The 225,997-nt window shown below is 66.6% G+C and carries 207 protein-coding genes, 3 tRNA genes and 5 rRNA genes (2 of these 215 only partly in view); 91 read left to right on the top strand and 124 right to left on the bottom strand.

Annotated elements, in window-relative coordinates; genetic code table 11:
- Positions 1-484, top strand: partial view of a peptidoglycan-binding protein LysM gene (gene lysM / locus HUK68_RS01995; RefSeq protein WP_175502697.1) — the 3' portion only. 17 nt of this gene lie to the left of the window's left edge; only the last 484 of its 501 coding nucleotides appear in the window; the start codon falls outside the window, past its left edge; the stop codon is at positions 482-484.
- A 55-nt stretch (positions 485-539) separates the two neighbouring features.
- On the opposite strand, the gene HUK68_RS01990 is transcribed toward lysM, so the two are convergent.
- From HUK68_RS01990 to glyQ, 6 genes are read right to left on the bottom strand one after another with little or no spacing between them, the layout of a single operon-like run.
- A complete protein-coding gene (locus HUK68_RS01990) occupies positions 540-980 on the bottom strand; it encodes a rhodanese-like domain-containing protein (protein WP_175502696.1) in 441 nt (146 codons plus the stop codon).
- Between the two features lie 52 nt (positions 981-1,032).
- Entirely contained in the window at positions 1,033-1,971 is a 939-nt protein-coding gene (locus HUK68_RS01985; protein ID WP_175502695.1) for a M48 family metallopeptidase, read from the bottom strand.
- 7 nt (positions 1,972-1,978) lie between these two features.
- A complete protein-coding gene (locus HUK68_RS01980; RefSeq protein ID WP_175502694.1) occupies positions 1,979-2,719 on the bottom strand; it encodes a lysophospholipid acyltransferase family protein in 741 nt (246 codons plus the stop codon).
- Positions 2,720-2,758: 39 nt separating this feature from the next.
- Positions 2,759-3,334, bottom strand: coding sequence for a D-glycero-alpha-D-manno-heptose-1,7-bisphosphate 7-phosphatase (locus HUK68_RS01975; protein WP_175502693.1), 576 nt, complete (start codon positions 3,332-3,334; stop codon positions 2,759-2,761).
- Positions 3,335-3,356: 22 nt separating this feature from the next.
- The gene (gene glyS, locus HUK68_RS01970; RefSeq protein ID WP_175502692.1) at positions 3,357-5,468 is read right to left on the bottom strand and encodes a glycine--tRNA ligase subunit beta; all 2,112 of its coding nucleotides are present in this window, start codon (positions 5,466-5,468) and stop codon (positions 3,357-3,359) included.
- 23 nt (positions 5,469-5,491) lie between these two features.
- Positions 5,492-6,433 (bottom strand): glycine--tRNA ligase subunit alpha, encoded by a 942-nt coding sequence (gene glyQ / locus HUK68_RS01965; protein WP_175502691.1) that lies wholly within the window; start codon positions 6,431-6,433, stop codon positions 5,492-5,494.
- Between the two features lie 178 nt (positions 6,434-6,611).
- Here glyQ and HUK68_RS01960 point away from each other — a divergent pair, with 178 nt between their 5' ends.
- The 11 genes from HUK68_RS01960 (at position 6,612) to HUK68_RS01910 (ending at position 20,978) form a co-directional block, all read left to right on the top strand.
- Complete coding sequence (locus HUK68_RS01960) at positions 6,612-7,718, top strand: SPFH and helix-turn-helix domain-containing protein (RefSeq protein WP_175502690.1); 1,107 nt, start codon at positions 6,612-6,614, stop codon at positions 7,716-7,718.
- 55 nt (positions 7,719-7,773) lie between these two features.
- A complete protein-coding gene (locus tag HUK68_RS01955; RefSeq protein WP_244146230.1) occupies positions 7,774-8,928 on the top strand; it encodes a TFIIB-type zinc ribbon-containing protein in 1,155 nt (384 codons plus the stop codon).
- A 311-nt stretch (positions 8,929-9,239) separates the two neighbouring features.
- A complete protein-coding gene (locus HUK68_RS01950) occupies positions 9,240-9,488 on the top strand; it encodes a hypothetical protein (RefSeq protein ID WP_175502689.1) in 249 nt (82 codons plus the stop codon).
- 30 nt (positions 9,489-9,518) lie between these two features.
- Positions 9,519-10,622 carry a non-hydrolyzing UDP-N-acetylglucosamine 2-epimerase gene (gene wecB / locus HUK68_RS01945; RefSeq protein WP_315123066.1) on the top strand — a complete coding sequence of 368 codons (1,104 nt, stop codon included), beginning with the start codon at positions 9,519-9,521 and terminating at the stop codon, positions 10,620-10,622.
- Complete coding sequence (locus tag HUK68_RS01940) at positions 10,619-11,722, top strand: glycosyltransferase family protein (protein ID WP_175502687.1); 1,104 nt, start codon at positions 10,619-10,621, stop codon at positions 11,720-11,722. Before wecB ends, HUK68_RS01940 begins: the two co-directional genes overlap by 4 nt.
- Before the next feature lie 63 nt (positions 11,723-11,785).
- The gene (locus HUK68_RS01935; RefSeq protein ID WP_175502686.1) at positions 11,786-12,637 is read left to right on the top strand and encodes an ABC transporter permease; all 852 of its coding nucleotides are present in this window, start codon (positions 11,786-11,788) and stop codon (positions 12,635-12,637) included.
- Positions 12,627-13,961 (top strand): ABC transporter ATP-binding protein, encoded by a 1,335-nt coding sequence (locus tag HUK68_RS01930; RefSeq protein WP_175502685.1) that lies wholly within the window; start codon positions 12,627-12,629, stop codon positions 13,959-13,961. Before HUK68_RS01935 ends, HUK68_RS01930 begins: the two co-directional genes overlap by 11 nt.
- Positions 13,962-16,994, top strand: coding sequence for a glycosyltransferase (locus tag HUK68_RS01925; protein ID WP_175502684.1), 3,033 nt, complete (start codon positions 13,962-13,964; stop codon positions 16,992-16,994).
- A gap of 175 nt (positions 16,995-17,169) precedes the next feature.
- The gene (locus HUK68_RS01920) at positions 17,170-18,144 is read left to right on the top strand and encodes a glycosyltransferase family 2 protein (protein ID WP_175502683.1); all 975 of its coding nucleotides are present in this window, start codon (positions 17,170-17,172) and stop codon (positions 18,142-18,144) included.
- A gap of 5 nt (positions 18,145-18,149) precedes the next feature.
- Positions 18,150-18,506: a GtrA family protein gene (locus HUK68_RS01915; protein WP_244146229.1), complete on the top strand. Its 357-nt coding sequence runs from the start codon at positions 18,150-18,152 to the stop codon at positions 18,504-18,506.
- A gap of 48 nt (positions 18,507-18,554) precedes the next feature.
- Complete coding sequence (locus tag HUK68_RS01910; RefSeq protein WP_175502682.1) at positions 18,555-20,978, top strand: hypothetical protein; 2,424 nt, start codon at positions 18,555-18,557, stop codon at positions 20,976-20,978.
- 81 nt (positions 20,979-21,059) lie between these two features.
- Here HUK68_RS01910 and fabB read toward each other — a convergent pair whose 3' ends face one another.
- The 6 genes from fabB to HUK68_RS01880 all read right to left on the bottom strand — a co-directional run bounded on the left by fabB (position 21,060) and on the right by HUK68_RS01880 (position 26,945).
- Positions 21,060-22,280 (bottom strand): beta-ketoacyl-ACP synthase I, encoded by a 1,221-nt coding sequence (fabB, locus tag HUK68_RS01905; protein WP_175502681.1) that lies wholly within the window; start codon positions 22,278-22,280, stop codon positions 21,060-21,062.
- A complete protein-coding gene (gene fabA, locus HUK68_RS01900; RefSeq protein WP_175502680.1) occupies positions 22,277-22,801 on the bottom strand; it encodes a bifunctional 3-hydroxydecanoyl-ACP dehydratase/trans-2-decenoyl-ACP isomerase in 525 nt (174 codons plus the stop codon). Before fabA ends, fabB begins: the two co-directional genes overlap by 4 nt.
- Before the next feature lie 163 nt (positions 22,802-22,964).
- Positions 22,965-24,536, bottom strand: coding sequence for an apolipoprotein N-acyltransferase (gene lnt, locus HUK68_RS01895; RefSeq protein WP_175502679.1), 1,572 nt, complete (start codon positions 24,534-24,536; stop codon positions 22,965-22,967).
- Between the two features lie 4 nt (positions 24,537-24,540).
- The gene (locus HUK68_RS01890) at positions 24,541-25,422 is read right to left on the bottom strand and encodes a CorC family transporter (RefSeq protein WP_175502678.1); all 882 of its coding nucleotides are present in this window, start codon (positions 25,420-25,422) and stop codon (positions 24,541-24,543) included.
- 156 nt (positions 25,423-25,578) lie between these two features.
- Positions 25,579-26,307 carry a GNAT family N-acetyltransferase gene (locus HUK68_RS01885; RefSeq protein WP_175502677.1) on the bottom strand — a complete coding sequence of 243 codons (729 nt, stop codon included), beginning with the start codon at positions 26,305-26,307 and terminating at the stop codon, positions 25,579-25,581.
- Between the two features lie 155 nt (positions 26,308-26,462).
- On the bottom strand, positions 26,463-26,945 hold the full coding sequence (locus tag HUK68_RS01880) for an Lrp/AsnC family transcriptional regulator (protein ID WP_175502676.1): 483 nt from the start codon (positions 26,943-26,945) through the stop codon (positions 26,463-26,465).
- 183 nt (positions 26,946-27,128) lie between these two features.
- On the opposite strand from HUK68_RS01880, the gene hppD reads away from it, so the two are divergent.
- Together hppD and phhA are read left to right on the top strand one after the other, a co-directional pair.
- Positions 27,129-28,262, top strand: coding sequence for a 4-hydroxyphenylpyruvate dioxygenase (gene hppD / locus HUK68_RS01875; protein ID WP_175502675.1), 1,134 nt, complete (start codon positions 27,129-27,131; stop codon positions 28,260-28,262).
- Between the two features lie 13 nt (positions 28,263-28,275).
- Positions 28,276-29,145, top strand: a complete 870-nt coding sequence (phhA, locus tag HUK68_RS01870) for a phenylalanine 4-monooxygenase (RefSeq protein WP_175502674.1) — start codon at positions 28,276-28,278, stop codon at positions 29,143-29,145.
- Here phhA and HUK68_RS01865 read toward each other — a convergent pair.
- Complete coding sequence (locus HUK68_RS01865; RefSeq protein ID WP_175502673.1) at positions 29,108-30,046, bottom strand: esterase/lipase family protein; 939 nt, start codon at positions 30,044-30,046, stop codon at positions 29,108-29,110. The two genes, phhA and HUK68_RS01865, sit on opposite strands and share 38 nt — an antisense overlap.
- Before the next feature lie 185 nt (positions 30,047-30,231).
- Here HUK68_RS01865 and HUK68_RS01860 point away from each other — a divergent pair, with 185 nt between their 5' ends.
- A complete protein-coding gene (locus HUK68_RS01860) occupies positions 30,232-31,917 on the top strand; it encodes an AMP-binding protein (protein WP_175502672.1) in 1,686 nt (561 codons plus the stop codon).
- 35 nt (positions 31,918-31,952) lie between these two features.
- Positions 31,953-32,843, top strand: coding sequence for an MBL fold metallo-hydrolase (locus HUK68_RS01855; protein WP_175505701.1), 891 nt, complete (start codon positions 31,953-31,955; stop codon positions 32,841-32,843).
- A 124-nt stretch (positions 32,844-32,967) separates the two neighbouring features.
- On the opposite strand, the gene HUK68_RS01850 is transcribed toward HUK68_RS01855, so the two are convergent.
- Positions 32,968-34,950: a lytic transglycosylase domain-containing protein gene (locus tag HUK68_RS01850; RefSeq protein WP_175502671.1), complete on the bottom strand. Its 1,983-nt coding sequence runs from the start codon at positions 34,948-34,950 to the stop codon at positions 32,968-32,970.
- 13 nt (positions 34,951-34,963) lie between these two features.
- Here HUK68_RS01850 and HUK68_RS01845 point away from each other — a divergent pair, with 13 nt between their 5' ends.
- Positions 34,964-35,554: a 5-formyltetrahydrofolate cyclo-ligase gene (locus tag HUK68_RS01845; RefSeq protein ID WP_175502670.1), complete on the top strand. Its 591-nt coding sequence runs from the start codon at positions 34,964-34,966 to the stop codon at positions 35,552-35,554.
- Between the two features lie 3 nt (positions 35,555-35,557).
- Here HUK68_RS01845 and queC read toward each other — a convergent pair whose 3' ends face one another.
- Positions 35,558-36,253 carry a 7-cyano-7-deazaguanine synthase QueC gene (queC, locus tag HUK68_RS01840; RefSeq protein ID WP_434082453.1) on the bottom strand — a complete coding sequence of 232 codons (696 nt, stop codon included), beginning with the start codon at positions 36,251-36,253 and terminating at the stop codon, positions 35,558-35,560.
- 198 nt (positions 36,254-36,451) lie between these two features.
- Between queC and HUK68_RS01835 the strand changes: the two genes are divergently transcribed.
- From HUK68_RS01835 to HUK68_RS01815, 5 genes are all read left to right on the top strand, one after another.
- Complete coding sequence (locus tag HUK68_RS01835; RefSeq protein ID WP_175502668.1) at positions 36,452-37,135, top strand: glutathione S-transferase family protein; 684 nt, start codon at positions 36,452-36,454, stop codon at positions 37,133-37,135.
- 112 nt (positions 37,136-37,247) lie between these two features.
- Entirely contained in the window at positions 37,248-38,402 is a 1,155-nt protein-coding gene (locus HUK68_RS01830; protein ID WP_175502667.1) for an iron-containing alcohol dehydrogenase, read from the top strand.
- 50 nt (positions 38,403-38,452) lie between these two features.
- Positions 38,453-39,700, top strand: a complete 1,248-nt coding sequence (locus HUK68_RS01825) for a multifunctional CCA addition/repair protein (RefSeq protein WP_175505700.1) — start codon at positions 38,453-38,455, stop codon at positions 39,698-39,700.
- Between the two features lie 72 nt (positions 39,701-39,772).
- On the top strand, positions 39,773-41,293 hold the full coding sequence (gene exaC / locus HUK68_RS01820; protein ID WP_175502666.1) for an acetaldehyde dehydrogenase ExaC: 1,521 nt from the start codon (positions 39,773-39,775) through the stop codon (positions 41,291-41,293).
- Between the two features lie 105 nt (positions 41,294-41,398).
- Positions 41,399-41,797: a DUF779 domain-containing protein gene (locus HUK68_RS01815; RefSeq protein WP_175502665.1), complete on the top strand. Its 399-nt coding sequence runs from the start codon at positions 41,399-41,401 to the stop codon at positions 41,795-41,797.
- Here HUK68_RS01815 and trxC read toward each other — a convergent pair.
- The 3 genes from trxC to HUK68_RS01800 all read right to left on the bottom strand — a co-directional run bounded on the left by trxC (position 41,786) and on the right by HUK68_RS01800 (position 43,788).
- Positions 41,786-42,220, bottom strand: coding sequence for a thioredoxin TrxC (gene trxC, locus HUK68_RS01810; RefSeq protein ID WP_175502664.1), 435 nt, complete (start codon positions 42,218-42,220; stop codon positions 41,786-41,788). The genes HUK68_RS01815 and trxC overlap by 12 nt on opposite strands.
- 241 nt (positions 42,221-42,461) lie before the next feature.
- Positions 42,462-42,656, bottom strand: coding sequence for a DUF2905 domain-containing protein (locus HUK68_RS01805; RefSeq protein ID WP_175502663.1), 195 nt, complete (start codon positions 42,654-42,656; stop codon positions 42,462-42,464).
- 13 nt (positions 42,657-42,669) lie between these two features.
- Positions 42,670-43,788 carry a class I SAM-dependent methyltransferase gene (locus tag HUK68_RS01800; protein WP_175502662.1) on the bottom strand — a complete coding sequence of 373 codons (1,119 nt, stop codon included), beginning with the start codon at positions 43,786-43,788 and terminating at the stop codon, positions 42,670-42,672.
- A 107-nt stretch (positions 43,789-43,895) separates the two neighbouring features.
- Here HUK68_RS01800 and HUK68_RS01795 point away from each other — a divergent pair, with 107 nt between their 5' ends.
- The 5 genes from HUK68_RS01795 (at position 43,896) to HUK68_RS01775 (ending at position 47,252) form a co-directional block, all read left to right on the top strand.
- Positions 43,896-44,693: an SDR family NAD(P)-dependent oxidoreductase gene (locus tag HUK68_RS01795; RefSeq protein WP_175502661.1), complete on the top strand. Its 798-nt coding sequence runs from the start codon at positions 43,896-43,898 to the stop codon at positions 44,691-44,693.
- Between the two features lie 40 nt (positions 44,694-44,733).
- Positions 44,734-45,168 carry a dihydroneopterin aldolase gene (locus HUK68_RS01790; protein WP_175502660.1) on the top strand — a complete coding sequence of 145 codons (435 nt, stop codon included), beginning with the start codon at positions 44,734-44,736 and terminating at the stop codon, positions 45,166-45,168.
- Positions 45,165-45,539 carry a dihydroneopterin aldolase gene (locus HUK68_RS01785; RefSeq protein WP_175502659.1) on the top strand — a complete coding sequence of 125 codons (375 nt, stop codon included), beginning with the start codon at positions 45,165-45,167 and terminating at the stop codon, positions 45,537-45,539. Before HUK68_RS01790 ends, HUK68_RS01785 begins: the two co-directional genes overlap by 4 nt.
- Positions 45,540-45,546: 7 nt before the next feature.
- A complete protein-coding gene (gene ttcA / locus HUK68_RS01780; protein WP_175502658.1) occupies positions 45,547-46,497 on the top strand; it encodes a tRNA 2-thiocytidine(32) synthetase TtcA in 951 nt (316 codons plus the stop codon).
- Between the two features lie 86 nt (positions 46,498-46,583).
- Entirely contained in the window at positions 46,584-47,252 is a 669-nt protein-coding gene (locus HUK68_RS01775) for a DUF4136 domain-containing protein (protein ID WP_175502657.1), read from the top strand.
- A gap of 15 nt (positions 47,253-47,267) precedes the next feature.
- On the opposite strand, the gene HUK68_RS01770 is transcribed toward HUK68_RS01775, so the two are convergent.
- The gene (locus HUK68_RS01770) at positions 47,268-48,047 is read right to left on the bottom strand and encodes an IclR family transcriptional regulator (protein WP_175502656.1); all 780 of its coding nucleotides are present in this window, start codon (positions 48,045-48,047) and stop codon (positions 47,268-47,270) included.
- A 112-nt stretch (positions 48,048-48,159) separates the two neighbouring features.
- On the opposite strand from HUK68_RS01770, the gene HUK68_RS01765 reads away from it, so the two are divergent.
- Entirely contained in the window at positions 48,160-49,164 is a 1,005-nt protein-coding gene (locus HUK68_RS01765; RefSeq protein WP_175502655.1) for a Bug family tripartite tricarboxylate transporter substrate binding protein, read from the top strand.
- A 17-nt stretch (positions 49,165-49,181) separates the two neighbouring features.
- Positions 49,182-50,453 carry a fumarylacetoacetase gene (gene fahA / locus HUK68_RS01760; protein ID WP_175505699.1) on the top strand — a complete coding sequence of 424 codons (1,272 nt, stop codon included), beginning with the start codon at positions 49,182-49,184 and terminating at the stop codon, positions 50,451-50,453.
- A 27-nt stretch (positions 50,454-50,480) separates the two neighbouring features.
- Here the strand turns inward: fahA and HUK68_RS01755 are convergent, their stop codons facing one another.
- The 5 genes from HUK68_RS01755 to HUK68_RS01735 form a co-directional block, all read right to left on the bottom strand.
- Positions 50,481-52,187 (bottom strand): dipeptide ABC transporter ATP-binding protein, encoded by a 1,707-nt coding sequence (locus HUK68_RS01755; protein WP_175502654.1) that lies wholly within the window; start codon positions 52,185-52,187, stop codon positions 50,481-50,483.
- On the bottom strand, positions 52,184-53,128 hold the full coding sequence (locus tag HUK68_RS01750; RefSeq protein ID WP_175502653.1) for an ABC transporter permease: 945 nt from the start codon (positions 53,126-53,128) through the stop codon (positions 52,184-52,186). Before HUK68_RS01750 ends, HUK68_RS01755 begins: the two co-directional genes overlap by 4 nt.
- Positions 53,129-53,142: 14 nt before the next feature.
- Positions 53,143-54,108, bottom strand: a complete 966-nt coding sequence (locus HUK68_RS01745; protein ID WP_175502652.1) for an ABC transporter permease — start codon at positions 54,106-54,108, stop codon at positions 53,143-53,145.
- A 7-nt stretch (positions 54,109-54,115) separates the two neighbouring features.
- Positions 54,116-55,705: an ABC transporter substrate-binding protein gene (locus HUK68_RS01740; protein ID WP_175502651.1), complete on the bottom strand. Its 1,590-nt coding sequence runs from the start codon at positions 55,703-55,705 to the stop codon at positions 54,116-54,118.
- A gap of 188 nt (positions 55,706-55,893) precedes the next feature.
- On the bottom strand, positions 55,894-57,483 hold the full coding sequence (locus tag HUK68_RS01735) for an ABC transporter substrate-binding protein (RefSeq protein ID WP_175502650.1): 1,590 nt from the start codon (positions 57,481-57,483) through the stop codon (positions 55,894-55,896).
- A 226-nt stretch (positions 57,484-57,709) separates the two neighbouring features.
- On the opposite strand from HUK68_RS01735, the gene HUK68_RS01730 reads away from it, so the two are divergent.
- From HUK68_RS01730 to HUK68_RS01715, 4 genes are all read left to right on the top strand, one after another.
- On the top strand, positions 57,710-58,345 hold the full coding sequence (locus HUK68_RS01730) for a histidine phosphatase family protein (protein ID WP_175502649.1): 636 nt from the start codon (positions 57,710-57,712) through the stop codon (positions 58,343-58,345).
- Between the two features lie 50 nt (positions 58,346-58,395).
- The gene (locus HUK68_RS01725) at positions 58,396-58,590 is read left to right on the top strand and encodes a YqaE/Pmp3 family membrane protein (protein WP_175502648.1); all 195 of its coding nucleotides are present in this window, start codon (positions 58,396-58,398) and stop codon (positions 58,588-58,590) included.
- Positions 58,591-58,780: 190 nt separating this feature from the next.
- Positions 58,781-60,331, top strand: coding sequence for a TerC family protein (locus HUK68_RS01720; RefSeq protein ID WP_175505698.1), 1,551 nt, complete (start codon positions 58,781-58,783; stop codon positions 60,329-60,331).
- A 42-nt stretch (positions 60,332-60,373) separates the two neighbouring features.
- Entirely contained in the window at positions 60,374-60,850 is a 477-nt protein-coding gene (locus tag HUK68_RS01715) for a hypothetical protein (protein ID WP_175502647.1), read from the top strand.
- Between the two features lie 8 nt (positions 60,851-60,858).
- Here HUK68_RS01715 and HUK68_RS01710 read toward each other — a convergent pair whose 3' ends face one another.
- From HUK68_RS01710 to HUK68_RS01700, 3 genes are all read right to left on the bottom strand, one after another.
- Positions 60,859-61,629, bottom strand: a complete 771-nt coding sequence (locus HUK68_RS01710) for a phosphoribosyltransferase (protein WP_175502646.1) — start codon at positions 61,627-61,629, stop codon at positions 60,859-60,861.
- A 107-nt stretch (positions 61,630-61,736) separates the two neighbouring features.
- Complete coding sequence (locus HUK68_RS01705; protein ID WP_175502645.1) at positions 61,737-62,693, bottom strand: N-carbamoyl-D-amino-acid hydrolase; 957 nt, start codon at positions 62,691-62,693, stop codon at positions 61,737-61,739.
- A 34-nt stretch (positions 62,694-62,727) separates the two neighbouring features.
- Complete coding sequence (locus HUK68_RS01700; RefSeq protein ID WP_350355233.1) at positions 62,728-63,594, bottom strand: hydantoinase/carbamoylase family amidase; 867 nt, start codon at positions 63,592-63,594, stop codon at positions 62,728-62,730.
- 114 nt (positions 63,595-63,708) lie between these two features.
- Between HUK68_RS01700 and HUK68_RS01695 the strand changes: the two genes are divergently transcribed.
- Entirely contained in the window at positions 63,709-64,665 is a 957-nt protein-coding gene (locus HUK68_RS01695) for a lysoplasmalogenase (protein WP_434082452.1), read from the top strand.
- Here the strand turns inward: HUK68_RS01695 and ruvB are convergent.
- Positions 64,614-65,666: a Holliday junction branch migration DNA helicase RuvB gene (gene ruvB / locus HUK68_RS01690; RefSeq protein ID WP_175502642.1), complete on the bottom strand. Its 1,053-nt coding sequence runs from the start codon at positions 65,664-65,666 to the stop codon at positions 64,614-64,616. The genes HUK68_RS01695 and ruvB overlap by 52 nt on opposite strands.
- A gap of 6 nt (positions 65,667-65,672) precedes the next feature.
- Positions 65,673-66,245 carry a Holliday junction branch migration protein RuvA gene (gene ruvA / locus HUK68_RS01685; RefSeq protein ID WP_175502641.1) on the bottom strand — a complete coding sequence of 191 codons (573 nt, stop codon included), beginning with the start codon at positions 66,243-66,245 and terminating at the stop codon, positions 65,673-65,675.
- Between the two features lie 48 nt (positions 66,246-66,293).
- On the opposite strand from ruvA, the gene HUK68_RS01680 reads away from it, so the two are divergent.
- The 3 genes from HUK68_RS01680 to HUK68_RS01670 all read left to right on the top strand — a co-directional run bounded on the left by HUK68_RS01680 (position 66,294) and on the right by HUK68_RS01670 (position 68,902).
- Positions 66,294-67,265: a PhoH family protein gene (locus HUK68_RS01680; RefSeq protein WP_175502640.1), complete on the top strand. Its 972-nt coding sequence runs from the start codon at positions 66,294-66,296 to the stop codon at positions 67,263-67,265.
- 20 nt (positions 67,266-67,285) lie between these two features.
- Positions 67,286-67,744 (top strand): rRNA maturation RNase YbeY, encoded by a 459-nt coding sequence (gene ybeY / locus HUK68_RS01675; RefSeq protein WP_175502639.1) that lies wholly within the window; start codon positions 67,286-67,288, stop codon positions 67,742-67,744.
- 405 nt (positions 67,745-68,149) lie between these two features.
- Positions 68,150-68,902, top strand: coding sequence for a sulfite exporter TauE/SafE family protein (locus HUK68_RS01670; protein ID WP_175502638.1), 753 nt, complete (start codon positions 68,150-68,152; stop codon positions 68,900-68,902).
- On the opposite strand, the gene dtd is transcribed toward HUK68_RS01670, so the two are convergent.
- Genes dtd through dbpA form a run of 3 tightly spaced genes read right to left on the bottom strand, consistent with a single transcriptional unit; the run spans position 68,876 to position 71,752 of the window.
- Positions 68,876-69,346: a D-aminoacyl-tRNA deacylase gene (gene dtd / locus HUK68_RS01665; protein WP_175502637.1), complete on the bottom strand. Its 471-nt coding sequence runs from the start codon at positions 69,344-69,346 to the stop codon at positions 68,876-68,878. The genes HUK68_RS01670 and dtd overlap by 27 nt on opposite strands.
- A 1-nt stretch (position 69,347) precedes the next feature.
- Positions 69,348-70,307, bottom strand: a complete 960-nt coding sequence (locus tag HUK68_RS01660; RefSeq protein ID WP_175502636.1) for a cation diffusion facilitator family transporter — start codon at positions 70,305-70,307, stop codon at positions 69,348-69,350.
- Positions 70,308-70,354: 47 nt separating this feature from the next.
- Entirely contained in the window at positions 70,355-71,752 is a 1,398-nt protein-coding gene (gene dbpA / locus HUK68_RS01655) for an ATP-dependent RNA helicase DbpA (RefSeq protein WP_175502635.1), read from the bottom strand.
- Positions 71,753-71,874: 122 nt separating this feature from the next.
- On the opposite strand from dbpA, the gene HUK68_RS01650 reads away from it, so the two are divergent.
- Genes HUK68_RS01650 through HUK68_RS01640 form a run of 3 tightly spaced genes read left to right on the top strand, consistent with a single transcriptional unit; the run spans position 71,875 to position 76,025 of the window.
- Positions 71,875-73,962, top strand: coding sequence for a putative bifunctional diguanylate cyclase/phosphodiesterase (locus HUK68_RS01650; RefSeq protein WP_175502634.1), 2,088 nt, complete (start codon positions 71,875-71,877; stop codon positions 73,960-73,962).
- Positions 73,963-73,965: 3 nt separating this feature from the next.
- The gene (locus tag HUK68_RS01645; protein ID WP_175502633.1) at positions 73,966-75,447 is read left to right on the top strand and encodes an AMP nucleosidase; all 1,482 of its coding nucleotides are present in this window, start codon (positions 73,966-73,968) and stop codon (positions 75,445-75,447) included.
- Positions 75,444-76,025, top strand: coding sequence for a DNA-3-methyladenine glycosylase I (locus tag HUK68_RS01640; protein WP_244146227.1), 582 nt, complete (start codon positions 75,444-75,446; stop codon positions 76,023-76,025). The genes HUK68_RS01645 and HUK68_RS01640 overlap by 4 nt, the downstream gene beginning before the upstream one ends.
- Here HUK68_RS01640 and purT read toward each other — a convergent pair.
- The gene (purT, locus tag HUK68_RS01635; protein WP_175502632.1) at positions 76,006-77,247 is read right to left on the bottom strand and encodes a formate-dependent phosphoribosylglycinamide formyltransferase; all 1,242 of its coding nucleotides are present in this window, start codon (positions 77,245-77,247) and stop codon (positions 76,006-76,008) included. The genes HUK68_RS01640 and purT overlap by 20 nt on opposite strands.
- A gap of 246 nt (positions 77,248-77,493) precedes the next feature.
- Here purT and HUK68_RS01630 point away from each other — a divergent pair, with 246 nt between their 5' ends.
- Positions 77,494-77,907 carry a hypothetical protein gene (locus tag HUK68_RS01630; RefSeq protein WP_175502631.1) on the top strand — a complete coding sequence of 138 codons (414 nt, stop codon included), beginning with the start codon at positions 77,494-77,496 and terminating at the stop codon, positions 77,905-77,907.
- A gap of 103 nt (positions 77,908-78,010) precedes the next feature.
- On the top strand, positions 78,011-78,859 hold the full coding sequence (locus tag HUK68_RS01625; RefSeq protein ID WP_175502630.1) for a 3-hydroxybutyryl-CoA dehydrogenase: 849 nt from the start codon (positions 78,011-78,013) through the stop codon (positions 78,857-78,859).
- A 39-nt stretch (positions 78,860-78,898) separates the two neighbouring features.
- Here the strand turns inward: HUK68_RS01625 and HUK68_RS01620 are convergent, their stop codons facing one another.
- Genes HUK68_RS01620 through HUK68_RS01610 form a run of 3 tightly spaced genes read right to left on the bottom strand, consistent with a single transcriptional unit; the run spans position 78,899 to position 82,036 of the window.
- The gene (locus HUK68_RS01620) at positions 78,899-79,879 is read right to left on the bottom strand and encodes a Bug family tripartite tricarboxylate transporter substrate binding protein (protein WP_175502629.1); all 981 of its coding nucleotides are present in this window, start codon (positions 79,877-79,879) and stop codon (positions 78,899-78,901) included.
- Between the two features lie 25 nt (positions 79,880-79,904).
- Positions 79,905-81,083, bottom strand: a complete 1,179-nt coding sequence (locus tag HUK68_RS01615) for a CaiB/BaiF CoA transferase family protein (protein WP_175502628.1) — start codon at positions 81,081-81,083, stop codon at positions 79,905-79,907.
- Positions 81,084-81,103: 20 nt separating this feature from the next.
- Positions 81,104-82,036 carry a hydroxymethylglutaryl-CoA lyase gene (locus HUK68_RS01610; protein WP_175502627.1) on the bottom strand — a complete coding sequence of 311 codons (933 nt, stop codon included), beginning with the start codon at positions 82,034-82,036 and terminating at the stop codon, positions 81,104-81,106.
- 91 nt (positions 82,037-82,127) lie between these two features.
- Between HUK68_RS01610 and HUK68_RS01605 the strand changes: the two genes are divergently transcribed.
- Both HUK68_RS01605 and HUK68_RS01600 read left to right on the top strand, forming a co-directional pair.
- Positions 82,128-82,862 (top strand): IclR family transcriptional regulator, encoded by a 735-nt coding sequence (locus HUK68_RS01605; protein WP_175502626.1) that lies wholly within the window; start codon positions 82,128-82,130, stop codon positions 82,860-82,862.
- Positions 82,863-82,897: 35 nt separating this feature from the next.
- Entirely contained in the window at positions 82,898-83,950 is a 1,053-nt protein-coding gene (locus tag HUK68_RS01600) for a serine/threonine protein kinase (protein WP_175502625.1), read from the top strand.
- Between the two features lie 100 nt (positions 83,951-84,050).
- Here the strand turns inward: HUK68_RS01600 and HUK68_RS01595 are convergent, their stop codons facing one another.
- The 4 genes from HUK68_RS01595 to HUK68_RS01580 form a co-directional block, all read right to left on the bottom strand.
- Positions 84,051-84,479: a hypothetical protein gene (locus tag HUK68_RS01595; RefSeq protein ID WP_175502624.1), complete on the bottom strand. Its 429-nt coding sequence runs from the start codon at positions 84,477-84,479 to the stop codon at positions 84,051-84,053.
- Positions 84,480-84,637: 158 nt separating this feature from the next.
- Entirely contained in the window at positions 84,638-86,629 is a 1,992-nt protein-coding gene (gene htpG, locus HUK68_RS01590; RefSeq protein ID WP_175502623.1) for a molecular chaperone HtpG, read from the bottom strand.
- 137 nt (positions 86,630-86,766) lie between these two features.
- Positions 86,767-88,431 carry a pseudouridine synthase gene (locus HUK68_RS01585; protein WP_175502622.1) on the bottom strand — a complete coding sequence of 555 codons (1,665 nt, stop codon included), beginning with the start codon at positions 88,429-88,431 and terminating at the stop codon, positions 86,767-86,769.
- Positions 88,432-88,569: 138 nt separating this feature from the next.
- A complete protein-coding gene (locus HUK68_RS01580; protein ID WP_175502621.1) occupies positions 88,570-89,319 on the bottom strand; it encodes a Crp/Fnr family transcriptional regulator in 750 nt (249 codons plus the stop codon).
- A gap of 213 nt (positions 89,320-89,532) precedes the next feature.
- On the opposite strand from HUK68_RS01580, the gene HUK68_RS01575 reads away from it, so the two are divergent.
- The 8 genes from HUK68_RS01575 (at position 89,533) to HUK68_RS01540 (ending at position 99,143) form a co-directional block, all read left to right on the top strand.
- Complete coding sequence (locus tag HUK68_RS01575; protein ID WP_175502620.1) at positions 89,533-91,467, top strand: AMP-dependent synthetase/ligase; 1,935 nt, start codon at positions 89,533-89,535, stop codon at positions 91,465-91,467.
- 18 nt (positions 91,468-91,485) lie between these two features.
- Positions 91,486-92,271, top strand: coding sequence for an ABC transporter ATP-binding protein (locus tag HUK68_RS01570; RefSeq protein WP_175502619.1), 786 nt, complete (start codon positions 91,486-91,488; stop codon positions 92,269-92,271).
- Between the two features lie 30 nt (positions 92,272-92,301).
- Positions 92,302-93,231, top strand: a complete 930-nt coding sequence (locus HUK68_RS01565) for a branched-chain amino acid ABC transporter permease (RefSeq protein ID WP_175502618.1) — start codon at positions 92,302-92,304, stop codon at positions 93,229-93,231.
- A gap of 21 nt (positions 93,232-93,252) precedes the next feature.
- On the top strand, positions 93,253-94,317 hold the full coding sequence (locus HUK68_RS01560) for a branched-chain amino acid ABC transporter permease (protein ID WP_175502617.1): 1,065 nt from the start codon (positions 93,253-93,255) through the stop codon (positions 94,315-94,317).
- 79 nt (positions 94,318-94,396) lie between these two features.
- Entirely contained in the window at positions 94,397-95,710 is a 1,314-nt protein-coding gene (locus HUK68_RS01555; protein WP_175502616.1) for an ABC transporter substrate-binding protein, read from the top strand.
- 84 nt (positions 95,711-95,794) lie between these two features.
- Complete coding sequence (locus HUK68_RS01550) at positions 95,795-96,643, top strand: ABC transporter ATP-binding protein (RefSeq protein WP_175502615.1); 849 nt, start codon at positions 95,795-95,797, stop codon at positions 96,641-96,643.
- A gap of 129 nt (positions 96,644-96,772) precedes the next feature.
- A complete protein-coding gene (locus HUK68_RS01545; protein ID WP_175502614.1) occupies positions 96,773-98,023 on the top strand; it encodes a phenylacetate--CoA ligase family protein in 1,251 nt (416 codons plus the stop codon).
- Positions 98,024-98,153: 130 nt separating this feature from the next.
- Positions 98,154-99,143 carry a tripartite tricarboxylate transporter substrate-binding protein gene (locus tag HUK68_RS01540; RefSeq protein ID WP_175502613.1) on the top strand — a complete coding sequence of 330 codons (990 nt, stop codon included), beginning with the start codon at positions 98,154-98,156 and terminating at the stop codon, positions 99,141-99,143.
- A 66-nt stretch (positions 99,144-99,209) separates the two neighbouring features.
- Here the strand turns inward: HUK68_RS01540 and HUK68_RS01535 are convergent, their stop codons facing one another.
- The 5 genes from HUK68_RS01535 to HUK68_RS01515 all read right to left on the bottom strand — a co-directional run bounded on the left by HUK68_RS01535 (position 99,210) and on the right by HUK68_RS01515 (position 105,430).
- Positions 99,210-101,531 carry an arylsulfatase gene (locus HUK68_RS01535; RefSeq protein WP_175502612.1) on the bottom strand — a complete coding sequence of 774 codons (2,322 nt, stop codon included), beginning with the start codon at positions 101,529-101,531 and terminating at the stop codon, positions 99,210-99,212.
- 64 nt (positions 101,532-101,595) lie between these two features.
- The gene (locus tag HUK68_RS01530) at positions 101,596-102,981 is read right to left on the bottom strand and encodes a DUF1254 domain-containing protein (RefSeq protein ID WP_175502611.1); all 1,386 of its coding nucleotides are present in this window, start codon (positions 102,979-102,981) and stop codon (positions 101,596-101,598) included.
- Positions 102,982-103,127: 146 nt separating this feature from the next.
- The gene (locus HUK68_RS01525) at positions 103,128-103,451 is read right to left on the bottom strand and encodes a DUF1840 domain-containing protein (RefSeq protein WP_175502610.1); all 324 of its coding nucleotides are present in this window, start codon (positions 103,449-103,451) and stop codon (positions 103,128-103,130) included.
- Entirely contained in the window at positions 103,412-104,722 is a 1,311-nt protein-coding gene (locus HUK68_RS01520; RefSeq protein ID WP_175502609.1) for a class I SAM-dependent methyltransferase, read from the bottom strand. Before HUK68_RS01520 ends, HUK68_RS01525 begins: the two co-directional genes overlap by 40 nt.
- A gap of 90 nt (positions 104,723-104,812) precedes the next feature.
- On the bottom strand, positions 104,813-105,430 hold the full coding sequence (locus HUK68_RS01515) for a hypothetical protein (RefSeq protein ID WP_175502608.1): 618 nt from the start codon (positions 105,428-105,430) through the stop codon (positions 104,813-104,815).
- Between the two features lie 31 nt (positions 105,431-105,461).
- Between HUK68_RS01515 and HUK68_RS01510 the strand changes: the two genes are divergently transcribed.
- On the top strand, positions 105,462-106,670 hold the full coding sequence (locus HUK68_RS01510; RefSeq protein WP_244146226.1) for an aminopeptidase: 1,209 nt from the start codon (positions 105,462-105,464) through the stop codon (positions 106,668-106,670).
- Here HUK68_RS01510 and HUK68_RS01505 read toward each other — a convergent pair.
- Positions 106,651-106,905 carry an acyl-CoA-binding protein gene (locus HUK68_RS01505; protein WP_175502606.1) on the bottom strand — a complete coding sequence of 85 codons (255 nt, stop codon included), beginning with the start codon at positions 106,903-106,905 and terminating at the stop codon, positions 106,651-106,653. The two genes, HUK68_RS01510 and HUK68_RS01505, sit on opposite strands and share 20 nt — an antisense overlap.
- Positions 106,906-106,998: 93 nt before the next feature.
- Between HUK68_RS01505 and HUK68_RS01500 the strand changes: the two genes are divergently transcribed.
- The gene (locus HUK68_RS01500; RefSeq protein ID WP_175502605.1) at positions 106,999-107,286 is read left to right on the top strand and encodes a polyhydroxyalkanoic acid system family protein; all 288 of its coding nucleotides are present in this window, start codon (positions 106,999-107,001) and stop codon (positions 107,284-107,286) included.
- Here HUK68_RS01500 and HUK68_RS01495 read toward each other — a convergent pair.
- Positions 107,283-108,494 carry a M20 aminoacylase family protein gene (locus tag HUK68_RS01495; protein ID WP_175502604.1) on the bottom strand — a complete coding sequence of 404 codons (1,212 nt, stop codon included), beginning with the start codon at positions 108,492-108,494 and terminating at the stop codon, positions 107,283-107,285. The genes HUK68_RS01500 and HUK68_RS01495 overlap by 4 nt on opposite strands.
- A 132-nt stretch (positions 108,495-108,626) precedes the next feature.
- Here HUK68_RS01495 and HUK68_RS01490 point away from each other — a divergent pair, with 132 nt between their 5' ends.
- Entirely contained in the window at positions 108,627-110,702 is a 2,076-nt protein-coding gene (locus HUK68_RS01490; protein WP_175502603.1) for a molybdopterin-containing oxidoreductase family protein, read from the top strand.
- Positions 110,703-110,708: 6 nt separating this feature from the next.
- Here the strand turns inward: HUK68_RS01490 and HUK68_RS01485 are convergent, their stop codons facing one another.
- From HUK68_RS01485 to HUK68_RS01475, 3 genes are all read right to left on the bottom strand, one after another.
- The gene (locus HUK68_RS01485) at positions 110,709-111,881 is read right to left on the bottom strand and encodes an iron-containing alcohol dehydrogenase (RefSeq protein ID WP_175502602.1); all 1,173 of its coding nucleotides are present in this window, start codon (positions 111,879-111,881) and stop codon (positions 110,709-110,711) included.
- Positions 111,882-111,962: 81 nt separating this feature from the next.
- Entirely contained in the window at positions 111,963-112,925 is a 963-nt protein-coding gene (locus HUK68_RS01480; protein ID WP_175502601.1) for a Bug family tripartite tricarboxylate transporter substrate binding protein, read from the bottom strand.
- A 102-nt stretch (positions 112,926-113,027) separates the two neighbouring features.
- Positions 113,028-114,044, bottom strand: a complete 1,017-nt coding sequence (locus tag HUK68_RS01475; RefSeq protein WP_175502600.1) for a fumarylacetoacetate hydrolase family protein — start codon at positions 114,042-114,044, stop codon at positions 113,028-113,030.
- Positions 114,045-114,152: 108 nt separating this feature from the next.
- On the opposite strand from HUK68_RS01475, the gene HUK68_RS01470 reads away from it, so the two are divergent.
- From HUK68_RS01470 to HUK68_RS01460, 3 genes are all read left to right on the top strand, one after another.
- On the top strand, positions 114,153-114,935 hold the full coding sequence (locus HUK68_RS01470; protein ID WP_175502599.1) for an IclR family transcriptional regulator: 783 nt from the start codon (positions 114,153-114,155) through the stop codon (positions 114,933-114,935).
- A gap of 6 nt (positions 114,936-114,941) precedes the next feature.
- Complete coding sequence (locus HUK68_RS01465) at positions 114,942-116,048, top strand: DUF3108 domain-containing protein (RefSeq protein ID WP_175502598.1); 1,107 nt, start codon at positions 114,942-114,944, stop codon at positions 116,046-116,048.
- Positions 116,049-116,195: 147 nt separating this feature from the next.
- On the top strand, positions 116,196-116,501 hold the full coding sequence (locus HUK68_RS01460) for a BTH_I0359 family protein (protein WP_175502597.1): 306 nt from the start codon (positions 116,196-116,198) through the stop codon (positions 116,499-116,501).
- Here HUK68_RS01460 and HUK68_RS01455 read toward each other — a convergent pair.
- Positions 116,498-117,556 (bottom strand): AbrB family transcriptional regulator, encoded by a 1,059-nt coding sequence (locus tag HUK68_RS01455; RefSeq protein ID WP_175502596.1) that lies wholly within the window; start codon positions 117,554-117,556, stop codon positions 116,498-116,500. The two genes, HUK68_RS01460 and HUK68_RS01455, sit on opposite strands and share 4 nt — an antisense overlap.
- Positions 117,556-119,550 carry a putative bifunctional diguanylate cyclase/phosphodiesterase gene (locus HUK68_RS01450; protein WP_175502595.1) on the bottom strand — a complete coding sequence of 665 codons (1,995 nt, stop codon included), beginning with the start codon at positions 119,548-119,550 and terminating at the stop codon, positions 117,556-117,558. The genes HUK68_RS01455 and HUK68_RS01450 overlap by 1 nt, the downstream gene beginning before the upstream one ends.
- A gap of 51 nt (positions 119,551-119,601) precedes the next feature.
- On the opposite strand from HUK68_RS01450, the gene purU reads away from it, so the two are divergent.
- Entirely contained in the window at positions 119,602-120,450 is an 849-nt protein-coding gene (gene purU, locus HUK68_RS01445) for a formyltetrahydrofolate deformylase (RefSeq protein WP_175502594.1), read from the top strand.
- Positions 120,451-120,458: 8 nt separating this feature from the next.
- Positions 120,459-121,337: a LysR substrate-binding domain-containing protein gene (locus HUK68_RS01440; protein WP_175502593.1), complete on the top strand. Its 879-nt coding sequence runs from the start codon at positions 120,459-120,461 to the stop codon at positions 121,335-121,337.
- Between the two features lie 137 nt (positions 121,338-121,474).
- Here HUK68_RS01440 and HUK68_RS01435 read toward each other — a convergent pair whose 3' ends face one another.
- The 5 genes from HUK68_RS01435 to HUK68_RS01415 all read right to left on the bottom strand — a co-directional run bounded on the left by HUK68_RS01435 (position 121,475) and on the right by HUK68_RS01415 (position 127,970).
- Positions 121,475-122,929 carry an FAD-binding oxidoreductase gene (locus HUK68_RS01435; RefSeq protein WP_175502592.1) on the bottom strand — a complete coding sequence of 485 codons (1,455 nt, stop codon included), beginning with the start codon at positions 122,927-122,929 and terminating at the stop codon, positions 121,475-121,477.
- Positions 122,930-122,931: 2 nt separating this feature from the next.
- Positions 122,932-123,741: a 4-hydroxy-2-oxoheptanedioate aldolase gene (gene hpaI / locus HUK68_RS01430; RefSeq protein WP_175502591.1), complete on the bottom strand. Its 810-nt coding sequence runs from the start codon at positions 123,739-123,741 to the stop codon at positions 122,932-122,934.
- Positions 123,742-123,895: 154 nt separating this feature from the next.
- On the bottom strand, positions 123,896-125,368 hold the full coding sequence (locus HUK68_RS01425) for an NAD-dependent succinate-semialdehyde dehydrogenase (RefSeq protein WP_175502590.1): 1,473 nt from the start codon (positions 125,366-125,368) through the stop codon (positions 123,896-123,898).
- Between the two features lie 37 nt (positions 125,369-125,405).
- The gene (locus HUK68_RS01420) at positions 125,406-126,929 is read right to left on the bottom strand and encodes a UxaA family hydrolase (RefSeq protein ID WP_175502589.1); all 1,524 of its coding nucleotides are present in this window, start codon (positions 126,927-126,929) and stop codon (positions 125,406-125,408) included.
- Positions 126,930-126,974: 45 nt separating this feature from the next.
- The gene (locus HUK68_RS01415) at positions 126,975-127,970 is read right to left on the bottom strand and encodes a tripartite tricarboxylate transporter substrate binding protein (RefSeq protein ID WP_175502588.1); all 996 of its coding nucleotides are present in this window, start codon (positions 127,968-127,970) and stop codon (positions 126,975-126,977) included.
- A gap of 123 nt (positions 127,971-128,093) precedes the next feature.
- On the opposite strand from HUK68_RS01415, the gene HUK68_RS01410 reads away from it, so the two are divergent.
- Both HUK68_RS01410 and HUK68_RS01405 read left to right on the top strand, forming a co-directional pair.
- Positions 128,094-129,029: a LysR substrate-binding domain-containing protein gene (locus HUK68_RS01410; protein WP_175502587.1), complete on the top strand. Its 936-nt coding sequence runs from the start codon at positions 128,094-128,096 to the stop codon at positions 129,027-129,029.
- Between the two features lie 158 nt (positions 129,030-129,187).
- Entirely contained in the window at positions 129,188-130,702 is a 1,515-nt protein-coding gene (locus HUK68_RS01405; protein ID WP_175502586.1) for an FAD-linked oxidase C-terminal domain-containing protein, read from the top strand.
- Between the two features lie 56 nt (positions 130,703-130,758).
- On the opposite strand, the gene HUK68_RS01400 is transcribed toward HUK68_RS01405, so the two are convergent.
- Positions 130,759-132,771, bottom strand: coding sequence for a hypothetical protein (locus tag HUK68_RS01400; RefSeq protein ID WP_175502585.1), 2,013 nt, complete (start codon positions 132,769-132,771; stop codon positions 130,759-130,761).
- Between the two features lie 211 nt (positions 132,772-132,982).
- On the opposite strand from HUK68_RS01400, the gene HUK68_RS01395 reads away from it, so the two are divergent.
- The 4 genes from HUK68_RS01395 to HUK68_RS01380 all read left to right on the top strand — a co-directional run bounded on the left by HUK68_RS01395 (position 132,983) and on the right by HUK68_RS01380 (position 137,522).
- Positions 132,983-133,687, top strand: a complete 705-nt coding sequence (locus tag HUK68_RS01395) for a response regulator transcription factor (RefSeq protein WP_175502584.1) — start codon at positions 132,983-132,985, stop codon at positions 133,685-133,687.
- Between the two features lie 2 nt (positions 133,688-133,689).
- Complete coding sequence (locus HUK68_RS01390; protein WP_175502583.1) at positions 133,690-135,531, top strand: sensor histidine kinase; 1,842 nt, start codon at positions 133,690-133,692, stop codon at positions 135,529-135,531.
- 200 nt (positions 135,532-135,731) lie between these two features.
- On the top strand, positions 135,732-137,030 hold the full coding sequence (locus tag HUK68_RS01385) for an NAD(P)/FAD-dependent oxidoreductase (protein WP_175502582.1): 1,299 nt from the start codon (positions 135,732-135,734) through the stop codon (positions 137,028-137,030).
- Positions 137,031-137,093: 63 nt separating this feature from the next.
- Positions 137,094-137,522, top strand: coding sequence for a hypothetical protein (locus HUK68_RS01380; protein ID WP_175502581.1), 429 nt, complete (start codon positions 137,094-137,096; stop codon positions 137,520-137,522).
- 24 nt (positions 137,523-137,546) lie between these two features.
- On the opposite strand, the gene HUK68_RS01375 is transcribed toward HUK68_RS01380, so the two are convergent.
- From HUK68_RS01375 to hmpA, 6 genes are all read right to left on the bottom strand, one after another.
- The gene (locus HUK68_RS01375; protein WP_175502580.1) at positions 137,547-138,512 is read right to left on the bottom strand and encodes a siderophore ABC transporter substrate-binding protein; all 966 of its coding nucleotides are present in this window, start codon (positions 138,510-138,512) and stop codon (positions 137,547-137,549) included.
- A gap of 212 nt (positions 138,513-138,724) precedes the next feature.
- Positions 138,725-140,674, bottom strand: coding sequence for a ligand-gated channel protein (locus HUK68_RS01370; RefSeq protein ID WP_279614232.1), 1,950 nt, complete (start codon positions 140,672-140,674; stop codon positions 138,725-138,727).
- A 160-nt stretch (positions 140,675-140,834) separates the two neighbouring features.
- The gene (locus HUK68_RS01365; RefSeq protein WP_175502578.1) at positions 140,835-142,112 is read right to left on the bottom strand and encodes a DUF445 domain-containing protein; all 1,278 of its coding nucleotides are present in this window, start codon (positions 142,110-142,112) and stop codon (positions 140,835-140,837) included.
- A gap of 57 nt (positions 142,113-142,169) precedes the next feature.
- A complete protein-coding gene (locus HUK68_RS01360) occupies positions 142,170-143,798 on the bottom strand; it encodes a patatin-like phospholipase family protein (protein ID WP_175502577.1) in 1,629 nt (542 codons plus the stop codon).
- 101 nt (positions 143,799-143,899) lie between these two features.
- Positions 143,900-144,850: a hypothetical protein gene (locus tag HUK68_RS01355; protein WP_175502576.1), complete on the bottom strand. Its 951-nt coding sequence runs from the start codon at positions 144,848-144,850 to the stop codon at positions 143,900-143,902.
- A gap of 134 nt (positions 144,851-144,984) precedes the next feature.
- Positions 144,985-146,148, bottom strand: coding sequence for an NO-inducible flavohemoprotein (gene hmpA, locus HUK68_RS01350; protein WP_175502575.1), 1,164 nt, complete (start codon positions 146,146-146,148; stop codon positions 144,985-144,987).
- A 156-nt stretch (positions 146,149-146,304) separates the two neighbouring features.
- On the opposite strand from hmpA, the gene norR reads away from it, so the two are divergent.
- Positions 146,305-147,894 carry a nitric oxide reductase transcriptional regulator NorR gene (gene norR / locus HUK68_RS01345; protein WP_175502574.1) on the top strand — a complete coding sequence of 530 codons (1,590 nt, stop codon included), beginning with the start codon at positions 146,305-146,307 and terminating at the stop codon, positions 147,892-147,894.
- A 3-nt stretch (positions 147,895-147,897) separates the two neighbouring features.
- On the opposite strand, the gene HUK68_RS01340 is transcribed toward norR, so the two are convergent.
- Together HUK68_RS01340 and HUK68_RS01335 are read right to left on the bottom strand one after the other, a co-directional pair.
- Positions 147,898-148,323, bottom strand: coding sequence for an FKBP-type peptidyl-prolyl cis-trans isomerase (locus HUK68_RS01340; protein WP_175502573.1), 426 nt, complete (start codon positions 148,321-148,323; stop codon positions 147,898-147,900).
- Between the two features lie 20 nt (positions 148,324-148,343).
- Positions 148,344-149,489, bottom strand: coding sequence for an aminotransferase class V-fold PLP-dependent enzyme (locus HUK68_RS01335; protein WP_175502572.1), 1,146 nt, complete (start codon positions 149,487-149,489; stop codon positions 148,344-148,346).
- Between the two features lie 290 nt (positions 149,490-149,779).
- Between HUK68_RS01335 and HUK68_RS01330 the strand changes: the two genes are divergently transcribed.
- The gene (locus HUK68_RS01330) at positions 149,780-150,865 is read left to right on the top strand and encodes a glycosyl hydrolase family 79 C-terminal domain-containing protein (RefSeq protein WP_175502571.1); all 1,086 of its coding nucleotides are present in this window, start codon (positions 149,780-149,782) and stop codon (positions 150,863-150,865) included.
- A 135-nt stretch (positions 150,866-151,000) separates the two neighbouring features.
- Here the strand turns inward: HUK68_RS01330 and HUK68_RS01325 are convergent, their stop codons facing one another.
- Entirely contained in the window at positions 151,001-151,729 is a 729-nt protein-coding gene (locus tag HUK68_RS01325) for a YggS family pyridoxal phosphate-dependent enzyme (RefSeq protein WP_175502570.1), read from the bottom strand.
- A gap of 38 nt (positions 151,730-151,767) precedes the next feature.
- Here HUK68_RS01325 and HUK68_RS01320 point away from each other — a divergent pair, with 38 nt between their 5' ends.
- The 4 genes from HUK68_RS01320 (at position 151,768) to HUK68_RS01305 (ending at position 155,652) form a co-directional block, all read left to right on the top strand.
- Positions 151,768-152,811, top strand: a complete 1,044-nt coding sequence (locus HUK68_RS01320; protein WP_175502569.1) for a type IV pilus twitching motility protein PilT — start codon at positions 151,768-151,770, stop codon at positions 152,809-152,811.
- A 76-nt stretch (positions 152,812-152,887) separates the two neighbouring features.
- On the top strand, positions 152,888-153,526 hold the full coding sequence (locus tag HUK68_RS01315) for a Crp/Fnr family transcriptional regulator (RefSeq protein ID WP_175502568.1): 639 nt from the start codon (positions 152,888-152,890) through the stop codon (positions 153,524-153,526).
- Positions 153,527-153,568: 42 nt separating this feature from the next.
- A complete protein-coding gene (locus tag HUK68_RS01310; protein ID WP_175502567.1) occupies positions 153,569-154,705 on the top strand; it encodes a PilT/PilU family type 4a pilus ATPase in 1,137 nt (378 codons plus the stop codon).
- A gap of 50 nt (positions 154,706-154,755) precedes the next feature.
- Positions 154,756-155,652, top strand: a complete 897-nt coding sequence (locus tag HUK68_RS01305) for an NAD(P)-dependent oxidoreductase (RefSeq protein ID WP_175502566.1) — start codon at positions 154,756-154,758, stop codon at positions 155,650-155,652.
- A 128-nt stretch (positions 155,653-155,780) separates the two neighbouring features.
- On the opposite strand, the gene HUK68_RS01300 is transcribed toward HUK68_RS01305, so the two are convergent.
- The 3 genes from HUK68_RS01300 to HUK68_RS01290 are packed head-to-tail and all read right to left on the bottom strand — an operon-like array spanning position 155,781 to position 157,508.
- Complete coding sequence (locus tag HUK68_RS01300) at positions 155,781-156,443, bottom strand: BON domain-containing protein (protein ID WP_175502565.1); 663 nt, start codon at positions 156,441-156,443, stop codon at positions 155,781-155,783.
- Positions 156,440-157,048 (bottom strand): SIS domain-containing protein, encoded by a 609-nt coding sequence (locus HUK68_RS01295; RefSeq protein WP_175502564.1) that lies wholly within the window; start codon positions 157,046-157,048, stop codon positions 156,440-156,442. Before HUK68_RS01295 ends, HUK68_RS01300 begins: the two co-directional genes overlap by 4 nt.
- A 49-nt stretch (positions 157,049-157,097) precedes the next feature.
- On the bottom strand, positions 157,098-157,508 hold the full coding sequence (locus tag HUK68_RS01290; RefSeq protein WP_175502563.1) for a YraN family protein: 411 nt from the start codon (positions 157,506-157,508) through the stop codon (positions 157,098-157,100).
- Between HUK68_RS01290 and rsmI the strand changes: the two genes are divergently transcribed.
- Both rsmI and HUK68_RS01280 read left to right on the top strand, forming a co-directional pair.
- Positions 157,508-158,434: a 16S rRNA (cytidine(1402)-2'-O)-methyltransferase gene (rsmI, locus tag HUK68_RS01285; protein ID WP_175502562.1), complete on the top strand. Its 927-nt coding sequence runs from the start codon at positions 157,508-157,510 to the stop codon at positions 158,432-158,434. The two genes, HUK68_RS01290 and rsmI, sit on opposite strands and share 1 nt — an antisense overlap.
- 66 nt (positions 158,435-158,500) lie before the next feature.
- Complete coding sequence (locus HUK68_RS01280) at positions 158,501-159,508, top strand: formylglycine-generating enzyme family protein (protein WP_175502561.1); 1,008 nt, start codon at positions 158,501-158,503, stop codon at positions 159,506-159,508.
- A gap of 14 nt (positions 159,509-159,522) precedes the next feature.
- Here the strand turns inward: HUK68_RS01280 and HUK68_RS01275 are convergent, their stop codons facing one another.
- The 20 genes from HUK68_RS01275 to HUK68_RS01180 all read right to left on the bottom strand — a co-directional run bounded on the left by HUK68_RS01275 (position 159,523) and on the right by HUK68_RS01180 (position 171,911).
- On the bottom strand, positions 159,523-160,779 hold the full coding sequence (locus HUK68_RS01275; RefSeq protein WP_175502560.1) for an Hsp70 family protein: 1,257 nt from the start codon (positions 160,777-160,779) through the stop codon (positions 159,523-159,525).
- Between the two features lie 108 nt (positions 160,780-160,887).
- Positions 160,888-160,964: transfer RNA gene (locus HUK68_RS01270), tRNA-Met, on the bottom strand.
- A 44-nt stretch (positions 160,965-161,008) separates the two neighbouring features.
- Positions 161,009-161,398 (bottom strand): 50S ribosomal protein L17, encoded by a 390-nt coding sequence (gene rplQ / locus HUK68_RS01265; protein WP_175502559.1) that lies wholly within the window; start codon positions 161,396-161,398, stop codon positions 161,009-161,011.
- Between the two features lie 221 nt (positions 161,399-161,619).
- On the bottom strand, positions 161,620-162,612 hold the full coding sequence (locus HUK68_RS01260; RefSeq protein WP_159911552.1) for a DNA-directed RNA polymerase subunit alpha: 993 nt from the start codon (positions 162,610-162,612) through the stop codon (positions 161,620-161,622).
- A gap of 111 nt (positions 162,613-162,723) precedes the next feature.
- The gene (gene rpsD, locus HUK68_RS01255; protein WP_175502558.1) at positions 162,724-163,347 is read right to left on the bottom strand and encodes a 30S ribosomal protein S4; all 624 of its coding nucleotides are present in this window, start codon (positions 163,345-163,347) and stop codon (positions 162,724-162,726) included.
- Between the two features lie 89 nt (positions 163,348-163,436).
- Positions 163,437-163,841, bottom strand: a complete 405-nt coding sequence (rpsK, locus tag HUK68_RS01250; RefSeq protein ID WP_175502557.1) for a 30S ribosomal protein S11 — start codon at positions 163,839-163,841, stop codon at positions 163,437-163,439.
- A gap of 18 nt (positions 163,842-163,859) precedes the next feature.
- On the bottom strand, positions 163,860-164,225 hold the full coding sequence (gene rpsM / locus HUK68_RS01245) for a 30S ribosomal protein S13 (RefSeq protein WP_175502556.1): 366 nt from the start codon (positions 164,223-164,225) through the stop codon (positions 163,860-163,862).
- 21 nt (positions 164,226-164,246) lie between these two features.
- Positions 164,247-164,360, bottom strand: coding sequence for a 50S ribosomal protein L36 (gene rpmJ / locus HUK68_RS01240; protein ID WP_003050535.1), 114 nt, complete (start codon positions 164,358-164,360; stop codon positions 164,247-164,249).
- Positions 164,361-164,489: 129 nt separating this feature from the next.
- Complete coding sequence (gene secY, locus HUK68_RS01235; RefSeq protein ID WP_175502555.1) at positions 164,490-165,809, bottom strand: preprotein translocase subunit SecY; 1,320 nt, start codon at positions 165,807-165,809, stop codon at positions 164,490-164,492.
- Between the two features lie 24 nt (positions 165,810-165,833).
- Positions 165,834-166,265, bottom strand: a complete 432-nt coding sequence (rplO, locus tag HUK68_RS01230; RefSeq protein ID WP_159911547.1) for a 50S ribosomal protein L15 — start codon at positions 166,263-166,265, stop codon at positions 165,834-165,836.
- Positions 166,266-166,275: 10 nt separating this feature from the next.
- Positions 166,276-166,458, bottom strand: coding sequence for a 50S ribosomal protein L30 (gene rpmD, locus HUK68_RS01225; RefSeq protein WP_175502554.1), 183 nt, complete (start codon positions 166,456-166,458; stop codon positions 166,276-166,278).
- A gap of 14 nt (positions 166,459-166,472) precedes the next feature.
- The gene (gene rpsE / locus HUK68_RS01220; protein ID WP_175502553.1) at positions 166,473-166,991 is read right to left on the bottom strand and encodes a 30S ribosomal protein S5; all 519 of its coding nucleotides are present in this window, start codon (positions 166,989-166,991) and stop codon (positions 166,473-166,475) included.
- 15 nt (positions 166,992-167,006) lie between these two features.
- Positions 167,007-167,372 carry a 50S ribosomal protein L18 gene (rplR, locus tag HUK68_RS01215; RefSeq protein WP_119558611.1) on the bottom strand — a complete coding sequence of 122 codons (366 nt, stop codon included), beginning with the start codon at positions 167,370-167,372 and terminating at the stop codon, positions 167,007-167,009.
- Positions 167,373-167,383: 11 nt separating this feature from the next.
- Complete coding sequence (rplF, locus tag HUK68_RS01210) at positions 167,384-167,917, bottom strand: 50S ribosomal protein L6 (protein ID WP_175502552.1); 534 nt, start codon at positions 167,915-167,917, stop codon at positions 167,384-167,386.
- 26 nt (positions 167,918-167,943) lie between these two features.
- Positions 167,944-168,339: a 30S ribosomal protein S8 gene (gene rpsH / locus HUK68_RS01205; RefSeq protein ID WP_175502551.1), complete on the bottom strand. Its 396-nt coding sequence runs from the start codon at positions 168,337-168,339 to the stop codon at positions 167,944-167,946.
- A 20-nt stretch (positions 168,340-168,359) separates the two neighbouring features.
- Positions 168,360-168,665 carry a 30S ribosomal protein S14 gene (gene rpsN / locus HUK68_RS01200; RefSeq protein WP_056670956.1) on the bottom strand — a complete coding sequence of 102 codons (306 nt, stop codon included), beginning with the start codon at positions 168,663-168,665 and terminating at the stop codon, positions 168,360-168,362.
- A gap of 8 nt (positions 168,666-168,673) precedes the next feature.
- Positions 168,674-169,213, bottom strand: a complete 540-nt coding sequence (gene rplE / locus HUK68_RS01195) for a 50S ribosomal protein L5 (protein ID WP_175502550.1) — start codon at positions 169,211-169,213, stop codon at positions 168,674-168,676.
- A 10-nt stretch (positions 169,214-169,223) separates the two neighbouring features.
- Positions 169,224-169,541: a 50S ribosomal protein L24 gene (gene rplX, locus HUK68_RS01190; protein ID WP_175502549.1), complete on the bottom strand. Its 318-nt coding sequence runs from the start codon at positions 169,539-169,541 to the stop codon at positions 169,224-169,226.
- Between the two features lie 11 nt (positions 169,542-169,552).
- Positions 169,553-169,921 carry a 50S ribosomal protein L14 gene (gene rplN, locus HUK68_RS01185; protein ID WP_119558617.1) on the bottom strand — a complete coding sequence of 123 codons (369 nt, stop codon included), beginning with the start codon at positions 169,919-169,921 and terminating at the stop codon, positions 169,553-169,555.
- Positions 169,922-170,315: 394 nt separating this feature from the next.
- Positions 170,316-171,911, bottom strand: coding sequence for a glycerol-3-phosphate dehydrogenase/oxidase (locus tag HUK68_RS01180; RefSeq protein ID WP_175502548.1), 1,596 nt, complete (start codon positions 171,909-171,911; stop codon positions 170,316-170,318).
- Between the two features lie 204 nt (positions 171,912-172,115).
- Here HUK68_RS01180 and HUK68_RS01175 point away from each other — a divergent pair, with 204 nt between their 5' ends.
- From HUK68_RS01175 to proC, 3 genes are read left to right on the top strand one after another with little or no spacing between them, the layout of a single operon-like run.
- A complete protein-coding gene (locus HUK68_RS01175) occupies positions 172,116-172,883 on the top strand; it encodes a DeoR/GlpR family DNA-binding transcription regulator (protein ID WP_175502547.1) in 768 nt (255 codons plus the stop codon).
- A gap of 15 nt (positions 172,884-172,898) precedes the next feature.
- A complete protein-coding gene (gene glpK, locus HUK68_RS01170; protein WP_175502546.1) occupies positions 172,899-174,395 on the top strand; it encodes a glycerol kinase GlpK in 1,497 nt (498 codons plus the stop codon).
- Positions 174,396-174,422: 27 nt separating this feature from the next.
- Positions 174,423-175,253, top strand: coding sequence for a pyrroline-5-carboxylate reductase (proC, locus tag HUK68_RS01165; RefSeq protein WP_175502545.1), 831 nt, complete (start codon positions 174,423-174,425; stop codon positions 175,251-175,253).
- A gap of 24 nt (positions 175,254-175,277) precedes the next feature.
- Here the strand turns inward: proC and ubiA are convergent, their stop codons facing one another.
- From ubiA to recG, 3 genes are all read right to left on the bottom strand, one after another.
- Positions 175,278-176,165 (bottom strand): 4-hydroxybenzoate octaprenyltransferase, encoded by an 888-nt coding sequence (ubiA, locus tag HUK68_RS01160; protein ID WP_175502544.1) that lies wholly within the window; start codon positions 176,163-176,165, stop codon positions 175,278-175,280.
- Positions 176,166-176,311: 146 nt separating this feature from the next.
- On the bottom strand, positions 176,312-177,277 hold the full coding sequence (locus tag HUK68_RS01155) for a LysR substrate-binding domain-containing protein (protein ID WP_175502543.1): 966 nt from the start codon (positions 177,275-177,277) through the stop codon (positions 176,312-176,314).
- A 112-nt stretch (positions 177,278-177,389) separates the two neighbouring features.
- Positions 177,390-179,510: an ATP-dependent DNA helicase RecG gene (recG, locus tag HUK68_RS01150; RefSeq protein ID WP_175502542.1), complete on the bottom strand. Its 2,121-nt coding sequence runs from the start codon at positions 179,508-179,510 to the stop codon at positions 177,390-177,392.
- Positions 179,511-179,660: 150 nt separating this feature from the next.
- Between recG and HUK68_RS01145 the strand changes: the two genes are divergently transcribed.
- Both HUK68_RS01145 and queA read left to right on the top strand, forming a co-directional pair.
- The gene (locus tag HUK68_RS01145; RefSeq protein ID WP_175502541.1) at positions 179,661-180,920 is read left to right on the top strand and encodes a cyclic di-GMP phosphodiesterase; all 1,260 of its coding nucleotides are present in this window, start codon (positions 179,661-179,663) and stop codon (positions 180,918-180,920) included.
- Positions 180,921-181,042: 122 nt separating this feature from the next.
- The gene (gene queA, locus HUK68_RS01140) at positions 181,043-182,131 is read left to right on the top strand and encodes a tRNA preQ1(34) S-adenosylmethionine ribosyltransferase-isomerase QueA (protein ID WP_175502540.1); all 1,089 of its coding nucleotides are present in this window, start codon (positions 181,043-181,045) and stop codon (positions 182,129-182,131) included.
- A 450-nt stretch (positions 182,132-182,581) separates the two neighbouring features.
- On the opposite strand, the gene HUK68_RS01135 is transcribed toward queA, so the two are convergent.
- From HUK68_RS01135 to HUK68_RS01120, 4 genes are read right to left on the bottom strand one after another with little or no spacing between them, the layout of a single operon-like run.
- Positions 182,582-183,340 (bottom strand): iron ABC transporter ATP-binding protein, encoded by a 759-nt coding sequence (locus HUK68_RS01135; RefSeq protein ID WP_175502539.1) that lies wholly within the window; start codon positions 183,338-183,340, stop codon positions 182,582-182,584.
- Complete coding sequence (locus HUK68_RS01130; RefSeq protein WP_175502538.1) at positions 183,337-184,341, bottom strand: iron chelate uptake ABC transporter family permease subunit; 1,005 nt, start codon at positions 184,339-184,341, stop codon at positions 183,337-183,339. The genes HUK68_RS01135 and HUK68_RS01130 overlap by 4 nt, the downstream gene beginning before the upstream one ends.
- Before the next feature lies 1 nt (position 184,342).
- A complete protein-coding gene (locus tag HUK68_RS01125; protein WP_175502537.1) occupies positions 184,343-185,338 on the bottom strand; it encodes an ABC transporter permease in 996 nt (331 codons plus the stop codon).
- Positions 185,319-186,266, bottom strand: a complete 948-nt coding sequence (locus tag HUK68_RS01120) for a siderophore ABC transporter substrate-binding protein (protein WP_175502536.1) — start codon at positions 186,264-186,266, stop codon at positions 185,319-185,321. Before HUK68_RS01120 ends, HUK68_RS01125 begins: the two co-directional genes overlap by 20 nt.
- A 258-nt stretch (positions 186,267-186,524) precedes the next feature.
- On the opposite strand from HUK68_RS01120, the gene HUK68_RS01115 reads away from it, so the two are divergent.
- On the top strand, positions 186,525-187,424 hold the full coding sequence (locus HUK68_RS01115; RefSeq protein WP_175502535.1) for a DMT family transporter: 900 nt from the start codon (positions 186,525-186,527) through the stop codon (positions 187,422-187,424).
- A 270-nt stretch (positions 187,425-187,694) separates the two neighbouring features.
- Here HUK68_RS01115 and HUK68_RS01110 read toward each other — a convergent pair whose 3' ends face one another.
- The 8 genes from HUK68_RS01110 to rpe form a co-directional block, all read right to left on the bottom strand.
- Positions 187,695-188,441 (bottom strand): uracil-DNA glycosylase, encoded by a 747-nt coding sequence (locus tag HUK68_RS01110; RefSeq protein ID WP_175502534.1) that lies wholly within the window; start codon positions 188,439-188,441, stop codon positions 187,695-187,697.
- Between the two features lie 14 nt (positions 188,442-188,455).
- Entirely contained in the window at positions 188,456-189,256 is an 801-nt protein-coding gene (trpC, locus tag HUK68_RS01105) for an indole-3-glycerol phosphate synthase TrpC (protein ID WP_175502533.1), read from the bottom strand.
- A 25-nt stretch (positions 189,257-189,281) separates the two neighbouring features.
- Entirely contained in the window at positions 189,282-190,328 is a 1,047-nt protein-coding gene (gene trpD / locus HUK68_RS01100; RefSeq protein WP_175502532.1) for an anthranilate phosphoribosyltransferase, read from the bottom strand.
- A 9-nt stretch (positions 190,329-190,337) separates the two neighbouring features.
- Positions 190,338-190,922, bottom strand: coding sequence for an anthranilate synthase component II (locus HUK68_RS01095; protein ID WP_175502531.1), 585 nt, complete (start codon positions 190,920-190,922; stop codon positions 190,338-190,340).
- 4 nt (positions 190,923-190,926) lie between these two features.
- Positions 190,927-191,259 carry a chorismate mutase gene (locus tag HUK68_RS01090; protein WP_175502530.1) on the bottom strand — a complete coding sequence of 111 codons (333 nt, stop codon included), beginning with the start codon at positions 191,257-191,259 and terminating at the stop codon, positions 190,927-190,929.
- The gene (gene trpE, locus HUK68_RS01085; protein ID WP_175502529.1) at positions 191,256-192,755 is read right to left on the bottom strand and encodes an anthranilate synthase component I; all 1,500 of its coding nucleotides are present in this window, start codon (positions 192,753-192,755) and stop codon (positions 191,256-191,258) included. Before trpE ends, HUK68_RS01090 begins: the two co-directional genes overlap by 4 nt.
- Before the next feature lie 303 nt (positions 192,756-193,058).
- A complete protein-coding gene (gene gph / locus HUK68_RS01080; RefSeq protein ID WP_175502528.1) occupies positions 193,059-193,760 on the bottom strand; it encodes a phosphoglycolate phosphatase in 702 nt (233 codons plus the stop codon).
- An 86-nt stretch (positions 193,761-193,846) separates the two neighbouring features.
- A complete protein-coding gene (gene rpe / locus HUK68_RS01075; protein ID WP_175502527.1) occupies positions 193,847-194,527 on the bottom strand; it encodes a ribulose-phosphate 3-epimerase in 681 nt (226 codons plus the stop codon).
- Positions 194,528-194,557: 30 nt separating this feature from the next.
- Between rpe and apaG the strand changes: the two genes are divergently transcribed.
- From apaG to HUK68_RS01040, 7 genes are all read left to right on the top strand, one after another.
- Positions 194,558-194,965, top strand: coding sequence for a Co2+/Mg2+ efflux protein ApaG (apaG, locus tag HUK68_RS01070; RefSeq protein ID WP_175502526.1), 408 nt, complete (start codon positions 194,558-194,560; stop codon positions 194,963-194,965).
- Positions 194,966-196,927 (top strand): site-specific recombinase, encoded by a 1,962-nt coding sequence (locus HUK68_RS01065; protein WP_175502525.1) that lies wholly within the window; start codon positions 194,966-194,968, stop codon positions 196,925-196,927. It abuts the gene before it with no gap.
- A gap of 123 nt (positions 196,928-197,050) precedes the next feature.
- Positions 197,051-198,307: a cation:proton antiporter gene (locus HUK68_RS01060; protein WP_175502524.1), complete on the top strand. Its 1,257-nt coding sequence runs from the start codon at positions 197,051-197,053 to the stop codon at positions 198,305-198,307.
- A complete protein-coding gene (locus HUK68_RS01055; RefSeq protein WP_175502523.1) occupies positions 198,297-199,421 on the top strand; it encodes a YbdK family carboxylate-amine ligase in 1,125 nt (374 codons plus the stop codon). Before HUK68_RS01060 ends, HUK68_RS01055 begins: the two co-directional genes overlap by 11 nt.
- A gap of 2 nt (positions 199,422-199,423) precedes the next feature.
- Positions 199,424-200,380 (top strand): thiamine-phosphate kinase, encoded by a 957-nt coding sequence (gene thiL / locus HUK68_RS01050; protein ID WP_175502522.1) that lies wholly within the window; start codon positions 199,424-199,426, stop codon positions 200,378-200,380.
- Positions 200,381-200,573: 193 nt separating this feature from the next.
- A complete protein-coding gene (locus HUK68_RS01045) occupies positions 200,574-201,050 on the top strand; it encodes a phosphatidylglycerophosphatase A family protein (protein ID WP_244146225.1) in 477 nt (158 codons plus the stop codon).
- 5 nt (positions 201,051-201,055) lie between these two features.
- The gene (locus tag HUK68_RS01040) at positions 201,056-201,529 is read left to right on the top strand and encodes a CinA family protein (protein WP_175502520.1); all 474 of its coding nucleotides are present in this window, start codon (positions 201,056-201,058) and stop codon (positions 201,527-201,529) included.
- Between the two features lie 98 nt (positions 201,530-201,627).
- Here the strand turns inward: HUK68_RS01040 and HUK68_RS01035 are convergent, their stop codons facing one another.
- The 12 genes from HUK68_RS01035 to HUK68_RS00980 all read right to left on the bottom strand — a co-directional run bounded on the left by HUK68_RS01035 (position 201,628) and on the right by HUK68_RS00980 (position 213,946).
- Positions 201,628-203,109: a SulP family inorganic anion transporter gene (locus HUK68_RS01035; protein WP_175502519.1), complete on the bottom strand. Its 1,482-nt coding sequence runs from the start codon at positions 203,107-203,109 to the stop codon at positions 201,628-201,630.
- Between the two features lie 86 nt (positions 203,110-203,195).
- Complete coding sequence (locus HUK68_RS01030; RefSeq protein ID WP_175502518.1) at positions 203,196-204,047, bottom strand: YecA/YgfB family protein; 852 nt, start codon at positions 204,045-204,047, stop codon at positions 203,196-203,198.
- 112 nt (positions 204,048-204,159) lie between these two features.
- A complete protein-coding gene (locus tag HUK68_RS01025; protein ID WP_175502517.1) occupies positions 204,160-204,678 on the bottom strand; it encodes a PIN domain-containing protein in 519 nt (172 codons plus the stop codon).
- Positions 204,675-205,961, bottom strand: coding sequence for a THUMP domain-containing class I SAM-dependent RNA methyltransferase (locus HUK68_RS01020; protein ID WP_175502516.1), 1,287 nt, complete (start codon positions 205,959-205,961; stop codon positions 204,675-204,677). The genes HUK68_RS01025 and HUK68_RS01020 overlap by 4 nt, the downstream gene beginning before the upstream one ends.
- A 72-nt stretch (positions 205,962-206,033) precedes the next feature.
- Positions 206,034-207,608, bottom strand: a complete 1,575-nt coding sequence (locus HUK68_RS01015) for an RNA polymerase factor sigma-54 (RefSeq protein ID WP_175502515.1) — start codon at positions 207,606-207,608, stop codon at positions 206,034-206,036.
- Positions 207,609-207,649: 41 nt separating this feature from the next.
- On the bottom strand, positions 207,650-208,417 hold the full coding sequence (gene lptB / locus HUK68_RS01010) for an LPS export ABC transporter ATP-binding protein (RefSeq protein ID WP_244146224.1): 768 nt from the start codon (positions 208,415-208,417) through the stop codon (positions 207,650-207,652).
- Positions 208,418-208,428: 11 nt separating this feature from the next.
- Positions 208,429-209,052 carry a lipopolysaccharide transport periplasmic protein LptA gene (gene lptA / locus HUK68_RS01005; RefSeq protein ID WP_175502513.1) on the bottom strand — a complete coding sequence of 208 codons (624 nt, stop codon included), beginning with the start codon at positions 209,050-209,052 and terminating at the stop codon, positions 208,429-208,431.
- Between the two features lie 176 nt (positions 209,053-209,228).
- Complete coding sequence (locus HUK68_RS01000) at positions 209,229-209,882, bottom strand: thiol:disulfide interchange protein DsbA/DsbL (protein ID WP_175502512.1); 654 nt, start codon at positions 209,880-209,882, stop codon at positions 209,229-209,231.
- A 55-nt stretch (positions 209,883-209,937) separates the two neighbouring features.
- Positions 209,938-210,618 (bottom strand): SPOR domain-containing protein, encoded by a 681-nt coding sequence (locus HUK68_RS00995; RefSeq protein WP_175502511.1) that lies wholly within the window; start codon positions 210,616-210,618, stop codon positions 209,938-209,940.
- Between the two features lie 12 nt (positions 210,619-210,630).
- Positions 210,631-212,328 (bottom strand): arginine--tRNA ligase, encoded by a 1,698-nt coding sequence (gene argS / locus HUK68_RS00990; protein WP_175502510.1) that lies wholly within the window; start codon positions 212,326-212,328, stop codon positions 210,631-210,633.
- Between the two features lie 239 nt (positions 212,329-212,567).
- Entirely contained in the window at positions 212,568-213,014 is a 447-nt protein-coding gene (locus tag HUK68_RS00985) for a DUF2214 family protein (protein ID WP_175502509.1), read from the bottom strand.
- Positions 213,011-213,946, bottom strand: a complete 936-nt coding sequence (locus HUK68_RS00980) for a LysR family transcriptional regulator (RefSeq protein WP_175502508.1) — start codon at positions 213,944-213,946, stop codon at positions 213,011-213,013. Before HUK68_RS00980 ends, HUK68_RS00985 begins: the two co-directional genes overlap by 4 nt.
- A gap of 191 nt (positions 213,947-214,137) precedes the next feature.
- Here HUK68_RS00980 and HUK68_RS00975 point away from each other — a divergent pair, with 191 nt between their 5' ends.
- The 4 genes from HUK68_RS00975 to HUK68_RS00960 all read left to right on the top strand — a co-directional run bounded on the left by HUK68_RS00975 (position 214,138) and on the right by HUK68_RS00960 (position 217,953).
- Positions 214,138-216,333 carry a malate synthase G gene (locus HUK68_RS00975; RefSeq protein WP_175502507.1) on the top strand — a complete coding sequence of 732 codons (2,196 nt, stop codon included), beginning with the start codon at positions 214,138-214,140 and terminating at the stop codon, positions 216,331-216,333.
- A gap of 189 nt (positions 216,334-216,522) precedes the next feature.
- Entirely contained in the window at positions 216,523-216,753 is a 231-nt protein-coding gene (locus HUK68_RS00970) for a cysteine-rich CWC family protein (protein WP_175502506.1), read from the top strand.
- Between the two features lie 27 nt (positions 216,754-216,780).
- On the top strand, positions 216,781-216,969 hold the full coding sequence (locus HUK68_RS00965; protein WP_175502505.1) for a 4-oxalocrotonate tautomerase: 189 nt from the start codon (positions 216,781-216,783) through the stop codon (positions 216,967-216,969).
- Positions 216,970-217,167: 198 nt separating this feature from the next.
- Positions 217,168-217,953, top strand: a complete 786-nt coding sequence (locus tag HUK68_RS00960; RefSeq protein WP_175502504.1) for a class II glutamine amidotransferase — start codon at positions 217,168-217,170, stop codon at positions 217,951-217,953.
- A 129-nt stretch (positions 217,954-218,082) separates the two neighbouring features.
- Here HUK68_RS00960 and rrf (HUK68_RS00955) read toward each other — a convergent pair.
- The 7 genes from rrf (HUK68_RS00955) to HUK68_RS00925 all read right to left on the bottom strand — a co-directional run.
- Positions 218,083-218,195 (bottom strand): 5S ribosomal RNA (rrf, locus tag HUK68_RS00955).
- Positions 218,196-218,321: 126 nt separating this feature from the next.
- Positions 218,322-221,198: ribosomal RNA gene (locus HUK68_RS00950) — 23S ribosomal RNA — on the bottom strand.
- A 400-nt stretch (positions 221,199-221,598) separates the two neighbouring features.
- A tRNA-Ala gene (locus HUK68_RS00945) sits at positions 221,599-221,674 on the bottom strand.
- Between the two features lie 132 nt (positions 221,675-221,806).
- Positions 221,807-221,883: transfer RNA gene (locus HUK68_RS00940), tRNA-Ile, on the bottom strand.
- 74 nt (positions 221,884-221,957) lie between these two features.
- Positions 221,958-223,490: ribosomal RNA gene (locus HUK68_RS00935) — 16S ribosomal RNA — on the bottom strand.
- 336 nt (positions 223,491-223,826) lie between these two features.
- Positions 223,827-223,939: ribosomal RNA gene (gene rrf / locus HUK68_RS00930) — 5S ribosomal RNA — on the bottom strand.
- Positions 223,940-224,064: 125 nt separating this feature from the next.
- A 23S ribosomal RNA gene (locus HUK68_RS00925) occupies positions 224,065-225,997 on the bottom strand; it runs 944 nt beyond the window's last position.
- The 16S, 23S and 5S rRNA genes sit together here with 2 tRNA genes alongside, the layout of an rRNA operon.

The following is a 225,997-nucleotide window of genomic DNA, read 5'->3' as shown; positions in this document are numbered from 1 at the left end:
CATCAAGGAAGCTGGCGAGAAGCTGTTTGGCGGCAAGGAAGCGCAGGCCGCCACCGCGCCCGGCGCGGCACCCACTCCGGGCGCGTCGCAGGAAGATCTGAACATCAAGGCCGCTAGCGCCATCGAAGCCTACATTGCCACCCAGAAGCTGGGCGCGAGCAATGTCAAGGTGACATTCGACGGCGCGCAGGGCAAGGTCACCGTGACCGGCGACGCCCCCACCCAGGCGGCCAAGGAAAAGATCACGCTGTGCTGCGGCAATGTCGCCAGCGTGACGTCGGTGGACAATCAAATGAAGGTCACCAACCCCGAACCCGAAGCCCAGTACCACGACGTGGTGCGCGGCGACACGCTGTCGGCCATCGCCAAGAAGTACTATGGCGACGCCAACAAGTACCCGGTGATCTTCGAAGCCAACAAGCCGATGCTCACGCACCCGGACAAGATCTACCCCGGCCAGAAGCTGCGCATCCCGGCACAATAAGCATCAGCCGATGGAAACAACGGGCCTCAGAGCCCGTTGTTTCATGGCGCCGAATTCATTGGCGCCAGGGCAGACCCGCCAGGCGCCAGCCGCCGATGCGGCCGCGCTGGCCGTTCTCGTCGGCGTCGCCCTCGAAGCCTTCGAGAATGTTGTAGGCCTCCAGGCCCAGCGCCGCCGCGCGCTGCGCCGCGGCCACCGAGCGCACGCCGCTGCGGCACAGCAGCACCACCTTCATGCCCTCGGGCACGGCCGCGCGCAGTTGCGCATCGAAATCGGCATTGGCCGCCATGCCCGGCCACTGCTTCCAGGCCACGGCTGCAGCACCCGGCACGCGCCCCACCCATTCGCGTTCGGCATCGGTGCGCACGTCGACCAGCACCGCCTGGCCCTGCTGTACCCATTGCCAGGCCAGCGTCGCGGGAAGATCGCCGGCATAGCCCTGGGCCGGGCGTACTGCGGAATGGGGGGAGGAATCGGAAGTCGTTGGTTCGGTCATGGCGCACAGTCTCGCAGAACTGCGGCCAACCCGCCAGCGAGGGCCTGTGCCATCAGAGCTCGTCTTGTGCCCAAGCCGGGGCCGGCTGGTCGCGCAGCCGCTGGCGCAGCGCGCGGTAGTCGGGCAGCACGCTGCCCACCGTGGCCCAGAAGCGCGGGCTGTGGTCCATATGGCGCAGATGGGACAGTTCGTGCACCACCACGTAATCGATGATCTCGGGCGCGTAATGCAGCAGCCGCCAGTTGAGCCGGATCGCGCCGTCGCTGCGCGCACTGCCCCAGCGCGTGCGAGCGCTCGACAGGCCCAGGCTGCGCCACTGCACGCCCAGTTGCGGCGCGAAATGGTCCAGCCGCGCCGTGAAATGCTGGCGCGCCGCCTGCAGCCACCAGGCATGCACGCGGCGGCGGATCTGTTCGGCGGGTGCATCGGCGGCCAGCGCCAGCTGCAACACGCCTTCGGACTGGAATTGCGCGGCGGCACGCCCCGGCAGCGGAACGCCCAATGCCAGCACCAGCGTTGCGCCCAGATACGGCAGTTCGGCCTGCGCGGTCCACTGCAGGCGCGCGCTGTGCAACTGCCGGCCGCGCTCCTGCTGCTCGGCCAGCTTGCGCACGATCCAGTCGGCCTTGCCCTGCAGCACGCGCTCCACGGCGGCCAGGCTGGTGGCCAGCGGCGCGCGCACCTGCAGGCCCTCGGGGCGCACGGTCATGCCGATGCTGCGCCGGCGGCTGCGCTCGAGCCGGTAGCCGACAGCCACACCCGCGAGCTGCACATGCTGGTTGGCCTGGGGATGCTGGAAGGCCGGCGGTGCCGCGCGCAGCATGGGAGGTGGCTCAAGCAGCAGCGCCGCGGGGGCCGCGGGCGCGGCGGGTGGAGCGGATGCCGCAACTGCTGGCGGCGCCCCGCGCCGGCGCTTCACCAGTTGCCCGTCGACCAGCGGGACTGCGGGCGGCGCCAACCAGTCCCAGGCACGCTGCAGCACGCCGGCCATGGAGTCCTCAGCGCGCGTAGGCCTCGGGATCGAGGCGATGCATCTCGCCCTCGATCCAGGCTTCGACTTCGAGCATCAGCTCGTCATGCTTGCGGCCCGTGGTCGGGATCTGCGGTCCGACGCTCACGTCCATCACGCCGGGGCGCTTGACGAAGGCCTTGCGCGGCCAGCACTTCGCCGAGGTCACGGCAATCGGCACCACGGGCACGCCGGCCATGATGGCCAGGCGCGTCGCGCCCGACTTGTAGTCGCCCTTCTCGCCGCGCGGCACGCGCGTGCCCTCGGGGAACATGATCACCCAGGTGCCCTGGGCCAGCAGCCGCTTGCCCTGCTCGACCACCTTGTGGAAGGCGCGCGAGCCGTCGGCGCGGTTGATATGGATCATGTCGAGGCTGCCGATCGACCAGCCGAAGAACGGCACCTTGAGCAGTTCCTTCTTGAACACATAGGCCAGCGGCCGCGGCATGATGGCCGGCATCAGAAAGGTCTCGTAGGTCGACTGGTGCTTGACCAGCAGCACCACGCCCTGCAGGGGATCGGTGGGCAGATGCTCCATGCCCTGCACGCGGTAGTGCACGCCCGCAAACCAGCCGGCGCTGTCGACGCTGAGCTTGAGCCAGGCGCGCGCAATCCGGTAGCGCGTGCGCGGCGAAGCGCCGAACAAACGCACCACCAGGATGGCCAGCGTATAGGGAATGCAGGTCACAGCCATCCAGAGCATGTGAATCACGGAGCGGATCAGTGGCATGGCGAAATCGGTTCCATCAATGAAAAGGCAGCGCGGCCTTCAAGCCGGCGCTGGGGGGGCGGCCGGTGGCGGCAGCGGTTCGGCGGGCAGCAGCGCTGCGGCCAGTTCGGCCAGGCTGGCATGCGTCTGCACGTGGGGCGGAAATCCATCCGGCATGGGCTGGCCGGCCCGCAGCGCGGCCGCGGTCTGCACGCAGACCAGGTGCAGGTGGGCGCCCAGATGGGCACCGGCCTGCAGATGATCGGCGCAACTGCCTATCACCCAGGTTTCGTGCGGCTCGGCGCCATAGCGCTCGGCGATCTGCTGCAGCAGGCCGGGCGCGGGCTTGCGGCAGCCGCAGCCCTCGCCTGGCGCATGCGGGCAGTAGAACACCGCCTCGATGCGTGCGCCGACCGCGGCCAGCGCGCGGTGCATGGAGGCCTGCAACGCATTGAGTTCCACCATGCCCATCTCGCCCAGGCCGAGCCCGGGCTGGTTGGTGGCCAGCACCACATGCCAGCCCGCGCGGTTCAGTCCGGCAACGGCCTCCAGCGCTCCGGGCAGTGCGGCCCAGTTCGCTGGCAGCTGGCCGGCCGCGCCCAGCGTGCCGTCACGGTCGAGAATCGCAAGCTTCATGCTGCACCGCCGGCAGGAAGAATCAGGCCGCGAGGCGCGACAGGTCGGCCGCGCGGTTCATGGCTTCATGCAGCGTTGCCAGCAGGCCCAGGCGGTTGGCCTTGAGCGCCGGGTCCTCGGCATTGACCATCACCTGGTCGAAGAACGCATCGACCGGCGCGCGCAGCACCGCGAGGGTCTGCAGGCTGGCCGTGTAGTCGCCTTCGGCAAACTGCGCATCGGCGCGCGGCACGGCGTTTTGCAGCGCCTGGTACAGGTCCTTCTCGGCGGTTTCCTGCAGCAGGCCGGCATCGACGCGCGCCTGCACGGCGGTTTCGGCCTTCTTCAGGATATTGCCCACGCGTTTGTTGGCCGCGGCCAGCGCCGGGGCCTCGGGCAGCGCGGCAAACGCGCGCACCGCTTCAAGGCGCTTTTGCACGTCGGCCAGGCGCTGCGGGCGCAGTGCCAGCACGGCATCGACCTGCTGGGCGCTGAAGCCCTGCTCGCGCAGGTTGCCGGCCAGGCGGTCGTAGATGAAATCGACCAGCGCCGGCGTGGCGTCGGCAATCTTGTCGCCAAACGACGGCAAGGCGCTCACCAACAGGGTTTCGAGGTCCAGCGGCAGGTCCTTCTCGACCAGCATGCGGATCACGCCCAGCGCATGGCGGCGCAGCGCGAACGGATCGCGGTCGCCCGTGGGCAGGTTGCCGATGCCGAACATGCCAACCAGCGTCTCCAGTTTGTCGGCAAGCGCCACGACCACGCCGACATCGTTGCGCGGCAGTTCATCGCCCGCGAAGCGCGGCTTGTAGTGGTCCTCGATGGCATCGGCCACGGCCGGATCCAGTCCGTCATTGAGCGCGTAATAGCGGCCCATCGTGCCCTGCAGTTCCGGGAACTCGCCGACCATGTCGGTCACGAGATCGGTCTTGGCCAGCTGCGCGGCCACGTCGGCCTGGCGCGCCAGCGCGCTGTCGCCGAGCTGCTGGGCAATCGACTTGGCAATCGCGCGCACGCGCTCGACGCGCTCGCCCTGCGTGCCGAGCTTGTTGTGGTAGACCACCTTGCCCAGGCCCTCGACGCGCGAGGCCAGCGTCTTCTTGCGGTCCTGGTCGAAGAAGAACTTGGCATCGGCCAGGCGCGGGCGCACCACGCGCTCGTTGCCGCCGATCACCGCGCTGGCATCGGCCGGGCTGATGTTGCTCACCACCAGGAACTGGTGCGTCAGCTTGCCGTCGGCGTCGAGCAGCGGGAAGTACTTCTGGTTGGCCTTCATGGTCAGGATCAGGCATTCCTGCGGCACGCCGAGGAATTCCTTCTCGAATTCGCAGATCAGCACATGCGGACGCTCGACCAGCGCCGTGACTTCGTCCAGCAGCGCTTCGTCCTCGATGGCGCGCACGCCGCCGCCCACGCGCTCGGCCGCGGCCGCCAGCTGGCGCGCGATCTCGGCGCGGCGCTCGGCAAAGCTGGCGATCACCGCGCCCTGCTCGGCCAGCTGCTGCGCATAGCTGTCGGCGCTGTCGATGACCACCGGATCGACGGCCGCCTCGAAACGGTGGCCATGGGTCGCGGCGCCGGCCGTGAGGCCGAGCGCCTTGACGCCGATCAGCACCTGCGTGCCGTGCAGCGCGACCAGGCCGTGGGCCGGGCGCACGAAATGCACGCTGGTCCAGCCGTCTTGCAGCTGGTAGCGCATGACCTTGGGGATGGGCAGCTTGGCGATGGCTTCATCGAGCGCCTTCTGCAGGCCTTCGGCCAGCGGGGCGCCGCGCGCCGTGCTCTCGAAATACAGCACCTCGGCCTTGCCGTCATGCACGCGCTTGAGGCCTGCGACCGCCGATGCGTCGGCGCCCAGCGCGGCAAGTTTCTTGAGCAGCGCGGGCGTGGCCTGGCCGTCGGCAGTCAGGCCCACGCTGGCAGGCATGAGCTTTTGCGACACGGCCTTGTCGGCGGCCTGCGGCGCGACCTCGGTGATGTGCGCGGCCAGGCGGCGCGGCGAGGCATAGGCGGTGACACGCGAGCCGGGGCCGGTCAGGCCCTGGGCCGCGAGCTGGTCGAACAGCACGCCGGCAAACGCATCGCCGAGCTTTTGCAGGACCTTGGGGGGCAGTTCTTCAACGAACAGTTCAACGAGAAGATTCGAGTGGTTCATGGTGTTGTCTCTGTCGCGGCGCCTCAGGCGGCCTTCTTGGCGGCGGCGGCTTGCTCGGCCTTGGCCAGGTCGGCCAGCACTTCCTCGGCCCAGTGCTTGGGCGCCATCGGGAAGCCCAGGCGCGCGCGGCTGTCGAGGTAGGCCTTGGCGACGGTGCGCGCCAGATTGCGGATGCGGCCGATATAGGCCGCGCGCTCGGTCACCGAAATCGCGCCGCGCGCATCCAGCAGGTTGAAGCTGTGCGCGGCCTTGAGCACCTGCTCATAGGCGGGCAGCGGCAGCGATTGCGTGATCAGGTGCTGGGCCTGCTTTTCATGTGCGGCAAACGCCGTGAACAGGAAGTCGGCGTCGGCGTGCTCGAAGTTGTAGGTCGACTGTTCGACTTCGTTCTGGTGGTAGACGTCGCCATAGGTCAGGTTGTCGGTCCACTGCAGGTTGTAGACGTTGTCCACGCCCTGCAGGTACATCGCCAGGCGCTCCAGGCCGTAGGTGATCTCGCCGGTCGCGGGCTTGCAGTCGATGCCGCCGACCTGCTGGAAATAGGTGAATTGCGTCACTTCCATGCCGTTGAGCCAGACTTCCCAGCCCAGGCCCCACGCGCCCAGCGTCGGGTTTTCCCAGTCGTCCTCGACAAAGCGGATGTCGTTCTTCTTCAGGTCGAAGCCCAGCGCTTCGAGCGAGCCCAGGTAGAGCTCGAGGATGTTGTCGGGCGCGGGCTTGAGCACGACCTGGAACTGGTAGTAGTGCTGCAGGCGGTTGGGGTTCTCGCCGTAGCGTCCGTCCTTGGGGCGGCGGCTGGGCTGGACATAGGCGGCCTTCCAGGGCTCGGGGCCGAGCGCGCGCAGGAAGGTGGCGGTGTGCGAGGTGCCCGCGCCGACTTCCATGTCATAGGGCTGCAACAGGGCGCAGCCCTGGGCGTCCCAGTAAGACTGCAATTTCAGGATGATTTGTTGGAATGTCAGCATGACTTCTCGGGCTTGCGGCAGGTGGGACCTGCGCGGAGGTAGGTAGCGCGCGCGGAGCGCGTAAACCGTGATTTTATGTCGGCGTCCGGGTTTGGCGTCCAGCCCGCACGCATGGGCATGCGCGGCCATGGGTCGCCCTACAATGGACCGACTGTTTTCCACTCTGCCAAGGTCCGCCATGAGTCTGCTGAACATCATCACCAAGCAACTGATCGAAGTCATCGAATGGACCGATGATTCGCGCGACACGCTGTCCTACCGCTGGCCCGACGAAGACAAGGAAATCAAGAACGGCGCGCAGCTGATCGTGCGCGAATCGCAGCTCGTGCAGTTCGTCTCCGAAGGCCGGTTTGCCGACCTGTTCCAGCCCGGCCGGCACACGCTGAGCACGCAGAACGTGCCCATCCTGTCGACGCTGCAGGGCTGGAAGTACGGCTTCCAGTCGCCGTTCAAGTGCGATGTCTACTACCTCAACACGCGGCTGTTCACCGGCAACAAGTGGGGCACGGCCAACCCGGTGATGCTGCGCGACAAGGACTTCGGCGTGGTTCGCATCCGCGCTTTCGGCAGCTACGACTTCCGCATCGTCGAGGCGCCCAAGTTCCTCAAGGAAGTCGCCGGCACCGATCAGAACTTCCGCCTCGACGAGTTTGCCGACACCATGCGCTCGCGCATTGTCAGCGTGTTCACCGAGGCGCTGGCCAAGGCGCATGTGCCGGTGCTCGATGTGGCGACGCGCTACAGCGACCTGGGCGAGGCGCTGCTGCAGCTGATCAACCCGGCCATGCGCGAGAAGTACGGCCTGGAGATCAGCAGCTTCGTGCTGGAGAACGTCTCGGTGCCGCCCGAAGTCGAGCAGGCCATCGACAAGCGCTCGAGCATGGGCGCGATCGGCAATCTCAACGACTATGTGAAATACCAGATGGGCCAGGCCATGGCGGCGGGCGGCGAAGGCAGCGCAGCCGCCACGATGCCCGCGACCATGGCCATGGGCTTTGGCATGGCGCAGGAAATGATGCGCAGCATGCAGTCCCCGCCGTCCGGCACTGGCGCGGGCGCAGCCCCGGCAGCCGATGCGTTTTCGCCGGCAGCCGCCCAGGCGGGCCAGACCACGGCGGCGCCCGCTGCGCTGCAGGTGCTGACGCCCGAACAGGCCGCGCAGCTGCTGGGCGTCGGCCTGGACGATGTGCTGGCGGAAATCGACGCCGGCCACCTCAAGGCCCGCAAGATCGGCAGCCAATGGCGCATTGCCCAGGGCGCGCTGGACGAATACCTGCGCGGTTGAGCCGCCTTTTCGCATGTGAAGACCGGCGCCCGCGCGGCGCCAAGGTGGCCTGTTCGTGACTCCTGAACCTTCCCGCTCCCCCGACGCCGGCTATACGGCAATGCCCGACGCGGCCCGCCCGGCGCTGGTCGGCAAGCATCCCTGCCCCGAGTGCGGCGCCAACCTCGAATGGAGCCCCAAGGCGCAATCGCTGCGCTGTCCCTACTGCGGCACGCTGGTGCCCTGGAGCGAGGCGCAGCGCGAGGAGCTGGGCAATGCCGTGGTCGAGCAGGACCTGGCCGCGGCACTTGCCAGCCCGCAATCGGGCCGCGGCTGGGGCGCGGCGCGCCATGAAGTGCAGTGCCAGAACTGCCGCGCGATCTCGGTGTTCGTCGACGGGCGCACGGCCCAGCGCTGCGATTTCTGCGGCTCGCCCGCCATCGTCGCGCACGAGGAGCGCAACGACGCGATCACGCCGCAGAGCATCCTGCCGTTCAAGGTCAGCGACGGCCAGATCCGCGACGCCATCCGCAAGTGGTATGGCTCGCGCTGGTTTGCGCCGAACAAGCTCAAGAACGCTGCGCTGACCGACACCCTCAAGGGCCTGTACCTGCCCTACTGGACGTTCGACGCCCATGTGCAGGCGGCATGGCAGGCCGAGGCCGGCTTCTATTACTACACCACCGAAACCTACCGCGACGCCAACGGCAACACCCAGACGCGCCAGGTCCAGCATGTGCGCTGGGAGCCGGCCGCGGGGCAGCTCGCGCACTTCTTCGACGACGCACTGGTGCCGGGCACGGTGGGCGTGCATGCGGCGCTGCTGCGCAAGGTCGAGCCCTTCCCCACCACGACCGACCTCAAGCCCTACACGCCCGAGTTCGTGCGCGGCTGGACCGTGGAGCGCTACCAGGTCGACCTGGGCCAGGCCGCCGAACTCAACCGCGAGGAGATGGACGCTGCGGTGCGCCAGATGTGCGCGCGCCAGGTGCCCGGCGACACGCTGCGCAACCTGCGCGTGCAGAGCCAGTACCGCGGCCGCACCTTCAAGCACACGCTGATGCCGGTCTGGCTCGTCGGTTACACCTACGGCCGCAAGAGCTACCAGATCGTGGCCAATGGCTACACCGGCCAGATTGCCGGGGAGCAGCCGTACAGCTGGGTGAAGATCACGCTGGCGGTGCTGTTTGCGCTGCTGGTTGCAGTGCTGCTGCTGTCGGCCATGCGCTAGCGCTGGCGGGGGAGCCAATGCGGCGTGCCGGAAATCGACCGAATGGCAACCCCGCCGCGATGGCCGGGAAGCTTCGATCAGATGGCATAATCGTCGTTTGCCGTGGGCGCATTTGCCTGATGAGACTTTTGAATTGCTGGCTTTTCACCGCATTTGCGCCTGGCTTTTCGCTTCAAAAAGTATTTGAAACGACAAAGAGTTTTATTTTGTAGCTTACTGTAAACCTACAGTGCGCTACCCAAGACGGCAGCCAACAGCCAACTCCACTTCAAGTTGAACTCCGGGAACCATGTCAAGCATTCGAACCACTGATGATCAATGCTTTCCCGCAGGAAAATCCGTTCGACGGCATCCGCAATACCGATCCAGCGGCCATTTCAGCAGATATTGGCGCCAGATATTGGAGATCAGTTACTCGCACTGGTGTGGGGCAGCCCGAATTATGCCAGCCGCTTCGCTTTCAAATTGGCAGTGCCGCCCACTCACGACAAATGCGGGAGCAGCATCGGTTGGCAAAGGCGAATAACGCAATGGCTGCGGCTCCTCTTTTGAACGATTAAATCCGCGACGATCAAGGAAATATGCAAATGGTGCAGAAAAAGAGTGTTTTGTGCGTGGTCGGAACACGCCCCGAAGCCATCAAGATGGCTCCGGTGATCCTGGCGCTGAAAAACGAACCCTGGGCCCAGGTGCGCGTACTGGCGACGGCGCAGCACCGCAACATGCTCGACCAGGTGCTCAACTTCTTCGGGATCACGCCCGACATCGACCTGGACATCATGCGCCCGAACCAGGCGCTGACCACCTTGACCGCCCGTCTGCTGCTGGAGATGGACCAGGTGCTGCTCAACGAGAAACCGGACGTGGTGCTGGTGCAAGGCGATACCACGACCGTGATGACGGTGGCGCTGGCCTGCTTCTACCACCGGATTCCCATCGGCCATGTCGAAGCGGGGTTGCGTACCTGGGACATGCAAAATCCTTTCCCCGAGGAAGCCAATCGCGTGATTGCCGGCAAGCTCGCACGCTGGCACTTCGCGCCGACCGAAGGCTCGCGCCAGAACCTGCTGCGTGAAGGCATGCCGGACAAGGACATCCTGGTCACCGGCAATACCGTGATCGACGCGCTGCTGATGACCGCGGCCAAGGACCTGCAGATCGGCATCGACCTCGATCCGCAAAAGCGCCTGGTGCTGATCACCTCGCACCGCCGCGAGAATTTCGGCGCGCCTTTCCGCGAGATCTGCCGCGCCCTGCAGACGCTGGCCGCCAACAACCCCGACGTGCAATTCCTCTATCCGGTGCATCCGAACCCGAATGTGAAGGATGTCGCGCATGAAGTGCTCGGCGATTCTCCGAACATCCGCCTGTGCGAGCCACTGGATTACGCCCCTTTCGTCGCGGCCATGAAGCAAGCCTATCTGATCATCAGCGACTCCGGCGGCGTGCAGGAAGAGGCTCCGGCGCTGGGCAAGCCGGTGCTGGTGCTGCGCGAGGAAACGGAACGTCCCGAAGCCGTCGAACAGGGCGTGGTCAAGCTGGTGGGGCCGAATTACGAGCGCATCGTGACCGAAGCCCAGCGGCTGCTCGACGACGAGGCCGCCTACCGCGACATGGCACGCGGGATCTCGCCCTATGGCGACGGACTGGCCTCGGGACGCATCGTCAAGACCCTGCGGGAACACTTTTCTTGACACGCCTCATCTACCTGTCGCCGGTGCCATGGGCCAGCTTCGCGCAGCGCCCGCAGAAGTTCGTCGACTGGTTTCATGCCCGCACCGGCAGCGATGTGCTCTGGGTGGACCCTTACCCCACGCGCCTGCCAAGGCTTGCGGACCTGCGCCGCCCGCGCCCGTCCCAGAACCTCGCAACGCAGGCACCACCGCCCTGGCTGCGCGTGCTCAGGCCGCTGGCGCTTCCCATCGAGCCCCTGCCCGGCTCCGGCGCGATCAACGCCTTCTTCTGGCGCCCCACCCTCGACGCACTGGCGCGCTTTGCCGAAGGCCATGACACGCTGGTGGCTGCGGGCAAGCCCAGCGTGTTGGCGCTGGCGGTGCTCAAGCGGCTGAAGAACGCGCGTTCGCTCTACGACGCGATGGACGAATTTCCAGCGTTCTACAACGGGTTCTCGCGCCGCGCCATGGCGCGCCGCGAGGAACAGCTGGCGCGCCAGGCCGACACCTTATGGGTCACCAGCACGCGTTTGCAGCAGCACTGGCGCGAATTGCGCCCCGATCTGCAATTCGTCGCCAATGCCCTGGACGACAGCATGATGCCCGCGCCGCGCGCGCGCGACCTGCAGGCCCAGCCCAAGGTGTTCGGCTATGTCGGCACGATTGCTTCCTGGTTCGACTGGGACTGGGTCATCGCGCTGGCCCGGGCGCGGCCGCGCGATGTGGTCAGGCTGATCGGTCCGGTGTTCCAGGCGGCGCCGACGCAGTTGCCGTCCAACATTGAAATGCTGCCGGGCTGCCACCACGCGGCGGCCCTGGAAGCGATGCGCGGTTTCGACGTGGGCCTGATTCCGTTTCTCAGGAACGACCTCACCGCTTCGGTCGATCCCATCAAGTTCTATGAATACCGCGCACTCAATCTGCCGGTGATGTCCACCCAGTTCGGGGAGATGGCGTTTCGCGCGGACGCGCCCGGCACGTTCATCAGCGCAGCGCTGCAGGATATCGGCGCACTGGCCGAATCGGCGCTGATGCTGGACAACGACTGTGCCGGCGCCCTGGAATTCGTGGCCCGCAATGGCTGGAAGGCTCGCTTCGATGCCGCGAACCTGCTGCCGTGAACGCCGCCCGGCGTGCCTCGCAGCTGCGCCAGGCTACCCCCTGAACCCCATGGAATGCATTGCATGACCTCCCCTTCCCAGACCATCGACCCCCATGCGCCAGCGCCGGCTTCCCTGCCCGCGCTGGCAGCAAGCCTGTGGCGCCACCGGGCGCTGATCGTGCAGATGACACGGCGTGAAGTGGTCGGCCGCTACAAGGGCTCCGTCATGGGCCTGGCCTGGTCGTTCTTCAATCCGGTGTTCATGCTGACGGTCTACACCTTCGTGTTTTCGTTCGTCTTCAAGGCCCGCTGGGGCATCGGCGGCGACGAAAGCCGCACCCAGTTCGCCGTGGTGCTGTTTGTCGGCATGATCGTGCACGGCCTGTTTGCAGAAGTGCTCAACCGCTCGCCCGGCCTGATCCTGTCCAACGTGAATTACGTCAAGAAGGTCGTCTTTCCGCTGGAGATACTGCCCGTGGTCAGCATGGGTGCGGCGCTGTTCCACAGTTTCGTAAGCCTCTGCGTGCTGCTGGTCGCGTTTTTTCTCTTCAACGGCCACCTGCATTGGACCGTGCTGCTGGCACCGCTGGTGGTGCTGCCGCTGGTGCTTCTGACGCTGGGTCTGGCGTGGATGTTTGCCTCGATGGGCGTGTTCCTGCGCGATGTCGGCCAGACCATCGGCATCCTCACCATGGTGATGATGTTCCTCGCACCGGTGTTCTATCCGATCACCGCGCTGCCGGAAAAATACCGCCCCTGGCTCATGGCCAACCCCTTGACCTTCATCATCGAACAGATGCGCGAAGTGCTGATCTGGGGGCACTTGCCGAATTGGACCGGATGGGCGCTGTACATGCTGGGCGCCATCCTCGTGGCATGGGCCGGTTTTGCCTGGTTCCAGAAAACCAGAAAGGGCTTTTCCGATGTCCTCTAACGATGTCGCCATCCGCGTCAGCCATCTGAGCAAGTGCTACGAGATCTACGCCGCGCCACGCGATCGCCTCAAGCAGTTCATCGTGCCCCGCCTGCTGCGTCTCATCGGCAAGCCGGCACGGCGCTATTTCCGCGAATTCTGGGCATTGCGCGATGTGAGCTTCGAGGTCAAAAAGGGCGAGACCGTCGGCATCATCGGCCGCAACGGCTCGGGCAAGTCCACCCTGCTGCAGATCATCTGCGGCACCGTCGCGCCGACGCAAGGCACGGTGTCGACGCACGGCCGCGTGGCGGCACTGCTGGAACTGGGCGCGGGCTTCAATACCGAGTTCACCGGGCGCGAGAACGTGCTGCTGACGGCGGCCATCCTGGGTTTTCCGCAGGAAAGCATGCAGGCACGCATGAACGAAGTGCTGGCCTTTTCCGAGCTGGGCGACTTCATCGACCAACCCGTCAAGACCTACTCCAGCGGCATGCACGCCCGGCTGGCGTTCTCGATTGCCATCCATGTCGATCCCGAGATCCTGATCGTGGACGAAGCCCTGTCCGTGGGTGACGCGCGCTTCGTTGCCAAGTGCATGCGCCGCATCAAGGAGATCCAGGAGCGTGGCGCCACCATCCTGTTCGTCAGCCATGACGTCGGCTCGGTGCGCACGCTGTGCCAGCGCGCGATCTGGCTCGACAGCGGCAAGCTGGTGGAGGACGGCGACGTTTTTCCGATCTCCGGCCGGTACATGGAGATGATGTTCCGCGACGAGGTCGCGGCGGAACAAGGCCAGGCCAAGGCCGCCGAAGCCCCGGCCGGCAGCGTGGCGCACAGCGGCGACGCTGCGGCAACGCCTGCCGGCGCGCCCACGGCGCATGGCCTGGATGCGCGCCCGGTCACGCACTGGGGGTCGCACCGCGGCGTGATCCTGGCGGCCTCGGTGTGCGATGCCAACGGCATGCGCCGCGACACCATCGGCTGGGGGGAACCCATGGAGATCCTCATCGATGTGCGCATCCCCCCGGACATTCCGCGCGAGCATCTGAGCCTGGCCTTCTCCATCAAGGATCTCAAGGGAACCGACCTGCTGGTGTCCACCACCCATGACGCAGGCACGGCACTGCCCGGGAGCGAATGCTTCCGGGTGCGCTTTCGCATGGACAACCAGCTGGTTACAGGAAAGTACCTGCTGGTCGCCGCGGTCGAGAACCGCGAGCATAGCAACGTCGCCCATTACTACGAATATTTCGAGGGCGCGCATTATTTTTCCTCGTTGGCCGATCAGCGGTTCTTTGGAATCTTCCAGCCGGCGGTACAGCAATCGGTGCAAGAGGCATAAATGTCAAACAGTTCAGACATCAATTCAGACAGCTATTGGGACGGCCGTTTTTCCAGCGATTGGGAAACCCATCAAGGCCCGCGCCAATCGCGCTTCTTTGCGCGGCTGGCCATGGAAAACCTGCCCCCATGGCTGATCGAGCAGGTGCGGCGCGGCGGCCTGACGCTCGCCGACTGGGGCTGCGCCCAGGGCGACGGCACCGATGTGCTGGGCAGCCATGTCGGCCCGCAGCAGGTGACCGGCATCGACTTCTCCGAAGTCGCGATCGCGCAGGCCGCCGGCCGCTATCCGACGATCCGCTTCGTTGCCGAGAACTGGCTGGAGCCGTCGCAGGGCAATGCCGAGCGCTTCGACATCGTCTTCTCCTCGAACACGCTCGAACATTTCCACCGTCCCTGGGAGGTTCTGCAGGCATTGGGCACGCGCGCCGGCAAGGCGGTGGTGCTGGCGCTGCCCTACCGCGAACTCGAGCGCATCGACGAGCATTTCTATTCCTTCCTCCCGGGCAATGTGCCCGTGGCCTTGAGCAATGGCTTTCGCCTGGTCTGGGCGCGCGTGGTCGACTGCCGCCAGATGCCCGATACGATGTGGGGCGGTGAGCAGATCTTCCTGGTATATGCCGATGGCGAGTGGGTCGACACCCTCAAGCTGACGCTGGCCGATTGCGAGCTGGGGCGCGACGACGTCGCTGGCGCCCTGGCCTGGCTGCGCGCGCAGGTGGCAGCACGCGACAGCCAGATTGCGGCCTCCGCCGAAATCGAGGTGCAGAGCACGCTGATCAGTCAGGTGTTTGCCGAACGCGATGCCCAGATTGCCCAACTGCATCAGGCGCTGACCGAACGCGACCAGCAGATTTCCAGTCTTCAGCGCGAGGCCTGCGCACGCGAGGGCCAGATGGCCAGCCTGAATGCCACGCTGTTCCAGATTTCCGACTGGGCCGACCGCATCGGCAAGCGTCCGGTCCGCTATGCGCTGAAGAAAACGGCGCTGGGTTTTGCCCGCCGCACGCTGCGCGCCCTGCCGCTGTCGATGGCCACCAAGCAACGCCTGCGCGAGCAGTTCTTCTCCATCATCCGGCCGCTGCGCGCATCCGTGCAGCCGCAGGCGCCGCAGCAGCGGCCCCTCAGTGCGGCCGTGCTGCAGATGGCCGACAAGCAGTTCGTCGACAGTGAACGCGATGTCTTCGTGTTTGCCGTGATCGATTGGAGCTTTCGCATCCAGCGCCCGCAACACATCGCGCGCAGCCTTGCCGATGCCGGCCGCAGGGTGTTCTACTTCAGCAACCATTTCATCGATGCCGACGAACCCGGCTATCAGCTGGAGCAGCTGCCGGGCGCGGCTGCGCTCTACCAGATCAAGCTGCATGTCAAGGGCGCTCCGGCCATCTATTTCGATGCGCCGTCCGACGCCGCCCTGGCACAGCTGCAACAGAGCATGGCGCAGGTGATCCACGATTTCGGCGCGCTTTCAAGCCTTTCCCTGGTGCAGCATGCCTACTGGTATCCGCTGGTCACGCGCTTGCCGAACACCTATCGCATCTACGACTGCATGGACCACCATGAAGGCTTCGGCAATGTGCCCGAGAAGCTCATGGCGATCGAAAAGCAAATGCTGGCCGGTGCCGACCTGGTCACCGTGACCTCGTCCTGGCTCGAGGACTTCGCGCGCGGCTACAACCCCAGCGTGGCCATGGTCCGCAATGCCGCCGAGTACGCGCATTTCTCCGAGCCGCCTGCGCAGACCTATGTGGATGCGAAGGGCCGCAAGATCATCGGCTACTACGGTGCGATCGCCGAGTGGTTCGACCTGGAACTGCTGCGCGCCGTCGCGCTGGCCCATCCCGACTGCCTGGTGCTGCTGGTGGGCAACGATACGGTCGGAGCGCAAAAACAGCTCGCGGACCTGCCCAATGTCGAGTTCACCGGCGAAGTGCCTTACGCCAGGCTGCCGTATTACCTCTATGCCTTCGATGTCTGCCTGTTGCCCTTCCAGGTAATTCCGCTGACCCTGGCAACGAATCCCGTCAAGGTCTACGAATACCTCGCCGCAGGCAAGCCCGTGGTCTGCGTCGACCTGCCCGAAGTCAGCCAGTTCGGCGATCTGGTGGGATGTGCCGCGACCACCGAGGCCTTCATCGCGCTGACCGGCGCCGCGCTGCGCGAGTCGGGTGAAGAAGCTGCGCGCAACGCCGCCGCAAGGCGCAGCTTCGCGGTCGAGCAGACCTGGAGCCACCGGGGTGAGCAGTTGCTCGAGGGCCTGGCGAAAATCCAGCTGCCGCGCGTCAGCGTCATCATTCTCACCTTCAACAACCTGGACCTGACGCGTGCCTGCCTCGACAGCGTGCTCAAGCGCAGCGACTATCCCAACCTCGAGGTCATCGTCGTCGACAACGCCTCGACGGACGACACACCGGCGTATCTCGAAGCGTTCGGCCAGCGCCATCCCGAAGTGCGCATGGTGCTCAACAGCGAAAACCTGGGCTTCGCCGCGGGCAACAACGTCGGCTTGGAAATTGCCACCGGCGACTACCTGGTGGTGCTGAACAACGATACCGTGGTCACCCCCGGCTGGGTGCTGACGCTGCTGCGCCACTTCGAGCGCGAGCCTGCGCTGGGCTTGCTCGGGCCGGTGACCGGCAACATCGGCAACGAGGCGCGCATCGAGATCAGCTATCCCGACCTGGCCCACATGCCGGCCACGGCGCTGAACTACACGCTGGCCCACATGGGCGAACGCTACCCGATGCACAACGTCGCGTTCTTCTGCACGATCCTGCCGCGCTCGACCTACGAGCGCTGCGGCGCCATCAGCGAAGACTATGGCCTGGGCTTCTTCGAGGACGACGACTACTGCCGCAAGGTCGAAGCCGAAGGCCTGCAGATTGCCTGCGCCGAGGATGTGTTCGTGCACCACCATCTGTCGGCATCCTTCAACAAGATGAACGACGAGAAGCGGCGCGCGCTGGTCGAGCGCAACAAGGCGATCTACGAGAAGAAGTGGGGGACATGGAAACCGCATTCCTATCGGCCCTGAATCACCGCCGGCGCTGACTGGGCTCTGCGTATTGCGGCGATTCAGTAAAATCCCCTGTCATCCGGCAAGGCCTTGATTCACATAATGCCTGCGGTACGGAACCGGGGTTGCACAGCGCCCCGCGCCCGCCGCACGCACCGTTTGCGCCGCTCTGCGCCCCTTTTTCCTTCACCCCATGAAAACTCCGCAGAATATCGCCGTCATCATCCCGAGTTACAAGGTGCGCGCCCATATCCTGGAAGTCCTGGCGGCCATCGGACCTGAGGTCACCCGCATCTATGTGGTGGATGATTGCTGCCCCGACCAGTCGGGTGATTTCGTCGCGGCCCACTGCCAGGATCCTCGCGTCGTGGTGCTGCGGCATGCACAGAACCAGGGTGTGGGCGGTGCGGTCATGACCGGCTATCAGGCGGCAATTGCCGACGGCATGCAGGTGCTGGTCAAGGTCGACGGCGATGGCCAGATGGACCCGGCGTTGATTGGCGATTTCGTCGCGCCGATCCTGGAGGGCGAGGCCGACTACACCAAAGGCAACCGGTTCTTCGATCTGGAAAATATCCGCGCGATGCCGAAGATGCGGCTTTTCGGCAATGCGGTGCTGTCATTGATGTGCAAGCTCTCGTCGGGCTACTGGAATTTGTTTGATCCCACCAATGGATATACCGCCATCCACGCCAACGCGGCGCGCCACCTGCCTTTCGGCAAGATAAGCCGCCGTTATTTCTTTGAGACGGATATGCTGTTCCGCCTCAACACGCTGCGGGCTGTGGTGGTGGATATTCCCATGGATGCGAAGTATGGCGACGAGGTCAGCAACCTGAAGATCTCCAAGATTGCCGGCGAGTTCCTGGTGAAGCATCTGCGCAATTTCTTCAAACGGATCTTCTACAACTACTATCTGCGCGACATGTCGCTGGCGTCGCTGGAACTGCCTCTGGGCGTCATGTTTCTCGCCTTCGGTCTCGCCTATGGCGGTTATCACTGGAGCCACTCCACCCATCTGGGGCTGTCCACGCCCGCCGGCACGGTCATGCTGGCCGCCTTGCCGGCGCTGATGGGCCTGCAGCTGATCCTGGCGTTCATGTCGTATGACATTGCCGCCGTGCCGCGGCGCCCCATCCATACCCGCCTGGCACGCCGGCCGGGTTGATGGCCATGCGCCAGTTTGCCGTTTACATCGGCGTAGGCGTGGCCTGCGCACTGATCGATATCGGACTGATGCAATTGCTCAGCCGGCTTGGCGCCCACTACATGGTCGCCACCACCGCCGGCTTCGTTGCCGGGCTGGCCGTCAACTTCCTCCTGCATGCCCATGTCACATTCCGGGCCGGCTACTCGCACCGCGCACTGGCGCGCTACCTGGTGCTGGTGCTTGCCAACTACGCGCTGACGCTTCTTGTCGTATCGCTGTTCCATGCCTGGCTGGATATGCCCCTGGCTGGAAAGATCGTCTCGCTGCCCTTCGTTGCCATCAATGGCTATCTGCTGGGAAAGCACTGGGTCTACCGGTGATGAGCGGCCGGTACGCCGGCCCCTAATGTTTCTGCGAGAACCTGACTGATGAGTCCCAAGATCCCCGCATCACTGGCGGCTGGCCTGCTGGCACTGGCTGCACCGCTTTATCTGCTCGACAGCTCTGCCATGCTGGATGCGATGGTGAGCGACGGCCTGACATGGCCCGTCGGCGTAGCGCTGTGTGGCGGCCTGCTGGCGGTTCTGCTGCCCGGCTTCGCCCACCTGGCGCTGCTGTGCCTGATGCTGGTCTGGCTGGTGGTCGGTGTCGGCACCGGTCCGGCCGCCATCGTCGCCGCCGGCGGCCTGAGCGCATGGTCGCTGGGCATGGCGCTGCTGCACCACGTGCGCTCGAAGCCACCAGCGGGTGCCGCGAGCGCCACCGAGGCAGTGCTGCTGGGTGCCAGCATCTGGCTCGCAGTCTGGGGAGCGATGCTGCATTTCCCCATCAATGTCCGCGGCCTGTACCTGGGCCTGGGCCTGTTGCCATTGCTATGGCTGCCGCTGCTGCCGGCCGGGGTCTGGAGCGATCTGCGCACCCGCGCATCGGACCTGCACGGATGGATGCGGTCGATTCCCCTGTGGGCCTGGACAGCAGGTATCGCAGTGATCGGCTGGTCTCTGCGCTGGGCCAGTTTCCCCAGCCTGAGCTATGACGACCACGCGCTGCACTTGCGCCTATGGACCGAGCTGCTGGACGAGCGCCGCGCGTTGTTCGATGTCGGCAGCCAGATCTGGGCAACCGCTCCGTTTGCCACCGACTTGCTGCATGCCGGCTTGTCGCTGATGGCTGATGCGGATGCGCGTAGCGCGTTGAACCTCGCGCTGGCACTGGCGCTGCTGGCCCTGATGGCGCGCACGCTGCAGCGCCTGGGTACTCCGTCCTGGGTGCAATGGCTGCTCGTAGTATTGATGGCCAGCACTCCGATGCTGGGCAACCTGCTGTTTTCCTTGCAGACCGAATTGCTGCTGGCCGTGGTCGCGCTCGCCGGCTTGCGCCTTGCGCTCGAGGCGCGTGGCGGCTGGCGCGGCCAGCATGTGCTGGGCGTGCTGGCCAGCGCCGCGCTGTGCGCCGCCATCAAGCTGCCGGGCGCCGTGCTCGGAGTGATGCTGCTCGCGACTCTGGCGCTGCGCTGGTGGCAACTGCGATCCGACGTTCCAGGCGCGCTGCCGCGCCTGCGCTGGCCGGCGCTGCTGTTGCTGTTGCTCCTGGGCTTTGTGGCATTGCACTCCTACGGCGTTGCCTGGCGGCTCACCGGCAACCCGGTTTTCCCGCTGTACAACGCCGTGTTCCATTCGCCGTTCGCGCCTGCGAGCAACTTCAGCGACACGCAGTGGATACATGGTTTCAGCCTGCGCAGCTATGTGCGCGCCTTCTTTGAAACTTCCCGCTTCTTCGAAAGCGGCGACTTCACCGCGGGCTGGCAGTTCCTGGTGCTGCTGCCGCTGGCCATTGCCGCAGCCTGGCGCCGGAGCGTTCCTGCCGGCTTTCGCCTGGCATTGCTGCCGCTGCTGGGCTTTGGCCTGATCATGTTCTCGGCGACGCAGTATTGGCGCTACCTGTTTCCGGTCATGCCGATCGCCGGAGTGCTGCTGGCGGCGCTGTTCATCGGCAGGGCACGCTGGTGGCCTGCGGTGCCGGCCGTGCTGGTGCTGCTGTGCACCGCCCTGAACCTGTATTTCTACCAGGACACTTCCTGGCGCATGCAGTCAGCGGCGCAGACTGCCTACACGGCCGCCGGCCAGGAGCAGCTGACGCGCCTGTATGCGCCGGCAGCCGTGCTGACCGCCGAAGTCAACCGCCGCGCGCCGGGCGCGCGCGTGCTGTATTCCCCAGATGCGCCTTCGGGCGCCACGCTGCACGGTACGGCGCTCTACCTCAACTGGTATGCGCCGGCCCGCGAGGCACGCTTTGCCGCCATTGCCGGCACAGCCGACGTGGCACGCTTTCTCGATGATGAGAAAGTCGATTTCATCATCCTGAACATGGCGCCGCCCAGGAAGCACGGCACGCCTTTGGCCTGGCTGCACGCGTATCTGAGCAGCCATGGCATGGCACTTGCGCGCGAAGGCAGCTTCACGCTGTACCGTGTCGGGTCGGTTCCCACCCCCTACCGCCCGCTGTTCGATATGCGCCGTGCCCGTGCCGAGCAACTGCTGCTGCCGGTTTCCGCGGCCGGCATCACGGCCACGCCGCAACCCCAGATACTGGCGTCGGTGCCCACGCAGCGCGCTTCGCAGGCGCGCTACACAGTGCACCTGCGTTGCGCGTCCGGCGGCGGGCATTTTGTCGCACAGATCAACTGGGATGCGGGTGAGCCCTACTACCGGCTGGTCGACTGCAGCGCAGATGAGCTCACGTTCACCGAAGTCGTGCCTGTGCCGGCGCTTGCGCTCAAGGGCCTGGTCTATCTCACCGCGCGCGACACGCCGTCTGCTCAGGTCGAGGACCTGCAGGTGGAGCTGTACTGAGAGAACCCGGCAGCTCCTGTGAAAAAGCCTCCTGGCCTTGCGGCCAGGAGGCTTTGTTGCTTCAGGGCGCAGCGCTGGCGCTTACGCGCCTTCCCAGCGCCTCAGCACCAGGCTCGCATTGGTGCCGCCAAAGCCAAAGCTGTTCGACAGCACCTGGCGCAGCGAGGCGTCGCGGGTTTCGGTGACCAGCGGCATGCCTTCGACGGCCGGGTCGGGCGTCTCGACGTTGGCCGAGCCGGCAATGAAACCCTTGTTGAGCATCAGCAGGCAGTAGATGGCCTCCTGCACGCCGGTCGCGCCCAGCGAGTGGCCGGTCAGCGACTTGGTGGACGAGAACGGGGGGATCTGTTCACCGAACACTTCGCGGATGGCGCGCAGTTCGGGCACGTCGCCGACCGGGGTCGAGGTGCCGTGGGTGTTGATGTAGTCGATCGGGCCTTCGAGGCCCTCGATGGCCTGGCGCATGCAGGCAATGGCGCCGTCGCCCGAAGGCGCAACCATGTCCTCGCCGTCGGAGGTGGCACCGAAGCCCACGACCTCGCCGAGGATGTTGGCGCCGCGCGCCAGCGCGTGCTCGAGGCTTTCAAGCACCACGGCGCCGCCGCCGCCCGCGATGACGAAGCCGTCGCGGTTGGCGTCATAGGCGCGCGAGGCCTTCTCGGGCGTGGCGTTGTACTTGCTGGACATCGCGCCCATGCCGTCGAACAGCAGCGACATGCCCCAGGACAGCTCTTCGCCGCCGCCCGCAAACATCACGTCCTGCATGCCCCAGGCGATCTGCTGCGCGGCCGAGCCGATGCAGTGGGCCGACGTGGAGCAGGCCGAGGTGATCGAATAGTTGATGCCCTTGATGCCGAAATTCGTCGACAGGCAGGCCGACACCGTGGAGCTCATGCAGCGCGTGACCTGGTACGGACCGACGCGGCGGATGCCCTTTTCGCGCAGCGTGTCCGCGGCTTCGATCTGGTTGGCCGGCGAGCCGCCGCCCGAGCCCATGATCAGGCCGGTGCGCGGATGGGAAACCTGCTCGGGTGTGAGTCCGGATTCGGCAATGGCCTGGGCCAGCGCGATCTGCGCAAAGGCCGCGGCATCGCCCATGAAGCGCAGCTGCTTGCGGTCGATATGCGCCTCGAGATCGATCTGGGGAATGCCGGCCACCTGGCTGCGCATGCCCAGTTCTGCAAACTCCGGCATCGCGCGGATGCCCGAACGGCTCTCGCGCAGCGAGGCCTCGACCGTTGCATTGTCGTTACCGATGCACGAGACGATGCCCGTGCCCGTGATCACAACCCGACGCTTCATTCTGCAGATCCTTCGGTTTTGCCTTCGCGCATGAACAGGCCCACGCGCAGGTCGGTGGCCGTATAGATGAGCTGGCCGTCGGCATACAGGCGGGCGTCGCCGATGGCCATGTTCAGCTTGCGCTTGATCAGGCGCTTGATGTCGATTTCATAGGTGACCAGCTTGACGTCAGGACCCACTTCGCCGGTGAACTTGACTTCGCCGGCGCCCAGCGCGCGGCCGCGGCCGGGCAGGCGCAGCCAGGTCAGGTAGAAGCCGATCAGCTGCCACATGGCATCGAGACCCAGGCAGCCCGGCATCACCGGATCGCCCTGGAAGTGGCACTTGAAGAACCACAGGTCGGGGTTCACGTCCAGCTCGGCCACGATCTTGCCCAGGCCATGCTCGCCGCCGTCGCTGTCGATGTGCGTGATGCGGTCGAACATCAGCATGGGAGGCAAAGGCAGGCGCCCGGAATCAGGAGTGAACAGCTTGCCCTCGCCGGAGGCGATCAGTTGCTGGTAGGAAAAGGAATCGGCCATTATCAAACTTGCTCCACAGCGGCGGGGGTCACCGCTTCATTGTCGTGTGGTCCGCTGCATTTCGCATGCGCCACAGGCGCGCATTATCCTGCCCACGGGCGTCCCGTGAAAGCACAAAGACCCTGCAAATGCCTCAGAACACAGGTATTCAAAACATGACAGTCTACTTGCCACGGGGGCAGGTCCGCTGTCTCCAGAAGGCGCCGGCCAGCGCCAGCGCCGCCAGCAGCCACAGCGGCAGCTGTCCGGCCCAGCGCACCCAGCGTGCGAACGGCGTGAGGCCTTCGCGCCCTTCGACGTCGCCCGACAGCACGCCGCGCACATGCGGCGCCAGCGCCTGGGTCACGTTGCCATGGTGGTCGATGATCACCGTGGCGCCGGTATTCGTGGCGCGCAGCATCGGCCGCTCGAACTCGAGCGCGCGCATGCGGCTGATGGCCAGATGCTGGTCGATGGCGACGCTGTCGCCAAACCAGCCGATGTTGCTGACGTTGACGAAAATCGTCGGCGCCGTGGTCGGATCGCGAAAGCGCAGCCCGAGTTCCTCGCCAAACAGATCCTCGTAGCAGATGTTGGGCGCGAGCCGCTGCCCGGCCCAGGCCATCGAGGGCTGGGCCAGGCCGCCGCGGTTGAAGTCGCCCAGCGGGATATTCATCATTTCCGTGAACCACCGGAACATGGGCGGAATGAATTCGCCGAACGGCACCAGGTGGTGCTTGTCGTAGCGGTACACCGGCTCCTGGCCCGGCACCAGGCCGATCACGGAATTGGCATAGCCTTCGATCGGATTGCCCAGCGGGATGCCGATCAGCGCGGCCTGCGGGCCCTGGCTGAAATGCGCCTGCAGCTTGGGCATGTAGTCGAACGGCAGCTGCTGGGGCAGCAGCGGAATCGCGGTTTCGGGCGCCACCACGAGTTGGGCCGTGCTCGAGCGCAGCGCCGCCGCATACCATTCCAGCGCCAGCGGCACGCCGCTGCCGGGCTCGAACTTCTCGTCCTGTGGAATATTGCCCTGGAGCAGCGCCACGCTGAGCACGCGCGGCTGCGCCGCGGGTGCATCGGCCAGGCAGGCGCGCAGCGCGCAGCCGCGCTGCCAGAACAGGCCGCCCAGCAGTGCTGCTGCGCCCAGCGCCAGCGCCCACGCGCGCGGCTGGCGCAGATGCACGGGCCGCAGGCCGCCCAGCGCATAGGCCAGCGCCGCCGCCACCGCTCCGGTGCCATAGACGCCGAGCCAGCGCGGCAGGACCGACAACGGCCCCTCGACATGCGCATAGCCGCCCGCGCCCCAGGGGAAACCGGTCCAGAGGCTGCCGCGCGCGAGTTCGGCCAGCGTCCAGCAGGCCGCGAACAGCAATGCCGGCGCCCGTGCGCCCGCGGGCCGCAGGCGCACGAAGGCCCAGGCCGCGAGCGCGTAGTAGCTGCCGAGAAAGGCCGCCAGGCCCAGCACCGCGAGCACCGCCAGCGGCGCGGCCAGGCCGCCATAGGTATGCATGGAAATGAACAGCCACCAGAAAGTCGCGGCCAGCCAGCTGGTGGCAAACAGCCAGGCATAGCCCGCGGCGCGGCGCGCCGGCATGGCGCCGCGCAGGCCGTGCGCAAACAGCGCCAGCGACAGGATCTGCAGCCACCACAGCGGCTGGCCGCCGGCCGGCCAGGCCGTGGACAGCGCCTGGGCCACGCCTGCGGCGGTCGCGCCCAGCCAGAAGGCCAGGCGGCCGGTCAAGGACGATTGCATGCGTTCAGTTGCCCACCAGGCTGTCGGGCGCGTGCTCGCGCACCACGCGGAACCAGCGCACCGCGCCGCCCTTGGTGTGCAGCACGGTGAAGCCCAGGCCCATCATCTGGATGTATTCGCCGCGCTTGGGCACATGCCCCATCTCGTGCGCGATCAGGCCGCCGATGGTCTCGAAGTCCTCTTCGGGATCGGTGGCCTGCAGGACCACGTCAAACGCCTCGGCCACGCGCTCGACCGGGGTGCTGCCCGAGACGCGGTAGCTGTTGTCGGCCAGCGCGAAGATGTCGCCCTCGTCCTCGGGAATGTCGAATTCGTCCTCGATCTCGCCGACGATCTCCTCGAGCACGTCCTCGATGGTGACCAGGCCGGCGACCCGGCCGAACTCGTCGATGACGATGGCCAGGTGGTTGCGGTTGCCGCGGAATTCGCGCAGCAGGTCGTGCAGGCCCTTGCTCTCGGGCACGAAGACCGCGGGGCGCAGCAGGGCGCGCAGGTTGAGTTCGGGCGCGCGCTGGAGCTTGAGCAGGTCCTTGGCCAGCAGGATGCCGATGATGTTCTCGCGTTCGCCCTGGTAGATGGGAAAGCGCGAATGGGCCGTGGAGATGACCTGGTGCAGGATGACATCGAACGGATCGTCGATGTTGACAAGGTCCATGCGCGTCGAGGCCACCATCACGTCGCCGGCCGTCATGTCGGCCATGCGGATCACGCGCTCCAGCATGACGCGTGCGTCGGCGCCGATGACTTCGTTGTCCTCGGCCTCGGCCAGGGTTTCGATCAGTTCATCGGGAGACTCGGGAGCCGGATGGATGAACTCGGCGACTTTTTGCAGAAAACTGCGCTTGTCTTCCTTTTCGGAAGAACGAGCAGAATGCGGGTCTGACACTGTCTTGGAATGCAGGACGTGCGGTAGTGAACAAGATGCAAGGATAGCGGATTGCCCGCGGCAGGGTTGTGGCATTTGCGGGAAATCCCCGCCGCGCCACGGCCTCTGCCGCGCGCCGCACGCGCTGGCGCCTCAGGCGACGCCTTAGGCAATGCCTCAGGCGCCGGCCTTGTGGCGGCCTTCGCGCACGCCCTGGCGCACTTCCTGCACGCCGGCCAGGAAGCGCCAGAACTGCTTGGCCTGCTTCTTCAGCTGGTAGTCGAATTCCGCGACATGCTGATTGACCATCTGCTCCATATGCGTGTCGAAGCCCGCGGGGGGCAGCTGCAGATAGGCCTCGGATTCCGAACCGTCGCGCGTGACCACGGCTCCGGCCTTGCGCGCGATCTTCAGCATGGCGGTGTTCTCGGACAGCGCATGGATGAACATCATGCTCACGCCGCGCGTGCGCGCATGCACGATGGAATGGTCGAACAGCCGCTTGCCCAGGCCCTTGCCGCGCGCCTGCTTGAGCACGGACACGCCAAACTCGGCGCAGCGCCGGTGCTCGGGATGGGGCGCATAGGCCAGGTGCGCCATGGCAATCAGCTCCAGGCGCCGGTTGTAGATGCCGAAGACCTGGTCGCGATCGAAGTCCAGCTGCTGCACATAGCGCAGCACCTGCTCGTCGCTGGCGGCGTAACCGAAACGCAGGTATCGGTCGGCGGCATCGAGCTTGAGCAGATGGCGGCCGACGCTGTGGCGGTGGCGTGCACCCAGGGTACGGATAGGAACCATGGCAGGACGGCACGAGGCGATGAAGCGGATTGACGGACTGGTCACCGGACGCAACATGTGCTTGCCCGCGCGCCAGGACGATTTCAACCAGTCAATAGAAACGTTCATGCCTGGAATATAGGTGATTACCCTAATCCCCTCAAGCGCATGTTGCAGCGCAGCATGGAAACGATGCGGAGGAACAACAGCTTGTCGTGCAGACACCCTTCGGCGCGGCCGGAGGGCGGCCGTTCGCCCTGCGCTTGTCGAAGGGGGTTACGGGGTCAAACCGGAACTGCAGTGGTTGCCTTCACGCGGTCCAGCACGAAGCTGGTCTTGCAGTCCTGCACGCTGGGGTGCTTGAGCAGCGTGTCCATGATGAAGCGGCTGTAATGCGCCATGTCGCTGACCACGACGCACAGCAGGTAGTCCATCTCGCCGGTCAGCGACGAGCATTCCACCACCTCGGGCCAGGTCTGCACGCTGGCGCGGAACACATCCATCGGGTTGCGCTTGCTGGTCTCGGTGTATTTTTCCAGGCGCACGTTGAGGTAGGCGGTCAGGCCCAGGCCCACGGTTTCGGGCCGCACCAGCGCCACGTAGCGGTCGATGACACCGGTTTCCTCGAGCCGCTTGACGCGGCGCAGCACGGCACTGGGCGACAGGCCGACATGCTCGCCGATCACGTCGTAGGTTTCCCGGCCGTTTTCCTGCAGCCGCCGGAGAATGGCCCGGTCCAGCTTGTCGATGGTTTGCGTTGCGCTCATGGCCCGGAATTCTACGGAAATTGCCGCCAGCCTTCAGGGTTTCCCCGAATCACCCCGGATTACTGCATGAAATCTGCTTTTTCCGCATTTTTCATGCACCGCCAACGCAGGCATCTGCACAACTATGCAGGAATTCATTGCTGCCAAGTTCTACAGTGGCTTCATATCCACCAGGAGACAACGATGAACGCGCCACTGCCACTCAACACCGCCAGCCCCTCTTCCACCGCCGCCTGGGACAACCCCATGGGCACCGATGGCTTCGAATTCATCGAGTACGCGGCGCCCGATCCGATGGCCATGGGCAAGGTATTCGAAAGCATGGGTTTCAAGGCCGTGGCCAAGCACCGCCGCAAGAACGTGACCCTGTACCGCCAGGGCGAGATCAACTTCATCATCAACGCCGAACCCGACAGCTTCGCGCAGCGCTTCGCGCGGCTGCATGGCCCGAGCGTCTGCGCCATCGCGTTCCGCGTCGAGGACGCCAAGGCGGCCTACGAGCGCGCGCTCGACCTGGGCGCCTGGGGCCATGAGGGCACGCATACGCCGGGCGAGCTGAACATTCCGGCCATCAAGGGCGTGGGCGACAGCCGCATCTACTTCGTCGACCGCTGGCACGGCAAGAACGGCGCCAAGCCCGGCGACATCGGCAACATCGGTTTCTTCGATGTCGACTTCGTGCCGCTGCCCGGCGTCACCACCGAGGACATGCTCGCGCCGCGCGGCCACGGCCTGACCTATATCGACCACCTGACACACAACGTGCACCGCGGCCGCATGGCCGAGTGGGCCGATTTCTACGAGCGCCTGTTCAACTTCCGCGAGATCAAGTACTTCGACATCGAAGGCCAGGTCACGGGCGTCAAGAGCAAGGCGATGACCAGCCCCTGCGGCAAGATCCGCATCCCGATCAACGAGGAAGGCAAGGAAAAGGCCGGCCAGATCCAGGAATACCTCGACTCCTACCATGGCGAGGGCATCCAGCACATCGCGATGGGTTCGGACGACCTGTACCAGACCGTCGACGCGCTGCGCGCCAGCGGCGTGCGCCTGCTCGACACCATCGACACCTACTACGAGCTGGTGGACAAGCGCATCCCGGGCCATGGCGAGCCGCTCGAACAACTGCACCAGCGCAAGATCCTGATCGACGGCAAGAAGGATGCGATCCTGCTGCAGATCTTCAGCGAGAACCAGCTCGGCCCGATCTTCTTCGAATTCATCCAGCGCAAGGGCGACGACGGTTTCGGCAACGGCAACTTCAAGGCGCTGTTCGAGAGCATCGAGCTCGACCAGATGCGCCGCGGCGTGCTCTGATCCAGGCCACGCCATGGGACAGGCTCCAGTCGTCTACGGACAATCCGAGCGCCCGCCGCGCGGCGACTACAGCCGTGCGGCCGGCGACTACACCTGCGCGCAGGACTACGCGGCCTATACCGAAACCGACCACGACACCTACCGCCGGCTGCATGCGCGCCAGTCGGCGCTGCTGCCGGGCCGGGCCTGCGCGGAATTCATCGCCGCCCTGCCTTCGCTGGGCGCGCACGACCGCATTCCACGCTTCGAGGACATCAACGCCCGGCTGATGCCCGCCACGGGCTGGCAGATCGTGGCCGTGCCGGGCCTGATTCCCGAGCTGGCCTTCTTCGAGCTGCTGGCTGCGCGCCGTTTTCCGGTCACCGACTGGATCCGCACGCCGGCCGAGTTCGACTACATCGTCGAGCCCGACATCTTCCACGACCTGTTCGGCCACGTGCCGCTGCTGTTCAACCCGGTGCTGGCCGACTATGTGCAGCGCTATGGCCAGGGCGGCATCAAGGCGCACGGCCTGGGCGCCTGCGAACTGCTGGCGCGGCTGTACTGGTACACCATCGAGTTCGGCCTGATCCGCGAGGCCGGCGGGCTGCGCGCCTATGGCGCGGGCATCCTCAGCTCGGGCGGCGAACTGGTTCATTCGGTCGAAAGCCCGCTGCCGCAGCGCGTGCCGCTCACGGTGGAGCGCGCCATGCGTTCGCGCTACAAGATCGACAGCTACCAGCAGACCTATTTCGTCATCGACAGCCTGCAGCAGCTGTTCGACATGACCGCGGGCGACTTTGCGCCGCTTTACGCGCAACTGCGCGAGCTGCCCGAGTTCGCCGCCGATGGAGGGCTGGCATCGGCTACGCCTGCTGCGCCCGCGCCACGCAATCGAGCATGAGCCGCGGGTCGAACGCCATCTGCACGTGCGCTTGATTGCGCACCAGGCGGTTGTCGGCGCCGGGATAGGTGGCGGCGCTGGCGGGAAACACCAGGTTGTCGCAATTCGAGTACCAGCAGGTCATGCTGGCCGCGAGCGCCTGCGGCTCGTGGCGCGCCAGCTCCAGCAGCCAGTCGCTGCGCCGGCGCATCTGCCGGCCGTTGGCGGTGCGGCTGACGTCGGCCATGGCCGTGCCCTGGTGCGGCGTGCCGATGGTGACCACATGCGCGGCCAGCGCGCGCAGGCGCTGCGCTGCTTGCGCCTCGCCGCGGCCGTCGCAGACCAGCGCGCCGCGGCTGCGCAGCCAGGCGCGTATCACCAGCCCGCCCATGCTGTGGCCGATGACCACCGGTGGCCGGCCCGTGGCTTGCTCCATGCGCCGCTGGGCCGCGTCGAGCACCGGCACGCAGTCGTCGATCGAACCCCAGACCGGCTCCAGCGTGACCGCGATGCAGGGAATGCCGCGCGCCGCGAGCAGCCGCTGCCAGGGCTGCCAGAACGCCCGGTTGCACAGGTAGCCATGCACCAGCAGCACGCCAGTGCGCGCCTGGCCGTGCGGCACCTCGTCGCCGATGGCATGCGTGCGAAACGGCTGGCGCCAGCCGAAGATGCGGTAGGCCAGCAGCACCTCGGCCCACCAGGCGCGCAGCAGCGCACGCGTGCCGACCGCGGGCACGGCGGTATCGCGCGGCGCGGCGCGCAGGCACAGGAACTGCAGGGTGATGCTCCACGCCGGCACCAGCAGCAGCGCGGCCACGCCGGCCAGCGCCAGCGCCGGCGACTGCGGCCATTGCCAGCGCAGCCAGGCCAATGCGAGAACCAGGCCGCCGAGAATCGAAGCCTGTTGCCAGCGTGCGTTCATGCCCTCGGGTTTACCACGCGCAGCGGCGCACGGCCAGCCACAGGCGCGCGCACGCGGCGTTGTCTTGCACGGGACATTCCCTAGGACAAGCACGGAGCACGGTCCAGGCTGCGAGGCGACAGAATGAACGCATCGCTTTCCCGCCTGCCACCAGGCCCTTTTCAGACACTCGAGGCTTGACCCGCATGGATCCCATCTGGCTGCAGAACTACCCCGCCGGCGTTGCCCCTACCGTCGATCCCGGCGCCTACCAGTCCGTGGCGCAACTGATCGAGGAATCGCTGCAGAAGAATGCCGACCAGCCGTTCTCGGTCTGCATGGACCGCTGGATGCACTACCGCGATCTCGACCAGCTGTCCGCGCGGCTCGGCGCCTGGCTGCAAGGGCTGGGACTGGAGAGCGGCGCGCGCGTGGCCATCATGCTGCCCAACGTGCCGCAGTTCGCCGTGGCCATGGCCGCGGTGCTGCGCGCGGGCTATACCTGCGTCAACGTCAACCCGCTCTACACCGGGCGCGAGCTCGAGCACCAGCTCAAGGATTCGGGCGCGAGCGCCATCGTCATCCTGGAGAACTTCGCGCACACGCTGGGCAGCGTGCTCGAGCGCACGCCCATCCAGCAGATCTGCATCACCTCGCTGGGCGACCTGCTGGGCCCGATCTATGGCCGCTGGATCCGCTTTGCCGCGCGCCATCTCGCCAAGATGGTCCCGGCCTATACCCTGCCGCTGACCGGCGGCCGCCAGGTCACGACCTTCCCCGAGGCGCTGGCGCAGGGCGCGCAGCGCACGCTGCGCCCCAGCCCGGCCACGCTGGACTCGATCGCCTTCCTGCAGTACACCGGCGGCACCACCGGCCTGTCCAAGGGCGCGATCCTGACGCACCGCAACATCATTGCCGCGACGCTGCAGGCCGAGGCCTGGTTCTCGCCCGCGCTGAGCCGCCTGTCCGACCCGCGTCAGCTGCACAGCATCGCGGCACTGCCGCTCTACCATATCTTCGCGCTCACGCTGTGCCTGCTGGCCATCCGCCAGGGCTCGAGCCTGAGCCTGATTCCCAATCCGCGCGACATCGCCAAGTTCGTCGGCGTGCTCAAGAAACGCCCGTTCCACCTGCTGCCGGGCGTGAACACGCTGTTCAATGCACTGCTGCAGAACCCGCAGTTCCGCGCGCTCGACTTCTCCCACCTGTGCCTGACCCAGGCCGGCGGCATGGCGGCCTCGGAAGGCACGGCGCGCGAGTGGAAGAAGGTCACGGGCAGCACCATGATCGAAGGCTGGGGCATGAGCGAGACCTGTGCCATCGGCACCAACAACCCGGTGACCAATCCGCAGTACAGCGGCAACATCGGCCTGCCGCTGCCCGGCATCTCGGTGGCCATCAAGGACGAGAACGGCCAGGACCTGCCGCTGGACGTGCCCGGCGAACTCTGCATCCAGGGCCCGAACGTCATGACGGGCTACTACAACCAGCCGCAGGAGACCGCGCGCGCGTTCACCGACGACGGCTATCTGCGCACCGGCGACATCGCCCAGATGGACGCCCAGGGCTGCGTGCGCATCATCGACCGCAAGAAGGACATGATCCTGGTCAGCGGCTTCAACGTCTACCCGAACGAACTCGAGAACGTGGTCTCGCTGTGCACGCATGTGGTGGAATGCGCGGCCGTGGGCGTGCCCGACGAGAAGCAGGGCGAAGCCATCAAGCTGTTCGTCGTGCGCAGCAGCGAGGCGCTCGACGAGGAAATGCTGATGCGCTACTGCAGCGAGAACCTGACCGGCTACAAGCGGCCCAAATACATCGAGTTCCGCGACGCGCTGCCCAAGACCAACGTCGGCAAGATCCTGCGCCGCGAGCTGCGCTCGCCGCAGTGAACCGCGCTGCCGCACCCGGCGCGCTGTGGCCGGAAATGACCGTGCTCGAGCGCGGCTGGCTGTCGGCCAACGGGGTTTTGTTCACCGGCCCCAGCGCCGCCCTGGTCGACACCGGCTACTGGAGCCATGCCGGCCAGACGCTGGAACTGGTGCGCTCGGCGCTGGGCGCGCAGCCGCTGGCGCGCATCCTCAACACCCACCTGCACAGCGACCACTGCGGCGGCAATGCCGCGCTGCAGGCCGCCTGGCCGCAGGTGCAGACGCATATCGCGCCGGGCCAGGCCGCGCAGGTGCGCGACTGGGACGCGCAGGCGCTGGGCTATGTGCCCACGGGCCAGCACTGCCCGCGCTTTCGCATCGAGGGAGTGCTTGTGCCCGGCACCGCGGTGGAACTGGGCGGGCGGCCCTGGCAGATCCATGCGGCGCCCGGCCATGATCCGCATTCGGTGGTGCTGTTCGAGCCCGCGGCGCGGCTGCTGATCTCGGCCGACGCGCTCTGGGAAAAGGGCTTTGGCGTGGTGTTTCCCGAACTGGACGGCGAACACGCGTTTGCCGAGGTCGGCGCCACGCTGGACCTCATCGAACGGCTGGCGCCCGCCACGGTGATTCCCGGCCATGGCCCGATCTTCCACGATGTCGCGGGCGCGCTGGCCGCGGCGCGCGCGCGGCTCGACGGCTTCGTGCAGTCGCCGCTGCGCCACGCGCGCTACGCGGCCAAGGTGCTGGTCAAGTTCAAGCTGCTGGAGTGGCAGCGCATCGACCAGACCGGACTGCTGGCCTGGACCGCGGCCACGCCCTATATGGCGCAGCTGCATGCGCGCCATTTCGCGCAGGACACGGCCGCGCAATGGGTGGACACGCTGGTCGACGAACTGGTGGCGTCGGGCGCCGCCCGGCGCGAGGCCGGGCTGCTGCTCAACGCCTGAGTGGGACAGCTCGGGCGGGCACCTGAAGCACGGGCCCCCCACCCGTTCGCCGTTCGCCGTTCGCCATTCGCCGTTCGCCGTTCGCCGTTCGCACTGAGCCTGTCGAAGTGCGTCAACAACCACCCTACGGCAGATCCTTCATCGGCTCGGGCTCATTGGTCGGGCGCGGCCCCACCGTGCCCAGGCGTGCCTTGAGCGATTGCGGCTGGCCCGTGATCAGCGCCGCGTAGGCCGTGGTGTTGGCCAGCACCTTCTTCACATAGTCGCGGGTTTCGGTGAACGGCACGTTCTCGGCCCAGATCGCGGCATCGAGCACCGGGCCGTTGCGCCAGCTGCGCGGGCGGCCCGGGCCGGCGTTGTAGCCCGCCGCGGCCAGGGCCATCGAACCGTCGAAGTCGTCGAGCGCCAGCTTCAGATAGGCCGTGCCGATGGTGATGTTGACCTCGCGGTCGTTGATCATGCTCGGCGTGAAGTCGCTCATGCCGATCTTGCGCGCGGTCCAGCGCGCGGTCGCGGGCATGACCTGCATCAGGCCCGAGGCGCCGACTCCCGAACGCGCATCCATGATGAAGCGGCTTTCCTGGCGGATCAGTCCATAGACATAGGCCGGGTCGAGGCCGATGATGCGCGCGCGCGCGATGACCGTGTCGTGGAACGGCATCGGATAGCGCTGGCTCCAGTTGACTTCGGTGCGCGTGCGTTCGCTGGTGTTGATGCAGCGGTCCCAGACTTCGCGCTCGCACGCCAGCTCGGCCGCGGCCAGCAGCGCGCGTTCGTCCATGCCGCCCGGCGTATGCAGGTTGGTGGCGTAGTTCCACTCGCGCACGCCTTCGCTGCGCAGGCCCAGCTGGATCGCCTGCAGCCCGCGCTGCAGGCCCGGATTGGCACGCGCCGCGGCTTTTTCCTGCGCGGTGACGGGCGCCGGCGCGGGCGGCACGGTCACGCGCCGGCCCAGTTCCTCCAGCGCCAGTTGCTCGTAGAAGCCGCCGGAGCCGGCAATGCTCTCGAGCAGCTGGCGCGCCTGGGCGCGCTCGGCATCGCCGCCATGCGGCGCGAGCAGCGCCCGGCCTCGCCAATAGACCCAGGTGCTGTCGGTCTGGCCCTGGGGCGTCATGGCGTCGATGGCGCGCACCACCTGGCGCCACTGGCCGGCGCGCAGCGCCGTGCGCACCTTCCAGCCGAGCAGTTCGTCGTTGAGGTCTTCGTCCTTGCGCACGTTGGCGAAATAGGTCTGGGCCTCGGGCTGCAGCTTGAACGCCGCCTGCTTGCCGATGGCGGCCCAGGCCCAGTTGCGTTCCTCGGCAGTGAGCACGCCGCTCCAGCGGCCCTCGAGCTGGGACGCGGCCTGCGCCGGGTCGTTGGCCGCGAGGCGGATCAGCGCCAGCAGGCCCAGTTCCTGGCGCACCTGGCCGCGTGCCACGCGCGCGCCGGTGAGGAATTTGATCGGCGAGGCAAACAGCTCGTTGACCTGGGGCAGCGACTCGGGCGCCACCAGTTGCACCGCATCGCGTACCGCGCGCTGGCGGTTGGCGTCGGCGCCCAGCCGGGCCTTGCGCCAGATCTCGCCCGCGCTCAGCTGCTTGGCGGCGTAGTAGCTCGCGGCGGCGTTGGTGCAGGCGTCGTCGCCGTCGCGCTGCGCATACCAGAGGTCGCGCACTTCCTGCGCCTGCGCCGCGCTGGCACGGCCCTCGATCTGCGCGATGGTCAGCGCATAGCAGCGTACCGCGCGGTCGTCCTGCATGCGGTAAGCCGGATGCAATTGCGCGAACTGTGCCCAGTCGCGGCGCTGGCCCAGCAGCAGCAGCCAGTCGTTGCGCAGCCGGTCTTCCTGGTAGGTGCCGGCCCAGCGCGTGAGGAAGGCCTGGACCTCGTCGGGCTGGGCATTGTCCAGCCGCACGCGCAGCTCCCAATAGGCGGCCCAGGGTTCGAGCGCATGGCCGCGCACGGACGGCAACAGCTGAGCCAATTGGTTGCGGTCGCCCTTGCGGTAGGCTTGCTGCATTGCAAGCAACGCATCGTCACCCCGATTTTGGGCCGCAGCCAGCGGCGCGGCGGTGGTCAAGACGGTTGCAGCGAGAAGCGGTGTCAGAATCTTGTGCCAGTGCATGGAGGAGTATTTGATGGACAAAGCAGCCTTGCGGCGCGCATTGATCGAACAGCGGTTGAACCTTACGGATCGTTTGCACCGCGCGGACCTGTTGCAACAGGTCATGCGATTTTGGCTCATTGACCGCCCGGACAGCGTGATTGGTGCCTATTGGCCCATCAAAGGGGAGTTTGATCCCTTGCCAGCCTTGCATCGCTGGAAGGAAGATGGCGAGCTGCAACGCGACGGCCAGCGCCGGCGCATCGGCCTGCCGGTCATCGACAAGGCCAGCAAGACGCTGAGCTTCCACCTCTGGTATCCGGGCTGTCCGATGGAAGAGGATGCCTACGGCATTCCCAAGCCCAAGGATACCGAAGTCGTGGTGCCGACGCTGCTGTTCGTGCCCTGCGTGGGCTACGCCGCTGGCGGCTACCGCCTGGGCTATGGCGGCGGTTTCTATGACCGCACGCTGGCCACGCTCACGCCGCGGCCGTTCACCGTGGGCCTGGGCTTCACCTGCGGCTATGTCGACGAGTTCACGCCCGAGCCGCATGACCTGCCGCTCGATGCCATCCTCAACGACAACGGCGTGGTCTGGCCGCAGGCCGAGCGCCCGCGGCGCTAGCTGTCAGCGGTTCTTCCAGCGCGCCCATCCTTTCGCGCGCAGGTCGCAGGCCGGGCATTCGCCACAGCCGTGGCCCCAGTCATGGCGCACTTCGCGCGTGCCCTGGTAGCAGGTGTGGGTGTGCTCGACGATGAGTTCCACCAGCGGCGCGCCGCCCAGGTCATGCGCGAGCTGCCAGGTCTGGGCCTTGTCGATCCACATCAGCGGCGTGGCAATGCGCAGGCGCCGCTCCAGGCCCAGGTTCAGCGCGACCTGCAGGGCCTTCATGGTGTCGTCGCGGCAGTCGGGGTAGCCGGAAAAATCGGTTTCGCAGACGCCGGTGACGATCACCTGCAGGCCGCGCCGGTAGGCCAGCGCGCCGGCCAGGGTCAGGAACAGCAGGTTGCGCCCGGGCACGAAGGTGTTGGGCAGGCCGTCGGCCTGCATCGCGAAGGCGACGTCATCGGTCAGGGACGAACCGCCGATCTGCTGCAGCACGTCGAGCGACAGCAGATGGTCTTCGCCCAGCCGCGGCGCCCATTGCGGAAACTGGCGCCGGATTTCGTCCAGCACCTTCAGCCGGGCATCAAGCTCGACATGGTGGCGCTGGCCGTAGTCGAAACCCAGGGTTTCAACGCGTTCGTAACGCGAAAGGGCATCGGCCAGGCAGGTGGTGGAATCCTGCCCGCCGGAAAAGAGAACCAGGGCGGAGGTATGCATGGCGGGCATTAAAGCACCGCGCCAAGCGATACATCAGGAAACAATCTCTTCCCCTTGGTTCTACGATGGCCGGCAATCGGTCGCTTTTTGCCGCCATTTGCGCCTGCGCCGGCACAGTTCCCATGACAAGCCGCGCAACAGCCGCTAGCATGATCGCTGAACCGGCCGCCCGTGTCTTTCGACCTGACAGGAGTCAGCATGCTCGCACTCTATATCGGCAACAAGAATTACTCCTCATGGTCCATGCGGCCCTGGGTGCTGATGCGCCAGATGGGGATTCCGTTCGAGGAGGTCAAGCTGCGCTTCGACAGCTTCTCGCTGCAGTCGTCCTTCAAGCAACGGCTGCATTCGGTCTCCCCCGCGGGCAAGGTGCCGGTGCTGGTCGATGGCGACCTGACCATCTGGGACAGTCTGGCCATTGCCGAATACCTCGCCGAGCAATTCCCCGAAAAGCACCTCTGGCCGCTGCTCGCGCCCGACCGCGCGCATGCGCGCAGCATCTGCGCCGAGATGCACTGCGGTTTCCCCGAGCTGCGCACCCACTGCCCGCTGAATGTCGAGGCCCACCTGCCCGCGGCCGGGGCCCAGGTATGGAACGAGCAGCCCGGCGTGCGCGACGAGGTGCAGCGCCTGGTCGACATGTGGAGCGCGCTGCTGGCCACGCATGGCGGCACGCTGCTGTTCGGCCAATTCACCATTGCCGACGCCTATTTCGCGCCGGTCTGCCTGCGCATTGCGACCTACGCGCTGCCCGTGCCGCCGCAGATCGATGCCTATGTCAAACGCATCCTGGCGCTGCCTTCGGTCCAGGAATGGGTGCAGGATGCACTCGCGGAGCAGGATTTCATCGACTTCGAGGAACCCTACCGCGAGCGGCGCTGAATGCGAGGACCGCAGTGCCCGCGGCCGGGCCACCCCCGGTGACGCCAAGGTGCTGGACGCGAGCGCCGAGTCGCGTCAGGATGGCGGCTCCCACCACTTCGCTTCCACTCGCATGTCGCCGTTCTCATTCAGCACCGTCGCGCAAGTCATCGTCCAGACGGGTGCCGCGCAAAACATCGGAGAAATCCTGTCGCAGCGCTTCACGCCCGGCCGCGTCATGGCCGTGACCGACAAGTTCCTGGTCGGCAGCGGGTTGCTCGACCCCGCGTTCGCCTCGCTGCGTGCCCACGGCTGGGAGCTGCTGGTCTGCGACGACGTCGAGGCCGATCCGCCGGACCATGTGGTGGAGAAGGCCGCCGCGCGGGCCCGCGATTTCGGTGCCACGCTGGTGCTGGGCGTGGGTGGCGGCTCCTCGATGGATGTCGCCAAACTGGTCGCCGTGCTCGCCGCGGGCGGGCAGCCGCTGAGCGCGATGTACGGCATCGACAAGGTGCAGGGCGAACGGCTGGCGCTGGTGCACATTCCCACCACTGCCGGCACCGGCTCGGAAGTCACGCCGGTGGCCATCGTCACCACGGGCGCGACCACCAAGAGCGGCATCGTCGCGCGCCAGCTCTATGCCGACCTGGCCGTGCTGGACGCCTCGCTCACGCTGGGCCTGCCGCCGGCGATCACCGCCGCCACGGGCATCGACGCCATGGTGCATGCCATCGAGGCCTTCACCAGCAAGCGCCTGAAGAATCCGCTGTCCGACCATGCGGCCACGCTCGCGCTCAAGCTGCTGACGGCCAACCTCGAACAGGTCTGCACCAACGGCAAGGATCTCGCGGCACGCGAAGCCATGCTGCTGGGCTCGATGCTCGCCGGCCAGGCGTTTGCCAATGCGCCCGTGGCCGCGGTGCACGCGCTGGCCTACCCGCTGGGCGGGCGCTACCACCTGCCCCACGGCTTGACCAATGCGCTGGTGCTGCCGCATGTGCTGCGCTTCAATGCCCACACGCATCCCGATGGCTATGCCGAGCTGGGCGCGGCCCTGGGCCTGGCGCAGACCGGCACCACCGCCGAGCGCGCGGCAGGCTTCATTGCCCACATCCTGGCGCTGATCGAAAGAACCGCGCTGCCGATGCGCCTGCGCGACCATGGCGTCGCCGAGGATATGCTCGCCACGCTGGCCACGGATGCCATGCTGCAGGAACGCCTGCTGATGAACAACCCGCGCCCGCTGACCGTGGACGACGCGCTGGCAATCTACTCGGCTGCGTTCTGAGATTGGCTGCCAGGGTTGCCGAATCCGGCGACACTTGGCGCATGAGCTCCATTCAAATCCTCATGGTCGGTGGCGCGGTGCGCGACCAGTTGCTGGGCCGCCCGGTGCACGACCGTGACTGGGTCGTGGTGGGCGCCACGCCCGAAGACATGGCGGCCCGGGGCTTCCAGCCCGTGGGCCGCGACTTTCCGGTCTTCCTGCATCCCGAAACCCACGAGGAATACGCGCTGGCACGCACCGAGCGCAAGAGCGGCCGCGGCTACCGCGGCTTCGTGGTGCAGTCCTCGCCCGATGTGACGCTGGAGGAAGACCTGGCGCGGCGCGACCTGACGATCAACGCCATGGCCGCGCCCGCGGGTTGGCCGCAAAGCGGCGCCCTCAGCGACCCCTATGGCGGCCGGCGCGACCTGGAGGCCAGGCTGCTGCGCCATGTGACCGATGCCTTCCGCGAGGATCCGGTGCGCATCCTGCGCGTGGCGCGCTTCGCGGCGCGCTTTGCCGATTTCCGCGTCGCGCCCGAAACCATGGCGCTGATGCGCGAGATGGTCGAGGCCGGCGAGGCCGACCACCTCGTGCCCGAGCGCGTGTGGCAGGAACTGGCGCGCGGCCTGATGGAGGCCGCGCCCGACCGCATGCTCGAAGTGCTGCGCGACTGCGGCGCGCTCGAGGTGCTGCTGCCCGAGGTCGCGCGCCTGTGGGGCGTGCCGCAGCGCGCCGAATACCACCCCGAGGTCGATACCGGCGTGCATCTGCTGATGGTGCTGCAGCAGGCCGCGCGCCTGAACGCGCCGCTGAGCGTGCGCTACGCCTGCCTGGTGCATGACCTGGGCAAGGGCACGACGCCCGCCGACGTGCTGCCGCGCCATATCGGCCATGAGCAGCGCAGCGCGCGGCTCGCAAGGCAGGTCGGCGAGCGCTTGCGCGTGCCCAACGACTGCCGCGAACTGGCCGACGTGGTGGCGCGCGAGCATGGCAACATCCACCGCAGCGGCGACCTGAACGCGGCGGCGCTGATGCGGCTGTTCGAGCGCTGCGACGCCATCCGCCAGCCGGCGCGCTTTGCGTTGGCGCTGCTGGCCTGCGAGTGCGACGCGCGCGGCCGGCTGGGCCTCGAAGACCGCGACTATGCGCCGCGCGCGCGCCTGCAGGCGGCGCTCGATCAGGCGCTGGCCGTGTCCACCGCCGAAGTCGCGGCCGCGGCCGTGGCCCAGGGCCGCACCGGCAAAGCCATCGGCGAGGCCGTGGCGCAGGCGCGCACGCAGGCGATACAGCGCTGGCTTTCAATAGGACTAGGGTAATCCGCAGGTCGAATTGATGGGATTCGACCGAACATGCCTTGTCTGTTCCACCTTTTTCAAGGAGACAAGTCCATGCAATACGCGCCCCCCGGCTCCGCCGACGCCCTGCACCGCTACCAGCCCAAATACGACAACTTCATCGGCGGGCAATGGGTGCCGCCCGCGGGTGGCGCGTATTTCGACGTGGTCACGCCGATCACCGGCAAGGTCTACACCCAGGCCGCACGCGGCACGGCCGCCGATATCGAGAAGGCACTCGATGCCGCGCATGCAGCGGCCGATGCCTGGGGCAAGACTTCGGCCACCGAGCGCAGCCAGATCCTGCTGAAGATCGCCGACCGCATCGATGCCAACCGCGAATTGCTGGCCTATGTCGAGACCGTGGACAACGGCAAGGCCATCCGCGAGACGCTCAATGCCGACATTCCGCTGTCGGCCGACCACTTCCGCTATTTCGCCGGCGCCATCCGCACCCAGGAAGGCGGCATCAGCGAGATCGATGGCGACACCGTGGCCTACCACTACCACGAGCCGCTGGGCGTGGTCGGGCAGATCATCCCCTGGAACTTCCCCATCCTGATGGCGGCGTGGAAGCTTGCGCCGGCGCTGGCCGCAGGCAACTGCGTGGTGCTCAAGCCCGCGGAATCGACACCCGTCAGCATCCTGGTGCTGGCCGGCCTGATCGCCGACCTGCTGCCGCCGGGTGTGCTCAACATCGTCAACGGCTTTGGCCGCGAGGCCGGCATGCCCCTTGCAACCAGCAAGCGCATAGCCAAAATAGCGTTCACGGGCTCGACCAGCACCGGCCGGGTGATTGCCCAGGCCGCGGCCAACAGCCTGATCCCGGCAACGCTGGAGCTGGGCGGCAAGTCGCCCAACATCTTCTTTGCCGATGTCATGGACCAGGACGATGCGTTTCTCGACAAGGCCATCGAAGGCATGGTGCTGTTCGCGTTCAACCAGGGCGAGGTCTGCACCTGCCCGTCGCGCGCGCTGATCCAGGAATCGATCTACGACCGCTTCATGGAAAAGGTGCTGCGCCGCGTGGCCGCGATCCAGCATGGCAATCCGCTGGATACCGACTCGATGATGGGCGCGCAGGCCAGCCAGGAGCAGATGACCAAGATCCTGTCGTACCTGGACCTGGGCAGGCAGGAAGGCGCCGAAGTGCTGTGCGGCGGCGAGCGCGCGCAGCTGGGCGGCGAGCTCGAGGGCGGCTACTACGTGCAGCCGACGCTGTTCAAGGGCCACAACAAGATGCGCATCTTCCAGGAGGAGATCTTCGGCCCGGTGCTGGCCGTGACCACCTTCAAGGACGAAGCCGAGGCGCTGGAGCTGGCCAACGACACGCTCTACGGCCTGGGCGCGGGCGTGTGGAGCCGCAATGGCAACGTCGCCTACCGCATGGGCCGCGCGATCAAGGCCGGCCGCGTCTGGACCAACTGCTACCACCACTACCCTGCCCACGCAGCCTTTGGCGGCTACAAGGAGTCGGGCCTGGGGCGCGAGAACCACAAGATGATGCTGAACCACTACCAGCAGACGAAGAACCTGCTGGTGAGCTACAGCGAGAACAAGCTGGGGTTTTTCTAAGGGGCCAGGAGCCCTGCGCTGGGGAGCAGGCCGTTCATCCTTCGACGGGCTCAGGACGAACGGTCGATACGTTCATGCGTGGTGAGCCTGTCAAGGAAACCCGCCATGGTCCAACCCGTCATTGCCACACCCGCCGCCGAAGCGCTGATCGCCGAGCTGAAGAAAAAGCACGGCCCGGGGCTGATGTTCCATCAGTCGGGCGGCTGCTGCGACAACAGCGCGGCCAATTGCTATCTGCTGGGCGAGCTGACCACGGGCCCAGGCGATGTCTATCTCGGCGAGATCGGCGGCTGCCCGTTCTTCATCAGCCGCTCGCAGTATGCGAGCTGGCGCCACACGCAGTTGATCATCGACGTGATCGACGGCCACGGCGGCGGCACCTTCTCGCTCGAAGGCCCGGAGGGCAAGAGCTTCCATACGCGCTCGCGCGTGTTCACCGACGCGGAACTGGCGGAACTCGAGGCCCAGGGCGAGGCAACGCCGCCGCAGCGCTCAGACCACTGAGCGCACCCAGCGCTCGATGTCCGCGGCGCCCATCGCGCCCGAGATCCGGCCCAGTTCCTTGCCATCGCGAAACACCACCATCGTGGGAATGCTGCGGATGTTGTAGGGCGCGGCGGCCTGCGGGTGGGCTTCGGTATCGAGCTTGGCCAGCTGCACTTCGGGCGCGAGCGCCCGGGCCGCCTGCGCAAAGGCCGGCGCCATGCTGCGGCACGGCCCGCACCAGGGCGCCCAGAAGTCGACGACCACCGGCACCTGGCTGCGCCCCACATGTTTTGCAAAGCTCGCCGCATCCAGCGCCACGGGCTCGCCCGTGACCAATGGCTGGTGGCAGCTGCCGCAGTCGGGCGCATTGCCCAGCTGCTCGCGCGCGACGCGGTTGGTGGTGTGGCAATGGGGGCAGACGAAATGCAGGGAATCGGACATGGGGCGCCTTTGTCGTGGAATGGGAAGCTGGCCGCAGCCATGGCCCCTATCTCTGGGCAGACCCGCCGTCTTCAAGCCTGGGGATCCTCTGCACAAATCCCTGCGGCCGTTGGCAGCACGGCTCGGGCGGTCCGCGGCGTTGCTTTTCTTGCCAATAGCCTAGCTATTGGCTGCAAAAAGGCGCCTTGCGGCCATCCCGATCCGCGCTACCACCGTCTCGCGAGGTTTATGCAGAGGATCCCTAGACGAACTTCGCGATCAGCGCCGCAATGACGCTCAGCAGCACGGTGCTGGCAAACGGCAGGAAGATCTGCCGGCCGAAGAGGCGAAAGCGCAGGTCGCCCGGCAGGCGGCCCAGCCCGATGCGCTCAAGCAGGTTCGACAACCCGTTGATCAGCAGCAGCGCCAGAAAGATGATGATCAGCCAGCGGATCATGCGCAGCCCCTGCTCACAGCCGGTGCGTGCGGTCGCCCTGCACGAAGCCCAGTGCGGGCCAGGGCTCGACGCCGCGGCTCAGTCCGATGACCTTGAACAGCTCGCCCATTTCATGCTCCATCATCAGCTTGGCGGCCATGGCGCGCGCGCCCTGGGGCATCTGCTCGAGTTGCTGCAGCAGGCCGCAATTGATCAGGAAATGCGCCTGCGTGGTGTAGCCCAGCAGATCCATGCCGGCTTCCTGCGCGGCCACGGCAATGCCGGTGAAATTGACGTGGGCGGTGATGTCCTTGAGGCCCAGGTCGACCAGCGGATCGTCATCCATGCGGTGCGCGCGGTGGCATACCAGCGTACCCATGTGGCGCTGCGGGTGGTAATACTCGTCCTCGCCGAAGCCATAGTCGATGAGAAACGCCGCGCCGCGCACCAGGCGCTCGCCCAGCGTGCGCACGAAGGCCTCGCCCTGGGCGTGGATTTCGGTCAGATAGTCCTGCGGGCCGTCGATCTCGAGCGGCGGGCGCAGCGTGGTGGGCCGGTCCTCCCAGCCGAAGCCGTCGTTCCAGACGACGCCGCGTTCGAACCACTCGCCCTTCTTGCGCATCAGCAGCTGCACCGGCATGGCATCGAGCACTTCGTTGCCCACCACCACGCCTTCGATGGCTTGCGGCAGCGCATCGGCCCAGTGCAGCTTGTGGGCGAATGGCGCGAGGCGCTCCTTCTGGCGCGCGCGCAGGCTGCCCGACAGGTCGACAATGGTGTAGCGTTCGACCTGGTCGCCGAGCGCGCCCAGCAGCTGCTCGGCCAGCGCGCCCGTGCCCGCGCCGAACTCCCAGACTTCGCGCGTGCCGGTGCGCTCCAGCGCTTCGGCGACCTGCGCGGCCAGCAGCCGGCCGAAGGCGGGCGAGATCTCCGGCGCGGTGACGAAATCGCTGCCCGAAGCGGGCATGTTGCCGAACTTGGGGCGCTCGTTGGCGTAATAGCCCAGGCCCGGGCTGTAGAGGGCCAGCGCCATGAAGCTGTCGAACCCCAGCCAGCCGCCCGCGGCCTCGATGCGCGTGCGGATCTGCTGGCTCAGCGCCGCCGATAAACTTGCACTACTGCTTTCACTACTGGATTCATTACGGTCCGTCATGGGTCTTCTTTCCGGCAACAAGCCGCCATTTTCGGCTGTAATTGCCGGTTGCCATTTTCCGGCGCGCAATCTCCGTGCGCCGGCCCGCAACACATCGAGGAACTTGCATGCATCAGCGCTGGGTATTGATCACGGGCGGCGGCCTGCGCCTGGGGCGCGAATTCTGCCTGGCGTTCGCGCGCGCCGGCTGGAATATCGCCTGCCACTACCTGCACAGCCGCGATGCCGCCGAAGCCACCTGCGCCGAGGCGCGCACGCTGGGCGTGCAGGCGCTGGCCTTCCAGGCCGACCTGAGCGACCGCGGCGCGGTGGCGCCGCTGCTCGACCAGGTCTACGCCGCCTGCGGCACCCTGCCCCGGGCGCTGGTCAACAACGCCTCGCTGTTCGAGCCCGACAATGCCGCCGACTTCGGCACCGACCTGGCGCGCGTCGACCGCCAGCTGCATACCAACACCTTGTCGCCCTTGCTGCTGGCCAGCGACTGGGCGGGGCGCTGGCAGGCGCACGAACGGGCGCGACCACCCGCGGCCGGCAGCGCGCGGCCCATTGCCATCCATGTGCTGGACCAGAAGGTCTTCAACCTGAATCCCGATTACTTCTCCTACACGCTCTCCAAGCTCGCGCTCGAGCGCGCGGTGGCGCTGCAGGCGCAGGCCCTGGCGCCCCATGTGCGCGTGGTCGGGCTGGCGCCCGGGTTGATGTACCCGAGCGGGCCGCAAAGCCAGGACAATTACGACCGCGCGGCGCGCGTGAACCTGCTGCGCGCGCCGCTCGACGCAGCCCATGTCGCGCAGACCGGCGTCTTCTTCGCGGAAAACCCGGCAATTACAGGAATAACGCTATGCGTGGACAATGGACAGCATCTGGTGCCGTTGGAACGTGATGTCATGTTCATGATCGAGTGAATCGCGCCCGATCCGTCCACCCATGCCTTCGACCTTCACCATGACCGATACTTTGCCGCGCCTGGGTGCGCACGATCTCCTGCTGCGCTGCCGGCGGCTGTTCCTGCAAGGGCTGGAGCAGCAGGTTTCGATCGGCATCCACGATTTCGAGCGTGCCGCGCCGCAGCGCATGCGCTTCGACATCGATCTGTATGTGCCGCTGCACGCCACCACGCCCAGCGCCGATGCGCTGCATGAAGTCGTCGACTACGACTTCGTGCGCGAAGCCGTGCTGCGCGAAGTCGCGCGCGGACATATCGCGCTGCAGGAGACGCTGTGCGACGCGCTGCTGCAGACGCTGCTGGCCCATCCACAGGTCGTGGCGGCGCGCGTGGCCACCAGCAAGCCCGACGTCTATCCCGACTGCGCCGCGGTCGGGGTCGAGGTCTTCACCATCAAGCCGGACGCGGCTGAACTTCTCTCCATTCCATCATGACCTCAGCTGCTGTGGGCAGCCAAACCCTGAACCTGACCGGTTTGCGATTTGACGCCAACCTGGGCATTCTTGCCCATGAGAAAACCGCACCCCAACCGATCCAGGTCGATGCCGAACTGAACCTGGGGCCGCAGGCCCTGCGCCCCAAGGACGACGACATCGGCCATGTGCTGGACTACCGCAAGGTGCGCCAGATCATCATCGACGAATGCACGGCCGAGCATGTCAACCTGCTCGAGAGCCTGATCGGCAAGCTCGCCCAGCGCCTGATGCTGCTGCCCGGCGTGCGCGGCGTGCGCGTGAAAATCGCCAAACTGGAAATCTTCGACGACTGTGAAGTCGCCATCCGCATTGAAACCGGCCAATGGTGAGCCCCCGATGAACACCGCTACAGAACACAACTCCTGGATCGACGACGCGCCTGCCGCCAAGGAAGACGGCAAGGCCGCGGGCCTCAAGATCGAACGCGAGCAGCACAAGCTCGAGAAGCGCCTGTGCCGCGAAGTCGGCCGCGCGATCACCGACTTCAACATGATCGAGGAAGGCGACAAGATCATGGTCTGCATGTCCGGCGGCAAGGACAGCTACACCATGCTCGACATCCTGCTGAAGATGCAGCGCCGCGCGCCCGTGAAATTCGAGCTGGTGGCCGTCAACCTCGACCAGAAGCAGCCCGGTTTTCCCGACCACATCCTGCCCGAGTACCTCGAAAGCCTGGGCGTGCCCTTCCATATCGAGACGCAGGACACCTACAGCGTCGTCAAGCGCGTCATTCCCGAAGGCAAGACCACCTGCGGCCTGTGCAGCCGCCTGCGCCGCGCCATCCTCTACAAGGTGGCCGACCAGCTGGGCTGCACCAAGATCGCGCTGGGCCACCACCGCGACGACATCCTGCAGACGCTGCTGCTCAACATGTTCTACGGCGGCCGCATCAAGGGCATGCCGCCCAAGCTGGTCAGCGACGACGGCAAGCATGTGGTGATCCGCCCGCTGGCCTATGTGCCCGAGAAGGACACCGAGCGCTGGGCCAAGGCGCAGAACTTCCCGATCATTCCCTGCAACCTCTGCGGCAGCCAGGACGGCCTGCAGCGCGTGGCGGTGGGCGAGATGCTGCGCGAGTGGGAGAAGAAGCACCCCGGCCGCATCGAGAACATGTTCCGCGCCATGCAGAACGTCGTGACCACGCATATGCTGGACCCCAAGCTGCATGATTTCAAGAACGCCAAGGCCACGGGCATTGCCAACCCCGATGGCGACATGGCGTTCGATCATGAGGACTTTCCGGCCGCTGCTACGCTGCCGGGAGTCCAGGTGGTCCAGCTGTCCTGAATGGACAGCGTCGGGGCGGCAGGGAATGCGGGCTCGCCGCCCTCCCGCCTCTGGTTTTGCATTGCGAGCGCACGAAGGAAACTGCCATGGCCTCGATCCGCTGGAAACTCTCGCTGACGGTGCTTGGATGCGCCGCGCTGCTGGCCGGCTGCGCCAGCGTGCGCGAAGTGCACAGCGATGTGCAGACCTACTCGGCGCTGCCGGGATTTCCCGTGCCGCCCACCTACCGGCTCGAACTGCTGCCGTCGCAGCAGGCGCAGGCTCCGCAGTTCGCGGCCATCGAGGCCATGGCGCAGCAGTCGCTGGCCCGGGTCGGACTGCAGCGTGACGACAGCCGCGGCAGCCTGGTCGTGCAGATCGGCGCGCAGGCGCGCTATACGCGCGACATGGCCTCCTACTACGGTCCCTATGCGCCCTACGGCCCGCGCTGGAACTGGGGCATGGGCTTTGGCCGCGGCGCCGGCTGGGGCATGGGCGTGGGCTTTGGCGGCTTCATGTTCGACACGCCGCCGCTGCTGTACTACCGCGCTGTGAGCGTGGTGATGCGCGAGCAGAACACGCAGCGCATCGTCTATGAGACCTCGGCCGTGCATGAGGATGTCTGGACCAATGATCCGGTCATCTTCGGCACGCTGTTCGACGCCGCGCTCAGCGGTTTTCCCAACCCGCCGCAGGGCCCGCGCCAGATCCGCACGCCGCTGCCGGTGTCGGGGCCGGCGCAGCCGGTGCCCGTGCCGCAGCCGAGCCGACCCTGATCCGCGCGCGCAACATCAGCGCAGCGGCGCTTCGTCGCTCCAATGGAAATGCACGCGCGGCTGGATTTCAGCGATCTGCGCGCGCAGCAGGGCCGCCAGGCGCGAGGTCTCGCGCTGCGTGAGCCGCGCCACCGTGGTGGACAGGCTGATGGCCGCGAACGCGCGGCCACCGGCATCCAGCACAGCGTGGCCGACGGCGGCAGTGTTGGTGTTCAGGCAGCCGCCGCTGCGCGCATAGCCCAGCCCACGGGTCTGCTCCAGCAGGCGGCGCAGCGCGGGCTCGTCCAGGCCGCCATAACGGCCCAGCGACTCAGCATTGGCCTGCAGCGCGGCCTCGATCAGCGCATCGTCCTGGGCGGCCATGAGGGCCAGGCCGGCAGCCCCGACCCCCAGCGGGCGGCGCCCGCCCACGGTCACGCTCAGCGGCGGATCCAGCCTTTGCATGTTGGTGTGGGCATAGCAGACGGCCTCGTGGCCGCTGAGCACGAACAGGTAGGCGGCATAGCCCGTGGTATCGGCCAGGCGCTGCAGGTGGGCCGTGAAAAGCGGCGCCACGTCATGGCGGCCACGCGCGGCCAGGCCATGCTCGAACGGGCGCCGCCCCAGCACGTAGCTGCGGCCGCCCGGCAGCGGGGCGACCAGGCGCGCCGCCACCATGTCGCGCAGCAGCCGGTGCACCGTGGGATGGGGTATGCCTGATTGGCGCGCGATGTCCGACAGCGTCAGTCCGCGCGTGTCGTAACGCGACAGCTGATCGAGGATACGCAGCGTGCGGTCGAGCACCAAAGTCGCCATAGTTGTCCATCCAGTGGAAAAAGCGATTGTAGGACTGCGGTGGATCGCAAGAATACCCAGGGCAGCAGGCAATCGCGCTGCCGCATTCCCATACCGACAAGCAGGAGACACCATGCCCCATCCAACCACGGCCCCCTTCCCGCACCAGCCGCGCCGCAGCCTGCTGTGCGCCGCTGCCGCACTGCTGTGCCTGGCCGCCGGCCCGCTCGCCGCGCAGGAGGCTTTTCCGTCCAAGCCCATCCGCTTCATCGTGCCCTACGCCGCGGGCGGAACCACCGACCTCGTGGCGCGCACCGTGGGCGCACGCATGGCGCAGACGCTAGGCCAGCCGGTGATCATTGAAAACCGCGCCGGCGCGGGCGGCAACATCGGCATGGACGCGGTCGCCAAGTCGGCACCGGACGGCTATACCGTGGGCATGGGCGCGATCTCGACCAACGCCTTGAATCCGCACATCTACAAGAAGATGCCCTTCGATCCACGCAAGGATTTCACGGCCATCGGCCAGCTCGGCAACTCGACCATCGTGCTGGAAGTCGGCGCCGGCGTGCCGGTGAAGAACGTGGACGAACTGCTGGCCCATGCGCGCCGCAACCCCGGACTGCCCTACGCCACCGCGGGCGCCGGCACCTCGATGCACCTTGCAGGCGTGCTTTTCGCCCAGGTCAGCAAGACCGATTGGGTGCATGTGCCATACAAGGGCAGCGCACCGCTGATCACCGACCTGATCGGCGGCCAGGTGCCGGTGGCGTTCGACAACCTGCCAGCCTCGCTGCCGCACATCCAGTCCGGCAAGCTGCGCGCACTGGCCGTGGCCGGCGCACAGCGCTCGCCGGCCCTGCCCGATGTGCCCACGCTGGCCGAGGCGGGCCTCAAGGACTACGCGGTCGAGCCCTGGTTTGGCGTCTATGGCCCGGCGGGCATGCCGGCCGCCGCCGTGCAGCGCCTGAGCAAGGCCCTGGAAGACGCGCTGGCCGAGCCTGGCGTGAAAGACAAGCTGCTGGCCGCCGGCTTCACGCCGCGCAGCTCGACGGCGGCCGAATTCGAGGCGTTGACCAAGCGCGAGTACGAGCGCCTGGGCAAGGTCGCCCGCAGCGCAAACATGGGCACCGAATGAGCCAGGAAGCCGCCGCCATGCACGCCGCCATCGATGCCACCCACGACCCGCAGCTGCGCAGCTGGGTCGCCAGTGCCAACCAGCCGGGCGGCGACTTTCCGATCCAGAACCTGCCGTTCGGCCGCTTCCGAGTGGCGGGAAGCGGCCGGCCCCTGCGCATCGGCGTCGCCATCGGCGACCAGATCCTCGACCTGCAGGCCGCCCGCCTGGTCGAGGGCTGCGACATGAACGCGCTGATGGCCGCCCCGGCGGCCGAGCGCCTGGCGCTGCGCCACGCCCTCTCGCAGGGACTGCGCGCAGACAGCGCGCAGCAGAATCAATGGTCGCAGGCGCTGGTGGCCCAGGACCGGGCCGAAATGGCCCTGCCCTGCGACATCGGCGACTACACCGACTTCTACACCAGCGTGCACCACGCCACCAACGTGGGCCGGCAGTTCCGTCCCGACAACCCGCTGCTGCCCAACTACAAATGGGTGCCGATCGGCTACCACGGCCGGGCCTCGTCGATCGGCGTCAGCGGCCAGCGCGTGCATCGTCCGCAAGGCCAGACCATGGCGGCCGGAGCCTCGGCCCCGGCGCTGGGACCCAGCAGGCGCCTAGACTACGAGCTGGAACTGGGCTGGTTCATCGGCCAGGGCAATGACCTGGGCACGCCCATCGGCATGGGCGCGGCGGAGCAGCACCTGTTTGGCGTGGCGCTGTTCAACGACTGGAGCGCACGCGACCTGCAGGGGTGGGAATACCAGCCGCTGGGACCCTTCCTGTCCAAGAACTTCGCCAGTACGCTGGCGCCGTGGGTCGTGACCCTGGAGGCGCTGGCGCCGTTTCGCGCGCCCTTCGAGCGCCCCGCAACCGATCCGCAGCCGCTGCCCTACCTGGACGCGCCCGGGCACCGCGCGCAAGGGGCGTTCAGCATCACCCTCGAAGTGCTGCTGCAGACCGGCCGCATGCGCGCTGCCGCGCAGCCCGCCGTGCGGCTGTCTTGCACCAATACCACGCGCGCCGCCTACTGGACCCCCGCGCAGCTGGTCGCCCACCACACGGTGAACGGCTGCAATCTGCGGCCCGGCGACCTGCTGGGCTCGGGCACGCTGTCGGGTCCCGAGCCACACGAGGCCGGCTCGCTGCTGGAGTTGGCGCGCAGCGGCAGGCAACCGGTGGAGCTGCCCAATGGCGAGCAGCGCAGTTTTCTCGAAGACGGCGACACGCTCACGCTGCGTGGCTGGTGCGAGCGCGCGGGCGCGGTGCGCATCGGCCTGGGAGAAGTCAGCGGGGTGGTGACCGGCTGACGCGCGTGCGCCGACGGCTGGCAAGCCTCAATGCGCGTGCTGGATGTCCGGCACCGCCGCCATCAGCGCGCGCGTGTAGTCATGCCGGGGCGCATCGAGCACCGCCTGCGCATCGCCGGCTTCGACCAGCCGGCCGCGCTGCATGACACCGATGTCGTCGCACATGTGGCGGATGACCGCGAGGTTGTGGCTGATCAGCAGATAGGTCAGGCCGCACTCCTCCTGCAGATCGCGCATCAGGTTCAGCACCTGGGCCTGCACGGACACATCGAGCGCCGAGGTCGGTTCGTCGCAGATGATGAACTCAGGCTGGCTTGCGAGCGCGCGCGCGATGGCGATGCGCTGGCGCTGGCCGCCCGAGAACTGGTGCGGGTACTTGCGCGCGTCGTCGGGCGTCATGCGCACGCGGCGCAGCGCCTGGGCCACGCGCTCGGCGGTCTCGTCGGGGCGCGCGCTCAGGGCCAGCACCTCCAGCGGTTCGGAAATCAACTGCGCCACGGTCCAGCGCGGGTTCAGGCTCGCATACGGGTCCTGGAAGATCATCTGGATGCGCCGGCGCAGGTCGACCTGGGCCTCGAAGCGGTCCTTGCCATCGAACAGCACCTGGCCGCGCGTGGGCAGCGTGAGGCCCGCGACCATGCGCGCCACCGTCGATTTGCCCGAGCCCGATTCGCCGACCAGCCCAAAGGTGCGGCCCTGGCGGATCGCGAAACTCACGTCGTCCACGGCCTGCAGCAGCTTGCGCGGCTCGCGCGATACCAGGCGTTCGAGCCAGCCCGGCGACAGATCGAATTCCTTGCCCAGATGGCGCACCTCGACCAGGGTCTTGGCCGCGCCGGGGTTGGCGCGTGGCACGGGTTCGGCCTTGACGGCCGGGGCTGAAGCCGGGCTGCCAACTTCCGGCACGGGCAGCCGCTCCAGCCGCTCGTGCACGGACGGGATTGCCGCCATCAGCACCCGCGTATAGGGCTGGGCCGGCCGGTCCAGCACTTCGCGCACCGGGCCGGTTTCGAGCACCCGGCCCTGGTACATGACCATGACCCGGTCGGCGGTCTCGGCAATGACGCCCATGTCGTGGGTGATCAGCATCGCCGCGGCGCCGCGCTCGCGGCACACGCGGCGCAGCAGCGCGATGATCTGCGCCTGTACCGAGACATCGAGTGCCGTCGTCGGTTCGTCGGCAATGACCAGTTGCGGCTCGGCGCACAGCGCCAGCGCAATGGCCACGCGCTGGCGCATGCCGCCCGAGAACTGGTGCGGGTACTGGCCGAAGCGCAACCTGGGATCGGGAATCTCGACTTCCTCGAGCAGCGCCAGCGCGCGCGCCCGCGCCTGGGCTTCGGTCACCGGCAGGTGGGTGCGGATGGTTTCCACCAGATGCCGGCCCACGGTGTAGACCGGGTTCAGGCTGGTCAGGGGGTCCTGGAAGATCGAGCCAATGCGCCGGCCGCGGATGCGGCGCATGGCCTCGCCGCGCAGTTCGTCGATGCGCTTGCCGTCCAGCTCGATGGTGCCGCTGGAAATGCGTCCGGGCGGGTCGATCAGCCCGATCACGGCCGCGCCCGTCATGGACTTGCCCGCGCCCGACTCGCCGACCACGCCCAGGATTTCGCCGGCGCCAATCTCGAAGCTCACATCGTCCAGCACCTGCACCGGGCCGCGGTAGGTATCGAAGGTCACGCCCAGCTGGCGCACGCGCAGCACCGGCGGGGAAAAGTGGTCGGTAGCGCTCATTGCAGCTTGGGATTGAGGGCGTCGCGCAGCCAGTCGCCGACCAGGTTGACGGACAGTGCCAGGGCCAGCAGCACCAGCGAGGGGAACAGCAGGATCCACCACTCGCCCGAGAACAGGAAGCCCTGGCCGATGCGGATCAGCGTGCCCAGCGACGGCTGGGTCGGCGGCAGGCCCACGCCCAGGTACGACAACGTGGACTCGGCGACGATGGCCTGCGCGAAACTGATCGCGGCAATGACCAGGATGGGCGCGAGCAGGTTGGGCAGGATATGCCGGCCCAGGATCGCCGTGCGGCTGCGGCCGATCAGCTGCGCGGCCAGCACATAGTCTTTTTGCTTCTCGACCATGACGGCGCCGCGCACCGTGCGCGCGTACTGCACCCAGTCGGACAGCGCGATGGCCAGGATGATGACCAGCACCGCGGCCTGATCGCGCGCGCCCTCGGGCACCACGCCGCGCACGATGCCCAGGATCAACATCGCCACCAGGATCACCGGGAAGGTCAGCTGCACGTCGGCCAGGCGCATCAGCAGCGTATCGAACCAGCCGCCGGCGTAGCCCGCGACCAGGCCCAGCGGAATGCCTATGCACAGCGACAGCAGCACCGCCGATACACCGACCAGCATCGACATGCGCAGCCCGTAGAGGATGGCCGAAGCCACGTCGCGGCCCTGATCGTCGGCGCCCAGCGCGTAGAACGCGCCGTGCAGGCCCTCGGAGCCGGGCCGCAGGAAGGCGTCGTTCAACTCCAGCGCCGCGGAATCGAACGGGTTCTGCCACGCCAGCCAGGGCGCGAACAGCGTGGCCAGCACGATCAGCAGCAGCACCGCCGAGGCCAGCTGCACGGTGCGCGAGCGCGCAAACGCGCGCTTGACCGGCGAGTCGCTCTGGCGCCAGCCGCGCCGCGCGGCGGGCAAGGGTTTCTCGATCACTTCGGGCATGTCCGGTTCCTCTCTCAGCGCCGGCGCAGGCGCGGGTCGACGGCCAGGTAGAGGAAGTCCACCAGCAGGTTGATCACCACGTACAGCAGCGCGATGAACATCAGGTAGGCCGCGATCAGCGGCACATCGACGCCCTGGATGGACGAGATGAAGAGCAGGCCCACGCCCGGCCACTGGAACACGGTTTCGGTGACGATGGAAAACGCGATCAGCGTGCCGATCTGCAGGCCGGCAATGGTGATGACCGGAATCAGCGTGTTGCGCAGCGCATGGCCGAAGTACAGGTCCTTCTCGCGCAGCCCGCGCGCGCGGCCGAAGCGGATGTAGTCGGAGCGCAGCACCTCGAGCATCTCGGCGCGCACCAGCCGCATGATCAGCGTCATGTTGTAGAAGCCCAGCGTGATCGCCGGCAGGATGATGGCGCTCCAGCCCGAGGCCGTGAGCAGGCCGGTCTCCCAGGCGCCGACCTTGACCGTGGTGCCGCGGCCGAACGAGGGCAGCCAGCGCAGCTCGACGGCAAACAGATAGATCAGGCCGATGCCGATCAGGAACGTGGGCAGCGAGACCCCGATCAGCGAGCCGGTCATGACCGCGCGGCTGAGCCAGCCTTCGCTTCTGAGCGCGGTATAGACGCCCAGCACCAGGCCGATCGCCAGCGCGCCGACCGAGGCCAGCAGCGCCAGCTCCAGCGTGGCCGGCAGGCGCTCGGCAATGACTTCGCTGACCGGCCGCTTGAGGCGGTAGGAGATGCCCAGGTCGCCCTGCACCACCTTGCCCACATAGTTCAGGTACTGCAGCGGCACGGGCTTGTCGAAGCCCAGCTCGGCGTTCAGCGCCGCGCGTTCCTCCAGCGTTGCATCCTCGCCCAGCAGGCTGATCGTCGGGTCGCCGATATGGCGGAACACCATGAACGCAATGAGGGAGACCGCGAGCAGCACCAGGGCCGACTGGCCCAGGCGCCGCAACAGGTAGGCGAGCATGCCGGCCTCACTTCGCGGCCAGCTTCACATCCTTGAACAGCACGGCGTTGTCCGGGTGCACCGGTACGTCGATGCGCTTGATCGAGGCGAAATGGATCACCTGGTCGTGCAGCGGAATGTAGAAACGCTCCTTCTGCACCACCTCCCAGATGCGCGCAATCGTCTGGTCGCGCCTGGCCTTGTCGGCCTCGGAAGCCAGCGACACGATGTCGGTATCGACCTGGGCGTTGCTGAAGCCCGTGGCGTTGGTCGGCCCGCGTCCGTCCTTGCCGCGCGTGTGCACCAGGAAATCGAAGATATACGCCGAGTCATAGGTCGGCACGCCCCAGCCATAGAGGTAGAAGTCGAGATCGGCGTTGTTGATGGCCACGCTCTGCTGCGCGATCGGCCGCGCGACCACCGTGGTCTTGATGCCCACGCGGCCCAGGAAACCGGCAATCGCGGTGCTGATGGCTTCGTCGTTGACGTAGCGGTCGTTCGAGGTGTGCAGCGTCAGGTCGAAACCGTTCGGGTAGCCGGCATCGGCCAGCAGTTGCCTGGCCTTGGCGGCATCGGCCTTGGGATAGGCGGCCATGGCCTTGCTGTAGCCGTTGACGAACGACGGCGCGATCATGCCCGAGGGAATCGACAGTCCGCGCATGACCGAGCGCTTGATCGCGTCGCGGTCGATGGCCAGATGGATGGCTTCGCGCACGCGCGCATCGGCCAGCGGGTTCTTGCCCTTGAGGCTCGAATGCTTGAGCTCCTTGCCGCCGACGTTGAGGCCCAGGAAGATCGAGCGGTTTTCCGGGCCTTCGTTGATGCGCAGGCGCTGGTCCTGCTTGAGCCGGGCCACGTCCTGCGCGGGAATGTCCTGCGCGAAGTCGACCTCGCCCGACAGCAGTGCGGCCACGCGCGTGGCCGGCGACTTGATCGGCAGGTAGATCAGCTCGGTGATCTGCAGCGGCGCCTGGCCCTTGCCCCAGTACTGCGGGTTGGCCTTCATGACCGTGCGCGCGTCCTGTTCGCGGCTCACCAGCTGGTAGGGGCCGGTGCCGTTGGCGTTGCGCGTGGCGAAATTCTCGGTGGAACTGGCCGGGTCCTGCGTGGTCTCCGCGCCCTTGGCCTTGGCCCAGGCCTCGTTCATGATGAACAGATTGGTCAGGTTGTCGGGGAAGATCAGGTTCGGGCCGTTGGTCTTGACATGCACCGTGAGCTCGTCGACGGCCTTGGCCTCGACCATCGAGGCCAGCAGCGACTTGACCTGCGCCGTGGGGCCCTTGGCACGGTTCAGCGAGAACACCACGTCCTTGGCCGTGAACGCCGCGCCATCGTGGAATTTGACGCCGGGACGCAGCTTGAATTCCCAGACCGTGGGGTCGGAGGTGAGCTTCCACGCCGTGGCCAGCGTGGGCACGAGCTTGCCTTTGGCGTCGCGCGTGACCAGCGTCTCGTACATCTGGTGCGAGAGCACGAAATTGGTGCCGGTGTTGAACGAGTGCGGATCGAGCGTGGTGGGATCGGAGGCACGCGCCCAGCGCAGGGTCTCGGCTTGGGCGCCGCTGGCAGCGAGCAGGCCTGCGGCAAGCAGGGACGAGGACAACAATTTCAGCAGCATCGCATTTCCCCCCAACAAAGTGAAAGAAGCCAAGCAGCGCGCAGCTTTCCCGCCCGCTGCCGCATTGCACGCCACACCGATGCAAGATCCAGGCCCGCATCCTGTGCCGCAGCCATCTTGGGGTGGCACATCACGGCAATCAAGGGGGTAAACGTCAGGGCATCGCGGCCCGGCCCACCCAAGATGTGTCACTTGGTTTCAAACTTGACGTCCTTGAAATGCACCTCGTTTTCCGGATGGACCGGGATGTTGAGCCGCCGGATGGAGGCGAAATGCACCATCTGGTCATGCAGCGGAATGTAGAAGCGCTCCTTCTGCACCACGTCCCAGATGCGCTGTATGGCCGCGTCGCGCTTTGCCTTGTCGGCCTCGGCGGCCAGCGAAGCAATGTCGGCATCGACGCGCGCATTGCTGAAGCCCGTGGCATTGGTCGGCCCGCGCCCGTCCTTGCCGCGCGTATAGACCAGGAAGTCGAAGATATAGGCCGAGTCATAGGTCGGCACGCCCCAGCCGAACAGGTAGAAGTCGGCGTCGGCGTTGTTGATGGCCACGCTGTGCTGCGCGATCGGCCGCGCGACCACCGTGGTCTTGATGCCGATGCGGCCCAGGAAACCGGCGACGGCGGTGCTGATCGCCTCGTCGTTCACATAGCGGTCATTGGTCGAGTACAGCGTGAGATCGAAGCCGTCGGCATAGCCGGCATCGGCCATCAGCTTCTTCGCGCGCGGCACGTCGACCTGGGGATAGGCCGCCATGGCCTTGGTGTAGCCATGCACGAACGGCGGCGCGATGATGCCCGAGGGAATCGACAGCCCGCGCATGACCGAGCGCCTGATCGCATCGCGGTCGATCGCCAGGTGGATGGCTTCGCGCACGCGCGCATTGGCCAGCGGGTTGCGGCCCTTGAGCGTCGAATACTTGAGTTCCCTGGCGCCGACATTGAGGCCCAGGAAGATGGAGCGGTTCTCCGGCCCTTCGTTGATGCGCAGGCGCGGGTCCTGCTTGAGGCGCGCCACGTCCTGCGCCGGCACGTCCTGGGTGAAGTCGACCTCGCCCGACAGCAGCGCGGCAATGCGCGTGGCCGGCGACTTGATCGGCACATAGATCAGCTCGGTGACCTGCAGCAGCGCCTGGCCCTTGCCCCAGTATTGGGGGTGGAGCTTCATCACGGTCTTCGCATCCTGCTCGCGGCTGACCAGCCGGTAGGGGCCCGTGCCGTTGGCGTTGCGCGTGGCGAAGTTCTCGATGCTGGTGGCCGCATCCTGCGTGGCCGTGGCGCCCTTGGCCTTGGCCCAGGCCTCGTTCATGATGAACAGGTTGGTGAGGTTGTTGGGAAAGATCAGGTTCGGACCGCTGGTCTTGACCTGCACCGTGAGGTCGTCGACCGCCCTGGCCTCGACCATGGACGACAGCAGCGACTTGACCTGCGCCGTCGGGCCCCTGGCACGGTTCAGCGAGAACACCACGTCCCTGGCGCCGAGCGTTGCACCGTCATGGAACTTCACGCCCGGGCGCAGCTTGAACTCCCAGACCGTGGGGTCGCTGGTCATGTTCCAGGACGTGGCCAGCGCGGGCACCAGCCGGCCGCGCGCGTCGCGCGTCAGCAGCGTCTCGTACATCTGGTGCAGCAGCGCGAAATTGGTGCCGACATTGAAGGCATGTGGATCGAGCGAGGTGGGATCCGACGCGCGCGCCCAGCGCAGCGTTTCGGCCGGGGCGCCTGCCGCGGCCAGCAGGCCGGCAGCCAGAAGCGAAGAAAGCAGTGGTTTGCGCAGCATCGCAGTCTCCTTGGCTAAAGGTGGGACAGGTACTGCCTGCGATCTTGGCGGCGGCCCGCGCCCCGGCAAAGGATGCAAGCACCGCCCCTGTGTCGGCCACTGCCGCGCGTGCATGCGCAGCAGCACCGCCTTTGCCTGGCGGGCACGGCGCTCGAAACCCTTCTGCGGCCCGGCCAAGCCGGTTGCCGCACAATCGCCGGTTACCGCCTCTTGATTGTTCCGCCGCATGCAAGCCACCCGCATCATTGCCATCCGCCACGGAGAAACCCCCTGGAACGCCAGCGCCCGCCTGCAGGGCCACCAGGACATTCCGCTCAACGAACTGGGCCTGTGGCAGGCCGAGCAGGCGGGCCGGGCGCTGGTCGATGAGCCCGTGGCGCAGATCTACAGCAGCGACCTGCAGCGCGCGTACCAGACCGCCGAGGCCGTGGCCCGCGCCACGGGCGCGCCGCTCGCGGCCGACCCCGGCTTGCGCGAGCGCAGCTTCGGCATCTACGAAGGCCGGACCTTTGCCGAGCTCGAAGCCGAGCTGCCCGAAGTCGCGCAGCGCTGGCGCCAGCGCGACCCCGAATTCACGCCGCCGGGCGGTGAATCGCTGCGCATGCTGCGCGAGCGCGTGCGCGCCACCGTCGAGCGGCTGGCCGCACGCCACGCGGGCGAGCTGATCGTGCTCACGGCGCACGGCGGCGTGCTCGACACGCTGTACCGCCTGGCCACGGGCCAGGAGCTGCAGGCGCCGCGCACCTTTGCGCTCGGCAACGCGGCCATCAACCGGCTGCTGTGGAGCCCGCAGGGCCTGGGTCTGGTGGGCTGGGCCGACACCAGCCATCTTGAAAATACGGCGCGCGACGAAATATGTTGAGTACGGCCTGCGGCGGCTTAGGACCGCTGGCTCATCTTTGATGGATCACCATGCGACTGCTTCTTGCCCTGCTGCTGCCCTTTTCCGTGTTCTTCACCATCGGCCGGCCATTTTCCGGATTGCTGTGCCTGGTGCTGCAGATCACGCTGATCGGCTGGATTCCGGCGGCCATCTGGGCCGTGTATGCGCTGAGCCAGTACAAGACGGACCAGAAGATCGACCGGATGCTCAAGCGCCGCAATTGAGCCGCAATTCCCGGCCCCGGGGCAGCGCGCCGTGGGGACGAATTTTGGAGACGGCTTGAACTTTCTTGCAGAATGCGGCTCTGAGAACGTCCTCAGCCAACTGCAAGAACATGCCTGACAAACCTGCCCCCGCGGCAAACGATGCGTTAATTCCGGCCTCCATTTCCACTCCCGATGGAGGCCGCCAATGATCGAGTTATTCAGCGACCCCGCCATCTGGGTCGGCCTCATGACCCTGGTGCTGCTCGAGATCGTCCTGGGCATCGACAATCTCATCTTCATCGCCATCCTTTCCGAAAAGCTCCCGCCGCACCAGCGGGACAAGGCCCGGATCATCGGCCTGAGCCTCGCGCTGTTCATGCGCCTGGGCCTGCTGACGATCATCTCCTGGATCGCCACGCTCACCACGCCACTGATCAATCTCGGACCGCTGTCCTTCTCGGGACGCGACCTGATCCTGCTGCTCGGCGGACTGTTCCTGATCTTCAAGGCCACCACCGAACTGCATGAACGCATGGAAGGAGTGACCCACTCCTCGAATGCCGGCAAGGGCTACTCGAGCTTCTTCGCGGTCGTGACGCAGATCGTGATCCTCGACGCGGTGTTCTCGCTGGATGCGGTGATCACCGCCGTGGGCATGGTCGACGACCTGCCGGTCATGATGGCCGCCGTGGTCATCTCGATCGGCGTCATGCTGCTGGCGTCGAAGCCGCTGACGCGCTTCGTCAACGCGCACCCGACGGTGATCGTGCTGTGCCTGAGCTTCCTGCTGATGATCGGCTTCAGCCTGGTCGCCGAAGGCCTGGGCTTCCATGTGCCCAAGGGCTACCTCTATGCGGCCATTGGCTTCTCGATCCTGATCGAGTTCTTCAACCAGGTCACGTCGCGCAATGCCAAGGCGCTGGAGCAGCGCATTCCGCTGCGCGAGCGCACGGCCAACAAGGTGCTGTCGCTGATGTCGGCGCGCCAGGCGCATGCGGTGCACGAGGCCGCGAGCGCCGATACGCCGGCCGAGCCCCAGGCCTTTGCGCCCGAGGAACGGCTGATGGTCACGGGCGTGCTGTCGCTGGCCGAGCGCAAGGTGCGCTCGATCATGACGCCGGTGTCGGACGTCGACTGGGTGGACCTCAACGGCGATGCCGAGGACATCCGGCTGTCGCTCAACGACAACCCGCACAGCTACCTGCCGGTCTGCAACGACAGCATCGACGAGCTGGTCGGCGTGGCGCGCGCCAAGGACATGCTGCGCGACCTGATGCAGTTCGGCTCGATCCAGCCCGGCACCATCAAGCGCCCGCTGTTCGTGCAGGAAAGCACGGGCGTCATTGCGCTGCTCAACGACCTGCGGACCTCCAAGGGGCGCATGGTCATCGTCAAGAACGAGTTCAACGTGATGTGCGGCGTGGTGACGCCGATCGACGTGCTCGAAGCCATTGCCGGCGAGTTCCCGGATGAGGACGAGACCTTCACCATCCAGAAGTCGGCCGAGCACGACAACCTGTGGATCGCCAGCGGCGCCACCGACCCGCATCTGGTGCAGCAGCTGCTCGACACGCAGCAGCTGATCCATGCCAACGACTTCTATGCCACGCTCAGCGGCCTGCTCACCGACCGCCATGGCGGCGTGCCGGCCAAGGGCACGCAGATCGACATCGGCGACTGGCGCTTCACGGTGCTGGAAAACGAAGACGATGTGCTTGGCAAGGTGAGCATCGAGAGAATTGGTCCCGCGCAACATTGATGGCCCTGCCCTGCCGGCCCGCGCCGGCAGGGCGCCTCTTCCATGAACAAGATCCCGATGCTGTGCGGCGCAGCGGCCCTGGCTGCGCTGAGCGCCTGCTCCGAGTTCCGCGAGCGGCTGACCGAAGGCTATCCGACCGAGGATGTGGTCATCGACAAGGACCGGGCTTCGCCCAACCAGCTCGCCGATGCGCTGAACCAGATCGCGCGCCTGTCGCTGATTGGCGACGACTGGGAGTTCGAGGACGAGCGCGACCGCTGCACCGTGACCGTGATCGAAGGCGACACGCGCCACGCCCGCCGGCTGAGCCTCAAGGACGCGAGCTTCGAGATCCGCCGCGACAAGGACAGCGGCAAGTACTACGCCGTCCTGAAGAATCGCGAGCAGGTGCGCCTCGATCACGACGCCATGCCGCTGCGCCTGTTCGAGACCGACTCCTATCACGGGTTGTCGATTGCCGAGGGCTATCTGATGGCGCTGGCGCAGAAGTGCACGGCCAGCCTGGCACCGCCGGCCTGACGCCGGCCTCAAGCTTCGGGCATCCAGCCCGCCGGCGTGCGCACCAGCATGGGCGCGTCCAGCGCGCCCAGCACCGGCACCGGCCGGCCACCGGCCTGGCGCAGGCGCTCGCGCCAGCGCGTGCCCTGGCGCATGGCCACCGCGGCCGCCACCACCTGCGCACCGCAACGCTCGAGCAGCCGCAGGGCCGAGAGCATGGTCGAGCCGGTGCTCACGGTGTCGTCGACGATCAGCACGCGCCTGCCGCCGAGCAGCGCCGCCTGGTGCGGATCGAGATACAGCCGCCGGTCCTGGCCCGGCGAGGTGATCGAGCGCACCGGCTCGGACAGCTCGTCGCGGTACCAGTACTTGCGCGAGAAACCCAGGGGAATGAAGCGCGCATGGCCCAGGCCGCGCGCCACGGCGGGCGCCAACGACAGGCCCAGCGTCGGCAGCCCGACCACGGCATCGACCGTGAAGCCGCGCGCCTGCTCGACCATGGACTGGGCCAGCGCCTGCACCACCTCGAGCGCGGCCTGGTTCGCCACCAGCGATGCCATGCAGCGCCCGGGATCGCCGGGCAGCGCGCGCAGCGGCAGCAGCAGATAGCGACCGTCGCGCAGCCGCGCGGGATAGCTGCGCTGGTACGGCGGCGCCGCGGACTGCGCCAGCTCCCCGGCCGTGACGATGCGCTGCCAGTAGCCGCTGGTGGCGTCGAAGCCTGGATCCGGCCATGCGCCGGCCGCGCTGCCGGGCCGCGGCTCGGTTGCCGCAATGGGCTGCCCACGGAGATCCGCCATATCCATCCTCGCGTGCCGGAGGTGCCGGCGGCGCGCCGATCATAGCCAGCGCAGCCGGCGCGCCAGGGCCCCGGCCCTGCGGCCGACCCAGGCATTGCGCGCGGCGTTCAGGCCCCCGTCAGCCGCGTGCCATCCGCGGCCAGCGTCTCGCCCTTGCGCGCGGTGATCAGGCCGTAGCACTCGGGGTGGCGGTGCAGGTCGAAGTTGAAGGTCGTGCGCTTGTAGACCGCGCAGAAATCGAGGTCGCAACGGCCGACCACGACTTCGTCATCCTTGGTCACGCAGCGCGTCACGACCTCGCCCGAGGGCGCGACCAGCAGGCTGCCGGCAATGCTCTCGACGCCCTCCTCGAGCCCGCCCTTGGCGACGCTCGCCACCCAGCAGCCGTTCTGGTAGGCCCCAGCCTGCACGGCAAGCTGGTTGTGGAACAGCGACAGGTCGTCGTGCTGGGGCGCGGGCGCGTTGTGCACCGGCGTGTTGTAGCCAATGAACACCAGCTCCGCGCCCTGCAGCGCCATCACGCGGTAGCTCTCGGCCCAGCGCCGGTCGTTGCACAGCGCCATGCCCACGGTGCCGCCAAAGGCCTGGTACACGTCGAACGACTTGCCCGGCGTGAAATAGCGCTTCTCCAGATGCTGGAACCTGCGCCAGGGCTCGTGCTCGAAGTGCCCGGGCACGTGGATCTTGCGGTACTTGCCGACAATGCTGCCGCTGCGGTCGACGAGGATGGCGCTGTTGTAGCGCATGCGCCGGCCGCCCTCCTCGGCGAGCTCGGCATAGCCGAGGTAAAAACCCACGCCAAGCGCGCGCGAGAGTTCGAACAGCGGCAGTGTTTCCCGGCTGGGCATGGTCGGCTCGAAGTAGCGGTCGATCTCGGCGTCGTCCTCGATGAACCAGCGCGGAAAGAAGGTCGTGAGCGCGAGTTCGGGGTAGACGATCACCTGTGCGCCGAGGCTGTGCGCCTCGCGCATCATGGCGCACAGGCGCGCGACGACGGCCGTGCGGGAGTCGGCGCGCTGCACCGGGCCCAGTTGGCCCAGGGCGACATTGACGATTCGGGACATCCTGGAATTCCTTGAATGAAGCGGTGAGGGAGGATCAGCGGTCGGCGCGTTCGAGCAGCACCTGCAGCAGCACGTTCGCACCCTGCACCAGTTGCTCGGGCGCGGTGAATTCACGCACGTTGTGGCTCAGGCCGTCGCGGCTGGGCACGAACACCATGGCCGTGGGGCAGACGCGCGCCAGCATCTGCGCGTCATGGCCCGCACCGCTGGGCAGGCGCAGCGTCGACAGGCCTTGTGCCCGGGCCGCGCGCTCCACGCTGTCGACCAGCGCGGCGTCGAAGGCCACGGGCGCGAAATCGGCCAGCAGCCGGTGGCTCAGCAGCACGCCATGCTCGGCCGCGATGCGGCGCGCGCCGGCCAGCAGTGCGCCCTGCGCCTGCTGCAGCAGCGCGCCGTCGGTGTTGCGCAGATCGACGGTCATGAGCGCGCTCTGGGCAATCACATTGACGAGGTTGGGCTGCAGCGTGAGCGCGCCCACGGTGGCGAGCTGGCGCCCCGCGAAGCGCTGGCTCAATGCGTGGACCAGCGCCGCGACGCGCGCCGCGGCCATGCCCGCGTCCTGGCGCAAGGCCATGGGCGTGGTGCCCGCATGGTTGCTGCGGCCGGTGAACGTGAGCTCGGTCCAGCAGATGCCTTGCACGCCTTCGACCACGCCGATCGCAATGCCTTCGCGGTCCAGCACCGGTCCCTGCTCGATATGCAGCTCGACAAAGCTGTCGACGCACGGGCAGCCCACGCGCGCGCGGCCCGCATAGCCTATGCGCAGCAGTTCCTCGCCGAGCAGCGCGCCGTCGTCCACGGCGCGCCGGGCCAGCGCGTCTTGCAGCGGCATTCCACCCACATGCACCAGGCTGCCAAGCATGTCGGGCTGAAAGCGCGCGCCTTCCTGAGCCTGGCGCAGGGCACCCTGGCGCAGGGCACCCTGTCGAAGGATGAGCGGCCGCGCTCAAGTGCCGAGCCGCCCAAGGGTTCCCCTGCATCCCCAGCATGGGAAGTGCGCGACACAATCGCTGGCATGCACCTTCCCCGCTATGCACTGGCCTGGTCGGGCCCGGCCCTGGGCATCCTGCTGGCACTGCTGTTTGCCTGGCGGGTGCTGGCCGCCGATACCGGGCATCCGCCCCTGGCCGGGTTCAGCATTGCCTGGGCCACGGTGCTGGCCAGCCTGGTCGCAGGCGTGGCCGCGCTGCGCAGCCGGCTGAGCCCGGCACTGGCCTGCATGCTGCAAGCCGGCGCCCTGGCCACGGCCAGCAGCGCGCTGGGCCTGCAACCCTGGCATCTGGTGTTCAAGCCGCTGGCCATGCTGTGCGCGATGGCCGCGGTGGCGCTGCACATGCGCCGCCATGGCGTGCAGCGCGGCCACTGGCTGCTGCTGGCGGCATTGGCCGCGTCGCTGGCCGGCGACGTGTTCCTGATGCTGGGCGGGCTGTTCATTCCCGGCCTGGTGGCGTTCCTGCTGGCCCACCTCTGCTACATCGCGCTGTTCAAGCAAGGCCGGCGCTGGTTCGCGCTGCGCGATGCGCTGGCGCTGATCCTGCTGATCGGCGTGTCCGTCTATGCGTTTCTGTGGCAGGGCGGCCTGCCCGCGGCGCTGCGGCTGCCGGTGGCGGCCTATGTGCTGGTGATCGCGCTGATGGCCGCGCAGGCCTGGGGCCGCTGGTACCAGGCCGCGCGCGCTCCGAACGGACGCGGCCCGGCCGAGGGCGGCCCCGCCGATCGCGGCCCGGCCGATGGCGGCCCCGCCGATCGCGGCCCGGCCTTGCTCGTGGCGCTGGGGGCGAGCAGCTTCATGCTCAGCGACACGCTGCTGGCCACCAATCTCTTCGTGCAGCCGCTGCCCTGGGCGCAGCTGGGCGTCTTGTCCAGCTACTACCTCGCGCAGGCACTGATCGTCACCGGCCTGCTCTGCGCGCCGCGGCCTCAGGCATCGGCGTCAGGCAGGGCCGGCGGCATCATGCCCAGGTGGAGATAGGCCGCCTTGGTGGCGATGCGCCCGCGCGGCGTGCGCTGCAGATAGCCTTGCTGGATCAGATAGGGCTCGATCACGTCCTCGATCGTGCCCGCCTCCTCGCCGATGCTGGCCGCGATGTTGTCCAGCCCCACCGGGCCGCCATCGAAGCGGTGGATCACGGCTTCAAGCAGCTTGCGGTCCATGATGTCGAAGCCCTGCGGATCGACGTCGAGCATGGCCAGCGCGCGGTTGGCGATGTCCTGGGTGATGCGGCCGTCGCCCTTGACATCGGCGTAGTCGCGCACGCGGCGCAGCAGCCGGTTGGCGATGCGCGGCGTGCCGCGCGAGCGGCGTGCGATCTCCCAGCCGCCTTCGCTGTCGATGGGCACGCCCAGCAAGCCGGCGCTGCGCACCACGATGCGGGCGAGTTCCTCGGCAGTGTAGAACTCGAGCCGCGCGACGATGCCGAAACGGTCGCGCAGCGGGTTGGTGAGCATGCCCGCGCGCGTGGTCGCGCCGACCAGCGTGAACGGCTGCAGGTCGAGCTTGATCGAGCGCGCGGCCGGGCCCTCGCCGATCATGATGTCGATCTGGTAGTCCTCGAGCGCGGGATAGAGGATTTCCTCGACCACGGGCGAGAGCCGGTGGATCTCGTCGATGAACAGCACATCGTTGGCCTCGAGATTGGTGAGCAGCGCCGCCAGGTCCTTGGGCTTTTCCAGCACCGGGCCGCTGGTCTGGCGCAGGTTCACGCCCAGCTCGGCGGCAATGATGTGCGACAGCGTGGTCTTGCCCAGGCCCGGCGGGCCGAACAGCAGCACATGGTCGAGCGCCTCGCCGCGCTTTCTTGCCGCGCCGATGAAGATCTCGAGCTGCTCGCGCGCCTTGGCCTGGCCCACGTACTCCTGCAGCAGCTTGGGACGCAGCGCGCGCTCCATCGCCTCCTCATGGTGCGACAGCGGCGCCGCGGAAATGGCGCGCTTGGGCGGCGCGGGCGCGAAATCGTCGGTGTGGATGGTCATGGGGGATTATTTCGCCAATGCCTGCAGCGCGCGCTTGATGCCATCGCTCACGCCAATGTCGGGCGGCAGGGCCTTGAGCGCGGCCGCGGCTTCCTTGTCGTTGTAGCCCAGCGCCAGCAGCGCCTGCAGGATGTCGTTCTGGTTCTCGTTGGTGAACAGCGACTTCGAGCCCATGTCGGCGCCGATCTTGCCCTTGAGTTCGAGCAGCAGCCGCTCGGCGGTCTTCTTGCCGATGCCCGGCACCTTGATCAGCCGGCCCGCTTCCTGCAGCGTCACCGCCTGCGCCAGGTCCTCGACGCCCATGCCGCTGATGATGGCCAGCGCCGTGCGCGGGCCCACGCCGGTGATCTTGATCAGCTCGCGAAAGGTCTGGCGCTCGCTGGCGGTACCAAAGCCGAACAGCAGCTGCGCATCCTCGCGCACAATGAAGTGCGTGAGCAGGCTGACCTGCGCACCCGTCGCAGGCAGGTTGTAGAAGGTGCTCATCGGCACCTGCACCTCGTAGCCCACGCCGTGGCAGTCTACCAATACCGTGGGCGGGTTTTTATCCAGCAGCGTGCCGGTCAATTTGCCTATCATTGAAGTCCTTTGCCGCCCCGTTGGCAGCTCTCGATTGGAATTATCCGCGTGATCCTGCGCCACACCTTCACACCCCACAACAACACCCGTCTGAGCCACCTCTGCGGGCCCGCAGACGTGCACCTGCGCACCATCGAGACCGCGCTCAAGGTCTCGATCGCCCATCGCCACGAGCAGTTCAAGATCGACGGCCCGAAGGCGCGCGCCCAGGAAGCGCTGGAAATGCTGCAGGCACTCTACGAGATGGCCGATGACCCCATTCCCGAGGCCCACCTGCAGCTGATGCTGGCCGGCGACAGCGAACTGCTCGAAGCCCCGACCGGCGCCATCCAGCTGAGCACGCGCCGCGCCGACCTGCGCGCGCGCACCACGACGCAGAACCTGTACCTCGAGAATATCGCCAGCCACGACATCACGCTGGGCATCGGCCCCGCGGGCACCGGCAAGACCTACCTGGCCGTGGCCAGCGCGGTCGACGCGCTCGAGCGCAGCGCGGTGCAGCGCATCGTGCTGACGCGCCCGGCCGTCGAGGCCGGCGAGCGCCTGGGTTTCCTGCCCGGCGACCTGACGCAGAAGGTCGATCCCTATCTGCGCCCGCTCTACGACGCGCTCTACGACCTGATGGGCTACGAGAAGGTGCAAAAGGCCTTCGAGCGCAACGTGCTCGAGATCGCACCGCTGGCCTTCATGCGCGGGCGCACGCTGAACAACGCCTTCGTCATTCTCGACGAGGCGCAGAACACCACGCCCGAGCAGATGAAGATGTTCCTCACGCGCATCGGCTTCGGCGCCAAGGCCGTGGTCACGGGCGACGTGAGCCAGATCGACCTGCCCAAGGGCTCGCTCAGCGGCCTGATCGACGCCGAGCGCGTGCTCAAGCGCGTCAAGGGCATTGCCGTGACCCATTTCACCAGCGCCGACGTGGTGCGCCACCCGCTGGTGGCGCGCATCGTCGATGCGTACGAAGCGCGCGGCAGCCAGCCGGCGGCGCGCAGCCGCGCGCGTGCGCGCGACGAATGACCGTTTCCGCCTGATTTCCCATGTCCCTGCAACAACTGCAACTCTCCCTGCAATTCGGCCGCTTCGACGCCGCCGCCGCGCACCGCGCCGTGCTGTCCCGAAGCAAGGTCACGCGCTGGATCCGCCACGCGCTGGCCGCCGACGCCGAGATCACCGTGCGCATCGTCGATGCCGCCGAAGGCCAGGCACTGAATCTCCAATACCGGCAAAAGGATTACGCCACCAACGTGCTGACCTTCGACTACCAGCAGGAGCCGACGGTGCTGGCCGACCTGGTGCTGTGCGCGCCCGTGGTCGAACGCGAAGCGCAGGAGCAGAACAAGACGCTCGAGGAGCATTACGCCCACCTGCTGGTCCACGGCACCCTGCACGCCCAGGGCTGGGACCACGAGACCGGCGAGGAAGACGCCGAGGAAATGGAAGCGTACGAGAGCGACATCATGCGCGAGCTGGGTTTCGAGGCCCCGTATCAAAAGTAGGCGCGCTTCTGGGTCATCCCTGCACCTGTGGATAGGCTTAGGAACAGCGCCCTGCTCCCGTTCGTGGTGAGCCTCCCTCCCCCGCGTTCGTGGTGAGCCTCCCTCCCCCGTTCGTGGTGAGCCTGTCGAACCATGAACGGCTATCCCTCATGCCTGGAGCACAGGCCGTTCATCCTTCGACGCGGCCGGCCAGGCAGGCTCAGGACGAACGGGGGTTGTCCGTTCGCGCCGTGCCTATCCTGGCGCAGCGCAGCCTTCCTAGCACACCCTCCCCCTCCCAACACCCCAAAACAGTCACCACTGTTTTGCGTGACCGCTGTCGCGCATGACCGCGCCAGACCGCGGGTACCGCACTAAGATGGTGCGCATGACCGGCGACCACGCCGGCACCAGAGGGGACAAGACATGGGGGAATGGAGTCTGCTGCTGGCCGCAGCATTTGTCGCGGGCGCGCTCAATGCCGTGGCCGGGGGCGGCAGCTTTCTGACGCTGCCGGCGCTGGTGTTCACCGGCGTGCCGCCGGTCATGGCCAATGCCACCGGCACGGTGGCGCTGCTGCCCGGCTATCTGGCCGGGTCCTGGGGCTTTCGCGAGGATATCGAGGCGCCGCCCGGGCTGTCGATGAAACGCGTGATCGGGCTGGCACTGCTGGGCGGCGCGGCCGGCGCGGCGCTGCTGCTGGTCACGCCCGAGGCCACCTTCCGCCGCGTCGTGCCCTGGCTGCTGCTTGCCGCCACGGCGATGTTCGCGTTCGGACCGCAACTGCGCCAATGGGCGGCCGGCAAAGACCACAGCCAGGCACCCTCCCCGCTCAAGGCCGGCCTGGGCATGCTGGCGGTGGCCATCTATGGCGGCTATTTCAATGGCGGGCTCGGCATCGTGCTGCTGGCGCTGTTCGGCCTGCTGGGCCAGACCCGGCTCGCGGCGATGAACGGCATGAAGAACCTGGTGTCGGCGCTGCTCACGGCGATTGCCGTGGTGGTCTACGCCGCGGGCGGCCTGGTCGAATGGCCGCAGGCGCTGGGCATGATGGTCGCGGCCACGCTCGGCGGCTATGGCGGCGCGCGCCTGGCGCGGCGTATTCCCGCGGCCTGGCTGCGCGCCGGCATCGTCGTCACCGGGCTGGTGATGTCAGCCCTGTTCTTCTGGCAGCAATGAGCGCGGCGCGACCCGCAGCGGAACGGTGACGGGGCCGTCATTGACCAGGTGCACCTGCATGTCGGCCGCGAACCGGCCGGTCTGCACCACGGGATGCAGCGCCCGCGCCTGCTCGACCAGATAGTCATAGAGGCGCCGGCCTTCATCGGGCGCGGCGGCCTGCTTGAAGCTCGGGCGGTTGCCGCTGGCGGTGTCGGCGGCCAACGTGAACTGGCTCACCAGCAGCAGCCCGCCATTCACGTCCTGCACGCTGCGGTTCATCTTGCCCTGCTCGTCGCTGAAGATGCGCAGCTTGAGCAGCTTGGCCAGCAGCTTGTCGGCCTCGGCTTCGCTGTCGCCGCGCTCGGCGCACACCAGCACCAGCAGGCCTTGTTCGATGCGGCCGCAGGTTTCGCCGCCGACGTCCACGCGCGCGTTCTTCACGCGCTGCAATACGCTCATCATTTCAGGTTTCCCTCTGTGGGCCCGGCTGTGCCTGGGCCTCGGTTCTTTCCATCGCCGTCACTGCGCCCTCGGGCAGCAGTTCGATCGTCGCCTGCAGTCCGGGCTCGATCTGCATCAGCGCCGCTTCGACCTGTTCGCGCTGGCGCGCCGCATGGCCCAGCGTCCATCCCTCGGGCACATGCATGTGCAGCGTGACAAAGCTGCGCTGGCCCGCGCGGCGCGTGCCGATATGGTCGAAATGCACTTCGCTGCTGGCCAGACGCGCGAGTTCGGCTTCGATGCGCGCCAGTACTTCGGGCTCGACCGCCTGGTCCATGAGTCCCTGGGACGAACGCCAGACCAGCCGTACGCCTTCCTTGCAGATGTTCAGCGCGACCGCGATCGCCACCACGGGATCGAGCCACAGCCAGCCCGTGAGGTGCGCGGCCGCGAGCCCGGCGACCACGCCCACCGAGGTCCAGACATCGGTCAGCAGATGCCGCGCATCGCCTTCGAGCGCCACCGAGCGGTGCAGCCGTGCGGAGCGAAACATCACCCACGCCAGCGCGCCGTTGAAGCCGGTGCTCACCAGCGACAGCGCCAGGCCCCAGCCCAGCTGCTCCAGCGGCGCCGGCGCCTGCAGGCGCAGCACCGCGGCCCACATAATGGCCAGCGCCGCCGCGAGCACCAGGATGCCCTCGAAGCCCGCCGAGAAATACTCGGCCTTGGTATGTCCGTAGGGATGGTCCTCGTCGGCGGGCCGCTGCGCAATGGTGACCATGGTCAGCGCGAAGATCGCGCCGGCCAGGTTCACCAGCGATTCCAGCGCATCGGACAGCAGGCCGACCGAGCCGGTCATCGCCCAGGCCAGGGTCTTGAGCACGATGGTCAACACCGCCACCGCCACGGACCACCGCAGCAGGTTGGACGGGCTCAGCCAGCGCACCGCGCGCGGCGAACTCCACACCGTTTCATCGAGCATTCATTCACCCCTCCCGGATCCGCGCCCGCCAGCTGGCGCCAACGGACTTAAAGCAGTCTTGCCTTGACGCTCTTGCCCTTGACGCGGCCCGCATTGAGCTTGGCCACGGCCGCGCCCGCAATGCGGCGGTCGACGGCGACATAGGTCGAGAAGTCGTTGACGTTGATCTTGCCGATCTGCTCGCGCGTGTAGCCGAAGTCGGCGGTCATCGCACCCATCACGTCGCCGGCGCGGATCTTCTCGCGGCGCCCGCCGATGATCTGGATGGTCTGCATTGGCGGCAGCAGCGGCGCATTGCTTTGCGGCTTGAGCGTGGCCAGATCCGACCACTCGGTGGCGCGGCCCTGCAGCACCTCGATCTTGCCGACGCTGCCCATTTCATCGAGGCTGACCAGGTTCAGCGCCAGGCCTTCGGCGTCGCCGCGGCCGGTGCGACCGATGCGGTGGATGTGGATCTCGGCGTCGGGCGTGACGTCGACATTGATCACCGCCGCCAGGTTGGCGATGTCGAGACCGCGCGCGGCCACATCGGTGGCCACCAGCACCGAGCAGCTGCGGTTGGCGAACTGCACCAGCACCTCGTCGCGCTCGCGCTGCTCGAGTTCGCCGAACAGCGCCAGCGCGCTGAAGCCCTGGGCCTGCAGCAGCGCCACGAGATCGCGGCACTGCTGCTTGGTGTTGCAGAACGCAATGCTCGATTCGGGGCGGAAATGCAGCAGCAGATCGGCCACGGCCTGCAGGCGCTGGCTTTCGCTGACCTCATACCAGCGCTGCACGATCTTGCCCTCGCTGTGCTGGGCCTGCACGGTGATGCGCTGCGGCTGCTTCATGAAGCGCGCGCTCAGGTCGGCAATGCCTTCGGGATAGGTCGCCGAGAATAGCAGCGTCTGGCGCGCCGCCGGGCACTGGCGCACCACGGTGTCGATGTCGGCGTGGAACCCCATGTCGAGCATGCGGTCGGCTTCGTCGAGCACCAGCGTGTTCAGGCCCGACAGGTCAAGCGCGCCGCGCTCCATCAGGTCCATGACCCGCCCTGGCGTGCCGACCACGATGTGGGCGCCGTTTTCCAGGCTCGCGATCTGCGCGCGCGAAGGCACGCCGCCGTAGACCGTGACGACCTTGATGTTGTCGTGCGCGCGCGCCAGGCGGCGGATCTCGGTGGCCACCTGGTCGGCGAGTTCGCGCGTCGGGCACAGCACCAGCGCCTGCACGCCGAACCAGCGTGGATTGAGCCGCGTCAGCAGCGCCAGGCCGAAGGCCGCGGTCTTGCCGCTGCCGGTGCTGGCCTGGGCAATCAGGTCCTTGCCCAGCAGCGCGGGCGGCAGGCTCGCGGCCTGGATCGGCGTCATCTGCAGGTAGCCCAGCTGCTGCAGGTTGGCAAGCATCTCGGGACTGAGGGCCAGCGTGTCGAAACCGGCGCTGGCGGGGGAAGAGGAGGCATTCATGGACGCGATTATCCCGGCGTCGGTCCAGTCGAGCATGGCGCAGGGCTGAAGCGTCAGGGAATTGACCGCTGCGTCAATGCCTCGGCTTACGTTATAAACAAGGTATTCCCATAGGACGGCAGATGCCACCCAGCTCCAGTGCGCCCAGCCTCGAAGACAGCAGCGACAGCAATGCCATGCTGCGCCTCATCATTGATGCGGCGGCCGGCATGCTGGCCTATTTCGAGGCCGATACCCTGTGCTGCCGCTTCGCCAACCAGCCCTATGCCGCCTACTACGGCTTCACGCCCGAACAGATGCTCGGCATGCGCCCCTGGGAGATCATGGGCCAGGACAACTGGCAGGCCATTGCCGAGCATGTCGAGCGCTGCCTGCGCGGTGAGTACGTGCGCTATGTGCGCCACGCGCTGTCGCCCGCGGGCGTGCCGCGCGAAATAGAAGTCCGCATCACGCCGCATCTGGAGCAGGGCACGCTGCGCGGCGCGGTGGTGCAGGTGCTCGACCTGAGCCAGGGCCGCTCGGTGCAGCAGCAGCTCGATGAAAGCGAAGAACGCATGCGGCTGTTCTCCGCCGCGACCCATGAAGCCATCGTGCTGCACCGCGACGGCGTGGTGCTCGATGCCAATGCGGCGCTGCTGCGGCTGGTCGGCTACAGCCTCGACGAGATCCGCGGCAAGACGGTGCTGCAGTACCTGGACAAGGAATTCTGGCCGCTGGCGCTCGACGCCATGCAAAGCGGGCGCAATGCCACCTACAAGGCCTCGGTGCGGCACAAGGACGGCCACAGCATCCCGGTGGAGATCGACGCGCTGGTCATGCCCGCGGGCCGGGGCACGCAGGACTACCGCATGGTCGTGCTGCGCGACATCACCGCGCACCAGCAGGCCCAGGCACAAGTGCGCTTCCTGGCCGAGCACGACGCGCTGACGCGGCTGCCCAACCGCTGGCATCTGACCGACCAGCTCGAACAGCTGATCCTGCAGGCGCGCGAGCAAAAGCGCGCGGTCGCGGTGCTGAGCCTCGATCTGCGGCATTTCTCGGCCATCAACGACTCGCTGGGCCACCAGGCTGGCGACCAGGTGCTGTGCGAAGTCGCGCAGCGCCTGTGCAGCTGCGTGCGCCCGCACGACCTGGTGGCGCGCGCCGGCAGCGATGAATTCATCGTGGTGCTGGGCGGCGGCACGACGCGCGCCGAAACCGAACTCATCACGCGGCAGATGGTGGCCCTGCTGGAAATGCCCTGCCAGGTGGCCGCGCAGCAGCTGGTCGTCGCGCCGGCCATCGGCATTGCGATCTTTCCCGAGGATGGCGAGAACGTCGAGGCGCTGCTGCGCAATGCCGGCGCGGCACGCTATCTGGCCAAGGAGCACGGCCACCAGCCGTTCCAGTTCTACACGCCGGCGCTGGAAAGCCGCGCCAGCCGCATGCTCAACCAGGAGCAGCTGCTGCGCCAGTCGATTGCCCATGGCGGTTTCGAGCTGCATTACCAGCCGCAGGTGCGCTGCGACACCGGCGCGCTGTCGGGCTTCGAGGCGCTGGTGCGCTGGCGCCACCCGCAGCGCGGCCTGGTCAGCCCCGAGGAGTTCGTCGCGCTGGCCGAGGCCCGCGGGCTGATCACCGCCATCGACCGCTGGGTGCTGCGCCGCGCCTGCCGCGAGGCCTGCGGCTGGTATGCGCAGGGCATGCCGCGCGTGCCCGTGGCAGTGAACATGTCGGCGCAGGAGTTCCGCCACAGCGACCTGGCCAGCGATGTCGCCGCGGTGCTGGCCGAAACCGGGCTGCCGGCGCAGCTGCTGCACATCGAGCTCACCGAAAGCACGCTGATGCATTCCGACGCGCAGGTGCAGCGCACGCTGCACGCGCTGCAGCAGCAGGGCGTGGAGATGGCCATCGACGACTTCGGCACCGGCTACTCGTCGCTGGCCTACTTGAAGCGCCACCCCATTCACCAGCTCAAGATCGACCGTTCGTTCATCACCGACCTCACCGAGAACGACGACGACACCGCCATCGTCACCGCCATCGTGCAGATGGCCAAGAGCCTGCGCCTGCGCACCGTGGCCGAAGGCGTCGAAAGCGCCGCGCAGCTGGCGGCGCTGCGCGCGCTGGGCTGCGACATGGCCCAGGGCTATCACATCGCGCCGCCCATGCCCGCCGACCAGGTTCTGCAGTGGCAGCAAGATTATTGTCACAAGCTGCAGGCACAATAGGCCATGGAACAGTTCACCGATGACCGTGCCATCGTCCGGCACTCCTCCCCCGAGCAGGCGCTCGCCCATATCCAGCAGCTCTACCGCGAGCAGATCGGCCACCTGCGCGATGCCATGCAGCGCTTCGTCGCCGGCGAAACGCCGCGCTCGCCGGTGCATGCCTACTACCCCAAGGTACGCGTGCACACCCACACCGTGGCGCGCGCCGACACCACGCTGGCCTATGGCTTCGTCGAAGGCCCGGGCACGTATGAAGCGACGCTCACGCGCCCCGACCTGTTTGCCAGCTACTACGCCGAGCAGCTGCGCCTGCTGCGCGCGAGCCATGAGGTGGACTTCGAGGTCGGCCTGAGCGACAAGCCGATTCCCATCCACTTCTCGTTTGCCGACAACGACCATATCGAAGGCACGCTCACGCCCCAGCGCCGCATGCTGATGCGCGACGTGTTCGATCTTCCCGACCTCGAGTCCATGGACGACGGCATTGCCAACGGCACCTGGCAGCCGCAGCCCGGCGGCGCGATGCCGCTGTCGCTGTTCACCGCGCCGCGCGTCGACTACTCGCTGCACCGGCTGCGCCACTACACCGGCACCGCGCCCGAGTGGTTCCAGAACTTCGTGCTGTTCACCAACTACCAGTTCTACATCGACGAGTTCATCCGCCTGGGCCACGCCGAGATGGCGAATCCGGACAGCGAGTACTGCGCGTTCGTCGAACCCGGCAACGTGGTCACGCGCCGCAGCGGCCTGCCCGCCGAAGCCATCGACGAATTCGGCACCCCGCCGCCGCGCCTGCCGCAGATGCCGGGCTACCACCTGGTGCGCGCCGACAGCAGCGGCATCACCATGGTCAACATCGGCGTCGGCCCGGCCAACGCCAAGACCATCACCGACCACATCGCCGTGCTGCGCCCGCATGCCTGGATGATGCTGGGCCACTGCGCGGGCCTGCGCAACACCCAGCAGCTCGGCGACTACGTGCTGGCCCACGCCTATGTGCGCGAGGACCATGTGCTCGACGAGGAACTGCCGCTGTGGGTGCCGATTCCGGCGCTCGCCGAGATCCAGGTGGCGCTGCAGCAGGCCGTGGCCGATGTCACGCAAATGCCCGGCAGCGACCTCAAGCGCATCATGCGCACCGGCACCGTGGCCAGCACCGACAACCGCAACTGGGAGCTGCTGCCCAACAACATGCCGCAGCTGCGCTTCAGCCAGAGCCGCGCCGTGGCGCTGGACATGGAGAGCGCGACCATTGCCGCCAACGGCTTCCGTTTCCGCGTGCCCTACGGCACGCTGCTGTGCGTCAGCGACAAGCCGCTGCACGGCGAGATCAAGCTGCCCGGCATGGCCAACCACTTCTACCGCGAGCGCGTCGACCAGCATCTGCGCATCGGCATGCGCGCCATCGACATCCTGCGCGCGGGCGGCGTCGAGCGGCTGCACAGCCGGAAATTGCGCAGCTTCGCCGAGGTAGCCTTCCAGTGACGGCCCTCATGCGCTGCGCCTGGGCCAACGCCGACGCGCAGATGCAGCACTACCACGACACCGAATGGGGCGTGCCGGTACGCGATGCGCGAGAACTCTGGGAAACGCTCATGCTCGAGGGTTTCCAGGCCGGGCTCTCGTGGCAGGTGATCCTGCGCAAGCGCGAGGCCTTCCGCGCAGCCTTTGCCGGGTTCGATCCCGTGGCGGTGGCCGACTTCGGCCCCGAAGACGTCGAGCGGCTGATGGGCAATGCCGGCATCGTGCGCGCGCGCGCCAAGATCGAGGCGACCATACGCGGCGCGCAGATCTACCTGGAGATGCAGGCCAGAGGCGAAGACTTCGCCGAATACTGCTGGTCGTTCACCGAAGGCCGCACCCTGCGCGGCACCGGCGTTGCGACGCAAACCGACCTGTCCACACGGATCTCCAGCGATCTCAAGCGCCGCGGCTTCAAGTTCGTCGGCCCGACCATCGTCCATGCCTGGACGCAGGCCGTGGGCATCGTCGACGACCACGCGCCCGGCTGCTTCATGCGCAGCCAGGCAACAAAGCCCGATCTCAGGCCAGCCGCGGCTTGACCTTGCCGGCCGCGAGGCGCGCGCGCTCGCGTGCCAGCGCGATATCGTCATGGCGCGCCAGCGCCACGCCCATGCGGCGCTTGGCAAAGCTCTCGGGCTTGCCGAACAGGCGCAGGTCGGTGCCGGGCACGGCCAGGGCCTCGGCGACACCATCGAACACCATGTCTTCGCCTTCGACGCCGCCATAGATCACGGCGCTCGCGCCCGGGTTGCGCAGCGAGGTATCGACGGGCAGCCCCAGGATGGCGCGCGCATGCAGCTCGAATTCGCTTTGCCATTGCGTGGCCAGCGTCACCAGGCCGGTGTCGTGCGGGCGCGGGCTGACTTCGCTGAACCAGACTTCGTCGCCGCGCACGAACAACTCGACGCCGTAGAGGCCCAGGCCCGCGGGCTGGCCGTCGCGGTCCATGCCCAGGTTCTGCGTGACGGCCAGCGCCATCGCCTGCGCACGCTCCAGCGCCACGGGCGCCATCGGCTGCGGCTGCCAGCTCTCGACGTAGTCGCCGCTCTTTTGCAGATGGCCCACGGGCGCGCAGAAATGCGTATGGATCTGGCCATCGGCGCCGCGTGCGCGCACCGTCAGCAGCGTGATCTCGTAGTCGAAGTCGATGAAGCCTTCGACGATGACGCGGCCGTGGTTGACGCGGCCGCCGGCCATGGCCGTGTCCCAGGCCGCAGCCACGTCCTGCGGGCCGTCGATCTTGCTCTGGCCCTTGCCCGAGCTGCTCATCACCGGCTTGACCACGCAGGGATAACCAATGGCGGGCTGGCCGTCATGGCCGTCGATCGCGGCCTGCAGTTGCGCCAGCGAGTCGCAAAAGCGGTAGGGGCTGGTGGGCACGCCCAGCGTCTCGGCGGCCAGGCGGCGGATGCCTTCGCGGTCCATGGTCAGGCGCGCGGCGCGCGCCGTGGGCACCACGCGCACCACGCCCGCGGCTTCGAGTTCCTCAAGCATGGGCGTGGCAATGGCCTCGATCTCGGGCACCACCCAGCCCGGCTGCTCCTGCTCGACCAGGGCCTTGAGCTGGGCCGGATCGCTCATCGCAATGGTGTGGGCGCGGTGGGCGACCTGGTGGCCGGGCGCGTTCTCGTAGCGGTCGACGGCAATCGTCTCGACGCCCAGGCGCTGCAGCGCGATGAGCACCTCCTTGCCGAGTTCTCCGCTGCCCAGCAGCATGACTTTGGTGGCGTGGGGGGCGAGTGGAGTTCCGAAAGTGGTCATGGCAATCGATGGGATGGAGGCAGGAAGACGATGAAAGCCGGCAGCCGCGGGCAACGCACGCGCCGCGCGCCGGCAGCAGCAGGCTGGATTTTTACCGATTTGCAGTGCCCCTGACGCCGCAGTCACAGGCAACACGGCTTCAATGCCCGCAGATAAATAGTTGGAACCTATTTTTAATTCAAATCACATAACGCATAACTATCTAAAACAGCGCCGAACTCTTCCTCCACCACCCATCCAGCCCCCATGACACAAATCACCATTGCTCCAGCCATCGCATCCAACCCTGTGGATATCGTCAAAAGCCACGCAATGGCCAAGCAGGAAATGCTGGACCACTTCGACATGTTCAATCAGTACAAGGAAGCCATTCTTGCGGCAACAGCAGCGCATGAATCCAGTGTCCAGGAATATCTGCAGACCGGCGACGTCATGAAGCTCAGTGCCGACAACGAGCACTTCAGTGGCTTGCTGGACAATTTCAATCTGATCATGCAGAACGCCCAGCTGGCCATGGAAAAATACGACGCCGCCAAGTACCAGTACCTGTCGGTTTTCCCGCTGGGCCACGCCGACGACCTGAGCTTCCCCGAGGAAGAACCATGGGTGTTGACGGGAAGCACGGCATCCTGCGACAACCAGCCGGCTGCGGTTTTTTGAGCCTGCGTCCCAAGCGATGCTGCGGCGCAGCATCAACATCGGCCATGGTCCCCGATTGCCGCTACCATCACGCGGTTCCAATCATTTAGCGGAGACTTTCCAAATGGCGATTCAAACTGTCGGGATCATCGGCGCGGGCACCATGGGCAACGGCATCGCGCAGGCCTGCGCGGTCTCGGGCATCGACGTGGTGCTGGTGGATATCTCGGACGAAGCGGTGCGCAAGGGCCTGGCCACGGTGTCGGGCAGCCTGGACCGCCTGATCAAGAAGGAAAAGATCAGCGAAGCCGACAAGGCCGCGGCGCTGGCACGCATCAAGACCTCGACACGCTACGAAGACCTGGCGGCCGCGCAGCTGGTGATCGAAGCCGCGACCGAGAACCACGCGCTGAAGATCAAGATCCTGCAGCAGATCGACGCGCTGCTCGCACCCGAAGCCATCCTGGCCTCGAACACCTCGTCGATCTCCATCACCCAGCTGGCCGCGATCACCAGCCGCGCCGACCGTTTCATCGGCATGCACTTCTTCAACCCCGTGCCGATGATGGCGCTGGTGGAGATCATCCGCGGCCTGCAGACCAGCGACGCGACGCATGACACCGTCAAGGAACTGGCCGTGCGCCTGGGCAAGAGCCCGATCACGGTGAAGAACGCGCCCGGCTTCGTCGTCAACCGCATCCTGGTGCCGATGATCAACGAGGCCTTCTTCGTGCTGTCCGAAGGCCTCGCCACGGCCGAGGACATCGACGCCGGCATGAAGCTCGGCTGCAACCAGCCCATCGGCCCGCTGGCGCTGGCCGACATGATCGGCCTGGACGTGTGCCTGGCGGTGATGGAGGTCTACCTCGAGCAGTTCGGCGACAGCAAGTACCGCCCCAGCCAGCTGCTCAAGGAAATGGTCGCCGCCGGCCGCCTGGGCCGCAAGACCGGCCGCGGCGTCTACCAGTACTGAGCCAAGCGCGGCTCTCCCGGGGCGGCCTGCCCCGGCCGCTCATTCCAGCGTGATGTTGGTGTCCTTGATCAGGCGCGCCCACTTGCGCTGCTCGGCCTGGATGTACTGCTGCGCCTTGGCCGGCGAGCCGCCCAGCGCGGTGCTGCCCTCGGTGGCCAGCAGCGCAATGGTTTCAGGCTTGGACAGTGCCTTCTCGTTGGCGGCATTGAGCGCCTGCACGACGGCAGCGGGCGTGCCCGCGGGCGCCACCAGCACCTTCCAGTCCACCGCCTCGAAGCCGGCATAGCCGGACTCGGCCACGGTGGGCACGTCGGGAAGAATCGGCAGGCGCGCCGCGGACGTCACCGCCAGCGCGCGCAGCCGCTTGCCCTTGATCATTTCCAGCACCGCCTGCGGGGTGGCGAACATGAAGTCCGTGCTGCCGCCGAGCAGGTCGTTGATGGCCGGACCCGCGCCCTTGTACGGCACGTTCAGCACCTTGAACTTCGCGCGGTGGGCCAGCATCTCGCCCGCCAGATGGCCCACGGTGCCGGTGCCGGCCAGCGCCTGCTTGAGATCGCCGGGCCGGGCCTGCGCGGCCTTGATCGCATCGGCCAGCGACTTCCAGGGCGCGTCGTCGCGCACCACCAGCACCACCGGCTGCGAGGCCACGAGCGCCACTGGCACCAGGTCCTTTTCGGCATTGAAGGGCAGGCGCGGCATCAGCGCGGGATTGATCGCCAGGTTCGCGGTCTGGCCCAGGCCGACCATCAGGCCGTCGGGCTTGGACTTGGCCACGGCATCCATGCCGATGTTGCCGGCCGCGCCGGGGCGGTTTTCCACCACCATGCTCCACTGCGTTTCGGCGGCGATGCGCGCCGCGATGAAGCGCGCCACGGTGTCGGTGCCGCCGCCCGGGGTATAGGGCACGACCAGCTTGATCGGGCGGCCGTCGGGATAGCTCGCGGCCTCGGCCCAGGTCGGCAGCAGGCTGCCCAGCATGGTTGTCGCAATGAGTTGGCGGCGTGTGATGGTTGTCATGTCGTTGTCTCCTCGAGGTTTTGGATCAGGGTTGCAGCGCGGCGATCTCGGCATCGCTGTAGCCGGCTTCGCGCAGCAGCTGCGCGGTGTGCTCGCCGGCCTGCGGCGGCTGCAGGCGCACGCCCGGGCGCGCGCCATCCAGCGTGAACGGCAGCAGCGGCGCCAGCGTCTCGCGGCCATCGCCCAAAGCGATCGGCGCCAGGCCGCCCGTGGCCAGCAGATGCGGGTCCTGCAGCAGTTGCTCGGGCTTGGTGATGGGTGCGAACGGCAGGCCGTTGGCTTCGAACAGCGCGCCGAGTTCGGCCGCCGAATGCGCGGCCAGCAGCGCGCGCAGCTGCGGCATGAGCCACTCGCGTGCCTCGACGCGGCCGTTGTTGGTGGCCAGGCGCGGATCGCCATGCAGCTCGCTCAGGCCCAGCGCGCGGCAGAAGATGTCCCACTGCTTGTCGCTGACCACGGCCAGGAAGATCTGCTCGCCATCGCGCACCGTGAACACGTCGTAGATCGCCCAGGCCGAGACGCGGCTGGGCATGGGCGCGACGCTGCGGCCGGTGATGGCCGCCTGCAGCATGTGCTGGCCGACCAGGAACACGTTGTTCTCGAACAGCGCGGACTGCACCTCGCTGCCCGCGCCGGTCTGCTCGCGCTGCGCGAGCGCGGCCATCGCGCCGATCGCACCGAACATGCCGCCCATGATGTCGTTGACGCTGGTGCCCGCGCGCAGCGGGTCGCCGGGGCGGCCGGTCATATAGGCCAGCCCGCCCATCATCTGCACGACCTCATCGAGCGCCGTGCGGTGCTCGTAGGGGCCGGGCAGGAAACCCTTGTGGCTCACATAGATCAGCCGCGGATTGCGCTGCTTCAGGCGCGCGTAATCCAGGCCCAGCTTTTCCATCACGCCGGCCTTGAAGTTCTCGCTGACGATGTCGGCGCCGTCGATGAGCCGGCGCGCGGCCTCCTGGCCGGCTGCGGTCTTGAGGTCAAGGACCACGCTTTTCTTGTTGCGGTTGAACATCGGGAAGAAGCCCGCGCCCGACCCCCGCAGATTGCGCGTGCTGTCGCCGCCCGGCGGCTCGATCTTGATGACTTCGGCGCCCAGGTCGGCCAGCAGCATGCCGCAGGTGGGGCCCATGACCATATGGGTGAATTCAATGACCCGGATGCCGGCGTAGGGCAGCGCGGGCGCGTTGTTGGTTGCGTTCATGGCAGGTCCGTGCAAAGGGGTCAGCGGGCTTGGGCAAAGCCCTTGGGCAGGCCGGCTTCGGGCGCCATGCCGTAGACCGGCTCGCCCGGCAGTCCGGCCATCAGCGGCGCGCGCGCGGCAAACAGGCGCTCGAGATCGATGCCGGTGCGCACGCCCATGGCCTCGAACATGAACACCAGGTCCTCGGTCACGACGTTGCCCGACGCGCCCGGCGCATAGGGGCAGCCGCCGAGCCCGCCCAGCGAGCTGTCGAAGGTGCGCACGCCTTCGTCCCAGGCGGCCAGGCAGTTGGCCAGGCCCAGGCCGCGCGTGTTGTGCATGTGCGCGGCGCCCGCATGCACGCCGATTTCCGCGCGCAGGCGGCGGAACAGCCGGCGCACCTGGGCCGGGTTGGCATAGCCCACGGTGTCGGACAGGCCCGATTCGTCGGCGCCGGCCTCGATGCACGAGGCGGCCAGGCGGATCACGTCGTCCTCGGCCACCTCGCCCTGCAGCGTGCAGCCGAAGGCCGTGGAGATGCCGGCTTCGAGCTTGACGCCGGGCGCGATCGCATCGCGCAGCTGCGCGATGGCGCGCACCTCCTCGACCATTTGCTGCGGCGTCTTGCGCACGTTGGCCAGCGAATGCGCGGTGCTGGCCGAGACCGGCATGGTCAGCTTGTGCACGCCGGCTTTGAGCGCGTTCTCGGCGCCGCGGCGGTTGGGCACCAGCGCCATCACGGTGATGCCGGAATGGCGCAGCGCATGCCGCACGACCTCGGCGGCATCGGCCATCTGCGGCAGCAATGCCGGCGGCACGAAGGATGCGACCTCGATCTCGCGCACGCCGGCCGCCACCAGCGCATCGATCCAGCGGCACTTGTCGGCCGTGGCCATCGTGGATTTGACCGACTGCAGGCCGTCGCGCGGGCCGACCTCGCTGATCAGCACGGGCGTCTCGGGACTCAGGGACATGGAAGCACTCATTTCATTAGATAGAACGACATTCTCTTAAATAGAATGTTTGCGTGACTTGCCGTCCGCTGTCAAGTGAGAGAATGGCCCCATGCCCCGCAAAGCCCTGAACGAATCCGTTGCCGATGTGGATGCCGCCGCCGGTGGTGTCGCCGCCGTGGACCGCGCACTGAGCCTGCTGGCCGCGTTCCGGCCCGGCGATTCGGCGCTGGGCCTGGCCGAACTGGCCGAGCGCACGCGGCTGTACAAAAGCACGGCGCTGCGCCTGCTGGCCTCGCTGGAGCATGCGCAGTGGGTGCAGCGCCTCGACGACGGGCGTTATGCGGTCGGCGCGCAGGCGCCGCGCCTGCATGCGATCTACCAGGCGGCGTTCTCGCTCGACCGGGTGGTGCTGCCGGTGCTGCGCACGCTGGTGTCGGAGACCGGCGAAAGCGCGGCCTACCATGTGCGCCGCGGCGACACGCGCGTGTGCCTGTACCGCGTTGATTCGCCGCACCCGGTGCGCGACCACATCCGCGCCGGCGACCTGCTGCCCATGGACCGCGGCACGGGCGGCAGGATACTGACCGCCTACGATCCGATCCTGGGCAAGGCGCCCGGACCGGACCGCACGCTCTATGCGCGCATCCGCGCCGACGGCTTCTACACCGCGGTGGGCGACCGGCTGGCCGAGGTCGCGGGCGTATCCGCGCCGGTGCTGCGCGCCGACGGCAGCGTGGCCGCCGCCGTGACGCTGACCTGCCCCGTGCACCGCTACCAGACGCGCTTCGTGCCCGCCGTGCTCAGCGCCGCGCGCAGCCTGTGCGGCCAGGTGGGCGAGGACTGACGCCGCCACCCGCATCGGGGGGACAATAGCGGGCTATGACCCTACCCTCCTCCGCTGGCGCAACAGGCGCCCATCCCTATGAACAGCTCACGCCCGATGTGGTGCTGGATGCACTGGCCTCGGTCGGCCTCTACGGGGATGGCCGCCTCACCGCACTGGGCTCGTACGAGAACCGCGTCTACCAGGCCTATCTCGAGGACGGCGAGCGCGTGGTGGCTAAGTTCTACCGCCCGGGCCGCTGGAGCCGCGCCCAGCTCGACGAGGAACATGCGTTTGCCGCCGAGCTCGCTGCCGCGGAGATTCCCGTCGTCGCGCCCCTGGTCCTGCAGGGCGCGACCCTGCATGAGCATGCGGGCTTCACTTTCTCGGTCAGCCCCTGGCGCGGCGGGCGCCCGCCCGAACTCGATGACTTCGAGGTGCTCGAATGGATCGGCCGCTTCCTGGCGCGCATCCACACCGTGGGCGCGGCGCGGCCGTTCGCGACACGCCCGACGCTGGACCTGCAATGCTTCGGCCAGGATTCGCTCGACTGGCTGCTCGCGGAGAACATCCTGCCGCTCGAGTCCGTCACCGCCTGGCGCACGGGCTGCGAACAGGCGCTGGCGCTGATTGCCGGGAGCCGCGCCGGCGTACCGGGCGAATCCGCGCATTTCGGCCTGCGCGATGCCAGCTGCATCCGCCTGCATGGCGACTGCCATCCGGGCAACATCCTCTGGACGCCCGTGGACGAAGCCGCGGGCACGGGCGGGCCGCATTTCGTCGACCTCGACGATGCGCGCATGGGCCCGGCGGTGCAGGACCTGTGGATGCTGCTGTCGGGCGACCGGCGCCAGCGCACGCAGCAACTCAGCGCCCTGCTCGAGGGCTACGAACAGTTCCGCCCCTTCGACCGGCGCGAACTGGCGCTGATCGAGCCGCTGCGCACGCTGCGCCTGATCCACTACAGCGCCTGGCTCGCGCGCCGCTGGCAGGACCCGATCTTCGCGATCAACTTCCCCTGGTTCGGCAGCCACGATTACTGGCGCGGCCAGACCGACATGCTGCACGAGCAGATCGAGGCCATGCAGGAGGCGCCGCTGGTGGCGTGAGACCACCTCCTTCGACAAGCTCAGGACAGCTCCTTCGACGGACGCTGGAGAGGCCCTTCGACAGGCTCAGGGCGAACGGGAGTATGAGAGCGTGGAGGACTTAGCGCGGACCGCAACCGCCGTAGACCTGGCAATCAGGCACGGCGCGGCCCTGGGCGTCCTGCCACTGGCGCACCGCGCCGGGTGCGGGCACGGATTCGGGCGCGGGTGCGGGCGCCGGCTGAACGCGCGCATTCGGGTCATGCAGCACCGTGGAGCGGCCCACGCCGACCCCGACCGATGCCGGGCCCACGGGCGCGGATACGCCCACGCCGCCATACCCCGTGACCTGGCCGCCGGGGTGCACGCCCACGCCCACACCCACCGGACCCACGCCCGTGCCAACGCCCAGGCTAGGACCACCGCTGCCCATGCCCACGCCGACCGACAGCGGGCCGACGGGAATGCCGACGCCCACGCCAATGGCATTGCAGCCGGCAAGCGCGGCTAGCAGGACGGCGGTGGCGGCGAAGCGGGGGAGTTGGAGCATGGGGCCATTGTGCCGCAGGCAGGTGTTTGGGGAGATAGCCAAGCCCTGAGCTACGGATTGCCTTTTTGCTGGAGGGCAGGACGTTCATCCCTGGACGCAACAAAAAAATCCCCCGGCCCAAAAAGGCGCAGGGGATTCTCATTGGATCGCCGCCGGGATTACACCAGCAGCGCGTTCACCCGCTTGACGTAGGCCGCCGGGTCTTCGGGCATGCCGCCTTCGGCCAGCAGGGCCTGGTCGAACAGGATATGGGCCAGGTCATCGAAATGCACCGAGCCGTCGAGCTTCTTGACCAGCGGGTGCTCGGCGTTGACTTCGAGCACCGGCTTGACTTCGGGCGCGGCCTGGCCGGCCTGCTTGAGCAGGCGCGCCAGCTGGTTGCTCATCGCGTCGTCCTTGACCACCAGGCAGGCCGGCGAATCCACCAGGCGCGTGGTCACGCGCACATCATCGGCCTTGTCCTTGAGCGCTTGCTTGAGCTTGGCCAGCAGCGGCTTGAAGGCTTCGGCGGCTTCCTCGGCAGCCTTCTTCTCGGCTTCGTCCTGGAGCTGGCCCAGGTCGACCGCGCCCTTGGCCACGGACTGCAGTGGCGTGCCGTCGAATTCGGTCAGGTAGTTGAGGGCCCACTCGTCGACGCGGTCGGCCATCAGCAGCACTTCGATGCCCTTCTTCTTGAAGACTTCGAGTTGCGGGCTGCTCTTGGCCGCGGCCAGCGTGTCGGCGGTGATGTAGTAGATCGCTTCCTGGCCCGGCTTCATGCGCGCCTTGTAGTCGGCAAACGACACGGGGGCGCCATCGCTGGTGGTCGAGGGGAAGCGCAGCAGCTTGGCCAGGCGTTCGCGGTTGGCGAAGTCCTCGCCCATGCCTTCCTTGAGCACGGCGCCGAATTCGGCGTAGAACGCGCTGTATTTGCCTTCCTTGGCCTTGTCCTCTTCGCTGACCACATCGGTCACGGCATCGGCCCCGTCCGCGTCCGCGTCCGCGGCCGGCGCGGCATGCGTGTCGTGCCTGGCCAGGTCCTCGAGCATCGACAGCACGCGCTTGGTCGAGCCTTCGCGGATCAGCTTCACGTCGCGGCTTTCCTGCAGCAGTTCGCGGCTCACGTTGAGCGGCAGGTCGGCCGAGTCGATCACGCCCTTGACGAAGCGCAGGTAGCTCGGCAGCAGTGCCTCGGCATCGTCCATGATGAACACGCGCTTGACGTAGAGCTTCACGCCGGCCTTCTTGTCGCGGTTCCACAGGTCGAACGGGGCCTTGGCCGGGATGTAGAGCAGCTGCGTGTACTCGGCATTGCCTTCGACGCGGTTGTGCGCCCAGGTCAACGGGTTCTCGGAGTCATGGCTGATCGCGCGGTAGAACTCCTGGTACTGCTCGGGGGTCACGTCCTTCTTCGGACGGGTCCACAGCGCGCTGGCCTGGTTGACGGTTTCCCATTCGCCGGTCTTGACCATGCCGCCGGGCTGGCGGCCGCCGTTCTCGTCGCCGGGCACCAGCAGTTCGCCGTCCTTCCACTCTTCCTTTTCCATCAGGATGGGCAGGCTGATGTGGTCGGAGTACTTGCCGATGATCTGCTTGAGCTTCCAGGCATTGAGGTATTCGTCGGCGTCTTCGCGCAGGTGCAGCGTCACGGCCGTGCCGCGCTGGGCGCGGGTGATCTGTTCGACCTCGAATTCGCCCGTGCCGCCGCTGACCCAGCGCACGCCTTGCTCGGCGGGCAGGCCGGCGCGGCGCGATTCGACGGTGATCTTGTCGGCCACGATGTAGCCCGAGTAGAAGCCCACGCCGAACTGGCCGATCAGCTGGGCATCGGACTTCTGGTCGCCCGAGAGCTTGCGCATGAAGTCCTTGGTGCCGCTCTTGGCAATCGTGCCCAGGTGCTCGATGGCTTCCTGCTCGCTCATGCCGATGCCGTTGTCGGCAATGGTCAGCGTGCGCGCGTCCTTGTCGAACGACACGCGCACCTCGAGCTGCGGCTGGTCTTCATAGAGCGCGGTGTTGTTCAGCGCCTCGAAGCGCAGCTTGTCGCAGGCATCGGAGGCATTCGAGACCAGCTCGCGCAGAAAGATTTCCTTGTTGGAATACAGCGCGTGCGTCACCAGGTGCAGCAGCTGCGCGACTTCGGCCTGGAAGGAATGGGTTTGCTTGCTCATAGGTGGAAATGGAGTTTTTGCGGGTTGCAACGTCAATCTGCAGGCATCTGGGGCCTGGCTCCGGATTATCAAGGCGGATGGCGCTCAGCAAAAAAAAGAGCGCCGAAGCGCTCTTTTGCGGTCACCGGAGGCCGGCTTCAGAAGCTTTCGTCGGCGCCCAGGTAGCGCCACTGGCCGGCGGGCAGGTTGCCCAGCACGACCTTGCCGATGCGGATGCGCTTGAGGCCCACGACCTTGAGGCCGACGAGTTCGCACATGCGGCGGATCTGGCGCTTCTTGCCTTCGGTCAGCACGAAGCGCAGCTGCTCGGGGTTCTGCCACTCGACCTTGGCCGGCTTGAGCGGCTGGTCGTCGAGCGACAGCCCGTGGCACAGGCGCGCGAGCTGCTCGGCGGGGAAGCGCTCCTGCACGTTGACCTGGACATCGCCATAGGTCACGCGCACCAGATACTCCTTGTCGATCTCCGAGTCCTCGCCGATCAGCTGGCGCGCGACGCGGCCGTCCTGGGTCAGCACCAGCAGGCCCACGGAATCGATGTCGAGCCGGCCGCAGGGCGCAAGGCCCTTGAGCTGCGAGAAGTTGAAGCGCGTCGGGCTGCCATCCTGGTTCCAGCGGCTTTGCGCGTTGATCAGCGCCACGGCCGGCGTATGGCCGTCCTCGGCCTGGCCGCTGACATAGCCCATGGGCTTGTGCATCAGGATGGTGACCTGCTGCTCCTGCACGCCCTTGGCGGCATCGTCCACGGTGATGCGGTCGGATGGCAGGACCATCACGCCCATCTCGGCGACCTGGCCGTTAACGCGCACCCAGCCCTTTTCAACCCAGTCGTCGGCCTCGCGGCGCGAGCACAGGCCCATGTCGGCCATGCGCTTGTTGATGCGCACCGAACCGGGCGCGGCATCCTGCTGCTGCGCGGCCTGGGGCGGGCGCTTGACGGGAATCTTGCGCGCGTCGGCGCCAGTGGGCACCTGGTAGGTGCGGATACCGGTGAATGGACGGCGCGGGGCTTCGTCGCTGTTGCGCTCGTCGCGGCCACCGCGATCGGCGCCCGGGCCGAAGGAACGGCCGGCGGGACGCGCACGCTCGCCACCGCCGGAACGGCGGTCGTCGCGGCGCGGGCCGTCGCGGCCTTCAAAACGCGGACCGCCATCGGGACGGCCAAAGCCGCCGCCTTCACGCGGACCCGCCGAGCGCGGGCCGCGCTCGTCGCGGCGCGGACCGTCGCGGCCCTCGAAGCGTGGAGCGCCGTCGGGGCGACCGAAACCGCCCTCACGCGGGCCGCCCTGACGCGGGCCGCCCTGACGCGGGCCGCGGTCGTCGCGGCGCGGGCCGTCGCGGCCTTCAAAGCGTGGAGCGCCATCGGGACGGCCAAAACCGCCGCCTTCGCGCGGACCGGCCGAGCGCGGGCCGCGGTCGTCGCGGCGCGGGCCGTCGCGGCCCTCAAAGCGTGGTGCGCCATCGGAACGGCCAAAACTGCCCTCGCGGCCGCCACCTTCGCGCGGACCACGCGGGCCCTCCTGGCGCGGGCCGCCCTCACGCGGGCCGCCGCGCGGATCATCACGGCGCGGGCCGTCGCGCCTTTCAAAGCGCGCAGCGCCCGAAGGACCGCGCTGGCGGTCGCCATAGGGAGCGGAGGAACGGGCGGCGCCATCGCGGCTGCCACCGGGTTTGCCGGCGCGGCCACCGCCGCCGCCACCCGAGGAACGGGGAGCGGGCGCCGGCGCGGCCGGCTTGGAAGTGATGCGCAGGGTGGCACGCGGGCCGGAGCCAGGCGTGCGGGGGGAAGATGGGGAGGAAGACATTTGCCGCTATTGTCGCCGTCCTGCCCCGAGGCTGCTTGCTACCAGTTGTTAGGCCAGGGCGTTGCCCGGCCATAGCCGGCCCGCCCTCAGGCGGCAGCCATTGGCCCGCCAGGGGAAAGGGTCATGAGCCGGCGGCGCTCAGGCACTGGCCGCGAGGCCTTCGGCCGCGGCGGCATGGGACAGGAATTGGGCATTGCGCAGCGCCGCGAGATCGAGCACGCGCAGCCCGCCGTATTCGATGCGGATCGCGCCCTGCTCCTGCAGGTTGGCCAGCGCCTCGTTCACGCGCTGGCGCGACAGGCCGACCAGATAGGCCAGTTCCTGCTGCGTGATGCGCAGCACCTGGGCCATGCCCGGGTAGAGCACGGGATTGAAGAACGCCGCGAGGCTGCGCGCCACGCGCACCTCGGGGCTGTTCATGCGGTCGCTTTCGCGCGCCGCGATGAACTGTCCAAGCCGCTCGTTGAGCTGGTCGAGCACGAAGCGGTTGAAATTCAGCGAATGGTCGAGCAGCCAGTGGAAAGTGTCGATGGGCAGGCCCGCGACCACGCTCTTGCGCAGTGCCTGGATGTTGTAGCGGTAGGGCTCGCGCTTGACCACCGTGCCCTCGCCGACCCAGCCGCCGGGCGGCACGCCGGTGAAGGTCACGGTCTGGCCATGCGCATTGTCGGAGTGGATCTTGAGCAGGCCCTCGACCAGCCCGAACCAGTAGGTCACGGGCCGGCCGATGCGGCAGATGTAGTCGCCCGGCAACGCATCGCCCACCAGCAGCGCCGCTTCGGCGCGCGCGCGCTCATGGGGCTGGAGCACGTTCAGCCAGGAAATATTGCGCAATTCCTGGGGCGTGGGTTCGCGGCGGCGCTGGTGCAGGGACAGTTCATGGCTCATCCCATGAGCATGACCCTGCGCGCCCCGGTTGCCGATCGGGGATTTCCCACCGGTGGACGCGGTTGCGAGGGGCTGGCGCGACGCGCGTTTTCCCGCTAAGGAGTTTCCCCCAGATTGTCGCCGCCAAGACAAAAAGGCGTCAAACCTGTTCCTAAGATGAAGTTACAAATCAAGCAACATCGCCCGGCCTGTTCACCTTTCCGAGGATAAGCAATGACCACCACGTTCCCGCATTTGCTGCAAAAGCATGCCGCCGAACGCCCCGGCGCGCCCGCGCTGCGGGAGAAGGAATACGGCATCTGGCAGACCTGGAGCTGGCAGCAGGCCGCCCAGGAAGTGCGCCACTTCGCCTGCGGCCTGGCCACGCTGGGCTTCGCGCGCGGCCAGAACCTGGCGTTCATCAGCGACAACCGTCCGCATGTCTATCTGGGCTTCGTTGCCGTGCAGAGCCTGGGCGGCGTGCCCATCCCGCTGTACCAGGACGCGGTGGCCGCGGAAATGGTGTTCGTGCTGCAGGATGCCGACATTGCGTTTGCGTTTGCCGAGAACCAGGAACAGGTCGACAAGCTGCTGGAAATCCGCGAGACCGTGCCCGGCATCCGCCACATCATCTATGACGATCCGCGCGGCCTGCGCCATTACGACCAGCCCGGCCTGATCAGCACCGCCGAGCTGATGGCACGCGGCGCCGAGTGGGATGCGCAGCATCCTGGCGCCTGGGAGGCCGGCCTGGCGCAGCTGCGGCCCGAGGATGTCTCGGTCATCCTCTATACCTCGGGCACCACGGGCAAGCCCAAGGGCGTGTGCCAGACGCATGCGAGCTTCGTGCTGTCGGCCATGGGCGGCGTGCAGGTCGACGGGCTGGACGCCAGCGACAACGTGATCTGCTACCTGCCGCCGGCCTGGGTCGGCGACCACCTGTTCTCGCTGGCGCAGTGGCTGGTGGCGGGCTTCACCATCAACTGCCCCGAATCGGCATCGACGGTCGCCATCGACCTGCGCGAGATCGGCCCGACCTATTACTTCGCGCCGCCGCGCATCTTCGAAGGCATGCTGACCTCGGTGTCGATCCGCATGGAAGACGCGGCCGCGCCCAAACGCTGGCTGTTCGAGCGCTGCATGCAGCTCGCGCGCCGCGTCGGCTCGGACATCCTCGACGGCAAGCCCGTGGGCTTTGTCGACCGCATGCTCTACAAGCTTGGCGACCTGGCGATCTACGGGCCGCTGCGCAACGTGATGGGGCTGTCGCACATCCGCGTCGCCTACACGGCCGGCGCGGCCATCGGCCCCGACCTGTTCCGCTTCTTCCGCTCGATCGGCATCAACCTCAAGCAGCTCTACGGCCAGACCGAGACCTGCGCCTATGTCTGCATCCAGCACAACGGCCAGGTCAAGCTGCACACCGTGGGCCAGGCCGCGCCCGGCATCGAGCTCAAGCTGGCCGACAACGGCGAGGTGCTGGTCAAGGGCGTGTCGGTGCTCAAGGAGTACTACAAGCGCCCCGACGCCACGGCCGAGGTCATCGACGAGCAGGGCTACTTCCACACCGGCGACGCGGGCGTGATCGACGCCGACGGCCACCTGCGCATCATCGACCGCGCCAAGGACGTGGGCCGCACCAATGGCGGCGCGATGTTCGCGCCCAACTACATCGAGAACAAGCTCAAGTTCTTCGCGCACATCAAGGAGGCGGTGTGCTTCGGCCACCAGCGCGACCAGGTCTGCGCCTTCATCAACATCGACTTCGAGGCCGTGGGCAACTGGGCCGAGCGCCAGGGCCTGCCCTATGGCGGCTATGTCGACCTGACGTCCAAGCCGCAGGTGCAGGCGCTGATCGCCGAGTGCATTGCCAAGGTCAACGCCGACCTGGCCAGCGAGGACGGCATGGCGGGCACGCAGATCGCGCGCTTCCTGGTGCTGCACAAGGAGCTCGACCCCGATGACGACGAGCTGACCCGCACCCGCAAGGTGCGGCGCAACTTCATTGCCGACAAGTACGGCGTGCTGGTCGATGCGCTCTACGCGGGCCGCACCGAGCAGTTCATCACCACCCAGGTCAAGTTCGAAGACGGCCGTACCGGCAGCCTGAGCGCCACGCTCAAGCTGCTCGACGCCAAGACCTTTGCCCCGGCCAAGGCGGCCGCCTGACGCCGTCCAAGGAAACGCATGCGCACCCAACCCATAGGCGATGTCATCCTCGACATCCAGAACCTCAGCCTGCGCTTCGGCGGCGTCAAGGCGCTGACCGACATCTCGTTCAACGTGCGCGAGCACGAGATCCGCGCCATCATCGGCCCGAACGGCGCGGGCAAGAGTTCGATGCTCAACTGCATCAACGGCGTCTACACGCCCTCCGAAGGCAGCATCACCTTCCGCGGCAAGACCTTCTCGCACATGAACAGCCGCCAGGTCGCCGAGATGGGCGTGGCGCGCACCTTCCAGAACCTGGCGCTGTTCAAGGGCATGAGCGTGATCGACAACATCATGACCGGCCGCAACCTGAAGATCAAAAGCAACCTGCTGATGCAGGCGCTGCATGTCGGCCCGGCGGCGCGTGAGGAAGCGCGCCACCGCGAGTTCGTCGAGCACATCATCGACTTCCTCGAAATCCAGGCCTACCGCAAGACGCCCGTGGGCCAGCTGCCCTACGGCCTGCAAAAGCGCGTCGACCTGGGCCGCGCGCTGGCGATGGAGCCGCAGGTGCTGCTGCTCGACGAACCCATGGCCGGCATGAACGTGGAAGAGAAGCAGGACATGTGCCGCTTCATCCTCGATGTCAACGACGAGTACGGCGCGACCATCGTGCTGATCGAGCACGACATGGGCGTGGTCATGGACATCTCCGACCGCGTCGTGGTGCTCGACTACGGCAAGAAGATCGGCGACGGCGAGCCCGCCGCCGTGCGCAGCAATCCCGACGTGATCCGCGCCTATCTGGGCAACTCGCATTGAGCGCACAACCAAGGCGCAAGGAGCAACCCCATGGCATTCTTTCTCGAAACCCTTTTTGGCGGCCTGATGGTCGGCATGCTCTACGCGCTGGTCGCGCTGGGCTTCGTGCTGATCTTCAAGGCGTCGGGCGTGTTCAATTTTGCGCAGGGCGCGATGGTGCTGTTCTCGGCCCTCGCGATGGCGCGTTTTTCCGAGTGGATTCCCCAGTGGCTGGGCATCGCGCCGGGCCTGCTGGGCAATCTGCTGGCGATCCTGGTCGCGCTGGCGCTGATGGTCGTCGTCGCGTGGCTGATCGAGCGGCTCGCGCTGCGCCACCTGGTCAACCAGGAGCCGATCACGCTGCTGATGGCCACGCTGGGCATCGCCTACCTGCTTGACGGCCTGGGCCCGCTGATCTTCGGCAGCGCGGTCTACAGCATCGACGTGGGCATGCCCAAGGACCCGATCTTCGTGCTCGGCGGCCTGTTCGAGGGCGGCCTGCTGGTGAGCCAGGAAGACCTCTACGCGGCCGGCATCGCGACGCTGCTGGTGATCGGCCTGGCGGTGTTCTTCCAGAAGACCAAGACCGGCCGCGCGCTGCGCGCCGTGGCCGACGACCACCAGGCGGCGCAGTCGATCGGCATTCCGCTGTCGCGCATCTGGGTCATCGTCTGGTCGGTGGCCGGCGGCGTGGCGCTGGTGGTCGGCATCATCTGGGGCTCCAAGCTCGGCGTGCAGTTCTCGCTGTCGCTGGTGGCGCTCAAGGCGCTGCCGGTGGTGATCCTGGGCGGCCTGACCTCCATTCCCGGCGCGATCGTCGGCGGCCTGATCATCGGCGTCGGCGAGAAGCTCTCCGAGGTCTACATCGGCCCGATGGTCGGCGGCGGCATCGAGACCTGGTTTGCCTACGGCCTGGCGCTGGCTTTCCTGCTGGTGCGTCCGCAGGGCCTGTTTGGCGACAAGATCATCGACCGCGTCTGAGACCGTTGCAGGAGATTCCCCATGTTCTATCGTGAAAACGGCCAGTTCAAGACCAGCTACGCGGCCGACCAGCAGATCTTCCCGATCGCCCAGGACCGCATCGCGATCCTTGCCATCCTGCTGCTGGCCTTCGTCGCCGTGCCGCTGGGTGTCAGCGACTACACCTTCCAGGCGGTGCTGATCCCCTTCCTCATCATGGCGCTGGCCGCGATGGGCCTGAACATCCTGGTCGGCTACTGCGGCCAGATCTCGCTGGGCACGGGCGCCTTCATGGCCGTGGGCGCGTATGCCGCCTACAACCTGCAGGTGCGCATCGAGGGCATGCCGCTGCTGCTGTCGCTGCTCGGCGGCGGGCTGTGCGCGATGGCCTTCGGCGTGGTGTTCGGCCTGCCCAGCCTGCGCATCCGCGGGCTGTACCTGGCCGTGGCCACGCTGGCCGCGCAGTTCTTCATGGACTGGCTCGCCAGCCGCGCCTCGTGGGTCACCAACAACTCCTCGTCGGGCTCGGTCAGCGCCGGCCAGCTGTCGATCGCCGGCTGGGTCATCGACACGCCGGCCGAGAAGTACCTGCTGTGCCTGAGCCTGCTGTGCATCCTGGGCCTGCTGGCCAAGAACCTGGTGCGCAGCGCCACGGGCCGCAACTGGATGGCGATGCGCGACATGGACGTCGCGGCCTCGGTGATCGGCATCCGCCCGGTCTACGCCAAGCTCAGCGCGTTTGCCGTGAGCTCCTTCATCGTCGGTATCGCCGGCGCGCTCTGGGGCTTCGTGCACCTGGGCGCGTGGGAACCCGCGGCGTTCAGCCTCGACCGCTCCTTCCAGTTGCTGTTCATGATCATCATCGGCGGCCTGGGCTCGATCATGGGCAGCCTGTTCGGCGCGGCGTTCTTCGTGCTGCTGCCGCTGGTGCTGACGCATGTCCCGCACTGGCTCGGCCTGCCGCTGTCCACGGCCAGCGCCACCTACATCGAACACATGGTCTTTGGCGCGCTGATCGTTTTCTTCCTGATCGTCGAACCCCACGGCCTGGCCCGGCTGTGGTCCACCGCCAAGCAGAAACTGCGGCTCTGGCCTTTCCCGCATTGAGTCCCAGCTTGAAGCACTCGCCCCGAAGTGCCCGATCCTTCCCAGTGATCCTGTTCTCAAAAACCTTAGGAGACAAAAGATGATGTTCAAGAAAGCTGCGCTTGCCGCCGCCACCGCTGCCCTGGGATTCGGGGCGCTGCTCGCGGCCCCGGCCGCCATGGCCCAGGACCAGTTCGTGCCCTTGCTGGTCTACCGCACCGGCCAGTTCGCGCCCCTGGGCATTCCATGGGCCGACGGCAAGCAGGACTACCTCAAGCTGGTCAACGCCAAGGGCGGCGTCAACGGCGTCAAGATCTCCTACGAGGAGTGCGAGACCGCCTATGACACGGCCAAGGGCGTCGAATGCTACGAGCGCCTGAAGAACAAGGACGGCGGCGCGGCCAGCTTCGACCCGCAATCCACCGGCATCACCTTCGCGGTCAGCGACAAGGCGCCGGGCGACAAGCGCTCCATAGTGACCATGGGCTACGGCCTGTCGCAGTCGGCCAACGGCGCGGTGTTCGAGTGGAACTTCCCGCTGCTGGGCAACTACTGGACCGCGGCCGATTCCATCATCCAGGACATCCTGAAGAAGGAAAAGGGCAGCCTCAAGGGCAAGAAGATCGCGCTGGTCTACCACGACTCGCCCTATGGCAAGGAACCGATCCCGCTGCTGCAAAAGCGCGCCGAGAAGGAAGGCTTCCAGCTGATGCTGCTGCCCGTCACCGCGCCCGGCGTCGAGCAGAAGTCGACCTGGCTGCAGGTGCGCCAGCAGCGCCCCGACTATGTGCTGCTTTGGTCGGCCGGCGTCATGACTCCCACCGCCATCCGCGAGGCCCAGGCCACGAACTTCGCGCGCGACAAGATCTACGCCATCTGGTGGGCCGGCTCGGACCATGACGTGAAGGACATCGGTGCCGGCGCCAAGGGCTACAACACCGTGACCATCCACAACACCGCCGAGCGCGACAAGGTGCATGACGAGATCAAGAGCATGGTCTACGACAAGAACCAGGGCACGGCATCGAACGTGAGCAGCGTCGGCGCCATGGCCCATACGCGCGGCATGGTGATCTCGATGCTGCAGGTCGAAGCCATCCGCACCGCGCAGGAGAAATACGGCAAGGGCAAGGTCATGACGCCCGAGCAGGTGCGCTGGGGCCTGGAGAACCTGAACCTGACGCAGGAAAAGCTCAACGCGCTGGGCTTCGGCAAGATCCTGCGCCCGATCCAGACCAGCTGCACCAACCACCTGGGCACCGACTGGTCGCGCATCGCGCAGTGGGATGGATCGAAGTGGAACGTGGTGTCCGACTGGTACCAGGGCGACAAGTCGATGGTCGAGCCGCTGGTCAAGGAATACGCCGACAAGTACGCCAAGGAAAAGAACGTCAAGGTGCGCAGCTGCAACTGATGGCGCTGCTGCCGGCCGGGCCCGCGAGGCGCCCGGCCGGCGCCGTCCCGAGTTTTCGTGTTTTTGCTCAGCGAGGCTGAATCCATGTCCGAATCCACTGCCCCCACCTCTGCCGCCCCGGCGCCGGCCACCGATGCGCCGCTGCTGGTGGTCAACGGCATCGAGGTCATCTACAACCATGTGATCCTGGTGCTCAAGGGCGTATCGCTGCAGGTGCCGCGCCAGAGCATCGTGGCGCTGCTGGGCGGCAACGGCGCGGGCAAGACCACCACGCTGCGCGCGATCTCCAACCTGCTGCGCGGCGAGCGCGGCGAAGTCACCAAGGGCACGATCGCGCTCGAAGGCGAGCAGATCGCCAACCTCACGCCGTCCGACCTGGTGCGCCGCGGCGTGGTGCAGGTCATGGAAGGCCGGCACTGCTTCGCCCACCTGAGCATCGAGGAAAACCTGCTGACCGGCGCCTACACGCGCACCAACGCCGGCGAGATCGCCGCCAACCTCGAGAAGGTCTACACCTATTTCCCGCGCCTGAAGACGCGGCGCCACTCGCAGGCCGCCTACACCTCGGGCGGCGAGCAGCAGATGTGCGCCATCGGCCGCGCGCTGATGAGCAACCCGCGCATGGTGCTGCTCGACGAACCCTCGATGGGCCTGGCGCCGCAGATCGTCGAGGAGGTGTTCAACATCGTCAAGGACCTGAATGCGCGCGAGCAGGTCACCTTCCTGCTGGCCGAGCAGAACACCAGCATGGCGCTGCGCTATGCCGACTACGGCTACATCATGGAAAGCGGCCGCATCGTCATGGACGGCCCGGCCACCGACCTGGCCAACAACGAGGACGTCAAGGAGTTCTACCTCGGCATGGGCGGCGGCGAGCGCAAGAGCTTCAAGGACGTCAAGAGCTACAAGCGGCGCAAGCGCTGGCTGGCGTGAGCGGCCCCGCCCCTTCAGCCCCCAGCGTTGACCCCGCGCTTGTCCCCCACCGTTCGCCCTGAGCCTGTCGAAGGGTGTACGGGCCCTGACCTGTACGCCCCTGCAAGTGGATCCGCCAAGGAATTCTTCATGACCGAGCATTACGACGCGCTTGAATCGCGCTCCCCCCAGGAACGCGAACAGGCCCTGATGGCCGCGCTGCCGCAGCAGATCGCGCATGCGCAGCAGGCTTCCCCGGCATTTGCCGAAATCCTCGCCGGCATCGATGCCGCCGCCGTCACCTCGCGCGCCGCGCTGGCGAAACTGCCCGTGACGCGCAAGTCGCAGTTGCTCGAGCGCCAGGTCGCGCAGCGCGCCGGCACCCCGTTTGGCGGCTTCAGCGCGCTGGCGTTCGGCGCGCAGATGCCGCGCGTTTTCTCCAGCCCCGGCGGCATCTACGAACCCGAAGGCTGCGGGCGCGACTACTGGCGCATGGCGCGCGCCATCCACGCCGCGGGCTTTCGCGCGGGCGAACTGGTGCACAACAGCTTCAGCTACCACTTCGTGCCCGCGGGCGCGATGATGGAAACCGGTGCCCAGGCGCTGGGCTGCACGGTGTTTGCCGCGGGCACGGGCCAGACCGAGCAGCAGGTGCAGGCAATTGCCGATCTGCGCCCCGCGGGCTACATCGGCACGCCCAGCTTCCTGCGCATCCTGATGGAAAAGGCCCAGGGCCAGGGGCAGAGCCTGCCGAGCCTGCGCAAGGCCCTGGTGTCGGGCGAGGCCTTTCCGCCCTCGCTGCGCGACTGGCTGGCCGAGCGCGGGGTCGACGGCTACCAGTGCTATGCCACCGCGGACCTGGGGCTGATCGCCTATGAAACCCCGGCGCGCGAAGGCCTGGTGGTCGACGAGAACGTGATCGTCGAGATCGTGCGCCCGGGCACCGACGATCCGGTGCCCGAGGGCGAGGTCGGCGAACTGGTCGTGACCACGCTCAACCGCGGCTATCCGCTGGTGCGCTTCGGCACGGGCGACCTGTCGGCCGTGCTGCCGGGTCCCTGCCCCACGGGCCGCACCAATATCCGCATCCGCGGCTGGATGGGCCGCGCCGACCAGACCACCAAGGTGCGCGGCATGTTCGTGCACCCGGCGCAGATCCAGCAGGTCGTGCAGCGCTTTGCGCTGGTCGCCCGTGCGCGTCTGGTGGTGCGCGGCGAGATGGCCAATGACAGCATGGAACTGTGGGTGGAAACCCACGCCGGCGAAGATGCGGCCCTGCTGCGCCAGATCGAGGAATGCGTGCGCGACCTGACCAAGCTGCGCTGCGACGTGCGGCCGCTGGCGCCGGGCGCGCTGCCCAACGACGGCGTAGTGATCGAAGACGCGCGCAGCTATCGCTGAGATAGTTTCTGTTGATAAATATCAGCAAGCGCCCTGCATCGGGCGCGTTTACAGGGAAAACACTTATTTTTTGATAGCAGAAAAAGCCGCATTCGTTCTTATGATCGAGCTCCCAAAAGGAGCCCATCTCATGCAGAAGTTGTTCAAGCTGGCAAGCATCGCCCTGGCCGCCGTCGCCGCTACCGGAGTCCAGGCCCAGGACTTCCCCGCCGCCGGCAAGCCCATCACCATCGTGGTGCCGTTCACCGCCGGCGGCCCGACCGACCGCGTGGCGCGCGATCTGGCCGATTCAATGCGCAAGCACCTGAACAACGCCACCATCGTCATCGACAACTCCGCCGGCGCCGGCAGCGCGGTCGGCATCGCCAAGGTGGCGCGCGCCAATCCTGACGGCTACACGCTGCTGCTGAACCACATCGGCATGGCCACCGTGCCCACGCTGTACCGCAAGCTGTCGTTCAACGTGGCCAACGACTTCGAATACCTGGGCATCATCAACGATGTGCCCATGACGCTGATCGGCAAGCCCACGCTGCCCGCCGACAACTACAAGGACCTGGTTGCCTGGATCGGCAAGAACAAGGGCCAGGTCAACCTCGCCAACGCCGGTGTCGGTTCGGCTTCGCACCTCTGCGGCCTGATGCTGCAGTCGACGCTGAAGATGGAAATGACCCCCGTGCCCTACAAGGGCGCGGCGCCCGCGATTGCCGACCTGATGGGCAACCAGGTCGACCTGCTGTGCGACCAGACCACCAACACCACGGCGCAGATCGAGTCGAAGAAGGTCAAGGCCTATGGCGTCACCACGCCCAAGCGCCTGACCACGCCGGCACTCAAGAACCTGCCGACGCTCGACGAAGCCGGCCTGAAGAACTTCCAGGTCACCGTGTGGCACGGCCTGTACGCGCCCAAGGGCACGCCCGCCGCCGTGACCAAGAAGGTCAACGAGGCGATGCGCCTGGCGCTCAAGGACCCCGAGTTCATCCGCAAGGAAGAACAGCTGGGCGCGGTGATCGCCAACGACGACCGCCTCACGCCCGAAGGCCACAAGAAGTTCGTGCAGTCGGAAATCGCCACCTGGGGCAAGGTCATTCAAGCCGCTGGCGCCTACGCGGACTGATCGCTCTTACGGATGAAAAAAGCCAGCCTCGCGGCTGGCTTTTTTCATGTCTGCTGGAAAGCAGGATTACTCGCGCGCCAGCCGTGCGGCCATGCGCCGCTCGAGGTCGACGTAGGCATCGTCGGCAACGTCATAGACCACCTTCAGCACCCTGCCGCCGCGGAATGCAAAGCCGCACGGGTACGCGCTGGAGACCGGGTCGCCGCTGTCGCGTCCGACCGCCAGGCCTTCGCCGGACAGCGCATAGTGGCCGCATTGGGTGCGGAAGGCGGCGCCTGCCAGTGTCTGGTCGTCAATGTGCAGCGTCATGGTGCCCAGCGCCTCCATCTTCGCGCTCACGGATTCCTTCTCGAACGCCACGCCCACGATGTGGCGCCCCGGCGTGGGCGCGGGCGCGCTGAGCCTTTGCTCGGGCGCGATGCCCAGGAAGTTGTAGACGAAGTGCAGCCGGCCGTCCTTGACGAACAGCGTGTAGCCGCCAAAGCGCGAGCCCTGCGCGACGATCACGCCCTGCGTATCCCGGGTGAACTCGACCTCGGCCAGGATCTTGAACGACACGCCCAGCGTGTGCGCGGCCGCGGCCTCGGTCACCTCGCAGGTATCCGGGTAGTAGACGAAGCGGCCCCCGGCGGGCACGGGCGCGCGGTATTCGAGCGCCGCCATGTCGGCCGCGCCATAGTCGTTGAGCGGCAGCACATGGTTTTTCTTTGCTTCCTCCAGCCACAGCGCCTGCAACTCCTTGAGCTTTTCGGGCTGCTCGGCCGCGAGGTCATGGGCCTCGGCCCGGTCGGCATCGGTGTGGAACAGCTGCCAGCGGTCCTGGTCGAAGCCGCCCCTGCCCAGCGACGGCCCGCGCTCGGCCGCGGCCTTCCAGCCGCGGTGCCAGATGCCGCGCGCGCTCAGCATCTCGTAATACTGCGTCTGCTTGCGCGTGGGCGCGTCGGCGGCGTCGAAGCTGTAGCGCATCGACACGCCATCGAGCGGCGATTGCTTCACGCCATCGACCACTTCCGGCATGCCGACGCCGCAGCAGTCCAGGATCGTCGCCACGACATCGGTGCAGTGGTGGTACTGGTGGCGGATCTCGCCGCGCGCCTTGAAGCCCTTGGGCCAGTGGATGACCATCGGGTCGGCCGTGCCGCCCGCGTACTGCGCGTAGCGCTTGAACATGCGGTAGGGCGTGCTGAAGGCCATGGCCCAGCCGGTCGGGTAATGGTTATAGGTGTCGGGCGAGCCCAGCTTGTCGATCATCGCCAGGTTGTCCTGGATGTCGTCGGGGTAGCCGTTGAAGAAGCGGTTCTCGTTGACCGAGCCGTTGGGACTGCCCTCGCCCGACGCGCCGTTGTCGGCGCAGTACAGGACCAGCGTGTTGTCGAGCTGGCCAGATTCCTCGAGGTAGTCGATCACGCGCCCGGTCTGCACGTCGGTGTACTCGGACAGCCCGGCGTAGACCTCGGCCATGCGGCTGAACAGGCGCTTTTCGTCGTATGACAGCGAAGCCCAGGGGCGCACGCGGTCGCCCGCCACGAAGCTGCCGTCCTCCATGGGATTGGCCGGCGTCAGCGCCGTGCCCTTGGGCAGCACGCCCTTGTCGATCATGCGCGCCAGCACCCAGTCGCGGTAGGCCTCGTAGCCATCGTCGAACTGGCCCCGGTACTTGTCGATGTACTCCTGGGGCGCATGGTGCGGCGCATGGTTGGCGCCGGGGCAGTACCACAGGTACCAGGGCTTTTGCGGCCGCGACTGCTTGCTGTCGCGAATGAACCCGATGGCCTTGTCGGCAATGTCCTTGGAGAAGTGGTAGCCCTGCTCGGGCTGGGCCGGCTGCTCGACGAAATGGTTGTCCTCGATCAGCTCGGGATACCACTGGTTGGTCTCGCCGCCCAGGAAGCCATAGAAGCGGTCATATCCGAGCCCGAGCGGCCAGTGCCTGCGGCTCGCGCCGATATCGAGCGAATCGACCGGGACGTTGTGGTTCTTGCCGACCCAGAAAGTGCTCCAGCCGGCGTTGCGCAGCACCGTGGCCAGGGTCGCGTTCTCGGGCGGAATGTGGCCCGAGTAGCCCGGAAATCCGCTGGCCATGTCGGCCACGGTGCCAAAGCCATTGTGGTGGTGGTTGCGCCCGGTGAGGAAGGTCGAGCGCGTGGCGGAACAGATCGCCGTGGTGTGCCATTGCGAATAGGTCAGGCCATTCTTCGCCAGCCGCTCGAGCGTGGGCATGCGGATGCGCCCGCCGTAAGGCGACCAGGCCGCGCAGTCGGTGTCGTCGTAGAGGATGACCAGCACGTTCGGCGCATCCCTGGGCGCCTCGGGGTCCAGGAAGGCATCCCAGTCGGGCTGGCTGTCGCGGATGTCGAGTTCGATCTTGCCGTTGAATTTCTTCGTCATGGCAGGCTTCTGTCTGGGTCTGAATTCCTGGGGGGCGCAATGCGCGCGGCAGTGGTCGGCGGCGTCAGCCCAGCGGCTCGAAGTCGCCGGGCTTCCAGCTGCCGTCGAACGCCGGTGCCTGCGGACCATAGATGCGGAAATAAACGAACCAGCCGTTGCCCGGCGTGGTCTGGATCCAGCGCCCGGTCTGGCCAGCCGGTTCGCTGGGGCCGAAGAACAGGTCGACGGACTGCGCATCGCCCAGCTGGCTCAGCTCCTGCAGCGAGCGCAGCGCGGCCTTGCCCTGGGGCGTGCGGATCTGCGAGCGGGTCGCGGCGTCATAAACCGTCACCGACCAGAACAGCTTGCCGGGCACGGGCAGCGGCACCGTGAGCTGGTAGTGTTTACCGCCTTCGAGATAGGCGCCGCTGCGGTCGCGCAGCCCCAGCCAGTAGAGCGAGCCGGCCTGCGGATCGCGCCGGAACATCGCGGGCGAGGCGCCAATCGCCTGGTAGAACCATTTCTCGCGCGCGGACGTGTCGACGTAGTAGGCGGTGTTGAAATCGCCGTCCTCGAAGCGCAGCGCCGCCCATTCCCACTGGCGGTCGGGCCAGACCATGCGCTCGGGCCGCCGGTCGGCAAAGCTCTGCGCGCGCATCTGGGCAATGCCCTGCTGCGCCGCGCGTTCGAGCAGCGCCTTCAGGCGCGCATCGGGCGTGAACGGCTTGCCCTTCTCGATGCCCAGCATCGCCAGCTCGCCATACGCGGCGTGGTAGCCCGCAAAGGGCGGCTCGGCGTCCAGCGTTTCCTTGAGCACTTCCCAATACTGGAACCTGTCTTCGTAGCGGATCGGCGTTGCATCCTGCTCCTGGTCGGTGATGTCCAGCCAGATCGGCTCGGACCAGGGCGTCTTCGGGTTCAGCGGATAGACCTTCACGGTGTGGAGGCGCTGCTTGGCCTCGGGCACATTGCCCTGCACCGGCAGCGAGCGGATGCCGACGATCTGCCGGTTGCTGCTGGCCCAGTGGAGGTGGTAGCCGGCCGCGGGCAATGTGCCCTCGAACGCGGGCGGCACCAGCAGATGCTTTCCGCCCTTGCCGGCATCGGGCCCGGGCAGCCCCATGTCGGCGACCCAGCGCTGGTTGACATCGATCGAGCAGACGATCAGCGGCCCGGGCGGCAGCTCGATGACCAGCGGACCGATGGACAGATCCAGCAGCGCCGGTCCATAGGGCGTATCGGAGTTGAGCGTGAAGCCGATCTGCGCGGGGTTCGAGTCCATGATGCCGAACACCCGGTTCGCCACCAGGCCCACGGCTTCGTTGCCCTTGATGATGGCCGCGCCCGAGACGGTCGGATAGAAGAACTTGTAGACGTTGAGCGCCCGCGCCAGGTCTGCTTCATCGTAGGCATGCCGGGCATCGGCCGCGGCGGGGAAGCCGCGCGGCGGGCGTGGGTCGGGGGCATTCATGGCGGACGGACCTCCAGGTGGATCGCCCGCCGACAACGACAGGCAAAACCATTCTAGGAAGCGTCCAGGGCGCTTGAATCGGCCCTTGGTGCAGGGCCGATGTCCCCTTGGCCCTGAGGCCGATGAAGGCCGTAAGCTGCGAGGCCTTACCAGGTCACATCGCGCCCTTCGGCGGCGCTGCGCTTGAGCATGTCCACGAACGGGGCCGTGCGCTGGCGCAGGCTGACGCCCTCGCCTTTAGCAGTCGCATCGCCGTGGTCCTGCTCGTCCTCGTCCTGCTGCGCCTCGGCGCGCCGGGCTTCCTCGGCGCGCACGGCTTGCTCGAGCGCGGCCAGCGCGCCCGGAATCTGTTCGGCGGTGATGATGCCCGGGCCCTCGGTGTCCTTGCCGACGATCTCCAGCAGCCGGCGCGCCGTGGCGTCCAGCATGATCAGGTCGGCGGTGGCGCGGGATTTGAACTTGTAGGGCATGCGGTTCCTTTGCGGTACATGTATTCGCGGTTGAAGGGATAGTCGGACTGGACACCGGGCAAGGGCCCGTTGCCGACCTGGCCGTCCGGCCGCGCCACCAGCATCTGGTACAGCGCGATCCAGCCGCGCTCGAAGCCCATGGCGCAGCCGGCGAGGTACAGCCGGTAGGCGCGCAGCGCGCGCGCGCCGCGCTCGTCGTCGGTCTGCTCCGCAAGGATACGCTGTGCTTCGGGCAACTGCGCCTCGAGCGCGTCGGACCAGGCCCAGAGCGTGCGTGCGTAATGTGGCCGCAGGTTCTCGGTGTCGACCATTTCCAGGCCGCCCTGCGCCAGCGCCTGCAGCACCCGGCTCACATGCACCAGCTCGCCGCCGGGAAAGATGTAGCGGCTGATGAACTCGCCCATGCCCGCGCCGACCTCGACGTTGTCGACGCCGCCGGCGGTGATGCCATGGATCAGTGCCAGCCCGCCGGGGCGCAGCAGCTGCTGCACGGCAGCCGCATAGGCCGGCAGCTGCGCCTGGCCCACATGCTCGAACATGCCCACGGAGGCAATCTTGTCGAACGGCGCCTCGGGCTGCAGCTGGCGGTAGTCGCACAGGTCGATGCGCACCCGGTCCTGCAGGCCGCGCGCCGCGATCAGCTGCGTCACATAGGCGTGCTGATTGCGCGACAGCGTGATGCCCTGGGCCTGCACGCCGTAATGCTCGGCGGCCCAGAGCAGCAGGCCACCCCAGCCCGCGCCGATGTCGAGGAAGCGCTCGCCCGGGCGCAGTTGCAGCTTGCGGCAGATATGGTCGAGCTTGGCTTCCTGCGCCTGCGCCAGGTTCATGTCCAGCGCGCGGTAATAGGCGCAGGAATAGACGCGGCGCGGATCGAGCCACAGCGCGTAGAAGTCATCGGACAGGTCGTAGTGGAATTCGATCTGCTCGGCGTCGCGCGCCAGCGTGTGCAGCGCCATCGAGCGCGTGCGCGCCATGATTTGCGACCACCAGCTCGAGGTGCCGCGCACCGGGTCGGCCTGCAGCAACGCCGAGGCCGCGCGCATGATGTCGCGCACCCGGCCCTCGAACTCCACCTGGCCTTCGACCACCGCGGCGCCCAGGGTGCCGATGTGGCCCGCGGCCAGCGCCGCCAGCGGCGCCAGCGAGCGAAAGCGCAACATCACATCGGTGGGACTCCTGCCGACACGCTGGCCCGAAGGCAGCTCCACGGCAACGGCCACCGGCAAGGGGGCCAGACGGCCCTCGAGGGTATGGATCAGATGTTTCATGGCACCGGCCATTCTTCGCTTTCACGCCGAAAGCGGCAATAGCATTGCACCCCATCCCCAAAACGGTATTGTCCGGCATGCCGGACTCTGCTAACCGCGTTTGCCGATCAGCCGCAGATAGGCCGCGCGCGTGGCCGGCGACACGGCCGCGAGCACTTGCTCGTAGCTGGTCTGGTGGCGCGCCAGCAGCCGCACCGAGGCCACCGTGAGCGACTTGCAGAACCAGTGGCAGCTGTGCTGCATCAGGAAGATCTCGGCGCTGAGCATGAACGCGCGCTGGCGCCGCTGCGCGTCATCCTGGGCCGCATACACCTGCGCCGCGGCAATGCCGCGCGCATGGATCTGCACCATCTCGCGCATGTCGAAGCTGCCCCGGGGATAGATGCGCTCGATGTAGGGCAGCGCCAGCGGCAGCGTGCTGACCCGCACCTCTTCGGCATCGACGCGCGCGAAATCGTTGGCAAAACGCTGGAACTGCTCGGCCAGGCTTTTTTCCGTGCCCTCAAGCAGGGTCCAGACCTGGGCGCGGCGCTGCGGATCGCCTTCGCCCAGCGCGCGCAGATAGCCTTCGATCAGGCTGCCCATCAGTTTCTCGATCTGCAGGCGGCCCAGGAACTCGGCCAGCAGGCGCGTGCGCCGGCGCTGGTCGTTGCGCTTGAGCACGTAAACGGCAATGGTGACAATGATTGCCAGCGTGAAAAAGTCCATCGGATCGGGGGAAAACAGCGTGAATGAAGCCATGAGTGTAGTCAGCCGCTGGCGCCAGCGGGTCCGGCGCGGCGGCCAGACCCTGGCGGCGGCCGCGATTGCGGCGCTGCTCGGGGGCTGCGCGCTGCCCGATATCGGCTATTACTGGCAGGGCGCACGCGGCCAGTTGCAGATGCTGCATGCGGCGCGGCCGGTCTCCGACTGGCTCGACCAGCCCGACCTGCCGCCGACGCTGCGCAGCCAGCTGCAGCTGGCGCGGCAGGCGCGCGATTTCGCCAGCCAGGCACTGGCGCTGCCCGACAACGCCAGCTACCGGCGCTATGCGGCGCTCAACCGCGCCGCGGCGGTGTGGAACGTCACGGCCGCGCCGCCCGATTCACTGGAACTGCACCAGTGGTGTTTTCCGGTTGCGGGCTGCGTCGGCTACCGCGGCTACTTCACGCTGGCCGATGCCCAGGCCCAGGGCCAGGCGCTGGCCGCCCAGGGCCTCGATGTGCATGTCTATCCCGTGCCCGCGTATTCGACGCTGGGCTATTTCAACTGGCTGGGGGGCGACCCGCTGCTCGATACCTTCGTGCGCTGGCCCGAGGGCGAACTCGTGGGCCTGCTGTTCCACGAGCTGTCGCACCAGCGCGTCTATCTGGCGGGAGACATGGCCTTCAACGAGTCCTACGCCACCGCTGTGGAGCAGCTCGGCACCGCGGCCTGGCTGCGGCAATCGCCCACGGCGGCGGCGGCCGCTCCCGCGTGGCAGGCCGCGCAGCAGCGGCGCGCGCAATTCCGCGCGCTCACGCACAGCACGCGCCAGGCGCTCGAGACCCTGTATGCCGAGCCGTCCGAAGCATTGCCCGGCACCAAGGCGCAGATCATGGCGGACTTCCGCGCGCGCTACCAGGCGCTGCGCGCGCAATGGCTGGCCAGCCCCGAACTCGCGGCGCGCCCCCAGGCCGCAGCGCAGTCGCTGCAGCGCCTAGACCGGTGGGTGGCCGAGGCGAACAATGCGTCGTTTGGTGCGCTCTCGGCCTATGACACCTGGGTGGTGGCGTTTGCCGCGCTGTTTGCGCAGCAGGCCGGCCAGGCCGATGCCTGGGCCGCGTTCCACCAGGCGGTGGAAAAGCTCTCGCGCCAGCCCAGGGCCCAGCGCCTGGCGGCGCTGTGCGCGCTGATGCCCGGCCCCGCGGCGGCGCTGCCCCGGGATTGCAATGAGGACGGTGGCGCCGTCAGCTCAGGGACTCGATGAGCTCGATGTACTGCTCGCGCGCTTCATCGCTGTCCGTGCCCTTGAGCTTTTCCCAGGCGTCCCACTTGGCGCGGCCCACCATGTCGCTGAAGCTGGGCTTCTTCTCTTCGTTGTCGCCCTGCGTGGCCTGCTTGAACAGCGCGTAGATGCGCAGCAGCGTGGCGTTGTCGGGACGCTCGCTCAGGTTCTTCGAGTGGGCGACGGCGGCTTCGAAAGCAGCGTTCAGTTCGGACATGCAGCTTGCTCCTTAAAATCGATGGGTGCGACAGACCCAGTGTAGTCATCGCAGCGCCATCCCGTTCCTGCCACTTCACCCGGACTAACCCCCTTGCCTGACATCCAGATTTCCCGCAACCACTCCCTGGGCCTTGCCGCCGCGCGCGCGCACGCCAAACGCTGGGGCGAAAAGGCCGCCGAGAAATTCGGCGTGCAATGCGAATACGACGCCGGCGAAACCCAGGACCTGCTGCGCTTCAGCGGCAACGGCGTCGACGGCCAGCTGCGCGTGACCGCCAGCGCGCTTGAACTCGTGGCCGAGCTGGGCTTCCTGGCCGCGATGTTCAAGGACAGCATCGAGGCCAAGATCAATGCGCAGTTCGATGCGCTGCTGGCCTAACGGGTTGGATTGGACAGCCATTCTCTCGCCAGTTCCACCCAGAAAGTGGCGCCGAGCGGAATCAGCCGGTCATTGAAGTCATAGCTCGGGTTGTGCAGCAGGCACGGCCCGCCGCCATGGCCGATGGCGCGGTGCGCGCCCGCGTCTTCGCCGTTGCCGATGAAGCAATAGGCGCCGGGCTTGTCTTCGAGCATGTACGCGAAGTCCTCGGCGGTCATGGTCGGCTCCTGATCCAGCACCTGCCCGGCGCCGACGATGCGCTGCATGACGGCACGCGCCAGCGCCGCCTCGGGCGCGGCGTTGATGGTCGGCGGGTAGTCGCGCACGAAGGCGAATTCCGACTGCATGCCCTGCGCCGTGCAGATGCCTTCGACCAGCTGCCGCATGCGCTGCTCGATCATGTCGAGCACGGCCACCGAGAAGGTGCGCACCGTGCCTTCGAGCTGCACGCTGTCGGGCACGACATTGCTGGCCTCGCCGCCATGCACCATGGTCACCGAGATCACGCCCGCGTCGACGGGCTTGAGATTGCGGCTGACGATGGTCTGCAGCGCCAGGATGATCTGCGCCGCGACCGGCACCGGATCGAGCACCAGGTGCGGCATGGCCGCGTGTCCGCCCTTGCCGCGCACCGTGATGCTGAATTCATTGCTCGACGCCATGACCGGCCCCGGGCTCACCGCCATGCAGCCCTCGGCCATGCCGGGCCAGTTGTGCATGCCAAACACGGCCTGCATGGGAAATCGCGTGAACAGGCCGTCCTCGATCATCGCGCGCGCGCCGCCGCCGCCTTCCTCGGCGGGCTGGAAGATCAGGTAGACCGTGCCGTCGAAATCGCGGTGGCGCGCCAGGTGCTGCGCCGCGGCCAGCAGCATCGCGACATGGCCGTCGTGGCCGCAGCCATGCATCCTGCCCGCATGGCGGCTCGCATGGGCAAAGGTATTGCCTTCCTGCATGGGCAGCGCATCCATGTCGGCGCGCAGGCCCAGCGCGCGGCCGCAGGCGCCGGCATCGCGTCCGTGCACGATGCCCACCACCCCGGTCTTGCCCAGGCCGCGGTGCACGGGAATGCCCCATTCGGCGAGCCGCGCGGCAATCACCTCGGCGGTGCGCAGCTCCTCGAAGCTGAGTTCGGGATGGGCGTGGATATCGCGGCGCAGCGCCGCGATCGCGTCGGCCTGCGCAACAATCTCTTCAATCAAGGGCATGGGATCCTCCTGCGGGCCATTGTCACAGCAGAATTCGCGCGCCGCGGCGATTCCCGACCCGGGCAACCCCGCTTTGCGCGCGGCCGCCGGCATGCGGGACAATCAGCCGATACCGATTGCCCCACGCCTGCCATGTCTTCCCTGCCCTCCCTTTCCGGCATTGCCACCCTGGTGCGCGGCGCCTGCCCGCATGACTGCCCCGACACCTGCGCGCTGCTGACCACGGTGGTCGACGGCGTGGCCACCAAGGTCCAGGGCAACCCGGCGCATCCGCAGACCGATGGCGTGCTCTGCGCCAAGGTCAGCAAGTATCCCGAACGCACCTACCACGCCGAGCGCGTGCTGACGCCGCTCAAGCGCTGCGGCCCCAAGGGCAGCGGCCGTTTCACGCCGGTGTCGTGGGACGCGGCGCTGGACGACATCGGCGCGCGCCTGCAGGCGATCGCGCAGCGCGCGCCCGAAGCCATCCTGCCCTACAGCTATGCCGGCACCATGGGCCTGGTGCAGGGCGAGAGCATGGACCGGCGCTTCTTCCACCAGCTCGGCGCCTCGCTGCTCGACCGCACGATCTGCGCCAGCGCCGGCGGCGAGGCGCTGGTGCACACCTACGGCGGCAAGCTCGGCATGCGCGTGCAGTTCTTTGCCGAGAGCCGGCTGATCATCATCTGGGGCAGCAACAGCATCGGCAGCAACCTGCATTTCTGGCGCTATGCCCAGGCCGCGAAACGCGATGGCGCGCGCCTGATCTGCATCGACCCGCGCAAGACCGAGACCGCCGACAAGTGCCATGAACACCTGCAGCTGCGCCCCGGCACCGATGCCGCGCTGGCGCTGGCGCTGATGCACGAGCTGATCCGCAACGACTGGCTCGACCACGACTACATCGCCCGCCACACGCTGGGCTGGGAGGCGCTGCGCGAACGCGCGCTGCAATGGCCGCCCGAACGCGCGGCCGAGGTCTGCGGCCTGCCGGTGCAGCAGATCGTGGAACTGGCGCGCGAATACGGCACGACCGAGCGCGCCGCGATCCGCCTCAACTACGGCGTGCAGCGCGCGCGCGGCGGCGGCAACGCGGTGCGCGCCATTGCCTGCCTGCCCGCGCTCACGGGCGCCTGGCGCCATCGCGCGGGCGGCCTGCTGCTGTCGTCATCGGCAGCGCTGCCCGCGCGCCGCGCGGCGCTGCAAAAGCCCGAGCTGCTGGGCGCGCGCCGCCCGCGCACCATCAACATGAGCACCATCGGCAACGCGCTGCTCGAGCCCGGCGGCGGCGCGTTCGGGCCGCGCATCGAGGCGCTGGTGGTCTACAACAGCAACCCGGTGGCGGTGGCGCCCGAGTCGGCGAAGGTGGTGCAGGGCTTTGCGCGCGAGGACCTGTTCACGGTGGTGATCGAGCATTTCATGACCGATACCGCCGACCACGCCGACTATGTGCTGCCGGCCACGACCCAGCTCGAGCACTGGGACATCCATGGCAGCTATGGCCATACCGACGTGCTGCTCAACCGCCCGGCCGTGGCGCCATGGGGCGAAGCCAGAAGCAATGCGCAGATCTTCCGCGAACTCGCGGCGCGCATGGCGGTGCATGACGCCGCGTTTGCCGCGCCCTGGTTTGCCGACAGCGACGAGGACCTGTGCCGCCAGGCGCTCGATCCCGCGCAGGTCGATTTCCAGCAATTGCTGGACACCGGCTTTGCGCATCTGCGCTTGCCCGATGCGCCGTTTGCCGAGGGTGGCTTTGCCACGCCCTCGGGCAAGTGCGAGTTCCACAGCGCGCGCCTCGAAGCGCAGGGCATCAATCCGTTGCCCGACTACCTGCCGAACCACGAGCTGCCCGATCCGCAGGGCCCCTACCCGCTGGCGATGATCTCGCCGCCCGCGCGCAACTTCCTCAACAGCACCTTCGTCAACGTGCAGAAGCTGCGCAACGCCGAAGGCCGGCCGCTGCTCGAGATGCACCCCGACGATGCCGCCGCGCGCGGCATCGAGGACGGCGCGCTGGTGCGCGTATTCAACGCGCGCGGCGAGCACCTGTGCCACGCGAGCCTCAACGGCCGCACGCGCGCCGGGCTGGTCGTGGGCCTGGGCATCTGGTGGCGCAAGGACGGCGCCAATGGCACCAACGTCAACGAGCTCACGCACCAGCATCTCACCGACCTGGGCCGCGCGCCGAGCTTCTATGACTGCACGGTGGAAGTCGCCGCCGCCTGAACCGGCTCAGATCGCAAGACCCAGGATCTCGCGCGCCTTGGCGGCGTCGATGTCGCGGTGCTCCGACAGCGCCACCATGCCGTGCTTTTGCAGCTGCGTCACGACCGCATCGGCGGCGTCGGCGCCGAGGTCGTAGGCCGACAGGCGCGTGGGCACGCCCAGGCCCTCGAAGAAGTTGCGCGTCTGCGTGATCGCGGCGTTGATGCGGCCCTCTTCCGAGCCTTCGGTGATGCCCCAGACGCGCTCGGCGTACTGCAGCAGCTTGGCGTGCTTTTGCTCGCGGCGCGCGTCCATCATCGCCGGCAGCACCACGGCCAGCGTGCGCGCATGGTCGATGCCGTACAGCGCCGTGAGCTCATGGCCGATCATGTGCGTGGACCAGTCCTGGGGCACGCCCGCGCCGATCAGGCCGTTGAGCGCCAGCGTCGCGCTCCAGACCAGGTTGGCGCGGTCGGCATAGTCGGGCGTATCGCTGGCCACCACGCGCGGGCCGATCTCGATCAGCGTCTGCAGCAGGCCTTCGGCAAAGCGGTCCTGCACGCGCGCGTCCACCGGGTAGGTCAGGTACTGCTCCATGGTGTGCACGAACGCATCGACCACGCCGTTGGCCAGCTGGCGCGCGGGCAGGGTATAGGTTTTCGTGGGGTCGAGCAGCGCGAACTGCGGGAACAGCAGGCGGCTGGAGAACGGCAGCTTGGCGCCCTCGGCGGCATGCGTCAGCACGCCGCCGTTGTTCATTTCCGAGCCCGTGGCCGGCAGCGTCAGCACCACGCCCAGCGGCGCGGCCTGGGCCACGCCGCGCCCGCCCTTGCGCACCAGCTCCCAGGCGGCGGCGGGGTCGGCGCCGGGCAGGCGCACGGCCGCGGCAATGAACTTGACGGCATCGATCACCGAGCCGCCGCCCACGGCCAGCAGGAAGTCGAAACCGCCGTCCTGGAACTGCGCGACCGCGCGCATCGCGGTCTCCAGCGTGGGATTGGGCTCGATGCCCGAGAACGTCGCATGCCGGCGCGTGCCCAGCGCGGCGCGCACTTCGGCCAGCGTGCCGTTTTTCTCGGCGCTGCTGCCGCCGACGACGATCAGCACCTGCGCGGCCTCGGGCAGCAGCTTGCCCAGCTTGGCGATGACGCCCTCGCCGAAAACAATGCGCGTGGGGTTGCTGAAGTCGAAATTTAGCATCGTGGCTCTCCTTGGAATGGGACTGCGGGGCCTGGCCCCGATCAGTCACCATTTTGCAGGAGCGCGCGCTCAGAGCGACGCTCAGTCGAGCTTGATGCCGGCCTGTTGAATGATCTCGCCCCAGCGCCGGGCTTCGGCGCGCGCCATCGCGCGGAACTGCTCGGGCGTGCCGGGCAGCGCTTCCATGCCGAAATCCTGCATGCGCTTGACGACGGCCGGGCTGGCCAGCGCCTTGTTGAGTTCCGCGTTCAGGCGCTGCACGAGAGGCGCGGGCAGGCTCTTCGGCGCCAGCACGCCCTGGAAGGCAAACACCTCGGTATTGGGCACGCCGGCCTCGGCCAGCGTGGGCAGCTGCGGCAGGCTCGCAATGCGCTGCGCCGAGCCGATCGCGAGCGCGCGCAGCTTGCCCGACTGGATGATGGGCAGGCCCGCGGCCAGATCGATGAACATGCACGGCACCTGGCCGCCCATCACGTCGGCGACGGCCGGGGCCGCGCCGCGGTAGGGAATGTGCGTGAGGAAAGTGCGCGTGCGCACCTTGAACATCTCCATCGCCAGGTGGTGCGGCGAGCCATTGCCGGGCGAGGCATAGTTGACCTTGCCGGGGTTGGCGCGCGCATAGGCCAGGAATTCCTGCAGCGTCTTGGCCGGGAAATCCGGGTGCACCACCAGCGCCAGCGGAAAGCGGCTGATGCCGCCGACATAGCTGAAGTCCTTTTCCGGGCTGAACGGCAGCTTGCTGAACAGGTGCTCGTTGTAGGCCAGCAGGGCGTTGTCGGCCGACATGATGGTATAGCCGTCGGGCCGGGCCGTGGCCACCTGCTGCGCGCCGATGTTGGTCGAGGCACCAGGCTTGTTCTCGATCACGATGCTCTGGCCCAGCGCCGGGCGCATGGCCTCGGCGACGGTGCGCGCCAGCACGTCGGTGCCGCCGCCGGGCGGATAGGGCACGACCCAGCGGATGGGCTGTTCGGGCCAGTTCTGCGCCTGCGCCAGCGGCGCGGCGGCCGCTGCGAGCGCGGCCAGGAAATGTCTGCGGTCCATGGTTCTTGTCTCCGGGGTAATGACCCGGCCGCGCCTATTCGGGCCGGGAAAGGGTTCGCGCCGGCCGGCACTCTGCGGTGCCGGTCCTGCGCGCCCGCGGTGTCACTCGGCGGTGCCGGGCGCCACGATGGTCTGGTCGATCGCGCCGAAGATGCTCTGGCCGTCGCGGTCCTTCATCTCGATGCGGATGGTGTCGCCGAACTTCATGAAATCGGTCACGGGCTGGCCGGTCTGGATGGTCTCGATGCAGCGTTTCTCGGCAATGCAGCTATAGCCCTTGGGCCACTGCATGGCGCTGCCCTCGCCCACGCCCTTGTTGCTCACGGTGCCGCTGCCGACGATGCTGCCGGCGCGCACGTTGCGCGTCTTGCAGATGTGGGCGATCAGCTCGCCGAAGTGGAAGGTCATCTCGGGGCCGGCATCGCACATGCCGACCTTGCGGCCGTTCCAGATCGACTGCAGCGTGAGATGCAGCCGGCCCGCATCCCAGGCGTTGCCCAGCTCGTCAAGCGTCACCGCCACCGGGCTGAAGGCCGTGGCCGGCTTGCTCTGGAAGAAGCCGAAGCCCTTGGCCAGCTCGGCCGGGATCAGGTTGCGCAGCGACACGTCGTTGGCCAGCATCACCAGGCGGATGCCCTGCAGCGCCTGCGCGGGCGTGCTGCCCATGGGCACATCGCCCGTGACCACGGCGATCTCGGCCTCGAAGTCGATGCCCATGGCTTCGCTGGGCACGACCACGTCATCGCAGGGGCCGATGAAATCGTCGGCGCCGCCCTGGTACATCAGCGGGTCGGTGTAGAACGTGGCCGGCACCTCGGAGTTGCGCGCCTTGCGCACCAGCTCCACATGGTTCAGATAGGCCGAACCGTCGGCCCACTGGTAGGCGCGCGGCAGCGGCGCCATGCACTGCTCGGGATTGAACGCAAACGCATGTGGCGCCTTGCCCGCGTTGAGCTGCTGGTACAGGTCCTGCAGCTGCGGCGCCATGAAGGTCCAGTCGTCCAGCACCTGCTGCATGCGGCTGGCAATGCCGGTCGCATAATGGGCCTGGCTCAGATCGCGGGACACAACCACCAGTTGGCCGTCGCGCGAGCCGTCTTTGTAAGTAGCGAGTTTCATGGGACTGGAACTTGGATGACAGGGACAAAAGCTGCCGGCAAGGGCAGCCATGGAATTACGATAGGGTAAATCAGTTTACCTAAACAAAACGAGTGGATTTTAGTGCACATGGAAAAGGAACGCGCAGGCATACAGTCGGTCGAGGTTGGTTTCGCATTGCTCGACGGCCTGGCGCAGGCGCGCGCGCCGCTGATGCTCAAGGAAGCCGCGGCCGCCGCCGGCATGAGCGCGGCCAAGGCGCACCGCTATCTGGTGAGCTTCCAGCGCCTGGGCCTGGTCACGCAGGATCCGCGCACTTCGCGCTATGACCTGGGCCCCGCCAGCCTCAAGCTGGGCCTGGCGGCGCTGACGCGGCTCGACCCGGTGCGGCTCGCGCGCGAGCGCATGCCGGCGCTGCTCGAGGCGCTGCAGCACACCGTGGCACTGGCCGTCTGGGGCAACCACGGCCCGACGGTGGTGCATTGGGAGGAATCGGCGCAGTCGGTCACGGCCAACCTGCGCCTGGGCGATGTGATGCCGCTGCTGTCCTCGGCCACGGGCCGCTGCTTTGCCGCCTACCTGCCCGCGGAATTGACGCAGGGCATGCTGAACGCCGAGATGCAGCGTGCGCAGCAGACCGGCCGCACCGACCTGCCGCTGAATCAAAAGGACTTGCGCGCCCTGCTGGCCGAAGTGCGCGCCCATGGCACGGCGCGCGTGGTCGACACGCTGCTGCCGGGCATCGTCGCGTTCTGCACGCCGGTGTTCGACTCCTCGGGCCATCTGGTGATGGGCATCACGACGCTGGGGTCGATCGCGACCTTCGATCCGGCCTATGGCGGCGCCATCGACACCGCCCTGCGCGCCACGGCGCGGCAGCTGTCGGCCGATCTGGGCCACAGTCCCGACTGAAGCGCCATGCAAAAGCGCGTGCTGCTGCCCCTGACCGCCGGCGTGCTGGCCGCGCATGGCTGGCTGCTGTGGCAGTTGCCCGCATGGACCGGCGCCGCCGCGGCCGCCGCGCCGGTCGAGGCGGCCGCGCCGGCGTTCATGACGCGCAGCATTGCGCCGCCCGCGCCAGTGGCTGCGGCGCCTGCGCCTGCACCTGCGGCCACACCGGTCCCCGCGCCGCAGCCCAAACCCAAACCCAAACCCAAGCCCAAGCCGAAGCCAGTGGCCGCGCCCGCGCCGCTCGCGCCGGCTGCTGCGCCGGCCGAAGAAGAAGTGCCCGCGGCAGCGCAGGAAAGCCGCGCCGAAGCGGCTCCGGGCGAACCCGCGGTGCCGGAGCCGCCCGCGGTGCAAGCACCCGCCGCCGAGCCGGTCGAGGTGGCGGCAGCTGAAGCACCCCCCTCCGATGCGGCCGCGGCGGCCGAAGTCCCCGCCAGCGTGCAACTGCCCCCGCCCGCGCGGCTGTCCTTCGATGTCTCGGGCCAGGCCAAGCGCTTCAACTACCACGCCAGCGCCGAGCTGCTGTGGCAGCACGACGGCCGGCATTACGCGCTGCGCCAGCAGATCAAGGCCTTCCTGATCGGCACGCGCGCGCAGACCAGCAGCGGACAGGTCACGGCCGCCGGCCTGGTGCCGCAGCGCTTCACCGACCTGGGCCGCAGCGAAAAATCCGCCGAACTCGACTTTGCTGCGGGACAGGCGCGCTTCACGCCCGCCGCGGCACCCGCCGCCATCGGCCCGGGCGCGCAGGACCGGCTCAGCGTGTTCTTCCAGCTCGCGGCACTGGTGGCCGCGGCGCCCGAACGCTATCCGCCCGGCAGCCAGATCGGCTTCACCACCGTCGGCAGCAACGATGCCGAACGCTGGACCTTTCGCGTGCATGACAGCGAGACCCTGGAGCTGCCCGTGGGCGCAGTGCCGGCGCTGCGCATCGAGCGCCTGCCGCGCCATGCCGGCGACCAGCAGGGCACGCTGTGGCTCGCGCCGGGCCTGGGCTATCTGCCGGCCCGCATCCGGCTGACGCAGGCGAACGGCGACTTTGCCGACCTGCGCCTACAAGCCCATGCGGCGCCTTAGTACTGCCAGGCAGCGCAGGCGCAAGCGATCCGTGGAATACTGGGCTCAAGCGCCTGATGCCTGCGGCTCCGCGGGCAGCGCTTGAAGTCTGCCATTGCGTCGCCATATGCTGCACAACAGCAGACTTTGCAACCAGGGGGGATCACCATGCAAACGCTATACGACTCCGACACTTTTGCGGTGCTCCACATCCGGCCCGACCTGCCGACCATGGCCGAAGGCGAAACCGCACCCACCGATACGCTGGCCAGCTCCGAGATCCAGATGCCGCGCCACGGCTTCGAGATCGTCGACAAGCGCTCGGGCAAGGAGGTCTATCTCGACGGCTCCTGGGCCGAGATGTTCCAGAAGATCATCCTCGCCTGGCAGCAGCAGACTCCCACGCAGGAAGAGGTCGAGAGCACGCTGGACAGCTATGCCGGCCTGGCGCAGAACCCCGTCCTGGTCCACTAGGCACGCTTGTAGAGCCAGCGGTACATAGGCTCCACCAGCAGCAGCACCGCCATCAGCCGGCAGACCTGCAGCGCCGTGACCACCGGCACGCCCAGCTGCAGCACCTTGGCGGTGATCGCCATTTCGGCAATGCCGCCGGGCGCCGTGGCCAGCACCATGGTGACCCAGGGCAGTTGCGTGGCCCAGGCCATGGCCGCCGCAAACGCCGCGCACAGCGCCATCAGCACCAGGCTGCCCGCGGCCACCGTGCCCAGCCACGCCGGCGCGGTGCGCAGGAAATCGCGCTTGAAGCGCACGCCCAGGCTCACGCCGATCAGCAGCTGCGCCGCATTCATCATCGGCTGGGGCACGGCCGACAGCTCCAGCCCCGACATCGCCAGGCCCATCGAGGCCAGCAGCGCACCCAGGAACCAGGGGTTGGCGCGCTTCAAGCGCAGCATCAGCCAGGCACCCAGGCCGGTGCACAGCACCAGCAGCGCCAGGCCCGGCATATGCACCACGCGCGCCGCGCCCCACGCGCCGATGCCATGCAGGCCGCTCCACTGCAGCGCAAACGGAATCACCACCGTGACGATCACCAGCCGCAGGCTGTGGCTCGATGCGACCAGTTCGGTGCGCGCGTTCTCGCGCTCCGACAGCAGCGTCATCTCCGATGCCGCGCCAATGGCGCCGGCGAAATAGCAGGTGGCGCGCAGCTCCTGCGCCGGCACCCCGGGCATGCGCGGCGCATGCACGCGGTACAGCCAGGCGCCGAACAGCCAGCCCAGCAGCAGCGCGAAGGCAATGCCCAGCACGATGGCCCACCACATGCTGGCCACCAGCGCGGTCACCGAGGGCGTGAAATAAAGCCCCAGCGCCGCGCCGATGGTCCATTGCGCGGCATTGCGCGCCATGCCCCAGCTGGCCGTGGGCGCACCGCCCATCGAGGCCAGCGAGGTCGCGATCAGCGGGCCCAGCATCCAGGGCAGCGGCGTGTTCCACCACAGGCACAGCTGGGCCGCGGCCCAGGCGCCAGCCGCGGTCAGCAGCACGCGCAACGGAAAATGCAGGCGCATCATGCGGCGTCCGAACCTGCCGGGGCCAACGCCACCAGCGGCCGGTCGCGGCTGTCGCGCAGCAACTGCTCGAACGCGTCGGCAGGCAGCGGCCGGCTGCAGAAGTAGCCCTGGAAATGGTCGCAGCCGCGCGCGCGCAGGAAGTCCAGCTGCGCGGCGGTCTCGACGCCCTCGGCCAGCACCGTGAGGCCCATGCTGTGGCCCATGGCAATCACGGCCGCGCTGATCGCCATGTCGTCGGCGCTTTGCGGGATGTCGCGGATGAAACCCTGGTCGATCTTCAGCACGTCGATGGGAAAGCGCTTGAGATGGGCCAGCGAGGAGTAGCCGGTGCCGAAGTCGTCGATGGCCAGGCGCAGGCCCAGGCTGCTCAGCCGGCGCAGCACCTGCAGCGCCTCCTCGGGCTGCTGCGCCAGCGCGCTTTCGGTGATCTCGAGTTCGAACAGCGCGGCCGGGAAGTCCGCATCGGCCAGCGCCGCCTGCGTGCAGCCGACGATGTCCGTGAGCAGGAACTGGTGCAATGAGACATTCACCGCCAGCGTGATCTCGGGCAGCCCCAGGTCGCGCCAGCGCCGTCCCTGCGCGCAGGTTTCGCGGATCACCCACTCGCCCATCGGGCCGATCACGCCCGAGCTTTCGGCAATCGGGATGAAGCGCGCCGGAGAAATCAGCCCCTCGACCGGATCGAGCCAGCGCAGCAGCGCTTCGGCACCCGTGAGGCGGCCCGTGGCGATGTCGACCTGCGGCTGGTAGTACAGCTGCAGATGGCCTTCGCCCAGCGCCTGGCGCAGCCGGGCCTCGAGCTCCAGCCGTTCGCGCGCGGCCTGGGTCATGTCTTCCTGGAAGAAGCACCAGGCATCGGCGCCGCTGTGCTGCTTGGCCACATAGACCGCCGAATGCGCGCCCTGCAGCAGGGCTTCGGCCGTGGCCGCATGGTGCGGATAGAGGCTCATGCCGATGCTCACGCTGGCGCGCATCTCCATGCCGTCGGGCAGGTGCCAGGGCTCGGCCGCGGCTGCGATCAGCCGCTGGGCCAGCTGCGCCGCATCGACTTCGTTGCCCAGGTCGCGCGCGGCCACCGCGATCTCGTCGCCCGTCATGCGCCCGATCAGGTCGCCCGGGCGCAGCGCGGCCTGCACGCGCGTGGCGACATGGCACAGCACCTGGTCGCCCACGGCATGGCCGTAGCTGTCGTTGAAATCGCGCAGCCGGTTGATATTGATCAGCAGGACCGCGAGTTTGCGCGACTCGGCGGTGCTGGCCGCGAGCGCCTCCTCCAGCCGCTCGACAAACCAGGCCCGGTTGTCCAGGCCGGTCAGCGGGTCCTTGCGCGCGAGGTATTCGAGGCGCTTTTGCTGCGCCTTCTCGGCGGTGATGTCGGTGAACATGCAGACGTAATGCGTGATGCGGTCCGTGCTGTCGTACACCGCGCTCAGCGACATGCGCTCGGGAAACACCTCGCCGTTCTTGCGCCGGTTCCAGATCTCGCCCTGCCAGTGGCCGGTGCGCCGCATGCTGTCCCACATCGCGTCGTAGAAATCCTGGCCGTGCCGGCCCGACTTGAACATGCGCGGCGTCTGGCCCAGCATTTCCTGTTCGGTATAGCCCAGCACGCGCGTGAACGCCGCGTTCACCGACAGGATGACGCTGTTGGCATCGGTGACCACCACGCCCTCGATGGTGTTGTCGACCACGGTCGCGGCGAGCCGCTGGCGCGCGTTCTCGGCGCGCCGGCGCAGCGCGCGGCGCTCGAGCGCGGCGCGCCGCACCGCCTCCGAGCGCAGCAGGCGCTGCAGCAGCCAGCCGCCCATCAGCGCGTTCAGCAGGATCGAGACATAGCCCTGCCAGTCCTTCCAGCGCGCGATCTGCGCCGGGTCCTGGGTCCAATGCAGCAGCAGGCTTTCGCTGCCCGCCAGCCATACCAGCGCAGTCAGCGTGTACAGCGCCAGGATCCAATATGGCCAAGCCGGCGCGGCCGTGCCCTTTTTATGCATGTATTTCCTCAATCCACAACCAACGGCCCTTGCTGCGACAATCGCAGGGCTATGACCCAAGCCTACATTCTTACCCTATCCTGCCCCGACCGCCGCGGGCTGGTGCACGCCGTCTCCGGATTCCTGCTCGAGCAGGGCGGCAACATCGAAGAAGCCGCGCAGTACAACGACACCGCCACCGGCCTGTTCTTCATGCGCGTGCAGTTCGTCTGCACCGAAACCGATGCCGCGTCGCTCAAGACCGCGCTGGCCGAACTCGCGGCGCGTTTCGAGATGCGCTGGAGCCTGCATTCGCAAGCCGAGAACATGAAGACCGTGCTTCTGGTCAGCAAGGAAGGCCACTGCCTCAACGACCTGCTGTTCCGCTGGAAGTCCGGCCTGCTGCCGATCGACATCCGCGCGATCATCAGCAACCACCGCGACTTCTACCAGCTCGCGGCCAGCTACAACGTGCCCTTCCACCACATTCCCGTGACGGCGGCGACCAAGGCCCAGGCCGAAGCGCGGCAGTTCGAGATTATCGAGGCAGAAGGCGCGGAGCTGGTGGTGCTGGCGCGCTACATGCAGGTGCTGTCGAACGACCTGTGCACCAAGCTCGCGGGCCGCGCGATCAACATCCACCACAGCTTCCTGCCCAGCTTCAAGGGCGCCAAGCCCTATTACCAGGCGCATGACCGCGGCGTGAAGCTGATCGGCGCCACCGCCCACTACGTGACGGCCGACCTCGACGAAGGCCCGATCATCGAGCAGGACGTGGCGCGTGCCGACCACACCGACACCGTCGAGGACCTCACGGCGCGCGGCCGCGACACCGAAAGCCAGGTGCTGGCACGCGCCGTCAAGTGGCACAGCGAGCGCCGCGTGATCCTCAACGGCCACAAGACCGTCGTCTTTCGCTGATAGCCGCCATGCAGCCCGCGGCGCGGCGCATTCCGCCGATCCAGTGCCTGCTGACCTTCGAGGCGCTGGCGCGGCTGCGCAGCGTCACGCAGACCGCCGAGGAGCTGTGCGTGACACCCAGCGCGGTGAGCCACCGCGTGCGCCAGCTCGAGCAGATGCTGGGCAGCCGGCTGTTCGGGCGCGCCGATTTCTCGCTGACCAGCGAGGGCAGCGCCTACCTCGCGCATGTGCGCGAGGGCCTGGGCGCGCTGCAGCGCTTTCCCGGCAGCGCCAGCGCCACCGGGCGGCGCCGGCTGAAGATCGCCGTCACGCCGACCTTCGCGCGCTGCATGCTGATTCCGCGGCTGAGCCAGTTCACCGAGGCCTATCCCGAGATCGACCTGGCCCTGCATGTGAGCATTCCGCTGCTCGACGTGGTGGCCGAGGATGCCGACCTGATCGTGCGCTTCGGCCCGGGGCATTACGCCGACATGGAGCACATGGAAATCGCGCGCGACGTGCTCACGCCGCTGGCCTCGCCGGCCTTCGTGCGCGCGCACGGGCCGTTCGCGCAGCCTTCCGACCTCGAAGGCCTGCCGCTGCTGCGCAGCCCGCTCGAGCCCTGGCGCGGCTGGTTCGACGCCGCCGGCCTCGACTGGCCCGAGCCCGTCGAAGGCTCGCAGTTCCATGACATCGGCCTGCTGTGCGACGCCGCGGCCGCGGGCCTGGGCGTGGCGCCGGTGCGCCTCAAGCTGGGCGCGCCCTGGCTCGACAACGGCACGCTGGTGCGCTTGTTCCCGCTCGATGTGCCCAGCCCGCATGCGCATTATTTATGCTGGCACACGGGGACCATGGATAGGTGGGAGTGCGCGGCTTTCGTGCAGTGGCTGAGTCAGGCGGTTTCTTAAACACCTTGTGTTGCCTTGCCTGGAGGACAGGCCTTTCATGGTTCGACGGGGCCGCCCAGGCAGGCTCACCACGAACGGGCATAGCCCCGTTCGTCCTGAGCCTGTCGAAGGATGAACGGCCCTCGCTCAAGATCCGCTTACGCCATCCCCTCCGGTACCGGCAGCACCTTGGCCGGATTCAGCAGGTTTTTCGGGTCGAGCGCGCGCTTGACCTGCCACATCAGTTCCAGCTCCACCGGCGACTTGCATTGCAGCAGGTCGTCGCGCTTGGCCACGCCGATGCCGTGCTCGGCCGAGATCGAGCCGTTCTGCGCCGTGGCCAGGCCGTCGACGGCGTGCGAGACGCGCGCGTAGTTGGCGGCAAGGAAGTCGGCGGCGCTCACGTCCTTGGGGCGCAGCGGGTTGAAGTGCACGTTGCCGTCGCCCATGTGGCCGTAGATCACCATGCGCGCATCGGGCGCGAGCGCCAGCACCTCGGCCGAGGCGTCGGCGATGAAATCGGCGATCTTCGACAGCGGAATCGAGATGTCGCACTTGATGCTGCCGCCGGTGCGCGTCTGCGCATCGGAGATCTCCTCGCGCAGCATCCAGAAGGCGCGTGTGTCGGCAATGCTCGCGGCAATCGCCGCGTCGGTCACCAGGCCGCGCTCCATGCCCTGCTCGAGAATCTGCATCAGCGTGGCGTCGAGGCCTTCGGCGTCGCCGCCCGAAGTCAGCTCGATCAGCACCATCCAGTCATGCGCGCTGGGCAGCGGCGCGCTCAGCTGCGGCATCGATTCGAGCACCAGCGTCAGCGCCGGGCCCGAGATCAGCTCGAACGCGGTGACAGCCTGGCCCGCCACGCGCTTGGCCTCGCCCAGCAGTTCGACGGCGGCATGCGGGTCGCGCACGGCAATCCAGGCCGCGGCCGTGGCGCTGGGCAGCGGCATCAGCTTGAGCACGGCGGCGGTGATGATGCCCAGCGTGCCTTCGGAGCCGATGAACAGCTGCTTGAGGTCGTAGCCGGTGTTGTCCTTGCGCAGGCCGCGCAGCGACGAGTAGATGCGGCCATCGGGCAGCACCGCCTCGATGCCCAGCGTCAGGTCGCGCATGTTGCCGTAGCGCAGCACCGCGGTGCCGCCGGCATTGGTGGAGAGATTGCCGCCGATCTGGCACGAGCCCTCGGAGCCGATGCGCAGCGGGAACAGGCGCCCGGCTTCCTCGGCCGCGGCGCGCGCGGATTGCAGCGTCACGCCGGCCTGCAGCGTCATGGTGTCGTTGACGACGTCGATTTCCAGCACCTGGTTCATGCGGCGCAGGTTCAGCACCACGGCGTTGCCCGCGGCGTCGGGCACGGCGCCGCCCATCAGCGAGGTGTTGCCGCCCTGGGGCACCACCGGCACGTTGTGCTTGAAGCACAGCGCCAGCACGGCGCTCACCTGCTGCGTGTCGGCCGGCAGCACGACGGCCAGCGCCCTGCCGTGGTAGAGCTTGCGGTAGTCGGTGGTGAAGGGCTGCATGTCGGCCGCGACGTCGATGCAGGCCTTGTCGCCGACGATGGCGCGCAGCTCGGCAAGCACCTGCGCGTGGGGAATGGTGGAAAGGGAAGTCATGTTCAATACGCTCCGCGGGATTCGGCAGATGCTACAGGAGTGGCCGGCCGGCCCAGGAAGTCGCCCGCGAGCCGGCGCGCGGCATTGGCGTAGATCAGCAGATCGACGCCGACGGCAACAAAGGTGCAGCCGAGTTCGAGGTAGCGGCGCGCGAGCGCCGGGTCCGAGGTCAGCGTGCCCGCGGCCTTGCCCGAGGCGACGATGGTGCGCATCGCGTTCTCGATCGCGGCCTGCACTTCGGGGTGGCCGGGGCGGCCGCGAAAGCCCATCGAGGCGGCGAGATCGGCCGGGCCGATGAACACGCCATGCACGCCGTCGACGGCGCAGATCTCTTCCAGATTGCCCAGCGCCGTCACGGTCTCGGCCTGCACCAGCAGGCAGACTTCGTCATCGGCCACATCGAGGTAGTCGCTGCGCCCGCTCCACTGCGAGGCCCGGCCCACGGCGCTGCCGACGCCGCGGATACCCAGCGGCGGGTAGCGCGTGGCCGACACCAGCGCGCGCGCCTGCTCGGCGCTATCGACCATGGGCACCAGCAGCGTCTTGGCGCCGATGTCCAGCAGCTGCTTGATCAGCGCGGTATCGCCCTGCACCGCGCGCACGACGGGCTGCGCACCATGGGCGGCCACGGCCTGCAATGCGGCCAGCGTCGAATGCAGGTCGTTGGGCGCATGTTCGCCATCGATCAGCAGCCAGTTGAAACCCGTGCTGGCGCTGACTTCGGCCATATAGGGATCGGCCATCGACAGCCACAGGCCGACCTGCGGCTGCTTGGCGGCCAGCGCCGCCTTGAAGGGATTGTTGGAAGGCATGGAATTACTCCTATGTAAGAGCCGTACACGCAATGTATGAAACTGGCGCGCCCCAGCTCAGGGGCACCGAGGAAGGGCCGCCCCGCACCGAGGGTGCCGTCCCCCTCCACCGAAGGTTGAGAGGGGGAAGCGGCGACAGCCGCTCAGGGGGTGTTCAATCAAGCAGACCCTGGCACACATACTTGGTGTGCAGGTAATCGTCGAGCCCGTGCACCGAGCCCTCGCGGCCGTAGCCCGAGTCCTTGACGCCGCCAAACGGCGCGGCCTCGGCGGCCAGCGCGCCTTCGTTGATGCCGACGATGCCGGTTTCGAGCGCATCGGCCACGCGCCAGATGCGGCGCAGGTCGCTGGAATAGAAATAGGCGGCCAGCCCGAACGGCGTGTCGTTGGCCTGGGCAATGACTTCGTCTTCGCTGCTGAAGCGCGTCAGCGGCGCGACCGGGCCAAACGTCTCTTCGCAGGCGCAGGCCATGCTCGCATCGGCATCGGCCAGCACCGTGGGCGCGAAGTAGTTCGCGCCCAGCGCCGGCAGGCGCGTGCCGCCGGTCAGCACGCGCGCGCCGCGCGCCACCGCGTCCTGCACATGGCGCTCGATCTTCTCCACGGCGCGGTCGTTGATCATCGGGCCGATCTGCGAGCCGGCGTCGCTGGCCGGGCCGACCTGCAGCGCGGCCACGCGCGCCACCAGCAGTTCGGCAAAGCGGTCATGCACGGCTGCGTGCACGAACACCCGGTTCGGGCAGACGCAGGTCTGGCCGCCGTTGCGGAACTTGGCCTGCATCAGCCCTTCGACGGCGGCCTCGAGATCCGCGTCTTCGAACACGATGAACGGCGCATTGCCGCCGAGCTCCAGCGACAGCTTCTTGAGCGTGTCGGCCGAGCGCCGCGCGAGGTGCTTGCCCACGGGCGTCGAGCCGGTGAAGGTGATCTTGCGCACGCGCGCATCGTCGAGCCAGGCATCGACCACCTCGGGCGTGCGTGCGCGCGAGGCGGTGACGATGTTCAGCACGCCCGGCGGCACGCCGGCTTCATGCGCCAGCGCGACCAGCGCCAGCGAGGTCAGCGGCGTGTCCTCGGCCGGCTTGCAAACCACGGTGCAGCCCGCGGCCAGCGCCGGCGCGATCTTGCGCGCAATCATCGCCGCCGGGAAGTTCCAGGGCGTGATCGCGGCCACGACCCCCACCGGCTCGCGCAGCGCAAACATGCGCCGGCCCGGCACCGGCGCGGGAATCACCTCGCCATTGGCGCGCGTGGCTTGCTCGGCAAACCACTCGATGTAGCTGGCCGCGTAGGCGACCTCGCCGCGGCCCTCGGCCAGCGGCTTGCCCTGCTCGCGCGAGATCAGCCGGCCCAGGTCTTCCTGGTGCGCGAGCACCAGATCGTTCCAGCGCTTGAGGATCTGCGCGCGCTGCTTGGCCGGCGCCCGGCGCCAGCCGGCAAACGCGGCCTGCGCCGCATCCACGGCAGCGCGCGCATCGGCGGCGCCGGAATCAGGGACGGCGGCAATCACGCCGCCCGTGGCCGGGTCGGTCACATCGAGGCTGCGACCGGGGGCCGCAGGCTGCCATTCGCCGGCAATGAAGTTGGCCGTGCGTTGCAGGTCGGGGCGCGAAAGAGTCAGTGGCATGGCGGGAAAGGGAAGAAAGGGAAGAAGGAAAAAGCCATCAGCTCACGATGCCCAGATGCCAGGGCACGAACTCGTGGTCGCCCAGGCCCAGCTGCTCGCTCTTGGTCGGCTCGCCCGAGGCATGCCGGAGGATCTGCTCGAAGATGCGCTGGCCCAGCTCGGGCACCGTCAGTTCGCCATCGACCACCACGCCGCAGTTGATGTCCATGTCCTCCTCGAGGCGGCGGAACATCGGGGTGTTGCTGGCCAGCTTGATGGTCGGCGCGGGCTTGCTGCCGAACATCGAGCCGCGGCCGGTGGTGAAGCAGATCAGCTGCGCGCCGCTGGCGATCTGCCCGGTCGCGGCCACCGGGTCGTAGCCCGGCGAGTCCATGAACACGAAGCCCTTCTCGGTGATCGGCTCGGCGTACTCATAGACCGCGCGCAGCGGCGTGGTGCCGCCCTTCATGGCCGAGCCCAGCGATTTCTCGAAGATGTTGGCCAGGCCGCCGGCCTGGTTGCCGTGGCCGACCACGCCGTTGAACTGCGCGTTCTGGCCGGCCGCATAGCGCTCCCACCACGCCAGGCGGTCGAGCAGTTTCTGCCCGACTTCGGGCGTGGCCGCGCGGCGCGTGAGCATGAACTCCACGCCGTGGATCTCGGGGGTTTCGGACAGGATGGCGGTGCCGCCATGGCGCACCAGGATGTCCATCGCCGCGCCCAGCGCCGGGTTGGCGGTGATCGCCGAAAAACCATCCGAGCCGCCGCATTCGAGGCCGATCTTCAGGTGCGCGGCGCTCACGCGCGTGCGCTCGGCGGCATTGGCTTCGGGCAGCATTTCCTCGATGGCGCGAATGCCGGCCTCGATGGTCTGGCGCGTGCCGCCCACGTCCTGCATCACCATCGTGCGCATCAGCCGGCCGGCCTGCAGGCCCTGCGAGTCGACCAGCGAGCTGACCTGGTTGCGCTCGCAGCCCAGTCCGACGATCAGCACACCGGCCAGGTTCGGATGGCGCGCATAGCCCGCGAGCGTGCGCCGCAGCACATCGAAATGCTCGCTCGGCGACGACATGCCGCAGCCGCTGGTCTGCGCGAACGCCACCACGCCGTCGACATTCGGATACGCCGCGAGGCGTTCGGGCGTGAAATGCGCGGCAATGCGGTTGATGACCGTGGCCGAGCAGTTCACCGACGACAGCAGGCCGATGAAGTTGCGCGTGCCGACGCTGCCGTCGGCGCGCTCGAAGCCCATGAAGCTCGCGCGTTCGGCCTCGGGCACGAAGTCGACGGGACGCACATCCTGGCAGAACCCGGGATCGCGGTAGCTGTCGACCAGCGTCAGATTGTGGCTGTGCACATAGTCGCCGGCTTCGAGGTCGCGCGCTGCCACGCCGATCACGGTGTCGTACTTGAGCACGTTCTCGCCGGCAGCAATGGCGCGCGCCGCGATCTTGTGGCCGGCGGGAATCTGCGCCCGGGCGCGCACGCCGAACTCGGCGATGGCTTCGCCCAGCGCAATGGCATTCTTCGCGACCAGCACGTTGTCGTTCGGGTGCAGGCGAAGCAGGGGACTTTGGGTCATGGAAAAAGCGGCAAGCGGGGTGGAAAACGCCAACGGACCAGGGACTCAGCCCCTGGCCATCAGCTCCTTGAGATTGAGCTTGCGGATCAGGTCGGTTTCCTGCTGGAAGGTCGCCTGGATGTACTTCTGGTAGTCGGGCGCGTCGAGGTACATCACGGGCGCGTCGATGCTGTCCGCGACCTTGCGGAATTCCTCGCTGTTGACCGCGGCGCGGAAGGCCTCGCGCAGGCGTTTTTCGACGGCCGGCGGCAGGCCCTTGGGCGCCCCGATGCCGTTGGGTGCCTCGACGACCACGTCGTAGCCCAGTTCCTTGAGCGTGGGCACGTCCTTGAAGCGCGGCGTGCGCGCCTCGCCCCAGGTCGCGAGCAGGCGCATCTTGCCGGCTTCGACATGCGGCGCCCAGGAGCTGCTGTCGGCCAGCAGGTCGACCTGTTCGCCGAGCACATCCTGCAGCGCGGCCGAGCCGCCCTTGTAGGCAATCGCATTGAACTTGATGCCTGCGGCCTGGGCGAACTGCTCCATGCCGACATGCGTGGCGCCGCCGATGCCGGCGTGCGCATAGGTCACGGTGCCGGGCTGGGCCTTGGCGCGCGCGACCACGTCGGCCAGCGTCTTGAACGGCGAGCGCGCGGGCACGGCAATGCCGAAGGTCTGGCCCGAGGTGCGCGCGATGTAGCTGAAGTCCTTGAGCGGGTCGAGCTGCACCGTGCCCAGCTGCGAGAAGCGCGTGACCGAGATCGGGATCTGGCCGATGGTGTAGCCGTCGGGGCGGGCCGAGGCCAGCGCCTTGGTGCCGATCATGCCGGAGGCGCCGGCGCGGTTTTCGAGCGCGATCGGCTGGCCCAGTTCACGCGCCGCGATCTGGCAGATGATGCGCATCGAACGGTCCGCCGTGCCGCCCGCGGGCCAGGGGCAGATGAAGGTGATCGGACGCTCGGGATAGGTGGACGCGAGAACGCGGCCAGGCACCGCGGCAACGGCAGCGGCGCCAAGGCCTGCGAGCACGAACTGGCGCCGTGCCATGGAACGGGATGTCTTCATCGTTGTCTCCGAATGATTGTTATGGGATCGAGGCTTGCCGATTATTCTGAACATCAGGATTGCCATCCAATGAAATAGCGGACTGTCTTCATGAGGAAACAGTTATGAAGCCACAATGCCGCCATGAGCCAGATCGACCGTGTTCTCCGTTCCAACCTGAAGCTGCGCCACCTGCAATTGCTGGTGGCGCTCGATGAGTTCCGCCACCTGGGCCGGGTGTCGGAATTCCTGTCCATCACCCAGCCCGCGGTGTCGAAGATGCTCGCCGAGATCGAGAAGATGTTCGAGCTGCAGCTGTTCGTGCGCTCCACGCGCGGCACCGAACCCACGGCGCATGGCGTGAGCGTGGTGCGCTTCGCGCGCTCGGTGCTCGCCGACTACCAGCGCACGCGCGACGAGATCGACGCCGCGGCCAGCGGCGGCGTCGGCCGCACCAGCATCGGCGCGATGGTCGTGGCCATGCCCAGCCTGCTGATGCCGGCGATCCTGCGCGTCAAGCAGCAATCGCCGCTGACCACGGTGATGGTCGAGGAAGGCGACCTGACGCGGCTGCTGCCACGGCTGCGCGTCGGCGAGCTCGACCTGATCGTCGGCCGGCTCGAGCCCGGCTATGCCTCGCCCGACCTTGAAACCGAGCCCCTGTATCCCGAGGCGATGTGCATCGTGGTCAGCCCGCAGCACCCGCTGGCTGGCGCCGCCCGGCCCGGCTGGCCCATGCTGGCCGAGCTGCCCTGGGTCGTGCCGCCGCCCTGGGCCTCGTCGCGCTCCAAGCTCGCGCAGATGTTCTACAAGCACCAGCTGCAGCCGCCCGCGGACATCGTCGAGACCGCGTCGTTCCTGGTCACGCTGTCATGCATCCGCCAGCGCCCCGCGGTGGGCTTTCTCGCGCGCGGCGTGGCCGAGCATTTCGCCGGCCAGGGGCTGCTGCGCATACTCGACCTCAAGCTGCCCATCGACTTGCCGCAGGTCGGCATCATCACGCTGCGCGGGCGCGCGCAGACCCCGGCCAGCGAACTGTTGATGGACAGCCTGCGCGCCACCGCTGCGGCGCGCCAGTGACTGCCACCGTTCGCACTGGGTGCTGAGTTGGTCGAAAACCAGCCTTCGCTCAATGCACGAGGCAATGCCTCCCGCACCCTGCGTCCCCGGAACTTTTCAAGACATGCTGAAAGAAAACTCACACCACGCCGGCGCGCCTTCGCCTAAAGTCTGAAGCCATGAACACCGCCCTCCCAGCCCCTGCGTCCGCGTCTTCGCCCTCCCCCGCCGAGCGCGCGCGCCGCCAGGCGCAGATCGTGCAGGCCTTGAGCGCGCATGTGCCCGCGCATGCGCTGCTGTGGCACAGCGAAGACACCACGCCCTACGAGTGCGACGGCCTCACGGCCTACCGCCAGCGCCCGCTGGTGGTCTGCCTGCCCGAAACCTATGCCCAGGTGCAGGCCGTGCTGCAGGCCTGCCATGCACTCCAGGTGCCCGTGGTCGCACGCGGCGCGGGCACCGGGCTGTCGGGCGGCGCGATGCCGCATGCGCTGGGCGTGGTGCTGTCGCTGGCCAAGTTCAACCGCATCCTCAAGGTCGATGCCTACAGCCGCACGGCGCTCGTGCAATGCGGCGTGCGCAACCTCGCGATCAGCGAGGCCGCGGCGCCGTTCGGTCTGTACTACGCGCCCGATCCCTCGAGCCAGATCGCCTGCACCATCGGCGGCAACGTGGCCGAGAACTCGGGCGGCGTGCACTGTCTCAAGTACGGCCTCACGGTGCACAACGTGCTCGAGGTCAAGGGCTTCACCATGGCGGGCGAGCCCGTCACCTTCGGCAGCCAGGCGCTCGACACGCCGGGCTACGACCTGCTGGCCACGGTGATCGGCAGCGAAGGCATGCTGGCCGTGGCCACCGAGATCACGGTGCGGCTGATCCCCAAGCCGCAGCTCGCGCGCTGCATCATGGCCAGCTTCGCCGATGTGCGCCAGGCCGGCGCGGCCGTGGCGGCGGTGATTGCCGCGGGCATCATTCCCGCCGGGCTGGAGATGATGGACAAGCCCATGACGGCCGCCGTCGAGGATTTCGTCAAGGCCGGCTACGACCTCACGGCCGAAGCCATCCTGCTGTGCGAATCCGACGGCACGCCCGAGGAGGTGGCCGAGGAGATCGAGCGCATGAGCGCGGTGCTGCGCGACGCCGGCGCCACGGCCATCACCGTGAGCGCCAACGAGGCCGAGCGCCTGCGTTTCTGGAGCGGGCGCAAGAACGCATTTCCTGCGAGCGGCCGCATCAGCCCCGACTACATGTGCATGGACTCGACCATTCCGCGCAAGCGCCTGGCCGACATCCTGCTCGCCATCCAGGCCATGGAGCAGAAGTACCAGCTGCGCTGCGCCAATGTGTTCCACGCCGGCGACGGCAACCTGCACCCGCTGATCCTGTTCGATGCCAACGATCCCGACCAGCTGCGGCGCTGCGAGCTGTTTGGCGCCGACATCCTCGAGACCAGCGTGGCAATGGGCGGCACCGTCACCGGCGAGCATGGCGTGGGCATTGAAAAGCTCAACTCGATGTGCACCCAGTTCAGCGCCGAGGAGAACGCGCAGATGTTCGCGCTCAAGGCCGCGTTCGATCCCCAGGGCCTGCTCAACCCGGGCAAGGTGATTCCCACGCTGCACCGCTGCGCCGAGTACGGCAAGATGCTGGTGCGCGGCGGGCAGATCAGCCATCCCGACCTGCCGCGGTTCTAGCCGGCGCAAAAAAAGCGCCCCTCCCGCAGGCGGGGCGCTTCAGGCCGTGACGCGGCTCAGTCGAGGCCGAGCTTTGCCAGCAGGGCTTCGGCCGCCGGGCCGTTCAGGCGCTGCTGCTTGCTGACCTGGGGCTTGTCGCGGAAACCGGTGAAGGTCACGCCCTGGCGTTCGATGAACAGGCGATAAGCCTGCGCGCCGAAATCGCTGAGCTGCGCCGGCTCCGACGTGAACGACAGCACGCGGCGCCCGCCCAGGGTTTCGATCCGGTAGGTGGTTTCAAGAATCGGCGCGCAGGTGGATTTGCCATCGACGAAGAGCGTGCTGTTGCGCGGCGGCGTTTCCTGGCGCGTCTGCATGTTGCCTTCGCACTGGAAGAAGCGGGCGTTGGCCGTCCCGGGCTGGAAGGCCACCAGGTAGCGCTTGTAGCCGGCTGCGCCATCGAGCCGGGTGTAGTCGCGGTTGAGCAGCACATGGCTGTTGTTGCCATGCACTTCGACAGCGTTCACGTAGTTGCCGGTGTTCCAGCCGATGAACTCGTCCAGCGTGGCATTGCGCCAGGTGGCGAAATCGGGGTTGTCCGGCTGCGCGGCCGACGGGATGCGCGCGGGCGGCGTGCGGTTGTAGTAGATCGCGCCGCCGACGTCCGTCACCGTGCGCCGGCTCAGCACCGATCCGGCCGGGAACACCGCCGTGCCGAGCGCGGACTGGATGGCGGGCAGGTCCGGGTTCGGGCCCCAGCTGGCAAACGCGCCGCCCGCGGCATCGGCGCCGGGATAGGCACGGATCTCGCGCACCACCTCGATCATCGGGCGGCCCGAGATATCGACATTGCTGCGCTTGGAGCGGCTGGCCACGGCCTTGCAGTACAGCGACTCGGATTCGCCCGCGGCATTGACCGGCGTCGACTCGTGCTCGAAGCCCGTGGGGCAGTCGAACCACTCGCTGCCGGTCCAGTAGATCTGCGGACGCGTCCAGTTGTTGGCGCCCATGCCCCACTCCTCGAGGAAACCATTGGTCTGGCGCTCGCGCACTTCGGTGAAGTGCGTCTTGCCATTCGCGTCGGGCGTGTTCTGCGCGGCCGTGGCCTCGAACGCGCGCAGGAAGTAGTTCTGCAGGTTGGTGAAGCTCAACCAGCGCAGGCTCACGGTGGCGACGCCGCTCTCGTCCGCAGGACCGGCGCCGGGCGCCTGGGACTGCTCTGCCACGACCGAGGCAATGCTGTCCTTGGTCAGCCCGGCCGCGGCCGCCACCTGCTGCGCCGCGGCTTCGATCTGTACCTGCTTTTGCGCCACGGAAATGCCCGGGTCGCCGAGCGTCGGATCATCGCGCACCTTGAGCGCCAGCGTCGGCAGTTGCGCCAGCAGGCTGGCATGAATGGCGTTGTCGATCTGCGCCTGCGGCAGGGGCTGGTTGTCCGCGCCGGTGGCGCCCTGGGTCGCGGCCAGCTGGGTCTGGGTCACCACCACGATCAGGCGCGCCAGCGTGCCCGCGAGCTTGCCGGCATCGCTGGTGTCCTTGGTGAAGTCATCGAAAACCGAGGCGCCCAAGCCCAGCTGGGCCTGCAGCGCGGCGCCGGCGTCGGCGCTGGTGCCGCCGCTGGTTTCCACATAGCTCTGCACCAGCGTGGTCAGCGGGCTCACGACGCCCGTGCGGTCGGCCGGTGCCTTGAGCGTATAGGCCGTCTTGACCTCGCCGTGATCCGCATCGATGGCATCGAGGCCGACGCTGGCGACGATCGGGTACTTGCCCACGTCGGCATCGGGCACCTGCAGCACCAGCCGGCCTGCGGCGTCCGTCCTGTCCGAGGGCTCATCGGCATCGCAGCGGCCATTGAGGCTGGTATCGAGGCAGACCAGCGCGTTCTGCAGCGCTCCGTCGACCACGGTCACGGGCACGCTGGTCTTGCTGCCGACGGGGCCGGTATCCGTGCCGCCGCCAGTGCCGCCACCGCTGCCACCGCTACTGGTGCTGCCGGTGCTGCCGCCATCGCCGCCACCGCCGCAGCCGGCCAGGGTCAGCAGGGTGGCGCTGGCGAGCGCCCACGCCAGTTGCTTCGCTTGTATTGCCATCGTCGTTTCTCCCGAAGTTGTTGAACCAGCGGCCGCTTGCGGCCCTTCCATCGCACTGGTAACAATTCCACCTTCATCTGTGACAAATCGAATCCCATGAATATGGGAGGAAAGTCCGCTTTGCCCCTTTCAAGGTGGCGGTTGGGCGAGGCTGCGTTTATGCTGGTCTGTAGTTACAGAAACAAACCTTTTCCGGGGTAAGGAGCGCGCGATGTGGCAAGTGCTCATTGTGGAAGACGATCCGCAGACCCGCGAATTCTTCGCGGCCAGCGTTGCGCGCAGCGCCGAACTGGCGCTGGCGGCCAGCATGGGCAGCGTGGCCCAGGCCTGCGACTGGCTGGGCCGGGCCGGCAATGCCGTGGATGTGCTGCTGGTCGATCTCGGGCTGCCCGATGGCAGCGGCCTGGATGTGATCCGCTTTGCCCGGCAGCGGCATCCACAATGCGAGCCGCTGGTGATCTCCATGTTCGGCGATGAGGACCATGTGCTGGCCAGCATCGAGGCCGGCGCGCTGGGCTACATCCACAAGGATTCAACCCCGGAAAACGTGGCCGACGCGGTGGTGCAGATGAAGCTGGGCGCGTCGCCGATCTCGCCGATGATCGCGCGCCGCGTGCTGGCCAAGTACCTGACGCTGCGTGCCACGCCGGCCGCGGCGGCCGCGGCACCCGCCACCTTCCCGATACCGCCGGCGTCCATGCCGCTGTCCGCCAAGGAACTGCAGGTGCTGGAGCTGATCGCGCGCGGCTACTCCTATGCAGAAACCGCGCGGCTGCAGAACGTGAGCGTGCACACGGTGCGCTCGCATATCAAGAGCCTCTACGGCAAGCTGGCGGTGCATTCCAAGAACGAGGCGGTGTTCGAAGCCGCGCGGCTTGGACTGCTGTCCAGCTACGCGGCGCCCGCGCGCCACTGAACATGCGCGGCGCCCGTCTGTTGCGCGTGCTCCTGGGCGGCATTGCCGGCTGGCTGCTGTGGCTGGGCCTGGCGCTGGGCGCGCAGGCCGCGCCGCAACAGCTGACGCAGGCCCGCGTGCAGGTCGAGATCGATGGCCGGCTGCAGTCGGCCGACGCCACGCTGCCCTATGTCTGGGACCAATGGCACAAGGGCCGCCAGGGGCATGCCGTCTTCGAGCTGTCGATGCCGCTGGCCGAAGTCCCGGCCGAGCCGGTGCTGCTGTATTTCACGCGCCTGGGCAATGCCTACGAGGTACGGCTCAATGGCAATCTGCTGGACAGCCAGGGCCGGCTTGCGCGCTTCGACGGCGCCGACCATGGCATGGTGCCGCGGCTGATGACGATTCCCGCCGGCGTGCTGCAGCGCGACAACCGGCTGGAGATACGCATCCGCGCCGACCGCGCGCGCCGCGCGGGCGTGGCCAGCCCCTGGGTCGGCACGCGCGCCGAGATCCTGCCGCTCTACGAAAGCGACTACCGGCAGCGTGTCACGGGCACGCAGGTCGCGGTCATCATGGGCCTGCTGGTGGGCACGGTGGCGCTGGCGCTGTGGTGGACCCAGGTCGACCCGACGCAGCCCGCGGGCCGGCGGCGCGAGCCGCTGTACCTGTTTGCCGCCGTGGCCGAATACATGTGGAGCCTGCGCGTGGGCAATGTGCTGTTTGCCCAGCCGCCGCTGCCGCGCTTCTGGTGGGACATCGTGTTCACCGAAGCCATCGGCGTCTGGATCGCGGCCATGCTGATGTTCAGCGCGCTGGCCGTGGACTGGCACGGGCGCTTTTCCCGTGCCGCGCTGGAACGCGCGCTGAAGCTGCTGCTCGTGCTGGGCATATTCTGTGCGGTGGGGGCGCAATGGGGCCAGTTGTGGCTGCTGACGCTGTGGTATGCGGGCCTGGGCGTGGTTTCGCTGTGCTTCGTCGCCGAATACAGCTGGGCGGCGCTGCGCCGCGGCACGCGCCTGCACCGGCTGATTGCCGCGGCGCTGGTGTTCAATGTCTGCGTCGGCGTGCGCGACTGGGCGGTGTTCCGGCTGCAGATGGCGCACGGCGGCAACTCGCTGATGCGCTATTCCTCGCTGCTGTTCGGCCTGCTGCTGATCTACATCGTGCTGCGGCGCTTCCGCGAGGCGGGCGCAAAGGTGCGCGAACTGCTGGCAACCATGGAACAGCAGGTGGCGGCCAAGGAGCAGGCGCTGCAGGCCAGCTATGCGCAGGTGGAACAGCTGGCGCGCGAGCAGGAGCGCGTCAACGAGCGCACGCGCATCCTGCGCGACCTGCATGACGGCGTAGGTGCGCACATCAGCGCCGCCATCCGCCAACTGGAATCGGGCAAGGCGCGCCACGACGATGTGCTGCTGACGCTGCGCGACTCGCTGGACCAGATCAAGCTGTCGATCGATGCCATGCATCTGCCCGCGGGCGATGTGACCGGGCTGCTGGCCAATCTGCGCTACCGCCTCGAGCCCAAGCTGAGTGCGGCCGGCATCGCGCTGCATTGGGATGTCGACTGGATCGCCCCGCTCGCGCGCCTCGACGCCGCGGGCATGCGCCACCTGCAGTACATGGTGTTCGAGTCGCTGTCGAATGTGCTCCAGCATGCGCGCGCCAGCGAACTGCGCATTGCGGCCAAGGCGGGCGGCACGCGCGTATGCATCCGCATCGAGGACAACGGCCAGGGCTTCGACACCGCACGGCCGCGGCGCAACGGGCTGCTGTCGCTGCAGGACCGCGCGCGCGCCATCGGCGCCACCCTCGGCATCGAGAGCATCGCGGGCCTGACGGTGGTGGAAATCACGCTGGGCTGACGTCCAAAACTCAGGGTTTTCCCTTACATTCTCCCGGGGCAATGGCAGCGACCATCTTGCTGGCAGGCGTTCTGGCCTTATCGTCGCGAAGCCGGCGCAGGCATTGCTTCGCGCCGTGCATGCATTCTTGCGGGGGCCGCTTGCGGCTCCGCCCCCTGCCCGCCCGCATTCCTGCGGGCGGCAAGCTTAGGAAACCATCCATGACCCATCGCATCGTGATCGTCGGCGGCGGCGCCGGCGGACTGGAGCTGGCCACGCGGCTCGGCCAGCGCCTGGGCAAGCGCCGGCAGGCCGAAATCATCCTGGTGGACAGCCACCTCACGCACATGTGGAAACCGCTGCTGCACGAAGTGGCCGCAGGCTCGCTGAACCAGTCGGAAAACGAGTTCAACTACATCGCCCAGGCCAAGTGGAAGCACTTCCAGTTCCAGATCGGCCGCATGTGCGGCCTGGACCGCAAGGGCAGGACCATCGAGCTCGAGCCCTTGCTCAATGAAGACGGCAGCCAGGCCGCGCCCGCGCGCCGGCTGGCTTATGACACGCTGGTCATGGCCATCGGCAGCGTGACCAACGACTTCGGCACGCCCGGCGCGGCCGAGCACTGCATCTTTCTCGACGCACCCGAGCAGGCCGAGCGCTTCCACCGCCAGCTGCTGGCCAAATACCTCGCGGCGCATGCCGGCAGCGACACCGAGGCCGAGCTGCGCATTGCCATCGTGGGTGCGGGCGCCACTGGCGTCGAGCTCGCGGCCGAGCTGCGCAATGCCGCGCAGCAGCTGTCCGACTACGGCCTGGGCAATATCGCGCCCGGGAATCTGCACATCACCGTGCTCGACTCGGGCAAGCGCGTGCTGCCGGCGCTGCCCGAGCGCATCAGCCGCGATGCGCACCAGACGCTGGAACAGCTTGGCGTGCAGGTCGTCACCGGCGCCGCCGTGGGCCGCGTCACGGCCGAGCAGCTTGAAACCAAGGACGGCCGCGTGTTCCCGGCCAGCCTCAAGGTCTGGGCCGCGGGCATCAAGGCACCGGATTTCCTGCAGGGCCTCGACGGCCTGGAGACCAACCGCATCAACCAGCTGGTGACGCGCACCACGCTGCAGACCACGCTCGACGACGACATCTTCGTGCTCGGCGACTGCGCCGCCTGCCCGATGGACGACGGCAGCGACAAGAACGTGCCGCCGCGCGCCCAGGCCGCGCACCAGCAGGCCTCGCTGCTCGCGCAGTCGCTGCCGCGGCGCCTGCGCGGCGAGCCGCTGCCGACCTACCGCTACCGCGACTACGGCTCGCTGGTCTCGCTGTCGCGCTTCTCGGCCGTCGGCAGCCTGATGGGCAATCTGATGGGCACGGTGAAGGTCGAGGGCTGGCTGGCGCGCATGTTCTACATCTCGCTGTACCGCATGCACCAGGTGGCGCTGTGCGGCTTCTTCCGCACCGGCCTGCTGATGCTCAGCGACCGCATCGGCCGGCGCACCGATCCGCGCCTCAAACTCCACTGAACGCTGCGGCTTGCGCTTTCACGCACAATCGGCGGCATTCCGTTTCCGCCGATTTTTTGCGCCATGACTGCTGCTGACTACGCCACCCTTCTCCAATCCGGCAACGACCTGGTGGCCCAGGCCCAGGCCGTGGCCACGCAGGACTTCGCGCAGGCGCGCGCGCTGTGGCAACAGGCCGGCGCCTTCTTCGCCAAGGCGCACCAGGCCGACCCCGACCAGCATGCCGCGGCGCTGCGCCTGGCCCAGGCCTGGATGGCCGAAGCCCATGCGCTGCAAAAGGAAGGCTCGGCCCATGCGGCCATCATGTGGACCAATGCCGCCGCCCAATGCGAGCGCGCCTTCGATCTCCAGCCCGACCATGCACCCACGGCAATGATGGCCGCAAGCTGCCACGCCTGGGCCCAGAACCAGGAAGCCGCGCAGGCCTGGGCGCAGCTGGCGAAGCATTTGCAACAGCTGGATCTGGACGAGCCGGCGGAACCTGCGCCGTAAGCGCCTTGCGGTGCTGAGCCGCTCCTACCGCCCCTGCAACGCCCCCTTGATCTGCGCCACATTGCGCAGCATCGCCGTCGGCCCGGCGCTGCCCAGCAGGTACCAGCCCTTGGGATCGAGAAACACCACGCGGCCGTTCTTGCCGGCCTGCGTGGCGCGGATCTGCGCGTTGTCGAACAGCTGCTTCGACGGCACCACCGGATGGCCGTCCTTGTCGGCCTGCGTGCCCGTACCGGCGTTGCGGTCGATCACATAGATCCACGCCGGGTCGAGCCGGGCGATGTCTTCCATCTTCATCGGTACGCCACGCGGCTTGGACGGGTCGGCGGGAATCGCCGGCTTGATGCCCAGCACATCGTGCAGCAGGCCGAAGCGCGCGCCCGGCGGCTGGGCGCTCAGGTTGCGGTTCACGGCCAGCACCAGCAGGCCGGGTTCGGCCTGGGCCGCCACGGCCTTGAGGCCGTCGACTTCACTGCGCACCTTCGCCATCAGTTGCTGCCCCTCGGCCTGCTTGCCCCAGAGGCTGGCCAGCGTATCGACATTGCGCTGCATGCCGGCCAGCAATTGCTTGTTGTCGACGCTGAGATCCAGCGTCGGCGCGATCTTCGACAGCACGTCGTACTTTGCTGCCGAGCGGCCGGCCACCACGATCAGATCGGGCTGGATGCGGCTCAGCGCTTCATAGTCGGGAATGAACAGCGAGCCTGCGGGCTGGTACTTCGCATCGGCATACGACTGCAGGTACTCCGGATACTGCGCCTGGGCCACGCCGGCCACGGGCAGTTGCAGTGAGTGCATCACATCGAGGGCAGCCAGGTCGTAGACCACGACGCGCTGCGGCTTGAGCGGCACCGTGGCCGTTCCCTTGGCGTGCTGCACGGTGACGGTTGCGGGCTGTGCGGGCGCGCCGGCAAAGGCCGGTGCCGACAGGCCCCAGGCGGCGGCCGTGAGCGCAATGGCCAGGCTGCGGCGCGAAGTCATGAAGTTCATGGGTTTCCTTGAGTTGGGAAATAACAACGCCGCAAAGGGGCTTTGAAGCTCGCGTCGTTCACGGCCTTTCGTACTGGCGTGCTCCAGCCAAGAGGCAGCGAGGAAGGGCCGCCCCTAGGCGGCCCCACCGCACCGAGGCTGCCGTGCCTGGCCGGCCGCCCCCCTCCACCGAAGGTTGAGAGGGGGAAGCCGCGGAGCGGCTCAGGGGGTGCTTAAAACTTGACGTTCATGCCCAGCCAGTAGCGGCGGCCGTCCTGCACGGTGTCGTAGTTGATGCCGTCGGAAAGCACTTGCTTGTCCAGCAGGTTGTAGATGCCCGCATACAGCGTGACGGTCTTGCTGAACTTGTACGAGCCGCCCAGGTCGAGCAGCGCATAGCCCTTCTGCACGAAGGTGCCGGACGAAGCGCCGCCCGAAGTCAGGCTTTCCTTGCCGCGATAGGCCAGGTTGGTCCAGCCGTTGATCTGGCCGGTGGGGTTCCAGTCCAGGCCCACGTTGAGCAGGTGGCGTGGCAGCTGGTTGAGCGGATTGCCGGCGAATTCGCCGCTCTTTTGCTCGGAGGTCGTGAAGGTGTAGCTCGAGTTCAGGCGCAGGCTGCGCGTCAGGTCGGTGCCCAGCGTGGCCTCGAGGCCGCGCGTCATCGCGCGGTCGACGTTCACATTGGTGGTCGGTGCGCGGCCCGAAGAGTTGAGCGGGCCGCAGGTCGGGCAGGCAATGCGCGTGATCTTGTCCTTGAACTCGTTGTCGAAGAGGGTCACGCCGGCCGTGGTGCCGTTGCCGCCGTCGAACAGCACGCCGATTTCCGTGGTCAGCGAGGTTTCGGGCTTCAGGTCGGGGTTGCCGTAGATGTCGCCGCCGCGGCTCGACTGGCCCCAGTCGCCCAGGGTCTGGCGCAGCGAAGGGGCGCGAAAGCCGGTGGAGACGCCGCCCTTCACGGTCCAGCGCGGATCCACCATCCACACGCCATACAGGCGCGGGCTGACCTGGCCGCCGGCCTGGCTGTCGTGGTCGTAGCGCACGCCGCCCGTGAGCGCGAAGTCGTCGCGCAGGCGCCATTCGTCCTCGGCAAACACCGCGTACTGGTGGCGGTCGGCGGTCGAACGGGTCGAGCCGCGCAAGGTATTGGTCGTGGTGTCCTTGAGATCCTGCGCGTTGAAATACACACCGGTGTTCAGCAGGTGGCGGTCGCCGAGCGGAACCGTCCAGCTGCTGTTGAACACCGTGTTCTTGATGGTCATGTCGCGCGCGAGGTTGCGTGTTTCTTCCTGCTGCAGATAGCTGTCCGAGCTGGCCCAGCCAAAGCGGCCCTTGTGCTGCAGCGAGTAATTGTCGCGCTCGAACCTGCGGTCGCTCAGGGCCGCGGTCGGCGCCAGCGTCATGCCCGGCGTCGAGACATAGTGCTGCCTGGCCGTGCCCAGTTCGAGCAGCAGGTCATGGTCCTTGTTGGGCGTGAGCGCGAGCCGCACGTTGACCGCGCGGTTGTCGTAGTCGTTGTAGCCGTTGAGGATGCGGTCTTCCTCGCGCTGGTTGTAGTTGCCGTAGATGCTCAGGCCCAGCAACTCGTCCTGGATCGGGCCCGAGAGGTAGAAGTTGCCCTGGTAGGCATTGCCCGAGGACGAACGCTCCTGCAGCGTCGCATCGGCGCGCAGCGAGCCGCTCCATTCCTTGGCGACCTTGCGCGTGATCACATTGATCACGCCGCCCATCGCGTCCGAGCCGTAGAGCGACGACATCGGGCCGCGCACGACTTCGATGCGTTCGATGGCTTCAAGCGGTGGGATCCAACTCTGGTCGGTACCGGTGCTGCCGTTGGTTTGCGTCTCGCGCGTGTTGGAGCGCTTGCCGTCGACCAGGATCAGCGTGTAGTTCGCGCCCATGCCGCGCAGGCTGATGTCGTTGGAGTTGTTGTCCGAAGGCGTCAGGATCACGCCGGGCACGTCGCGCAGCGCGTCGTGCAGGTTGGTATAGGCCTTCTTTTCCAGTTCCTCGCGCGTGACCACGGAAATCGATGCCGGCGCTTCCTTGATCTGCTGCTCGTAGCCGGCCGCCGTCACCACCACGGTGTCGAGGCTTTTGGCCTCCTGGGCAACAGCCATGCCGGAAAAACCGGTGGCCAAGATCGCGGCGGCAAGCGTGGGGGACGAGGGACGGGACAGGAGCATTTTCGGGGTCGGGGAAATGGAATGAAAGCGACTTCTCATTGATGAGAATCACTCGCATTATTGTTTACCGTTTGGTAACCATGGCGACATACCCCTAAGCCATTGTCTTGCGGTTGACAATTGGCGCCGTGTATGCAATTGCGCGTTAACCCTTAGACGGTCATATGGAGGCCCACCATTGCGGCAGTTGGGCCAGCAGGAACAGCAGCAGCCCGATGGCGCCGCCCACCACAGTGCCATTGATGCGAATGAACTGCAGGTCCTTGCCGATATGCAGCTCCACCAGCTCGGACAGCTCGCGCGCGTCCCAGCGCTTGACGGTATCGCTGATATGCTCGGCGAGGAACTGGGCCATGTCCGGCGCCAGCGTTGCCGACCAGCGCTCGAGCCGGGCATTCATCGACTGGCGCAGCGCCGCATCGGCGGCCAGCGATTGGCCCAGCCAGCGGCCCATGGCCGCAGCCTTGCGCGCGATATGCGAGTGTTCATCGGCAAGGTCGGCCTGCAGCCGCTGGCGCAGCTGCGTCCACAGCGCCTGCAGGTAGCCGGCCAGCTTTTCATCGTGCAGCAGGTAGTGGCGCAGTTGCTCGGCTTTGTCGGCAAAATCCGGGTCGCTGTGCAGCCGTTCGATGAGCCGCGCGACGGCCGCATCGAGCGCCTCGCGCACGCGGTGCTCGGGGTTGTGCGCGATGTCGTCGAACAGGCCTTCGAGCGCCTGCGCGATCAGCTCCGCGCCCTTGTCGCCCAGCCAATCGCTGGGCAGCATCTTTTCCTTCAGCGGGTGCTCGCGCTTGAGCCATTCGATGATGCTGGCGGCAATGAACTCCCGGGTGTTGGCGGTCTGCATGATGGCGGCAATGCGCGCCAGCACATCGTCGAGCAGCACCTGGTGGCGCCCGCCCTGCGTCAGCGTCGTCAGCAGCCCGGCCGCGGCGCGCGACAGGTCCACCTGCGACAGCAGCGCGCGCAGCGACTGCGTGAGAAAACGCTGCACCTGGCGGTCCTGCACCATCTCGAGCGCCGCCAGCGCCAGCCGCGCGACCTGCCGGCCCAGCAGCGCGGCGCTGCCCGGCGCCGTGAGCCAGTGGGCCAGCCACTGCGCGGGATCGTGCTTGCGGATCAGCGCCAGCAGCGAGGCCGGGTCGAGAAACCGGTCGCGCACGAAATGCGCGAGGTTGTCGCCGATGCGGTCCTTGTTGTTCGGAATGATGGCCGTATGCCGGCCCACCCACGGCAGCGGAATGCGCCGGAACAGCGCCGTCACGGCAAACCAGTCGGCGAGCGCGCCGACCATGGCCGCCTCGGCCACGGCCTGCAGGCAGCGCACCCAGAAGTGCGGCGGCAAAAAGCTGGTGACGACAAACACCAGCGCCACGGTGAGCAGCAGGGCCAGGGCCTTGCGCTTGGCGTGCTTCAATTCCAGGGTCTGCGCTTGCATGCGGGGCTGCTCCCATCGTGGCCGATGGCTGCAACGCTAACATGCTTTGCGGCATACCTACACGGCGGTGCGCAGCGGCGTGCGGCTGGCCCAGGCCTGGGCTGCAGCGCGTTCGGCGGCCTCGGCCCCCGGCGCCGGCGCGGCCTGCTGCGCCAGGATGGCGGCGCGCAGGCTGGCATCGAGCGGCGCCGCATTGCCGGCCGGCCGCGCCAGGAAGGCCTCCTGCTCGGCCGGCGACAGCAGCGCCGCAGCGGCCTGGACATCGTCCACCAGATCATGGCGGAAGTTGTGCCGGTTCTGCGCAATGAAGGCCAGCGCCTGGTCCAGTGCCTGGTCCTTTGCGCGCTGCACGCGTGCCCCGCCCGCCAGGAATGAGCCGATCTCCAGGTCGCCATGCGCCACCGGCATGGCATGCAGGCCGGCCGCATGCAGCTTGCGCTGGTCCGCAGCCACGGTTTGCGGGAACTGCGGATTGCCCGACAGCCAGGTCAGGAGCGGCAGCAAGGCCGGCGCATGGTGGTCCGGGGGCCCATGCAGCACGGCCTGGGTGCGCCCGCGGTCGGCATACACCATCACCAGCGTGCGCGCATAGGTCTCGCGCAGCGCCTCGCCGCCGAGCCCCGAGAAGATCGCCTCGGTGGGCAGGTTGCTGCCCACCCCGCCGTCGGTCCAGCGCTGCGCCTCGAACTTCACGTCCGCAAACAGCACCGGAATGCCCATGGTGATGCGTCCCGCCAGCGCCAGCGGCATCTCGGGGTAGGTTTGGTGGGAGAAATACACCACGCGCTTTTCCGTCTGGTTCCAGCCCGTGACCACCAGTTCCTTGAACCGCTCCCGATCGAGCTGGCGCAGCAGATGCAGGTCGCCGAAGGTCAACATGCGGCCGGTGCGCGGCAGGCTGAAATCCGGTGTGCGCAGCAGCTCCAGGCGCTGCTGTTGTGCGGGCGTGAAGTCTGCCCATTGCGGCTTGTGCGTGATCTCGCGCCAATGGCCCTGGAGGTATTGCGCCGCCGACAGCGCCGTCATGCGGTCCAGCGTCTGCACGGCCGCCCCGGCATCGAAGCCCAGCGTGCCCAGCTTCACGTCCGGGTAGTTGTGCCTGAAATCCCGGGGCGTCTCCAGCAGCGACAGGACCTCGGTCCCGTTCAGCAGTTGCTGGAAGTCCCTGGCCGAGATGCCCGCGGCCAGCACGATGGCCGTCATTCCGCCCACCGAGTTGCCCGCCACGCGCTGCAACGCCGACAGCAGGCCCAGGTTTTCCAGCGCGCGCAGCGCGGGCGCGTTGGCCACGCCGCGCGCTCCGCCGCCGCCCAGCACCAGGTTCTCGATGGCCGGTGCCGCGCGCAGCATCAGGATCCGGCCCGAAGGCAGGGCCTGCAGATGGGGCGCGGGATCGGCCATCGGCAGCAGCGACAGCGCCACCTCCCGATGGCGCCCGACCCAGTCCCGGGCCCGGGCTGCTGCGGCCTGGTAGCTTTCCCAGCGCACCGTGTGGTCCGCGCTTCGGATCATCTCGCTGTGCACCGGATACATGCTGTCGGCAACGACATCGCGCACCATGGCCGCGGCGCGCGCCGCAAAGGCCTGGCGCTGCGCCGGCGGCACCTGCTGGCTGGCCTCGTTCATGGACGCCGCCAGCGACGCCGCGAGCGCCTCCTGCTGGTTGATCAGCTGCGCAGTGTCCAATGCGCGCGGCGTGGGCGGCGTGGCAGACAATGGCCGCCGCGCGCGTGCTGCCGGCAGGGGCGGGACTCCCGGGGACCCCACCCCGGCTGGCACGACAGTACTCATGCGGTTCTCCCGGCGCCGCTGTGCGCGGGCGCCTCATGCAGCGCGATCGCCGCGCACACGCCACGGATGCGGCGTGCCTGGCGCAGGCTGTAGTCGAGCCAGTCCAGCACGGACGCCTGCGCGGCCCATTCAGGATGCCAGCGGCTGAGCACCACCATGCGGTCGGCGCCGTCCAGGCTGCAGACCAGCGCCCGGCCGTCGATCACCGCGCGGTTGATGTGCAGCAGCGTCGATACCAGGGCTTGCCGCAGCGTTCCGTGCAGCGCGGCGGCATCCCAGACAAAGGCCTCGAGCACCCAGTGGTGGCTGCGCGGATGCAGCGCAATGCGCAGCGGCAACTGGTCTTCGAACAGCAGTTCCTGCGCCGCGATGCTGCCGGCTGCGCGCCCGGGCTCCAGCGCCCGCATCCGCTCGCTGAATGCCTGCGCGCAGACGCAGCCGCGCGCAGGCGCGGCGCCGCTTTCTGCGGCCATGTCGGGCCCCGGCGCCGCGGCGTGGCCTGCGGCCAGCAGCGCGAACTGGTCCAGCAGCGCCTGCAGCTGGTCTTGAACCGCCGCGGCCGTCAGCTGCGCGGGCCGGACCGGGAAATCGCAGTCCACGAGTTCGGCGTGCTGGCTGCTGCCCAGGCCGGCCTGCTGCCGCCCCCTGCGGCTTGCATGGCCCACGCGCAGCAGCGCTTCCTCGAGCCGCGCGCGCGTAGCCGACTCCAGCAGCTGCGTCGCGCAGCCCACGCCCAGCAGCCAGCGCTGCTGCCACGCCTGGAACTGCCAGCGGACCCAGCGCCCGTTCTCGAGCGCAAAGCATGGCGCGGGACTGCCCGCCACGGGAACGCCCGCCACGGGAACGCCCGCCGCGGGATCGCCCGCCGCGGGAGCGCCCGGGCCTGCGCGGCTCGGACTTTGCAGCAGCGCGCACAGTTGCCGGGAGAGTTCGCCGAGATCATTCATAGCTACCCTGAATGCTCGCCTCGCCGCGGGCCGCCTGCCAGTCGGCGGCAGCGCCTCTTCAAGCCGGGCGGCATGCCACCGGCACCATCGGCGCCGCGGCAATGGCTTGCCCCCGGCGCGCCCGGTGAACCGGCTTACTGCAGCACCTGGCTCGGGCCGAAGAACTCGTAATGCGTCTGCGCTGCCGGCACACCGAGCGCGCGCAGACCTTGCAGCACCGTGGCCATGAACGGCTTGGGGCCGCAGAAATAAGCTTCGACATCGCGCGATGCCGGCAGCCAGCCGGCCAGCTGCGCGGCATCGAAGTGGCGCGGCGTCGCGCCGGTTTCGTCATAGTGGTAATGGCATTGCAGTTGCGGGTGCTGCAGCGCAAGCGCATCGATGCGTGCGCGAAAGCCCTGCGCTTCGGGCGTGCGCGCGCAGTGGATGAACACCACCGGGCGCCCGCTGCCCAGCGCCGAGGCCAGCATCGGCAGCGTCGGCGTGATGCCCACGCCGCCGCTGATCAGCACCAGCGGCTTGTCGCTGTCGGCCAGCGTGAAATGGCCGGCCGGCGGAAAGATGTCCAGCACGTCGCCTTCCTGCACCACGTCATGCAGATGGCGCGAGACCACACCGCCGGCTTCGCGCTTGACGCTGATGCGCAGTTCCTGGCCATTGGCCAGCGCCGACAGCGAATAGTTGCGCCGCTGCTCCTGGCCGTCGACCACCACGCGCAGGCCGATGAACTGGCCCGGCGCGTGCGCCATCACCGCGCCGCCATCGACGGGCGCGAGATAGAACGATGTGATTTCCGAACTCTCGGCCTGCTTGCGTGCCACGCGGAACGCGCGCGCACCGCGCCAGCCGCCGGCGACGCTGGCATTGCGCGCATAGGCCTGGGCCTCGGCGCCGATCAGGATATCGGCCAGCTGCTGGTAGGCCGCGGCCCAGGCATCGATCACCGCGTCGGTGGCGATCTCCGCGCCCAGCACCTCGCGGATCGAGGACAGCAGGCATTGGCCAACGATGGGATAGTGCTCGGGCTGCACCTGCAAGGCCACGTGCTTGTTGATGATTTGCGCGGGCAGGTCGCCCAGGTTCTCGAGCCGGTCGATATGCTTGGCGTACATCAGCACGCTGAACGCCAGCGCGCGCGGCTGGGCGCCAGTCTTCTGGTGTGTGCTGTTGAACAGCGGGCGCACCTCGGGATGCTCGCCCAGCAGGCGCTGGTAGAAATGCGTGATCAGCGCCTCGCCGCCGGCTTCGAGCAGCGGAACGGTGGATTGGACAATGGCGCGTTGCTCGGCAGTCAGCATGGAAACTCCTGGATGTTTCCGGGAAAAGTCCCGGCTGCAAGCACTACCGCAAACCGCGTGCCAGCCAAGAGCGTCATATGAATCAATGACTTGGCGCGGAACGGGTCAATTCGACCCTGTCAAAATCGTGTCAGATCGACACAGACAAGAGTCAATATGACACCCACCCACAGCCTGCTGCGCAGCCTGGTGCCGCTGGTCGCCGACCTGGCCGAAGACCTGCCCGAGCGCGAACGCTACCGCCGCCTGCTCGACGCCTTGCGCAGCCTGCTGCCCTGCGATGCGGTGGCGCTGCTGCGCCTGCAGGGCGAAGTGCTCGAACCGATCGCCATCGACGGCCTGAGCAGCGACACCCTGGGCCGGCGCTTTCGCGTCGCCGAGCACCCGCGGCTGGCGCAGTTGCTGGCCCATGGCACGGCATTGCGCTTCGCGCCCGACAGCCCGCTGCCCGATCCGTATGACGGCCTGGTCGAACATGCGGGTCCGCTTGAAGTGCATGACTGCATGGGCTGCGCGTTGGTCGTCGGCGGCAGCACCTGGGGCCTGCTGACGCTCGATGCGCTCGCGCCCGGCCGCTTTGCCGACCCCGCGCACCTGCAGGCGCTGCAGGCCTTCAGCAACCTGGCGGCGGCCACCGTGGCCGCGGCCGGGCGCATGCGCGAGCTCGAGAAGAATGCCCTGGACGAACGCCAGCGCGCCGAAAGCTGGCGCCAGGCCGCGCTGCCCGACGCCGCACGCCGCCCGCTGCTGGGCCAGAGCCCGGCGCTGCGCCAGCTGCAAAAGGACATCGCGCTGGTCGCGCCCAGCGAACTCAACGTGCTGATCACCGGCGAGACCGGCGTCGGCAAGGAACTGGTGGCCCAGGCCGTGCATGCGCAATCGCGGCGCGCGGGCCGGCCGCTGGTCAGCGTGAACTGCGCGGCCCTGCCCGAGACGCTGGTCGAGAGCGAGCTGTTCGGCCATGTGCGCGGCGCGTTCACCGGCGCCGCCGGCGAGCGCCAGGGCCAGTTCGAACGCGCCGACGGCGGCACGCTGTTTCTCGACGAGGTCGGCGAGCTGTCGCTGGCCGTGCAGGCCAAGCTGCTGCGCGTGCTGCAAAGCGGCCAGCTGCAACGCCTGGGATCGGACCGCGAGCACCATGTCGATGTGCGCATCATTGCCGCCACCAACCGCCCGCTCGAAGAAGCCGTGCGCGCGGGGCGCATGCGCGCCGATTTCTTCCATCGGCTCAGCGTCTACCCGCTGGTGGTGCCGCCGCTGCGCGAGCGCGGCAGCGACATCCTGCTGCTGTGCGGCTATTTCCTCGAGGAGAACCGCTCGCGCCTGGGCGCGGTGGCGGGGGCGGAGCTGAACACCGTGCGGCTCGATGCAGCGGCGCAAGCAGCGCTGCTGACCTGTCCCTGGCCCGGCAATGTGCGCGAGCTGGAGCACCTGATCAGCCGCGGTGTGCTCAAGGCGCTGAGCCGCCAGCGCCAGCGCGCGCGCGTGCTCACCTTGACGGTGCAGGACCTGTGGCCCGACGCTGGCGATGTGCTTGCCGCGGCGCCGCCGCGGCCTGCAGCGCCGCCATCGGACGATGCCCCGGCGCAGGGCTTGCGCAGCGCCGTCGAGGCCTTCGAACGCCGCAGCATCGAGCTCAGCCTGGCCCGGCACCAGGGCAACTGGGCCGCGGCCGCGCGCGCGCTGCAGATGGACCGCGCCAACCTGCAGCGCCTGGCCAAACGCCTGGGCTGCAGGCTGCCCTGAGGCTTACTTGCCCTTGACCGAGATCAGCTCGACGTCGAAGTTCAAGGCGGCATTGGGCGGAATCACGCCGCCCGCGCCGCGGCTGCCATAGGCAATCGCGGCCGGGCAGGTCAGCTTGGCCTTGCCGCCGGCCTTCATCTTCTGCAGCGCTTCGGTCCAGCAGGGAATCACGCCATTGAGCGGGAAGTCGATGGGCTGGCCGCGCGCGATCGAGCTGTCGAACTCCTTGCCCGAATCGGGAAAGTAGCCGCGGTAGTGCACGCGCACCGTGTCGCGCGCCGTGGGGCTCGCGCCCGTGCCCTCCTTGAGGCTCTGGAACACCAGGCCGCTGGGCGTGGTCACGGGGTCGGCGGCCGGCGATCCGGCGGCCTGCGCGGCCGTGGCGAAGAACGCAGCCGCGACCAGCGCGGCGGGAATCAGACGGGTCATGGAAACTCCTTGAAATCGCATCAGGCGGCAGGAATGCCAAGCTGGTCGAGCGCGGCGCTCAGGTGGGCCACGGTACGGTCGACATGGTGCCACTTCTCGAGTCCGAACAGGCCAATGCGGAAGGTCTTGAAATCCGGCCCTTCATCGCACTGCAACGGCACGCCCGAAGCGGTCTGCAGGCCGACTTCAAGAAACTTCTTGCCGCTCTGGATGCCCGGGTCGGTGGTGTAGCTCACCACCACGCCCGGCGCCATGAAGCCTGGCGCCGCGACGCTGGGGAAACCGCGCGACTCGAGCAGCGCGCGTACCTTCGCGCCGAGTTCGACCTGCTCCTGCCTGACGGCTTCGAAGCCGTAGGCGCGCGTCTCGAGCATCACGTCGCGCAGGCGCACCAGCGCATCGGTGGGCAGGGTCGCGTGGTAGGCATGCTGGCCTTTTTCATAGCCTTCGGCGATCTGCATCCATTTCTTCAGGTCGCAGGCAAAGCTCGAGCTTTGCGTGTGCTCGATGGCCTCGCGCGCCCGCGCGCTGAGCATCACCATCGCGCAGCAGGGCGAACTGCTCCAGCCCTTTTGCGGCGCCGAGATCAGCACGTCCACGCCGGTCTTGCGCATGTCGACCCACATCGCGCCCGAGGCCACGCAGTCGAGCACGAACAGCGCGCCCACGGCGTGCGCGGCATCGGCAATGGTGCGCAGGTAGTCGTCGGGCAACAGGATGCCGCTCGCGGTCTCGACATGCGGTGCGAACACCACCTTGGGTTTTTCCTGCAGGATGGCTTCGGCCACCACGTCGGCCGCGCAAGGTGCCCAGGGGTCCTGTGCGCCCTCGCCCTGCTTGCGCGCCTTGCAGACCACGGCGCCGCCGCCCAGGCCAAAACCGCCGGCCTCGAAGATCTGCGTCCAGCGGTAGCTGAACCAGCCGTTGCGCACGATCAGCACCTTCTCGCCATTGGCGAACTGGCGCGCCACGGCCTCCATGCCGAAGGTGCCGCTGCCCGGCACCAGCACGGCGGTTTCCGCGCCATAGACCTCCTTGAGCGTGCCGAGGATGTCCTGCATCACGCCGACAAAGCGCTTCGACATGTGGTTGAGTGCGCGGTCGGTGTAGACCACCGAGAACTCGAGCAATCCATCGGGATCGATCTCGGGCAAAAGTCCTGGCATGGGAGATTCCTGAATCAGGTTGAAAGCTTCACCGCAAGGCGTGCATTCGCAGCACGGACATGCAGGGGTAAGGAATCCAGCTTAGCATGGGCCATCGCGCTGCACGGCCTGTGTCTGCACGCGTGTGCAGCGCACACGCGGCGCTGTCGTACAGCACCGGGCGCCCGCGCTGGCCACAATGCCAGCCAAGCCTTGCGCAAAGCCCGCCTGCGGCTGCGCGCGTTGTCACCTTGCCCCGCCGCCCACCGCTGCCCTCCGCTGCCTGCGGCGACCGGACCACCGGATAGACCATGCCTACTTCCCTTCCCCTGACCCCGCCCCGCTCCCTGCACCGCCTGGCCACAGTGCTGGCCAGTGCCGCGCTGCTGGCTGCGTGCCAGCAGGCGCCGAAGTCCCATACCCATCCCGCGCTGTCGGCCCAGCCGGCGCGCATCGACGCCGGCGAGAGCGTGCGCCTGTCCTGGGACGCGCCCATCGGCAGCAGCCTGCGCATGGACCGCCTCACCGCCACGCCGCCGGGTGCGGTGCTGGTGCGCCCGGCCCAGACCACGGTCTACACGCTCAGCGGCCCCGCCCCCAGCGGCGCGCCCGTCAGCACCAGCGTGACCGTCGAAGTACGTCCTGCGACCGAGCCGCTGGCGCGCCTGCGCGTCGAAGCGTCCCCCGTCGGCAAGCCCATTGCCGCGAGTTTCCTCGGCCTGGAACAGGGCGCCGGCCCGGACAGCGCGCGCCAGCGCCAGCTGCTGCGCAACCTCGAGAACTATGGCGGCGGGCCGCTGGTGCTGGGTGTGAAGGGCCAGGCTGCAGGCGCCTGCCCGGCTGTCGAGCACCTGGCGCATACCGAATCGCCGCGCCAGGCGCTGCGCTGCAGCGCGGGCCAGGCCAACGCATCCGCAGTCCAGACGGCCGAAATGCTGCTCGACTATGCCCAATGGGGCGCGGCCGGCGTGGACCTGCCCGGCCCGCTCGCCGACGTGCCCAAGGTCGCACCGCGCTACTACGGCATGCTGTTCTTCGCGCAATTCGCCGGCGCCCAGGGCGCGTGGCTGGCACCGCAGGTCGAAAGCAACGCACAGATCAAGGTCTATGCGGTGCGCGATGCACGCAACCAGACGTTGCGCATCGCGCTGATCAACCGCGAGCCGGACAGGAATGGCACGGTGGCGGTGCAGATCCCCCAGGAACTGCGCGAGGCCGTGGTCACGCGGCTGGGCAATTCCGAGCCGCTGCGCCTGGCCGGCCAGACCTTCGACGGCAGCCGCGACGGGCGTCCCATCGGCACCGCCTACGGCGAAATCCTCGAGGCCGACGAGGACGGCCAGCTGCTGCTGTCCATGCCCGCCGCCAGCGCGGCGCTGCTGACGCTCACGCCGTAACCCCCGTTCCGCTGAGTGCCAGCCGTCAGCCTGCAACGCCAACCGTTCGTCCTGATCCTGAGCCTGCCGAAGGATCGAAGGATGAGCGGCCAGTCCTCTTGAGCTTGCCTGGGCGGCCCCGCCTCCAAAGTCGACCTAGCCCCCGGCCTTGTTCCGCCCGCCAAAAATCCCGCGCCCGACGCGCACCATGGTGCTGCCCGCATGCACCGCGGCCTCGAGGTCGGCGGTCATGCCCAGCGACAGCGTATCGAACGCCGCCAGTCCCGGCGCGCCGCTGGCGGCAATGCTGTCGAACAGCTGCTTCATGCGGCGGTGCACCGCATACTGCGCGTTGAAATCCTCGGCTTCCTCGGGAATGGCCATCAGCCCGCGCAACTGCAGGTTCGGCAGCAGCGCCACCTGTTGCGCCAGCGCCAGCGCTTCCTCGGGCGGCACGCCGGCCTTGGTCGCGCCGCCATCGGGGTTGACCTGCAGGCAGACCTGCAGCGGCGCCATGCCTTCGGGCCGCTGGTCGGACAGGCGCTGCGCGATCTTCAGCCGGTCGACGCTCTGCGCCCAGTCGAAATGCTCGGCCACCAGCCGCGTCTTGTTGCTCTGGATCGGCCCGATGCAATGCCAGCGCAGCGCGGCATGGCCCGGCGGCCAGGCCATCTCGCGCAGGATGGCGATCTTTTCGACCGCTTCCTGGATGTAGTTCTCGCCGAAATCGCGCTGGCCCGCCAGCGCCGCCTCATGGACCGCGTCGGGGCCGAAGGTCTTGGAGACGGCCAGCAGCGCCACGCTGTCGGGGGACCGCTCGGCATCCACACACGCCTGGTGCAGGCGGGCCTGGATCTGGTGGAGGTTGTTACCAATCATTGTCATAATCAGCGCCAAGCGTACCAAACGACAAAGGGTCTTTCGTGGACATCACCCAATTGCTGGCGTTCAGCGTCAAGAACAAGGCCTCCGACCTGCACCTGTCGGCCGGGCTGCCACCGATGATCCGCGTGCATGGCGACGTGCGCCGCATCAATGTCGACGCACTCGACCACAAGACCGTCCACGCCATGATCTACGACATCATGAGCGACGCCCAGCGCAAGGTCTACGACGAATTCCTCGAAATCGATTTCTCGTTCGAGATCGAAGGCCTGGCGCGCTTTCGCGTCAACGCCTTCAACCAATACCGGGGCGCGGCCGCGGTGTTCCGCACCATTCCCAGCAAGATTCTCACGCTCGAGCAGCTCAACGCGCCGAAGATCTTCGCCGAACTCGCGCTCAAGCCGCGCGGCCTGGTGCTCGTGACCGGCCCCACGGGCTCGGGCAAGTCGACCACGCTCGCGGCGATGGTCAACTACCTCAACGAGACCGAATACGGCCACATCCTCACCGTCGAGGACCCGATCGAATTCGTCCACGACTCGAAGAAATGCCTGATCAACCAGCGTGAGGTCGGGCCGATGACGCACTCGTTCGCGGCCGCGCTGCGCTCGGCGCTGCGCGAGGATCCCGACGCCATCCTGGTCGGCGAAATGCGCGACCTCGAAACCATCCGCCTGGCCATGACCGCCGCCGAAACCGGCCACCTGGTGTTCGGCACGCTGCACACCTCGAGCGCCGCCAAGACCATCGACCGGATCATCGACGTCTTCCCCGCCGAGGAAAAGGAAATGGTGCGCGCCATGCTGTCGGAGTCGCTGCAGGCCGTGATCTCGCAGACGCTGTGCAAGACCAAGGACGGCCAGGGCCGCGTCGCCGCGCATGAAATCATGCTCGGCACCAGCGCCATCCGCAACCTGATCCGCGAAGCCAAGGTCGCGCAGATGTACTCGACCATCCAGACCAGCCAGAACGTGGGCATGCAGACGCTGGACCAGAATCTCACCGACCTGGTGCGGCGCAACCTGATCAGTCCCGCCGAAGCCCGCGCCAAGGCCAAGATTCCCGACAACTTCCCCGGCTGACACCGCACGCGGCCATGGCATTGCATCCGCTGTCTCGCCCCGCTGGCCGCACCTGCGCCAGGGCCGGGAGCGCGCGATGATCCGCATCCTGCAGCGGCTGCGCCAGGCGTCAGAAGGGGCGGCGCCCGATGGCGACGTGCCCCGGCTCGACGCCGAATCCGCATTCTTCAGCACCGCCTGGCACGGCGGCCCCCAGGGACCGCTCGTGCCCTGGGAGGCGCGCGCCGTCGAGCTCGGTGCGCGGCCGCTCGCGCCGCGCGCCGCGCTGCGCCGGCTGCAGGCGCTGTGGGCGCATGACCGCTACCTGTCGACGCTCGCTCCCGATGCGCTGCAGCGCATGGAGCGCTACCTGCACTTCGCCGCCGTCAAGGCCCAGCGCGACGTCATCCAGCAGGACGAGTACGGCAACTTCATGGTCGTGGTCCTCGCCGGCGAGCTGGTCGTCAACCGCCGCCAGCCCTGGGGCGAGACGCAGCGCCTGGCGCAGACCGGCCCGGGCGACCTGCTGGGCGAGATGTCGCTGCTCGACAGCGGCCAACGCTTTTCCAGCTGCACCACCCTGGTGGACAGCGAACTCGCGGTGCTCAGCGCCGAAGCCCTGGACGACATGCTGCTGCATGATCCGGCGCTCGCGGCCCAGCTGATTGCCATCCTGGCACGCAAGCTCTCGGTGCGCCTGCGCGCGGTGAGCAGCCGCCTGGGCCACCCGTCGTAGCCCATCATCTGGCAGGGCGCGGCCCGGCCACCGGAGAATTCCATGGAACGAGACCAGGCCAGTAAATTCATCAACGATCTGCTCCAGCTGATGGTCAGCCGCAATGGCAGCGACCTGTTCATCACCGCCGAATTCCCGCCCGCCATCAAGGTCGATGGCAAGATCACCAAGGTCTCGCCCCAGCCGCTCACGGCGCTGCACACGCTGACGCTGGCGCGCTCGATCATGAGCGACAAGCAGATCGCCGACTTCGAGCGCACCAAGGAAAGCAACTTCGCGATCTCGCCCGCGGGCATCGGGCGCTTTCGCGTCAACACCTTCATGCAGCAGGGCCGCATCGGCATGGTCATGCGCACCATCCCGATGACCGTGCCGACCATCGACAAGCTCGGCGTGCCGCAGGTGCTCAAGGAGGTCTCGATGAGCAAGCGCGGCCTGTGCATCCTGGTCGGCGCCACCGGCTCGGGCAAGTCGACCACGCTGGCCGCCATGGTCGACTGGCGCAACGAGAACTCCTACGGCCACATCATCACCGTCGAGGACCCGATCGAGTTCGTGCATCCGCACAAGAACTGCGTGGTCACCCAGCGCGAGGTCGGCCTCGACACCGACAGCTGGGAGGCGGCGCTGAAGAACACGCTGCGCCAGGCGCCCGATGTCATCCTGATGGGCGAAATCCGCGACCGCGAGACCATGGAGCATGCGATTGCGTTCTCCGAAACCGGCCACCTGTGCCTGGCCACGCTGCACGCCAACAACGCCAACCAGGCGCTGGACCGCATCGTCAACTTCTTTCCCGAGGAGCGGCGCCAGCAGCTGCTGATGGACCTGTCGCTGAACCTGCGCGCCATGGTCTCGCAGCGGCTGATCCCGCGCCAGGACGCCAAGGGCCGCGTCGCGGCCATGGAGGTCATGCTCAACACGCCGCTGATCTCCGACCTGATCTTCAAGGGCGAGGTCGCCGAGATCAAGGAAGTCATGAAGAAGGGCCGCGACCTGGGCATGCAGACCTTCGACCAGTCGCTGTACGATCTGTTCGAGGCCCAGCTCATCACCTACGAGGATGCGCTGCGCAATGCCGACTCGGTCAACGACCTGCGCCTGAACATCAAGCTCAACAGCCAGCGCGCACGCAACCTCGACCTGTCCTCGGGCACCGAACACTTCGCGATTGTCTGAGCCTCTTTTGCCCGAACCCGGGCCCTTTCCCGTCTGGAGAATGTTTGTCTATGTCTAGTATTGCCGCTCAGCCCCTTTCTGTCGCCTTCCTGGGCCTGGGTGTCATGGGCTACCCCATGGCTGGCCACCTGGCGCGCGCCGGCCACCGCGTCACGGTCTACAACCGCACTCCCGCCAAGGCCGCGCAGTGGTGCGCCGAATACGCCGGCACTGCCGGGCCGCGCCAGGCAGCAACCCCGCGCGAGGCCGCCGAAGCTGCGGCCATCGTGTTCTGCTGCGTCGGCAATGACGACGACCTGCGCTCGGTCGTGCTCGGCGAGCAGGGCGCGTTCGCCGGCATGGCGCCGGGCGCGATCTTTGTCGACCACACCACGGCCTCGGCCGAAGTCGCGCGCGAGCTCAACGCCGCGGCGCAGGCGCTGGGCCTGCAGTTCATCGACGCCCCGGTGTCGGGCGGCCAGGCCGGCGCGCAGAACGGCCAGCTCACAGTCATGTGCGGTGGCGATGCCGCGGCTTTCGCCGCCGTGCAGCCCGTGGCCATGGCCTTTGCGCGCGCCTGCACGCTGCTGGGCGACAGCGGCGCGGGCCAGCTGGCCAAGATGGTCAACCAGATCTGCCTGGCCGGCCTGATCCAGGGCCTGTCCGAAGCCATTGCATTCGGCGGCAAGGCCGGGCTCGACATGGAGCAGGTGCTCGAAGTGATCGGCAAGGGCGCGGCGCAAAGCTGGCAGATGGATTCGCGCGGCAAGACCATGATTGCCGACCAGTTCGACTTCGGCTTTGCCGTCGACTGGATGCGCAAGGACCTGGGCCTGGTGCTCGACGAGGCCAAGCGCAACGGCGCGCGCCTGCCGGTCACCGCGCTGGTCGACCAGTTCTACGCCGACGTGCAGCAGATGGGCGGCAACCGCTGGGATACGTCGAGCCTGATCAAGCGCTTGAAATAAGAGCTGAATCAAAGCGTGCCGCCAAAAACCGCTCGTGCCTAGCCTGTCGACACGCGCCCAGCTCATTGGCCCGGCCAGGCTGAAACAAAAACAGCCGGCATGGCCGGCTGTCTTTCAGGGAAGCGGAATCAGGGCGCGGCCGGCGGCGCATCCTCGGTCGTGACCGGGGCCTGCTTCGGCTGATAGCGTGCCAGCTCGTCCTCGGAAATCACCTCGAACACGCGCACCACCTTGGTCACGTCATTGACGCCGCGCGCGATCTCGGCCGCGCGCTTGGCTTCGCGCGGCGTGACGATGCCCATCAGGTAGACCACCTTGTTCTCGGTCACGACCTTGAAAGCCGACGCCTGCAGATCCTTGGCGTCGAGCAGGCTCGCGCGCACCTTGCCGGTGATGAAGGTATCGCCCGAGCGCTGGCTCAGCGTCGCGGTGAACGGCGCGACCATGGTCTCGTTGACCACGGCGCGCACGTTGTCGACGGACTCGACCAGCCGGCCCAGCGCCTGCTTGTCGGTTTCGTTGCCGACTTCGCCGGTCAGCAGCACCTGGCGGTTGTAGCTGGTCACGTTGATGCGCGCCTTGTCGCCCAGCGTGTCGCGGATGCGGTTCGCGGCCTTGACCTCGATGCTTTCATCTTCGACCACCGTGCCGGCCGTGCGCCGGTCCACGGCCACCAGCGTACCGGCCACCATGCCGCCACCCACGACCAGCGGCACGCAGGCCGACAGCGCGCCGCCCAGCAGCACGCAAGCCAGGCTGGAACACACGGCACGATGGATATTCAACTTCATAAAGGCATCTCCTGTTCACCTAACAACTGGGCATCCACGCCATCGCACAGGCAGTGCAGCACCAGCGCATGCACTTCACGCACCCGCGCCGCACGGTCGTGCGGCACGCAGACCAGTACATCGGTCTCGCGCATGCGCCCCGCGAGCGTGCCGCCGGTGCGGCCGCTGAGCACCACGACCATCATGTCGCGCTCATGCGCGGCTTCGACCGCCTCGAGAACGCAGGGATCGTTGCCGGTCACCGACAGCACCACCAGCAAGTCCCCGGCCTGGCCCAGCGCGCGCACCTGGCGCGCCAGATAGTGCTGGGCATTGCCGCCGCCGCCCGACACCGGCAGGCTGCCGAGCAGCCCGCCCTGCGCCGTCAGGGCCAGCGCCGCCAGCTCGGGCCGGTCGCGTTCGAAACCCGTCACGCACAGGGCGGCAAACCGCTGCGCGTCGGTCACGGAAGGGCCTGCGCCGCAGGCCAGGACCTTGCCGCCACTGGTCACGCAGGCCAGCATGGCCTGTACGGCGGAAGCGATGGGAAGACTCAACGCCTGCGCAGCCTGGTACTTCAGGTCGGCGCTGTCGATGAAATGCTGTTGGATTCGTTGCTCAAGCATGGAGGCCCGATGATACCTGCGAGGGCACAAACCTTTTGCCGGCGCCCGGTTACCCGGGCTGTGCGTCGCCGTCGAACGCCGCGCGCAGCCACTGCAGGCCCGTGGCCTCGATCAGCACCACATCGAAACGGCAGGGCGGCGGCGCGGGCCAGCGCAGCAGGTAGTGCCGGGCCGCATGCACGATGCGCGCCCTCTTCACCGCGCCAATGCTGCCGCCCGCGCCGCCATAGCCCTGGCGGCCGCGGCTGCGTACCTCGACAAAAACCAGCGTGCCGTCGGCATCGCGCATGATGAGGTCAATTTCACCACCGCCGCGCCCGGGCGTCCGATAATTGCGCTGCACCAGCCGCAGGCCCGCCGCCTGCAGGCAATGCAGCGCCCGGTCCTCGCCGGCCTGGCCCCGCTGCCGCGTGGTGACCGGCGCCGCATCCGCTGCGGCCCGACTTTTAAGGAAACCCATTGAGTGCCTCTTTTGCCTCTGCCCTGAGCGCCGCCCACGACGCAGCCTCGGCGCAACACTATCCGACGGGCGCCCTGTATGTGGTCGCCACCCCGATCGGCAACCTCGCCGACATCAGCCTGCGCGCGCTGCATGTGCTGCAGCTCGTCGACAGCATTGCCTGCGAAGACACGCGCCATACCCAGGGCCTGCTGCGCTCGTATGGCCTCGAGCGCCCCGGCAGCCAGCTGCTGGCGCTGCACCAGCATAACGAAGCCGAGGCGGCGCAGCAGGTAATTGCGCGCCTGCAGCAAGGTCAGCGCCTGGCTTATGTCAGCGATGCCGGCACCCCCGGCGTCAGCGACCCCGGCGCGCGCCTCGCGGCCGCCGTGCAGGCCGCGGGCCTGCGCACCATTCCCCTGCCCGGCGCCAGCAGCATCACGGCCGCGCTGAGCGTTGCCGGCGCGGTGGCGCCCACGCAGGCCAGCAGCGGTTTTCTGTTTGCCGGTTTCCTGGCCACCAAGCAGGCGGAGCGCGCCGCCCAGGTCCAGCAACTGGGCCACGAAGCGCGCTGCTGCGTGCTGCTCGAAGCCCCGCACCGCATCGGCGAGCTGGCCCAGGCCCTGGCCGTGCTGGGCCCGCGCCCGGTCACGCTGGCGCGCGAGATCACCAAGCAGTTCGAGGAAATCGTGACCCAGCCCGCCGACCAGCTGCCGGCCTGGCTCGACGGCGCGCCCCAGCGCTCACGCGGTGAATTCGTGGTCGTGCTGCATCCCGTGGCGCTGCAGGACGACAGCGGTGAAGGCCTGCGCGTGCTGCGCCTGCTGCTGGCCGAGCTTCCGACCAAGGCCGCCGTGCGCCTGGCGGCCGAAATCACCGGCGCGCCGCGCAATGCGCTTTATGACGCCGCGCTGCAGATCAAGCGGGAAGGCGCCGACGAAGACTGAACGGCCGCGGGCGCGCGCCGTCTACACTGGTGTCCAGGCCGCCGTGGCCGCTCAAAGAGATGCAGCATGACCGATTTCGCGCCCGCCCTCGCCTGCGCCCTGGCGCTGATTTCCGCCACGGCGGCCGCGCAGGACCCGGCGCCGCCGCCAGCGGTGTGGCGCAACTCGCTGGGCATGGAATTCGTGCGCATTCCCGCCGGCAGTTTTGCCATGGGCAGCGCCGAAGACCCCGAAGCGCTGGCGCGCGACTTCCCCCTGCTCGAGCGCCGGCGCTTCGAGCTGCTCGCCGACGAGGCCCCGGTGCACCAGGTGCGCATCAGCCGCGCCTTCTACCTGGGCCGGCACGAAGTCACCGTGGGTCAGTTCCGCCGTTTCATCGAAGCCTCGGGCTATCGCCCTGAATCGGAAGCCGACGGCACCGGCGGCTATGGCTACAACCCGGCCTACGACCCTGCCGGCAGCGCGCGCGGCGACGCCTTCGAGGGCCGCGACCCGCGTTATTCCTGGAGCAACCCCGGCTTTGCCCAGGGCGATGACCACCCCGTGGTGAACGTCACCTGGAACGACGCCCAGGCACTTGCCGCATGGCTCAGCCGTACCGAAGGCCACCGCTACCGCCTGCCCACCGAAGCCGAATGGGAATACGCCTGCCGCGGCGGCAGCCACAGCCGCTACCCGCATGGCGACGACCCGCAAGCGCTGGCGCGCAGCGCCAACACATTCGACCAGAGCGCCGCCGTGTTCTGGCCGCGCTGGCGCCAGCATGCGCTCGCGGACAGCGACGGCCACGCATTCACCGCACCGGTGGGCAGCTACGCGCCCAATGCCTTCGGCCTGCACGACATGATCGGCAATGCCTGGGAATGGGTGGCGGACTGGCATGCCGAGACCTATTACGCCGAGTCCCCAGGCAGCGATCCGCAGGGACCGTCCGAAGGCAGCGTGCGCGTGCGCCGTGGCGGCTCGTGGCACACCTGGCCGCTGTATGCACGCTGCACCTATCGCAACTGGAACACGCCGCAGACCCGCTATACGCTGGTGGGCATGCGACTGGTTCGTGAGGCAGCGCCCTGAAGGGCCGCGGTCCTTCAGCCCTGGGTATAGGCCAGTCCCGAAGCCACGCCGCCAAACAGATCGCCTTCGACCTGTGCGGTTGCCGGAAACGCCGCGCGCAACGCGCTGCGCAGCGGCCGCAGCGCCGAAGAACCGCCGGTGAGATAGATCGCATCCAGCGCCTCGGCGGCCACGCCCGCCCGGCGCAGGCATTCCTCGGCACAGGCCACGACACGCGCCAGTGCGGGCTGCAGGTGCAGATCCAGCGCTTCGGGGGTGGCCTCGGCCTGCAACTGCGCTTCGAGCCAGCCCAGGTCCAGCGTCTGCGCCGCACCGCTTTGCGACACCGCGATCTTGCCCTGCTCCATGGTGTTGGCCAGGCGGTGGCCCAGGCGTTCTTCGAGTACCGTCATCAGCCGCGCATGCAGGCGCTCGTCCTGGTAGTCAGTGCGCAGGCCCTGGGCTTCGCGCACTGCCTTGGCGGTGTAGAGCCACTGGATCAGATGCCAGGTCGACAGGTCAAAAAACACCTTGCTCGGCACTTCGCGGCCTGTCTTGCCATGGTGGCGGAAGCCCAGCAACGGCTGCAGCAGTTCGATATTGAGCCGCTGGTCGAAGTCGGTGCCGCCGATATGCACGCCGGTGGTCGCCAGCACGTCGGCAGCGCGGTCGGCTTTCAGGCTGCGCTCGGGGCCGAGACGCACGACGCTGAAGTCGGAAGTACCGCCGCCGATATCCACCACCAGCACCAAGGCCTCGCGGTCGAGGCGCTGCTCGTAGTCGAGCGCGGCGGCGATCGGCTCGAGCTGGAACTGCACCTGGGCAAAGCCTGCGCGCAGCGCGGCTTCGCGCAGCGCGTTTTCGGCCAGCGCATCACGCTCGGCGTCGTCATCGACGAAATGCACCGGCCGACCCAGCACCACGCGCTCGGGCATCTTGCCCAGTTCCTGCTGCGCGCGGTTCGCCAACTGGCGCAGGAACAGCGCAATGATGTCCTGATAGCTCACCAGATTGCCATGCACCACGGTCTTGTCTTGCAGCAACGCGCTGCCCAGCAAACTCTTGAGCGAGCGCATCAGCCGCCCTTCCTCGCCTTCGAGGTATTGCGCCATGGCATCGCGGCCGAAATGGGTACTGAGTTCCTCGGCATGGAAGAACAGCGCCGTGGGCATGGCCAGCATGTCGCCTTCGAGCGGAATCAGCCGGGCGGGACCGCTCTCGACGCGCAGTGCCATCGCCGAGTTGGAGGTGCCGAAATCAATGCCAAGAGTGCTGGGAAACGAGGAAGTCATCTATCGGAGGGCCGCAAATCTTGCGCGCAGGAAGGTGAACCGGCGGCAACCCGCAGAACACGGGCCGCAAAAACAAAAACGCCCACTGAAAAGTGGGCGTTGAATGTTTGGTTGCGCGAGGAGGATTTGAACCTCCGACCTTTGGGTTATGAGCCCAACGAGCTACCAGACTGCTCCATCGCGCGGTATGTAGTTATTGTACAGCAGTTTTGCACTGCTGCCAGCAGATTTAGGCTGCAGCTTCGGAAGTTTGCACTTCTTCGGTGCGTTCCACCAGTTCAACGTAGGCCATGGGGGCATTGTCGCCCACGCGGAAGCCCATCTTCAGGATACGCGTGTAGCCGCCGGGACGGGTGTTGAAACGGGGACCCAGCACGTTGAACAGCTTGGTCACGCTGTCACGGTCGCGCAGGCGGTCGAAAGCCAGGCGGCGGTTGGCAACGGTGTCGACCTTGGCCAGGGTGATCATGGGCTCGATCACGCGGCGCAGTTCCTTGGCCTTGGGGACGGTGGTCTTGATGGCTTCGTGCTCGATGAGCGAATTCATCATGTTCTGCAGCATCGCCAGGCGGTGCGAAGAAGTGCGGTTGAGTTTGCGGAGGCCGTGACCGTGACGCATGGTGCTTTTTCCTTGATATGTAATTAAATCGGGCAGCCGTATAAGGTACTGCCCGAGGCACTGCCCACCAAAGGCGGGCTGCAAATTATAGCGCAGAGTCGCCAATTCGTCCCTTGAGGCGTCGTTGCATTGCCTTGCGGTGCAATTCGCACTGTCTGCGGCAACGCGCCTGGCCTCGACCGCAAATCCATCGATTTGCTGGGCCGACTTGGCGTCTCCTTTTAACGCTTGTCCAAACCGGCTGGCGGCCAGTTTTCGAGCTTCATGCCCAGCGTCAGACCGCGGGAAGCCAGGACTTCCTTGATCTCGTTGAGCGACTTGCGACCCAGGTTGGGGGTCTTGAGCAGCTCGTTTTCGGTACGCTGGATCAGGTCGCCGATGTAGTAGATGTTTTCGGCCTTCAGGCAGTTGGCCGAACGCACCGTCAGTTCCAGCTCGTCCACAGGACGCAGCAGGATGGGGTCGAAGCTCGCGTTGTTGCGCGGAGCTGCGCTGCCGGTGATGCCTTCCAGATCGCCGCCTTCGAGCTGTGCGAACACAGCCAGTTGCTCGACCAGGATCTTTGCCGAAGCGCGCACTGCGTCTTCAGCGGTGATGGCACCGTTGGTTTCGATTTCAACCACCAGCTTGTCGAGGTCGGTACGCTGCTCGACACGTGCGCTTTCCACCGTGTAGCTCACGCGCTTCACGGGAGAGAACGAAGCGTCCAGCACGATGCGGCCGATCGACTTGGTGGACTCATCGCCATAGCGACGCACATTGCCCGGCACATAGCCACGGCCCTTTTCAACCTTGATCTGCATGTCCAGCTTGCCGCCTTGCGACAGGTTGGCAATCACATGATCGGGGTTGACGATTTCAACATCGTGCGGGGTCTGGATATCGCGTGCCGTGACAACGCCTTCGCCATCCTTGCGCAGGCTCAGGGTCACTTCGTCGCGGTTGTGCAGCTTGAACACCACGCCCTTGAGGTTCAGCAGGATGTTGACCACATCTTCCTGAACGCCATCGATGGAGGAGTACTCATGGAGCACGCCAGCAATCGTGACTTCCGTCGCTGCGTAACCCACCATGGACGAGAGCAAGACGCGACGCAGGGCATTGCCCAGCGTGTGGCCGTAGCCACGCTCGAACGGCTCAAGTGCGACCTTGGCACGGTTGTGGCCAAGTTGTTCGACGTTGATTGCCTTGGGTTTCAGCAAATTGGTTTGCATGCAGACTTCCTCTCAATACCCCCGGCTCGTTACACCGGTAAGGCTGGTGAAGCGCCTAAACCGCGATGCCTCGCGGTTCAGGGACGGTTTAGCGAAAATTAGCCGAAAAAATCAACGCGAATACAATTCAACGATCAGGGATTCGTTGATGTCTGCGCCGAATTCGTCACGGTCAGGAGCCTTCTTGAAGGTACCTTCAGCCTTGTCCAGGCTGACTTCGACCCAAGCGGGGAAGCCCACTTGCTGTGCCAGTTGCAGAGCTTCGACGATGCGAGCTTGCTTCTTGGACTTTTCGCGCACGGCAACCACGTCGCCGACCTTGACCAGGTAGGAGGCGATGTTCACCGATTGACCGTTCACGGTGATCGCCTTGTGCGACACCAGCTGACGGGCTTCTGCACGCGTGGAGCCGAAGCCCATGCGGTACACGACGTTGTCCAGACGGCTTTCCAGCAGCGACAGCAGGTTCGCGCCCGTGTTGCCCTTCTTGCTGTCGGCAGCTTCGAAGTAGCGGCGGAATTGCTTTTCCAGCACGCCGTACATGCGCTTGACCTTCTGCTTTTCACGCAGTTGCAGACCGTAGTCCGAAGTGCGCTGGCCAGAAGTGCGGCCGTGTTGGCCAGGCTTGCTGTCGAACTTCGACTTGTCCGCGATCGAGCGGCGGGCGCTCTTCAGGAATAGGTCGGTGCCTTCACGGCGGGAAAGTTTGGCCTTGGGGCCGATAAAACGTGCCACTTGATCTTCCTTGTGTCATCTTCCGCAAGTCAATTGCGGGAGCCACCTGCTTGGCCAGGCCCGGCAGGTGGCGGTGGGCTTATAAAAAATTAGATGCGGCGACGCTTTTGCGGGCGGCAGCCGTTGTGCGGCACAGGCGTCACGTCCGAGATGGAAGTGATGCGGATGCCCAGGGCACCCAGAGCGCGCACCGACGATTCGCGACCTGGACCGGGGCCCTTGATCTCGACGTCGACGTTCTTGATGCCTTGTTCGATCGCTGCACGACCAGCCACTTCCGAAGCGACCTGGGCTGCGAAAGGCGTCGACTTGCGCGAGCCCTTGAAGCCTTGGCCACCCGACGAAGCCCACGACAGGGCATTGCCCTGGCGGTCGGTGATGGTGATGATCGTGTTGTTGAACGAAGCGTGCACGTGGGCGATGCCGTCAGAAATGTTCTTGCGAACCTTCTTGCGCACGCGCTGTGCTGCGTTGTTTGCGGGAGATTTAGCCATAGTGATCTTTCAATCTCTTTATTTCTTCAAAGCCGCTGCACCCTTGCGCGGGCCCTTGCGGGTACGCGCATTCGTACGCGTGCGCTGGCCGCGCATGGGCAGGCCACGGCGATGACGGAAACCGCGATAGCAGCCGATGTCCATCAAACGCTTGATGTTCATCGTTGTTTCACGACGCAGGTCACCTTCGATGGTGAACTGTGCAATCGCGTCACGGATTTTTTCGAGATCGCTGTCCGTCAGATCCTTGATCTTCTTGGAGTAAGCGATCTCGCATGCTTCGCAGATCTTGCGAGCGCGGGTACGACCGATACCATAGATAGCGGTCAGGCCGATTTCAGCATGCTGATGCGGCGGGATATTGATGCCAGCGATACGTGCCATATGCGTCCTCTATACTTTCAATCAACCCTGGCGCTGCTTATGGCGCTGGTCTGTGCAGATCACACGCACCACACCCTTGCGGCGGATGATCTTGCAGTTGCGGCAGATTTTCTTGACCGAAGCCGAAACTCTCATTTCATTCTCCTAAAACTTTGCATCCGTTCCGGCCATCTGCACGGAACTTGTGGCGTCCCGATCTCGGGACAAATCTACTAACTCTTAGCTGGAGGCCTCAGGCACCGCCCGAAGCCCCCATGTCTTTTCTCAAGTGCCGGGCGTAGCCTTGAAGTTCGCTTTTTTCAGGAGCGACTCGTACTGCTGCGACATCATGTAGTTCTGCACCTGTGCCATGAAGTCCATGGTCACCACCACAATGATCAGCAGTGATGTACCACCGAAGTAGAACGGAACGTTGTACTTCAGGATCATGAACTCGGGCAACAGACACACGAAGGTGATGTAAATCGCGCCAGCCAAGGTCAGGCGAACCAGGATCTTGTCGATGTAGCGTGCCGTGTGCTCGCCCGGGCGGATACCCGGAATGAACGCACCGCTCTTCTTCAGATTGTCGGCTGTTTCCCGGCTGTTGAAGACCAGGGCCGTATAGAAGAAGCAGAAGAAGATGATCGCTGCTGCATAGAACATCACGTACACCGGCTGACCAGGGGTCAGGGCGCCTGCGATGTCACGCAGCCAGCGCATCGATTCTCCAGCGCTGAACCAGTTCACCACCGTGGCAGGCAACAAGATGATCGAGGAAGCGAAGATGGGAGGAATGACCCCGGCCATGTTCAGCTTCAGCGGCAAGTGCGAGGACTGGCCACCATAAACCTTGTTACCGACTTGACGACGTGCGTAGTTCACCAGGATCTTGCGCTGTCCCCGCTCGACGAACACGACGAAATACGTCACGCCAGCCACCACGAGAACAATGAAGATCGCAGCCAGGACGCTCATTGCGCCGGTGCGCACCAGTTCCAGCAATCCACCGATCGAGCTGGGCAGGCCTGCGGCGATACCAGCGAAGATCAGGATCGAGATACCGTTGCCCAGACCACGTTCCGTGATCTGTTCACCGAGCCACATCAGGAACATGGTGCCAGCGGTCAGGCTGACCACCGCCGTGAGGCGGAAGCCCATACCTGGGCTGAGCACCAGCCCTGCCGAGCTTTCCAGAGCCACTGCAATCCCAAGGGACTGAAAAATTGCCAGGGCCAGAGTGCCATAGCGGGTGTACTGGGTAATCTTGCGACGACCCGATTCACCTTCCTTTTTCAGCTGCTCGAACGTCGGGACGACATAGGTCGCCAGCTGCATGATGATCGATGCCGAGATGTACGGCATGATCCCCAGTGCGAACACCGTGAAGCGCGACAGCGCTCCACCCGAGAACATGTTGAACAGATTGAGAATGCCGCCCTGCTGGCCATTGAACAGCTGCTGCAGCTGCGCTGGGTCGATGCCCGGCACGGGGATATGCGCCCCGATACGGTATACGACCAGCGCCAGCAACAGAAAAACCAGCCGACGACGCAAATCGCCGAATTTCCCGGTTTTTGCAATTTGAGCTGCGCTAGTAGCCACGGATGTCTTCTTTCAGAACTTAAATCAGGCCACGTTGCCACCGGCAGCTTCAATAGCTGCCTTGGCACCCGCTGTAGCAGCAATACCGTTCAGCTTGACAGCCTTGGTGATTGCGCCGCTCTTGATGACCTTCACGACTTTGGCGATTTCGCCGACCAGGCCAGCCTGCTTGAGGGCAGCCAGATCGACTTCGGCCAGACCGAGTTGCTCGAGGGCAGTCAGGGTCACTTCTGCATTGAACTTCAGCAGATGCGACTTGAAACCGCGCTTGGGCAGACGGCGTTGCAGAGGCATTTGACCGCCTTCGAAGCCGACCTTGTGGTAGCCGCCCGAACGCGATTTCTGACCCTTGTGACCACGGCCGGCAGTCTTGCCGAGGCCGGAGCCAATGCCGCGGCCAACGCGGCGCTTTGCGTGCTTGGAGCCGTCTGCAGGCTTGATGCTATTGAGTTCCATCATCAATCCTTTACAGAACCTTCACCAGGTAGGCGATCTTGTTGATCATGCCACGGACTTCGGGCGTGTCTTGCAGCTCGCTGATGCTGTTGAGCTTGCGCAGACCCAGGCCGCGAACGGTGGCGCGATGCGATTCCTTGGTGCCGATAGGGCTGCGCACCAGTTGAATCTTGACAGTTTGTTGCGTCGTCATGTGTTTGACTCCAATCAGGCGAAGATGTCTTCGACCGACTTGCCGCGCTTCGCAGCCACTTCCGAAGCGGTCGTGGAACGAGTCAGGGCGTCCAGAGTGGCACGAACCATGTTGTAAGGGTTGGAGGAACCATGGCTCTTGGCCACGATGTCCGTGATGCCCAACACTTCGAACACGGCGCGCATGGGGCCGCCAGCAATGATGCCGGTACCCTTGGGAGCGGGAGCCATCATGACCGAAGCGGCACCGTGGTGACCGTTGACCATATGATGGATCGTGCCGTTCTTCAGGGACACCTTGATCATGTTGCGGCGCGCTTCTTCCATCGCCTTTTGCACGGAGGCGGGCACTTCCTTGGACTTGCCCTTGCCCATGCCAACGCGGCCGTCACCGTCGCCAACCACGGTCAGTGCAGCGAAGCCGAGAATACGACCACCCTTCACAACCTTGGTGACGCGGTTCACCGCGATCATTTTTTCGCGCAGACCGTCGTCACGACCTTCGTCTTGCACTTTGGGGGAAAATTTAGCCATTTTTATCCGCTCCGCTTAGAACTGCAGGCCAGCTTCACGGGCTGCGTCGGCCAGGGCCTTGACGCGACCGTGGTAGGCGAAGCCTGCGCGATCGAATGCAACCTTCTCGACACCGGCAGCCTTTGCCTTTTCAGCAATGCGCTTGCCGATCAGGGTTGCTGCGGCAGTGTTGCCACCCTTGCCGGCGCCGCCGAGCGACGTGCGCACTTCGGCTTCGGCAGTGGATGCACTGGCCAGCACCGTGGTGCCGTCGCCAGAGATCACGCTGGCGTAGATGTGGAGGTTGGTGCGGTTCACGCTCAGACGCGCCACGCCTTGCTGGGCAATGCGGATACGGGTCTGGCGGGCACGACGGAGACGCTGCTCTTTCTTGGTCAACATATTGCAGCTCCTTATTTCTTCTTGGTCTCTTTGATCGTGACTTTTTCGTCCGCATAACGGATGCCCTTGCCCTTGTAGGGCTCGGGAGGACGAACAGCACGGATCTCAGCGGCCAGCTGGCCCACGACCTGACGATCGATGCCCTTGATCACGATTTCGGTCGGGATCGGGGTGGCAACGGTCACGCCGGCGGGCATGTCGAAGTTCACGGGGTGCGAGAAACCGATGGCCAGGTTCAGCTTGGAACCCGAAGCAGCGGCCTTGAAACCCACGCCAATCAGCGTCAGCTTCTTCTCGAAACCCTTGGTCACGCCATTGACCATGTTGTTCACCAGCTGACGCTGGGTACCGCTCATGGCGTTGGCTTCACGGGAGTCGTTGGCGGGCTCGAAAGAGAGCTTGCCGTCGGCATTGGTCACAGTCACCAGTGCGTTCTGGGCCAGCGACAGAGTGCCGCCAGTGCCCTTGACACTGATTTGTGCGTCATTGATCGACACATCCACGCCAGCGGGGATGGTCACAGGCATTTTTGCTACGCGAGACATTTCAGTATTTCTCCTTCAATGTCACGTTAGGCCACATAGCAAAGCACTTCGCCGCCGACACCGGTGGCACGTGCTTTACGATCGGTCATCACGCCCTGGGGGGTGGTCACGATAGCCACGCCCAAGCCATTCATGACTTGTGGAATTGCATCACGGCCCTTGTACACGCGCAGGCCGGGACGGCTCACACGCTCGATACGCTCGATCACGGGACGGCCCGCGTAGTACTTCAGGGTGATTTCGAGTTCAGACTTGCCGTCTTCGGTCTTCACTTGGAAACCGTCGATATAGCCTTCATCCTTCAGCACCTGGGCGATGGCAACCTTGACCTTGGAGGAAGGAGCCGTCACGGTGGTCTTGGCGACCATTTGTGCATTGCGGATGCGGGTCAGCAAGTCAGCGATGGGATCACTCATGCTCATGTTTAATCTCTCCTGCTTGCTTACCAGCTGGCCTTGGTGACACCGGGGATGTCGCCTGCGAAAGCCAGTTCACGGATCTTTGCGCGTGCCAGACCGAATTGGCGGAACGTGCCACGGGGGCGACCGGTGATTTCGCAACGGTTGCGCTGACGCGTGGGGTTCGCGTTACGGGGCAGCTTTTGCAGGCCCAGGCGGGCTGCATCGCGCTCTTCGTCGCTACGCTTTGCGTCGCCGGCGATGGCCTTCAGCTCGGTGTACTTGGCAGCGTACTTGGCTGCCAGCTTTTCGCGCTTCAGTTCGCGCTGGATCAATGCTACTTTTGCCATGCGCTGCCTCAGTTCTTGAAGGGGAAGCGGAAAGCGGCGAGCAGTGCCTTGCACTCGTCGTCGTTCTTCGCAGTAGTGGTGATGCTGATATTGAGACCGCGCAGTGCGTCGACCTTGTCGTACTCAATTTCAGGGAAGATGATCTGTTCTTTGACGCCAACGTTGTAGTTGCCGCGGCCATCGAACGAACGGCCCGAAATACCACGGAAGTCACGCACGCGGGGCAGAGCCACGGTGACGAAACGGTCCAGGAATTCGTACATCTGAACGCCACGCAGGGTCACCATGCAGCCAATGGCTTGGCCTTCACGGATCTTGAAACCGGCGATAGCCTTCTTGGCCTTGGTCACCACGGGCTTCTGACCAGCAATCTTGGTCAGGTCAGCCACGGCGTTGTCCATCACCTTCTTGTCGGCCACGGCTTCGCTCACACCCATGTTCAGGGTGATCTTGGTCAGACGGGGCACTTCCATGTCGGAGGTGTAGCCGAACTTTTCCTTGAGTTCAGCCGCGATCTTTTCGCGATACAGTTTTTGCAGTCGTGCCATGTTTTACCCCTTAGGCCGCCTTGATTTCAGCGCCGCTGGACTTGAACACGCGAACGCGCTTGCCGTCGGCGAGCTTGATGCCCACGCGGTCGGCCTTGCCAGTAGCAGCATTGAAAATAGCCACGTTGGATTGGTGGATGGGCATGGCCTTTTCCACGATGCCGCCGGTGGTGCCCTTCATGGGGTTCGGCTTGACATGCTTCTTGACCAGGTTGACACCTTCGATCAGCAGGTAGGAATCATCCGTACGCTGCGTCACGACGCCTTGCTTGCCCTTGTCGCGGCCAGTCAGCACGATGACTTGGTCGCCCTTGCGAATCTTGTTCATTGCGCTTCCTTTTAGAGAACTTCAGGCGCCAGGGACACGATCTTCATGAACTTCTCGGTACGCAGTTCACGCGTCACGGGTCCGAAGATGCGAGTGCCGATGGGCTCAAGCTTGGCGTTGAGCAGAACTGCTGCATTGCCGTCAAATTTCACGAGCGAACCGTCAGCGCGGCGAATACCCTTCGCCGTGCGCACGACCACTGCACTGTAGACCTCGCCTTTTTTGACGCGGCCGCGCGGAGCAGCTTCTTTAACGCTCACCTTGATGATGTCGCCAACGCTTGCATAGCGACGCTTAGAACCACCCAGCACCTTGATGCACAGGACGGACTTAGCGCCGGTGTTGTCGGCAACCTCTAACCGAGATTCTGTTTGGATCATTTCAATATTCCCAACTTGCACCAGCTCAGGAAACAGCCCCAGATTACTTCTCAGGGTCTGCGACCAGCCAGTCAGTCTTGGGCCCGTCGTCCACGCCGCAAACCATTTTGCTGCGCTTCCCGCTGGGCAGAAACCTCACGCATGAAACGTGAAGCATTCGATTCTCGCAGAATTTCCTTTGCGCGTCAACCGCTTAGCCCGTTTCACCCGCCCTGCGTTGCAGGTCGGCACCGGTCTGTGCGGCGACGCCCGCCAGGAAGCCGGCGCCGACTTCCATGGACTGCAAAAATGCTATCAAATAGATAGCTTGCGAAGCGCGCCACGCTTCGCACGTAGAGGCAATAAAGTGAGCAGAACGAAGCCTGGAAGACTTCGGCTCACTGCGGTTTTGCCATTACTGGGCGCGTGGCAAATACTGCAGCGCCAGGGACTGGAATGCCGCCAATCCCGCATCCCGGCCCAGTTCCTCCTCGATCAAAGCCGCGACGCGCGGCGCGATCGACATCGCGCGCTGGGCGTCGAGGAACAGCAGGCGGCTGCGGCGCGCCAGCACGTCTTCGACGCTGCGCGCATATTCATGGCGCACCGCGAAGCGCACCATGGCTTCGCTCAGGCCTTCGACCAGCCAGATGTCGGCGCCGGGCAACGCCGCCACGGCGTCGGCTTCGGTGCCATAGGAATGCAGGCCCTGGGGCGCATTCATGCCCATCAGCAGCTTGCCATCCGCCGGTGCGCCGACCAGCGGCAGGTCGACGGTGACGCCGCCCGCGCGCTCGGGCAACTGGCCCGTGGCAAAGCACTCGCGCAGCACGTCCTCGGCCATCGCGCGGTAGGTGGTCCATTTGCCGCCGGTCACGGTGATCAGGCCCGAACGGCTGGCCATCACCGTGTGCTCGCGGCTGATCTTCTTGGTGTTCTCGCCGTCGTCGTCTTGCGGCTTGACCAGCGGGCGCAGCCCGACCCAGACGCTGCGCACATCGGCGCGCGTCGGCTGGCGCACCAGGTACTTGCCGGCTTCCGAGAGAATGAAGTTGACTTCCTCGGGAAACGGCAGCGGCTCGCGCGCCAGGTCGTTGCGCGGCGTGTCGGTCGTGCCCAGGATCACCTTGCCCAGCCACGGCACGGCAAACAGCACGCGGCCGTCGGCGGTCTTGGGGATCAGCAGCGCATGGTCGGTGGGCAGGAACTCACGGTCCACCACCACATGCACGCCCTGGCTGGGCGCGACCATGGGCTTGACCTCGCGGCCCAGCGCCTTGCCGTCGAGCTGGCGGAACAGGTCGACCCACGGACCTGTTGCATTCACCACACACTTGGCGCGCACCGTGTAGGCCGTGCCGGTCTCCGAATCCTCGCAGACCACTCCGGCGATCTTGCCGTTCTCGTGCAGCAGTTCCTTGGCCGGGCAGTAGTTGACCAGCAGCGCGCCCTTGGCCGCCGCGGTGCGCGCCAGCGCCAGCGCCAGGCGCGCATCGTCGAACTGGCCATCCCAGTACTTGACGCCGCCCTTGAGGCCCTGGGTGCGTGCCGTGGGCAGCAGCGCGACGGTCTTGTCGCGGCTCAGGAACTCGGTCGAGCCCAGGCCCGCCTTGCCGGCGAGCGCGTCGTACATCTTCAGGCCCGCGCCATAGAACGGTGTGTCGAGCAGGCGGTACGAAGGCATGACGAAAGCCAGGCGCTGCGCCAGGTGCGGCGCATTGCGCAGCAGCGTCGTGCGCTCGTGCAGCGCCTCGCGCACCAGCGCGATATTGCCCTGCGCGAGATAGCGCACGCCGCCATGTACCAGCTTGGTTGCGCGCGATGAGGTGCCCTTGGCAAAATCATGCGATTCCAGCAGCACCACCTTGAAACCGCGCGCTGCCGCGTCCAGCGCCACGCCCAGGCCCGTGGCGCCGCCGCCAATGATGGCGAGGTCGTAGACACAGGGTTCGGCCAGCCGCGCCAGAAGCGCGGCGCGGTCTGTATCCAGGGGAAGCGTAGAAATGGTCATAAGCGGGCTTGCCAGCAGGTTGGGGGAAAATCGGGCGGCGCAAACGGTACGCGTTGCGCCCGGTCAAAACCGGGCTCGCAACTGGAACAATGTGCGTCACAATCAAAGCGTGATTTTCGCTCTTTTTGTTTCGTTTTTGTGAATACCATGTTCACATAAGCGCGTTTTGATTCGATTTTAGTCTCTAACCTACATGCAAGCCGCGTGAACCACTCCAATCCCCGCCAACTCCAGTTGCTTGATGCGGTGCGCCAGCAACAGTCCGCCACCGTCGAGCAGCTGGCTCTCCAGCTGGGCGTGACCCTGCAGACCGTGCGCCGCGATGTGCAGAAGCTGGCCGATGCCGGTCTGTTGGTGCGCTTTCACGGCGGCGTGCGCGTACCCAGCGCCACGGTCGAGAACCTGGCCCACCCCCAGCGCCAGGGCCTGCATGCCGACGGCAAGGCGCGCATCGCGCGCGCCGTCGCCCAGGCCGTGCCCAATGGCTGTTCGCTGATCCTGAACATCGGCACCACGACCGAAGCCATTGCCCAGGCGCTGCTCCAGCACCGCGGCCTGCGCGTGATCACCAACAACCTCAACGTCGCCGCCATCCTGAGCAGCAACACCGACTGCGAAGTCATTGTCGCGGGCGGCGTGGTGCGCTCGCGCGACCGCGGCATCGTCGGCGAGGCGGCCGTGGACTTCATTCGCCAGTTCAAGGTCGATATCGCCCTGATCGGCATCTCGGCCATTGAATCCGATGGCTCGCTGCGCGATTTCGACCTGCGCGAGGTCAAGGTGGCCCAGACCATCATTGCCCAGTCGCGCGAGGTCTGGCTGGCCGCCGACCACAGCAAATTCGAACGCCAGGCCATGGTCCAGCTGGCCACGCTGGCCCAGATCCACCGCCTGTTCACCGATGCGCCGCCGCCACCGGCCATCGTTCCGCTGCTCGCCGATGCCGGCGTGCAATGCACCGTGGCCGTCTGAGATTTCCGTACCGACATGACCTATCTGCTTGCCCTGGACCAGGGCACTTCCAGCTCCCGCAGCATTCTTTTCGACGCCCATGGCCGCATCGTGGCCCAGGCCCAGCTGGAGCTGCCGCAAATCTATCCGCGCCCGGGCTGGGTCGAACATGACCCGCACGAAATCTGGCGCACCCAGCTCAGCACGGCGCGCGCGGCCCTGTCGCAAGCCGGCATTTCCGCAAGCCAGGTGCGCGCATTGGGCATCACCAACCAGCGCGAGACCACCGTCGTCTGGAACCGCCAGACCGGCCAGCCCATCCATCACGCCATCGTTTGGCAGGACCGGCGCGCCGAGCCCGCCTGCGCCAGGCTGCGCGAAGACGGCCATGCCGACAGCATCCAGCAAAAGACCGGGCTGCGCATCGACGCGTATTTCTCGGCCACCAAGCTGCAATGGCTGCTCGACGAAGTGCCGGGCGCACGCGCCGCGGCCGAGCGCGGCGAGCTGGCCTTCGGCACCATCGACAGCTGGCTGATCTGGCAACTGACCCAGGGCAAGCGCCATGTGACCGACGTCAGCAATGCCGCGCGCACCATGCTGTTCAACGTGCGCAGCAACCAGTGGGACGAGGACCTGCTGGCGCTGCTGCGCATTCCGAAGTCGCTGATGCCCGAGGTGCTGCCGTCGTCGAGCGACTTCGGCCAGACCGCGGCCGACGTGCTGGGCGCGCCGATTGCGATCGGCGGCGTGGCCGGCGACCAGCAAAGCGCGCTGTTCGGCCAGGCCTGCTTCAAGGCCGGCATGGCCAAGAACACCTATGGCACGGGTTGCTTCATGCTGATGCATACCGGCAGCAGCTTCCAGACCTCGCACAACGGCCTGCTCACGACCAGCGCCGCACAGACCAGCGCTACCCCCGCGTATGCGCTCGAAGGCAGCGTGTTCATCGGCGGCGCGGTGGTGCAGTGGCTGCGCGACGGACTGCAGGCCATCGAGCACAGTGGCCAGGTGCAGTCGCTGGCCGAAAGCGTGCCCGATTCGGGCGGCGTGATGCTGGTGCCGGCCTTCACCGGCCTGGGCGCGCCCTACTGGAAACCCGATGCGCGCGGCACGATCACCGGCCTCACGCGCGGCAGCTCGCTGGCGCACATCGCACGCGCTGCGCTGGAGTCGATTGCCTACCAGAGCGCGGCGCTGCTGCTGGCCATGAGCCGCGATGCGGTCGAGAGCGGCGGTGCGCCCGTGAGCGAGTTGCGCGTCGATGGCGGCGCCTGCGTCAACAACCTGCTGATGCAGTTCCAGGCCGATCTGCTGGGTATTCCCGTGGTCCGCCCCGCGGTCGTTGAAACCACGGCTTTGGGCGCGGCCTATCTTGCCGGCCTGTCGTCGGGCATCTACCAGAGCACCGAGGAACTGACCGGCCTGTGGGTCGCCGAGCGACGCTTCATGCCGACGCTGGCCCCCGAACGCGCGCAGGAGCTCATGGCCCGCTGGGAACATGCGGTTGCGCAAGCGTCCCTGCCCGCCTGACCCCCCTCTTCTCTCCATCGCAACACCATGAGCACTCTCTCCCCTCTGTCTACCCCGATTGCCTTCATCGGCGGCGGCAACATGGCCAGCGCCATCATCGGCGGCCTGCTGCGCCAGGGCGTGGCCACCGAGCAGATCGAAGTCGTCGAGCCCTTCGAGGCCGCGCGCGCGGCGCTGCAGGAGCAGTTCGGCATCCAGGCCAAGGCCCAAGCCGGCAGCGCGCTGGCGCGCGCCGGCCTGGTGGTCTGGGCCGTCAAGCCGCAGACCTTCAAGGACGCCGCCGCCGCCGTGGCGCCGCATACCACCGACGCCCTGCACCTGAGCGTGGCTGCGGGCATCACCACCGACAGCATTGCGCAGTGGCTGGGCAGCGAGCGCATCGTGCGCGCCATGCCCAACACGCCGGCGCTGATCGGCCAGGGCATGACCGGCCTGTTCGCGCGCGCTGCCGTCGATGCCGACGCCAGGGCCCTCATCGAGCAGGTGGTGGCCAGCACCGGCAAGCACGTGTGGGTGGACGAGGAAGCACAACTCGATGCCGTGACCGCGCTGTCAGGTTCGGGGCCGGCTTATGTGTTCCTGTTTCTCGAAGCCATGGTCCAGGCCGGCGTCGAGATGGGGCTGGGCGCGCACCAGTCCTATCAGCTGGCCGTGGCCACGTTCCAGGGCGCTTCGGAACTGGCCGCGCGCTCGAGCGAGCCGGTCGAGGTGCTGCGCCAGCGCGTGACCAGCAAGGGCGGCACGACGCACGCGGCCATCAGCCATATGCAGCAGGCGGGCGTGCCCGAACAGTTTGTCGCGGCGATGCGTGCCGCGCAACAGCGCGCCAAGGAATTGGCCGCCGAGTTCGGCCGCTGACCGTGCAGGGCCCGCGGCGCGCGCTCAGCGCAGCGCGAACCCGAGTGCGATTCCGGCAAACAGCGTGGCGCCGATCCAGTGGCTCTTGCTGAAGGCCACGAAGCAGCCTTCGCGCGTGCGGCCGCGGATCAGCGTGTAATGCCAGGCGATCTGCGCCGCAGCCGCGGCCATGCCCAGCGCAAACGGCCAGCCCAGCGCGTAGGGCCACAGCGCCCAGAGCGTCAACAGCCAGCACAGCGCGAAGAACAGCATGATGCCGGCGACATCGAAGCGGCCCAGCGTGATGGCCGACGTCTTCATGCCGATCTTCAGATCGTCGTCGCGGTCGACCATGGCGTACTCGGTGTCGTAGGCCAGCACCAGGAACATGTTGGCCAGCCACAGCACCCACCCGGTGGCGGTGACCGTGCCCAGCACCGCGGCAAACGCAATGACGATGCCGAAGTTGAACGCAATGCCCAGAAAGGCCTGCGGCATGGAGAAAAAGCGCTTGGTGAACGGATACAGGATGGTGAACAGCACCGCCGGCACCGACCAGGCCACGGCCTCCCAGCGCGTGGTCAGCACCAGGCCCAGCGCCACCAGCGCCAGCACCACGCCCACCGCTATCGCTTCCTTGACGGAGACCTGGCCCGAGGTGATCGGGCGCTGCGTGGTGCGCTTCACATGCTTGTCGAAATCGCGGTCGGCAATGTCGTTGACGCAGCAGCCGGCGCTGCGCATCAGCACCGTGCCCAGCACGAACACCAGCAGCAGATGCCAGCCGGGAAACCCTTCGGACGCCACCCACAGCGCCGCGAGCGTCGGCCAGACCAGCACCAGCCAGCCCGCGGGGCGGTTCCAGCGGATCAGGTCCAGGTACAGCGCGAGCCTGGAGCGGCGGGGGGTGGAGGGAGAAGCAGCGTGTGACATGGGATCCGGAAGCGAGAGCAGCGTACCGGCCACAATGTAACGCAGACCCGGCCATGGGAGAACCCGGGGATCGCCACGCGTGGGAGGTGGCAGGAGAAGGGAGGGGGCCAGCGCCTGCCCCGCCCTGGCGGCCGCAGCCGCCGGGTTCAGGAGAGTCGTTCGACGCCAGGCAGATTGCAGGCGTAGACCGCATTGCGCAGCGCGGCAATGGCTTCGTAGCGCGTGAAGCTGCGGCGCCAGACCAGCACCACGCGGCGGCTGGGGGTTGGCAGGCCGTCTTCGGTGCGGATCGGCAAGTAGCGGATATGCGGCTCGTCGTTCTTGCGGCGGCGCACATGCACTTCCAGCGCATCGCGCGGCACGGACAGGCGCGGCACCAGAGTCACGCCCATGCCCGCGGCCACCATGTGCTTGATGGTTTCCAGCGACGAACCTTCGAAGGTGCGGCGGATGCCTTCGGCGTTGCTCGCATAACGTGCGAATTCGGGGCAGACTTCAAGCACATGGTCGCGGAAGCAGTGGCCCGAACCCAGCAGCAGCATGGTTTCGTTCTTCAGCTCGATGGTCGAGACCGAATCCTGCTTGGCCAGCGGGTGGGTGCTAGGCACCGCGGCCATGAAGGGCTCGTCGTACAGGGGAGCCGTTGCCAGGCCGGTATCGGGGAAGGGTTCGGCCACGATGGCGCAGTCGATTTCACCGGTACGCAGCATTTCCAGCAGCTTGACGGTGTAGTTTTCCTGCAGCATCAGCGGCATTTGCGGCGTGCGCTGGATGGCATGGCGCACCAGTTCGGGCAGCAGATAGGGGCCGATGGTGTAGATCACGCCCAGCGTCAGCGCGCCGGCCAGCGGGTCCTTGCCGCGCTTGGCGATTTCCTTGATGGCCGCGGCCTGCTCGAGCACGCTTTGCGCCTGGCGCACGATTTCCTCGCCCAGCTGCGTCACCGACACTTCGCCAGCACTGCGCTCGAACAGCTTGACGTCAAGCTCTTCCTCGAGTTTCTTGATCGCAACAGACAGCGTCGGCTGCGACACATAGCATGCTTCCGCCGCATGGCCGAAATGCTTTTCGCGGGCCACGGCAACGATGTACTTGAGTTCGGTAAGTGTCATGAATGTAAATTCTGGGCCATGCGGAATATGTATTGTCGCGGCAGTTCGACCTCAACAGTGCATATCGCACTTTACCCGGCTGAAATTGCCGGGGCAATGATACCTGCGGGCCTCAGGCCTTGAGGTATTCGGCCTTTCCTCCCAGCCAGCGCGCCACATGGCGTTCGGCCAGCTGCGGAAACCGGTCGAGCATCTGCGGTGCGCATTCGCGTGCCCACTCCAGCAAGGCAATGTCGGCGGCCAGGTCGGCAAAGCGCAGCATGGCCGCGCCGGACTGGCGTGCGCCCAGGAACTCGCCAGGTCCGCGGATTTCAAGATCGCGGCGCGCGATCTCGAAGCCGTCGTTGGTTTCGGCCATGGCACGCAGGCGGTCGCGCGCGGTTTCGCCGAGCTTGCCGTTGTCGCCCACGGCATACAGCAGCACACAGGCCGAGGCCGCCGCGCCCCGGCCCACGCGCCCGCGCAGCTGATGCAGCTGGCTCAGCCCGAAGCGCTCGGAATGCTCGATCACCATCAGCGAGGCATTGGGCACGTCGACGCCGACCTCGATGACCGTGGTGCTGACGAGCACGCCCATCACGCCCGCAGTGAACAGCTCCATCACCGCCTTCTTCTCCGCCGTGGGCATGCGCGAATGCAGCAAGCCGACCATGACGCCGGGCAGCGCCTCGCTCAGGTCGACGTGGGTCGCGGTGGCGTTGGACAGGTCCAGCGCCTCGCTTTCCTCGATCAGCGGGCAGACCCAGTAGACCTGGCGGCCTGCCGCGACCTGCGCTGCGATGCGCTCGATGACCTCGTCGCGGCGGCTGTCGGCAATCAGCTTGGTGACGATCGGCGTGCGCCCGGGCGGCAGCTCGTCGATGGTCGACACATCGAGGTCGGCGTAGTAGCTCATGGCCAGCGTGCGCGGGATGGGCGTCGCACTCATCATCAGCAGATGCGGCTCGAGCCCGGCATGCGCGAGCTTCTGCCGCAGCGCCAGGCGCTGGGCCACGCCAAAGCGGTGCTGCTCGTCGATGACGGCCAGCGCCAGGTGGTGGAACTGCACCTGCTCCTGGATCACGGCATGCGTGCCGACGACCAGCGCGGCCTCGCCGCTGGCGATCAGCGCCAGCATTTCGCTGCGCTGCTTCTTCTTCTGCGCGCCCGACAGCCAGGCCACCTTCTTGCCCAGCGGCGCGAGAATCTGTTCAAGCCAGCCGACCAGCTTGCCGAAATGCTGCTCGGCCAGGATTTCGGTCGGCGCCATCAGCGCGCATTGCCAGCCCGCGGCAATGCAGGTCACGGCCGACAGCGCGGCCACCACGGTCTTGCCCGATCCCACATCGCCCTGCAGCAGCCGGTGCATGGGCACGGGCCGCGCCATGTCGGCGGCAATCTCGGCGCACACGCGCTGCTGCGCGCGCGTGAGGCCGAACGGCAGTTGCGCGAGGAACTGCGCATCGAGCGGCAGCACGCCGGGCACGGCCGCAGGCATGGTCAGCACCGGCGCGCGCAGCCGCGCGCGTTCGCGCTTGGACTGGTACTGCGACAGCTGCTGGGCCAGCAATTCCTCGGCCTTGAGCCGTTGCCAGGCCGGGTGGGTGTGGTCCTCGAGCGTCGCCAGCGCCACATCGGGCGTGGGATTGTGCAGGAACCGAAGCGCTTGCTGCAGGCTGTAGAGCGGCTGCAGCCCGCCCGCGCCAAAGGTCTGGTGCACCGGCGGCGCGGCGTTCGGCGGCAGGGTGTCGCTCAGGTCGGCGCGCTGCAGCGCGCTGGCAATGGCGCGGCGCAGATAGGGCTGGGGCAGCCCGGCCACGGTGGGATAGACCGGCGTGAGCGCGGCCGGCAGTTCGCCGCCGGCCGTGCGGAATGCCGGGTGCATCATCTGCCGGCCCCAGAATCCGCCCTTGATCTCGCCGCGGATGCGCAGCCGCGCGCCCACGGCCAGGGTCTTCTGGTGCGAGGGATAGAAGCTGAAGAAGCGCAGCTCGCAGCTGCCGGTGTCGTCCTCGACCTGCACCACCAGCTGGCGCCGCGGACGCAGCTGCACCTCGCTCGAGACCACCGTGGCCTCGATCTGCACCACGCTGCCGTCGCGCGCATTGCGCAGCGGCGTGATCCGCGTTTCATCCTCATAGCGCAGCGGCAGATGCAGCGCCAGATCGATGTCACGCGTCAGGCCGAGCTTGAGCAGCGCCTTTTGCGCACTGCTGGCGGCGGCTTTGGACGGGGCGGGAGACGGGGCAGGCATGTACGGCGGAAATCTCGGTCAAAGGGGAAGGCACAATAGGGCTACGCTTGCGCGCAACCCGCGCACCGCAACACGGCGCGATGGTCTGAGTAAAAAGGCTACCATGCGCCGGTCCACTTTTCGCCAGGTTACCTTTCACGCCCCGCTCACATGCTCAAGCGCCTCAATGTCCAGCACCTCTCGCAGGGCATGTATCTGCACGAATTCTGCGGCTCGTGGCTCGCCCACCCTTTCTGGCGCACGCGTTTCCTGATCAAGACCCCGGAGGAGCTGGCCAAGCTGCATGGCGGCACCATCCAGGAGGTCTGGATCGACGTGCGCAAGGGCGCCGACGTGCCGCCCGAGGTCGAATGCCTGGTCTACGATCCTGACGCCTCGGCCTTCGTCGACCTGCCGGCGTCGGCACGTTCGGAGCGGCCGCGCTCGGCACGCCGCGCCAGCACCAGCCGCATGGACGAGGAACTGCAGCGTGCCGCGAGCCTGTGCGATCGCGCGCGCCCCGCCATCAGCCAGCTGTTCAGCCAGGCGCGCGCCGGCACGGGCCTGGACATCCCGCCGGTCTACCAGCTGGTCGAGGACATCACCGACTCGATCGAACGCAATCCCGGCGCGCTGACCAGCCTGGTGCGCCTCAAGGAAATCGACCAGTACACCTACCTGCACTGCCTCGCGGTCTGCGCGCTGATGGCGGCGCTGGCGCGGCGCCTGGGCCTCGACGACCACAGCGTGCGCAAGGCGGCGCTGGCCGGATTGCTGCACGACCTGGGCAAGGCCGGCATCAGCCCGGACATCCTCAACAAGCCCGGGCCGCTCGACGACTACGAATTCGCCATCATGCGCACCCACTCGGCCAAGGGCTGGCAGATGCTGCAGTCGATGGACATCGACCCGGCGGTGCGCGATGCCTGCCTCTACCACCACGAGAAGGTCGACGGCACCGGCTATCCGCACCAGCTCGCGGGCGAGAACATTCCGCTGCTGGCGCGCATGGCGGCGATCTGCGATGTCTACGATGCCGTGACCTCCGACCGGCCCTACAAGCGCGGCTGGCCGCCGGCCGAAGCCATCCGCCGCATGGCGCAGTGGACGCGCAGCCACCTGGACCACAAGCTGTTCGAGGCCTTCGTGCAGACCGTGGGCATCTACCCCGTGGGCTCGCTGGTGCGGCTGAACTCCGAGCGGCTGGCGGTGGTGGTCGAGGCGTCGGAGGTCTCGCTGCTCGCGCCGCGCATCAAGGTGTTCTATGCGATCCGGCCGCAGCAGCGCATTCCGCCCTATGTGATCGACCTCGCCGCGCCGAATTGCGAGGAGCGCATCGTCACCTACGAGAACCCGGCCGACTGGCCGTTCGACGACCTCGTCACGCTGTGGCGCGGGCGCCAGCCCAGCGAGGAGCCGGCGCTGGCCTGAGCGCCGGGCCCTGCATGGCCCGGCAAAGACAACAGTGGCCGCAGACACGGCTTTTCTTTGCGACAATCCCGGCTCCTTTTTCTGACCCTTGGAACGGGCCCCGTCCGGCCCTCAAGAACCACATGCCTTCCAGTTCCCGCGCCTTCACGCTCAGCGACTTCGACTTCGCGCTTCCCGAATCCCTCATTGCCCAGCATCCCGCGCCCGAACGCAGCGGCTCGCGCCTGCTGGACGGCCGCAGCTCCCCGGCGCAGCACCGCATCTTCCGCGAGCTGCCCGAGCTGCTCAATGCCGGCGACCTGCTGGTGTTCAATGACACGCGCGTCCTCAAGGCCCGGCTGTTTGGCGAGAAGGCCAGCGGCGGCAAGCTCGAGCTGCTGATCGAGCGCGTGCTCGAAGGCAACCAGGTCGTGGCGCACATGCGCGTGAGCAAGAAGCCGCTGCCCGGCGCGCGCATCCACATGTGCGGCGGCCTGCGTGGCGGCGGTTTCGACGCCGAACTGCTGGGCCGCTGGCCCGACGAGAACGGCCCGCTGTTTCGCTTCGCGCTGCAGGGCCCCGCGGGCGAGACGCCCTACGAACTGATGGAACGCCACGGCCACCTGCCGCTGCCGCCCTATATCGAGCGCAACCAGTCCGAGGGCGACGACCCTGACGCGGCCGAAGACAGCCAGCGCTACCAGACGGTGTTTGCCAGCAAGCCCGGCGCCGTCGCCGCGCCCACGGCCGCGCTGCACTTCGATGAAACCGTGCTGGCGCGCCTGGCGGAGCGCGGCGTGGAACGCGCCAGCGTGACGCTGCATGTCGGCGCCGGCACCTTCCAGCCGGTCAAGACCGAGAACCTCGCCGAGCACCAGATGCACAGCGAGTGGTACGACATTCCCTTTGCAACGCTGGCCGCGCTCGAGCGCTGCCGCCAGCGCGGCGGCCGCGTGATCGCGGTCGGCACGACCACGGTGCGCACGCTCGAGTCCTGGGCCCGGAGCGGCAATATCCAGGGCGACACCAGCATCTTCATCACGCCGGGCTTCGAGTTCCAGGTGGTGGACATGCTGGTCACCAACTTCCACCTGCCCAAGAGCACGCTGATGATGCTGGTCAGCGCACTCGCGGGCTACGAGCGCGTGATGGCCCTGTACCAGCAGGCGATCGCCAACCAGTACCGGTTCTTCAGCTACGGGGATTCGATGCTGCTGGAACGCCAGCGTTGAAGCGGTTCTTGGGCTTATTGAGCGTCTGAAAGGACGTGTTCAGCCTTTGTGCTGGGCCGCCTTGTCTCCCGTTCGTCCTGAGCTTTTCGAAGGATGAACTACGGCCTAGAGCAATACGCAATGCTGTTTTGGGGCAGGCAGATTCCGCACGGAAACCCCCTTAGACAAGCCCTGAAGAAACAGCTTCTTTCGTTAGCTAAATCAATGACGATAAAGCCACCGGTTTAGGAAAACAGCGGCAAAACTTGAACCGTTCTTGGTGAGCGTGCCTGGCCGGCCGCGTCGAACCATGAACGCCCGATCCTCATGACTTGCGCGCAGGCCGTCCATCCTTCGACTGGCTCAGGACGAACGGGGAAACCAGCAGAGGTCATGCTGTTTTCTTGATAACGCCTGGAGAGACGCGTTTGCTTAACCCGCTCAGGACGAATGGCATGGGGGGCAACGGCGTCAAGTGAAGTAATGGCACAGCCTTTGCCCCTTGACTTCATGCACGGTGACTTCGATGCCATACAGCGCCGACAGGACCCCGTCCTGCACCACCTGCTGGGGTGAGCCTTCGTGCGCCACGCCGCCATCCTTCATGGCAATGATGTGGTCGGCATAGCAAGACGCGAAGTTGATGTCGTGCAGCACCACCACCACGGTCTTGCCGCGCTCGTCGACCGCGCGGCGCAGCAGCTTCATCATGCCCACGGCATGCGCCATGTCGAGGTTGTTGAGCGGCTCGTCGAGCAGCAGGTAGGGCGTGTCCTGGCACAGCACCATGGCGATATAGGCACGCTGGCGCTGGCCGCCCGAGAGCTCGTCGAGAAAGCGCTCGGCCAGCGGCTGCAGTTGCAGGTACTCGAGCGCGTCCTCGACATGCTTCAGGTCTTCCACGGTGAGCCGGCCCTTGCTGTGCGGAAAGCGGCCGAAGCCCACCAGGTCGCGCACCGTGAGGCGCAGCGCCGACTGGTTGTCCTGGCGCAGGATGGCCATGACGCGCGCCAACGCATCGCTGGCGGTCGTCGCGACATCCAGGCCGTCGACGCGCACCGTGCCGCTGCTCATGGGCATCAGCCGGCTCACCAGCGACAGCAGCGTCGACTTGCCCGCGCCGTTGGGCCCGATGATGGCCGTGAACTTCTGCTTTGGAATCTGCAGCGAAACCGCGTCCAGCACCGTCGTGCTGCCGTGGCGCTTGACCACATCACGTGCGTCGATCATGTCTTGCCCTTGCGCATCAGCAAATAGATGAACACCACGCCGCCGAGGAACTCGACGACGATGGACAGCGCGGTGTTGAATGCAAACACCTGCTCGAGAATCACCTGGCCGCCCAGCAGCAGCACGCAACCCCACAGCACGGCCGCGGGCAGCACCCAGCGGTGGCGGCGCGTACCCATCGACTGGTAGGCCATGTTGCTGACCAGCAGCCCGAAGAAGGTCACGGGCCCGACCAGCGCCGCCGACACCGCCACCAGGCAGGCCATCACGACCAGCAACTGCAGCACCTGGCGCTGGTAGGCAACGCCCAGGTTCACCGCGACATCGCGGCCCAGCGCCAGCACGTCCAGCACATGGCGCTGGCGCCAGATCCAGGCCACGCCCAGCAGCATCAGCGCCATGGACGGCCACAGCAACTGGACCTGGATCGCGTTGAAATTGGCAAACATCCGGTCCTGCAGCGTCGCGAACTCGTTCGGATCGATCATGCGCATCGCAAAGCTGGTCAGGCTGCGAAACAGGATGCCGCCGACCATGCCCACCAGCAGCATCAGGTGCAGGCTGCTGGCCTGGCCCGTGAACAGCCAGCGCATCAGCATGACGCTGAACAACACCATCAGCGCGATCTCCAGCAGGTACTTGGGCAGCACGCCCCAGGCGACGACACCGGACGCGCCCAGGAACAGCACCAGCAGCGCCTGCAGGAACTGGTAGAGCGCATCAAGCCCCATCACCGACGGCGTCAGGATGGTGTTGTGGGTGATGGTCTGGAACACCACGGTCGACATGCCGATCGCGCCGGCCACGACCAGCATCGTCAGCAGCTTGGTGCCGCGGTGCTCGAGGATGAAGGCCCAGTCGGTCTTCACGCCCACGGTCATGAAGGCCGTGCCGGCCAGCACGGCCAGCAGCACCAGCAGGCCCAGGCGCAAGCCGGGCCGCTGCCAGCGTTCGGCCCAGGCCACGGCGCGCGGCGCGGCTGTTTGCGTTGTAGTTTCCATATCAGCCTGCACGCCGCCGCTTGCGCACGATCAACACGAGAAAGAGCGCGCTGCCCACGACACCCATCACCGTGCCCACGGGAATCTCATAGGGCGCGATCACCAGCCGGCCCACCAGGTCGCACAGCAGCGTCAGCGCCGCGCCGGCCAGCGCCACCCACAGCACGCTGCGGCGCACGTTGTCGCCGACGACCAGGCGCACGACATTCGGCACGATCAACCCGACGAAGGGAATGCTGCCCACGGTCACGACCACGCAGGCCGTGACCACGGCCACGACCACCAGGCCCTGCCACACCAGGCGCCGGTAGTTGAGCCCGAGGTTGGTGGCAAACGACTCGCCCAGTCCAGCGACGGTGAAGCGGTCGGCGGCCAGGCAGGCCAGCAGCGTCACGCCCAGCGACAGCCAGAGCATTTCATAGCGCCCTTCGACCACCACCGAGAAGTCGCCGTTGGCCCAGGCGCGCAGCGACTGGATCATGTCGTGCTGATAGGCGAAGAAGGTCGCGCCCGCGTCGATCACGCCGGCCAGGATCAGGCCCACCAGCGGCACGATCCACGCCGAGCGCAGCTTCACGCGCGCCAGCACCGCGAGAAACAAAGCCGTGCCGGCCAGCGCCATCAGCGCCGCGACGCCCATCTTGGCCCAGACCGACCAGTCGGGCGCCCACAGCGCCATCATCAGCATGCCCAGCGTCGCCGACTCCACGGTGCCCACCGTGGAAGGCTCGACGAAATGGTTGCGCGCCAGCATCTGCATCAGCAGCCCGGCCACGGCCATCGACGAGCCCGCGAGAATCAGCGCCAGCGTGCGCGGCACGCGGCTGTAGAGCAGCACCTGCGCCACCATGTCGTCCTCATGCGAAGACCACAGCGTGTTCCAGGAGACATCGCTGACACCGACCGACAGGCTCCACAGCGCCAATGCAAAAAGGGCCACCAGGGCCCCGGACCACGCCACCACGAAGGTGCGGGCCTTAACGGCGCGAAAAAGCATCCGACAGTTGCTGGATGTTGGCCTTCAAGGCGCCCGGGCCCGCGTTGGACAGCAGATACCAGTTGGCGGCATTGAGATACACCACCTGCTGGCTGCGCCAGGCCTTGGTGGCCTGCACCAGCTTGTTGTCGAGCAGCTTCTGCGCGGCCGCGCCTTCGCGGCCGATCGCGGCGTCGCGGTCGAGCACGAGCAGCCATTCCGGATTGGCCTTGAGCAGGTATTCGAAGGACACGGCCTGGCCGTGCTTGGAGACCTCGATCTTCTGCGGCAGCGGCTTCATGCCGAACACGGTGTAGAGCATGTCGAAGCGCGAACCCGGGCCATAGACGCTCAGCTTGCCGCCATTGGTCATCAGGAACAGGCCCGGTCCCTGCTTTGCCGCCTGGGTGCGCAGTCCGGCAATGGCCTTTTCCACGGACTGGATCTCGGCTTCGCCTTTTTCCCGCACGCCATAGATCGCGGCCAGCGCGCGGATGTTGCGGTAGACCTCTTCGATCTGCTTTTGGTTGTCGACGGTCACGTCGAGCACCGGCGCGAACTTCTTGAGTTCGGCGATCTTCGGCAGCGAACGGTTGCCGGCAATGATCAGATCGGGCTGGAGCGCCTTGATCTTTTCATAGTCGGGCTCGAACAGGCTGCCGACCTGCGGATACTTTGCGCTGTCGGCATAGCGTTCGAGCAGCGGCGGCATTTTCTGGTTGGGCACGCCCTGCACGTCCACGCCCAGAGCCTGTAGCGTGTCCAGCGCGGCCAGGTCGAACACCAGCACGGTCCGGGGCTTGAGGGGCATGCGCACTTCGCCCGAAGCATCCTTGACGGTCACGGTCTCTGCGGTCCAGCCCGAAGCGCCGCCACCGGCCAGGCTCAGCACCACACCCCATTGCCCCAGGCGCCCCATGGCCTGGCGGCGCGTCACGGAAAACGACATATCCCCAATCCTTCCTACATTGCCGGCAAAAAAATGGTCCGCAGCGGCACTCCGTTGCGAACAATTATCATTATGCATGCGAACCAATTTTCAGGGTTGACCCTAGGGTGGCTTGCGCCTGACGGCCTCGCGGCCCGCATGCCGCGCGCGACCGCCTGGCCAGGCCCTAGAATGTTTTTCCTGCGCCGCACATCCGTGCACGCAGCCAAAATTCCAAGCCGCACCGGCGGCAGATTCATTCAAGAGAGGGTGGGCGCGATGTCCTCCTGGTTCACGCGGCTGGCCCCTGCCACGCGCTCGGCCCTGACCGGCATCGGCCTCACGGTATGCGCCTGCGCGCTGTTTGCGCTGCTCGACAGCGCCACCAAGTTCAGCGGCCAGTTCCTTCCGATGCTGCTGGTGGTCTGGCTGCGCTACCTGGCCCAGGCGCTGGTCACGGCGGCGCTGGTGGTGCCGCGCCATGGCTTGGCCATCCTGCGCACCCAGCATCCGCGCTTCCAGTTCAGCCGCGCGGCCTGTGGCCTGGCAATCACCTGCATTGCGTTTTTCTGCATCCAGAGCATGCCGCTGGGCAACTTCACCGCGATCTGGTCCGCAAGTCCGCTGCTGATCGTGGTGGCTTCGGCCTGGCTGTTCAAGGAACGCATCAGCGCCGCACGCCTGGTGCTGCTGCTGATCGGCCTGGCCAGCGTGATCCTGATCGTGCGGCCCGAGAGCACCGACCAGCCGCTGGGCTGGCGCAGCCTGCTGCCGATGGCGCTGCTGCTGTGCGGAACCGGCTACCAATTGCTGGGCAGCCGGCTGGCGCGCCTGGACGAACCCGCAACGACCCAGCTCTACACCACCTGGCTGCCGCTGCTGCTCACGGCGCCGCTGCTGCCCTGGTTCTGGCAGAGCGTGGGCAGTTGGCAACTCTGGGCCGCGGTACTGGTCATGGGCACCTGCAGCGGCATCGGCCACCTGCTGCTGCTGCAGGCCTACCGCGCGGCCACGCCGGCCACGATCTCGCCCTTCCTCTACAGCCAGATCGGCTTTGCGATGGCCATGGGCTGGCTGTTCTTCGGCCAGGTGCCGGACCAGCTGTCGCTGATCGGCATGGCGGGCGTGGTGCTGGCCGGCATGGCAGGTATTTTCCTGAGCCTGCGCGAATCCCGCTGAGCGGTACCAGGCCCACGCACGCTGAGGCTGTCGAAGGGTGGTATTCCGCTCACCCTGAGCCTGTCGAAGGGTGTCTTCACTCGGGACGGAAGGCCGTCCATCCTTCGACAAGCTCAGGACGAACGGTTTATCCCGCTCGCCCTGAGCCTGCCGAAGGGGGTCTTCACCCAGGACGGAAGGCCGTCCATCCTTCGACAAGCTCAGGACGAACGGTTTATCCCGCTCGCCCTGAGCCTGCCGAAGGGTCGCCCTGAACCGTCGAAGGTGCCCCTAGGCGGGTCCTGGCGCAGGGCTGCCTGTCGAAAGCTGCGCCTCGCGGAACGCCCGCGCCTTGCCGAAATGCCCGTTGCCGATAAACGGCACGGGCGGGCGCAGTGCCGACAGCGGCGAGGGGTGGTTGCTGGTCAGCACCAGGTGGCCGCGATCGGCTGGGATCCAGGCCTGCTTGGACTGCGCATGGCTGCCCCAGAGCATGAACACCACCGGATTCGGGCCTTCGGCGACATGCCGGATCACGGCATCGGTCAGCGCTTCCCAGCCGCGCTTGCTGTGGCTCGCGGCCTGGCCCTCTTCCACCGTGAGGCAGGTGTTGACCAGCAGCACGCCATGCGTGGCCCATTTCACCAGGCTGCCGCCGGGCGCGGGAAACGCCGGCATGGGCGTGCCCAGGTCGCGTTGCATTTCCTTGAAGATGTTGCGCAGCGACGGCGGCAGCGCCACGCCCGGAGCCACCGAGAACGCCAGCCCTTCGGCCTGGCCGCGGCCATGGTAGGGGTCCTGGCCCAGGATCACCACGCGCACCGCCTCGGGCGGCGTGAGTTCGAGCGCGCGCAGCGGCTGCGGCGGAAAGATCACCGCGCCCGCATCGAGCCGCGACTGCAGGAAGGCCAGCAGCTTGGCACCCACCGCGCTGCCGAAGAAGCTGTCCACCAGCGGCTGCCAGCCCGGCGCCACAGGCCAGTCGGCAGGATGGGCGCTTTGCAGTTGGGTCACGGGACTGTCAGGGGATGGATGCATGGCGTTCTGGGGTGTCAGGAAAACAGCTTGGCCAGCGACAGGCCCGGCTCGTCGGCACGCATGAAGGCTTCGCCCACGAGGAAGGCATTCACGCCCGCGCCGCGCAGCAGCTTCACATCGGCCGGTGTCAGGATGCCTGATTCGGTGACCAGCAGCTTGTCGGCCGGGACCTGTTTCTGCAACTCGAGCGTGGTCTGCAGGCTGACTTCGAAGGTGCGCAGATTGCGGTTGTTGATGCCCAGCAGCGCGGTCTTCAGGCGCAGCGCGCGCTCGAGTTCGGCCGCGTCGTGCACTTCGACCAGCACCGCCATGTCGAGGCTGCGCGCCACGGCTTCCATCTCGGCCATCTGCGCGTCGTCGAGGCAGGCGGCAATCAGCAGTACGCAGTCGGCGCCCATCGCGCGCGATTCATAGACCTGATAGGGGTCGATCAGGAAATCCTTGCGCAGCACCGGCAGCAGGCAGCTCGCGCGCGCCTGCTTCAGGTAGTCGACGCTGCCCTGGAAGAACTGCTTGTCCGTGAGCACGGACAGGCAGGCCGCGCTCACCGTGCCATCGCCCTCGGCATAGCTTTGCGCGATGTCGGCGGGAATGAAGTCGGCACGGATCACGCCCTTGGACGGGCTGGCCTTCTTGACTTCGGCAATGACCGCGGCCTGGCCCTTGGCGATCTTCGCACGCAGCGCGCCTTCGAAGTCGCGCGTCAGCACGCGGCTCTCGGCATCGCGGCGCATCTCGGCCAGTGGCATTTTCTTCTGGGCGGCGGCAAGTTCTTCGCGCTTGACGGCCACGATCTTGTTGAGGATGTCGGACATGGAAAGCTTTCGGTATCTGGGAACTTCAAACGGCCTGCGGGAACGACAGCGCCTGCGACCTGGCGACCAGCTGCTCGAGCTTGGCCATGGCCGCGCCGCTGTCGATGACCTGCTGCGCGCGCAGCAAGCCCTCGGCAATGCCGGGCACGACATTCGCCGCATACAGCGCCGCGCCAGCGTTGAGGCACACGATGTCGCGCGCCGGGCCCTTGGCGCCCTGCAGCACGCCGCGCAGCATGGCCAGCGATTGCTCGGGGTTCTCGACGCGCAGCGCGCGCGTGCTGGCCATCTGCAGGCCGAAGTCCTCGGGGTGGATCTCGTATTCATGCACCGCGCCGTCGCGCAGTTCGCCGACCAGCGTGCCCGCGCCCAGGCTGATCTCGTCGAGCCCGTCGCGGCCATAGACCACCAGCGCATGCTCGGCGCCCAGGCGCTGCAGTGCGCGCACCTGGATGCCGACCAGGTCCTCGTGGAACACGCCCATCAGGATGTTGGGCGCGCTCGCCGGGTTGGTGAGCGGGCCGAGGATGTTGAACAGCGTGCGCACGCCCAGTTCCTTGCGCACCGCGGCCACGTTCTTCATCGCCGGGTGGTGGTTGGGCGCGAACATGAAGCCGATGCCGACATCGGCAATGCAGGTGGCGATCTGCTCGGGCGTGAGGTTCAGGTTCACGCCCAGCGCCTCCATCGCATCGGCGCTGCCGCTCTTGCTCGAGACGCTGCGCCCGCCGTGCTTGCTCACTTTGCCGCCGGCCGCGGCCACCACGAACATCGAGCAGGTCGAGATGTTGAAGGTGTGGGCGCCGTCGCCGCCGGTGCCGACGATGTCGACCAGATGCGTGGTGTCGGCCACCGGCACGCGCAGCGAGAACTCGCGCATGACCTGCGCCGCGGCGGTGATCTCGCCAATGGTTTCCTTCTTCACGCGCAGCCCGGTGAGGATGGACGCGGCCATGACCGGCGACATCTCGCCGCCCATGATCATGCGCATCAGGTGCAGCATCTCGTCATGGAAGATCTCGCGGTGCTCGATCGTGCGTTGCAGCGCTTCCTGGGGAGTGATGTGTTTCATGCGGGGGTCTCAGGCCTTCTGTTCCAGGAAATTGCGCAGCATGGCGTGGCCATGCTCGGTCAGGATGCTTTCGGGGTGGAACTGCACGCCCTGGATCGCCAGCTCGCGATGGCGCACGCCCTGGATCTCGCCGTCTTCGCTGGTCGCTGTGACTTCGAGCACGTCGGGCAGACTGGACTGTTCGATCACCAGCGAGTGGTAGCGGTTGACGGTGAACTGTTCGGGCAGATCGGCAAACACGCCCGACTGCGTGGTGGTGATCACGCTGGTCTTGCCATGCATCTGCTGCTGCGCGCGGATGATGTTGCCACCAAACGCCGCGCCAATGCTCTGGTGGCCCAGGCACACGCCCAGGATGGGCAGCTTGCCGGCGAAATGCTGGATCGCGGCCACCGAGATGCCGGCTTCGGCCGGCGAGCAGGGGCCGGGCGAGATCACCAGGCGTTCGATGCCCTCGGCCTGCATGCGCGCCTGCAGTTCCTCGAGCGTGATCTCATCGTTGCGCACGACGCTGACCTCGGCACCGAGTTCGCCGAAGTACTGCACGATGTTGTAGGTGAAGCTGTCGTAGTTGTCGATCATCAGCAGTTTCATCGCATCACTCCTTGGCCGCCAGGCCGTCGGCGCGCAGGCGCGCGAGTTCCTGGTGTTCATAGGCGATGAACAGCTCCATCATGCCGCGGTACAACTGCTCGAGCAGGTCCGGGTCGCCGCCTTCGGCCACGGCGCGTTCACGCACGCGGTCCACGATGGCCTGGATGCGCGCTTCGTCGCGCACCAGCTGCGTGTCGTTCTTCACGCGCGCCGCCTGGGTCATGAAAGCGCTGCGCTGCACCAGCAGCGGCACCAGGATGTCGTCGAGGGCATCCACGCCCTGGCGCACTTGCGCCATGGTGGTGCAGTGCGGCACCTTGTCGATTGCGCGGCTCATTCCAGTCCTTCCTCTACCAGTTCGGCGGCGCGCAGCAGCGCCCGCGCCTTGTGTTCGGTCTCGCGCCATTCCATCTCGGGCACCGAGTCGGCAACGACGCCGGCCGCGGCCTGCACATAGAGCATGCCGTCCTTGATCACGCCGGTGCGGATGGCGATCGCCACGTCCATGTCGCCGGCAAAGCTCAGGTAGCCGCAGGCGCCGCCATAGATGCCGCGCTTGACGGGCTCGAGCCGGTCGATGACTTCCATGGCATGCACCTTGGGCGCGCCGGTCAGCGTGCCTGCGGGGAATGTCGCCTTGAGCACATCCATGCTGGTCATGCCGTCATCGAGCAGGCCTTCGACATTGCTCACGATGTGCATCACATGGCTGTAGCGCTCGACCGCAAACGCCTCGGTCACCTTGACGCTGCCGGTGCGCGCGATGCGGCCGATGTCGTTGCGCGCCAAGTCGATCAGCATCACATGCTCGGCGCGTTCCTTGGGGTCGTTGATCAGTTCGATCTCGGTGGCCTTGTCGGCTTCGGGCGTGGCGCCGCGCGGGCGCGTGCCGGCCAGCGGGCGGATGGTGATCTTCTGGCCCTCGGGCGTCTTTTCCTGGCGCACCAGGATTTCCGGGCTGGCCCCCACCACATGGAAATCTCCGAAGTGGTAGTAGTACATGTAAGGGCTGGGATTGAGCGAGCGCAGCGCGCGGTACAGGCTCAGCGGGCTTTGCGTGTAGCGCTTGTGGATGCGCTGGCCGACCTGCACCTGCATGAACTCGCCCGCGGCAATCATTTCCTTGGCCTGCTCGACGGCGGCGATGTAGTCGGCCTTGGCAAAGCTGCGCTGCGCCGGGTGGCTCTCGCTGGCCTTGAGCTGCGGTGCGCTGACCGAGTAGCGCAGCTGCTCCTTGAGCGCGCGCAGGCGCTTCTTGCCGCGCGAATAGGCTTCGGGCTGTGACGGGTCGGCGTAGACAATCAGGTAGAGCTTGCCCGACAGGTTGTCGATGACCGCGACTTCCTCGCATTGCAGCAGCAGGATGTCGGGGCAGCCCAGGTCGTCGGGCGGGCACGAGTGCTCGAGCTTCTTCTCGACATAGCGCACCGCGTCGTAGCCGAAGTAGCCGGCCAAGCCGCCGCAAAAACGCGGCATGCCCGGCGTCAGCGCGACCTTGAAGCGCTGCTGGTAGGCGGCAATGAAGTCCAGCGGGTTGCCGCTGTGGGTCTCGACGACCTGACCGTCGGTCACGACCTCGGTCTTGGCATCGGCGCCAAAGCCGCTGGCGCGCAGCAGGCTGCGCGCGGGCAGGCCGATGAAGCTGTAGCGGCCGAAGCGCTCGCCGCCAACGACGGATTCCAGCAGGAAGCTGTACTTGCCGTCGCCCTGGCCATGGGCCAGCTTGAGGTACAGGGACAGCGGGGTTTCGAGGTCGGCAAACGCCTCGACCATCAAGGGAATACGGTTGAAGCCTTGCGCGGACAGGCTTTTGAATTCGAGTTCTGTGATCACAGAGGAGAGCTCCCAGCTCGGGCGGCAGGCATGGAATCAGCTGCCGCAGTTCAATCAAACGGCCCGCCAAGGGGCCACGGGTGCACGCTGGGACGTGCCCCAGGTGCCATCAGGCGTTCGAGTGCGTAGGCTTGCGCCAGGGCCAGGCTCCCCGGTCTGTGCAACCTGCAGTGAACGTGCGATGAATGAACATGGGGCAAAGTGTAGCAAACCCGCGCTGGGTCAAAGGTGAATACCTGGCTTAACCGTTCGCGCTGAGCCGGTCTGCGCGGCCCGATCGAACCATGAACGGCCGCCCTCAATTCAAGCGCTCAGCGCCGGCGTCGTAGCCGTCAACTCCACCAGGCTGCCCAGATAAGCATCCGCATCCACGCCCTGCACCGGCTCGCCATGGTTGTAGCCATAGTCCACCAGCACCACCGGGCAGCCCGCGGCGCGCGCGGCCTTGGCGTCGTTGCTGGAGTCGCCGATCATCAGCGTGCGCGCGGGCGCCGTGCCCAGCGCCTCGCAGGTCTTGATCAGCGGCAACGGATCGGGCTTCTTGCGCTCGAACGAATCGCCGCCGAACACCTGCTCGAACAGGCCGTCCAGCCCCTTGGCGGCAAGCAGCGGCTGCGCAAACGACAGCGGCTTGTTGGTCAGGCACGCCAGGCGCAGGCCCTGCGCGCGCAGGGCTTCAAGGCCCTCGCACACGCCGTCATAGACCCTGGCGTGCTGGCCGTTGATGGCCAGATAGTGGTGCTGGTAGCGCTCCCACGCCTGCGGATAGACCGCCTCGATATCGGCCACACCCACATGCGCCAGCACGCTGCGGATCAGATGCTCCGAGCCCTTGCCGACCATGGTTTCAATCGATGCCGCGGCAATTGCCGGCAGCCGCAGATCGGCCAGCATGCCGCCCAGCGCGGCGCTGAAGTCGCCCAGCGTGTCGACCATGGTGCCGTCCAGGTCCACGATGGCGGCGTCGAAATCAAAGGCGTGGAGAGCGGGATGGCGCAGAAACATGGTGGGCGAGAAAAAGGAGCTGCGGCGGACATGAGCACCCGCTGCGGAAGCCTGGCAGCGCCAGGCAAAAGAATCAGGCCAGGGCCTCAGGCCAGGGCCGAACGCATGCCGTCGATCACGGCGCGGTAGTCGGATTTTCCGAAGATCGCGCTGCCAGCCACGAAGGTGTCGGCGCCGGCGTCGGCAACTCGGCGGATGTTCTCGCCCTTGATGCCGCCGTCGACCTCAAGGCGGATATCCTTGCCCGAGGCCTCGATGCGCTGGCGTGCGGCTTCGATCTTGCGGAAGGTGCTGTCGATGAAGCTCTGGCCGCCGAAACCGGGGTTGACGCTCATCAGCAGGATCAGGTCGATGTCTTCGATGACCCAGTCCAGCACGTCCAGCGGCGTGGCCGGATTGAACACCAGGCCGGGCTTGCAGCCCGCGGCCTTGATGGCCTGCACGCTGCGGTGCACATGGGCCGAGGCTTCGGGGTGGAAGCTGATGTAGTCGGCGCCGGCCTGGGCAAACGACTGGGCCAGCGCATCGACGGGCTGCACCATCAGGTGCACGTCGATCGGCACGGCAACGCCTTCGGGCGTCTTGGCGTGGGGCTTCAAAGCCTCACAGATCATGGGGCCGAAAGTCAGGTTCGGCACGTAATGGTTGTCCATCACGTCGAAGTGGATCCAGTCGGCGCCGGCGGCAATGACGTTGCGCACTTCCTCGCCCAGGCGGGCGAAGTCGGCGGACAGGATGGAAGGGGCGATGCGGAAGGTGCGGCTCATGGTGTCAATTGTCGCAGTTACCATTGCACCATGCCGACCAACGACTTTCAGATCGAGGTTCAGCCCGAGTACCTGCCGGAGCAATCCGTCCCGGAAGCCGGTGTGTTCCGCTTTTCCTACACCATCACCGTCACCAACGCGGGCCGCACGCCCGCCCAGTTGATCGCGCGCCACTGGATCATCAGCGACAGCAGCGGCCATACCGAAGAGATCAAGGGACTGGGCGTGATCGGCCGCCAGCCCTTGCTCCAGCCCGGCGAGGCCTTCCAGTACAGCAGCGGCTGCGAGTTGCGCACGCCCAGCGGCACGATGCACGGCAGCTACCTGTGCGTGACCGATGAGGGCGAGACCTTCACGGCGCCGATCCGGCTGTTCATGCTCGAAGCCTTTGATTCCGGCGCCGGCGGCCATCCTCTGAGCGAACGCGTATTGCACTGAATGAAGCGAACCGCCTACGACCTGCCGCTGCTGTTGTTTGAACTCGATCCCCAGGCCGACCTCGCCCAGCGCCACCTGTGGCTGATCCATCTGCTCGACTGGGTGCGCGCGCCCGCGCCCTCGGTGGAGCTCGCCGTGGAGCGCGTGCGCCAATTCGTCGACGCGCTCGAAGACGACCCCGATGCGCGCGCGCGCATGCAGGCCTGGTGGGCGCGCTTCATCGAGACCGTCGACCTGACCACGCTGCTCGCCGACTTCGGCTTCGCGCCGCGCACCGCGCTGGCCAGCGAGATGAGCGAGCGCCTGCGCTACAAGCTGCTGCCCTCGAGCCCCGAGACCATCGATGCCTCCGAGCTGTTCATGCTGGCGCTGCCGCATGAATTCGACGCGCAGTGGCTCAATGCGCTGGACCGTGAACTGCTGGGACGCTTGCGCGTGCTGGTGGCATTGGAAATGGATGGCCCGTCGTATTGGCAGCAGACGCTGCTCAGCGCCATCACCTATTGCGCCGGCCAGATCCTGTCCACCGGCTTCGCGCCCGAGTTGCGCCTGCGCATGAGCCAAAGCGCGCGCCTGGACCAGCCCTTCCATGCGCTGATCCACGACGTCGAAAACCTGCGCATCGAAGTGATGCTGGCGCTGCGCACGCCCGACCGGCTGCTGGCCGCCGAGCAGCGCCTGCGCGAGCGGCTCGACGCCTGCCGCGCGGCCACGGCCACGGTGTATTCGCATTTCGAGTCCGAAGGCATTTCGGTGGGCCTGGTGTTCCGGCTGCGCCAGCTGCGCGAGCGCATCGTGCGCGTGCGCCGGCTGCTCGACTGCCTGACCTCCGAACGGCCCGTGGCCGAAGCCGCGCCGCTGCTCGCGCATCTGGTGGGCGTGGCGCGCGAGCGGCGCAGCCTGCGCGCGCTGTTCTCGGCCAATTCCTCGCTGCTGGCCGCCAAGGTCGCCGAGCGCAGCGCCGAAACCGGCGCCAACTACATCACGCGCAGTCCGCGCGAGTACCGCGCGATGGTGGCCAAGGCCGCGGGCGGCGGCATGGTGATGGCCTTCACCACGCTGATGAAGTTCGCGCTGGCGGCGCTGGCGCTGTCGGCGTTCTGGGGCGGGTTGCTGGCCGGCATCAACTACGCGCTGAGCTTCGTGCTGATCCAGTTGCTGCACTTCACCGTCGCCACCAAGCAGCCGGCCATGACCGCGCCGGCGATGGCCGCCAAGCTCAAGGAACTGCCGGACCAGCAGTCGGTCGAGGACTTCGTCAGCGAAGTCGCCAATCTCACGCGCTCGCAGGTCGCGGCCATCCTGGGCAACGTGCTGGTCGTGCTGCCGGCGGCCATCGGGCTGTCGCTGCTGTTCCTGCATCTGTTCGGCCATCCGCCGCTCGATCTGGGCCATGCCGACCAGGTGCTCGATTCGCTGAGCCTGCTCGGCCCTTCGGTGCTGTTTGCGGCCTTCACCGGCGTGCTGCTGTTCACCAGCAGCTTGATCGCGGGCTGGGCGGAAAACTGGTTCGTGCTGCGGCGCATGGATTCGGCGATCCGCTACAACCCGCGCATCACGCGCTTTCTGGGCCCGGCCCGCGCCGACCGCTGGGCGCAGTTCCTGCGCCGCAACATCTCCGGCTTCGCCTCGAACATCTCGCTGGGCCTGATGCTCGGGCTGGTGCCGGCCTTCGTGGGCTTTTTCGGCCTGGGTCTCGAAGTGCGCCACATCACGCTGTCGGCCGGCCAGATCGGCGTCGCCAGCACCACGATTGGCCTGGAAGTGCTGCACAGCAGCGCGTTCTGGTGGGCCATGGCCATGCTGCCGTTCAACGGCGCATTGAACGTGATCGTCAGTTTCCTGCTGGCGTTCCGCCTCGCGCTGCGCGCGCACAACGTCAGCGGCATCGACCGCTCGCGCATCTACCGTGCGATTCGCGCGCGCCTGCGCACTGCTCCTCTCAGCTTCTTCAGACCCTGAAGACGCATTTGTCCTGCACTGCCCCACGGGCATGCAGGCTAAAGTCCCCGGGCAGCTGCCGCGGCAGGCCGGCGCAAGCCGTCCGGGCGCAGCAGCCCATAACAATCAGCAGGAGGAATACGCATGGAGAATCTCACCGGGTTCTGGGCGCAGTGGCTGCGCCCGTCCGCGGGACTGGTGACGCTGCAATGGTCGCTGCTGCTGGCGCTCGCGACCATTGGCGGCTCGCTGTGCCAGCGCTATATCGGCCTGCCCAAGGTCGTCGGCTATTCGCTGGTCGGCGCGCTGGTGGGTTTCGCCGGTTTCAGCGGCGCGCCCTGGCCGCTGCAGGGCATCAGCCTGTTCATGCTGGAGCTGGGAGTCGCGCTGGTGCTGTTCGAATGCGGCGGCCGCATCCCGCTGCGCTGGTTCCGGCACAACCCGATGGTGCTGGTGCAGAGCATTGCCGAAGCCGCGCTGACCTATTTCTCCGTGCTCTGGCTGCTGCGCTGGCTCGACACGCCGGCCCAGGTCGCAGGCCCGATTGCCATGATCGCCATGGCCGCCTCGCCGCTGGTGCTGTCGCGCGTCATCACCGACCTGCGTGCCGCGGGCGCCGTGACCGACCGCTCGATGGTGCTGGCCACGCTGTCGACGCTCTATGCCTTGACGCTGGGCAGTGCGCAGGCGGAGATGGTGCACCGGCCGCAATCCCTGGTCGACAGCGGCTCCGCGGTGGCCGTGGTGCTGGGCGTGTCGATCCTGGTGGCCGCGGTGCTGTCGCTGCTGATGCGGCTGGCGCTGCGCGTCATGAGCCCGACCAGCGAGAACACCTCGATCCTGGTGCTGGCGCTGATTGCCGCGGGCACGGCCGTCACGGCCCACCTCGGCGGCTCGGCGCCGCTGGCCGCGCTGCTAGGCGGCATGCTGCTCAAGCACCTGCACCCGCGGCCCTGGGCCTGGCCGCGCCAGCTGGGCACGGCAACGACGCTGCTGACGATGATGATGTTCGTGCTGGTCTCCACGGTGGCCGCGCAGGCCGACTGGAACCTGCCGCTGGCCGGCGTGGTGTTGGCCGTGATCATCGTGCGGCTGCTGGCCAAGGCCGTGGGCGTGGGCCTGGGCAATGTCGGCAGCGGCGCGAGCTGGCGCCAGGCCATGTGGGTCAGCTGCGCGATGGCGCCAATGTCCTCGGTGGCGCTGCTGATTGCCTCGCAGTTCGTCACCGCCGCTCCCGCCGACGGCCAGATGATTTCCCGCGTGGCCCTGCCCATGATCCTGATGATGGAGCTGTTTGGCGCGGTGGTGGCCAGCCTGGCCTTCCACCGTGCGCGCGAAAGCACCAAGACCCTGCGCCTGCTTGACCGCGCGAATGTTTCCGGAGACCGCAATGGGGCTTGAAGCTTTCAATCAATCCGAACCGCTGACGCTGGGCGTCGAGCTCGAGCTGCAACTGCTCAACACCCACGACTACGATCTCGCGCCCTACGCCGAGGACATGCTGCGCCTGATGGCCAAGACCCCGCTGCCCGGCAGCGTGGTGCCCGAGATGACCAGCAGCATGATCGAGATCTCCACCGCCATCTGCCACTCGGCCTCGGAAGTGCTGGGCCAGCTCACGCCGATCCGCGACGCGCTGGTGCGCAGTGCCGACAAGCTCAACATCGCCGTCGCCGGCGGCGGCACGCACCCGTTCCAGAAATGGCACGAGCAGCGCATCTACGACAAGCCGCGCTTTCGCGAGCTGTCCGATCTTTACGGCTACCTGGCGCAGCAGTTCACCATCTTCGGCCAGCACGTGCATATCGGCTGCCCCGATGCCGATGCCGCGCTGCTGATGCTGCACCGCATGTCGCGCTATATCCCGCACTTCATCGCGCTGTCCGCATCGAGCCCCTTCGTTCAGGGCCAGGACACCGCCTTCGATTCCGCGCGGCTGAACTCGGTGTTTGCGTTTCCGTTGTCGGGGCGCGCGCCCTGCGTGCTGACCTGGGGCGAGTTCGAGAACTATTTCGACAAGATGACCGGTACCGGCGTGGTCAAGAGCATGAAGGACTTCTACTGGGACATCCGCCCCAAGCCCGAATTCGGCACCATCGAGATCCGCGTGTTCGACACGCCGCTGACCATCGAGCGCGCGGCCGCGCTGTCGGGTTTCGTGCAGTCGCTCGCCGCCTGGTTCCTCGACACCCAGCCGTTCACCCCGCAGGAGGACGACTATCTGGTCTACACCTACAACCGCTTCCAGGCCTGCCGCTTCGGCATGGAAGCGGTCTATGTGGACCCGGGTACCGGAAAGCACCAGCCGTTGCGCGACCACATCCTGCACACCATGGACCAGATTGCCGAACATGCCGCGCGCCAGGGTGCCGCGCCCTCGCTGCACCTGCTGCGCGCCGACGTGGAAAAGGCCCAGAACGACGCGCGCTGGCTGCGCGAGCGCCAGCGCGAAGAGCAGCTGCTGGGTGAAACCAGCCGCCAGGCGGCATTGCGCTTTCGCGGGCAACCGGTCTGACCATGGGTGAATTCGAACTGATCCGCCGCTTTTTCACGCGCCCCGTGCGCCGCGCCGTGCTGGGCGTGGGCGACGACTGCGCGCTGCTCGCACCCGCGCCCGGCATGCAGCTGGCCATCTCCAGCGACATGCTGGTCGAAGGCCGGCATTTCTTCGCCGATGTCGACCCGCGGCGGCTGGGCCACAAGGCGCTGGCGGTCAACCTCAGCGATCTCGCCGCCTGCGGCGCCCGGCCCCTGGCCTTCACGCTGGCGCTGTCGCTGCCGCGCGCCGATGCCGCGTGGGCCGGCGCGTTTGCCGACGGGCTGATGGCGCTGGCCGAGGCGCACCAGTGCGAGCTGATCGGCGGCGACACCACGCAGGGTCCGCTGAACATCTGCATCACCGTCTTCGGCGAGGTGCCCGCGGGCCAGGCGCTGCTGCGCAGCGGCGCGCGCGCCGGCGACGACATCTACGTCAGCGGCACGCTGGGCGAGGCACGCCTGGCGCTCGAAGCGCTGCAAGGGCACTTGCAGCTGCCGCCGGCCACGCTGGCCGCCACCCGGCTGCGGCTGGAAACGCCCACCCCGCGCGTGGCGCTGGGACAGGCGCTGCGCGGCATCGCGAGCAGCGCGCTGGATCTGAGCGACGGCCTGCTGGGCGACCTGGGCCACATCCTGGCGCAGTCAGGCGTCGGTGCCTGCATCGACACCCGGCTGACCAGCGCGCTGCTGACCGCGGGCCCGGGCCTGGACACAGAACTGCTGCGCCAATGCACGCTGGCCGGCGGCGATGACTACGAGCTGTGCTTCACCGCGGCGCCGACGCTGCGCGCACAGGTCGAGGCCGCGGCCGCGGCCAGCGCCACACCGGTCACGCGCATCGGCAGCATCGAGGCGCAGGCCGGCCTGCGCCTGCTTGGCAACCAGGGGCAGGAGCTGCTGCAGCGCTATGCTTCCTTCGATCATTTTTCTGCGTGAGCGACACGTTTGGCGGACATTCGCTCACAATCAAAACCTCAGGAACCACCATAGAATCAAGCTATGAAGTTTCAAATGGATTTTGAACTCACTTATGTCACGCCTTCCCGATACTCCCGCTGAAGGACGCGGTGCACCACAGCGCTTTCATCCGCGTCCGCCGCCCGCGCCCTTTCGTCCGAGCCTGCGCTTCATGCTGGCCCATCCGGCACATTTCATTGCGCTGGGCCAAGGGTCGGGCCTGGGCCGCATTGCACCCGGCACGGTGGGGAGCCTGTGGGGCTGGCTCACTTTCCTGCTGCTGCAGTTCTGGTTCACGCCCGCGCAGCTGGGCTGGATCATCGCGTTCTCCGCAGTGCTCGGTTGCTGGGCGTGCACCGTCACCGCGCAGCACATGCGCGTGGCCGACCCGGGCCATATCGTCTGGGACGAAGTCGTCGGCATCTGGCTGGTGCTGTGGCTCTGCATGCCCATGGGCGGCTGGGGCCAGCTGTGCGCATTCGCACTTTTCCGCTTCTTCGATGCCGTCAAGCCCCAGCCGGTGCGCTGGGCCGACCAGCTGTTCAAGGGCTTTGGCTGGCGCGGCGGTCTCGGCATCATGTTCGACGACCTGGTTGCGGCTTGCTGCACCCTCTTCGTGATCGCGCTGTGGCGCCATTTCCTCTACTGAACACCATGGCCAGCGAACTCGTACGTGAACTGGCCGCGGCCCTGCTGGCACGCGGCATGCAAATGGCCACGGCCGAGAGCTGCACCGGCGGCTTGATTGCCGGCGCCTGCACCGACCTCGCCGGCTCGAGCGACTGGTTCGAGCGCGGTTTCGTCACCTACTCCAACCAGGCCAAGACCGCGATGCTGGGCGTGGATGCAGCGCTGATCGAAGCCCACGGCGCCGTGAGCGAAGCCGTGGCACTGGCCATGGCGCGCGGCGCGGTGCAGCACTCCTTGGCCCATTGCAGCGTGGCCGTGACCGGCGTGGCCGGCCCGGGCGGTGGCTCGGCCGCCAAGCCCGTGGGCACGGTCTGGTTCGGCTGGTGCGTCAACGGGCAGGCCGATGCCGAATGCGTGCGCTTCGATGGCGACCGCGCGGCGGTGCGCGAGGCGACGGTGGCGCATGCGCTCAGGGGCTTGTTGCGGCGTCTGAAGTAATTCACGGCTGGGCTTCGACAAGCTCAGCCCGAACGGTCTTTTACCGTTCGCCCTGAGCCTGCCGAAGGACCGGTCCTGAGCCTGTCGAAGGAGTGGCCCTAGGCCTGCTTCACCCGTTCCCGCAACGCCTGGCTGCTCGCGCTCAATCCGGTGACCTCAACGGCGCAGCCATGGGAACGCAAGCGCTGCACCACTTTTTCCAGCGCCGCCACGCCGGTGATATCCCAGAACTGCGCGCCGCTGGCATCGATGCGCACCGCGCGCCCTTCGGCGCCGCGCACGTCGAATGCGTCGACCAGCGCATCGGCCGAGGCAAAGAACACCTGGCCGGTAATCGTCCAGGTGCGCGTCCGTCCCGCGTCATCATCGTCGCAGCGCACCTGCAGCAGCTGCGACACCTTGGCCATGAAGAACACGCCGCTGAGCAGCACGCCCACGGCCACGCCCACGGCCAGGTTGTGCGTGGCCAGCGTCAGCGCCACCGTCGCCAGCATCACCGTCGTCGAGGTCTTGGGATGGCGCGCCAGCTGGCGCAGGCTGCGCCAGTCGAAGGTCGCCACCGACACCGTGACCATGATCGCCACCAGCGCCACGACCGGCACCTGCGCGACCCAGGGCTTGAGCAGCACGATCAGCAGCAGCAGGAACACGCCGGCAAACAGCGTCGACAGCCGGCCGCGCCCGCCATAGGTCACATTGCCCACCGCCTGACCGATCATGCCGCAGCCGGCAATGCCGCCAAAGCAGCTGGCCGCGACATTGGCCAGGCCCAGGCCGGTGCATTCACGGTTCTTGTCGCTGGGGGTGCTGGTCATTTCATCGACGACGGCGGCCGTGAGCACCGATTCAAGCAGGCCGACCATGGCAATGGCAATTGCCGGCAGCGCGATGATGCGCAGCGTTTCCCAGGCCAGCGGCACCTCGGGCAGGGCAAACGACGGCAAGGCATCGGGCAGATGGCCCAGGTCGGCCACGGTGGCCACCGGCAGGCCCAGGCCTGCGGCCAGCAGCGTCAGCACCAGCACGCAGATCAGCGGTGACGGAATCGCCGCCAGTGCCGCCCAGCCCAGCCGCCGCGCGAGCCACGGCAGCCCGTAGATCAGCGCCAGTCCCAGCGCCAGCAGCGCCCAGCCCGCGCCGTTCGCGTGACGCAGATGCGGCAGCTGCGCGCTGAAGATCAGGATGGCCAGCGCATTGACGAAGCCGGTGCGCACCGAACTCGAGACAAAACGCACCAGCAGCCCCATGCGCAGCCAGCCGAAGATGATCTGCACCACGCCCGCCAGCAGGCCCGCGGCCAGCAGATACGGCAGCCCATGCGACTGCACCAGCGGCGCGGCCACCAGCGCCACCGATCCCGCGGCCGCCGACACCATTGCCGGGCGCGCGCCCGCAAATGCAATGACGATGCTGATGATGAAAGACGCGTACAGCCCCACCGCCGGATCGACACCCGCGACAAACGAAAACGCAATGACTTCGGGAATCAGCGCAAAGGTCGCGACCGCGCCCGCGAGCAGTTCACGCGGAATGCTCGGCGCCCATTCGGCACGCAGACGGGTCAGCAAAGGGGTGGCCATACGCATAAAGGCGCGTTGCCCGCGCCTTTCCAGCAAAGGATCAAAAAAAGGGCGCCATCAATGGGGCGCCCGCCGTTCACAGATTTTTATGCCCCGTGGCACTTCTTGAACTTCTTGCCGCTGCCGCAGGGGCAGGGATCGTTGCGGCCGGGCTGCTCGCCCTTGACGATGGTTTCCTGGCGCGGGCCCATGCTCTTCCAGAGCTGGCGCAGGTCATAGATGCCCCAGATCGCATCGCCATAGGTTTCCACGCGCGCGCGGCTGGTGCTGGCCGGGCCGTTTTCGTCATAGATGCTGACTTCGGGCTTGCCGGTGTCGTCTTCGGTCAGCGCAACGACCGATTCCAGCGCGGCGTCGAGCCACTGCGCGGCTTCCTTGTCGCGCGGAGCCGCCCATTCCTCGGGCCAGTTTTCCACGGCGAACATGAAGCCCAGCGCCCAGACCTGGCCGTACGAAGGAATCTCCTGGCCTTCCATCTCGGCGCGCTCTTCCTCGGGCAGGCCCGCAATCGCGCCGCGCATGTCCATGGCTTCGGGGTGGAAGCAGCGTTCGTCGTCGAGCTGGCGCACATCGGCGTCGAGCTGGCGCACGACTTCATCCCAGCGGGCCTGCCACAGCGCGAGAAAACGCGCCTGCTGCGCTTCGTCCTTGAACGCGTCGAGCTTGGGCAGCGGCGCGCCCTCGGCCACTTCGAGTTCGGCGCCGTCGCCCAGCAGCATCGGCAGGTATTCGGCCGCGGGAATCGGGCGGCGCGTGCAGACCAGGGCCGTCAGGAAACCATCGCAGAACTCCCACTGCGGGATTTCCTCGCCGCGCGTGCGCATGTCTTCGAGGATTTCGTCGAGCTCTTCCAGCTGTTCGACATCCAGCGCGGGCGCGGTTTCGGCGTCGGACGCCAGCACTTCGTCGGCGGCGTTGGGGGTGGTTTGTTCGGTCATGGTGCAATCTTTCGTAGGGCCCGGGACGAGGCCGCGGGCAATTGCCGGCAGTGTAGCCGTCCGGCATAGCCACAGCCCGGCATGGGAGTATCCCGCCGCCGCGGCCTGCGGATCAGGCGGCCAGTCCCTGTGCGGAGCCGACGGGCGCCGGCACGGCAGCCGCTGCCGGCGGCCACAGCAGGAGATTGCCCACCGTCGCGCCCAGCAGCGCCAGCCGCTTGCGCTGCACCAGCACCGCCTTGTCCTTGCTCAGCAGCAGCGCCTGGTGCTGCACCGCGAGCGCGAGGAAATGCTGGTCATCGGGGTCCTTGCAGATGACGCGGATGGCCGGTGCCTCGGATTGGTAGGCCACGCCGGCATCGAACGCCGCCAGCACGCTGGCCGTGCTCAAGCCATAGAAGGCCACGCGCGGCGCGATCTGCGGGTAGGCCAGCACGCGCTCGAGTTCCACGCGCTGCGCGGCATCGGCAATCCAGTGCAGCGCGCCCTCGGCCAGCAGCGCGCGCACCGGCGCGATCGCCGGGTCGTCGAAGACCAGCAGATCGAGCACCATGTTGGTGTCGAGCACCAGCGGCCGCGGACCGGCGCCATGCACGGCATTGCACTGCGGCCAGCGCAGCACGATCTTCATGCGGCCGTGGCGCCGCCGGGGTGGTCCCCGCCGTCGGCGTTGCGGCGCGGCTTGACTGCGCCCTTGATCATGTCGAAGCGGAACATCCGGCATTCGATCGGGCCGTTCCACAGCGGCACGCGGCGCGATTCCTTGAGGCGCATCTTGCCGGGCAGCTTCAGGTCAGGCGTGAGCATCCAGGCCTGCCAGCCGCTGTAGCTCTTCTTCCAGTGCGATGCCAGCTGGCTGAAGAACTCGACGCCATCCTCGGTCTGCGCGGTTTCGCGGCCGACATGCGCCACCTGGCCCATGCGCTCGGCCGCATTGCGCCCGGCCGTGCCGGCCGCGGCAATGCGCTCGCCATAGGGCGGATTCAGCACCATCACGCCGGGCTGCTCGCTGGGCGGCATGCGCTGCAGCGCATCGCCGCCGCGCAGGCTCACGGCGCGCGCCACGCCCGCGCGCTCGGCATTGCGCTGCGCAAAATCCACCATGCGGTGCGACACGTCCGAGCCATAGATGCCCACCGGGCTGTCGCAGATCGCCTCCTCGGCCTGGCGCAGGATCGCTTCCCACACGTGGGGCTGGAATGGCACCAGCTTCTCGAACGCAAAGCGGCGCTGGATGCCCGGCGGAATGCGGCAGGCGATCTGCGCGGCCTCGATGACCACCGTGCCGCTGCCGCAGCACGGGTCGTACAGCGGCTGCGGATTGTCGCCATGGGGATCCCAGCCGGTGGCGGCGATCATGGCCGCAGCCAGCGTTTCCTTCAGCGGCGCATCGCCCTTGTCCTCGCGCCAGCCGCGCTTGAACAGCGCCTCGCCCGAGGTGTCGATATAGATCGTGGCTTCGTCCGTGGTGAGGTGCATGTGCACGCGCACATCGGGGTAGCGCGTCTCGACATCGGGGCGCACGCCGGTCTTGGCGCGGAAGCGGTCGGCAATGGCGTCCTTGACGCGCAGCGCGGCGAAATTCAGGCTGGTCAGCGGGCTGTGCTGCGAGGTGAATTCGATCTTGAAGCTCTCGCGCGGGCTGAACCAGATCTCCCAGGCAATTTCGCTGGCTGCACGGTACAGGTCGTTCTCGTTGCGGTACATCGAGGTCGACAGCTGCACCAGCACGCGCTGCGCCAGCCGGCTATGCAGGTTCAGCAGCAGCGCATCGCGCCACGAGGCGCGCAGCATCACGCCGCCGCGCCCGACCAGCAGGTCGTGTCCGGTCAGTCCCGTGATGCGGTGGGCCTCATCGGCCAGATAGTCCTCCACGCCGGCGGCGCAGGGCAAAAACAGTTGCAGTTGGTTCATAGCAGGGGCGCAAGGATACGCTTTTGTCGCGAACTGCGGGCATTGGAGGACATCGGCAGTCGCGCGCTGCGGCTACAGCGACTTGCGCAGATTGGCGGGCGCGATCTTGAGCACATCGCGGTACTTGGCCACGGTACGGCGCGCGCACTCGATGCCCTGCTCCTTGAGCATCTCCGCCAGCTGGCTGTCCGACAACGGCTTGAGCGGATTCTCGGCCGCGACGAACTGCTTGATCAGCGCGCGCACCGCCGTGCTCGAGGCGTTGCCCCCGGTCTCGGTGCCCAGGCCTGAACCAAAGAAGTACTTGAGTTCATAGGTGCCCATCGGCGTGGACATGTACTTGGCCGTGGTCACGCGGCTGATGGTCGACTCGTGCAGGCCCAGTTCGTCGGCGATGTCGCGCAGCACCAGCGGGCGCATCGCCAGCTCGCCATGGGTGAAGAAGTTCTTCTGCCGCTGCACGATGGCCTGGGAGACGCGCAGGATGGTGTCGAAGCGCTGCTGGATGTTCTTGATGAACCAGCGCGCCTCCTGCAGGCGCTGCTGCAGGCCCGCATGTCCTTCGCTGCCCTTGTGGCCGCGCAGCGCGTTGGCATAGATGTCATGCACGCGCAGCCGCGGCATGACGTCGGGGTTGAGCTGCACGCTGAACTGCGGCTGGCCGTCGCCACTGCTGCGCGCCAGCTTGCGCACCATCACATCGGGCACGACCAGGTTGCGCTCGACATCGGCAAAGCGCCGGCCGGGACGCGGTTCGAGCCGCGCAATCAGCGCCATGGCCGCGCGGATGCGCTCGTCGCTCGCGCCGCAGGCCTGCATCAGCCGGCGCACATCGCGGCGCGCCAGCAGGTCCATGGGCTGCTCGCAGATGCGCAGCGCGGTCTGCACGGTATCCGCGTCCACCTGCGCGTCATCGCGCGCGGCGAGGTGCCTGAGCTGCAGCGTCAGGCATTCGGCCAGGTCGCGCGCGCCCACGCCCACCGGCTCGAGCGACTGCAGCAGGCGCAGCGCCACCGTGAAGTGGTGCACCAGTTCTTCCTGCTCCTCGAGCGCATCGGCACCGGCCAGGCCCGCGGCCAGTTCCTCGAGCGGGTCCTCGAGATAGCCATGTTCGTTGAGCGATTCAATGAGAAAGCGCAGCGCCGAGCGATCGACCTCGCCCAGGCGCAGCGACAGTGCCTGGCGGTGCAGGTGGTCGGTCAGCGACTCATGGCCGTGCGCCAGATCCTGGGCTTCGGTGTCGTCCTCGGCATGGCGCGCACGCGCCTCGCCGCCCCATTCGCTGTCGTCGGGCGAGAGGTCGGCGCTGCCATCCCCTTCCCAATCGGGCGCGGCATCGGCCGGCGCCGTGACGTCGCCGCTCTCGGTATCGCTGCTGGTGGCCGTGTCGCTGCTGGCCGAACCCGTCGCGTGCTGCGCGTCATCGGCGTAATCGTCGCGCTGTGCGGGCAGATCGGCCTGTGCCACGCCAAACTCCTCGCGCTCGGCTTCCTCGGTGGTGCGCTCCAGGAACGGGTTGTCGTCGAGCATGTGCTCGACCTCCTGGCTCAGTTCCAGCGTCGAGAGCTGGAGCAGCCAGATCGATTGCTGCAACTGCGGTGTGAGGGCCAGATGTTGCGATACGCGTAGCGACAGACCCGGTTTCAACGGCGTTTCCCCTCAGACCGGCACAAGCTGATGCACATGGCTCACATCCTGAAATGCTCGCCGAGATAGACCCGGCGCACGTCGGCGTTCTCGACGATCTCGGCCGGCGTGCCCTGGGCCAGCACATGGCCGTCGCTGATGATGAACGCGTGGTCGCAGATGCCCAGCGTTTCGCGCACGTTGTGGTCGGTGATCAGCACCCCGATGCCACGCGCCTTGAGAAAACCGATGATGCGCTGGATCTCGATCACGGCAATCGGATCGATACCCGCGAATGGTTCATCCAGCAGGATGAAGCGCGGCTGCGTGGCCAGCGCGCGCGCGATCTCCACGCGCCGGCGCTCGCCGCCCGACAGCGCCAGCGCGGGCGAGGCGCGCAGATGGTCGACGCGCAGCTCCTGCAGCAGCGCCAGCAGGCGGCTTTCGATTTCATCGCGCGACAGCGGCCGGCCCTGGTCGTCGCGCTGCAATTCCAGCACGGCGCGCACGTTGTCCTCGACGCTGAGCTTGCGGAAGATCGATGCCTCCTGCGGCAGGTACGACAACCCCAGGCGCGAACGCTGGTGGATGGGCATGTTGCCCACGGCCTGGCCGTCGATGAAGATGTCGCCGGCATCGCAACGCACCAGGCCGACGATCATGTAGAACGAGGTGGTCTTGCCGGCGCCATTGGGCCCCAGCAGACCCACGACCTCGCCTTTTTGCACTGCCAGCGACACGTCCTTGACCACCTTGCGGCTGCCATAGGACTTGGCCAGGTGCTTGGCTTCGAGGCGGCTGGATTCAGGCAGCGGTGGAGTTGGGTTCACGAAAGCGCCGCTCACTGGTTCGATTCGATGGTCGTGCTGGGTCGCAGGTTCGCGGCCGGCGCGGCGGGAGGTGCGGGCGGCTGGTCCTTCGGTGCCAGCACGGCGCGCACGCGCCCACCTGGCGCTGCGGCAGTGCCGGCGCCCGGGGCACGCGCCTGGCCATCGACGGTGAACACATCGGTCAGGTTGTTGTAGACGATCACCGCGCCCGTGATCTCGTCGTTCAGTGCCGTGCCGCGGTAGCGGCGCAGCTCGCCGCGGCGGATCAGCTTCACGTTGTCGGCCTTGCCGTCGTACTCGATGACTTCGGCCTCGCCCTCGACGAATTCGTCGGGCTGGCCTGCGAGCGTATCGCGCTTTTGCCGGAAGAACGCGCGCTTGCCCGGCTCCGCGATGACCGTACCGTACTGGTAGCCCTCGGGGTCCTGGCGCACGTCCAGCTGCGCGCCGCGCAGCACGATCGTGCCCTTGGTCATCACCACGTTGCCGGTGAAGACGCTGGTCTGCTTGAGTTCATCGTGGCGCAATGCGTCGGCCTCGATGTTCATGGGCTTGTTGCGGTCGGCCTTTTCGGCCTGCACCGCGCCGCAGGCAAGGGCCGAAAGCAAGAGAAGGGGGAGTAGGCGTTTTTTCATGGAGGGCACGAATCTTGCGACCATTGTAGGGTGTGTCACCCGCGAAACCCCGGGTATCGCCTTGAACAAGGGGGATGAATGGCCCGCGCACTGCGCCGCGCCGCCAGCTGTGCACCAACGCCGCAGGCGCAAAAAAGCCCGCGCAAGGCGGGCTTTGCAGGCGCGGCCGCAGCAGCTCAGCCCTTGCGGCTCACGGCAATCAGGTGATCGGTGACGCGCAGCACGTTGGCCATGTTGCCAGCCATCGTGCCGTCGGTGTAGTAGCGGCCGGCCACGCCGATCGAAGGCACGCCCTCGACGTTGTAGTCCTGCTGCAGCTGGGTGGCCTTGCGCACCTGGTTCGACACGGTGAACGAGTTGTAGCTTTCCTTGAACTTGTTCACATCGACGCCCTGCTGGCCGATCCAGGCAAAGATGTCTTCGTCCTTGGCCAGGCGGTTGCGCTCGACGTGGATCGCGCGGAACACCTTGGTGTGCAGTTCATCGAGCTTGTTCATGGCCAGCAGCGCATAGTAGAGCTTTTGCTGGGGAATGAAGCTGGCGTTGAAGCCCACGGGCACGCGCTGCACCACCACATCGGCGGGCGCTGCCGACTTCCAGGCCGCGAACGCGGGTTCGAAGGCATTGCAGTGCGGGCAGCTGTACCAGAAGAATTCCAGCACTTCGACCTTGCCGGGGCCGGCGGTGGTGGCCACGGGCTTGCTCAGCTTGGCGTAATCCTTGCCTTCCTTGGGAGCCGTGGCCTGGGCCAGGGCCGGCGTGGCCAGGAAGGGAAAAGCGGAAGCGGAGGCGGCCGCAGCGGCAGCCAGGGAAAACTCACGGCGTTTCATGAACAACACTCCTAGTTCGGTTCTGATGGGTCAGAGGGTTTGCGCGCCGAAAAGTTCAGCGCTGCACACGCACCAATGCGGAATCCACGCCCGCGCCTTCGAGCTTGCCCTTGAGCTGCTCGGCGTCGTCGCGCTTGCCGAACGGGCCCACGCGCACGCGGAACACCGTGCGGCCGTTCTGCTCGCGCTCGCTCACGCGCGACTCCCAGCCCAGCATCGCCAGCTTGGCGCGCTGCGCTTCGGCGTCGGACGGACTGCGGAAGGCGCCAGCCTGCACGAAGTAGTTGAAGCTCTCGGCCGCGCTGGCTTCGGCCGACTTGGCTTTGACCAGATCGCCCAGCGGATCGCTGGACGCCGTCTTGCCCGGCGTCTTGGCGTCAGGCTTTGCCGCGGTGGCCGCAGTCACCGGCGCCACCGGCTGGCTCGTCGCCTGCGCATCGGCCGGCGCCGGCGCCACGCCGTCGGCCGCGGGCGTCACCGCACCGCCGACCGCCGTATCCGGCGCGGCCGGCACGGTGATGCGCGCCGGGTTCTTGCCGTACAGCGGAGAGTTCGGGTCCCAGTCCTTGTTCTTCCTGGCTTCGGCCGCATCCTGATCGGCATTCTTCGCGCCCTTGCTGAGAAATGGCACCGGGACCTTGCTGACATACACCGCCACGCCCAGGGCCGCGCCCAGGCCGACGATGATGCCAAGAATGATGCCGAGAACGGTGCCGCCGCGTTGCTGTTTCTTCATGGTGTGAGAGGTTTACATGCGTTCTGGAGCGGACACGCCCAGCACTGCCAGGCCATTGTGCAACACCTGGCGGGTCGCGCTGATCAATGCCAGGCGTGCCAGCTTCACGGCCTCGTCGTCGACCAGGATGCGTTCCGCATCGTAGTAGCTGTGGTAGGCCGCGGCCAGGTCGCGCAGGTAGAAGGTCACGTCGTGCGGCGCATTGCCCTGCGCTGCGGCGGTGAGCATGTCGGGGTACTTGGCCAGCTGCAGCATCAGCGCCTGGGCCTGCGGGCCTTCGAGCGCCGACAGGTCCACGTCCTTCAGCTGGGCCGCATCGCCGCCCCAGGCCTTGAGCACCGAGCAGATGCGCGCATGCGCGTACTGCACGTAGTAGACCGGGTTGTCGTTGTTCTGCGCCACGGCCAGATCGACGTCGAAGGTGTACTCGGTATCGGGCTTGCGGCTCAGCAGGAAGAAGCGCACCGCGTCCTTGCTGGTCCACTCGATCAGGTCGCGCAGCGTCACGTACGAGCCCGCGCGCTTGCTGATCTTGACCTCCTCGCCGCCGCGCACCACGCGCACCATGGTGTGCAGCACGTAGTCGGGGTAGCCCAGGGGAATGCCCTCGTCGGCGGCCTGCAGGCCGGCGCGCACGCGCGCAATCGTGCCGTGGTGGTCGGTGCCCTGGATGTTGATGACCTTGGTGAAGCCGCGCTCCCACTTGGCGATGTGATAGGCCACATCGGGCACGAAGTAGGTGTAGCCGCCATCGCGCTTGCGCATCACGCGGTCCTTGTCGTCACCGTAGTCGGTCGACTTGAGCCAGAGCGCGCCATCGAGCTCGTAGGTGTGGCCCTTGGCGATCAGGCGCTCGACGGTGCGTTCCACGCGGCCCGACGTGTAGAGGCTGGACTCGAGGTAGTACTCGTCGAAGCGCAGGTTGAATGCCTGCAGGTCCTTGTCCTGCTCGTTGCGCAGGTAGGCCACCGCGAACTGGCGGATGTTGTCCAGGTCTTCCACGTCGCCATTGGCGGTGAACTCGCGGTCATCGGCCTTGACGGTCTTCTTGGCGAGGAAGTCGTTGGCGATGTCCTGGATGTAGTCGCCGTTGTAGAACGCCTTGCTGGCCGGGTTCTCGGGGTCGACAGGCCAGCAGTCGTCGCCGGGCTTGAAGCCCTTGGCGCGCAGCTGCGTGCTGTTGGTGAGCGTCTGGATCTGCACGCCCGCGTCGTTGTAGTAGAACTCGCGGTGCACGTCCCAGCCCTGGGACGTGAACAGGTTGCACAGCGCATCGCCGAGCGCGGCCTGGCGGCCATGGCCCACGTGCAGCGGGCCCGTCGGGTTGGCGGAAACGAATTCGACCAGCAGCTTCTCCGTGCGCCGCGGCTGGAAGCCAAAGCTTTCGCCGCCCGTCAGCACTTCACGCACGATTTCCTGCTTGGCCGCGGGCTTGAGGCGCACGTTCAGAAAGCCGGGACCGGCAATCTCCAGCGCATCGACCCAGCGCGTGAACGCCGGCGTGGCCATCAGCGCATCGCTGAGCGTCTGCGCCAGCTGCCGTGGATTTTGCTTGGCGGCCTTGGCCAGCTGCATCGCGGCGGTGCAGGCGTAATCGCCATGCGCGGCCACCTTGGGGGATTCGAAAGCGGCGCGCGCACCGGCGCCGGGCGACAATTTTTCCAGCTCGGCGGCCAGGGCCGCGAGCAATTCCTGTTTGACGGAGAGCATCGGCGGATTTTACGTGCCCGCCCCGCTTTGTGCCGTGAGCCAGGATTCGACCGTGTGGCATATGTGCGTCAGCACCTCGGCGCCATTCCCACCCCGGTTCCCGTTTTAGGTTCCCGTTCGCCCTGAGCTTGCGTGCGCGGCCCGGTCGAAGGGCCGCCGCGCACCCTGAGCCTGCCGAAGGGCCTGAGCTTGCCTAGGCGGCCCCGTCGAAGGACAGCAAAAACGGGCGTATGACCCGCCTACATCCCCCGCGCCCAGAACACCGCCACCACCGCAATCACCGGCACCAGATGCGCCTGCACCATGATCCAGCGGCGCGTGCCGGCCACCTCCTGCGCGTCGGGCAGCGCCTGGCCTTGCGACAGGCCGCGCACCCAGCGGCGGAACGCCAGCGACGGCTTGATCGAGATCAGCGCCACCAGCACGAACAGCGTCATCTTCACATGGAACAGCGGCTGCGAGACATACCACGACACGCCCTTGGTGCCCCAGTAAAGGCGTGCCAGCCCGGTCAGCAGCAGCAGCGCCGCGGCCACCAGGTAAATGATGTCCAGCCGTGCGAGCCGGCGCACGACCGCGGCATTCATCCATTCGCTGCGGCACAGCGCCGCCTGGCTCGACAGGAAGACCACCAGGGTCAGGATGGCGAGAATGTGCAAGGCCGCGAGCGTGGCTTCAAGGGTCATGGGGCAACTCCGTTTTTCCAGAATTCAGCTTGTTGGTAATGGTATTTCAGGTAGTCGATCCACAGCCGCACGCGCAACGGCATGTGCTTGCGCTGGGGAAAAACCACATAGATGCCGTTGGGCGGCGCGGCAAACTCCTCGAGCACGGGCACCAGCCGGCCGGCCGCGATCTCGGCTTCGACCTCCCAGGTGCTGCGCCAGGCAATGCCCCAGCCGCCCAGGCACCAATCATGCAGCACCTGGCCATCCGAGCAATCGAGCGGGCCTCCCGACTTGAAATGCACGACGTCGTGCGTGCTCTGGTCGGGCTGCGGGATGCGAAAGGCCCAGCCCCGGGTCTGCGACGCATCGCTCGACAGCGTGAGACAGTCGTGCTGCGCGAGTTCGCTGGGATGCTTCGGGATACCGCGTTTTTCGAGATAAGCCGGCGTGGCCACGCACAGCCGCCGGTTGTCCGCGATGCGCACGCTCACCAGCGACGAATCGGGCAGGTCGCCGACGCGCACCGCGCAGTCGAAGCCCTCGCCGGCAAGATCCACCACGCGGTCGCTCAGGTTCAGCGAGATCGTGACCTCGGGATGCAGATCGCGAAAGCGCGGCACCAGCGGCGCGACATGGCGCCGGCCAAACCCCGCGGGCGCGGTGATGCGCAAGTGTCCCGTGGCCTTGACCCCGCCCGCCGAGACGCTGGCCTCGGCATTGGCCACGTCGGCCAGCAGCCGCTGGCAGTCCTCGAGAAACGCACTGCCCTCGTGGGTCAGCAGAATGCGCCGCGTGGTGCGCAGCATCAGCTTCACGCCCAGATGCTCTTCGAGCGCGTCGAGCCGCCGCCCCATGATGGCCGGGGCCACGCCTTCCGCCTTGGCCGCGGCCGTGAGGCTGCCCTTGGTGGCCACCGACACAAATGACTCGAACGCCTTGAGTTTGTCCATGCTGCGATTATGGAGACAAAGCCTTACAGCAGTGTGCAGAACCTGGGCGCAGCCGTATGCCATGGACTGGCATCCACTTTTGCGTAAAAGTCATGAGTTTTGCACTTTTGAAGCGGTTTATGAACACAAACAATTCAAATACAGTGTCTTCATCTTCCGCGCATCCATTTTTCCCATCCGAGGTTTATTCCATGACCGACCGCACCACCGTCCACGGCCTGCAAGTGGCCAACGAACTGCACCAATTCATCAATGACGAGGTGCTGCCCGGCACGGGCGTGGCGCCCGATGCGTTCTGGCAAGGCTTCGACACCCTGGTCAATGATCTCGCCCCGCGCAATGCCGCGCTGCTGGCCGAACGCGATCGCCTGCAGACGGAACTGGACACCTGGCACAAGGCGCACCCCGGCCCGATCACCGACATCGCCGGCTACCGCGCTTTCCTGAGCCAGATCGGCTATCTGGTCGAGCCGCCGCAGAACGTGCGGGCCACGACCACCGGCGTCGATGCCGAACTCGCGACCCAGGCCGGCGCGCAGCTGGTGGTGCCCATCCTGAACGCCCGCTACGCGCTCAACGCCGCCAATGCGCGCTGGGGCTCGCTGTATGACGCGCTTTACGGCACGGATGCGATCAGCGAAGCCGATGGCGCCGAAAAGGGCCGGGCCTACAACCCCGTGCGCGGCGCCAAGGTCATAGCCTTTGCGCGCAACGTGCTGGACCAGTCCGCGCCGCTGGCCACGGGCTCGCACCAGAAGGCCACCCGTTACGCCGTGGTCAACGGCCACCTGAGCGTCACGCTCGAGGGCGGCCTGAGCACCGGCCTGCAGGACCCGTCGAAGTTCGTCGGCTACCAGGGCAGCGCCGACGCGCCCTCCTCGGTGCTGCTGAAGAACAACGGCTCGCACCTCGACATCCGCATCGACCCCAACACGCCCATCGGCAAGACCGATGCCGCAGGCGTCAGCGACCTGGTGCTTGAAGCCGCGCTGTCGACCATTCTCGACCTCGAAGACTCGATTGCCGCCGTCGATGCCGCAGACAAGGTCCTGGGCTACCGCAACTGGCTCGGCATCCTCAAGGGGACGCTGACCGAATCCTTCGACAAGGGCGGCAAGACGGTGACCCGCGGCTTGAACGCCGACCGCGAATACACCGGCGCCGACGGCCAGCCGCTCAAGCTGCACGGCCGCTCGCTGATGTTCCTGCGCAATGTCGGCCATCTGATGACCAACCCGGCCATCCTCTGGGGCGCCGAAGGCAAGGAAATTCCCGAAGGCATCATGGATGCGGTGGTCACCACCGCCATCGCGCTGCACGATCTCAAGGGCCTGGGCACGCCCGGCATCCGCAACAGCCGCGAAGGCTCGGTCTACATCGTCAAGCCCAAGATGCATGGCCCTGCCGAGGTGGCGTTCGCCGACGAACTGTTCGGCCGCGTCGAACAGATCCTGGGCCTGCCGGCCCACACCGTCAAGCTGGGCATCATGGACGAGGAGCGCCGCACCAGCGTCAATCTCAAGGCCTGCATTGCCGCCGCCGCCGCGCGCGTGGCCTTCATCAACACCGGCTTCCTGGACCGCACCGGCGATGAAATGCACACCGCCATGTATGCCGGCCCGGTGGTGCGCAAGGCCGAGATGAAAACCAGCGCCTGGCTGCCGGCCTATGAGCGCAACAACGTGCTGGTCGGTTTGGGCATGGGCCTGCGTGGCCGTGCGCAGATCGGCAAGGGCATGTGGGCCATGCCCGACCTGATGGCCGACATGCTGGTGCAGAAGATCGCCCACCCCAAGGCGGGCGCCAACACCGCCTGGGTGCCCTCGCCCACGGCCGCCACGCTGCACGCACTGCACTACCAGCAGGTGGATGTCGCGGAAATCCAGGCCCAGCTGGAAAAGACCGATGCCGATGCCGAACGCGATACCCTGCTGGCCGGACTGCTGCAGGTGCCCGTGGTTGCCGAAGCCCGATGGACCGACGCCGAGAAGCAGCAGGAACTCGACAACAACGTGCAAGGCATCCTGGGCTACGTCGTGCGCTGGGTCGACCAGGGCGTGGGCTGCTCCAAGGTGCCCGACATCCACAACGTCGGCCTGATGGAAGACCGCGCCACGCTGCGCATCTCCAGCCAGCACATCGCCAACTGGCTGCTGCATGGCGTGGTGAGCGAAGCCCAGGTACGCGCTACCCTGGAACGCATGGCCGCCGTGGTCGACCAGCAAAACGCCGGCGACCCGCTGTACCGCCCCATGGCCGGCCATTTCGATACCTCCTACGCCTACCGCGCCGCCTGCGACCTGGTGTTCAAGGGCCTGGAGCAGCCCTCGGGCTACACCGAACCGCTGTTGCACGCCTGGCGCCTGAAGGTCAAAGCCGCGGCCTGACGCGGCCCGGCCTGACGCGGCCCGGCCTGACGCGGCCCGGCCTGACGCGGCACGAGAGTCATTGTCCCATTCGCCTTTTCTGAATCCGTTCGTCCTGATCCTGAGCTTGCCGAAGGATCGAAGGATGAACGGCCATTCCTCAAAAGTGCATCGCGCCGCATTGCCTCAGTCAGCAGTCTACACTGCCGTATGCCCCGCTCCGCCCCGCCCATCGACCCCACCCGCTGCCCCCTGTGCGGGCGCAGCAACCAATGCGCGGCCAGCGCGGCGCTGCCACCCGAGGATTGCTGGTGCATGAGCACGCCGATTTCACCCGCTGCGCTGGCGCAGATACCTGACAGCGTGCGCAACCAGTCCTGCCTCTGCCCGGCCTGCGCCGCACTGCTGCCACTGCCCGGCGCAGACCCGGCGCCGATATGATGCTTGTTTTTTCTCCAGGAGTTTTTCATGCCCACCTACCACATTGAAATGATGGAAGGCCGCACCATCGAACAGAAGAAGAAGCTGGTCGCGGAAATCACCCGCGTCAGCGTCGAAGTGCTTGGCGGCTTGCCCGAGTCGGTCGATATCCTGATCACCGATGTCAAGCGCGAGAACTGGTCCACGGGCGGCGTGCTCTGGTCGGAACGCAGCTGAAGCCAAGCCATCGTTCCGGCGCAATGCCGGGACTTCACCGCCGCGTCCTGCGGCGGCTTCCGCGGAGGCGGCAACACCTGACCTGCCCCGCTCCCGCACTATCTTCGCGTCTTGCACGCTTTTTGCGCACAGAAGCCGCCACAGAAGTTAGGCTATAGGCTCGACACGCCTTCTTTCTTGTTTTCCCCGATCTCACCCATGTGCCAGCTTCTTGGAATGAATTGCAATACCCCGACCGATGTGCGCTTCAGCTTCAGCGGCTTTGCACAACGCGCGGGCAATACCGGCGATCACACCGATGGCTGGGGCATCGCATTCTTCGAGGAGAAGGGCCTGCGCCACTTCGTCGATCACCAACGTGCGGTCATCTCGCCCGTGGCCCAGCTGATCCGCGAGTACCCGATCAAGAGCTGCAATGTCATTGCGCATATCCGCAAGGCGACCCAGGGCGTGACGAGCCTGCAGAACTGCCACCCCTTCGTGCGTGAGCTCTGGGGCCGCAACTGGGTGTTTGCGCACAACGGCGACCTGAAGCTGTATGCCCCCAAGCTGCACAGCCATTTCCACCCCGTGGGCGACACCGACAGCGAACGTGCTTTCTGCTGGATCATGCAGGAGCTATGGAAGTCGCACGCCGGCCTGCCCAGCATCGAGGAACTGACCCACACGCTGCGCGAACTCGCGGCCCGCATCGCACCGCACGGCACCTTCAATTTCCTGCTGTCCAATGGCGAGGCCCTCTGGGCCCATGCCACCACGTCCCTGTGCTACACCGAGCGCCGCTACCCCTTCGCCCATGCCCACCTTGCTGACGAAGACCTGAGCGTGGATTTCTCTGCGGAAACCACGCCCAACGACAAGGTGGCCATCATCGTCACCGCGCCCCTGACCAAGAACGAGGAATGGACGTACTTCCAGTCCGGTGAACTCAAAGTGTTTGTGAATGGCGTCTGCCTGCCGCAGCCATCCGCCACACCCCGTTGAAAAGCTTCACGCAAGAAAAAGAGAGCGCGCAGCGCTCTCTTTTTTTGTCTTCATGGAAGTTCGGCGATTGCGCCGGAAAAAACAAAACCCCCAGGCCTTTGGGGCGCTGGGGGTTTGCTTGCTGTAAGAGCCTGACGATGACCTACTTTCACACGGGAACCCGCACTATCATCGGCGCAAAGTCGTTTCACTGTCCTGTTCGGGATGGGAAGGAGTGGTGCCAACTTGCTATTGTCATCAGGCATAACTTTTTGCTTTGGCGCTCAGTTTGTCGAGCGCTTCAGCGAATTCATAGAGCTAGAAATCAGATTATATTTTGATTGCGCCTGGCATAACTGTCTTCGATCCGCTTTTGGGATCAAAGTTATAGGGTCAAGCCTCACGAGCAATTAGTATTGGTTAGCTTAACGCATTGCTGCGCTTCCACACCCAACCTATCAACGTCCTGGTCTCGAACGACTCTTCAGGGGGGTCAAGCCCCCGGCAGATCTCATCTTGAAACGAGTTTCCCGCTTAGATGCTTTCAGCGGTTATCTCTTCCACACTTAGCTACTCGGCAATGCCACTGGCGTGACAACCGATACACCAGAGGTGTGTCCACTCCGGTCCTCTCGTACTAGGAGCAGGCTTCCTCAAATCTGCAGCGCCCACGGAAGATAGGGACCAAACTGTCTCACGACGTTTTAAACCCAGCTCACGTACCTCTTTAAATGGCGAACAGCCATACCCTTGGGACCGACTACAGCCCCAGGATGAGATGAGCCGACATCGAGGTGCCAAACACCGCCGTCGATATGAACTCTTGGGCGGTATCAGCCTGTTATCCCCAGAGTACCTTTTATCCGTTGAGCGATGGCCCTTCCATACAGAACCACCGGATCACTATGTCCTGCTTTCGCATCTGCTCGACTTGTCAGTCTCGCAGTTAAGCACGCTTATGCCATTGCACTATCGTCACGATGTCCGACCGTAACTAGCGTACCTTCGAACTCCTCCGTTACGCTTTGGGAGGAGACCGCCCCAGTCAAACTGCCTACCATGCACTGTCCCCGATCCCGATAAGGGACCTAGGTTAGAACCTCAAACACACCAGGGTGGTATTTCAACGTTGGCTCCACGAGAACTAGCGTCCTCGCTTCAAAGCCTCCCACCTATCCTACACAGATCTGTTCAAAGTCCAATACAAAGCTACAGTAAAGGTTCATGGGGTCTTTCCGTCTTTCCGCGGGGAGATTGCATCATCACAAACATTTCAACTTCGCTGAGTCTCTGGAGGAGACAGTGTGGCCATCGTTACGCCATTCGTGCAGGTCGGAACTTACCCGACAAGGAATTTCGCTACCTTAGGACCGTTATAGTTACGGCCGCCGTTTACTGGGACTTCAATCAAGAGCTTGCACCCCATCATTTAATCTTCCAGCACCGGGCAGGCGTCACACCCTATACGTCCACTTTCGTGTTTGCAGAGTGCTGTGTTTTTATTAAACAGTCGCAGCCACCGATTTTTTGCAACCGCTTTGGGCTCCCCTTGTACAGGATCACCTACTTGCGGCATACCTTCTCCCGAAGTTACGGTATCAATTTGCCGAGTTCCTTCTCCAGAGTTCTCTCAAGCGCCTTAGAATACTCATCTCGCGCACCAGTGTCGGTTTGCGGTACGGTCGTCAATAGCTGAAGCTTAGTGGCTTTTCCTGGAAGCTGGGTATCACTCACTTCGTCTGCAAGCAGACTCGTTATCACCCCTCATCTAAGCCCGGCGGATTTGCCTACCAGGCACGACTACAGGCTTGAACCAACATATCCAACAGTTGGCTGAGCTAACCTTCTCCGTCCCCACATCGCACTATTGATCGGTACAGGAATATTGACCTGTTTCCCATCAGCTACGCATCTCTGCCTCGCCTTAGGGGCCGACTCACTCTACGCCGATGAACGTTGCGTAGAAAACCTTGCGCTTACGGCGAGGGGGCTTTTCACCCCCTTTAACGCTACTCATGTCAGCATTCGCACTTCTGATACCTCCAGCATCCGTTACCAGACACCTTCACAGGCTTACAGAACGCTCTCCTACCACGTGCAATGAATTGCACATCCGCAGCTTCGGTAACTGGCTTAGCCCCGTTACATCTTCCGCGCAGGACGACTCGATCAGTGAGCTATTACGCTTTCTTTAAATGATGGCTGCTTCTAAGCCAACATCCTGACTGTTTTAGCCTTCCCACTTCGTTTCCCACTTAGCCAATTTTAGGGACCTTAGCTGGCGGTCTGGGTTGTTTCCCTCTTGAGTCCGGACGTTAGCACCCGGTGCTCTGTCTCCCAAGCTGTACTCTGCGGTATTCGGAGTTTGCATAGGTTTGGTAAGTCGCCATGACCCCCTAGCCTAAACAGTGCTCTACCCCCGCAGGTAATACTTGAGGCACTACCTAAATAGTTTTCGGAGAGAACCAGCTATTTCCAAGTTTGTTTAGCCTTTCACCCCTATCCACAGCTCATCCGCTAATTTTGCAACATTAGTCGGGTCGGACCTCCAGTACCTGTTACGGCACCTTCATCCTGGCCATGGATAGATCACTTGGTTTCGGGTCTACACCCAGCGACTGATTCGCCCTATTCGGACTCGATTTCTCTACGGCTTCCCTATTCGGTTAACCTTGCCACTGAATGTAAGTCGCTGACCCATTATACAAAAGGTACGCAGTCACCCTTGCGGGCTCCTACTTTTTGTAAGCATGCGGTTTCAGGATCTATTTCACTCCCCTCCCGGGGTTCTTTTCGCCTTTCCCTCACGGTACTGGTTCACTATCGGTCGATTACGAGTATTTAGCCTTGGAGGATGGTCCCCCCATATTCAGACAAGGTTTCTCGTGCCCCGCCCTACTTTTCTCTAGCTTAGTACCGCTCGTCTGTTTTCGCATACGGGACTATCACCCACTATGGTCGGCCTTTCCATGCCGCTTTGCTAACAGTCGAGGTATCACTAGAAGGCTGTTCCGATTTCGCTCGCCACTACTTTCGGAATCTCGGTTGATGTCTTTTCCTCGAGCTACTTAGATGTTTCAGTTCACTCGGTTCGCTTCGCATACCTATGAATTCAGTATGCGATACCCTTGCGGGTGGGTTTCCCCATTCAGAAATCTCCGGATCAAAGCTTATTTGCCAGCTCCCCGAAGCTTATCGCAGGCTATCACGTCTTTCGTCGCCTGTAATCGCCAAGGCATCCACCACATGCTCTTAGTCACTTGACCCTATAACTTTGACGTCTCGTTAAAGACAATCGCGGTTGTATCAAAGACTGTGCGAGGTCTCTCACCTCGCGCGTTATGCCGTAATGTGAACATTCTTTTTGCTTCCACCGATTGCTCGGTGGGTTGTTAGAGAATGATTCGTCATTACTTAAGAAATAACAGAAGTTAAATCTTGTTTTGACGCAATCAAAAATGTCGTTAGCGGCACGGTCTGCACTAAACCTTTACGAATGTGCAGTTTCCGCTAACAACTCTGATTTCGACTCTATGAATTTTTAAAGAACAGCCGATGATCGTTAGATAACGATCAACAAAAAAGCAGTCTTTTTGAAAACTGCTTTTTTGTTGAGTCAAAAATTATAGCATGCTAAAAGCACGCTAAGAACAAACCCGAATCGAATGGTGGAGGATGACGGGATCGAACCGACGACCCCCTGCTTGCAAAGCAGGTGCTCTCCCAGCTGAGCTAATCCCCCGCTGGTTGTCTATAGCCGGCGTCCTGCGGCGTTGCTCGTCGCTCACACACGAGGTGTGTGCTTCGCTCCTCGCGCCTTGCAGGACTTGGCTCTAGCCAACCATCGTTTCAACCTCTACTTCGTTGGTGCAAATGGTGGGTCTAGTTGGGCTCGAACCAACGACCCCTGCGTTATCAACACAGTGCTCTAACCAGCTGAGCTACAGACCCTTTTGCGGAAAGTCACGAGGACTGTTCCAACAACCGATAAGTGTGGGCGTTCAAATTGGATTGCGGTTTTCCAGAAAGGAGGTGATCCAGCCGCACCTTCCGATACGGCTACCTTGTTACGACTTCACCCCAGTCACGAACCCCGCCGTGGTAAGCGCCCTCCTTGCGGTTAGGCTACCTACTTCTGGCGAGACCCGCTCCCATGGTGTGACGGGCGGTGTGTACAAGACCCGGGAACGTATTCACCGCGACATTCTGATCCGCGATTACTAGCGATTCCGACTTCACGCAGTCGAGTTGCAGACTGCGATCCGGACTACGACTGGCTTTATGGGATTAGCTCCCCCTCGCGGGTTGGCAACCCTCTGTACCAGCCATTGTATGACGTGTGTAGCCCCACCTATAAGGGCCATGAGGACTTGACGTCATCCCCACCTTCCTCCGGTTTGTCACCGGCAGTCCCATTAGAGTGCTCAACTGAATGTAGCAACTAATGGCAAGGGTTGCGCTCGTTGCGGGACTTAACCCAACATCTCACGACACGAGCTGACGACAGCCATGCAGCACCTGTGTTACGGTTCTCTTTCGAGCACCAAGCCATCTCTGGCGAGTTCCGTACATGTCAAAGGTGGGTAAGGTTTTTCGCGTTGCATCGAATTAAACCACATCATCCACCGCTTGTGCGGGTCCCCGTCAATTCCTTTGAGTTTCAACCTTGCGGCCGTACTCCCCAGGCGGTCAACTTCACGCGTTAGCTTCGTTACTGAGTCAGTGAAGACCCAACAACCAGTTGACATCGTTTAGGGCGTGGACTACCAGGGTATCTAATCCTGTTTTCTCCCCACGCTTTCGTGCATGAGCGTCAGTACAGGCCCAGGGGATTGCCTTCGCCATCGGTGTTCCTCCGCATATCTACGCATTTCACTGCTACACGCGGAATTCCATCCCCCTCTGCCGTACTCCAGCTATGCAGTCACAAATGCAGTTCCCAGGTTGAGCCCGGGGATTTCACATCTGTCTTACATAACCGCCTGCGCACGCTTTACGCCCAGTAATTCCGATTAACGCTTGCACCCTACGTATTACCGCGGCTGCTGGCACGTAGTTAGCCGGTGCTTATTCTTACGGTACCGTCATGGTCCCGGGGTGTTATCCCGGGACTTTTCGTTCCGTACAAAAGCAGTTTACAACCCGAAGGCCTTCATCCTGCACGCGGCATTGCTGGATCAGGCTTTCGCCCATTGTCCAAAATTCCCCACTGCTGCCTCCCGTAGGAGTCTGGGCCGTGTCTCAGTCCCAGTGTGGCTGGTCGTCCTCTCAGACCAGCTACAGATCGTCGGCTTGGTAAGCTTTTATCCCACCAACTACCTAATCTGCCATCGGCCGCTCCGTTCGCGCAAGGCCCGAGGGTCCCCTGCTTTCATCCGTAGATCGTATGCGGTATTAGCAAAGCTTTCGCTCCGTTATCCCCCACGATCGGGCACGTTCCGATGTATTACTCACCCGTTCGCCACTCGTCAGCCTCCGAAGAGCTGTTACCGTTCGACTTGCATGTGTAAGGCATGCCGCCAGCGTTCAATCTGAGCCAGGATCAAACTCTATAGTTCGATCTTGATTTTTTTGCTCTTTCGAGCGACTCATAAAAGAATTGAAGTGAACTTCACTTCTTCATGAGCATTTGTAGTGCAATGCACTAGTTCCAAAGAACTTGGCAATCGCCTTCAAACGCCCACGCTTATCGGCTGTATATTTTTAATGATCAGTGAAAATTTCTTTTCACCTGGCTCGCTGCGATCAGCGAAGCCTTGAATTCTAGCACAGCTTTCACTGCGCTCAAACGTCTTGCGTTTTCTTTTCACTTCGAAGGCATCAACCAGCTGGTTGTTCCTCTGAAGGGAAGAGAAAACGCCCAGTCGCTCGACTGGGCGTTTCTTGCTGTAAGAGCCTGACGATGACCTACTTTCACACGGGAACCCGCACTATCATCGGCGCAAAGTCGTTTCACTGTCCTGTTCGGGATGGGAAGGAGTGGTGCCAACTTGCTATGGTCATCAGGCATAACTTTTTGCCTTGGCGCTCAGTTTTTCGAGCGCTTCAGCGAATTCATAGAGCTAGAAATCAGATTATATTTTGATTGCGCCTGGCATAACTGTCTTCGATCCGCTTTGGGATCAAAGTTATAGGGTCAAGCCTCACGAGCAATTAGTATTGGTTAGCTTAACGCATTGCTGCGCTTCCACACCCAACCTATCAACGTCCTGGTCTCGAACGACTCTTCAGGGGGGTCAAGCCCCCGGCAGATCTCATCTTGAAACGAGTTTCCCGCTTAGATGCTTTCAGCGGTTATCTCTTCCACACTTAGCTACTCGGCAATGCCACTGGCGTGACAACCGATACACCAGAGGTGTGTCCACTCCGGTCCTCTCGTACTAGGAGCAGGCTTCCTCAAATCTGCAGCGCCCACGGAAGATAGGGACCAAACTGTCTCACGACGTTTTAAACCCAGCTCACGTACCTCTTTAAATGGCGAACAGCCATACCCTTGGGACCGACTACAGCCCCAGGATGAGATGAGCCGACATCGAGGTGCCAAACACCGCCGTCGATATGAACTCTTGGGCGGTATCAGCCTGTTATCCCCAGAGTACCTTTTATCCGTTGAGCGATGGCCCTTCCATACAGAACCACCGGATCACTATGTCCTGCTTTCGCATCTGCTCGACTTGTCAGTCTCGCAGTTAAGCACGCTTATGCCATTGCACTATCGTCACGATGTCCGACCGTAACTAGCGTACCTTCGAACTCCTCCGTTACGCTTTGGGAGGAGACCGCCCCAGTCAAACTGCCTACCATGCACTGTCCCCGATCCCGATAAGGGACCTAGGTTAGAACCTCAAACACACCAGGGTGGTATTTCAACGTTGGCTCCACGAGAACTAGCGTCCTCGCTTCAAAGCCTCCCACCTATCCTACACAGATCTGTTCAAAGTCCAATACAAAGCTACAGTAAAGGTTCATGGGGTCTTTCCGTCTTTCCGCGGGGAGATTGCATCATCACAAACATTTCAACTTCGCTGAGTCTCTGGAGGAGACAGTGTGGCCATCGTTACGCCATTCGTGCAGGTCGGAACTTACCCGACAAGGAATTTCGCTACCTTAGGACCGTTATAGTTACGGCCGCCGTTTACTGGGACTTCAATCAAGAGCTTGCACCCCATCATTTAATCTTCCAGCACCGGGCAGGCGTCACACCCTATACGTCCACTTTCGTGTTTGCAGAGTGCTGTGTTTTTATTAAACAGTCGCAGCCACCGATTTTTTGCAACCGCTTTGGGCTCCCCTTGTACAGGATCACCTACTTGCGGCATACCTTCTCCCGAAGTTACGGTATCAATTTGCCGAGTTCCTTCTCCAGAGTTCTCTCAAGCGCCTTAGAATACTCATCTCGCGCACCAGTGTCGGTTTGCGGTACGGTCGTCAATAGCTGAAGCTTAGTGGCTTTTCCTGGAAGCTGGGTATCACTCACTTCGTCTGCAAGCAGACTCGTTATCACCCCTCATCTAAGCCCGGCGGATTTGCCTACCAGGCACGACTACAGGCTTGAACCAACATATCCAACAGTTGGCTGAGCTAACCTTCTCCGTCCCCACATCGCACTATTGATCGGTACAGGAATATTGACCTGTTTCCCATCAGCTACGCATCTCTGCCTCGCCTTAGGGGCCGACTCACTCTACGCCGATGAACGTTGCGTAGAAAACCTTGCGCTTACGGCGAGGGGGCTTTTCACCCCCTTTAACGCTACTCATGTCAGCATTCGCACTTCTGATACCTCCAGCATCCGTTACCAGACACCTTCACAGGCTTACAGAACGCTCTCCTACCACGTGCAATGAATTGCACATCCGCAGCTTCGGTAACTGGCTTAGCCCCGTTACATCTTCCGCGCAGGACGACTCGATCAGTGAGCTATTACGCTTTCTTTAAATGATGGCTGCTTCTAAGCCAACATCCTGACTGTTTTAGCCTTCCCACTTCGTTTCCCACTTAGCCAATTTTAGGGACCTTAGCTGGCGGTCTGGGTTGTTTCCCTCTTGAGTCCGGACGTTAGCAC

It is taken from the genome of Comamonas antarctica, from assembly GCF_013363755.1.
GTDB classification, from domain to species: Bacteria; Pseudomonadota; Gammaproteobacteria; order Burkholderiales; family Burkholderiaceae_C; genus Comamonas; species Comamonas antarctica.
The sequence above is the reverse complement of the archived record's forward strand: the minus strand, read 5'-3'. Positions and strand labels throughout refer to the sequence as shown.

Coding starts and splice junctions, on each gene's coding strand:
- rplN (WP_119558617.1), bottom strand. CDS start 169,921: ATGATCCAAACAGAATCTCGGTTAGAGGTTGCCGACAACACCGGCGCT.
- HUK68_RS01660 (WP_175502636.1), bottom strand. CDS start 70,307: ATGCTCGATGAAACGGTGTGGAGTTCGCCGCGCGCGGTGCGCTGGCTG.
- HUK68_RS01730 (WP_175502649.1), top strand. CDS start 57,710: ATGCAAGCCACCCGCATCATTGCCATCCGCCACGGAGAAACCCCCTGG.
- HUK68_RS01980 (WP_175502694.1), bottom strand. CDS start 2,719: ATGCCACTGATCCGCTCCGTGATTCACATGCTCTGGATGGCTGTGACC.
- HUK68_RS01775 (WP_175502657.1), top strand. CDS start 46,584: ATGGCCTCGATCCGCTGGAAACTCTCGCTGACGGTGCTTGGATGCGCC.
- HUK68_RS01390 (WP_175502583.1), top strand. CDS start 133,690: ATGCGCGGCGCCCGTCTGTTGCGCGTGCTCCTGGGCGGCATTGCCGGC.
- recG (WP_175502542.1), bottom strand. CDS start 179,510: ATGCCTGCCCCGTCTCCCGCCCCGTCCAAAGCCGCCGCCAGCAGTGCG.
- HUK68_RS01795 (WP_175502661.1), top strand. CDS start 43,896: ATGCATCAGCGCTGGGTATTGATCACGGGCGGCGGCCTGCGCCTGGGG.
- HUK68_RS01130 (WP_175502538.1), bottom strand. CDS start 184,341: ATGGAAACTACAACGCAAACAGCCGCGCCGCGCGCCGTGGCCTGGGCC.
- HUK68_RS01595 (WP_175502624.1), bottom strand. CDS start 84,479: ATGCTCCAACTCCCCCGCTTCGCCGCCACCGCCGTCCTGCTAGCCGCG.
- HUK68_RS01620 (WP_175502629.1), bottom strand. CDS start 79,879: ATGACAACCATCACACGCCGCCAACTCATTGCGACAACCATGCTGGGC.
- HUK68_RS01025 (WP_175502517.1), bottom strand. CDS start 204,678: ATGAAGATCGTGCTGCGCTGGCCGCAGTGCAATGCCGTGCATGGCGCC.
- HUK68_RS01515 (WP_175502608.1), bottom strand. CDS start 105,430: ATGGACTTTTTCACGCTGGCAATCATTGTCACCATTGCCGTTTACGTG.
- trpD (WP_175502532.1), bottom strand. CDS start 190,328: ATGAAACACATCACTCCCCAGGAAGCGCTGCAACGCACGATCGAGCAC.
- HUK68_RS01740 (WP_175502651.1), bottom strand. CDS start 55,705: ATGCTGCTGAAATTGTTGTCCTCGTCCCTGCTTGCCGCAGGCCTGCTC.
- HUK68_RS00960 (WP_175502504.1), top strand. CDS start 217,168: ATGTGCCAGCTTCTTGGAATGAATTGCAATACCCCGACCGATGTGCGC.
- rpmJ (WP_003050535.1), bottom strand. CDS start 164,360: ATGAGAGTTTCGGCTTCGGTCAAGAAAATCTGCCGCAACTGCAAGATC.
- HUK68_RS01295 (WP_175502564.1), bottom strand. CDS start 157,048: ATGCTTGAGCAACGAATCCAACAGCATTTCATCGACAGCGCCGACCTG.
- HUK68_RS01030 (WP_175502518.1), bottom strand. CDS start 204,047: ATGACCGAACAAACCACCCCCAACGCCGCCGACGAAGTGCTGGCGTCC.
- HUK68_RS01335 (WP_175502572.1), bottom strand. CDS start 149,489: ATGCCAGGACTTTTGCCCGAGATCGATCCCGATGGATTGCTCGAGTTC.
- HUK68_RS01600 (WP_175502625.1), top strand. CDS start 82,898: ATGACCCTACCCTCCTCCGCTGGCGCAACAGGCGCCCATCCCTATGAA.
- HUK68_RS01145 (WP_175502541.1), top strand. CDS start 179,661: ATGCTCAAGCGCCTCAATGTCCAGCACCTCTCGCAGGGCATGTATCTG.
- hpaI (WP_175502591.1), bottom strand. CDS start 123,741: ATGCCTTCCAACAATCCCTTCAAGGCGGCGCTGGCCGCCAAGCAGCCG.
- HUK68_RS01280 (WP_175502561.1), top strand. CDS start 158,501: ATGACCGATTTCGCGCCCGCCCTCGCCTGCGCCCTGGCGCTGATTTCC.
- HUK68_RS01115 (WP_175502535.1), top strand. CDS start 186,525: ATGTCCTCCTGGTTCACGCGGCTGGCCCCTGCCACGCGCTCGGCCCTG.
- ruvB (WP_175502642.1), bottom strand. CDS start 65,666: ATGACCATCCACACCGACGATTTCGCGCCCGCGCCGCCCAAGCGCGCC.
- hmpA (WP_175502575.1), bottom strand. CDS start 146,148: ATGCTGACTGCCGAGCAACGCGCCATTGTCCAATCCACCGTTCCGCTG.
- HUK68_RS01625 (WP_175502630.1), top strand. CDS start 78,011: ATGGCGATTCAAACTGTCGGGATCATCGGCGCGGGCACCATGGGCAAC.
- fabA (WP_175502680.1), bottom strand. CDS start 22,801: ATGGCCGATTCCTTTTCCTACCAGCAACTGATCGCCTCCGGCGAGGGC.
- lnt (WP_175502679.1), bottom strand. CDS start 24,536: ATGCAATCGTCCTTGACCGGCCGCCTGGCCTTCTGGCTGGGCGCGACC.
- HUK68_RS01415 (WP_175502588.1), bottom strand. CDS start 127,970: ATGAAGACATCCCGTTCCATGGCACGGCGCCAGTTCGTGCTCGCAGGC.
- HUK68_RS01300 (WP_175502565.1), bottom strand. CDS start 156,443: ATGAAGTTGAATATCCATCGTGCCGTGTGTTCCAGCCTGGCTTGCGTG.
- HUK68_RS01765 (WP_175502655.1), top strand. CDS start 48,160: ATGCCCCATCCAACCACGGCCCCCTTCCCGCACCAGCCGCGCCGCAGC.
- HUK68_RS01610 (WP_175502627.1), bottom strand. CDS start 82,036: ATGTCCCTGAGTCCCGAGACGCCCGTGCTGATCAGCGAGGTCGGCCCG.
- HUK68_RS01455 (WP_175502596.1), bottom strand. CDS start 117,556: ATGCGCCTGCATTTTCCGTTGCGCGTGCTGCTGACCGCGGCTGGCGCC.
- HUK68_RS01260 (WP_159911552.1), bottom strand. CDS start 162,612: ATGCAAACCAATTTGCTGAAACCCAAGGCAATCAACGTCGAACAACTT.
- glyS (WP_175502692.1), bottom strand. CDS start 5,468: ATGAACCACTCGAATCTTCTCGTTGAACTGTTCGTTGAAGAACTGCCC.
- HUK68_RS01950 (WP_175502689.1), top strand. CDS start 9,240: ATGATCAATGCTTTCCCGCAGGAAAATCCGTTCGACGGCATCCGCAAT.
- HUK68_RS01020 (WP_175502516.1), bottom strand. CDS start 205,961: ATGAACCAACTGCAACTGTTTTTGCCCTGCGCCGCCGGCGTGGAGGAC.
- proC (WP_175502545.1), top strand. CDS start 174,423: ATGAGCACTCTCTCCCCTCTGTCTACCCCGATTGCCTTCATCGGCGGC.
- rpsE (WP_175502553.1), bottom strand. CDS start 166,991: ATGGCTAAATTTTCCCCCAAAGTGCAAGACGAAGGTCGTGACGACGGT.
- HUK68_RS01405 (WP_175502586.1), top strand. CDS start 129,188: ATGAACACCGCCCTCCCAGCCCCTGCGTCCGCGTCTTCGCCCTCCCCC.
- HUK68_RS00975 (WP_175502507.1), top strand. CDS start 214,138: ATGACCGACCGCACCACCGTCCACGGCCTGCAAGTGGCCAACGAACTG.
- HUK68_RS01495 (WP_175502604.1), bottom strand. CDS start 108,494: ATGCCCTTGATTGAAGAGATTGTTGCGCAGGCCGACGCGATCGCGGCG.
- HUK68_RS01090 (WP_175502530.1), bottom strand. CDS start 191,259: ATGAGCCGCGCAATCGACAAGGTGCCGCACTGCACCACCATGGCGCAA.
- HUK68_RS01535 (WP_175502612.1), bottom strand. CDS start 101,531: ATGACGAAGAAATTCAACGGCAAGATCGAACTCGACATCCGCGACAGC.
- HUK68_RS01180 (WP_175502548.1), bottom strand. CDS start 171,911: ATGACCATTTCTACGCTTCCCCTGGATACAGACCGCGCCGCGCTTCTG.
- HUK68_RS01755 (WP_175502654.1), bottom strand. CDS start 52,187: ATGAGCGCTACCGACCACTTTTCCCCGCCGGTGCTGCGCGTGCGCCAG.
- HUK68_RS01925 (WP_175502684.1), top strand. CDS start 13,962: ATGTCAAACAGTTCAGACATCAATTCAGACAGCTATTGGGACGGCCGT.
- rpsK (WP_175502557.1), bottom strand. CDS start 163,841: ATGGCTAAATCTCCCGCAAACAACGCAGCACAGCGCGTGCGCAAGAAG.
- HUK68_RS01585 (WP_175502622.1), bottom strand. CDS start 88,431: ATGTCTTCCTCCCCATCTTCCCCCCGCACGCCTGGCTCCGGCCCGCGT.
- HUK68_RS01580 (WP_175502621.1), bottom strand. CDS start 89,319: ATGAGCCATGAACTGTCCCTGCACCAGCGCCGCCGCGAACCCACGCCC.
- rpmD (WP_175502554.1), bottom strand. CDS start 166,458: ATGACGACGCAACAAACTGTCAAGATTCAACTGGTGCGCAGCCCTATC.
- HUK68_RS01325 (WP_175502570.1), bottom strand. CDS start 151,729: ATGACAATGATTGGTAACAACCTCCACCAGATCCAGGCCCGCCTGCAC.
- HUK68_RS01930 (WP_175502685.1), top strand. CDS start 12,627: ATGTCCTCTAACGATGTCGCCATCCGCGTCAGCCATCTGAGCAAGTGC.
- HUK68_RS01885 (WP_175502677.1), bottom strand. CDS start 26,307: ATGAACGTTTCTATTGACTGGTTGAAATCGTCCTGGCGCGCGGGCAAG.
- HUK68_RS01375 (WP_175502580.1), bottom strand. CDS start 138,512: ATGAACTTCATGACTTCGCGCCGCAGCCTGGCCATTGCGCTCACGGCC.
- HUK68_RS01440 (WP_175502593.1), top strand. CDS start 120,459: ATGCAGCCCGCGGCGCGGCGCATTCCGCCGATCCAGTGCCTGCTGACC.
- HUK68_RS01400 (WP_175502585.1), bottom strand. CDS start 132,771: ATGGCAATACAAGCGAAGCAACTGGCGTGGGCGCTCGCCAGCGCCACC.
- HUK68_RS01630 (WP_175502631.1), top strand. CDS start 77,494: ATGACACAAATCACCATTGCTCCAGCCATCGCATCCAACCCTGTGGAT.
- glyQ (WP_175502691.1), bottom strand. CDS start 6,433: ATGCTGACATTCCAACAAATCATCCTGAAATTGCAGTCTTACTGGGAC.
- HUK68_RS01725 (WP_175502648.1), top strand. CDS start 58,396: ATGCGACTGCTTCTTGCCCTGCTGCTGCCCTTTTCCGTGTTCTTCACC.
- rplO (WP_159911547.1), bottom strand. CDS start 166,265: ATGGAACTCAATAGCATCAAGCCTGCAGACGGCTCCAAGCACGCAAAG.
- HUK68_RS01670 (WP_175502638.1), top strand. CDS start 68,150: ATGGGGGAATGGAGTCTGCTGCTGGCCGCAGCATTTGTCGCGGGCGCG.
- HUK68_RS01790 (WP_175502660.1), top strand. CDS start 44,734: ATGACCGATACTTTGCCGCGCCTGGGTGCGCACGATCTCCTGCTGCGC.
- HUK68_RS01735 (WP_175502650.1), bottom strand. CDS start 57,483: ATGCTGCGCAAACCACTGCTTTCTTCGCTTCTGGCTGCCGGCCTGCTG.
- HUK68_RS01570 (WP_175502619.1), top strand. CDS start 91,486: ATGCGCACCCAACCCATAGGCGATGTCATCCTCGACATCCAGAACCTC.
- HUK68_RS01470 (WP_175502599.1), top strand. CDS start 114,153: ATGGAAAAGGAACGCGCAGGCATACAGTCGGTCGAGGTTGGTTTCGCA.
- HUK68_RS01465 (WP_175502598.1), top strand. CDS start 114,942: ATGCAAAAGCGCGTGCTGCTGCCCCTGACCGCCGGCGTGCTGGCCGCG.
- HUK68_RS01460 (WP_175502597.1), top strand. CDS start 116,196: ATGCAAACGCTATACGACTCCGACACTTTTGCGGTGCTCCACATCCGG.
- HUK68_RS01710 (WP_175502646.1), bottom strand. CDS start 61,629: ATGGCGGATCTCCGTGGGCAGCCCATTGCGGCAACCGAGCCGCGGCCC.
- HUK68_RS01915 (WP_244146229.1), top strand. CDS start 18,150: ATGCGCCAGTTTGCCGTTTACATCGGCGTAGGCGTGGCCTGCGCACTG.
- queA (WP_175502540.1), top strand. CDS start 181,043: ATGCCTTCCAGTTCCCGCGCCTTCACGCTCAGCGACTTCGACTTCGCG.
- HUK68_RS01305 (WP_175502566.1), top strand. CDS start 154,756: ATGTCTAGTATTGCCGCTCAGCCCCTTTCTGTCGCCTTCCTGGGCCTG.
- HUK68_RS01490 (WP_175502603.1), top strand. CDS start 108,627: ATGTCTTCCCTGCCCTCCCTTTCCGGCATTGCCACCCTGGTGCGCGGC.
- dbpA (WP_175502635.1), bottom strand. CDS start 71,752: ATGAATGCCTCCTCTTCCCCCGCCAGCGCCGGTTTCGACACGCTGGCC.
- HUK68_RS01845 (WP_175502670.1), top strand. CDS start 34,964: ATGGACAAAGCAGCCTTGCGGCGCGCATTGATCGAACAGCGGTTGAAC.
- thiL (WP_175502522.1), top strand. CDS start 199,424: ATGGGTGAATTCGAACTGATCCGCCGCTTTTTCACGCGCCCCGTGCGC.
- HUK68_RS01705 (WP_175502645.1), bottom strand. CDS start 62,693: ATGTCCCGAATCGTCAATGTCGCCCTGGGCCAACTGGGCCCGGTGCAG.
- HUK68_RS00995 (WP_175502511.1), bottom strand. CDS start 210,618: ATGAAGAAACAGCAACGCGGCGGCACCGTTCTCGGCATCATTCTTGGC.
- HUK68_RS01355 (WP_175502576.1), bottom strand. CDS start 144,850: ATGAATGATCTCGGCGAACTCTCCCGGCAACTGTGCGCGCTGCTGCAA.
- ttcA (WP_175502658.1), top strand. CDS start 45,547: ATGAACACCGCTACAGAACACAACTCCTGGATCGACGACGCGCCTGCC.
- HUK68_RS01565 (WP_175502618.1), top strand. CDS start 92,302: ATGGCATTCTTTCTCGAAACCCTTTTTGGCGGCCTGATGGTCGGCATG.
- ruvA (WP_175502641.1), bottom strand. CDS start 66,245: ATGATAGGCAAATTGACCGGCACGCTGCTGGATAAAAACCCGCCCACG.
- hppD (WP_175502675.1), top strand. CDS start 27,129: ATGAACGCGCCACTGCCACTCAACACCGCCAGCCCCTCTTCCACCGCC.
- HUK68_RS01525 (WP_175502610.1), bottom strand. CDS start 103,451: ATGCCCTACAAGTTCAAATCCCGCGCCACCGCCGACCTGATCATGCTG.
- HUK68_RS01575 (WP_175502620.1), top strand. CDS start 89,533: ATGACCACCACGTTCCCGCATTTGCTGCAAAAGCATGCCGCCGAACGC.
- HUK68_RS01370 (WP_279614232.1), bottom strand. CDS start 140,674: ATGCTCCTGTCCCGTCCCTCGTCCCCCACGCTTGCCGCCGCGATCTTG.
- HUK68_RS01315 (WP_175502568.1), top strand. CDS start 152,888: ATGATCCGCATCCTGCAGCGGCTGCGCCAGGCGTCAGAAGGGGCGGCG.
- HUK68_RS01960 (WP_175502690.1), top strand. CDS start 6,612: ATGAGTCTGCTGAACATCATCACCAAGCAACTGATCGAAGTCATCGAA.
- fahA (WP_175505699.1), top strand. CDS start 49,182: ATGCACGCCGCCATCGATGCCACCCACGACCCGCAGCTGCGCAGCTGG.
- HUK68_RS01750 (WP_175502653.1), bottom strand. CDS start 53,128: ATGCCCGAAGTGATCGAGAAACCCTTGCCCGCCGCGCGGCGCGGCTGG.
- HUK68_RS00965 (WP_175502505.1), top strand. CDS start 216,781: ATGCCCACCTACCACATTGAAATGATGGAAGGCCGCACCATCGAACAG.
- HUK68_RS01425 (WP_175502590.1), bottom strand. CDS start 125,368: ATGCCACTGACTCTTTCGCGCCCCGACCTGCAACGCACGGCCAACTTC.
- HUK68_RS01095 (WP_175502531.1), bottom strand. CDS start 190,922: ATGAAACTGCTGATGATCGACAACTACGACAGCTTCACCTACAACATC.
- HUK68_RS01045 (WP_244146225.1), top strand. CDS start 200,574: ATGCTGGCCCATCCGGCACATTTCATTGCGCTGGGCCAAGGGTCGGGC.
- HUK68_RS01110 (WP_175502534.1), bottom strand. CDS start 188,441: ATGCATCCATCCCCTGACAGTCCCGTGACCCAACTGCAAAGCGCCCAT.
- purT (WP_175502632.1), bottom strand. CDS start 77,247: ATGACCACTTTCGGAACTCCACTCGCCCCCCACGCCACCAAAGTCATG.
- HUK68_RS01435 (WP_175502592.1), bottom strand. CDS start 122,929: ATGACTTCCCTTTCCACCATTCCCCACGCGCAGGTGCTTGCCGAGCTG.
- HUK68_RS01505 (WP_175502606.1), bottom strand. CDS start 106,905: ATGTCCGAACTGAACGCTGCTTTCGAAGCCGCCGTCGCCCACTCGAAG.
- exaC (WP_175502666.1), top strand. CDS start 39,773: ATGCAATACGCGCCCCCCGGCTCCGCCGACGCCCTGCACCGCTACCAG.
- HUK68_RS01290 (WP_175502563.1), bottom strand. CDS start 157,508: ATGGGTTTCCTTAAAAGTCGGGCCGCAGCGGATGCGGCGCCGGTCACC.
- HUK68_RS00980 (WP_175502508.1), bottom strand. CDS start 213,946: ATGGACAAACTCAAGGCGTTCGAGTCATTTGTGTCGGTGGCCACCAAG.
- rpsM (WP_175502556.1), bottom strand. CDS start 164,225: ATGGCACGTATCGCTGGCATCAATATCCCGCCGCATCAGCATGCTGAA.
- apaG (WP_175502526.1), top strand. CDS start 194,558: ATGCCGACCAACGACTTTCAGATCGAGGTTCAGCCCGAGTACCTGCCG.
- HUK68_RS01410 (WP_175502587.1), top strand. CDS start 128,094: ATGAGCCAGATCGACCGTGTTCTCCGTTCCAACCTGAAGCTGCGCCAC.
- HUK68_RS01395 (WP_175502584.1), top strand. CDS start 132,983: ATGTGGCAAGTGCTCATTGTGGAAGACGATCCGCAGACCCGCGAATTC.
- HUK68_RS01855 (WP_175505701.1), top strand. CDS start 31,953: ATGACCGTGCTCGAGCGCGGCTGGCTGTCGGCCAACGGGGTTTTGTTC.
- trpC (WP_175502533.1), bottom strand. CDS start 189,256: ATGTCCGACATCCTCAACAAGATCGTGGCCGTCAAGCGCGAAGAACTT.
- HUK68_RS01550 (WP_175502615.1), top strand. CDS start 95,795: ATGTCCGAATCCACTGCCCCCACCTCTGCCGCCCCGGCGCCGGCCACC.
- HUK68_RS01910 (WP_175502682.1), top strand. CDS start 18,555: ATGAGTCCCAAGATCCCCGCATCACTGGCGGCTGGCCTGCTGGCACTG.
- HUK68_RS01805 (WP_175502663.1), bottom strand. CDS start 42,656: ATGATCCGCTGGCTGATCATCATCTTTCTGGCGCTGCTGCTGATCAAC.
- HUK68_RS00985 (WP_175502509.1), bottom strand. CDS start 213,014: ATGACCCTTGAAGCCACGCTCGCGGCCTTGCACATTCTCGCCATCCTG.
- gph (WP_175502528.1), bottom strand. CDS start 193,760: ATGTTTCTGCGCCATCCCGCTCTCCACGCCTTTGATTTCGACGCCGCC.
- rplX (WP_175502549.1), bottom strand. CDS start 169,541: ATGAACAAGATTCGCAAGGGCGACCAAGTCATCGTGCTGACTGGCCGC.
- rplR (WP_119558611.1), bottom strand. CDS start 167,372: ATGTTGACCAAGAAAGAGCAGCGTCTCCGTCGTGCCCGCCAGACCCGT.
- HUK68_RS01815 (WP_175502665.1), top strand. CDS start 41,399: ATGGTCCAACCCGTCATTGCCACACCCGCCGCCGAAGCGCTGATCGCC.
- rpe (WP_175502527.1), bottom strand. CDS start 194,527: ATGAGCCGCACCTTCCGCATCGCCCCTTCCATCCTGTCCGCCGACTTC.
- htpG (WP_175502623.1), bottom strand. CDS start 86,629: ATGAGCAAGCAAACCCATTCCTTCCAGGCCGAAGTCGCGCAGCTGCTG.
- rplE (WP_175502550.1), bottom strand. CDS start 169,213: ATGGCACGACTGCAAAAACTGTATCGCGAAAAGATCGCGGCTGAACTC.
- phhA (WP_175502674.1), top strand. CDS start 28,276: ATGGGACAGGCTCCAGTCGTCTACGGACAATCCGAGCGCCCGCCGCGC.
- HUK68_RS01935 (WP_175502686.1), top strand. CDS start 11,786: ATGACCTCCCCTTCCCAGACCATCGACCCCCATGCGCCAGCGCCGGCT.
- HUK68_RS01475 (WP_175502600.1), bottom strand. CDS start 114,044: ATGAAACTCGCTACTTACAAAGACGGCTCGCGCGACGGCCAACTGGTG.
- HUK68_RS01695 (WP_434082452.1), top strand. CDS start 63,709: ATGCACCTTCCCCGCTATGCACTGGCCTGGTCGGGCCCGGCCCTGGGC.
- lptA (WP_175502513.1), bottom strand. CDS start 209,052: ATGAAAAAACGCCTACTCCCCCTTCTCTTGCTTTCGGCCCTTGCCTGC.
- argS (WP_175502510.1), bottom strand. CDS start 212,328: ATGCTCTCCGTCAAACAGGAATTGCTCGCGGCCCTGGCCGCCGAGCTG.
- HUK68_RS01540 (WP_175502613.1), top strand. CDS start 98,154: ATGCAGAAGTTGTTCAAGCTGGCAAGCATCGCCCTGGCCGCCGTCGCC.
- rplF (WP_175502552.1), bottom strand. CDS start 167,917: ATGTCTCGCGTAGCAAAAATGCCTGTGACCATCCCCGCTGGCGTGGAT.
- HUK68_RS01120 (WP_175502536.1), bottom strand. CDS start 186,266: ATGTCGTTTTCCGTGACGCGCCGCCAGGCCATGGGGCGCCTGGGGCAA.
- rpsH (WP_175502551.1), bottom strand. CDS start 168,339: ATGAGCATGAGTGATCCCATCGCTGACTTGCTGACCCGCATCCGCAAT.
- HUK68_RS01650 (WP_175502634.1), top strand. CDS start 71,875: ATGCCACCCAGCTCCAGTGCGCCCAGCCTCGAAGACAGCAGCGACAGC.
- HUK68_RS01860 (WP_175502672.1), top strand. CDS start 30,232: ATGGATCCCATCTGGCTGCAGAACTACCCCGCCGGCGTTGCCCCTACC.
- HUK68_RS01830 (WP_175502667.1), top strand. CDS start 37,248: ATGTCGCCGTTCTCATTCAGCACCGTCGCGCAAGTCATCGTCCAGACG.
- HUK68_RS01065 (WP_175502525.1), top strand. CDS start 194,966: ATGAAGCGAACCGCCTACGACCTGCCGCTGCTGTTGTTTGAACTCGAT.
- HUK68_RS01560 (WP_175502617.1), top strand. CDS start 93,253: ATGTTCTATCGTGAAAACGGCCAGTTCAAGACCAGCTACGCGGCCGAC.
- HUK68_RS01385 (WP_175502582.1), top strand. CDS start 135,732: ATGACCCATCGCATCGTGATCGTCGGCGGCGGCGCCGGCGGACTGGAG.
- HUK68_RS01365 (WP_175502578.1), bottom strand. CDS start 142,112: ATGCAAGCGCAGACCCTGGAATTGAAGCACGCCAAGCGCAAGGCCCTG.
- trxC (WP_175502664.1), bottom strand. CDS start 42,220: ATGTCCGATTCCCTGCATTTCGTCTGCCCCCATTGCCACACCACCAAC.
- HUK68_RS01920 (WP_175502683.1), top strand. CDS start 17,170: ATGAAAACTCCGCAGAATATCGCCGTCATCATCCCGAGTTACAAGGTG.
- HUK68_RS01645 (WP_175502633.1), top strand. CDS start 73,966: ATGGAACAGTTCACCGATGACCGTGCCATCGTCCGGCACTCCTCCCCC.
- HUK68_RS01340 (WP_175502573.1), bottom strand. CDS start 148,323: ATGACCCGTCTGATTCCCGCCGCGCTGGTCGCGGCTGCGTTCTTCGCC.
- HUK68_RS01040 (WP_175502520.1), top strand. CDS start 201,056: ATGGCCAGCGAACTCGTACGTGAACTGGCCGCGGCCCTGCTGGCACGC.
- HUK68_RS01865 (WP_175502673.1), bottom strand. CDS start 30,046: ATGAACGCACGCTGGCAACAGGCTTCGATTCTCGGCGGCCTGGTTCTC.
- HUK68_RS01155 (WP_175502543.1), bottom strand. CDS start 177,277: ATGACACTTACCGAACTCAAGTACATCGTTGCCGTGGCCCGCGAAAAG.
- rpsN (WP_056670956.1), bottom strand. CDS start 168,665: ATGGCAAAAGTAGCATTGATCCAGCGCGAACTGAAGCGCGAAAAGCTG.
- HUK68_RS01850 (WP_175502671.1), bottom strand. CDS start 34,950: ATGCACTGGCACAAGATTCTGACACCGCTTCTCGCTGCAACCGTCTTG.
- HUK68_RS01615 (WP_175502628.1), bottom strand. CDS start 81,083: ATGAACGCAACCAACAACGCGCCCGCGCTGCCCTACGCCGGCATCCGG.
- HUK68_RS01310 (WP_175502567.1), top strand. CDS start 153,569: ATGGAACGAGACCAGGCCAGTAAATTCATCAACGATCTGCTCCAGCTG.
- HUK68_RS01880 (WP_175502676.1), bottom strand. CDS start 26,945: ATGAGCGCAACGCAAACCATCGACAAGCTGGACCGGGCCATTCTCCGG.
- HUK68_RS01975 (WP_175502693.1), bottom strand. CDS start 3,334: ATGAAGCTTGCGATTCTCGACCGTGACGGCACGCTGGGCGCGGCCGGC.
- HUK68_RS01330 (WP_175502571.1), top strand. CDS start 149,780: ATGCCTACTTCCCTTCCCCTGACCCCGCCCCGCTCCCTGCACCGCCTG.
- HUK68_RS01605 (WP_175502626.1), top strand. CDS start 82,128: ATGCCCCGCAAAGCCCTGAACGAATCCGTTGCCGATGTGGATGCCGCC.
- HUK68_RS01125 (WP_175502537.1), bottom strand. CDS start 185,338: ATGCTTTTTCGCGCCGTTAAGGCCCGCACCTTCGTGGTGGCGTGGTCC.
- HUK68_RS01800 (WP_175502662.1), bottom strand. CDS start 43,788: ATGACGGACCGTAATGAATCCAGTAGTGAAAGCAGTAGTGCAAGTTTA.
- HUK68_RS01985 (WP_175502695.1), bottom strand. CDS start 1,971: ATGGCCGGCGTGCTGCAGCGTGCCTGGGACTGGTTGGCGCCGCCCGCA.
- HUK68_RS01055 (WP_175502523.1), top strand. CDS start 198,297: ATGGGGCTTGAAGCTTTCAATCAATCCGAACCGCTGACGCTGGGCGTC.
- HUK68_RS01520 (WP_175502609.1), bottom strand. CDS start 104,722: ATGAAACATCTGATCCATACCCTCGAGGGCCGTCTGGCCCCCTTGCCG.
- HUK68_RS01420 (WP_175502589.1), bottom strand. CDS start 126,929: ATGACCCAAAGTCCCCTGCTTCGCCTGCACCCGAACGACAACGTGCTG.
- HUK68_RS01770 (WP_175502656.1), bottom strand. CDS start 48,047: ATGGCGACTTTGGTGCTCGACCGCACGCTGCGTATCCTCGATCAGCTG.
- dtd (WP_175502637.1), bottom strand. CDS start 69,346: ATGATGAGCGTATTGCAGCGCGTGAAGAACGCGCGCGTGGACGTCGGC.
- HUK68_RS01135 (WP_175502539.1), bottom strand. CDS start 183,340: ATGATCGACGCACGTGATGTGGTCAAGCGCCACGGCAGCACGACGGTG.
- norR (WP_175502574.1), top strand. CDS start 146,305: ATGACACCCACCCACAGCCTGCTGCGCAGCCTGGTGCCGCTGGTCGCC.
- rplQ (WP_175502559.1), bottom strand. CDS start 161,398: ATGCGTCACGGTCACGGCCTCCGCAAACTCAACCGCACTTCTTCGCAC.
- HUK68_RS00970 (WP_175502506.1), top strand. CDS start 216,523: ATGCCCCGCTCCGCCCCGCCCATCGACCCCACCCGCTGCCCCCTGTGC.
- HUK68_RS01000 (WP_175502512.1), bottom strand. CDS start 209,882: ATGAAACGCCGTGAGTTTTCCCTGGCTGCCGCTGCGGCCGCCTCCGCT.
- HUK68_RS01035 (WP_175502519.1), bottom strand. CDS start 203,109: ATGGCCACCCCTTTGCTGACCCGTCTGCGTGCCGAATGGGCGCCGAGC.
- HUK68_RS01555 (WP_175502616.1), top strand. CDS start 94,397: ATGATGTTCAAGAAAGCTGCGCTTGCCGCCGCCACCGCTGCCCTGGGA.
- HUK68_RS01835 (WP_175502668.1), top strand. CDS start 36,452: ATGCTCGCACTCTATATCGGCAACAAGAATTACTCCTCATGGTCCATG.
- glpK (WP_175502546.1), top strand. CDS start 172,899: ATGACCTATCTGCTTGCCCTGGACCAGGGCACTTCCAGCTCCCGCAGC.
- HUK68_RS01545 (WP_175502614.1), top strand. CDS start 96,773: ATGACCGAGCATTACGACGCGCTTGAATCGCGCTCCCCCCAGGAACGC.
- HUK68_RS01480 (WP_175502601.1), bottom strand. CDS start 112,925: ATGGACCGCAGACATTTCCTGGCCGCGCTCGCAGCGGCCGCCGCGCCG.
- HUK68_RS01510 (WP_244146226.1), top strand. CDS start 105,462: ATGAGTGTAGTCAGCCGCTGGCGCCAGCGGGTCCGGCGCGGCGGCCAG.
- HUK68_RS01450 (WP_175502595.1), bottom strand. CDS start 119,550: ATGCATAAAAAGGGCACGGCCGCGCCGGCTTGGCCATATTGGATCCTG.
- HUK68_RS01485 (WP_175502602.1), bottom strand. CDS start 111,881: ATGCTAAATTTCGACTTCAGCAACCCCACGCGCATTGTTTTCGGCGAG.
- ybeY (WP_175502639.1), top strand. CDS start 67,286: ATGTCCCTGCAACAACTGCAACTCTCCCTGCAATTCGGCCGCTTCGAC.
- queC (WP_434082453.1), bottom strand. CDS start 36,253: ATGCATACCTCCGCCCTGGTTCTCTTTTCCGGCGGGCAGGATTCCACC.
- HUK68_RS01060 (WP_175502524.1), top strand. CDS start 197,051: ATGGAGAATCTCACCGGGTTCTGGGCGCAGTGGCTGCGCCCGTCCGCG.
- purU (WP_175502594.1), top strand. CDS start 119,602: ATGACCCAAGCCTACATTCTTACCCTATCCTGCCCCGACCGCCGCGGG.
- fabB (WP_175502681.1), bottom strand. CDS start 22,280: ATGAAGCGTCGGGTTGTGATCACGGGCACGGGCATCGTCTCGTGCATC.
- HUK68_RS01715 (WP_175502647.1), top strand. CDS start 60,374: ATGAACAAGATCCCGATGCTGTGCGGCGCAGCGGCCCTGGCTGCGCTG.
- HUK68_RS01275 (WP_175502560.1), bottom strand. CDS start 160,779: ATGACTTCCTCGTTTCCCAGCACTCTTGGCATTGATTTCGGCACCTCC.
- ubiA (WP_175502544.1), bottom strand. CDS start 176,165: ATGTCACACGCTGCTTCTCCCTCCACCCCCCGCCGCTCCAGGCTCGCG.
- HUK68_RS01990 (WP_175502696.1), bottom strand. CDS start 980: ATGACCGAACCAACGACTTCCGATTCCTCCCCCCATTCCGCAGTACGC.
- HUK68_RS01530 (WP_175502611.1), bottom strand. CDS start 102,981: ATGAATGCCCCCGACCCACGCCCGCCGCGCGGCTTCCCCGCCGCGGCC.
- HUK68_RS01785 (WP_175502659.1), top strand. CDS start 45,165: ATGACCTCAGCTGCTGTGGGCAGCCAAACCCTGAACCTGACCGGTTTG.
- HUK68_RS01380 (WP_175502581.1), top strand. CDS start 137,094: ATGACTGCTGCTGACTACGCCACCCTTCTCCAATCCGGCAACGACCTG.
- HUK68_RS01745 (WP_175502652.1), bottom strand. CDS start 54,108: ATGCTCGCCTACCTGTTGCGGCGCCTGGGCCAGTCGGCCCTGGTGCTG.